Genomic DNA, 226621 nt, shown 5'->3' on the forward strand with positions numbered 1-226621 from the left:
CATTCGCGTGCGCGCTATTCTCAGCGTGGCGGGCGGCACATAGCCGCCCAACGCTGGCTGGCGATGTCGGCGGCTTCCTGTCGCTGCCTGGCGGTTCCTAACGCTGCCCGAGCAGCATGCCGCGTAGATCGCCGAAAACTTGCTCCGGGCTCAGTTCGCGCAGGCAGTTTAGATGCCCGAGCGGACACTCGCGCGCAAAGCAGGGACTACATTCGAGATGCAGCCATTGTACCTTTGCAAGCTCGGACAAGGGCGGCGTGTGGCGCGGATCCGTCGACCCGTAAAGCGCGACGAGCGGGCGGCGCAGCGCGGCGGCCACGTGCATCAGGCCCGAATCGTTGGTGACCACGGCGTTCGCGCGCGAGATCAGCGCGCACGCTTCGCCGAGCGCGGTCTGCCCGCACAGGTTGCGCACGTTCGGCGCGCGATCGGCAATGGCCTGGGCTAGCGGGGCGTCCTTCGGCGAGCCGAGCGCGACGATCTGCGTGTACGGGAACGACTGGCCCACCATCTTCGCGAGCGCCGCGAAATGCTCCGGCGGCCAGCGCTTGGCGGGACCGTACTCGGCGCCGGGGCAGAACACGAGCAGCGGCACGCGCGTATCGAGATTGAAGCGCGCCGACACGCGCGACGCCTCGTTCGGGTCCGACTCGAGGCGTGGCATCGGCAGGTCGTCGGGCACGCTCGCGCCGGGCGCGTAGGCGAGCGCGGCATAGTGCCTGACCATGGGCGGGCGCTCGTCCTTCGGCGGATTCGCATGGCGCACGTTCAAGAGGCCGTAGCGGTTCTCGCCCGTATAGCCAATGCGCAGCCCGATATTGGCGAGCCACGGGATCAGCGCGGACTTGAGCGAATTGGGCAGCACGTAGGCGGCGTCGTAGCGCTCGGCGCGCAAATCGCCCGCCAGTTGCCAGCGGCGCAGCAGTTGCAGCTTGCCGTGGCCGAGGTCGGTGGCGTAGACGTCGCGGATCTCGGGCATGCGCTCGAGCACGGGCGCAACCCAGGTTGGCGCGAGCGCATCGATCTGAATGCGCGGGTGCAGTTTCACGAGCCGCGAAAAAAGCGGCTGCGCCATCAGAGCGTCACCGATCCAGTTCGGTGCGATTACCAGCGCGCGGCGCATTGGGAGTCAGGGTCCGGAGAGGGTAAAGGTTGCACGCGGCTTGACCGTGTTGGGAAATCGGGGCCGGCGCGTGAAACACAGTTAAGTCAACGAAGCGGTTAGCGTGACGTCCCGCCGGCGTACCGGCGGGCGTTAGCGCAAGATGCGGCCTGGTGCTTCGTGGCGATGTGCGTAAAGCCCGCGGTGCGCCGCCGTTTTCATGGCGGCGCGCGACGGGCAGTGAAGCACGGTGAATGCCGCACGCGCGAGGTGTCCTCACTCGGCGGCCATGTCCCGCGAACGAAAATGACGTGAACGCGGCTTCGCGCCGTTCTGGCGCGAGCCTCGCGACGCGTCAGTGGCCGTGGACGACCTCGCCCGCGCGCAGCTTGTAACGTGTGCTGCAGTACGGGCACTTCGCTTCGCCGTGCGTCACGTCGAGGAACACGCGCGGGTGGTTGCTCCAGCGCGGCATCGACGGATTCGGACAGTAAGCGGGCAGATCCTTGGCCGAAAGTTCGACCAGCGGCATTTCCTTAATTTCGCTCATGAGGACGATTCTCTGTGTAGCTGTGGGGGCCAGGCGTTGGTTCGCCCAGACCGTTCTTTCTTAGACCTTCGCGAGCCATTGCGCGTACTTCTCGTTCTTGCCCGAAACGACGTCGAAGAAGGCCGATTGCAGCTTCTCCGTGACCGGACCGCGCGAGCCGCTGCCGATGGTGCGGTTGTCGAGCTCGCGGATCGGCGTGACTTCGGCGGCGGTGCCGGTAAAGAACGCTTCGTCGCAGGTGTAGACCTCGTCGCGCGTAATGCGCTTTTCGATCACCTGAATGCCCATGTCGCGCGCGAGCGTGATGACCGTGTCGCGCGTGATGCCGTCGAGGCACGACGAGAGGTCCGGCGTGTACAGCTTGCCGTTGTTGACGAGGAAGAAGTTCTCGCCCGAGCCTTCCGACACATAGCCGTCCACGTCGAGCAGCAGCGCTTCGTCGTAGCCGTCGGCGGTGGCTTCCTGGTTCGCGAGGATCGAGTTCACGTACCAGCCCGAAGCCTTGGCGCGCACCATCGACACGTTCACGTGATGGCGCGTGAACGACGACGTCTTCACACGGATACCCTTGGCGAGGCCGTCTTCGCCGAGATATGCGCCCCACGGCCACGCGGCGATAGCCACGTGAATGGTGTTGCCCTTGGCCGAAACGCCGAGCTTTTCCGAGCCGACCCAGATGATCGGGCGGATATAGCACGACTCGAGCTTGTTCGCGCGCACGACTTCGAGCTGTGCGTCGGCGAGCGTCTTCGCGTCGAACGGCACGTCCATCTGGAAGATCTTGGCCGAGTTGAGCAGACGCTTGGTGTGCTCGGCGAGGCGGAAGATGGCGGTGCTGCCGTCGGCGGTCTTGTAGGCGCGTACGCCTTCGAAAACACCCATGCCGTAGTGCAGCGTGTGGGTCAGCACGTGAATGTTGGCGTCGCGCCAATCAATCAGCTTGCCGTCCATCCAGATCTTGCCGTCGCGGTCGGCCATTGACATACGATTCTCCAGACAAGTGCAGTAAATATCGGGCTTATACAGGGGGCCTCGCCGCGTGCCGCGTGGCTGCGGTTGGCAAAGACAATTATTCTAGCGTCATTTGACGCCCTCCAGCGCGCCCGCGGGCGCGTGGGACGGGGTTTTCGGGCGATTTTAGGGTCGTTTCGCGCCGGGGTCGGTTGAATTTTTTTCGGCCTGCGCGCATGTTGCGCTGCAGCAAACCCCGCGAAGGCCCACCCGGCGAGCAGCGTCTGCCCAAATACGGGAGATTCGCCTGGACACGTCTCAGATCGTCCTGGCTATCAGCTAAAATACCGATCTCGCAATTCGATGCCGGCTCGTGCCAGCGACGAGCAGCGACCCGGAGCCGCGACCCGAGACAGTCAGACCGGATCCCGCGCCGTGCCGTCGAGCACGTCTTGCCGCGCCAAAAAATTAGGCCCGCGGCGCCGCATCGCCTTGCCACCGCCTTCCCACCATCAAGATGACATGCCCATGAACAAGGTTCTGCGTCTTTCCGATCTGATCTCCGAAGGCAAATTGAAGGGCAAGCGCGTATTCATCCGCGCCGACCTGAACGTGCCGCAGGACGACAACGGCAACATCACCGAAGACACCCGCGTGCGCGCCTCCGTGCCGGCGATCAAGGCCGCGCTCGACGCCGGCGCGGCCGTCATGGTCACCTCCCACCTGGGCCGCCCGACCGAAGGCGAGTTCAAGCCCGAAGACTCCCTCGCGCCGGTCGCGAAGCGCCTCGCAGAATTGCTTGGCCGCGACGTGCCGCTGGTCGCGAACTGGGTTGAAAACGGCGTGAACGTCGAGCCGGGCAATGTGGTTCTGCTCGAAAACTGCCGCGTCAACAAGGGCGAGAAGAAGAACTCGGACGAGCTTTCGCAAAAGATGGCGAAGCTCTGCGATATCTATGTGAACGACGCGTTCGGCACGGCGCACCGCGCCGAAGCCACGACCTACGGCATCGCGAAGTACGCGAGCGTCGCCTGCGCGGGCCCGCTGCTCGCAGCGGAACTCGACGCCCTCGGCAAGGCGCTCGGCGCGCCCAAGCGCCCGCTGGTCGCGATCGTGGCGGGCTCCAAGGTTTCGACCAAGCTCACGATCCTCAAGTCGCTGGCCGAGAAGGTCGACCAGCTGATCGTGGGCGGCGGCATCGCCAACACGTTCATGCTGGCGGCGGGCCTGAAGATCGGCAAGTCGCTTGCCGAGGCGGATCTCGTCGACGAAGCCAAGGCCATCATCGATGCGGCGCGCGCGCGTGGCGCATCGGTGCCGATCCCGACCGACGTCGTGACCGCCAAGGAATTCTTGCCGACGGCCAAGGCCGAGACGAAGAACGTGGCCGACGTGACCGACGACGACATGATTCTCGACATCGGCCCGGTCACCGCCAACGCGCTCGCCGCGCAGCTCGCGCAGGCCGGCACGATCGTGTGGAACGGCCCGGTCGGCGTGTTCGAGTTCGACCAGTTCGGCAATGGCACGAAGACGCTCGCGGACGCCATTGCCAACTCGGGTGCCTTCTCGATCGCTGGCGGCGGCGACACGCTCGCGGCCATTGCGAAGTACAACATTGCCGACAAGGTCAGCTATATCTCCACCGGCGGCGGCGCCTTCCTCGAGTTCCTCGAGGGCAAGAAGCTGCCAGCGGTGGAAGTGCTCGAAACGCGGGCGGCTGGCTAAGTGGCGCCGCGCGCCCCGGCCGGGAAGGCCACGAACAAACTTCCTCGTGCTGCTGCACAGAAGTCGCGCAGCGCAGCCGGGGCCGCAGCAAAACAGAAGGGGCGCGCAGCGCCCCATGCAGAAACAGATAAGGCGAGGGCGGACGCGACGCCCGCCGCCGCTGTTGCTGCTGAAACGGACCTTGCGGCGACGCAGTCGACTGCTGAATCGACAGCCGCACAGAATCCGGCAGGGCGCACAGCCACGCCCGAACCGAATACAACTACGCAGGTAAAAAGCGCCGCAGCTCATGTGAGCCCCGCGGCGCCCTCCAAGAAAGCGACGCCGGGTACACCCGGTGCGCGTTCCGGCGCGTCCGCACTCGCGGCGCAGCCGGCCAGCACTTCTCGCAGCAACGGTTTTCCCAGCGATCCTATCCAGACGAGGAGACTCATGCATCGCGCCACCAAGATTGTCGCCACCATTGGTCCGGCTTCCAGCACGCCGGACATCCTGCAGAAAATGATCCGCGCAGGACTGGACGTGGTGCGCCTCAACTTCTCGCATGGCACCGCCGACGACCATCGTCAGCGTGCTGAAATGGTGCGGGAATGCGCCCGCCAGGCTGGCCGCGAAGTCGCGATCATGGCGGACCTGCAAGGCCCGAAGATTCGCGTCGGCAAATTCGAGAACGGCAAGACGACGCTCGAACCGGGCCAGCCGTTCATCCTCGACGCCGAATGCGAACTCGGTAATGACGAGCGCGTCGGTCTCGACTACAAGGACCTGCCGCGCGACCTGAAGCCGGCCGACATCCTGCTGCTCAACGACGGCCTGATCGTGCTCGACGTCGCGCGCGTGATCGGCAGCGAGATCCATACGATCGTGCGTGTGGGCGGCGACCTGTCGAACAACAAGGGCATCAACCGCCAGGGCGGCGGCCTCACGGCGCCCGCGCTCACCGCGAAGGACATGGAAGACATCCGCACAGCCATGTCGCTGGGCGCGGACTTCGTCGCCGTGTCGTTCCCGAAGAACGCCACCGACATGGAAATGGCGCGCCAGCTCGCGAACATCGCGGGCGCGCCGTATGGCATCAAGCCGAAAATGATCGCGAAGATCGAGCGCGCCGAAGCGATTCCGGCGCTGCAGGAAATTCTCGATTCGTCGGACGGCATCATGGTCGCCCGTGGCGACCTCGCCGTGGAGGTCGGCAATGCCGCCGTGCCGGCGCTGCAAAAGCGCATGATCCGCATGGCGCGCGACTCGAACAAGCTCGTCATCACGGCCACGCAGATGATGGAGTCGATGATCCACGCGCCGGTGCCCACGCGAGCCGAAGTCTCGGACGTCGCCAACGCCGTGCTCGACGGCACGGACGCCGTGATGCTCTCAGCCGAATCGGCGGCGGGCAAGTACCCGGTGCAAACCATCGAGGCCATGGCCGCGATCTGTCTGGAAGCCGAAAAGTCGGAGCAGTCCGAGCTGGACAAGGACTTCCTCGATCGCACCTTCACGCGCATCGACCAGTCGATCGCCATGGGCGCGCTGTTCACGGCCTACCACCTGGGCGCGAAGGCGATCGTCGCGCTCACGGAATCGGGTTCGACCGCGCTGTGGATGTCGCGTCACTGGACCCACGTGCCGATCTTCGCGCTCACGCCGCGTGCGGGCAGCGAGCGCGCCATGTCGCTCTACCGCAATGTCACGCCGCTGCATCTGGATACCAGCACCGACCGCGACACGGCGCTTCAGCAAGCCATCGAAGTGGTGGTCAGCAAGGGCTACGCCGCGCGCGGCGATATGGTCGTGCTGACGGTGGGCGAGCCGATGGGGCAGCCTGGCGGCACGAACACGCTGAAAATCGTGCGCGTGGGAGATGTGCTTTAACTGCGATGCTTTAACCGCGGGACTGTAGTCTCGCGGCGATTTCTTTCGCATTATTTTCGAGACTCCCGAAAATAAAGCCCGCTGGCGTCGACTGGTATCACATTGGTATCAGATCGGCGCCAGATCGGTACCATTTAGACGTTTTTTCCCCGTAATTGCAGTCCGTACGCCGAAGAAGCGGCGCGCGGGCTGTCAACTCTTTTTGCACCTTCTCGCGGTTTTGACGCTCCGATACGCCAATTTCATGCCAGTTACGTGCCTGGCGCCGGGAACGCACCCGCTTCGCGATAAAATCACGCCATTGAGCCCGCGGCAGGTCACGCGGGCGGCGGCTGCCAGGCCGCCCTCGACCGGCTGCGCAAGACAGTCGGCGGCAGAAGAAATTCGTTTCAAATCAAAGGAGTAGCAACAATGCCTCTCGTATCAATGCGTCAACTGCTCGACCACGCGGCTGAACACGGTTATGGCCTGCCGGCGTTCAACGTGAATAACCTGGAACAGGTCCAGGCGATCATGGAAGCGGCGAACCAGGTTGGCTCGCCGGTGATCATGCAGGCATCGGCCGGCGCGCGTAAGTACGCGGGTGAGCCCTTCCTGCGGCACCTGATCGAAGCCGCTGTCGAGTCGTATCCGCATATTCCGGTCGTGATGCACCAGGACCACGGCCAGTCGCCTGCGGTTTGCATGGCAGCGATCCGCAGCGGTTTCACCAGCGTGATGATGGACGGCTCGCTCGAAGCCGACGGCAAGACGGTCGCATCGTACGAGTACAACGTCGATGTGTCGCGCAAGGTCGTGGAAATGGCGCACTCGATCGGCGTGACGGTCGAAGCCGAGCTGGGCGTGCTCGGTTCGCTGGAGACGATGAAGGGCGACAAGGAAGACGGTCACGGCGCGGAAGGCACCATGACGCGCGAGCAGCTCCTGACCGATCCGGAGCAGGCCGCCGACTTCGTGAAGCTCACCCAGTGCGACGCGCTGGCCATCGCCATCGGCACCTCGCACGGCGCGTACAAGTTCTCCAAGAAGCCCACGGGCGACATTCTGTCGATCCAGCGCATCAAGGAAATCCACGCGCGCATTCCGAACACGCACCTCGTGATGCACGGTTCGTCGTCGGTGCCGCAGGAACTGCTGGCCGAGATCCGCGAATTCGGCGGCGACATGAAGGAAACGTACGGCGTGCCGGTGGAGGAGATCCAGGAAGGCATCCGTCACGGCGTGCGCAAGATCAACATCGACACCGACCTGCGTTTGGCGATCACCGGCGCGATCCGTCGCTATATGTATCAAAACCCGTCGAAGTTCGACCCGCGCGACTACCTGAAGCCGGCTCGCGAAGCCGCGAAGAAGGTGTGCGTGGACCGCTTCCTCGCGTTCGGCTGCGAAGGCCAGGCTGGCAAGATCAAGCCGGTCTCGCTCGACAAGATCGCCGAAAAGTACAAGTCGGGCGAACTCGCGCAGATCGTTCGCTAAGCGAGTATCTGCGTTAGGCGCTATGCGCCCGAAGTCGTAAAAACATCGCCGTTTCCGCCTGTTTTGGGGGAACGGCGATGGGCTTTTCCGGGAAATTTGCCAGTTTTTGGTTTACCCTCGCAATACCTTCGGTTTTACGGTTTCCTGCCGCGGTTGCAACCGCGATTCTGGACCGAATCCGTTTCCGTTTCGATTGTCCTTTTAGCGAATCACGACGATGTCTACCCTCTACGAATCCACGCTCCGCTCGCTGCCGCTTCTCGGCCGCGGCAAGGTCCGCGACAACTATGCCGTGGGCAACGACAAGCTGCTGATCGTCACCACCGACCGTCTGTCGGCGTTCGACGTCATCATGGGCGAGCCGATTCCGCGTAAGGGCGAGGTGCTCAACCAGATGGCCGACTTCTGGTTCGAAAAGCTCAAGCACGTCGTGCCGAACCACCTCACGGGCGTGGCGCCTGAAACCGTCGTGGCCGCTGACGAAGTCGATCAGGTCAAGGGCCGCGCCGTGGTGGTGAAGCGCCTCGAGCCGATCCTCGTCGAAGCCGTGGTGCGCGGTTATCTGGCCGGCAGCGGCTGGAAGGACTATCAGGCAACGGGCGCCGTGTGCGGCGTGGAACTGCCGCCGGGCCTGCAGAACGCGCAGAAGCTGCCCGAGCCGATCTTCACGCCGGCAGCGAAGGCCGAAATGGGCCACCACGACGAGAACATCACATACGAAGACATGGAGCGCCGCATCGGCACCGAGCTGTCGCGCACCATCAAGGAAATTTCGATCAAGCTGTACAAGGAAGCCGCCGACTACGCGGCCACGCGCGGCATCATCATCGCCGACACGAAGTTCGAATTCGGTCTCGACAACCACGGCCAGCTTTATCTGATGGACGAGGCGCTCACCGCCGACTCGTCGCGTTTCTGGCCGGCCGACCAGTATCAGGTGGGCTCGAACCCGCCGTCGTTCGACAAGCAGTTCGTGCGCGACTGGCTCGAAACCCAGGACTGGAAGAAGGAGCCGCCGGCGCCTAAGCTGCCCGACGAAGTGATTGCGAAGACGTCAGCGAAGTATCAGGAGGCGCTCGAGCGTCTCACGGGTCAAAAGCTCGCCTAAGCGAGCGCGCGCAAAGTAAATAGAGGGAAGAAGGAAGCACAATGAGCGAAGTTCAGACGGCTCACCAGCATGCGGCGCCGCTCGTCGGCGTGTTGATGGGCTCCAGCTCCGACTGGGACACGATGAAGCACGCGGTCGCGATCCTGCAGGAGTTCGGCGTCGCGTACGAGGCCAAGGTGGTCTCGGCGCACCGCATGCCCGACGAGATGTTCGAGTACGCGGAAAAAGCGCGCGAGCGCGGCCTGCGCGCGATTATCGCGGGCGCAGGCGGCGCGGCGCATTTGCCGGGCATGCTGGCAGCCAAGACCACGGTGCCGGTGCTGGGCGTGCCGGCCGTCAGCAAGTATCTGAAGGGCGTGGATTCGCTCCATTCGATCGTGCAGATGCCCAAGGGCGTACCGGTCGCGACCTTCGCCATCGGCGAGGCGGGCGCGGCCAATGCCGCGCTCTTCGCCGTCTCGATCCTGAGCGTCACGAACACCGAATACGCGAACAAGCTCGCGGCGTTCCGCGTGCGCCAGAACGAAGCGGCGCACGCCATGGTGCTGCCCCCGCTTTGATCGTTCCGCTTTGATCGTCCCCACGCGCCGCGGCCATCCCGCGGCCGACCACGAAGATGACTCCTGACAACTCTCCGGTTTCACCGATCCTGCCCGGCGCCTGGCTGGGCATGGTGGGTGGCGGCCAACTCGGCCGCATGTTCTGCTTTGCCGCGCAGGCGATGGGCTACCGCGTCGCCGTGCTCGATCCCGACGCGACGAGCCCCGCGGGCACCGTGGCCGACCGCCACATCTGCGCCGCCTACGACGACGAAGCCGCGCTCACCGAACTCGCGCGCCTGTGCGCGGCCATCTCGACCGAATTCGAGAACGTGCCCGCGGCGAGCCTCGACACGCTTGCGAAGTCGACGTTCGTGAGCCCGGCCGGGCGCTGCGTGGCAGTGGCGCAGGACCGCATCGCCGAGAAGCGCTTTATCGCGGCGGCTGGCGTGGCGGTCGCGCCGCACGTGGTGATCGAGTCGTCGCAGGCGCTCGCCGGCATCGACGACGCGGCGCTCGCCGCCGTGCTGCCGGGCATTCTCAAGACCGCGCGCATGGGCTACGACGGCAAAGGCCAGATTCGCGTTTCGAACGCCGAAGAAGTGCGCGAGGCGCATGCGTCGCTCGGCGGCGTGCCCTGCGTGCTGGAAAAGCGCTTGCCGCTGAAGTTCGAGGTGAGCGCGCTGATCGCGCGCGGCGCGAACGGCGGGGCGGTGGTGTATCCGCTTGCGCAGAACACGCACCGCAACGGCGTGCTGTCGCACACCATCGTGCCCGCACCGGACGCGAGCCCGGTGCTCGTGCAGCACGCCCAGCAGGCCGCGATCCAGATCGCGGCGAAGCTTGGCTACGTGGGCGTGCTGTGCGTGGAGTTCTTCATCCTCGAAGATGGCTCGCTCGTTGCGAACGAAATGGCGCCGCGCCCGCACAACTCGGGGCACTACACGACCGATGCATGCGCCACGAGCCAGTTCGAGCAGCAGGTGCGCGCCATGACGGCCATGCCGCTCGGTGACACGCGCCAGCACTCGCCGGCCGTGATGCTCAACATTCTCGGCGACGTGTGGTTCCCCTGTGCCGTGGGAGAGGCGAAGCCCCAGAAGGGCGCCGCGCCCGTCACGCCGCCGTGGGACCAGGTGGCCGCGATGCCGGCCGCGCGCCTGCATCTGTACGGCAAGGAAGACGCGCGTCCGGGCCGCAAGATGGGCCACGTGAACTTCACCGCACCGACGCTCGACGAAGCGCGCGCGGCCGCACGCGACTGCGCGCGCCTGCTGCACATCGTCACGAGCTGAGGTTGGGCCCGAAGTTGAGTGATGCCATGTCCGATCAGCAAAACGCGCCGCACGAAGGCACGCCGCATCTGACCGACGCCGATATCGAGCACGCCGCCGCGCTGCTCGACGCGGGCGAACTGGTCGCGTTCCCGACGGAGACCGTCTACGGTCTGGGCGGCGATGCGGCGAGCCCCGAGGCGGTCGCGCGTATTTACGCGGCCAAGGGGCGGCCGGCAAACCACCCGGTGATCGTGCATCTGCCGCCCGGCGGCGACCCGCAGTACTGGGCCGCGGAGTGGCCCGAGGCGGCGCAGAAGCTTGTCGACGCCTTTTGGCCCGGTCCGCTTACGTTGATCGTCAAACGCCATGAACGCATCGATGCCGCCGTGAGCGGCGGGCAGGATTCGGTGGGACTGCGCTGCCCGTCGCATCCGGTTGCGCAGAAGTTGCTGGCCGCGTTTTCTGCACGCCGCGGGGGCCATGGCGGCGTGGCTGCACCTTCGGCGAACCGCTTCGGCCATGTGAGTCCGACCACGGCGCAACACGTGCGCGACGAATTTGGCGCGGCGGTGCATGTGCTCGATGGCGGCGCATGCGACGTCGGGATCGAATCGACGATTCTCGATCTCTCGCGCGGCTTTCCCGCGTTGCTGCGGCCCGGCCATGTGACGCCGCACGACATCGCCCGCGTGCTGGGCGAGGCGCCGCGCTTGCCCGACGGTTCGGACGCCACGGCGCCGCGCGCCTCGGGCACGCTCAAGGCACATTACGCGCCGCGCACGCCGCTCGCGCTGCTGCCGTTCGAGGCGCTGGAGCCGCTGCTTGCGGCGGCGCGCGTTGCTGGCGAAACGGTGGCGCTGGTGGCGCGCGCCTCGCGAGCGGGCGTTTGGGTGCAGGCTCAGGGCGTGCATTTCGTTGCCGCGCCGGAAGAGCCGCAGGAATATGCGCGTGAGCTGTATGGCTTGCTGCGCGTGCTCGATCGCGCGAATGTCTCGCGCATTCTCATCGAGAAGCTGCCCGAGACAATCGAATGGATTGCGGTCAACGACCGGTTGGGGCGGGCGGCGGCGGCGTTCGAGGCGCAGCAGTAGGGCGGATTACGCTTTCTCGCGTTCAATGAAAACACCCCGCGCACCTGACGGTCCGCGGGGTGTTTTTTCTTGCACCGGAAGATCAGGTGCGCGCCTCAGATGAGGTTTATCACGGCGCCTTGCCGATGCCCGCAGCAGCCAGCTGCGTTTCGACGAACGTCGCAAATTGCGAGTGCAGCGCCGTGCTCGGGTGCACGAGATCCGCGAACATGTAGGTCGTGGGCGCGTTGGGCGTCGTCAGCGTTTGCGGCGAGCAGAACAGCGAGCTGCCGAAGTTCTGGCCGTACACCTGCGCGTAGGCGTTGATGGTGGCTTGCGGCGTCGTGGCCGGATTCAGCCCGAGCGTTGCCTGCGGGTTGGCGATCGCATAGTTCGTCGCGCTGTTCGTCATTGCCGTGAGATTGCAGGCCGTGTCCGTGTTCGTCACGGTGAAGCCGAGGCTTGCCGCGTTCTTGACCGACTGATCGATCCACGAGAACGTGTCGACCAGCACGACCTTCTTCGCCTGAATATTGGCTGAGAGCGTCTGGATCAGCGTCAGGTTGTACATCGCCGAGATGAGCGAGAGCGCCTGATCGGCCGAGTTCGCGGAGCCCGGCGTGGCGCCGATGGCAGCATCGGCCTTCAGCGCCGCTGGCGTCACGCCAATATCAGGCACCGTCACGACAGCGATCTTCGGACCGCCGGGGACGATCTGCTGATTGACGATCCCGCCCAACGTGCCCGCAGCCTGTAGGACCGAGGCGATCGACGAGAAGGCCGCATTTTTATCTGCGAGCTGAAGCGCGACGGCCGCGGGCGCGAGCGCCGTAGCCTGAGCCTGCGTGAAACCCTCTCCCATCAGGGTCTGGACGGCGGCAGCTCCGTTCGCCGCGACAACGGCCGAAAAATTGCTCGCGACGAGTGCGTCGCCGAACAAGCTCAGGTTCGTCGTGGTGCCGCCCGCAGGCACGTCCAGCAGGTTCAGGATTTCATTCGCGCCGCCTTCCACCAGCACGAGCTGATTCGAATTGAAGCTGCCGTGCTGCGCCTGATACTGCTGGAGCTGCCACGTAACCGGCTGCTCGCTCGCGGCGGGGATCACCGCGCTGGTATTCGCAACGCCGCCGCCCGTCACCAGCGCGCCGCCTTGCGCGTAGTCGAGACCACCCGTTGCCGTGAGCGGCACACCGAAGCCGCCTTCGAAGGCCGGCGAAAGCGTGTTGCCGAAGTACTCGGACACATGCTGCGCCCAGACTTCGCCCGGGTTGGTCGTGAAGCGGCCGCCGCCGAAGCCCGGCAGAATCTGCTCCGAATACGTGCCTGCGTCGGTCAAGCTCGTGCCGAACGCCACCACTTGCAGGTTGACGCCCGACGGCGGCGGCGTGCTCGCATTGTTATTCCCACTGCTGCCGCCACCGCAGGCGGCGAGCAGCGCAAAGGCGGCGCTCGCAGCAGCGATCTGGGTGGCGCGCAACAGCGTACGGTGTCTCGGTCCTTGATGCTTCATATTCACTTCATCTCCTCTGTGTGTGGCCTTTGATGCCATGCCTGCCTACTCATGCAACGGGTGCTCGTGGCACGAGCGCCCGTTGTCGATGTTCTTTTCGATCGTCGGCCTTGCATGCAACCCCCTGCGTGCTGCGGCCCAGGGTCGGGGCCAAGGCCGACAGACTACGCAATCTCTCAGCTACTGCGCGACCCGAACTCACCCTCGGTGTTGTTTTCCGGCACGCCGCAGCGTGTACCCGCCGTCGCCGATGCCGCCGATGTGGCGGACGCGAGGCCCAGCGCGTCGTGGCGCTCGCACCAATCCGGCGGTGCGAATAACGCGGCGAGACGCGAACGCCAGTCGGGCATGCGCGCGAAGTCCCGCGCCATCGCGAGCCATTCGTGAAACGTCGCCTTGAGCGGATTGCATGACGCAAGCGGCTTGACGATGCCGTAATCGGGCGCGTCGTGAGCGTCCTCCTCGACATAGCTGCCGAACATGCGGTCCCAGATCGCGAGCACACCGGCGTAATTGCGATCGATATAGCGTGCGTTGCGCGCGTGATGGACGCGATGCATCGACGGCGTGTTGAACACGTATTCGAGCCAGCCGAGCTTGCTGATCGTTTGGGTGTGCACAAAGAACTGGAACGCGAGATTGACGAGCACGATCGCCACGATCTGTTCCGGCGTGAAGCCGAGCATGGCGAGCGGAATCCAGAACACCCACATGCCCGCAACGGGATACATGAGGCTCTGGCGAAACGCCGTCGAGAAGTTCAGGCGCTCCGACGAATGATGGACGACGTGCGCGGCCCAGAGCCAGCGCACGCGATGGCTCGCGCGGTGAAAGACGTAGTAGAGCAGGTCCTGCGCGATAAAGAGCGCGAACCACGCGACGAGGCCCGGCTGCCACGAAACGAGCCGGAAGTGCCGGTAGACGTAGGCATAGACGGGGATCGCCACGAGCCATGCAAGTTTGTCGGCGCCCTGGTGCATGAGCGCGAGCGCGGCGTTGCACAGCGTATCGGGCCAGGCGTAGCGGGCGCTGTCGGGGGTATCGTTCGATGCAACGCGCGGCCGCGTACGGGAGAGATGCCACGCTTCCCAGGCGATGCAGGCGAGAAACACGGGGGCGAGGGCAAGCAGCAGCCATTGCGCGTCGAACTGCACGAACGTCGTCCTCCTTGTCCCGTGGGCGGCGCTGGCGGGCAGCGCGGCGGTTGTAGTCTCGTGTCTTTTCGGCCGCGTTGGGGCGCGTTCTCAGGGGCGCGCGGCTCGATTGCCGTACGCGTTTGACAGATTATTGTGACGCGCCTTCGGCCTTTGCCCGTCAGGGTACACGCCTCGCGCCCAAGACGGGCGGCGCTTTGCTAGAGGAAAACTTCGAGCCCGGCGCATCGAATCGGGCTCGGGCGAGGCGCGCGGGGACAGGTCCGCGGCGCGCGCCCAGCATGCAAACCGTGTGCAAATAGCGTGCGCTCAGCGCCGCGTCAATGCGCGCCGCGCCGCTTGGCCGGAGCCTTGTGCGTCGCTTTCGCGACCTTCGACTCCTTCGCAGCGCGTTTGGGATGCGGCTCGACGTACACGGGCTTCTCTTCGGGCATGCCCTTGTAGACCCACTCGAGCAGCGCGTCGTGCGCGGTGCGTGCGGACTCGGCGCGCGGATCGTTGATAAGGCTCACCACGATCCAGCTCTCGCCGTTTTCGGCCGCCACGTAACCGGCGATGGCGCGCACGTCGCGCAGCGTGCCGGTCTTGATATGCGCGTTGCCTTCCACGCCCGCGTTGGTGAGGCGGTTGCGCATCGTGCCGTCCACGCCGACGATCGGCAGCGAGTCGATGAACACCTGCGCGACCGGGCTCGCGTTCGCGTTCTGCAGCAGATTCGCGAGCGAGAGCGCGCTGATGTGCTCTTCGCGCGAGAGGCCGCAGCCATTGTCGAGCACGAGTTCGGGCATGTTCAGGCCGCTGCGCCGCAAGAACGTGTTGACGGCCGTGGCGGCCTTGGCCGTGGTCGAAGGCGGCTTGCCCTCGACGGCGCCGAGCGTGAGGAACAGATTGCGCGCCATCACGTTGTTGCTGAACTTGTTGATGTCGTGCACGACGTCCGCGAGCGGCGGACTCTGGTGCACCGCGAGAAGACGCGCGCGCGGCGGCACGACGCCTTCGCGCACCGCGCCGGCGGGCGTGGCGAACAAGCTGCCGCCCTGCTGTCCCGTTTGCTGCCCCGTTTGTTGCCAAAGCGCGAGGAAGCCATCCGCGAAGAACGTGCTGTGGTCCACGGGCGCGGCCATGTTAAGCGTGCGCTCGCCGCAGCGCATGGCGTAGCTGCCCGCGAAGCTCGCCGTGACGACACCGTTGCCGCCGGGCGAAACCTGCGGGCTTGGCAGCATGCCACCGCACGCGCCGGCGCGCTCGCGGATCTGGTTGTCGATCTGCCACTGTGCAACGGGCGGCACCACGTCGATCGATACGCCCTCGCGCGAGGGCGAGAACGTGAACGAGACCGACTTGAACGCGTACATCAGCGGATCGGGGCCGACGTTGTAGGGCGCGCTATCGTCGCCATCGAACGAGGGCAGGTCGCGCGTGGACGGATCGAATTCGCTCTTGTCGAGCACGAGCGAGCCGTCGATGCGCGCGACGCCCGCCGCGCGAATCTTCTGCACGAGGTCGATCAGCTCTTCGGGCACGAGCTTCGGATCGCCCGTGCCCTTGATATACAGATTGCCGTGCAGCGTGCCGCTCGTATCGATTTCGCCGTCGGTATAGGCGCTCGTTTTCCAGCGATAGTCGGGACCGAGCATCGCGAGGCCGCTCCACGTCGTGACGAGCTTCATCGTCGAGGCGGGCATCATGGGCTGGCCGGCGTTCACGGCGACGCTGGGCTGGCGGTCGCCGACCTTTTCGATCACCACGCTAACCGACGAGAGCGGCACGTGCGCGCGCTCGAGGCCCGCCATCACGGTGGGCGGCAGCACGGTCGTCACGTTGACCGTGGGCACGCGCGCGCCTTCGGGCTGCGCGTACGCGGCCGGCGCGGCGGCGAGGCTCGCGGCGAGCGTGGCGCAAGCCAACGCGAGGGCGAGCGGTTTGGGCAGGCGCGATGTGACGGCGGCGAAATGCGTGCGGTCGGTGCGCGAGGCAGGCAGTCTGAGCAAGGAGCGTAGGCGGGACAGCGAAGCGGGCAGCATGAAAAGCGTTCGGGCGAGTGCGGGGGCAGTGCAAGGGCCGGGCGCGGCGCACGGAAAGACGGGACTCGCCGGTGCTGCGCGCGGATGCGTAAATTAGGGCGGCGTGTGATTCGTGGTGCACACGCGATGCGCTCGCGTGAGCGTTGTACGGAAGCCGGCTCGCGCGCATCGCGGCCGAATCACGAGTGAAGCGCCGCAAAAGCGCACATTGTAAAGATCTCGCGCCGCGCGCGCGCATTGCAGGCGAGAAAACGTTGCACATTGCGTAGCGTGGTTCAAAGACTGTCCGCGACGCGAGCCCTTGCATCGCGACCGGCTACGTGCGGCAGCGGCGCCGCGCCCCTGCTCAGGCGCTAGAATGCACGCATCGTCACCCATTCACGCAGCGCGGCGCAACGTCGCCGCCCCGCCAACAATACGATGCGCATACTGCTAGTCGAAGATGACCGCATGATCGCCGAAGGCGTGCGCAAGGCGCTGCGCGGCGAAGGCTTTGCGGTCGACTGGGTCGAAGACGGCGACGCCGCCCTTTCGGCCGCGAGCGCCGATTCTTACGATCTCATGCTGCTCGATCTCGGTTTGCCGCGCCGTGACGGCCTGGACGTGCTGCGCACACTGCGCGCACGCGGTGCGGCGCTGCCCGTGCTGATCCTCACCGCGCGCGATGCCGTGGCCGATCGCGTGAAGGGTCTCGACGCCGGCGCGGACGATTACCTCATCAAGCCCTTTGATCTCGACGAATTGGGCGCGCGCATGCGCGCGCTGATCCGCCGCCAGTCGGGCCGCAGCGATTCGACCATCCGCCACGGCTCGATCACGCTCGATCCGGCCTCGCATCAGGTCACGCAGGACGGCTCGCCCGTTGCGCTCTCAGCGCGCGAATTCGCACTGCTCGAAGCGCTGCTCGCGCGTCCGGGCGCGGTGCTCTCGAAATCCCAGCTCGAAGAGAAGATGTACGGCTGGGGCGAGGAGATCGGCAGCAATACCGTCGAGGTCTATATTCACGCGCTGCGCAAGAAGCTCGGGGCCGATCTGATCCGTAACGTGCGCGGCCTCGGCTACATGATCGCCAAAGACGCATGATGCCGCACATGAAGCGCGGCCTTGCATGGGAGACCGGAGTAAGCGCTGAAGCGCTAACTCCGGATCGACAGGGAGACCTGCTTAGCCGATGAGTTCCATCCGACGACAACTGCTGTTCTGGCTGCTCGCGATCGTCGTCGCGGGCGTGGGGCTCGCGGGCTGGCTGATCTATCGCCAGGCGCTCGCCGAAGCCAACGAGCTGTTCGACTACCAGCTGCAGGAAATCGCCGAGGCGCTGCCCTCCGAGCCATTCAACGAGATCCTCAGTTCGCGCGATACCGGCGACGAAGGCATCGTGCTGCAGATCTGGAATCGCAACGGCGTGCTCATGTACTACTCGCATCCGCGCGCGCCGCTCGCGCCGCGCGCGGAACTCGGCTTTTCGACGGAGCGAACCGATCGCGGCGACTGGCGCGTGTACGGCGCAATCGTCGGCGACAATGTCGTGCAGCTCGCGCAGCCCGTTTCCGTGCGCAACCGGCTCGCCGCGAACGTCGCATTGCGCACGCTTTGGCCGCTCATCGTGGTGCTGCCGTTTCTCGGCATCGCCGTCTGGATCATGGTGGGGCGCGGGCTCAGGCCGCTCTCGCGCGTTGCGCGCGCGCTCGACACGCGTCATCCCGAAGCGCTCGACCCGCTGCCCGAAGAGCGTCTACCGCGCGAAGTCACGCCGCTCGTGCATGCGCTGAACGCGTTGCTCGAACGCCTCGCACAGGCCATCGACACGCAAAAGGCCTTCGTCGCGGACGCCGCGCATGAGTTGCGCACGCCGCTGGCGGCCGTACAGATCCAGGCGCAACTCGTTGCGCGCGCAAAGGATGATGAAACGCGCCGCGAAGCGCTCGACGATCTGCAGGCAGGTGTGACGCGCGCCACGCGTCTTGCCGAGCAACTGCTCGCGCTCGCGCGTTCCGAGCCCGATGGCCATGCGCGCGCACGCAACGTCGACCTGCATGCACTGCTCGATGATTGCGTGCTCAACTATGCGCCGCTCGCGCAGCAGCGCGGCGTCGATCTCGGCATCGAGGAAAGCGCCGCGGCGAGCGTGCATGGCGACGCCGATGCACTGCGCGTAATGCTCAACAACCTGCTCGACAACGCCACCAAATACACGCCCGCAGGCGGCCGCGTGGACGTGAGCCTCGCCGTCGTGGACGGCCATCCGCGCGTGCGCATCGCGGACAGTGGACCGGGCATCCCCGAGGACGAGCGCGCGCGCGTGTTCGATCGCTTTTATCGCGTGGGCGCGGGCGTGAACCGCACGCGCACCGATATCGCCGGCACGGGCCTGGGACTCGCTATCGTGCGGCGAATCGCGGACCAGCACGACGCGACCATCACGCTGGGCGATTCCCCCGCCGGCGGCCTGCTCGTGGACGTGCGGTTTTGAGCTTTCATCGCCCGCAAATGCCCGCCGCGCGGGCGTTTGCGCGATTTTTGCTATTTCTGCGTAATTAAGACTCCTTTAAGCGACACGGCTTACTCTTCGTTACGTCGTGATGAGTACCCCGCGCAAGGAGTCCGCAATGAATACAAAAGTTATTTCCCGCAGTGCCGTGGCAGCCGCCGTGGTCGTCGCGTTGTCGGCGGGCTACGTAGCAGGGCACCGTGATCTGCCTGCCCCGCAGGTTATCTCGCAGGCGCAGGCCGCGGCCATGATGCCCGCCGAAGCCGCAGCCAAGACGGGCATTCCCGACTTCTCGGGTCTCGTGGAAACCTACGGGCCCGCGGTGGTCAACATCAGCGCGAAGCACGTCGTGAAGCAGACGGCGATGCGCAGCGGCGGCAGCGGTCCGCAGCAACTGCCGATCGATCCGAGCGATCCGTTCTACCAGTTCTTCAAGCACTTCTACGGCGGTGCGCCCGGCATGGGCGGCGGCGATAACGGCCCGCAGGCGGACCAGCCGAGCGCGAGCCTCGGCTCGGGCTTCATCGTCAGCCCGGACGGCTACATTCTCACGAACGCGCACGTCGTGGAAGGCGCCAACGTCGTGACGGTGAAGCTCACCGACAAGCGCGAGTACAAGGCGAAGGTCGTGGGCGCGGACAAGCAGTCGGACGTCGCCGTGCTCAAGATCGACGCAAAGGATCTGCCGACCGTGAAGATCGGCGATCCGCGCCAGAGCAAGGTCGGCCAGTGGGTGGTGGCGATCGGCTCGCCGTACGGCTTCGACAACACCGTGACCTCGGGCATCATCAGCGCGAAGTCGCGCTCGCTGCCTGAAGAGAACTACACGCCGTTCATCCAGACCGATGTGCCGGTGAACCCCGGCAATTCGGGCGGCCCGCTGTTTAATCTGCAGGGCGAAGTCATCGGCATCAACTCGATGATCTACTCGCAGACGGGCGGCTTCCAGGGTCTTTCGTTCGCAATCCCGATCAATGAGGCGATCAAGGTCAAGGACGATCTCGTCAAGACCGGCCACGTGAGCCGTGGGCGTCTCGGCGTCGCGGTGCAGTCGATGAACCAGACGCTCGCCAACTCGTTCGGCATGGACAAGCCGCACGGCGCGCTGGTGAGTTCGGTGGACGCGAGCGGTCCGGCCGCGAAGGCGGGCCTGAAGCCCGGCGACGTGATCCTGTCCGTGAACGGCCAGGCGGTGGACGAATCGTCGGATCTGCCTTCGCTCATCGCGGGCATGAAGCCGGGCACGAAGGCCGATGTTCAGGTGTGGCGCGACAAGAGCACGAAGGACTTCACTGCGACCATCGGCGCGCTGGGCGACGCGAAGGTGGCGTCGAACGACGCACCGCAAGCGCAGATGCAGGGACGTCTCGGCGTCGCGGTGCGCTCGCTCACGCCGGAAGAGAAGAGCAACGGCTCGCTCGATCACGGCCTGCTCGTCGAGCAGGCGGGCGGCGCCGCCGAAAATGCGGGCGTCCAGCCCGGCGACGTGATTCTCGCCGTGAATGGCCGGCCGGTTACGAGCGCCGATCAACTCAAGCAGATGGTCTCCAAAGCTGGCAACAGCATTGCGCTCCTGATCCAGCGAGACGACGCACAGATTTTCGTGCCCGTCGATCTCGGCTGATCCCTGATGCCGCGAATCCGGCTCCGTGCGCCGGATTCGCGGCGAGAGCAGGTTTCAATACGTTGTTCCTGCGCTGCCGCCGTTGGCCTCTGGCCCCGGCGGCAGCGGCGTTTTTGGGCGCACAAAACTGTCTATGCGCGCCGCTCGGGCATGCGCCTTGCGCAAGCACTACATCGGACAACCTGAAAGGAGCGATCGATGAAGAGTTTCCGCAATTCGCGCCCCGTCCATCTCACCGCTTACGCGACGATCCTCGCGGCCACCCTTGCGTTTGGCTACGCGGGCGGCGCGGCAGCGCAGCAAGCCGATGCGTCGGGCACAGTCGGCGGCACGACCACCGACGACACCAGCGCCGGCAACACCAACGGCGGCGGCATGCCGCAAGTCCAGCAGCAGGGCGACGTATCGTTCGTCTCCGGCGGCGTGGGTCTCGACGAATCCAAGGCGCTGCTCGGCGCGGAGCGCCAGTGGCCACTTGCGTTGCGCTTCACCCAGCGTAGCGGCGAGTACGTCGCGGACGTGCGCGTGCAGATCACCGACTCGCATGGCGCGAGCGTGCTCGATACGACTTCCCGCGGGCCTTACATGCTCGTCAGGGTGCGTCCGGGCCGCTACAGCGTGCATGTGAGCCATGCGGGCGTCGACAAGACGAGCGCCGTGACGGTGGGCTCGAACGGCAGCGCGCGGGCGGCGTTCATCTGGTAAGCCGCACCGCGGGGCAGGCGCGCGTTGGGGCGTTGCCGCACGCGCGCCGCGCATAAGATTCACGCAGCCTGGGCGAGTTTGGCCGATAATGAAGCCGAGGGGAGGCCCGCGATCGCTCCGGCGTTGCGCGAGCGTGTGCGCTTGTCGTCGATACAGCGATCGAGGCGGCGACCGGCGAGCGGCCACCCGTGGAATTGCACGGCACGCGCCATCGTGGCTGCGTGCCAAGCGACCCGGTGCGGCCTGCCGCCCGGCAAGGGCACGGCGCCACACAGGCGCCGCCTACCAACAGGGAGCCGAACATGGCGGTCGAACCGGATGCGGTCCATCGCATCGACCTCGTCGCGAACCGTCACCGTGTGCGCGTGATTCATGGCGGGATCACCATTGCCGACACGCTGCATGCCATTACCCTTCGCGAAACCGGCTACCCCGACGTCTACTACTTTCCGCGCGCCGACGTGAACATGGCGCGACTCGAACGCTCCGGACACACCTCGCATTGCCCATTCAAGGGCGAGGCGACGTATTTCCATTTGCGTACCGAAGACGGGCGCGTCGAAGACGCGGCCTGGAGCTACGAAGCGCCGCTGGATGATGCACGCGGCATCAAGGGCTATCTGGCGTTTTACGCGACCCGCGTGGACCGGATCGACCAGACCTCTTGAATTGGCCGGTAGCTTGCAAAGGGGAGCCGCCATGGAACTGAAAGATGCGCTGAGAATTCCGCTCGAACCCGCCGCCGTCTGGGCGGCGTTGCAGGACGTGGCGCTCGTGCGCGCGAGCATGGAGCATTGCGAGTCGTTCCGGCGCCTCGGCCCCGGCGAATACGCGATCACGCTCACGGTGCCGCTCGGGCCGCTGCGCGCACGCTACGAAGTGCGTGCCCACATTTCCAATGACACGGCGCAAGTACCGCTCACACCACGCCGCGTGCTGAGCTTTCGCGCCCGCGCGGACGGCATCGGCTCGCTGCGCGGACAGATCGACGTCGCATTGCGCCCGGAAGAGCGCGCCACGGCGAAGGAGCCGGGTACGGACAAGGACGCGAACACGCGTATCGACTACTCGGTGTGGGCCACGCTCACGGGGCCGCTGTCCGAGTTGCCGCCGCGCCAGATCGAGAACGCCCTGCACGAACTCGCCGACGACTTCTTCACGGAGTTCTGCGCTGTGGTCGCGGCCAAGCACGGCCAGGCGCCCAACCGCGTGGCGGGCGAGCAGCCGCGCCGGCAACATGTGTTCCTGCGGCCGATCAACCTCGCCGGTTTCGCCCGGCGCGCGCATATCCTGCCGCAGCACCATGCTGGCGGGACGCTCTCGGGCCGGGCGGCCAGCACCCTGCATCACGAGCCGTCGCCGCACGCCATGCCGTACTGGGCGTGGGCAGCGATGATCTTTTTCGTCGCGTTGCTGCTTTATGCGGCGCGCTGGTTTACCGCGACCTGAATTCGGCGGCGGGCGGCGCGCGCAAGTTGCGCCGCCCATCGAACTACTTAAGCCCCCCGAAACTCCCGCCGCCACGCCGACGGCGAAATTCTGAACGCCTCCACGAAATGCTGACGCAGCGACGCGGCCGAGCCGAAGCCCGCGCGCTGGGCGATCGCGTCGATCGGATGATCGGTGCTTTCGAGCAATTGCTGCGCGCGTGAGAGGCGCTCGCCGAGCAGCCAGGCGCTCACCGTCGACCCCGTCGTCAAACGGAACTGGCGCGTGAAAGTGCGTCGGCTCATTAGCGCGCGCTGTGCGAGCGAATCGAGCGTGTGGGGCGCGTCGAGGTGGGCCCGAATCCAGTCGAGCAGGCCTGGCAGACGGTCGCCGCGCCCGGCCGCCGCGACCGGCTGCTGTACATACTGCGCCTGGTTGCCCTGGCGATGCGGCGGCACGACGAGCCGGCGGGCCACATAATTCGCGGCGTTCGAGCCGCACAGGCGCCGCATGAGATGCAGGCAGCAGTCGAGTCCCGCCGCCGTGCCCGCCGAGGTGAGCAGGTCGCCGTCGTCGATATAAAGCACGCCGGGATCGAAGCGCACGGCCGGAAAGCGCTGCGCGAAATCGTCGGCGGCGGCCCAGTGTGTGGTGCCCGGACGGCCGTCCAGCAGGCCCGCATGCGCGAGCACATAGGCGCCGAGGCATAGCCCGACGAGGATCGCGCCGCTCACGTGCGCTTCGCGAAGCGCCTCGCAAAGCGCGGCGGATGGCGCTTCGTGGGTGTCGCGCCAGCTCGGCACGACGATCACGTCCGCGCCGCGCAGCCCGTCGAGGCCCTGCGGCGCGCCGATCGTAAAGCCTGCCGTGGTCGTGAGCGTGCCGGGCTCCGCCGCGCAGACGGCGAGTTCGAACGGCGGCACACCGCCTTCGCTGCGGTCTTCGCCGAACACGACGCAAGGCACGGAAAGATGGAACGGACTGATGCGGTCGAAGGCGATCACGGCGACGCGCAGCGGGGCGGAAGACGGAGTCTGACGAGAAGTAGCGACCATGACGAGCACCGAGGAGGAATGGCCCGATTTTAGCGAAAGTTGTCATCCGGGCCACTGTCGCGTGGGCGGGCTCAGCGCCACAATCCCGCCATCGACTTTGCGTCTTCGGACCGGTCGGTTCCTTTCAATCCCAGGAGGCATGGCCATGTCCGCGAATCCGCGCCGGGCGCTCGTCGTCATCGACGTGCAGAACGAATACGTCAGCGGCGATCTGCCGATCGAATTTCCCCCCATCGAGACGTCGCTCGCCAACGTCGGCCGCGCGATGGACGCCGCGCGCGCGGCCGGCGTGCCGGTCGTGGTGGTGCAGAACGTCGCCCCGGCGGACTCGCCGCTGTTCGCGCGCGGCAGTGTGGGCGCCGAGCTGCATCCGGTCGTGGCCTCGCGTGAGCGCGATCACTACGTCGAAAAATCGCTGCCGAGCGCCTTCACGGGCACCGATCTGAAAGCCTGGCTGGCCGAACGCGGCATCGACACACTCACGGTGGCCGGCTACATGACGCACAACTGCGACGCCTCGACAGTGTTCGAGGCGACCCACGCGGGCCTCGCCGTGGAGTTTCTCGTCGATGCGACGGGTTCGGTGCCGTATGCGAACGAGGTAGGAACGGCTAGCGCCGAGGACATCCACCGCGCGTTCAGCGTGGTGATGCACACGCGCTTCGCGGCGGTCGTGACGACGGACGCCTGGCTTGCCGCCGTCAAGGCAGGCGTGCCGCTCGCGCGCGACAACATCTACGCGTCGAATCAGCGGGCCCGCGCGAACCGCGTGCCGGCCTGAGGGGGCAAGAAAAAGGCGGCCCCGTCAGCAGGCCGCCTTGATCGATCCGGGAGCCGCGCGCGCAGGACTCAGGCGTGCGACTCGCTCGCGCCCATGCGCAGCGACGGGCTGTAGCGCAGCGCGTCGAGCATCGCGTCGACGTGCCGTTCGGCGTTGCTCGCCACGTCGAACACGTCAGGCAGGATCGCCATGTCGCGCAGCGCGCCGCCAATGAACGAATGGAGCACGCGCGAGGCGCGCATGGGATCGAGGTCGGCGGGCAGTTGGCCCTTCGACATCGCATTGCGCAGCCCTTGCTCGATGCTCGCCAGGCCCTCGCGCATGTCGGTCTGGTGGCGCGCCATCACCGGCCCCATCTCCTCGACGAACTCGCACTTCAAAAACAGGATCTCGAACACGCGGCGGCGGCGCGCGTCGGTTGCCGTATTGCGCAGACACAGAATGCAAAGGTCGCGCATGCGCCCGAGCGGGTCGGGCTCACCCGGATCCGTCGATGCCACTTTCAGTTCGTCGAGCGGCAGGACCACGCGGTCGAACATGGCCGTGAACAGGTCACCCTTGTTCTCGAAATGCCAATAAATCGCGCCACGCGTCACGCCCGCGGTCTGGGCGATGTCGGCCAGCGACGTGCGCGACACGCCCTTTTCGTAAAAGACGTGTTCGGCAGCGTCGAGGATCCGGTTGCGCGTCTCCAGCGCTTCCTCTTTCGTTCGGCGGACCATGTTCTGAAGTCAGTGTGTAGTTATGAGTGACGGGTGAAGGAATGTATTTGGGGTGTGAACCGTAATGTATTGATTTGTAATATGGATGGGATGCGCGGATCGCACCTGCAACACCACTCAACGGCTACGTAACGTTCTTTTACATTCGTTCGCGAATGTATCTATAATAGCACCCCACCACTTGGGTGCCTCAAGTGGCGATGTCCGGTTAATATCCGTCACTGGCCAAAGTGGTCGTAGAAACCCCAATGCGCGACGCCCCGCGGGTGGCGCGCAACAGTATCACCCGGACGGATGTGCAGACCGGCACGCGCCTTTCTAAAAGAAGTACCGGGTTTATCCGTCAGGTATTTGCCAGATGCTGGCGTGCGTAGTCGTCCTCCTCGTTGCAGGACGCCGCACGCTTTTATTGTCAGTTATAGACAGAGGTCGCTCCATGCGCGTCGAACGGGTTCCATTCCGCCTAATCAGTGTCGCGACGGCTGCCATAGTGCTCGCAGCCTGCGGGCAAAAGCAGTCGGCGCCGCCGCCGCAAACCCCCGAAGTGGGTGTCATTACCGTCCAGCCGACCGCCGTGCCGGTCGTCTCCGAACTTCCCGGCCGTACTAGTGCCTTCCTCGTCGCGCAAGTGCGCGCACGGGTCGATGGCATCGTCCTGCGCCGCGAGTTCACTGAAGGCGCGATCGTGAAGGCCGGTCAGCGGCTCTACAAGATCGACCCCGCGCCGTATATCGCAGCGCTCAACACCGCCAAGGCCACCCTCGCGAAGGCGCAGGCCAACCTCGTCACGCAGAACGCGCTGGTTTCGCGCTACAAGGTGCTGGTCCAGGCCAACGCCGTGAGCAAGCAGGACTACGACAACGCCGTTTCCGCGCAGGGCCAGGCGGCAGCGGACGTCGCCTCCGGCAAGGCCGCCGTCGATACGGCGCAGATCAACCTCGGCTACACCGACGTCGTCTCGCCGGTCACGGGCCAGGTCGGCATCTCGCAGGTCACGCCGGGCGCCTACGTGCAGGCGAGCGCCGCGACGCTCATGTCGACCGTTCAGCAACTCGACCCGATGTACGTGGACGTCACGCAGTCGAGCCTCGATGGCCTGAAGCTGCGCCGCGCGATTCAGGAGGGTCGTCTGTCGACCAATGGCCCGAATGCGGCGAAGGTTTCGGTCGTGCTCGAAGACGGCCGCGTGTACGCACAGAAGGGCAAGCTCCAGTTCAGCGACGTCACGGTTGACCAGACCACCGGTTCGGTGACGGTTCGCGCGCTCTTCCCGAACGCCGACCGCGTGCTGCTGCCGGGCATGTTCGTGCGCGCGCGCATCGAAGAAGGTATCAACAACAACGCGTTCCTCGTGCCGCAGGTTGGCGTGCAGCACGACCAGAAGGGCCAGGCGTCGGTGCTCGTCGTCGACCAGGACAACAAGGTCGTGCCGCATCCGATCGTCACGTCGGGCGCGCAGGGCCAGGACTGGGTCGTGGAGAGCGGCCTGCAAGCAGGCGACCGCGTGATCGTGCAAGGCACCGACAAGGTCAAGCCGGGTGCGCAGGTCAAGCCCATCGCGGCGCAACTGCCGCCGCCGCCGCCGCCGGGCGCGCCTTCGGCCGACATGGCGACCGCTTCGGGCAATGCGAACGCTGCCAGCGCCGCATCGGGTCCCGCAGCAGGTGCAAGCGGTGCCTCGGCTGCGCCTGCCGCCTCCGCAGCGCAATAACCGGGAGCCTGTTTCATGGCAAAGTTCTTTATTGATCGCCCAATCTTTGCATGGGTGATCGCCATCATTCTGATGCTGGCGGGCGTGGCCTCGGTGTTCACGCTGCCGGTCGCGCAGTATCCGACCATCGCGCCGCCTTCCATCCAGATCAGTGCGAACTATCCGGGTGCGTCGGCCAAGACGGTGGAAAACACGGTCACGCAGGTGATCGAGCAGCAGATGAGCGGTCTCGACCACCTGCTGTACATCTCGTCGACTTCCGATGACTCGGGCACGGCCACCATCACGCTGACCTTCGCCGCGGGCACCAACCCGGACATCGCGCAGGTGCAGGTGCAGAACAAGCTGCAGCTCGCCACGCCGATTCTGCCGCAGGTGGTGCAGCAGCTCGGTATCAGCGTCACGAAATCGAGCAGCAGCTTCTTGCTGGTGCTCGCGTTCGTGTCCGAAGACGGCAGCATGACCAAGTACGACCTCGCGAACTACGTGGCGTCGAACGTGAAGGACCCGATCAGCCGTATCGACGGCGTGGGTACGGTCACGCTCTTCGGCTCGCAGTACGCGATGCGCGTGTGGCTCGATCCAAACAAGCTAACGAACTTCCAGCTAACGCCAACCGACGTCACAGCCGCGATCACCGCGCAGAACGTGCAGATCGCGGGCGGTCAGCTGGGCGGCACACCGGCGGTGGCGGGGCAGTCGTTCCAGGCGACCATCACCGAATCGACGCTGCTGCAGACGCCTGAGCAGTTCGGCAACATCCTGCTGAAGGTGAATCAGGACGGTTCGCAGGTGCGTCTCAAGGACGTGGCGCGTATTGGTCTCGGCGGCGAAAACTACAACTTCGACACGAAGTACAACGGTTCGCCGACGGCCGGCCTCGGCATTCAGCTCGCGACGGGCGCCAACGCGCTGCAGACCGCGAAGCTCGTGCGCCAGAAGATCGACGACCTCTCGAAGTACTTCCCGCACGGCCTTGTCGTGAAGTACCCGTACGACACGACGCCGTTCGTGCGCCTGTCGATCGAGGAAGTGATCAAGACGCTGCTGGAAGGCATCGTGCTGGTGTTCCTCGTGATGTACCTGTTCCTGCAGAACCTGCGCGCGACGCTCATTCCGACGATCGCGGTGCCGGTGGTGCTGCTGGGCACGTTCGCGATCATGGCGGCGGTGGGCTTCTCCATCAACACGCTGTCGATGTTCGGTCTCGTGCTCGCCATCGGCCTGCTGGTGGACGACGCGATCGTGGTCGTGGAGAACGTCGAGCGGGTGATGGTGGAAGAGGGCTTGGGGCCAAAGGAAGCCACTCGCAAGGCCATGGGCCAGATCACCGGCGCACTGGTGGGCGTGGCGCTCGTGCTCTCCGCGGTGTTCGTGCCGGTGGCGTTCTCGGGCGGCTCGGTGGGCGCCATCTACCGGCAGTTCTCGCTCACGATCGTGGCGGCCATGGTGCTGTCCGTGCTCGTCGCGTTGATTCTGACGCCGGCGTTGTGCGCGACCATCCTCAAGCCGATCCCGAAGGGCCATCACGAAGAGAAGAAGGGCTTCTTCGGCTGGTTCAACCGCACGTTCGAGACGAGCCGCGACAAGTATCACTCGGGCGTTCACCACGTGATCAAGCGCTCGGGCCGCTGGCTCATCATCTATCTCGCGGTGATCGTCGCGGTTGGCATGCTGTTCGTGCGCCTGCCGAAGTCGTTCCTGCCTGATGAAGATCAGGGCACGATGTTCGTGATCGTGCAGACGCCTGTGGGCTCGACCCAGGAAACGACGGCACGCACGCTCGCCAACATCCAGAACTGGCTGCTCAAGGACGAAGCCAGCATCGTCGAGTCGGTGTTCACGGTGAACGGCTTCAGCTTCGCGGGCCGAGGCCAGAACTCGGGTCTCGTGTTCGTGCGGATGAAGGACTACAAACAGCGTCAGCACGCGGACCAGAAGGTTCAGGCGCTGGTGCGGCGCATGTTCATGCACTACGCGGGCTACAAGGACGCGTTGGTGTTCCCGGTGAATCCGCCTTCGATTCCTGAACTCGGCACTGCGTCGGGCTTCGACTTCGAACTGCAGGACCGCGGAGGTCTCGGTCACGAGAAGCTGATGGAAGCGCGCAACATGCTGCTCGGCATGGCTGCGAAGGATCCGACGCTCGCACTCGTGCGCCCGAACGGCCTGAACGACACGCCGCAGTTCACGATCGACATCGACCGTGAAAAGGCCGAGGCGCTCGGCGTGACGGCGGCCGCGGTTGACCAGACCTTCTCGATTGCCTGGGCGTCGGCATACGTGAACAACTTCCTCGATACGGACGGCCGTATCAAGAAGGTGTACGTGATGGCCGATGCGCCGTTCCGCATGACGCCGGAGCATTTGAACCTCTGGTATGTGCGCAACAGTGCGGGTGGGATGGCGCCGCTGGGCTCGGTCGCGACTGGCCGCTGGACCTTCGGTTCACCTAAGCTCGAGCGCTACAACGGTATCTCGGCTGTGGAAATCCAGGGGCAGGCGGGGCAGGGCAAGTCGACTGGCCAGGCCATGACAGCCATGGAGCAGATCGCGGCGAAGCTGCCCGCGGGTATCGGCTACGAATGGACGGGTCTGTCGTATCAGGAACGCCAGTCGGGTTCGCAGGCGCCGATTCTGTACGGCATCTCGATCCTCGTCGTGTTCCTGTGTCTCGCGGCGCTGTATGAAAGCTGGTCGATTCCGTTCGCGGTCATCATGGTGGTGCCGCTCGGCGTGCTCGGCGCGCTGCTGGCGGTGACCTTGCGCGGCCTCGAGAACGACGTGTTCTTCCAGGTGGGTCTGTTGACTACCGTGGGTCTCTCGGCGAAGAACGCGATTCTGATCGTGGAGTTCGCGCGAGATCTGCAGGCCGAAGGGAAGATGGGACCGATCGAGGCGGCGCTCGAAGCTTCGCGACTGCGTTTGCGGCCGATTCTCATGACGTCGTTGGCGTTCATTCTCGGCGTGTTGCCGCTCGCGATCAGTAACGGCGCGGGTTCGGCTTCGCAACACGCCATCGGCACGGGCGTGATCGGCGGGATGATCACGGCTACGTTCCTCGCGATCTTCATGATCCCGATGTTCTTCGTCGTGATTCGCGCGAAGTTCGCCGGCGAGAAGGAAGACGCGGACGTCGCGCTCCAGCACTACGAAGAGCACCACGCGCACGACCATGACCAGGACAACGGCGGCAACGCCGGCGCTCAGGGCGGCACGGGTGGCAACGAAGGTGGTGGCAACGGCGGCAGCAACGGCGACGGCCCGGGCAAGGAAGGACATTGAGATGCATAAACTATCCGTAATTGCAGTGGCCGCCGCAGTGGCCACCACCGTCCTCGCGGGTTGCACGATGGAGCCGTGGTACCACCGGCCCGAAGCGCCGGTGTCGCAGAGCTTCCCGCAGGGCGGCGTCTACGCGACGCAGCCGGTAGCCGCGGGCGCGAATGGTCAGAACGGCCAGGCCGCCCCGAGCGCCAACGGCGCCGCGGCGACCGACATCGGCTGGCGCGAGTTCTTCGTCGATCCGCGCCTGCAGCAGCTCGTCGGTATCGCGCTGAAGAACAACCGCGACCTGCGCGTCTCGGTGCTCAACGTCGACGCGGCGCGCGCGCAGTATCAGATCGCGCGCGCCGATCTGTTCCCCGCCATCAACGGCGTGGGGACGGACACGCGTACGCGGGTGCCGAAGGCATTCCAGACCGCGCCTGAGAATCCGTACAGCGTCTACAACGTGGGCGTCCAGGCGTCGTGGGAAATCGACTTCTGGGGGCGCGTGCGCAGCCTGAAGGACCAGGCGTTGGCGCAGTACCTTTCGACGGCGTATGCGCGCAAGGCCGCAGAGATCACGCTGGTGTCGGAAGTCGCGGACCAGTATCTGACCATGCTCTCCGACGACGACCTGCTGAAGGTCACGCAGGAAACGCTCAAGACGGCGCAGGACTCTTACGCCATCGCGAAGGCGCAGTTCGAGACGGGCACTGGCACCGAACTCGATTTGCGCCAGGCGGAGACGGTGGTTGAGAACGCGCAAGCCAACATGCAGGCGCAACTGCGGGCGCGCGCCCAGGCGGAGAACGCGCTCGTGCTGCTGATTGGCGAGCCGCTGCCGGCGGATCTGCCGCAAGGCCTGCCGCTCGACGGCCAGGCGCTGCTCAACGACATTCCGGCAGGACTGCCGTCGGATCTGCTCACGCGGCGTCCGGACATCATGCAGGCCGAGGAAACGCTCCTCGCGGCAAACGCCAACATTGGCGCGGCGCGTGCGGCGTTCTTCCCGAAGATCTCGCTTACGGCGGCGTTCGGCAGCGAAAGCCTGACGCTTGGCGGTCTCTTCAAGGCAGGCACGGCGGCGTGGAGTTTCGTGCCGCAGGTCACGCTGCCGATCTTCGAAGGCGGCTCGAACGTCGCGAACCTGCAACTCGCGAACGTCGAGAAGCGCATCGAAATCGCCAGCTACGAGAAGTCGATCCAGTCGGCGTTCCGCGAAGTGGCCGACGGTTTGGCTGCACGCGGCACCTACGACGAGCAGATCGCGGCGCTCGAGCGCAGCACCTTCGCGAACCAGCGCTCGCTCACGCTTTCGGAGCTGCGCTACAGGAACGGCGTGGACAGCTATCTGCCGGTGCTCGCCGCGCAGACAAGCCTCTACACCGCGCAGCAGTCGCTCGTCACGGCGCGCCTCGCGCGGCTGACCAACCTCGTCGATCTGTATCGTGCGTTGGGTGGTGGCTGGATCGAGCACGCGGGCGAGACGCCGCGTGAGCCCGACGCGCCGGCCGACTACGGCGCGGCCAGCGCGCCGGCGGCGGCTTCGGCTGCGACGGCCGGGTAACGCGCCAGGCTTCTGGATCAGAAACGAGAACGCCACGGGAGACCGTGGCGTTTTTTTTGCGCGTCAGGAGGGCAAAAAGCGGCGCAAAAAGCGGGGGCAAAAAAAAAGCGCCATGGTTTCCCACGGCGCCGAACCAGCAAAAGACCCCTCCCGCATGTGTGTGTAGATGGACACCTGCGAGCGGGGCACCTCTCGCGTCAACTCAGTACGTTCAACTCAATTCGTTCAGCTCAATGCGCGGCCGAGCGCGGCATTTCGTGGCCCGCATCCGGCGCTTGTTCCGAGTCGGGGCGGCCTTCGAGATCGTGCCCGGCGCGGCGGATGGCGCGCTCGGCAGCTTTCTCGCTCTTTGCGCCATTGAAGATCAGGTTCAGCACCACCGCCGAAACCGAAGCGAGCAGGATGCCGCTATGGAGCAGCGGCGAAAGCGCAGGCGGCAGCTTGGCGAAAAAGTGCGGCGACACCACCGGCACGAGGCCGAAGCCCACGCTCACGGCGACGATGAAGAGGTTGTGCTGGTTCTTCACGAAGTCCACACGCGAGAGCACCTTGATGCCGTTCGCCGCCACCATGCCGAACATCACGATGCCCGCGCCGCCGAGCACGAAGGCGGGCACCGAGGCGACCATCTGCGCCATCTTCGGAAAGAGGCCGAGCAGCACGAGAATCACGCCGCCCATCGCGCACACATAGCGGCTTTTCACGCCCGTTACGCCAATGAGGCCGACGTTCTGCGAGAACGACGTATGCGGGAACGAGTTGAAAATGCCGCCGATCAACGTGCCAAGACCGTCCACGCGCAGGCCGCGCACGAGTGTGGCCTGATCGACGGGGCGCTCGACCATGTCGCCCACGGCGAGGAACATGCCCGTCGATTCGATGAAGGTCACGAACATCACGATCACCATCGTCGCGATCGGCAGGATGTGGAACCTTGGCATGCCGAAGTGGAACGGCATGACGATGCCGACCCACGGCGCACTAGCCATTCCTTCGAGATTCACGCGGCCAAGCGCAAGCGCAATGGCAAAGCCCGCGACAATGCCGAGCAGCACCGAGATATTGGAGACGAAGCCGCGCCCGAACTTGTTGATGAGCAGGATCAGCATCAGCACGAGCAGCGAGAGGCCGAGGTAGATGGGGTTGCCGTAGTCGGGGTTGCCCACGCCACCGGCGGCCCAGTTGATGCCGACTTCCATGAGCGAGAGGCCGATCACCGCGATCACGGTGCCCACCACCACAGGCGGGAAGAAACGCAACAGCTTGCCGATCATCGGTGCGATCACGATGCCGATCGCACCCGCCGCGATCGTCGAGCCGAAGATGTCGAGCAGACCGAGCGACGGATTGGTGCCGATGGCGATCATCGGGCCGACCGAGGCGAACGTGCAGCCCATGATCACGGGCAGGCGGATGCCGAAGATCCAGAGGCCGAGCGTCTGGATCAGCGTGGCGATGCCGCAGGCGAACAGGTCGGCGCTGATGAGGAAGGCGATCTGGTCTTTCGGCAACCCGATCGCGCCGCCGACGATGAGCGGCACAGCCACCGCACCTGCGTACATCACGAGCACGTGCTGGATGCCGAGTGTCAGCAGCTGGCTGAACGGCAGGCGCTCGTCGCAGGGGTGCACCTGCTTCTGGCCAGACCGCTGGGCGGCCTGGTCCTCAATGCCCTTGGCTTGCATGTCGTCTGTCTCCGTCTCTTTGTTTAAGGATATGGCCTCCAAGGTATGCGGTAAGAAAATATGCAACAAGACCGCTGGGGACTATTCCGTGCTTTCCGGGCGCGATATGCACCCGTAGCGATGGACAGACGACATAAGGGCGCGATGAGCGCGTGTGGGCCGCGCGCGGCGGCTTCATGGCGGCTTCGGCAAGCGTTGTTTCGAACCCTGCTCGCGGCGACGTAAGGCGGGAACGCCCCTGTTTGCGGCGGTTGAACGCTCTCGCACGATGGGCGCTGCGCCGCGGGCGTGGCGGCACGGCGGCCATGACGAACGTCTGCGGGTGCATCGAGCGCAAACCGGCCACACCCAGCGAGCCGTGTCACATATGGCCGCACCGTTATGAACTCTATTTCGAATGGGCAATGTGAGCCATTTTGCATCGCGCAAACGCCCACGGGGTTAACCCGCGAATAGCCGTTTTTCGCATCGAAATCGGCGGTGTTGCGCGCGGGTTCGAGGCACATTTGAGCACCCGGCTTAACGTGCATTTCGGACCATGCAGCTCGCCGGGCATCGCGCCGGTATGATGGCTTTTCCCTTCCTCGTACACGTCGCACACCGCTTCCCATGAGCCCATCGCAAACGCGTTTTCTCGGCATCGACCTCGGCACCGGTTCACTCAAGCTAGGCATCATCGATGGCGACGGCGTCGAGCGTGCCGCCGCGAGCGTGGCTTACGCGCTCGAAACACCGCAGCCCGGCTGGGCCGAGATCGCCGTGGATCGCTGGTGGGACGCGCTCGTCGCGGCCTGCGCGCGACTGCCCGAGAGCGAGCGCGCCGCGGTGCGCGCCATCGGCTTCTCCGGGCAGATGCATGGCGTCGTGCTCACCGACGAGGCCGGCCGCGCCCTGCGCCCCGCGATGCTCTGGCCCGACACGCGTGCGCATGCGCTGCTCGATGCGTGGCCCGACGACCCCGAGTATCCGCAGCCCAATCCCGTTGCGCCCGGCATGGCGGGGCCGCTGCTGCGTTGGGTCCTGCAGCACGAGCCGCAAGTCGCACAAGCCGCGCGCTGGGCGCTGCAGCCGAAAGACTGGCTGCGTGTGGCGCTGGGGGGCGCGCTCAACGCCGATCCCTCGGACGCGTGCGCGACGGCGCTCGCCGCACCCGATGGCGCGTGGGATTTCGCCCTGATCGAGCGGCTGGGATTGCCGTCGCGGTGGTTTGCGCCACTGGCCGCGTCGCATGAAGCGAGCGGCGCGCTAAGCGCGGCCGCCGCGCAAGCGCTCGGGCTGCCCGCCGGCATCGTGCTCGCAACGGGCGCGGGCGACACGCCTTGCGCCGCCTTCGGCAGTGGTCTGGCCAACGAAGGCGACGCGCTTCTCACCACGGGCACCGGCGGCCAGATCGTCGTGACCGCGCGCAGCGAGCCGCCCGCGCGGCGCGGGCTACATCGCTACCGCTCGGCCACGGGCGGCTGGTACACCATGGCCGCCATGCAGAACGTAGGCGTGGCCCTCGAGGCGGCGCGCGGCTGGCTGGCCTACGACTGGGCTTCGGCTTATGCGGACGCGTTCGCCGTGCCCCCATCGGCGACGCTCGCATTCCTGCCTTACCTGAGCGGAGAGCGCTCGCCGTGGCTCGACCCTGCGGCGCGCGGCGGCTGGCTCGGCGCTTCCCTTGGCGACTCGCGCGGCACGCTCATGTGCGCGGCGTTCGAGGGCGTGGCATTCGCATTGCGCGCGGGCCTCGACGCCGTGCGCAGCACCCACGAAGGCACCCACGCCATTGCCGATGAAGGCACGCGAGATGCGCGCACTGTGCCGACGCTCAAGCTCGCGGGCGGCGGCTCCGTGGACGCGCGCTGGCGGCAATTGCTCGCCGACACGCTCGACGCGGACCTCTACGCGATCGACTGCCCGAACGCAGCGGCGCGGGGCGCTGCGATGCTGGGCGGCCTCGCCTGCGGGCACTGGCGCATGAGCGACCTCGCGGCGCTTGCGCCGGCCGCGACGCAGGTGGCGTCGCCGCGCGAGGACGCCGCGCTCGCGCAGCGCTATGCGCGCTTCATCGATCTTTACGGCCGCGTTCGAACCTGGTTCCCGCCGGCATCGTGATGAGGCGTATCGACATCATCGACTCAAAGGAAAAGGGCGAATCGATCCGCTCGGTCGTTCTGTACTGAGCGAGGCGTAAAGCAAAAAAGGCGTTGTCCCGCGAGGGATAACGCCTTTTCTTTGTTGCACGCACAACGTTCTAGCGGCGCCCGATCAGACTCGCGCCGTAGACGAGCGCGGCGAGCGCGGTGATCCAGAAGCTGGTGGGCCAGTCGGTGTAGAACGCGAGCGTGACGCCGAGCCACGCTTGCACGAGTGCGAGTAGCGCGGCCAGAACGAGGCCGGTGGAAAGGCGCGTGGTGAGATTCTGCGCGGCGGCGGCCGGGCCGACCATCAGCGTAAAGACGAGCAGCACGCCGACGATCTGCGTGCACGCGGCCACCGCGAGCGCGGCGATGGCGAGGAACAGCATCGAAACCGCGCGCAGCGACACGCCCTTCGCTTCGGCGAGTTCGGGCTGCAGCGAGGCGAACAGCAGCGGCCGCATGATGGCGGCCAGCGCCGCGAGGCTCGCCACGGCGAGCGCGGCGAGCACGCCGAGCGTCTCGCGGTTCACGCCCAGCACGTTGCCGAACAGCAGCGCCGTGACCTGCGTTGCATACGACGTGAAAAAGTGCAGAAACAGCAGGCCGAAGCCGAGCGCGAGCGAAAGAATCACACCGATCGCCACATCGCGGCCCGCGAGCTTTTCGCCGAGCGCACCCATCGAAACGCCCGCGGCGAGCGTGAAGCCCACCATGCCCCACATCGGCGACACGCCCAGCAGCACAGCGCCCGTGGCGCCCGTGAAGCCCACGTGCGAAAGCGCGTGGCCCGCGAAGGTTTGACCGCGCATCACGAGGAAATAGCCCACCACGCCCGCGAGCACCGCGACGATGCCCGACGCCGCGAAGGCGTTCACCATGAAATCGTATTCAAGCATCGTGCGTGTGGCCGTGTGTGTTGTCGTTATTGTTGCCGTGATCGTGCGTGTGGCCGTGGCCGCCGTGGTCATGGCCATGGTCGTGCTCATGCTCGTGGTCGTGCTTTTCGACTTCCACGTCGCCCGACATCACGAAGATGCGACTCTTCATGCGCATCACTTCGATAGGCGAGCCGTAGAGGCGCGAGAGCACGGGCGCGGTGATGACTTCATCCACGCTGCCGAGCGCGGCTACGCCGTTGCCGAGATAGAGCACGCGATCGAGCGCGTTGAGCAGCGGATTGAGTTCGTGCGCGGAGAACAGCACCGCGATGCCCAGCTCGCGCTGCACGCGGCGCACGAGTTCGACCACGCCGCGCTGATGGTTCGGGTCGAGGCTGATGAGCGGCTCGTCGAGCAGCAGCAGCTTCGGGTCGCCGAGCAGGCATTGCGCGAGCAGCAGGCGCTGGCGCTCGCCGCCCGAGAGCTCCGAAAGCGGGCGATCCGCAAGCGCGGTCGCACCCACGAGATCGAGCACGCGTGCAACGTCGGCGCGCGTGGCGGCGTCGGCGCGCGGCAGGCCCCAGCGGTGGCCGTCGGCGGCCATCGCCACGAAGTCGCGGCCGCGTACGCGCCGGCTCGCGAGCGCTGTGCGCGTCTGCGGCATGTAGCCGATCCTCGCGTTGCCGCGCGCGACCGGCTCGCCCAGCACGCGAATCGCGCCGTGCGAGGCCGGCACGAGGCCGAGGATGGCGCGCATGAGCGTGGTCTTGCCCGCGCCGTTCGGCCCGAGCACGCCGATGAATTCGCCCTGGTTCACCGCGAAGTTCGCGGCGCGCAGGATCGTGCGCTCGCCGAGCGAGAGCGTCACGCCCGCTAGCGTGAGCACAGGCGTGGGCGCGCGGTGCGCGCCGTTGCGCTGTGCGTTGTGTTGTGAAGCGATATCGGTGGGCGAAGGGCCGGCCCCGGTCATGACATCTGTCCTTGCTGAATACGGTTAGTGTTGCCCGGGTGTCCCCACTGCGAGCGCCTTGTCGAGCGAGTCGAGCTGCGCGAGCATCCATTGCTGGAAGTTCACGCCGGCCGGCTGCGTCTCGGTCACGCTCACGGAGGGCACCTTCGACTGCTTCGCCAGCGCCAGCATGCGCCGCGTGAGCGCCTCGGTCGCCTGGCTGTTGTAGATCAGCACACGCACGCGGCGCTCGCGCAGGTCGCGCTCGAACGCGGCGATGTCCGACGCGCTCGCTTCGGTGTCGTTCATCGTCGCGAGCTGGAAGCGCAGGTTGCGCATATCGAGTCCGATCGCATCCGACATATAGCCGAACACCGGCTCCGTGGCCGTGACCGGCTGCCCCTGGTAGCGCGCGCGCAGCGCCGCGACCTTGGCGTCGACCGGTTGCAGCGACGCGAGGAATGTTGCCAGGTTGGCATCGTACACGCTCTTGTGCGCGGGGTCCGCCGCGCCGAGCGCGGCGCTCACGGCGCGCGCCACGGCGGGCATGGTCTTCGGGTCGTACCAGAGGTGCGGATTGTCGCCCGCTTTCTTGCCGACAAGGTCCGCCGCGACGATCGTCGTGCGGTTGTTTGCGCTTTTCCCACCGCCCGTCGCGCCGAGCAGCTTGGTCATCCACGGGTCGTAATCGGCGCCGTTATAGACGACCACGCGCGCATTCTGGAGCGCGCGGGCAGTCTTCGGGCTCGCTTCGAAGAGATGCGGGTCCTGGTCGGGGTTGCTCAGGACGCTCGTGACATCCACGTAATTGCCGCCGATCTGCTTGACGACGTCGCCGTAGAAGTTTTCCGCCGCAACAACGGGAATCGTGGCGCTGGCAGCCATGGCCGCGCTCGCGCCGCCGAACGCCGTGCCCAGCGCGAGAGCGAGCCCGGCCGCGAAGCGCGCGAGCGCGAAGCCCCGGCGCGTGCCTGCTGTAGCAGGGCGGGGCGTGCAGTTCGCGTGGGTGAACGTGATCATAGTTCTATCCTTGTTGATAAGGGAGCCTGAAAGCGAATGCGGGAGCGTCGGTCTCGCGAAGGCGAGATGATATAACGTATCACTTCGATTGGCGAGTCAGCTCGCCATCCGGTCAGGGGGCCGGGTCTGTAGGCCGCAACCCGCCGAGGCTTGCGCGTCGCACCATCGAAATCTCGTTCAATCGCGTTTGTTCGCCTTGACAGTCTCCAACTCGTATCCGATCATTCGATCAACGACAGAGCAAATGCTCACATGTCGGGCGATCGCTCAGGCGCGCCCCGCACGAATGAAAATTGGAGACAACCTGTGGCACACACCGCGACCCCAGCGGCAGGACGTTTGCAGGACAAGGTAGCCGTGCTGACTGGCGCGGCGAGCGGCATTGGCGAGGCGGTCGCACAGCGGTATCTGGACGAAGGCGCGCGCTGCGTGCTCGTCGACGTGAAGCCCGCCGAGTCCGTCGCTCCAACGCTCGCTGCAGCGTACCCCGAGCGCGTGCTTGCGATCTCCGCTGACGTTACCCGCCGCGAGGACATCGAGCGCATCGTGCTCAGCGCTCTCGAGCGCTTTGGCCGCATCGACATCCTCTTCAATAACGCGGCGCTCTTCGACATGCGCCCGCTCCTCGACGAATCCTGGGACGTGTATGACCGCCTCTTCGCGGTGAACGTGAAGGGCATGTACTTCCTCATGCAGGCCGTGGCGCGTCGCATGGTCGAGCAGGGCCAGGGCGGCAAGATCATCAATATGTCCTCGCAGGCGGGCCGTCGCGGCGAGGCACTCGTTTCGCACTACTGCGCAACCAAGGCCGCTGTGCTGAGCTACACGCAGTCGGCGGCGCTCGCGCTGGCGCCACATCGCATCAACGTGAACGGCATCGCACCGGGCGTGGTCGACACGCCGATGTGGGAGCAGGTCGACGCGCTCTTCGCACGCTACGAGCATCGCCCGCTCGGCGAGAAGAAGCGCCTCGTGGGCGAGGCCGTGCCGCTCGGGCGCATGGGCCTCCCCGCGGATCTCACGGGCGCAGCGCTTTTTCTCGCTTCTGCCGATGCCGACTACATCACCGCGCAGACGCTCAACGTCGACGGCGGCAACTGGATGAGCTGACCTTTCCCGTAACCCTTGCACAACGCATCACGACAGCAGCAAGACATAACGCAACGAACAAGGAGACAACGTCATGAAGCCAGCAATGAAGACCGTCGCAAAGTGCATAAGTCGAGCGGTGAGTGCGGGTGCACTCGTCGCCGCGGCCAGCGCCGCTCACGCGCAGACCGTCACGATCGCGATGTTGAACAACCCGGACATGATCGAGCTGAAGAAGCTCTCGCCGGCGTTCGAAAAGGCCAATCCGGGCGTCAAGCTGAACTGGGTGATTCTCGAAGAAAACGTGCTGCGCCAGCGCGCGACCACCGACATCACGACCAACAGCGGCCAGTTCGACGTGATGATGATCGGCACCTACGAGGCGCCGCAATGGGGCAAGCGCGGCTGGATCGTGCCGATGACGAACCTGCCCGCGAGCTACGATCTCGACGACGTGGTGAAGACCGCGCGCGATGGCCTCTCGTACAACGGCACGCTTTACGCGCTGCCGTTCTACGTCGAAAGCTCGATGACGTATTACCGCAAGGACCTGTTCGACAAGAAGGGCCTCAAGATGCCGGAGCAGCCGACCTATGACCAGATCCGCGACTTCGCCGACAAGCTCACCGACAAGTCAGCCGGCACGTATGGCATCTGCCTGCGCGGCAAGGCGGGCTGGGGCGAGAACATGGCGTACGTGACGACGGTCGCGAACACCTTCGGTGGCCGCTGGTTCGACGAAAAGTGGCAGGCGCAGCTCACCTCGCCCGAGTGGAAGAAGGCGGTGAACTTCTACGTGGACATGCTGAAGAAGGACGGTCCTCCGGGAGCGAGCTCGAACGGTTTCAACGAGAACCTCACGCTAATGTCCTCGGGCAAGTGCGCGATGTGGATCGACGCCACGGTGGCCGCGGGCATTCTCTACAACAAGCAGCAGTCGCAGGTCGCCGACAAGATCGGCTTCGCGGCCGCGCCGACCGAAGTCACGCCCAATGGCGCGCACTGGCTGTGGTCGTGGGCGCTTGCGGTGCCGAAGTCGTCGAAGTCGCAGGACGCCGCGAAGAAGTTCATCGAATGGGCCACGTCGAAAGAGTATGTCCAGATGGTCGCGCAGGACGAGGGCTGGGCTTCGGTGCCGTCGGGTACGCGGATTTCGACGTATCAGAATCCCGAGTACAAGAAGGCCGCGCCGTTTTCGGACTTCGTGCTGAAGGCGATCCAGACCGCCGATCCGACCCATCCGACCGCAAAGCCGGTGCCGTACACGGGTATCCAGTTCGTCGGGATTCCTGAGTTCCAGTCGTTCGGTACGGTCGTGGGGCAGAGCGTTGCGGGCGCGGTAGCCGGGCAGATGAGCGTCGATCAGGCGCTCACTGCGGGTAACGCCGCTGCCAACCGCGCCGTGGCGCAAGCCGGGTATCAGAAGTAACTGCGAGAAGTAGCTGCGAGAAGAAAGGCTGCGATGTGCGAGCAGCCAGCGTAGTAGCGCGAGCGCGCGCCGTGCCACCGGCGCGGCGCGCACCCTCGCGAAGCCGATGCCGCGCCTGCGCCTGAGCAGGCGCGCAACCGAGAAGGGTGGTCCTCATGCGTCATCTCCATCTCCCCATGCCTATATTCAATCGAGCGCGCACGCCACAGAAACCGCAGCAGGTCGACTCGCGACGGACGGCGTCGCGCTGGCTCGTGTCGCCATCCGTCGCGGTGCTGCTCCTGTGGATGACAATTCCGCTCGCGATGACGATCTGGTATTCGTTCACGCGATACAACCTGCTGAACCCCGACCTCAAGGGTTTCGCGGGCTTCGACAACTACAGGTTCCTCGCTACCGACCCCTCGTTCGTGCCGTCGATCGTGCACACCATCGAGCTGATCGTGGCGGTGCTCGTGATCACCGTGGTCGGCGGCGTGCTGATGGCGGTGCTGTTCGATCGCAAGTTCATCGGCCAGGGCGTGGCGCGTCTCTTTGCCATCGCGCCGTTCTTCGTGATGCCCACGGTCAGCGCGCTGATCTGGAAGAACATGATCCTGCATCCGGTGTACGGTCTCGTGGCGATTGCGATGCGCGCCGTGGGCATGACGCCGATCGACTGGTTCGCCGTCTATCCGCTCACCGCAGTCATCATGATCGTGGCCTGGCAGTGGCTGCCGTTCGCGTTCCTCATCCTCTTCACGGCGATCCAGTCGCTCGACCAGGAGCAGAAGGAAGCCGCGAAGATCGACGGCGCGGGCCCCATCTCCTTGTTCTTCTACATCACGCTGCCGCACCTGCGACGCGCGATTGCCGTTGTTGTGATGATGGAAACCATCTTCCTGCTCTCCATCTTCGCCGAGATCTACACGACCACGGGCGGCGGTCCCGGCAACGCGACCACCAACCTCACTTACCTGATCTACTCGATGGGCCTGCAGCAGTTCGACGTGGGCATCGCTTCGGCTGGCGGCATTCTCGCCGTCGTGCTCGCGAACATCGTGTCGTTCTTCCTCGTGCGGATGCTCGCGCGCAACCTCAAAGGGGAGTACGAAAAATGAGCCAGATTACTGCTACGCCCGCGCAATCGCCCCACGCGGTCAACCGTTCGTCACCGCTGCAGTTCATCGGGCGGGTTGTGCCGGGGCTGCTCGCATGGCTGATCGCGATCGCGCTGTTCTTCCCGATCTTCTGGATGACCATCACGGCATTCAAGACCGAGCAGCAGGCCTATGTGCCGACGATCTTCTTCATCCCGACGCTCGACAGCTTCCGCGAGGTATTCGCGCGCAGCAACTACTTCGCGTTCGCCTGGAATTCGGTGTTGATTTCGGCGGGCGTGACGATCGTCTGCCTGATTCTCGCCGTGCCCGCTGCCTACTCGATGGCCTTCTTCCCGACCCAGCGCACGCAGAAAGTCCTGCTGTGGATGCTCTCCACGAAGATGATGCCGTCGGTGGGTGTGCTCGTGCCGATCTATCTGCTGTGGAAGAACTCGGGACTGCTCGACACCGTGACCGGGCTCGTGATCGTCTATACGCTCATCAACCTGCCTATCGCGGTGTGGATGGCGTACACGTACTTCAACGAGATTCCACGCGACATTCTCGAAGCGGGGCGCATGGACGGCGCGGCCACCTGGCAGGAGATCGTCTATCTGCTCATGCCGATGGCGGTGCCGGGTCTCGCTTCCACCGCACTGCTCCTGATCATTCTTTCGTGGAACGAAGCGTTCTGGAGCATCAACCTCTCCAGCTCGAACGCCGCGCCGCTTACCGTGTTCATCGCCTCGTATTCGAGTCCTGAGGGCCTGTTCTGGGCGAAGCTTTCCGCGGCGTCGCTGCTGGCGGTCGCGCCGGTGCTGATCGTCGGCTGGCTTTCGCAGAAGCAACTGGTACGTGGCCTTACGTTCGGTGCAGTCAAGTAAATGGACAACGCGATGCCCATTCAAGCCCTGATCTGCGACTGCGACGGCGTGCTGATCGACAGCGAAGCCGTGGCCGCCCGCGTGCTGGTGCGCGAACTCGAAGCGCGCTGGCCCGGTGTGGACGCGGCGCCGGTCGTGATGCCGCTGCTTGGCCAGCGCATCGAGCGCGTGCTGGGCGGCGCGGGCGAGGCACTCGGGCGCAGCCTGAGCGCAGCAGACGTCGATGCGATCCGCGTGGTCGCAGAAGCGGAGGCACGTGAGGCGCCGCTTTTCCCAGGCGTCGTCGCCGCGCTGGAAGCCGTGACGCTCACCAAGGCCTGCGCGAGCAACAGCTACACGGCGGTGGTGCGCGAAGTGCTGGCGCGCAACGGGCTCGAGCGCTTCTTTGGCGAGCGCGTGTACTGCGCGGATCTCGTCGCCAAACCGAAGCCCGCGCCCGATGTCTACCTCGCGGCGGCGCAGGGCATGGACGTCCCGCCCGTCGCCTGCCTCGTGGTCGAGGACAGCGTGACGGGTGTGAGCGCGGCGCGCGCGGCCGGCATGACAGTGCTCGGCTTCGTGGGTGGCACGCACGTGGGCGGCGACGCGCACGCGCACGAGTTGCGCGAAGCGGGTGCAATCGAAATCTTCGACGACATGACGACGCTGCCTGCACGGGTGGCGCAGTGGATGAACAAGGCGCAAACGCGTTCGAACTGAACCGGCTTAATAGGCAGATTCAGGCAGATTTAGGCAGAAACGGAGACATATCATGGCAAGCGTGATCCTCAGAGACGTACTGAAGCGCTACGACGAAACCGAAGTCCTGCGCGATGTGAACCTCGATATCGGCGACGGTGAGTTCGTTGTGTTCGTGGGCCCGAGCGGCTGCGGCAAGACCACGCTCATGCGCATGATCGCGGGGCTGGAGGACATCAGCGGCGGCGACCTGATGATCGACGGCACGCGTATGAACGACGTGCCCCCGGCCAAGCGCGGCATTGCGATGGTGTTCCAGTCGTACGCGCTCTATCCGCACATGACGCTCTACGACAACATGGCGTTTGGCCTGAAGCTCGCGGGCGCGAAGAAGCCCGAGATCGACGCGGCCGTGAAGAATGCCGCGAAGATCCTGCACATCGACCATCTGCTCGACCGCAAGCCCAAGCAGCTTTCGGGCGGCCAGCGCCAGCGCGTGGCGATCGGGCGCGCGATCACGCGCAAGCCCAAGGTGTTCCTGTTCGACGAGCCGCTCTCGAACCTCGACGCCGCGCTGCGCGTGAAGATGCGCCTCGAATTCGCGCGTCTGCACGACGAACTCAAGACGACGATGATCTACGTGACGCACGATCAGGTCGAAGCGATGACGCTCGCCGACAAGATCGTCGTCCTCTCCGCGGGCAATGTCGAACAGGTCGGCAGTCCGAACCGTCTGTATCACTCGCCTGCGAATCGCTTCGTGGCGGGTTTCATCGGCTCGCCGAAGATGAACTTCCTCGACGGCACGGTGCAGCAGATTGCGAGCGATGGGATCGTCGTGCGCTACGAGACGGGCGATACGCAGAAGGTGGCCGTCGAGCCGGGCACGGCGCGCGAAGGCGACAAGGTGACGGTGGGCATCCGCCCCGAGCATCTGCACATCATGACGGGCGCAGAAGGCGTGAGCGCGAAGGCGATGACGGTCGAATCGCTTGGCGACGCGGCTTACCTCTACGCCGAATGCCCGGTTGCGCCCGATGGCCTGATCGCGCGCATTCCGCCGTTGGAGCGGCACGAGCGCGGCGAGGCGTTCAAGGTGGGCTCGACGCCCGATCATTGCCATCTCTTCAACGCGGAGGGCCTCGCGTTCGAGCGTCGCTTCGCGCAGCAACTGGCTGCGTGATTTCACTGGCTTGCTGGACGCACTGCCTCGAAGCGGGAGGCGGTGTTCGTATGGCGAGGTACCTGAGGTTGCCTTTGTTAGCCCGCTTCGAGCGGGCTTTTTTTTCGCCCTGCGCAGGTTTTAGCGTTCGATCGCTGCGCGCGCGCACAGCTCGTCGGTGACGAGCCCGGAGAGCCAGCCGCCGTTGAGCGCCGCGATCACGGCTTCGCGCTTGCGCGCGCCGCCTGCGAAGCCGATGGTCGGGCGGCGCGGCGGCGAATCGAGGTACACGCTCGTCACTCGGCGGCCCGTGGGTGAATCGACGCGCTTGCCAGCCGCGTCGATCGGCAGGCCGAGCATTTCGGCCACGGCGCCCTGGCCCATCAGTTCGCGCACTTCGTCGGAGGTGATGAAGCCGTCCTCATGCAGCGGGCAATGTTCGCCGATGTTGCCGATACCCACGAACGCAACGTCGGCCTCGCCCGAAAGCGATTCGACGATGCGATAGAGCCGGTGATTGCACCATTGCGCGCGCTCGGCCTCGTTATCCGCGATGAGCGGCGCGGGCAGCAGGAAGTGCTTGCCGCCGGTTTTCTCGGAGATATGGAGCGCGACGTCGTAACGGTTCGACGAGCCGTCCTGGGCGATCGCGCCCACCATTGATACCAGCCGATGCTGCGGCCGCTCCAGTTGCGCGATCTGATCGACGGCCGCCTTGAGCGTACGTCCGCTGCTCACGGCCACCACCATCGGCCGCTCTTCGGTCAGGTAGCGCTCCATCACTTGCGCGCCCGCGACCGCGAGCTTGCGGTCGATTTCCTCGGGCGTGTCGTTGTCCACGGGCACCACTTCGCAGACCGAAAGGCCGTAGCGCTTCGAAAGCGCATCGGCGAGCGCGAGACAATCGGCGAGACGGTGATCGACGCGCACGCGAATGAGGTTCTTTTCGACCGCGAACGCGACGAGGCGCTGCGCGACTGGGCGCGACACCTGCAGCTTCTCGGCGATTTCGTTCTGGGTGTTGCCGGCCACGTAGTAGAGCCAGGCGGCGCGGGTCGCGAGATCGAGTTTTTCGGTGGACTTGGGCACGGTGGTGGTCGGAGCGGGATCGGGGCCGAAGTGTACTGCACGATATTGCTGGACTTACGCGAGGCGTTCGCGTGAGGGCTCGAAGAGTGGGCGCACGTGGCGGTATAGCGCGCGGTAGGCGGTGAGACGCTCGCGCAGCGCCGCATGGCGCGAGGCGTTCGGCGTGTACTCGGCCACCACGGGCGGCTTCGTCAGCACCTCGCGCGCGTCGCCGCCCGCCGCGAGCCAGCCGAGGCGCGCTGCACCGAGCGCCGCGCCCGTCTCGCCGCCGCCGTGCTGGCGTGTGGGCGTATTGAATGCGTCCGCAACCAGTTGCGCCCAGTAGCCACTGCGCGCGCCGCCGCCCAGCATCGACAGCGCGCCCACTTCGGTGCCTGCGGCCGCGAGCGCGTCGAGACCGTCGGTGAGCGCGAGCGTTACGCCTTCGAGCACGGCGTAGCCGAGCAGCGCGCGGTCGGTCGCGTGGGTCATGCCGAAGAATACGCCCTGCGCATACGGGTCGTTGTGCGGCGTGCGCTCGCCCGAGAGATACGGCAGGAAGAGCGGGGCTTCGGCGAGCGTTGGCGCGCTGAGCTGCTCGACTTCGGCGAGCAGCGTGGGCTCGTTCGTGCCCGTGAGCTTGCAGACCCAGCGCAGGCAGCTCGCCGCCGAAAGCACGACGCTCATCTGGTGCCAGCGGTCCGGAATCGCGTGACAGAACGCGTGCACGGCGGAAGCCGGGTTGGGCCGGAAGCGGTCGCCCACCACGCAGAGCACGCCCGAGGTGCCGAGCGAGACGAAGCCGTCGCCGGGCTGCGTCGCACCGATGCCGATGGCGCTCGTCGCGTTGTCGCCGCCGCCCGCTGCGACGACCACGTCTTCGCGCAGGCCGAATTCGCGCGCGAGCGCGGGCAGGAGCGTGCCGGAGGGCGCGCTGCCTTCGGCGAGCGCGGGCATTTGCGCGCGCGTCATGTTGCAGGCGTCGAGCAGCGCGTCGGACCAGTCGCGTTTGGCCACGTCGAGCCAGAGCGTGCCCGCGGCGTCCGATGGATCGGAGACCTTGCCGCCCGTGAGTTGCAGGCGCAGATAGTCTTTTGGCAGGAGCACGCAGGCCGTTTCGCGAAAGATCTGCGGTTCGTGGCGCGCGACCCACAGCAGCTTGGGTGCGGTGAAGCCCGGCATGGCGAGATTGCCCGCAATGCGATGCAGCTGCGGCGCGCGCGCGGTGAGCTCGGCGCATTCGTCCACCGCGCGCATGTCGTTCCAGAGGATCGCGGGGCGCAATACGTTGTCGTGCGCGTCGAGCAGCACGGCGCCGTGCATCTGTCCGGAAAGGCCGATACCGCGCACCTGCGCGAATTCGTGCGGATGCGCCTCGCGCAATGCGGCGAGCGCGCGGCGCGTGCCGTCCCACCAGTCGGCGGGATTCTGCTCGGACCAGCGCGGATGCGCTCGCGAGACGACGAAGGGCGTGCCGGCAGTGCCGATCACGCGGCCGTCGGGCGCCAGCAGCAGGACTTTCACTTCGGAGGTGCCGAGGTCGATGCCGAGATACATAGGCGCGCTGAAGTCGTGATGAAGTTGCGCTACTTTAGCCGCGCACCGTGCGCGACGCCATGCGCGCCGACCCGGAGGGCGCGCTTGGCGCAGGTGTTAGGGCGCAGTTATTACTGATTACGCCGCGGTATGGCTTCACACGCTGCAACCGCGTGAGGCGAGCCACTGGTCGACGCGCGTGAGCGCGCCGCGCACGGCGCCGCCCAGCGTCGGGTTGCCGGCGAGGCCGCCCCAGAGCAGCTTGTCGCCGAGAAAAGTCGAGACGGGGTCGCCGCTATCGAACATGCGGTGCACGGCCGCTTCGTCCATCACGCCGTCCTGGTAACTGTAGGGCAGCGTGCCCTTGTGCCAGCGCTCCAGAAAGCGCAGGAAGAGCGCGGGCAGCATGGCCGTGGCGGCAGGCGTCGCGCCGCTGGCGATGCGTTGCGCGAGCGTGGGCGCGATGAAGCCGGGGATCTTCGAGTAGCCGTCGGCGGCCACGCGCTGGTTCGTGTCCTGGATGTAGGGATTGCTGAAGCGTTCGAGCACGACGTCGCGATACTGCGCGAGATCGAGCGGGCTGGGGGTGAGGCAGGGGATCACGTCCTCGCTCACGTACTCGCGCGCGAAGGTGCGGATGTCGGCGTCGTTGCTGCCTTCGTGGATGAAGTCGAGCCCGACGAGCGTGCCCGCCCACGCAATGCAGCTGTGCGTGGCGTTGAGGATGCGGATCTTCGCTTCCTCATAGGGCATTACCGATTCGACCATCTCCGCGCCCGCGCGCTCCCAGGCGGGCCGCCCCGCGCAGAAGTGATCCTCGATCACCCACTGGATGAAGGCCTCGCCCATCACGGGGCAGGCGTCGTCCACGCCGGTTGCGGCCTTCACGCGCTCGCGCACGTCGGGTGTGGGGCGCGGCGTGATGCGGTCGACCATGGAGTCGGGGCACGCCGTGTTCACGTCGAACCAGTCGCGCAGATCCGTCGCGCCTCGCAGCGCAAGGAACTCGCGCATGCCCGCGTGAAAGCGCTTGCCGTTGCTGCGCAGGTTGTCGCAGGTCTGCAGTGTGACGGGGCCGCCGTCGCGCGCCATGCGCGCTTCGAGGATCGCTGCGAGCGTACCGTAAATCGTCGTGCGGCCGCCGCTGAGGTCGGCGGCGAGATCGGGGTTCGCGGTGTCGAGGCGGTCGTGTTCGTCGAGGTAATAGCCGCCTTCGGTCACCGTGAACGCGATGATCTTGCAGTTCGAGTCGGCGCCTGCGTCGATCAGGCTCGCGAGATCGGCGGACCACGGCAGCACGCGTGTGATCGAGCGGATCGTCTCGTAGGCGCGCTCGCCCTGCGGCGTGACCGTTTCGAGCGTGTAGGCGCCGTTCTGCGCGGCTAGCGCATCCATCACGGCGTTCATGTCGGAGCGGATATTGCCGACGCTGAGCGACCAGGCGGCCTCGTCGGGCTTGCGCGCAAGGTTCACGCGATGCAGATACCACGCCTGATGCGCCCGGTGAAACGACCCGGCGCCGATGTGCAGGATCACGTTCGCATTGCTGCGTTCGGTGTTCATTCGGTGTCTCCTAACTCAAAGCGGCCTGGCGGCTCAAGCCTGAGCAATTGCTCTAGTGATGAACGAATGATCGTATCCGGTCGATCGAAAGTCAAGCGGCGAGGGCGGCTTTCGGTGGCGCGCTGCGGCGGGGGACGGCGCGCGTGCGATTGACGAACGCGCGTCGAGTGAATGTTGCTGGGGGATGTTGTGGCGCACAAAGCGCCCGGGAGTAAAACGCAGGGGAAAAAGGGCCGGCGGTTTCAGCCGCCAATCCGCTCCACCGCCGCGACTGCCTGTGCGGTTGCATCTTGCGCGCAGCAATCCACGACCATGCGCTCCGGCATCGCACGCAGCCATGTGAGTTGGCGCTTGCAGAGTTGGCGCGTGGCGAACACGCCCTTGTCGCGCATGGTGGCGTAGTCCACCTCGCCATCGAGGTATTCCCACACCTGGCGATAGCCCACGCAGCGCATGGACGGCAGGTTGGGATTCAGGTCGCCGCGCGCGCACAGCGTCTTCACCTCGTCGATGAGACCGCCCGCGAGCATCGCGTCGAAACGCGCTTCGATGCGCGCGTGCAGCACACTGCGATCGGACGGCTCGAGCGCGACCGGCACGAAGCGATAGCGCGCGGCTTTGTCCTCGCGCGTGGACGGCGTGGCGAGCAGCACCGACATCGGCTGCCCGCTCAGCATGAAAATTTCGAGCGCCCGCTGAATGCGCTGCGAGTCGTTCGGGGCCAGGCGCGCGGCCGTGGCGGGATCGACCTGCGCGAGGCGGGCGTGCATGGCGGGCCAGCCGTCGCGTGCGGCTTCGGCGTCGAGTTGCGCACGCACGGCGGGATCGGCCGAGGGCAGGTCGTTCAGGCCTTGTGTGAGTGCCTTGTAGTACAGCATCGTCCCGCCCACGAGCAGCGGCACGTTCCCGCGCGCGACGATCTCGCCCGTCACGCGCAGCGCATCGGCGCGAAAGTCGGCGGCCGAATAGGCATCCAGAGGATCGACGATATCGATCAGATGATGCGCGGCGGCCGCGCGCTCCGCGGCGCTCGGCTTCGCGGTGCCGATGTCCATCTCGCGGTACACGAGCGCCGAATCGACGCTCACGATCTCAACCGTCCGTCCGCGCGCCGCCGACTGCGCGGCATACGCGAGCGCAGCCGCCGTCTTGCCTGAGGCCGTGGGGCCGAGCAGGCACGCGACGGGCAACGCTTCTCCGGCTTGTTTCGTGGACTGCGTCATTGACCGCGCATGAAGAGCCGATCGAGATCGGCGAGCGTGAGCTGATACCAGGTCGGCCGGCCGTGGTTGCACTGGTCGGCGCGCTCGGTTGTTTCCATCTGGCGCAGGAGCGCGTTCATCTCGTCGAGCGTGAGACGCCGGTTCGCGCGCACCGCATGATGGCAGGCGAGCGTGCCGAGCATCTCGTGCTGGCGCTCGGTGAGTACACGCGAGCCGCCGTACTCGTGCAGATCGGCGAGCACGGCGCGCGCGAGCGCCTGGAGATCGGCGTCCTTGAGGAGCGCGGGCACCGCGCGGATCGCGATCGACGTGGGCGAAAGCACGGCGAGGTCGAAGCCTAGCGCTTCGAGCGTCGCTTTTTCTTCCTCGACGGTGCCCGTTTCGACGGGGTCGGCCGTCATCGAGATCGGGATCAGCAAGGGCTGCACGGCGAGCGCGCGCTCGGCGAGAGCCTGCTTGAACTGCTCGTAGAGAATGCGCTCGTGCGCGGCGTGCATGTCGACGATCACGAGGCCGCGCGCGTTTTGCGCGAGCACGTAGATCCCGTGCACCTGCCCGAGCGCGAAGCCGAGCGGGTTGTCCTCGCCCGCTTCGAAGCCGGCGTGCGGCGCGCCGGCGGCGAATGCATCGGCTGCGACGTCTTGCGCCTGCGGCACGGTCGAGCCCTGCGCCGTGCCCGCGCCGACGTCCTTGCGGCCGAACAACGCGTCATAGAGCGCGAGCGGCTGCGCGACAGGCAGGCTGCCTTGCGTCATGCGCGACTGGCGCAGCCAGGTGTTGCCGCTGCTCGCGTTGGCGCCGCCTGCGTTTGCAGCGCCAAAGCCAGACGCGCGCGAGAGCGCGTCACCCGCGCCGCCGCCGAAGCTGCTCGCCACGCTTGCGGTGCCAAACTTGCCGTCCGCGCCGAAGCCGCCCGCTGCGCCTGCGCGCGGGTAGTCGGCCGCACCCGACGCCAGCCCGACCGAGGCGCCCAGCACCCCGGCGCCCGGCAAGGCGCGCGGCTCGATGAGCGCGGCCGCGTGGCCGCCCGAGGTCGTCTCGGGCGAAGCGCCCGCGTGGCGCGCGAGCGCGCGCTGCACGGCATGGAACACGAACTGGTGAATCGAGCGCGAGTCGCGAAAACGCACCTCGATCTTCGAGGGATGCACGTTCACGTCGACGGCTTCGGGCGGCAGGTCGAGGAACAGCACGTACGATGGATAGCGCTCGCCGTGCAGCACGTCCTCGTAGGCCGAGCGCACTGCGTGCGTGAGCAGCTTGTCGCGCACGAAGCGGCCGTTCACGAAGAAGTACTGCTGGTCGGCGCGGTTGCGGCTCGCCGTGGGCAGACCCGCGCAGCCGTATACGGCGAGCGGCCCGGCGCGCTCGTCGAGCGGCAGGTGCGCCGTGGCGAAGACTTCGCCGAGAATTTTCGAGACTCGCGTGGCTGGATCGCTCGCATTCCAGTGCTCGACCGCGCGGCCGTTGTGCAGCACCGAGATCGCTACGTCGGGGCGCGCGAGCGCGCTGCGGCGGATCATCTCGAGGCAGTGGCCCAGTTCGGTCTGCTCGCTCTTCAGAAATTTGCGGCGCGCGGGCGTATTGAAGTACAGCTCGCGCACTTCGATGGTCGTGCCCTGACCGCCCGCTGCCGGCGAGATCGCTCCCGTGTGCCCCTCGATCTTCACGGCGTGCGGCGCATCGGCGCTGCGGCTCGTGATCGACATCTCGGCCACCGAGGCGATCGACGCCAGCGCTTCGCCGCGGAACCCGAGCGTCGCGACGCTCTCCAGTTCGGCGAGCGAGCGGATCTTGCTCGTGGCGTGGCGCATGAGCGCGAGCGGCAACTCGGCTTCGGGAATGCCGCAGCCGTCGTCGGCGATGGAGATGCGCTTCACGCCGCCCTCGTCGAGCAGGATGCGCAGCGTGCTCGCTCCCGCGTCGAGCGCGTTTTCGAGCAGTTCCTTGACGACGGAGGCGGGCCGCTCGACCACTTCGCCCGCGGCGATCTGGCTGATGAGCTGATCGGGCAACGCCTGGATCGCGCGCGCGGGCTGCGCGGCGCGCGACGCGACGGCGGCGCTGGTCGTGCTGGCCGCGTCGGCGGCGTTGGCGGAATCCGGCACGGCGCCGGTGGGTTCGGAATTCGAAGACATGCGCGTAATTATAGCGAGTCGGCGCTGCGTGACCTGACGCCCATCTACGCCCCTAAAATCGCCATCCAGCGTCGCTTTGTGCGCGAATTCACCGAAATTGGCGGGAATTTTTCGTGACGGCCTGGCACTTTCGGTATCATGGCGCGGTCAATTTTGCTTCTCGCGCAACACTGGGCGAACGCGTTTTTTCAGGGGCGCGGCCCATGATCAATAAGGGACACTTTTGGATACGCTTCTGCAGTTCTTCAATCTTGTCTTGCACATCGACAAGTTTCTCGGTGTCTTCATCCAGCAATACGGCGGCTGGGTCTACGCGGTGCTGTTCCTGATCGTGTTCTGCGAAACCGGACTCGTGGTGCTGCCGTTCCTGCCGGGCGACTCGCTGCTTTTCATCGGCGGCGCGTTTGCCGCCACGCATGAAATGAATCTCGGCCTGCTGATCGTGTTGCTGCTCGTGGCGGCGGTCCTTGGCAATACGGTCAACTATCTGATTGGGCGCGCCATCGGGCCGAAGGTGTTCAATACGCACATTCCTGTGCTCGAACGCTTCCTCGATCGCGCCGCACTGCAGAAAACGCACGAATTCTACGAGCGTCACGGCGGCAAGACCATCGTGCTCGCGCGCTTCATTCCTGTCGTGCGTACGTTCGCGCCGTTCGTGGCGGGCGTCTCGCAAATGAGCATGCGACGCTTTCAGTTCTTCACGATCACGGGCGCGCTGTTCTGGGTGTTGCTGCTCGTGCTGCTCGGCTACTTCTTCGGCAACATTCCGTTCATTCGCCAGTACCTCAACGTGATCGTGCTGGTCGGCATTGGAGCCGCGATCGTGCCGATCCTGATTGGCGGCGTGTGGAAGATGCTGCGCAAGGACTCGCGCGGCGGCGCCGTGCGCAAGCCCAACGGTAGTTGAGCGCCCGTCGCCTCTAAAGCGACAACGTAATGAGAAACGGCATCGCCTGCGAAGGCGATGCCGTTTTGCTTTGGCGAGCGCGTTGAACCCTGCGTGTTATGAGCCCACGCGGCGAATGATCGTGGGCGTTTCGGGCGTGGGGTAGCCCGCGTCCTTGAAGGTCTCGACGATCGCGCGGTTGGTGTCGAAGTAGACCTGCCAGTAGGTGTCGTTGTTCGTGTAGGGCCGCACGGCCAGCAGTGGGCCTTCAGGCGTGAACGAGAGGATCTCGACGTCGGGCGCCGGCTCCTGCGAAACGTTTGGAATCTTCGCGATGGCCGCGCGCAGGCGGTTCGTTGCGTCGACGGGATCGACACCGTTGGCGATCTTCGCTGTCAGCTCGACGCGGCGCACGGACGTCGCGCTGTAGTTCGAGATGGTGTCCGAGAAGATCTTGTTGTTGCCGACGATGTTGACCACGTTGTCCGGCGAGACGATGGTCGTGCCGAAGATGCCGAGCTCCTTCACGGTGCCCGTCACGCCCCCGGCCGTCACGAAGTCGCCTACCTTGAACGGCCGCAGCACCTGCATGAACACGCCCGCCGCGAAATGCGCGAGCAGGCCGCCCCACGCCGTGCCGATGGCGAGGCCGAGACCGGCGAGGAGCGCGGCGAACGAGGTGGTCTGCACGCCGAACACCTGGAGGATCGCGAGGACCAGCAGCAGGTTCAAGATGGCGGCGAGGATCGAACTGAGGTAATGCGCGAGCGTGGGGTCGACGCGCTCGTTGCGCGCGAGCACCTTGCGCAGCAAACCGGCGACGAGGTTGATGGCCCAGCGCCCGATGATCCACAGGACGATCGCCGCCAGGACCTTGGTCCCGAAGTCGATGCCCCGGGTCATGATGAATACGCGGATGGTTTCGAGATTCAAAATGCCCTCGCTTGTGCCGTGGAATTGCCGTTGACCGAGCCGGAAAAGACCTGCAACTGACATTCGCGGGGAGTGCGGCGCGCCTCGTGGCTGGCGTCGTCTGTCCCTGGAGCATTTATAGGCGAACTGAAAAAAGCGCGCATCCAACGTGCCCAGCGGCCTGAGGGTTGACCCGGCGCACGGAGCGCGTAGCACCTGTTCAATTGATACGGCGTGCATGGCCGTTCGGCTGTATCGTTGCGCGATCGACACTGACACTAACCGACTCGAAAAAGGAGGCCCGCCATGAACCTTCAGAACACCGATCTCCATCTCATCACCGTGAAGCTCGACGAGCTTCGCCCCACGCAGATCACGGTGGGCTTTCGGGAGGTGAACGCCAAGCGCGCGCATTGGCAAGCGCTCGACAAGAAAGGCCGCGCGGCGGCAATCGACTCGCACTGGTTTCCCGCCGTGCTCGGGCCGAAGTCGCGCTACTACGTGGTCGATCACCACCACCTTGGCCGCGCGTGGCTCGAAGAATCGGTGGAGAGCGTGCGAGTGACCGTGCTCAAGGATCTCTCGTGGCTCGAGCCCACCATCTTCTGGCGCATGATGGAACACAACCAGTGGGTGCATCCGTTCGATGCCTCAGGCAAGCGCTGCGAATTCGACCAGCTGCCGAAGCAGCTCCTCGGGCTTGCGGACGATCCGTATCGCAGCCTCGCGGGCGAGTTGCGCACGTCGGGCGGCTACGCGAAGGACACGACGCCGTTCAGCGAATTCCTGTGGGCCGACTATCTGCGTCGTAAGGTATCCGAAATGCGCTTGCGCAAAGACTTCGACGCGGCGCTCGCCGACGCGCTTTCGCACGCACACAATCCCGAGGCGCGTTATTTGCCGGGCTGGTCGGGGGTGGTGCCAGCCGCGGCGACTGGCGTGCCGGCGGCGCCAGGCAAGGCGGCCAAGGTGGACAAGCCTGCCAAGGTCAAAAAGAGCTGAAGCGGACGTCGCGCCTTACATTGGCAGCGTCGATTCGCTGTAGGGAGACGTTTCGATTGCCTGCGCGCCAGCCGGCCCATTGCGCGTCTTGCGTGAGGCCTGCCGGCGCGCATGCCACGCGATCAGCATTGCCATCAATGCAGCGAGCGCGTAGGCGAACGCGCGCTCCGGGTAAGTCTCGCTCGGATTGTGCGCTTGCCACGGCCCACCGGCATCGGCGAACACGAGGAAGGTGACCGCCGTGTCGAACGCGAGTGCAATCGCCATCAAGCCGGCGAAGATGTGCGTGCCATTGAGCGTGAGATCGGGCCGCGCGCAGACGATGAGCCAGCTACCCACGCGCACGGCGAAGAGCAAGGCGAGATTCCAGAACAGAAAGCAGATGAAGTTGACCATGATGCGAAGTGACCGGGCGCGTGACGCAAAGCTCGCGCTGGGTGTTCGGGGCTTGCGGCGGTGCGCATGCCCACGCTCCCGGCGAGCGGTGGCGCGATCCTGGCACGGAGGTCCATCTCGATAAATGCGGGCGCACGAAGGTCGATGGCGCGCGGTCAGCGTCGGTCGCCGCGCGAGCTCGGCGTGACGGGGCTCGCGTGGGTTTGTGAAGCATTGTCAGGCGTGCGCGGGGTTGCGTACGTACAACTCTTAGGCGCCGCGCTGAGGCGCCATTGGGCCATCGCTGGCCCGCTGCTCGCCCGCCGTTGGCCCTCAGCGCGCGTCGGGCAACGGCGCTTGCGGCGGTGTGCCTTGCGTCAGGTAGTGGCAGAGCCACTCGCTGGCGGGGCCGCGTGCCGCGTCGGTGCGATGGATCAGCGAGATGTTGTAGCTCACCGAGCGCCGGTCCGCGAGCGCGACGCGCACGAGCCGCCCGGCTTCGAGATCGGCTTCCACGAGATGCTTCGGCATCGATCCCCAGCCTAAGCCCGCGAGCAGCAGTCGGTGCTTGGCGCCGAGGTCACCGAGCTTCCACGCACGATTGCTGTACACGCCGAAGTTTTGGCCTTCGGTGAGGCGGCTGCGGTCGGTGAGGACCAACTGCGTGTGCTCGCGTGCATCCGAAATACGCACGGGATGCTCCGCCTTGGCGAGCGGATGGCAGGGGGCGGCCACGAGCACGAGTTCCACGGTGCCGATGGACTGTGCCTCGATCACATGCGGCCAGTTGTGGTTCGGCCCGCTGATGCCCACCGCGCAATCGCCGTCGAGCACGAGCTTGAGCACGCCGCCAAGCGCTTCCATGGTGAGATTCAGTGCGACGGTGGGAAATGTGAACGCGAACGCCTGGAGCGCCTCGACGAGCCGCTGCGACGGAAACATCACGTCGACGGCCAGCGAAACCTCGCCTTCCAGCCCCCTCTGCAGGCCGGCCGCCTTGGCGTTAAGCTGACCCATGAGCAGATCGAGGCGGCGCGCGTCGGCGAGGATCGCGCGGCCGGCGGCCGTGAGTTGTGGCTTGCGCTTGCCGCGCTCGAACAGTGCGACGCCCAGCAGCGCCTCGAGATTGGCGATCGTATAGCTGACCACCGACTGGGCGCGGTCGAGCTGACGCGCCGCCGCCGAGAAGCTGCCGGTTTCGGCGACGGCGATCAGCGCGCGCAGCTGCTCGAGGCTAGGGGAGCGATCCGAGGTGCGGTCCACGAGGTGCGGTCCTTTTTGAACTATCGAAAAAGTGGATGATAACCATCCATTTTAGACGATTGTTTGAATAGGTTTGGCCGGGTAAAGTGCACACCTCGAATATTGGAGTCGTATGCCGATGAACCCTCACGTCAAGCCCGCCGGCCGCTATAGCGGCATTGCCATGCTGCTGCACTGGCTGATCGCCGCGTTGATCGTATGGGGCTTTGCGCTCGGCTGGGTCATGACCGACATTCCCGGCATCACGCCTACCAAGCTGCGCTACTTCTCGTGGCACAAATGGATTGGCGTGACCGTGCTCGCGCTGGTGCTCGTGCGCATTCTCTGGCGCGTCACGCATGCCGCCCCCGCGTTGCCCGGCTCCATGCATGGTTGGGAAAGGCTCGCCGCGCATCTGGGCCACGCCGCGCTCTACGTGCTGATGGTCGCGATTCCGGTGACGGGTTACCTCTATAGCTCGGCGGCCGGCATTCAGGTCGTGTACCTCGGCATCTGGCCGCTGCCCGTGCTGATCGCCCCCGACACCGCGCTCAAGGGTGTGCTGCGCATCGTGCATATCTCGCTGAACTACACCTTGCTCACCGTGGTCGTGCTGCACGTGCTCGCCGTCATCAAGCACCAGTTGATCGACCGCCAGAACATCCTCGCGCGCATGCTGCCGTTCGGCACGCCGCGCGACTGACTTTGCGGCGCGCACGCGCCGTATCCCTTTCCCGATGCTTCCCACCTTGGACCGACTGATCATGATCCAGCGTCTTGCCCATACCGCTTCTGTCGTCGCACTCGGCGCGGCGCTCGCCGCCGGCGCAGCTTTTGCCACGACTTTCACCACGAACGCCAACGCCGCGGCCGAAGCCGCGAAGAACTCCGTGACCGCCGTGTTCAAGCAGATGAACGTGCCGGTCGAAGGGCGCTTCAACCACTTCACCGCCGACGTGCGCTTCGATCCGGCGAACGTCGCGGCATCGAGCGCGAAGCTCGACGTCGAGGTGGCGAGCTTCGACATCGGCGCTCCGGAATACAACAAGGAGGTCGCCGGCGACGAGTGGTTCGACGCCTCACATTTCCCGCACGCGAGCTTCGTCTCCACGCAAATCAAGCCGGGCGCGAACGGCGCGTTCACGGTGGCCGGCAAGCTGACCATCAAAGGCAAGACGACCGACGTCGTCGTGCCGGTGCAATACCGCAAGGATGGCGCCAACCAGGTGTTCGACGGCACGCTGCCCATCAAGCGCCTCGCGTACGGCATCGGCTCGGGCGAGTGGAAGGACACCTCGATCGTCGCCGACGACGTGCAGATCAAGTTTCACATCGTGTCCGCCGCGCACTGAAGCGCGACCGGCATCGCTTTTTCACTCAGTTTCTTTCGCACCAGGAATCGATTCATGAAGACCACGATTTTCGCCGCGGCCGTTGCCGCCTCGCTCGCAGCCTTCGTCGCCACGCCCGCGCTCGCGGCTGCGACGACCTACAACCTCGACCCGATGCACACGTATCCGAGCTTCGAAGCCGATCACTTCGGCGGCGTCTCGGTGTGGCGCGGCAAGTTCACGAAGAGCTCGGGCACCGTCACGCTCGACCGCGCGGCGAAGACGGGCACGGTGGACGTGACGATCGACGCGTCGTCGATCGATACGGGCAACTCGCAGCTCGACAAGCATGTGAGCTCGGGCGAATTCCTCGACACCGCGAAGTACCCGACGGCGACCTACAAGGGCACGTCGATCCGCTTCGACGGCGACAAGCCCGTGGAAGTGATCGGCACGTTCACGCTGCACGGCGTGACGAAGCCGCTGAACCTGAAGATCGACTCGTTCAAGTGCTTCCAGAACCCGATGCTCAAGCGTGAAGTGTGCGGCGCGGACGCGTCGGCGCAATTCGACCGCGCGGACTACGGCGTGAACTGGGGCCAGTCGTATGGCTTCAAGACGGCTACGACGCTGCAGATCCAGGTGGAAGGCGTCAAGGCAGACTGAGTTTGCGCGCGGCGTGGGCCGCGCCTCGCTCGATGCGAAGCCCGCGCGCTGTTTGGCACGCGGGCTTTTTTTGTTACTGGTAGCGATAAGTAGTACGAAGTGTCGTCAGTGGATTGGGGACGTTGCGTGCGTGCTGCGCGGCGACAGCGCGACATCGACGACGTGCGAATGCCAGATACCGCAGGTGGCTTTCACGGGAACCCAGGCGTACTTGCCGCGCACCTTGGCGAAGGCGTGCAGGTGGATCAACGTGTCGATGGACGTGACAGGCGTGAGCGCATCGCTTGCGGCGGGCACGGGCGTGGCATTGACGGGCGTGGGCTGCTCGATCTTCGCCGAGAGCGCGCGGCGGTCGGGCACGAGGAGCGAATCGTAGCGCTGCGCCTTGTGCACCCACTGGTCGAGCGCGGCAACGCAATTGACGACGGTGTCCGGCACGCGAATGCGGCGCAGGTATTCGTAGTCTTCGGGTTGCGGTTGGACTTGCGCCTGAACGCGCAGACTGAGCCAGAAAAGCGCGAGCAGAGCGCAGGCAAGGGTCGTGAACTTCATGATGACGTGGCCTGTGCAGCGGAGAGGGGACGGCGGGGGAGGGCGGAGTATACATGCTGGACGCATGCTCGCGTGCCGAGCCTTCCAAGGCCGGTTGTGGGCGAGGCGCCGTACGCTGCAAAGCAAAAAGCCCAGTCCGGAGACTGGGCTTTTCGTTTGATTCTTTGGTAGGCCGTACGGGATTCGAACCTGTGACCAACGGATTAAAAGTCCGCTGCGCCAACGGCGAAGTTCACGCCTAGCGACGTGCCGGGCGCCCGGGCATTCGCTCGCTGCATTGCTCTCAGTCAATCCATCGCGATTTTCGGGCGGACGCCTCTTGAAGCGAAATCCCCTGAAGGGTTATCAACGCTGGACGGGCTTTGAACAGGCCCGCATCGCGGCCTTCTCCTGCTTTGGAGTCCCGATGTTCCGGGCCGCGCTGAATCAGTTCGCGCACGCGCAGAAAGTCCAAATCGCGACGCGGCACGCGCGAGCCAGTCCACCCCGAACTGACAGGAGCAGGCAAGACACATGGCTAACCACCATCATCCGCATCAGCCGGCAGCGCCCGCGACACCCACGCCTCCGCCGCAGCCACAATGGCAGCCGCTGAACTGGAGCTTCCCGTTTGCCCCTAAAACCGGTAATCCAGCCGATCCGCAGACCTGGCTCAAGGCACTCGCCAATACGGACGGCGGATTCTATCCGCTGGGTCTGAACGGCATGTATCACGGCGGCATCCACTTCGACGCGGGCACGGGCGGCGTGCTCAAACAGGGCGATGGCGTCAAAGTCATTGCTGATGGCGAGGTGGTGGCGTACCGGCTGGATTCAGCCTACCCCGAACTGACCTATCCGACCACGCCGCCCCATTACGCGTTGTACTCGACCGGTTTTGTGCTGGTGCGCCACCGGCTCGTGCTGCCACCCACGCCGACGCCTGCTGGGTCTCCTGCTGGCGCGTCGGGGGCATCGGCTCCGGCCGCCGCACCGACAGGCGCGAGCGGCACGCAGGCTCCGAAGGCGTATGAGCCGCACGCCGACGAAGTGCTGGAGTTCTACAGCCTGTACATGCACCAGCTCGACTGGAAGGGCTACCAGGACGCGGTGCAGGCGAGCGGCACGCAATCCGCCCCGGCGATTCAACCGCTGCCTTTCTGGCAGGGCGAACGGCATTTCTGTGTGGGCGCGAAAGCGAGCGACCACCAGGCGCGGCCCCCGCAACTCAATACGCCGCTCGCCTTCGCGCAGCCTACAGACGGGCTGGGCGCGGCCCTGCTGGGCGGCGGCGCAGCGCTCGGTGGTGTTACGTCAGACCCGGCATTGGAAAGCGGTCACGCGCTGTCGCAGTATCAGGACAAGGTGCGTTACGTCGTGCCGCCAGGCAGCCCGGCAGACGCTTCGCAGAACACCGATACGCCACAAACCGGCATCCGTATCTGCGAGCGTGCATCGGGATCGGTAATCGGCCTGCTGCCGCGTGGCGGCGAACTCACGACTGTCGGCAACGCCACGAAAGGCTGGGCGCAGATTGCGGCCATCACGAAGGGCGCGGCGGTTGCTGCCGTCTTGGGCCGCACGCCGGACCCGAGAGCGGTAACGGGCTGGGTGAATCTGGACGAACTCGATGCGGTAGTCGATCCGAAACCGCTGGATACAGTCGTTGTGCTCGATACGCCGTTCAAGGTGAGCGCGGGCGATGTGGTGGGCTATCTGGGCGAGTACCAGAACTCCAGCGAGGCGAGTTTGCTGCCGCCCAAGCTGGTCCGCCCGTTGCTTCACGTCGAGGTGTTCACCGGGGCGCAGATCAACGACTTCATCAGCAAGAGCAAGGAACGGGCGAAGAAGCTGCCGGACGGCAAAACGCTGCTGGTGATCCAGCAGGGTGCGAACCTGGTCAAGCCCGCCGATGCGCAACGCAATACAGACCTTGCGGGCCTCACGCTCGCACTTGCGAAAGGCGATCCCGGTAAGGGATGCTGGGCCAAGGTTCAGCCGACCCGGATGCCGGCGCAGCCCAGCGCACAGGGGCACGGCCACGCTCACGCCCATCCCGCCAGTGGCACGCCCGTAGGCAATCCACTGTGGGTCGAGCGCAAGAATGCGGGCAAGGTTGCCGGCGAAATTGTCCAGACCTGGACAGAGTTTCCTTTGCAGCTCGCCAACGCCGAGGACAAGGCGGTTGGCTTCCAGCAGGTGCTTTCGCGCGCCCAGCTTGACCAGCTTTCCGAACCCGCCAACGCGACGGACGACAAGGGCGCGCAATGGTGGTCAGTTGACGCGGGCGATACGAACGGCTGGACGATGCATAGCTGGGTGCGTGAAAAGGACCATCTTGATACGCGGTGGGAAAGTCCCTGGGCGTGGCCGGGATTCGATACGGTCGATACGACGGGCACGCCCCTGATCGACATGTACCGGCGCAACCTGTTTGAGACGCAACAGCTGTTCGACGGCGAGGACAAGGAATTCAGTCCTGTGGCGGCAACGGTCAACGCCGGGGAGTTTATCGGCAAGCTGGCGAAGGCGGCAAAGAGCCAGGGCGACGGCAAGGGCAGCGTGAAGCCCGCTGACCTGAGAAGGGCGCTTGTGACCCCCTGGCTTGCTGAGGCTATCTCGCACCTGATCTTCCGTTACGAGAGTGAATGGGGCGGCGACATGGGCAAGTGGGAGGCACTGTCGCGGCTGATGGGCAACGGAAAGATGGTCTGGCAGACCGAGCTTGAGCGCATCAAGAAACTGCAATGGTGGGACAAGGTGAGCGCGGTCAAGGGCTTTCCTGCCAGCGCAGACGTTTGGCACATTCATCCGATTGGATTGATTGGAAATTTCTTAAAAGCTCGACGACAAGTTCAAGGTAACGGACGATATCCGTCCGACGTTATTGAGGCAGCTCAACTCGCACAAACAAAATGGCAAATTCCTGCGTGTATTAGTTTGGCTCAATGGGCGTTTGAGAGTGGGTATGGACACCACATGCCGCCAGATAGCAACAATCCATTTGGTATCAAAGCGAACCACCAGGATATTGCAAGCGGTAACTATGTGATGGCTATGACAACCGAGGTCATTCATGGGATACGAGAGCGCGTACCACAGCCATTCAGAAAATTCGCGAGTATTGACGATGCGTTTGACTATCATGGTCGCTTATTGGCAACCGGAGGTGCCTACGCAATTGCACGAAGTGCGCTTCCCGATCCTTTTGGCTTCGCAAACGGCTTGACTGGACACTATGCGACCGAGCCGAATTACGGACAAAAATTGATCGACGGATATATCAATCCAGATAATCTCACGCAATACGATAATTTTTAAATGAGGTTATGCATAAGATGCCTGATTTTAGAAAATTCTCGAGCAAGGCGAATCAGTTTGTGTTAACCCTGATGGTCGTTTCCCTTTTCTGCCAAACGGCCAGAGCAGACTGCGGTGACGCGAGCAATATCGCAGAAAAACAAGGGATATATATTCCCGGCGATGATTCCGAGCGACAGGTTATTGGGAAGGGGCGCTTGCAGTTTTACTCCGCGCCGGATGAGAAATGTAAAATGGCCGGGGTTTTTGTGCTCCCTAAGGAGAGGTTAAACGTCTATTACGAGTACGGAAAATATACATCGGTTATATATATAAATCCCAAGACAAGTGCGCGCGCAAGTGGATGGGTGAGGTCTGACCGGCTGCGGTCAACGGGCTTGGGTATAGCGCCGCATCAGCAGTAGGTGCAGATCCCGGCTTTTGGCTAGCGCCGGGTAATCCCCGCAAGTCTGCGACGGGACCACGCAATCGATCCTGGCCGCCTCAACCTTGTTCGCGAAGATGTGCTTGCCGAAGTCAGAGGCGATAGCCCTGTACGCGAACGAACGCGAAGAAGCGGCGGTAGTGCTGATGCGCGCACCTGCCGCCAGCGTCGATGATGCGCCTGACGATTGGCAAAGCCGCTTGGAGGTTGTGGGCAGCGGTGCCCAAATTTGTCGACGGAGTGTCTACATGGGCGTAGAAAGCAAAAAGCCCAGTCCGGAGACTGGGCTTTTCGTTTGATTCTTTGGTAGGCCGTACGGGATTCGAACCTGTGACCAACGGATTAAAAGTCCGCTGCTCTACCAGCTGAGCTAACGACCCAAAAGAGAAGCGGGATTATAGCGGCGCATGGCCTAAGCGTCAACCATTGCCGCCATAAAACCGATGGAGTAGCCCGAGGCACGCCGTGCCCCGGGCTTTCCCTGTACGCGAGAGGCGCGTTTCGCGGGACCGGCAATACGCCAGCGCCACATCACGCCAAAACCAGCCAGCAGCGCTTACTTGAGCTGTGAAAGCTTGCTCTGCGCCGTCTGGGCGACATCCGAGTTGCCGTACTGCGAAACGACCTGCTCGAGCGTGCGCTTGGCCGCAGCCTTTTGCCCCTGCTCGATCTGATTGTTCGCAATGGCCAGCAGCGCTTCGGGGGCGCGCGGATGCTGCGGGTATTTGTTGACGACGTTCTGCCACGTCGCGGTCGACCCCTTGTAGTCCTTCAGCGCATAGAGCGCATTGCCGAGCCAGTACTGTGCGGTCGGCTGGTAAGGACTCTGCGGGAACTTCGCGATGAAGCTACGGAACGATGCCGCCGCGTTCTTGAAGTCGCCGTTGCGGAACTGCTGCGAAGCGGCGTTGAACGCGTCCATCTCACCCGGCTGAACCGTGCCTTGCATGCCGTCCACGGTCTCCTGCTGCGGCTCGAACTTCTTGAGTCGCGTGTCGAGATCCGTGTAGTAGTCCTTCTGTTGCTTCTGCAGGGTCGCCAACTGGTTCGCCATGTCCTCGTTCTGTCCGCGCAACGTGGCGACCTGCTGGTTGAGCTGGTCGAGTCGGTTGGACTGATCGAGAATCGTGCGCTGAGCGGCGGACAGTTGATTAGTCAGGCTGTCCGTTTTCGTGCGCAGGTCGAGAATCGCCTGGCGCGCCTGATCGTCGTCGAAGATACCCGCGTGGGCCGGCAGCGCCGCAAAGGCGACGCCAGCCACGCAGGCGGCTGCGGCTGCGCGCAGCGGGGAGAAACGGTGCGACATACGCCCCTTCATCCAATGCTCAATTACTGTTGATACACGAGGTCAGCACGGCGGTTCTGCGCCCACGATGCTTCGTCGTGGCCCGTTGCGACCGGCTTTTCCTTACCGAGGCTGACAGCTTCCATTTGCGAATCGGGCACGCCCATCAGCGAGAGGGCGCGTCGGACCGCTTCAGCACGCTTTTGACCCAGCGCCAGGTTGTATTCGCTCGTGCCGCGCTCGTCGGTGTTGCCCTGGATCAGGACGTGACGTTCCGGGTGCGTCTTGAGGTACTGTGCGTGAGCTTGCAGCAGCGACTGGTAGTCGTCCTTGACGGCGTAGCTGTCGAAATCGAAGTACACGCTGCGTTTGGCGAGCGGGCTGTTCGGGTTGTTCAGCTCATCGACGTTCACCTGAGCGACCGCGTTCGGGTTCGGCTGGGTGTTCATCGCGCCGGCGTTCGGGTTCGTTTCCTTGACACCCGACTTACACGCTGCCAGTGCACCGATCATCAAAACGGCCAAGGCCAGGCGTACTTTCTTCGACATCATTTTTGCTCTCCTGAAGTGTTATTGCATAAAAGGACCCCAGGACGGCTCGCGTACGCTGCCGCCCTGAACGGACAGGATTTGCCGCGTACGACCGTCGGTCGATACAGCAGCCAGCACGCCACGGCCGTTCACCTGTGTGGCGTAAAGAATGTACTGACCGTTCGCCGCGAAGCTGGGCGATTCGTCATGTGTCGTGTCAGTGAGCGCCGTGGCGACACCGGACTGCAGATCTTGAATGTACAGCTTAAATCCGCCGCCCGTGCGTGAGATGTACGCCAGTTGCTTGCCGTCCGGGCTGACCTTCGGGCTCGTATTGTAGTTGCCGGTGAACGTCACACGCTGTGCCGCTCCGGCGCTTTCGCCCTGGGCCGCCATCTTGTAAATCTGAGGCTGGCCGCCGCGGTCGCTCGTGAAGTAAATCCAGCGTCCGTCAGGAGAGTAGTTGGGTTCGGTGTCGATTGTCGTGCCTTGCGTGAGGCGGTGCAGGCCGGAGCCGTCGGCATTGACGGCGAAGATCTGCGTGTTGCCCGTGCGCGACAGTGCTACCGCGAGCGTGCGGCCATCGGGAGACCAGGCCGGCGCCGAATTGTTGCCCTTCTGGTCCGAAATGACCACGCGGCGACCCGTAGGCAGGTCATGCACGTAGACGATCGGCTTCTTCTTTTCGAAAGATACGTAAGCGACCTTGGTGCCGTCGGGCGACCACGCCGGCGAGATGATCGGCTCGGGGCTCGAGAGCGCGATGTGCGCGTCTTGTCCATCGGAGTCCGAAACCTGCAACTGGAAACGGCCGCCTGTCTTGATCACGTACGAAAGACGCGTGGCGAACACGCCGCGGTCGCCGAGCAGCTTCTGATAGATGTAGTCCGCAACCTTGTGCGCGCTCATGCGCAGGCCGCTTGGCGGGCTCGTGAGCACGAGGCCACCGAGGCTTTCGCCCTTCACGGTGTCGTAGAGCTTGAAGCGCACTTCGTATTGGCCGTTGGCGAGCTTGTTCACGCTGCCCGCAACGAACGCATTGGCGCCCTTGGCTTTCCAGCTGCCGAGGTCGACGGAGTCGTTTTCCGAGATCGGTGCGCCGCCGGCGTCGATGTTGGTGAATTTCCCGCTGCGTTGCAGGTCGGCGCGCACGATGGCCGCGACCTGTTCTGGCGAATTCGCTTCACCGGCAAAGTTAGCCGTGGCGATGGGAAACTGGGTGGAGCCCACGCCGGTGACGAGGACGTTGAGTTGTGCGTTCGCCGCGCCGCCCGCCGTGATCAGGCAGGACGCGACGAGGGTTCGCAGGCCAAGCTTCGTCATCAATGTCATGCTGTGATATTTCCTGAAAAAAGCAATTTTGTCATAACGCGCAACAGCAGACTGACCCGAAAACGTTCGAATCGTTCCTTTTTCAGCCACTGTCGCGCGCCGGCTTTCCTCAACCTTTCCGTGCCTTGCGCGCGGCATTAGCCCGCCGGGCGCAAGGTGATCAAAAAGTTCGACGGCGCCTTGCCGTTCGTATCGAGCGGCATCGGATCCGAGCGCTGGACCGCTCGTAGCGCGGCGTCGTCCCACGACGAGTTGCCGCTGCTACGCTGTATCTGCGCCGAAAGCAAAGTGCCAGTCGGCGAGCAATGCACCGCGACAACTGTCTCAAGTCCTGACGTCTCGCCGGACCAGATGATGTTCGGCCGCACGCGTCGCTGCACCTTCTCTGCATAGCCCGGTGACGTCGCATTGCCGCCCGAACCGCTGCCCGTGCCGCTCTTCGCGAGACCGTTGCCGCTCGTGCCTTCGCCGCCGCCCATCGAGCCTTGCATTTGCGCGATGCGGGCACGGCGTTCAGCGTCGAGCTTCTTCGCGGTGGCGTCCGCTTGAGCCTTCGCCTTGGCGGCCTTATCGGCGTCGGCCTTCTTCTGCGCGTCGAGCTTCGCCTGCTTCTGCTGCTCTTCTTCCTGCTGCTGCTTCTTGAGCGCGTCCTGCTGCTGTTGCTGCTGCTTTTGCTTCTCTGCCGCGGCTTGTTGCTGGTCCTGCTGCTGCTTGAGCTTTTCCGCCTTCTGCTGCGCGGCGAGTTGCGCTGCCTGTTGGGCCGCGAGTTGCTGCTGGCGTTTCGCGTCCGCTTCCTGTTGTGCTTTCAGGCGCTGCTGCTCGGCCAGTTGCGCCTCGCGCTGCGCTTCCTGCTGCTTACGCTTTTGCTGTTGCAGCGCGATGTCGGCGTCCTCGGTTTGCGGCGGCGGCGGGGCAGGGGCGACCGGCGCGGGCGGCGGCAACGGCTTCGGTGTCGACAGGTCCGGCACTTCGGTCCACAGTTCCGCCTCTTCACCCGCCGGCGTGCTGTTCTGCCAGTGGATGCCGTGATAGAGGAACAGACCGAGCAGCACGTGCATGATCACCGCGAGGGTGATAGCACGTCCCGTGCCACGCTCGCGCGGAGGCTGCAGCGGATACGAATCGTTCTTCCGGGTCATTGCGATTTGACGAGCAGTCCGACACGTTTGACGCCATGCGACTTCAGGTCGGACATCACGTTCATCACCGTCTCGTATTTGACGGACTTGTCGGCGGCGATCACGACCGGCTGGTCGGGATGGCTCTGCTCGCGATCGGCGACGAAGCCGTTGAGATCGGCGCGCGTCATGGTTTCCTGCTGCGTGGCGCCGGAGTCATCCTTGTAGCGTACGCTCAGATTGCCATCGGGGCGAATATTGACCACGACGGGCGGCACCTGCTGCTGCTGCGACGCGCCGCCGACGGTCGGCAGATTGACGATGGACGGCGCCACGAGCGGCGCGGTCACCATGAAGATCACGAGCAACACCAGCATCACGTCGATGTACGGCACGACGTTGATGTCGGCCATCGCACGGCGCGAGCGGCTGCCTCGCATGCTCGAACGCATTGAGCCTGCCATCTTCGACTCCTTTGAAGATTAGTGGGCCTGACGCTGCAGGATGTTCGAAAACTCTTCAATGAAGGTTTCGAAGCGGATCGCCAGACGGTCGATGTCGTGTGCGTAGCTGTTGTACGCGACCACCGCCGGAATGGCGGCGAACAGACCGATCGCGGTCGCCGTCAGCGCTTCGGCAATGCCGGGCGCGACGTTCGCGAGCGTGGCCTGTTGCACGTTCGCGAGGCCGCGGAACGCGTTCATGATCCCCCAGACCGTGCCGAAAAGACCGATGTACGGACTGACCGAGCCGACCGAGGCGAGGAACGAGAGGTTCGCCTCGAGCGCGTCCATTTCGCGCTGGAACGCGGCGCGCATCGCGCGGCGGGCGCCATCGAGCACGAGGCTCGGATCGTTCAGGCGCTTCTCTTTCGCCTTCAGGAATTCGCGCATGCCCGACTCAAAGATACGCTCGAGCGCGCCGATCGTGTGACGGTTGTTGGCTGCGCTCTGATAGAGCGCCTGCAGGTCGCCGCCTGACCAGAAGTCGCGCTCGAAGCGCTCGGTCTGCGACCGCGCCCGGCGGATCGCAAACCACTTGCGGAAGATGAAAGTCCAGGAAATCAGCGACATGAGCAGAAGAAGCCCCATCACCGCCTGTGCCAGTATGCTCGCATTAAGAACGAGAGAAATGATCGACAGATCTTGTGTAGTGTTCATATAGGTTCGTTGTGACGTCCCGAAAGGGGCGAGCGGCTGCAAGACAACGCAAGGCTTCCCTTAGGCGGTTGGGAAGCTCTCGCGCCGTCGCGGCCGAACCCTGCTTGGTCCTGCATTGACCGGCGCGAGTTCACTGGCGTCGTATCAACGGTAATTACTGCACTGCCGTTGACACGGCGTACAGGTCTTTCTGTGGCCCACGTTGCAAGGCTTCATGAACGGGGGCCGGAATGGGAGCGGGGCGCATGGCTGTGCTGTCGACGCAGGCGACACGAATGGTGCCCGTGGCGAGCAGCGTGTTCTCGCGCCACGCTTCCTGCACGAAGTCGACCGAGGCGCGGCCAAGCTTCTCGACGCGGCTGACAGTCGTAACGACATCGTCGAGGCGCGCGGGCGAACGGTAGTCGAGCGCGGTGCTGCGCACGACGAAGAGCACGCCCATTTCCTCGGCGAGCCGACGCTGATCGACGCTGCACGCGCGCAGCCATTCAGTGCGCGCGCGTTCGAAGAACTTCAGGTAATTCGCGTAAAACACGATGCCACCGGCGTCGGTGTCCTCGTAGTAGACGCGTACCGGCCACATAAAACCGCGCCCGGCCGGTGACGACGCCGCGTCCGGCTTGCTGGTGGAATTTTCCATGCCGCGCATTCTACCGGAACGCGCGGCCCCAACGTCTTTCGTACGACTGACGTAAGTATAAAATTTGTAAGGTAATTTTAGCCGCGATGGATGCTGAGGCCAGCAAATGTCTGGGCAACGGGCATCAGCTCGATCGTGTTGATGTTGACGTGCGCGGGGCGCGTGGCGATCCAGTAGATCGAGTCGGCGATGTCCTCGGCCGTGAGCGGCTGCACGTCCTTGTAGACGTTGGCCGCCTTGGTGTCGTCGCCGCGAAAGCGCACGTTCGAGAATTCGGTGCCGCCGCACAGGCCCGGCTCGATGTCGGTCACGCGCAGCGCCGTGCCCGCGAGGTCCGCGCGCAGATTCAGGCTGAACTGGCGCACGAACGCCTTGGTCGCCCCGTAGACGTTTCCGCCCAAATACGGCCAGCGGCCCGCCACTGAACCGAGATTGAAGATGTGGCCGCGGTTACGCGCGACCATGCCGGGCAGAAACGCGTGGGTGACCTGCACGAGGCCCGTGCAGTTGGTCTCGATCATGGTTTCCCATTCGTCGAGGTCGGCCTTCTGTGCCGGCTCCACGCCGAGTGCAAGGCCGGCGTTGTTGACCAGCACGTCGACGCCGGCGAACTCGGGCGGCAGCGCGCCGGGCGCGGCTTCGACCGCAGCGCGGTCGCGTACGTCAAGCTCGATGGGCAGGAGGGCGTCGCCGAGTTCGGCGGCGAGCGCGTCGAGACGGTCCTTGCGGCGGGCCGTGGCGACGACGCGATGTCCGCCCTTTACGAAGGCCCGCGCAATGGCGGCGCCGAATCCTGCGGATGCGCCGGTGACGAAAACGATCATGGTGGCTCCCTGGTCGGTAGAAGGCGAGGAAAGCGGAAAGCCTACTTCCAATGCCGCGTTGCGGCAAGGAAGGGACAGAACGCGCGCGGGCCGCCGCGTGGGCCGCATTAGCGGGGCCACCGTCCGTCGCGCCAGAAGACGCGGGGCGCCCGCCCGCACGGGGCGCGGGCGGTTGCCTATTCCCTGCCATTCCAATAAACTAACGCGCTCAATCCCTGCGTGACTGGCGATAGGGTTCCGAAATAGCGGCAATAGAGGTAGCAATCTGCCGGCTATGAAGGACTCAAGGTGGAACGACCCACCGTGAAGCGCAGGGTGCCGTTTTGCCGTTCGCCTGGGCAGCCTGATTTCGCGCGCTTTCGTTAGCGCTGCGGGGGCTGTCCTGCCTCGCGTGTGCGGCACCTCCTTCCGCCACGTCAAGGCTGGCCTCTTCGCCAGCAGCGCCGCGTACCCGCTACGCGTTCCGCGCGAGACCCGGTCAACCTGAACACACTTAACGGAATCCGTATGTTTGACAGAGCCGAAAGCACCATCGCCAACGTCGATCCCGAACTCTTCAAGGCGATCGAACTCGAGAACCGCCGCCAGGAAGAGCACATCGAGCTCATCGCGTCGGAAAACTACACCTCGCCCGCGGTCATGGCCGCGCAGGGTTCGCAGCTCACCAACAAGTACGCCGAAGGCTACCCCGGTAAGCGCTATTACGGCGGCTGCGAATACGTGGATATCGTCGAGCAGCTCGCGATCGACCGCGTGAAGCAACTGTTCGGCGCCGAAGCCGCTAACGTTCAGCCGAACTCGGGCTCGCAGGCCAACCAGGGCGTGTTCTTCGCCGTGCTCAAGCCGGGCGACACCATCATGGGCATGAGCCTCGCCGAAGGCGGTCACCTCACGCACGGCATGGCGCTGAACATGAGCGGCAAGTGGTTCAACGTCGTGAGCTACGGCCTGGACGCCAATGAAGACATCGATTACGACGCGCTCGAAAAGCGCGCACACGAAACGAAGCCGAAGTTGATCATCGCTGGCGCGTCGGCATTCGCGCTGCGTATCGACTTCGAGCGCATCGCCAAGGTTGCCAAGGCGGTCGGTGCGTACTTCATGGTAGACATGGCGCATTACGCGGGCCTGATCGCCGCGGGCGTCTACCCGAACCCGGTTCCGCACGCCGACTTCGTCACCACGACCACCCACAAGAGCCTGCGCGGCCCGCGCGGCGGCGTGATCCTGATGAAGGCGGAGTTCGAGAAGCAGATCAACTCGGCCATTTTCCCGGGCATTCAGGGCGGTCCGCTCATGCACGTGATCGCCGGTAAGGCCGTGGCGTTCAAGGAAGCGCTCTCGCCGGAATTCAAGACCTACCAACAGCACGTGGTCGAGAACGCTCGCGTGCTGGCGGAAACGCTGGTCAAACGCGGTCTGCGCATCGTTTCGGGCCGCACGGAAAGCCACGTGATGCTGGTGGACCTGCGCGCGAAGAACATCACCGGCAAGGCTGCTGAAGCCGTGCTGGGCGCGGCGCACATCACGGTGAACAAGAACGCGATCCCGAACGACCCGGAAAAGCCGTTCGTGACGAGCGGTATCCGCCTTGGATCGCCGGCCATGACGACGCGCGGCTTTGGCGTGAAGGAAGCCGAGCAGGTGGGCAACCTGATTGCCGACGTGCTCGACAATCCGGAAGACGCCGCCACGATCGAGCGTGTTAAGGCGCAGGTCGCCGAGCTGACGAAGCGCTTCCCGGTTTACCGCTAAGCCACGCGATAGCCCATGCGCTGCCCCTTTTGCCGGCACGAAGACACGCAGGTCGTCGATTCGCGCGTGTCCGAAGACGGCGCCGCGATCCGGCGCCGCCGCCGCTGCCCGGCCTGCGACAAGCGTTTCACGACGTACGAGCGGGTCGAGCTGGCGATGCCGGCCATCGTCAAGAAGGACGGCAGCCGCACGGAATTCGACCGCCGCAAGATCGCAGCGAGCATGCAACTGGCGCTGCGCAAGCGCCCGGTTGCGGCCGATGCGATCGACGCGGCAGTTGCCCGTATCGAGTATCAATTGCTCGGCAGCGGCGAGCGCGAAGTGCGCAGCGAGCGCCTTGGCGAGCTCGTCATGGGCGAATTGCGCGAACTCGACAAGGTCGCGTTCGTACGGTTTGCTTCGGTGTACCGGCGCTTTGAGGACGTCTCCGAATTCGAAGACGTGATCGAGGAATTCCGCCGTGCGGGTGCTGCCAACAACCCCACGAAAAAGCGCTGAGCGCATTCGCATTTTTCTTCCCTCCCGCATTGCCGCTGTCGTAACGCTTGCATTCTCGCGAGCCGACGCTGCGCGCACCAGCTAGCCGTTCGGCTAATTGTTTCGTTTCTTGTTCGTCCGTAGATTGATGGCAATCCGCACAAACTAAGGATTGCTGATGAAGCACGGAGGATTCACGCTCATTGAGACGATGGTCGTCATCGTCTTGCTGGCGATCTGCGTAACGGTTTCCACGCCCGTTTTCACCGCGTGGCGCGTGCGCGATCAGGTCGACGCGCGCGCCAACGCAATGCTCGGCACGCTCGCCTACGCGCGAAACGAGGCAATACGGCGCAAGGCGCGCATTACCGTTTGCCGCGTCGATGCTGCGCGCAATTGCCTTGCGGCCGCCAAAGCGTGTCCGTCAGGTACTGCGGACTGGTCCTGCGGCTGGGCCGTCATGATCGAGCGCGCAGGCGCGTATATCCCTTTGCGCGTCCAGCCGGCGCTCGACTCAATCACCGTGGCTTCGGGGCTCACCGCCATCACGTTTTCGCCGCCGGCGGGGCAGACCATTGGTAGCTTGCGCAACTTCGAGATCGCCCCGCGGACCACGTCGGTTGCACAACGCGGCGCGGGCTGGCGGCGCTGCATACGCATCGCTGCGGGAGGCAGGGCACGCGTGAGCGACGGCGCATGCACGGGGGCGTCATGAGTCGGGCGAGCGAGCGTAGCTTGCGCGGATCGACGCTGCTCGAAGTCGCCATCGCGCTCGGCGTCATGGCGATGTGCGGGCTCGGTCTGATGAGCACGCAGCTCGGCTTAGCCCGGCAAGCGCAACTGGCAGCGGCGCGCGAGCGCGCGGCGTTTGCCGCGGACGCCATCGCCGAAGCCGCGCGCGTGGCAGGTGCAACGGGCGCCACGACTGATCGATGGAAGGCACTGACGGCGAGCGTCGTGCCCGATGGGCAACTGACTACGTCGAGTGCAGGCGGCGACGCATCGATCGCGTCCGTGAGTTGGGCGGCTACACCGTTCGGCGCAGCGTCAGGATCGGCGGCGGCCTCGCGGGTCGCGCCGTGTATCGACGCGACGGCGCCCGCTGGGCGCGCCTGCGTTGCCTTGGCATTTCTGCGATGAATAAGCGTCTCGCGCATGCATGCCAGCATGCCGGCCACACACTGCTCGAACTGACGATCGCCGTGGCGCTCGGCCTCGTGGTGACGCTTGGCGCGCTCTCGGCCTACCGTACTCAGCGCCAGGCCTACGCGCAGGCGAGCGACGCCGCGCGTATCCACGAAGCCGGCATGAATGCGTTGATGCTGATCGGCGAGCAGATCCAGATGGCCGGCTTTGTTGCCGCGGACGCGCGCTCGCCGCTTGCCGGCACTGCGATATTCGGCTGCGTGTCCGGGCGCCCGACCGGCGCCGATGCAGCGCTTGCCTGCGAGTCGCTGTCGAGCCGCTCCGATGGGCTGGCTGTGCGCTATCAAGGCGACGGTGTATCGACGTGGCCCGCCGCGAACGGCCAGGTCACCGACTGCCTCGGGCAGGCGGTTGGCGCGGCGGGCGTCGAAATCGTGAACCGCTATCACGCCAAGGTGAGCGGTTCGACCGGGGAGACCGAGCTTTACTGCGAGGGCTCCGGCAAGGTCGGCACGGCGCAGCCGCTCGTCGAGGGCGTCGAGCGTTTGCGTGTGCGCTACTGGACGGCGGGCGCGGCCCAGGCGGTCGAGGCTTCGGCGCTCGCACGCGATCAGTGGGCTGCGGTCGTCGCGGTCGATCTGTGCGTGCTGGTGCGCGGGGCGCCCCTTTCCCGACGCATACGCTACGTCGATTGCGATGGCGTGCAGGCGGTCGGCACGGATGGGCGTGCGCGACAAGCGTTCTGGCGGCACATCGTGCTGCGTGACGGTCTTTCGGTCGCGTCGTGAGAACGCGCCTTCGTGTGAAGCATCGGCCATGCGCCGCTTGTCGCGGCGTCGCGCTGCCGGTCGTGCTGCTCATCGTTGCGATGATGCTCGTGACCTCGGCGGCGTGGTTCGAGGCAGCGCTGCTAACGCGGCGCAACGCAGATGCCGTCGCCGATCATCTGCAGTCCTTCCATGCCGCCGACGCCGCGCTCGTGTCGTGCTCGCGTGCGCTGACGAATGGCTCGCTGGGCGCGCCTGCGCCCGCGGCGCAGCCAGGCGAGCCGCAAGCCTGGCGGCGGCAAGACAGCTTCGAGCGGCAGGCCATCGTGCCCGTTGCCGCGTGGCCTGGAGCCGTGCGCGCACCGCAATGCTTTGTCGAAGCCTGGCGCATCGAGAGCCGTCCGCTGGCTCGCGCGTATCTCGTCACGGCGCGAGGGTTTGGCGCATCGGAAGACACACAAAGCTGGCTGCAGAACCAGTTGGTCATCGAAGCCGCGGGTGACGCGACGCGCGTCGAGCATCACTGGCGTCACGTCGTCGCGAGGCCGTTTTGATGAAGCAAGCGGGAGGAAAGGTGAAGAGCAACCGCCACAACGCGTTCACACTGCTCGAGCTGGTCATTGCGCTGGCGGTGGCGGCTATCGTCGCGGCCTTCGCGTTGCCGGGATGGAGCGCGCAGATCGCGCGGGGACATCGCACCGACGCTGTCGCCGCGCTCTATCGAGCGGCGCAACTCGTCGATACGCAGAGCGCGTCGTTGGCGTCTTTGCCCGCGGGATTCGACCAGGCGCCGCCGACGGGAACGCCCATTTACCGCTTGCGCCTGATGCCCGCCGACGAGTCCAACGGCGGCTATGCCATCGCGGCCGATCCTGTGGAAACCGGGCCGATGCGTGGCGACCCTTGCGGCGCTTTCGTGCTCGACGCAACCGGCGCACGTAGCAACCACGCCTCAGGCGGCGGCGCTGTCGCGGCAGCTATCCAAACGTGCTGGAGGGACCGGTGAACGTCCACAAACTGCGAAACGGTCGGCGATCAGCCTGTGAGGTCGTCTTCGTCGGACCTGGCGCGGGCGGGCGGATTCGGGGAGGCGCCGCGCTGGCGCCGCACCTGCTGCCACACGCGATACGCCTCCCACGCCGTAAAGGCGAGGCCGCCCCACTTGATGATGGGGCGTGCAACCGAGACGATGCTTGTGCGCAGCGGTTTCGCCACGATGAGCGAGACGAGCGAACTGACCAGCGGATATTCCTTGAGCAGGTTACCGAGGCCGGAAGCCACGCCGCCGCCGGAGCCAGAGCGACCGAATCCGGGCACCACGAAGCGCAGCCAGCTGAAGTTCGTGACCGTCGAGCGGATGTCCACGAGCGCTTCGGCCATTTCAGCGCGCTCGACGCTCGCACGCACGAGCAGTAGTTCCTTACGCAGTACGCGCAGTTGTGGCGTCGAGAGGTCGTGAGCACGACCGCGGCGAGGGCGAAAAGCGGTGTCCGGTCGGGATTGGTTCATGGCGTCGGCTCGCGGCTAGGGGTTGCGCAGGGCATCTCGGTCTTTCTCGAATTCCTCGAGCGTTGCCTGGAACACGAGTGGCGCGGTGTGCAGGCCGCGGCGCGCCTTCAGGCCGCAGAAAATCGCCGCGATCGCATAGACGACCGTGAGACCGGCGAGCGCCTCCCAGCGGTACGTGTCCCAGAAGGCGATGGCAACGAGCGCCGTGAGCGCGATCAGCGCAAGCATCGCGAACATCATCCCCGCGAGGCCAAGGAAGAGCACGCCGATGAGACGGTCCTTCTCCTCGGCGAGTTCGATGCCGATCAGTTCTAGCCGCGTCTGTAGCATCGCGGACGCGGAGCCGAGCAGTCGGCGCAACGGTCCGTGTTCGTGTCGCTGCGAGTGAGTGTCTGTCGTCATGGCGATGGCAGGCGGCGCAGGCGTGTGCCCGGGCAACGCGCAAGAAAAAACGCAAGAAAATACAGCGGACGAGATCGCCCGGCGAGACCAAGCGGCGCGGCGGCGCGCGCCAGTGCCAACGGGCTGTTCGACCGCGCCGCGCGAGCGGCCCGGAGACCGCCCGCGTGGCTCGGGGAGCGCCGCTTTACTTGCGGTTGATCAGCAGACCGACCAGCACTCCCACGCCGGCGGCGATGCCGATCGACGCCCACGGATGCTCGTGGACGTAGTCGTCGGTGGCGCGCGCCGCTTTCTTGCCTTTCTCGACCACGACCACCTGGACGTCGGCGGCCTTTTCTTTTGCCTGCTTCAGACGCGAGAGTGCCGTTTCGCGCAATTCCGAAGCGCGCTCGCCCGTAGCGCTCGCAGCTTGCTTGAGCAGATCCTCTGCATCCGCGAGGACGGTTTTGATATCGGACATCAGCCTCTCCTTGTTGACTTCTGACATTGACTGGCTCCCATCGTGTCACATCACGCGTGAATCGTAACAAAGATACGGGCGCTGGCAAGCGTGACGCGCCGCCACGACCTCAGAATTCGCACGATCCGTTCCCGCAAACGCGGATGGACGGGGTTTTGGATTCCGCGCGTCAAAGAAAAGAAGCGCGCGGTGAGAGTCATTGATTTGATCGGGCACCTAAAGTTTCCCTCATCCGGTTCAAAATTACAAAAACTCATACCGGTGTGAGCCGATGTTCGTTCGCGGTGCGCAACCAGGGCCTGTATGCTTGACTGTTGTAAACGTCCACTGGATCAACGGGCCGCGCGCGCCGTTTCGATCAAACTCCGTTCACCTCGTTCAAAGGAACCGCACCATGAGTCTACGTCTTGGCGATATCGCACCCGACTTCGAGCAGGATTCGAGCATTGGCCGCATCGAGTTTCACGAGTGGCTCGGCAGTAGCTGGGGCGTGCTGTTTTCGCACCCGGCCGACTTCACACCGGTCTGCACGACCGAGCTTGGCCTGACCGCCAAGCTCAAGGACGAATTCGAGAAGCGCAACGTGAAGACGATCGCGCTTTCGGTCGATACCGCCGAATCGCACAACGAGTGGATCAAGGACATCAACGAGACGCAGGCGGCGAGCGTCGGTTTCCCGATTCTCGCGGACGGCGACCGCAAGGTGTCCACCCTGTACGACATGATCCATCCGAACGCGAACGAGACGCTCACGGTCCGCTCGCTCTTCGTGATCGACCCGAACAAGAAGGTGCGCCTCATCATCACCTATCCGGCGAGTACGGGCCGCAACTTCGACGAAGTGCTGCGTGTGATCGACTCGCTGCAGCTCACCGACAACTATCAGGTCGCGACGCCCGGCAACTGGAAGCAGGGCGACGACGTCGTGATCGTCCCGTCGCTGAAGGACGAAGAAGTCATCAAGCAGAAATTCCCGAAGGGCTACAAGGCGCTGCGTCCGTATCTGCGCATGACGCCGCAGCCGAACAAGTAAGCCGTTCGGCCAACGTCAGAACAAAAACGCCGCACGAAACAAATCGTGCGGCGCTTTTTTATGAGCGGGCGATGCAGAGCGGGGCGGCGGTCAGAAGAACGCCTGGATACCCGTCTGTGCGCGGCCGAGGATCAGCGCGTGAATATCGTGCGTGCCTTCGTACGTGTTCACCACTTCGAGGTTCACGAGGTGACGCGCCACGCCGAATTCGTCGGAGATGCCATTACCGCCGAGCATGTCGCGGGCGAGCCGCGCGATATCGAGCGACTTGCCGCACGAATTGCGTTTCATGATCGACGTGATTTCGACCGCCGCGGTGCCTTCGTCCTTCATGCGGCCGAGGCGCAGGCAACCCTGCAGGCCCAGCGTGATTTCCGTTTGCATGTCGGCGAGTTTCTTCTGGATCAGCTGGTTCGCCGCGAGCGGGCGGCCGAACTGCTTGCGGTCGAGCACGTACTGGCGCGCCGTGTGCCAGCACGATTCCGCAGCGCCGAGCGCGCCCCAGGCGATGCCATAGCGCGCCGAATTCAGGCAGGTGAACGGACCGCGCAGGCCCTTCACGCCCGGCATGAGGTTCTCTTCCGGCACGAACACTTCGTCGAGCACGATTTCGCCGGTGATCGAGGCGCGCAGGCCCACCTTGCCGTGGATCGCAGGCGCCGAGAGACCCTTCCAGCCTTTCTCCAGGATGAACCCGCGAATATCGTCCTTGCCGTCTTCCTCGAGCTTCGCCCAGACGACGAACACGTCGGCGATCGGCGAGTTCGTGATCCACATCTTCGCGCCCGAGAGCGAGTAGCCGCCGTTCACCTTCTTCGCGCGCGTGACCATGCTGCCCGGGTCCGAGCCGTGGTTCGGCTCCGTGAGGCCGAAGCAGCCAATCCACTCGCCGCTGGCGAGCTTGGGCAGGTATTTCTGCTTTTGCGCTTCCGAGCCGAACTCGAAGATGGGCACCATCACGAGCGAAGACTGCACCGACATCATCGAGCGATAGCCCGAGTCGACGCGCTCCACTTCGCGCGCGATCAGACCATAGGCCACGTAGTTGAGGCCGGGGCCGCCATATTGCTCGGGAATCGTCGGGCCGAGCAGGCCGACTTCGCCCATCTCGCGGAAGATCGAGGCGTCCGTCTTCTCGTGGCGGAACGCTTCCAGCACGCGCGGCGCAAGCTTGTCCTGGGCGTACGCGGCGGCGGCGTCGCGCACCATGCGCTCCTCTTCGGTGAGCTGCTGGTCGAGCAGAAGCGGGTCTTCCCAATGGAACTGGGCGTGTGCGGCCATGGTGTCTCTCCTTTCCTCAAATCCTTTAGATGGGCGAATTTGCGCTTGACTTGAGTTCCGCTATGCGGAACAATGTTTTGCAAATTGGCTTTAGTGTAGCACCAGGGCGCCCATGTCTGCATCCGGAACGACTCCAACTTCTTCTTTTTCTTCCTCGCTGGCTGAGGGCCCGATCGACGAGCGCAAATTCGTCGTGGCGCTCGCCCGCGGGCTCGACCTGCTGCGGGCGTTCCGCCCAGGCGAGACGCTGCTCGGCAACAGCGACTTCGTTGAGCGCACGGGCTTGCCGAAGGCGACCGTGAACCGGCTTGCGTACACACTCACCGTGCTCGGCTATCTGCGTTTTGACGAATCGCTTGGCAAATATGCGCTCGACGCCGGCGTCCTGTCACTTGGCTTTGCGCTGCTGTCGGGTACGGACACGCTCGAACTCGCCCGCCCGCATATGCGCGCGTTCGCGCGCGAGGTGGGCGCCGCGGTGTCGCTGGGCTGCCGCGACGGTCTGGACGTGATCTATCTGGAGACGATCCGCAGCGAGACGGCGCTCACGCTGGGCCTCGCCTCAGGCTCGCGGCTGTCGATGCTCACGAGCTCGATGGGCCGCGCGTATCTCGCCGTCCAGCCCATCGATGTGCGTATGGCGTTGTTCGCGGATCTGGAGAAGACGGCGGGAACCGAAGGGCCGGCGCTGGTCAAGGCCGCGAAACGCGAGATCGAGGTATTCGGCAAGGAGGGGTGCTGTTACTCGTTTCGCGATTGGCACGAAGACGTCAACGCCGTGGCGGTGCCGTTTCGCGAGCCTCGCGACCGTCGCTGGCTCGTGCTCAGCTGCAGCGGGCCGGCTTCGTCGATGGGGCCCGAGGTGTTTCGCGAGCGCGTGGCGCCGCTCCTGAAGTCGCTGGCGCGGCGTCTTGGCGAAACGGTCTGACGCGCAAGCCGCAGCGGGCGCAAAAAAGCCGACCTTGGGGTCGGCTTTTTCATGATGGCTTACGGCACAGGCTCAGTGGTTCAAGCGCCCGAGCAGCAGGAACTCCATTAGCGCCTTCTGGACGTGCAGACGGTTTTCCGCCTCGTCCCAAACCACGCTCTGCGGGCCGTCGATCACCTCGCCGCTCACTTCCTCGCCACGGTGCGCGGGCAAGCAGTGCATGAAGAGCGCGTCGGCGTTGGCTCGGGCCATCATCGGCGTGTCCACGCACCAGTCCGCGAACGCCGTCTTGCGCGCTTCGTTCTCGGCCTCGAAGCCCATGCTGGTCCAGACGTCGGTGGTCACGAGGTCAGCGCCGTCGCAGGCGTCATGCGGGTCCTCGAACACTTCATAGAACGGCCTGCTTTCCGGCGCGACCAACGCCGGATCGAGCGGATAACCCGGCGGCGTGGATATATGCAGCTTGAAGCCGAGGATCTGCGCGGCTTCGATCCACGTGTAGAGCATGTTGTTGGCGTCGCCGACCCACGCCACGGTCTTGCCGCGGATCAGGCCGCGATGCTCGTAATACGTGAAGATGTCGGCCAGCACCTGGCAGGGGTGGTACTCGTTCGTGAGACCGTTGATGACCGGCACGCGCGAGCTTTCGGCAAAGCGCTTGAGGATGTCCTGGCCGAACGTGCGGATCATGATGATGTCGACCATGCGCGAGATGACCTGCGCCGAATCTTCGATCGGCTCGCCGCGGCCGAGCTGCGTGTCGCGCGTGTTCATGAACACGGCGTGGCCGCCCAGCTGGAAAATACCCGCTTCGAACGAGAGGCGCGTGCGCGTGGAACTCTTCTCGAAGATCATCGCCAGCGTGCGGTCGTGCAGCGGGTGATAGGTCTCGTAGTTCTTGAACTTGCGCTTCAGGATGCGCGCGCGCTCCAGCACATATTCATATTCGTCAAGGGAGAAATCCTTGAACTGCAGGTAATGGCGTATGGTCCGGGAGGTCATGAAACAAAAGCGGCGCCCGATCCGGCCTCGAACTGCAGGATTGGGCCGGCGACGCCGCTGCGGTTGGTGGTAAGTCAAAGCAGCATAAAGGATTTTGCACACTTTGACGAGTTGCCCAAAATTTGGGCGGGGTGCGCTGGCGTGGGGTGGGCGGCGATTTCGGGATGGCTTTCGTGGCTGCTTCGCGAGCATCGCGAGGGCCTGGATTTAGCCTTTCAAGTGCCTTGTGTGCACTGCGTCAAAACGGTCGGTGCGCTATAATCTCAGAGATTTCTTAGGCACGACAAACGGGCTCTGAACGTGTGTGGCGCAAGGTGGCAACACCACGCGGCAACGACAGGCAAGCCCGCGGGAGCGGCCTGCGCGCCGACTGGCAGTGCGCCGTGAAATCGTCCCGTCGATCCCGTTGCGAGACTTCACTTGTGACCCGCGGTGGCGGCGATTTTCGAGACTGGACGCCAGGCGGGGTGCGCGGCAGCCGTTCCCTATCCGTCGGACTGTCCATGCGCGTGGCGGCGGGCGATCCCCGCGGCCGGCGTTCCGCGGTACCAGCGCGGACCCACGCGCGGGCGCAGCGCTCGTGCCGCCGTTACATGCTGCAAACGCACCCAGCAGCTACACACACAGGTACTCCTGCATGGCCGACGACGCTCCAACCGAATACTTCATTCAAGGCATCACCAGCGCGGGGAAGAAGTTTCGTCCGAGCGACTGGTCGGAGCGTCTGGCAGGCGTGATGTCGAGCTTCGGTCCGAAGGCATCGGCGAATGCTCGCGGCCCGAACGCCTATCTGCGCTACTCGCTCTATGTGCGCCCGACGATGATCGGCGATCTCAAGGTCGTTGTGCTGGACTCGCGTTTGAAGGACATCGAGCCGATGGCCTTCAATTTCGTGATGAACTTCGCGAAGGACAATGACCTCCTCGTGACCGAGGCGTGCGAGTTGCCGCACGATCACGCGACGCAGCAAGCCGGCGTGCGCTAACGGCGCAGTCGCGGCAACGAACGGAACCGCTTCGGCGGGTTTTTTTGTGCCCGTTTTGTGCCCGACAGAAAAAAAAACCCGCCGAAGCGGGTTTTTTGTCGTGCAGCTCAAAGAGAGGGCTGCCAGCCGTGGCCGACAGTCCGAATCTCTTTACTGCGCAGCTTGCATTGCCTTGACGGCAGCAGCGAGACGGCTCTTGTTGCGAGCGGCCTTGTTCTTGTGAACGATCTTCTTGTCGGCGATGATGTCGAGCGTCTTGCCCGCTGCCTTCAGAACTTCAGCAGCCTTAGCCTGGTCGCCGGCGTCGATTGCCTTGCGAACGGCCTTGATGGCGGTGCGGAACTTCGAGCGCAGTGCCGAGTTGTGCGAGTTTGCCTTCGCGGCCTGACGGGCGCGCTTGCGTGCTTGTGCGGAGTTTGCCATTGCGATTCCTTGTGATTGCGGAGCGTGGACCTGGCCGACGCTCTTTGCCTGGATTTGAACCTTCGGCAGCGTTGCCTGAGAGTCCAAAACGGTATTTGCCAGTTCGGATTGCTCAAAACCGGCCGCGCCTTTTGTGCCAGAGCAGCTTTCCTGCCCCCTTTCCAAGACGCGCTTCGAGCCCCCTGAGAGAACCCGAATCAACGATTATAGCAACAGAATCATCAGCGTGGCAATCCCGGCGCTTCGGCGAAGACAAGCGCCGTCGGAGGTGAACGCCTTTAACGCGACGTGGTCACACTCACCGCGTTTTGTCTTTGCCTCCCGTTCGTCTGCGCCGTCGCGCGGGTTTTGCGTCGACCATCGCGCCGCGCATCCGCGATGGAGCGCAAGGCGCCCGTATAATAGCCGCCCCATGAATCTATTCCGAGCCCTGCTGACAGTCAGCGGCTTCACGCTGCTGTCGCGCGTGACCGGTCTGGCCCGAGAAACGCTGATTGCTCGCGCGTTTGGCGCGAGCCAGTACACCGACGCCTTCTACGTCGCGTTTCGTATTCCCAACCTGCTGCGCCGCATCTCGGCGGAGGGCGCCTTTTCGCAGGCGTTCGTGCCGATTCTCGCGGAATTCAAGAACCAGAAGGGCCACGACGCCACGCGCGCGCTCGTCGACGCCACGTCGACCGTGCTCGCCTGGGTGCTCGCGATCCTCTCGGTGCTTGGCATTTTCGGCGCGTCGTTCGTCGTGATCGTGGTCGCCTCGGGCTTGAAGAGCGACGGGCAAGCGTTTCCGCTCGCCGTCACGATGACGCGCATCATGTTCCCCTATATCGTGTTCATCTCGCTGACGTCGCTCGCGTCCGGCGTGCTCAACACGTACAAGCAGTTCTCGCTGCCCGCGTTCGCGCCGGTGCTGCTCAACGTCTCGTTCATTACGGCCGCCGTGGCCTTCGCACCGCACATGAAGCAGCCCGTCTACGCGCTTGCGTGGGCCGTGATCGTGGGCGGGGTGCTGCAGTTCATCGTGCAATTGCCGGGGCTCAAGCGCATCGACATGATGCCGCGCATCGGCCTGAATCCGCTCAAGGCGCTCGCGCACCGGGGCGTAAAGCGCGTGCTAGCGAAGATGGTGCCCGCCATGTTCGCCGTCTCGGTCGCGCAGATCAGCCTCATCATCAACACGAATATCGCCTCGCGTCTCGGACCCGGCGCGGTGTCGTGGATCAATTACGCCGACCGCCTGATGGAATTCCCCACTGCGCTGCTCGGCGTGGCGCTCGGTACGATCCTGCTGCCCAGCCTCTCGAAAGCGCACGTCGATGCCGATCCGCACGAGTACTCGGCGCTGCTCGACTGGGGCCTGCGCGTGACGTTCCTGCTTGCCGCGCCTTCGGCCGTTGCGCTGTTCTTCTTCGCCGAGCCGCTCACGGCCACGCTCTTTCACTACGGCAAATTCGACGCCACGTCCGTCATCATGACGGGCCGCGCGCTCGCCGCGTACGGGGTTGGGCTCGTCGGCCTCATCCTGATCAAGATCCTCGCGCCCGGGTTCTACGCGCGCCAGGACATCAAAACGCCGGTCAAGATCGGTGTGGGCGTGCTCATCGCCACGCAGATCAGCAACTACATCTTCGTGCCGATCTTCTCGCACGCGGGCCTCACGCTCTCGGTCGGCCTTGGCGCCTGCATGAACGCGCTACTGCTTTTCATCGGGCTGCGCCGGCGCGGCATCTACATGCCGTCCTCGGGCTGGACGACGTTCTTCGTGCAGTTGCTCGGGGCATGTCTCGTGTTGGCGGGCGCGATGCACTGGTGCGCCATCAGCTACGACTGGATCGCACTGCGTCATGAACCGCTCGCGCGCATCGCCTTGCTCGGTGCGTGCCTCGTTCTGTTCGCGGCGTTATATTTCGGTATGCTTTGGCTCATGGGCTTCAAATACGCGTACTTCAAGAGGCGGGCGAAGTGACGACGATGACTACGCGGGTACTGGATTATTTCAGCGCGCTCGTTGCCGACGACGAGAGCCTGCCGCTCACCGAGGCGGCGCTCGCGATCGCGCAGGACGCGTATCCCGATCTCGATCTGCAAGGCACGCTCGCCGAGATCGACGAACTCGCGCTGCGCGTGCGCCGCCGCATGCCCGAAGGGGCGGACGTGCGCCAACAGGTCGCCGTGCTCAACCGCTGCTTTTTTCGCGAGATGGGCTTTGCGGCCAACCTCAACGACTTTCTCGACCCCGAAAACAGCCACCTGAACGTCGTGCTCAAGCGCCGGCGCGGCATACCCATTTCGCTGGCGGTGCTGTATCTGGAAATGGCCACGCAGCTCGGGCTGCCGGTGAAGGGCGTATCGTTTCCGGGACATTTTCTGCTGCGCGTCGCGCTGCCCGAAGGCGACGAGATGCTCGATCCCACCACGGGCCGCACGCTCACCGAGTCCGACATGGTGGAGATGCTCGAACCGTTCGTGGCCAACGCCGGCGATTCCGTGGCGCGTGCGCTGCGCATGTTGCTCGAGCCGGCCACGCGCCGCGAGATCGTCGCGCGCATGCTGCGCAACCTGAAGTCGGTGTATCTGCAGACCGAACGCTGGCAGCGCCTGCTGGCCATCCAGCAGCGGCTCGTGATCCTGCTGCCCGAGAGCATCGAGGAAGTGCGCGACCGCGGGTTCGCTTATGCGCGGCTCGACTATCTGCGCCCCGCGCTCGAAGACCTCGAACACTACCTCGACGAGCGCCCCGACGCGCAAGACGCGACCGTGGTCGAGGCGCAGCTGCATGAGCTGCGCCAGCGCACGCTCGATAACGACTGAAGCCCTCGGTCAGGCCGCAGACAAAAAAGCCCGCGACGAATCTCGCGGGTTTTTTTTTCGGGAAGCCGTGCGCGCCGCTACTTCGGCTGCATGCGGATCGCGCCGTCCAGACGGATCACCTCGCCGTTGAGCATCGGATTCTCGACGATTTGCTTGACCAGCATCGCGTATTCATCCGGCTTGCCGAGGCGCGGCGGGAACGGGACCATCGCGCCGAGCGCATCCTGCACCTCTTTGGGCATACCGAGCAGCATCGGCGTTTCGAAGATGCCGGGCGCGATCGTCATCACGCGGATGCCGCTGCGCGAAAGGTCGCGCGCGATCGGCAGCGTCATCGCGACGACACCGCCCTTCGACGCGGCGTAGGCCGCCTGGCCGATCTGGCCGTCATACGCGGCCACCGACGCCGTGTTGACGATCACGCCGCGCTCGCCGCCCTCGCCGGGTGCCGTCACGGCGATCGCGGCCGCCGCGAGGCGGATCATGTTGAAAGTGCCGATCAGATTGACCGAGATCGTCTTCGAGAACGTGTCGAGCGGATGCGGGCCGTCCTTGCCCACGGTCTTGACGGCGGGCGCGATGCCCGCGCAGTTCACGAGGCCGCGCAGCGTGCCGAGCGCGGTTGCGGCGGCCACAGCGCGCGCGCCGTCGTCTTCGCTCGCGACGTTGCACTTCACGAACGCGCCGCCCAGTTCCGTCGCAAGTGCGTTGCCCGCGTCCTCGTTGAGGTCGGCGATGACGACCTTGCCGCCCTCGGCCGCGATGAGACGTGCGCTTGCCGCGCCGAGCCCCGACGCGCCGCCGGTGATGAGAAATACGTTGCCGCGGATCTGCATGTTTCGTCTCCTGTCGTTGGGCTGTGTCTTACGCAGAGCGGGAGTCCACGCAAGGCCACGCAAAAACAAAGCGGGCCGGCTGGCGTCGCGTCCCGAGTGACCTCAGGAGTGCGGCGCCAGCCGGCCCGCAGGCAAACCAGCTTGAAAGCCGAAACCGGCTTCGAATTATGCTTTTAACCGGACGTTGAATCGCTCACTTGAGCGCTTCGAATGCGCGCTCGCGAATCTCGTCGACGCTGCCGAGGCCCGAGATGGCGCGATACTGCGGCGGCTGCACGCCGCTTTCTTCACCGCGCTTCGCCCAGTCGCTGTAGTAGGCGATGAGCGGCTTGGTCTGGGCGACGTACACGTCCAGACGCTTGCGCACCGTTTCTTCCTTGTCGTCGTCGCGCTGGACGAGCGGTTCGCCCGTGACGTCGTCCGTCATGTCGACCTTGGGCGGATTGAACTTGACGTGATACGTGCGGCCCGAAGCCGGGTGCATGCGGCGGCCGCTCATGCGCGTGATGATCTCGTCGAACGGCACGTCGATCTCGAGCACGTAGTCGATCGCGACGCCTGCCTGCTTCATGGCTTCGGCTTGCGGCAGCGTGCGCGGGAAGCCGTCGAACAGGTAGCCGTTCTTGCAGTCGGGCTCCTGAAGGCGCTCCTTCACGAGATTGATGATGAGTTCGTCGGTGACGAGCTCGCCGGCGTCCATGAATCGCTTCGCCTCGAGGCCAAGCGGCGTACCGGCCTTGACGGCTGCGCGCAGCATGTCGCCCGTCGAGATTTGCGGAATGCCGAACTTTTCCTTGATGAAGCTTGCCTGGGTTCCCTTGCCCGCGCCCGGGGCGCCCAACAGGATCAAACGCATGTGAACAATCTCCGATCTGTGTGAATTCTTGCGGCGCGGCAGCTGCACCACACGCGTGGTGAGACAGCATCGTCAGCGTCGTGCGTCTCCTTGCCCGTTCGCTCACGGCCCCGTCGAGGCAGTGCTGGTGGGGGCGACGGCCCGTCCCGCGCGGCTTTCGCCCGGTGTCTATGACTCGCACAAGACACGGAGCGGCGCTGCAAGACGGTACCGAATAGCGGGGAAACCCCGACGCACAAAGGCTTTAGACGGCTCGCGCAAACAATTGATTATGCCATGGGATTTTTGCCCCACGGACGGAATTAAGGCCGGTATAACGCCTGCACGCGGGCGAGGTCGGCGGCCGTGTCGACGCCCGGCGCGGGTGCTTCGGCCGTCACGAGCACCGCGATGCGCTCGCCGTGCCACATCGCGCGAAGCTGCTCCAGCGCCTCGACCTGCTCGATCGGCGAATGCGCGAGCGAGGGGTAGCTGCGCAGGAATTTCGCGCGGTACGCGTACAGGCCGATATGCCGATAGACGGTCGCGGGAGCCGGTGGGGCGGGCATTGCGCCGAGGTCGAGGCGCGCCGGCGACCAGTGCGGCTGCCAGGCGTCGCGGGCCCAGGGAATAGGCGCGCGGGAGAAGTAGAGCGCCACGCCGCGCGCGTCCAGCACGACCTTCACGACGTTCGGGCTGAAGATTTCCTCGGGCGCCGTGATGGGATGCGCCGCGGTGGCGATCGCGCATTCGGGATGCGCGGCAAGGTGCGACGCAACGTCGCACACGAGCGCGGGGTCGATCAGCGGCTCGTCGCCCTGGACGTTGACCACGATCGTCTCGTCGCTCCAGCCGTACTGTTCGGCGACTTCAGCGAGGCGGTCGGTGCCCGACGGGTGATCGGCGCGCGTGAGCACGGCCTCGAAACCGTGGTCGCGTGCGGCGTCGAGCACGCTCTGGGCGTCCGAGGCGATCAGCACCTTCTGCGCACCCGAGTCGCGCGCGCGCTCGGCCACACGCACCACCATAGGCTTGCCGCCGATGTCGGCCAGCGGTTTGTTGGGCAGCCGCGTGGATGCGAGGCGCGCCGGGACGACGGCGATGAAGGGTTGCACGGGAGCGGTCATGGCCAGTTGGGGCAAGGACAGGAAACGGGATTAGGGATAAGCGGTTCTGGGAACCGCCTTTGAAGACGACAGCGCGCCGGGGGCGGCGCGCGTAGCTCGGCTTCCAGCCGGAAAGACGGGGTGAGCGGAGTTGCAGCCGCCTGGCGGCGCGCGACGCGCCGCCAGCGCGCCTTACGCGGCGCTTGGGCCTTGCGGATCGACCGGCGTGCCTTCCACGGTTTGACGCGCTTCGTCGACGAGCATGACCGGGATGCCGTCGCGGATCGGGTAGGCGAGCTTGTCGGCGTTGCAGATCAGCTCCTGCGCGGCGCGGTCATAGCTGAGCGGGCCCTTGCAGATCGGGCAGACCAGGATTTCAAGCAGACGAGCGTCCACGGAGTTTCTCCACAACCAGGGTAATGAGGCGATGATCGAGCGCGGCTTCGACGGGGACGACCCAGATGCGCGCGTCGTTCCAGGACCCCAATTTTACTGCATCCTTTTCGGTGACCAGGATCGCGTCGGCAGCGACATCGGCGAACGGGTTGGTCGCGTAGGCGTAGTGGTCGGGCAGCGGCAGGGTTTGCGGCGCAAGGCCGGCGGCGCGCAGCGTCGCGAAAAAACGCTCCGGCGAACCGATGCCTGCCGCCGCGACGATACGCAGCGCGGGCTGCGACCCTTGTCCGTCCGGCGTAATTCGGGCGCCTTGCCCCGGCGCGGCCGCGCCAGCGGCAAACTGCGCGAGTGGACGGCGCAGCGCCGGATTGGCGAGATGCCAGGCGTCGCCGGGTTCGAGTTTGAGCGCGAACGTATTGGGCCAGGGCGGCAGCGCGCGCTCGAACGGATTGTTGATGAGCGTGGCGTCGCGGCTGCGCGAAAGCGGCTCGCGCAGCGGGCCCGCGGGCAACGGAAAGCCATTGCCGCCCAGGCGATGGTCGAACACCACGATCTCGACGTCGCGCGCGAGGCGGTAGTGCTGGAGGCCGTCGTCGCTCACGATCACGTCGACGTCGCTGTGAGCGCCGCACAGCGCCGTGGCCGCCGCGACGCGGTCAGGCGAGACCCACACGGGCACGCCCGTGCGGCGGGCGATCAGCAAGGGTTCGTCACCGCAAAGGCGCGCGGGCGTATCCGCCGTGACGGGCGTAGGGCGTGCGATTTTCGCGCCGTACCCGCGCGAGACCACGCCGGGCGAGAAGCCCGCTGCGCGCAGCGCCTCGACGAGCGCGATCACCGTGGGCGTCTTGCCCGTGCCGCCCACGGTCACGTTACCGACCACCACCACGGGTACGCCCACGCGCACGCTCTTGAACCAGCCTGCCGCGAAGGCGGCGCGTCGCGCGCCGCTCACGGCGGCGAACACGGCGGCGAGCGGCGTGAGCGCCCAGGCGAGCGCGCCGCGGCGTTGCCAGGCGTGCGCAAACTGCGCTTCGAGGCGTTCCTTGAGACGAGGGACGGGGCCGCTCATCGGCAATTTGCGCCCGAAGCGCCGCGCGCGGCATGCGGGAAGCTGACAGGCAGGGCGGGCATCGGGTCGGTTCTCCGGTTCGAGGTGAGCGACAAACAAGACGGCAGACGAATGACCTGCGTATGCGAGCGCCTGGCGCTTCGCGTGGCGCGGCACAGGCGGTCGTGAACCCGGCACTCTAGCGCGGGTAGGCGCTACGCGGCAAGCTGGCTGGCAGCACGCCATTGTCGGCTGTCTGCAAGGTGTGCAAAACGTCCGAAAACTCGCCGCCTGTGGATAACTTTGTGGAGAAGTAGGTCCCGGGAAGGCTGAAAGGCCCATTCTTCGGCCTCCCCATCGGTCTGTAAGGATGTTATAGAGATAAAAAGCGTATAAAAATCAATAGGATGGGTTATTTTTTCAGCGTTTGCGGGTAGGGTGCGGTCAACTTGCCGCATGACGGCGCCGATGTGGACACTTCGCGGAGCTTGCGGGCCGGGTCTCATTCGTGCTGGACTGTCGCCCCCCGAACGGTCTATCGTCTGTCCGGCCGACGTTTCTCCATACCCTTTCGCATGCTATCCGACCGATTCTCCGCTTCTTCCGCGCCTTCGGGCGACGTCGTCGTGCCGGTCTCGGCGCTCAACCGGGCGATCGCCTCGATGCTCGAGCGCACGTTCCCGCTTGCATGGATTTCCGGCGAAGTTTCCAACTTTACGCGCGCCGCGAGTGGCCACTGGTACTTCTCGATCAAGGACGCCCAGGCGCAGATTCGCTGCGTGATGTTCCGCGGCCGCGCGCAGTACGCCGAATTCACGCCGCGCGAAGGTGACCGTATCGAAGTGCGCGCGCTCGTCACGATGTACGAACCGCGCGGCGAACTCCAGCTGAACGTCGAGGCCGTGCGGCGCACCGGCCAGGGCCGGCTCTACGAAGCTTTCCTGCGACTGAAGGCGCAACTCGAGGCCGAAGGGCTCTTCGACCCCGAGCGCAAACGCGCGCTGCCTTCGCATCCGCGCGCCATCGGCGTCATTACGTCGATGCAGGCCGCCGCGCTGCGCGACGTGCTCACCACGCTGTGCCGCCGTGCGCCGCACGTGCCGGTGATCGTCTATCCCGCGCCGGTGCAGGGCGCGGGCTCGGCCGAAAAGCTCACGGCGATGCTGGAGACCGCGAACGCGCGCAACGAAGTGGACGTGCTCGTGCTGTGCCGCGGCGGCGGCTCGATCGAGGACCTGTGGTCGTTCAACGACGAGGCGCTTGCCCGCGCGATCGCAGCCAGCGCCATTCCCGTGGTGAGCGGAGTAGGACACGAAACCGATTTCACGATCGCCGATTTTGCCGCCGACATGCGCGCGCCGACCCCCACTGGCGCGGCTGAACTCGTCAGCCCGCAGCGCACGCTGCTGCTGCGCGACCTCGACCAGCGCCATGCCGCGCTTGCGCGCGATTTCGGCCGCCTGCTCGAGCGGCGCTCGCAGCAGCTCGACTGGCTGGCGCGCCGGCTCGTTTCTCCCGTCGAGCGGCTTGCGCAGCAGCGCACGCATTTGCGCCAATTGACGATACGGCTCGCATCGGCGGGCTCGCGTGCCAGCGCCGAGGCGCGTGCGCGCCTGAACGTCATGCAGATGCGCTGGCAGCGCGCGCGGCCCGACGCCACTGCGCAGCGCGCGCAACTCGAGTCGCTTGGCCGACGTCTGGACGGCGCCTTCGCGCGCCTGCGCGAGCGCGAAGCGGCGCGCGTCTCGGAGCTCACGGCGCGGCTCGAAGTGCTGAGTCCGCAGCGTACGTTCGAGCGCGGCTATGCAGCGCTGCTCGACGCGCAAAGCGGCGCGGCCGTGCGTTCGCCCGCCGCGCTCAAGCCCGGCAAGCGACTCACGGTGCATCTCGCACAGGGCAGCGCCGACGTCGCGCTCGCCGATGTCCAGCCGCGCCTCGCCGACGGTTTCTGAAACAGGCACGCAGTCAAGCAGTCAGGCTCGCGGTTTGCTGCGCAAGGAAGAACCGGCGCAATCTGGCGCAATCGCACGATCGCTTGCTCCACGACGAAAAATCGCGGCGGCGAGCGATTGTTGCAGTCTCGTTGCAGGAAGTTTGCATGCCGGTTGCGCGGAGATTGCAATGCGATTGCAGCTGTTTTGTCTGCGCGCGACTCCGGCATGGATTACGTGGCTTCGTGAGCGCTGTTCGAGCATCGTTGATCGCGCATCACGCGCTGTGCAATCGACGCAGCGCGGCACGCATGAGGTCAGGAATCGGCGAAAAACCGCGTAGCGGTTCATCCGCAAAAGCCCCGCGCAAACGATATCCGGCATAAAGGCCGCTCGTTTGCGGGGTTATTCCAACTCGCCTACAATCGAGTGCTCCATGCCGGTTATCACGCAGAACTCCCCATAACACGACGAAGGAACCGCATCATGTCATTTACGCTCCCGCCGCTGCCGTTCGCGAAGAACGCCCTCGTTCCGCACATGTCGGAAGAGACGCTCGAGTTCCACTACGGCAAGCACCATCAGGCTTACGTCACGAATCTGAACAATCTGATTCCGGGCACCGAGTTCGAAAACCTCTCGCTCGAAGAGATCGTCAAGAAGTCGTCGGGTGGCGTGTTCAACAACTCGGCGCAGATCTGGAATCACACGTTCTTCTGGAACAGCCTCTCGCCGCAGGGCGGCGGCGCACCGTCGGGCGCGCTCGGCGACGCGATCAACGCGAAGTGGGGCTCCTACGACGCGTTCAAGGAAGCCTTCACGAAGGCTGCAGTGGGCAACTTCGGTTCGGGCTGGACGTGGCTCGTGAAGAAGGCAGACGGCTCGCTCGACATCGTGTCGACCAGCAACGCCGCCACGCCGCTCACGACCGACGCGAAGGCGCTCCTCACGATCGACGTGTGGGAACATGCTTACTACATCGACTACCGCAACGCGCGTCCGAAGTTCGTCGAAGCGTTCTGGAACATCGTGAACTGGAACTTCGCAGCGCAAAACTTCGCGTGAGTTTTACGTGAGTTTTACGTAATACGAAGCTTGTTCCGCGTGCCGCAATAGCTGCGGCACATGCAAAAAGCCCTCGATGCGAATCGAGGGCTTTTTTGTTTTGCGTGAAGTGTTTTACGCAAAAGCCGCGATGGTTTCCTGCGTCGAGCGCACGTGGCCCATGTGGGGGAACAGCTTGTTGAACGAGAAGTGATGCATCTCTTCGTTCAGACCCGAAGTGGCGTCTTCGACGAACACGAGCTTGAAGCCGAGATCGAACGCCGCGCGCGCGGTGGATTCGACGCCGAAGTTCGTGGCGATGCCGCCGATCACGATGGTGTCGATGCCGCGGCGGCGCAACTGCTGCTCGAGGTTGGTGCCGTAGAACGCGCCCCATTGGCGCTTGGCGATGATCACGTCGCCGGCTTGAGCGCCGATCTCGGGCACGAGTTCGGAGGCCTCGGCCGGTGCGGGCGGCGTGTCGGGTGTGCGTCCGGGCGCGTCAGCGGGCAGCGCGAGCAGCTCGTTCAGGAGCACGTGGACCCAGACGACGGTGCCGCCCTTGGCGCGCAAGGCGTCGGCCAGCGGCTTGGCCTTGGCCACGACCTGTGCGCCGCTATAGGGCGCGATCTGGCGGCCGACGATGCCGTGCTGGAGGTCGATCATCACGAGCGCCGTGGTGCGCGCGTTCAGTGAAAGTGCTTGCGTCATGGTTCACCTATATGTGAGGATGGCTTCACATAATCATACACGAATGTGAGGGAGGCTTCAGATATGGCGGCAGACCCGCTCGCGCGAAAAGAGGCGCAAAAGGAAGACGCACGGCGCGTGCCGCGCCAGGAACGCGCGGCGCGCACCGTGGACACGCTGCTCGAAGCCGCGGGCGAAGCGTTCGCCGAGCGCGGCTTCGAAGCGGCGACGATGACGCAGATCGCGCAGCAGGCGGGCGTTTCGGTGGGCGCGGCGTACCAGTACTTTCCGAACAAGGAGGCACTGGCTCTCGCGTTGCGCCAGCGTTACGGCAACGAGATGGACGCGCGCTGGAGCACGCTCATCGCCGCGCACGACGACGTGGGCAAACTGCCGCTCGCAGAACTGGTCGAGCGCCTGTTCGACTTGATGGTCGATCTGATGCACGACTATCCCGCTTATTTGCCGCTGCTTTCCGTGCCGCTTGGCTTCAAGCGCGATGCGGCCGTGCGCAATCTGCTGCGCCAGCGCTTCACGGCGCTCTTCCTGCGTTATCAGCCGGCGCTTTCGTCCGACGAGGCCTATCGCGTGGCCGAAGTCATGCTGCAGGTCATCAAGAGCCTCAATCCACTATACGCCGCGGCGAAACCGAAGGAGCGCAAGCTGCTGGTCGCCGAGTACAAGGGCGTGCTGGCGGCGTGGCTCGCCGTGCGGCTCGCGTGAGACCGCGAGGCAAACGCACCCGCACCCGCACCGCGCCTTAGCGCAGTAGCGGCTCGTCGCGCGACGTCAGCACGCGGTCGATCAGGCCATACTCCGCGGCGGCTTGTGCCGACATGAAATTGTCGCGGTCGCTGTCGTGCGCGATCTGCTCGATGCCGCGTCCAGTGCGCGCGGCGAGCATCGCGTTCAAGCGCTCGCGCAGGTAAAGGATTTCGCGCGCCTGCAACTCGACATCGGCAGCGGTGCCCTGGCCGCCTCCCGAAGGCTGATGGATCATGATGCGCGCATTTGGTAGTGCGAAGCGTTTTTCAGGCGCGCCCGCAGCGAGCAGGAACGACCCCATGCTGGCCGCAAAACCCGTGCACAGCGTCGAGACATCGGGCTTGATGAACTGCATCGTGTCGTAGATGGCGAGTCCGTCGTAGACCGAACCGCCCGGCGAGTTGATATAGAGGTGGATGTCCTTGTCGGCGTTTTCCGCTTCGAGAAAGAGCAGTTGCGCGACCACGAGGCTGGCGCTCTGCTCGGTCACCGGCCCGACGAGGAACACGATGCGCTCGCGCAAGAGGCGAGAGTAGATGTCGTAGGCGCGCTCGCCGCGCCCCGATGTTTCGATGACGGTCGGGACGAGATTGAGCGCGCTCGGCGGCATTGCTGCATGATTCAGTGCAAAGGATGGCATGAGTGGCCTCGCGTGTTTCCGTTGACGGCTGTTGACGTTGGCGGCGCAATTGCGCCACTGCTGCCATGACGCCCGGCAAGGCCGCCGCGTGACGAGAATATTTTTGCGTGGGGCTGTCACGTCTGCCTCGCGCCGAACGTCATGAGGGAAACGGGCGGGAGCGAGCACGCAAGGCGAAGGAGCGGAGCGAATGACGCAGGCGATCGACACAATCGAAGGAACGAATATGGAAGGCGCTGGGCGCAATGAGGCTGCGACCCCAGTGAGCGAGGAGGGCGGGCCTGGAGGAGAAGCGTGGACCGACGCGCGCCGCGCCGCCGCCTTCGGCGCGGCGCGCGGGCGGCTCATTGCGCTGGCAACGCGCGTGCTGGGCAGCCGCGCGGAGGCCGAGGACGTCGTGCAGGATGCATGGTTCCGCTGGCGCGACGCCGACGCGCAAGCCTTGCGCGCTCCGCAGGCGTGGCTCGCCACGGTCACGGTGCGCCTCGCGATCGACCGGCTGCGGCGCTTGCGCCGGGAGAGTGCGGGCGAACACGAGGCCGCGTGGCTCGAAGAAGCGGCGCCCTCGGCGGAAGAGGCGGGTTTGCGTGCGCGGCGGTTCTCGGACGCGCTGCTGATGCTGCTCGAAAGGCTAGGACCGCTCGAGCAGGCGGTGTTCGTGTTGCGCGAGGCCTTCGACTGCGACTACGCGCAGATCGGCGCGCTCACCGGCTGCACGAACGAGCATTGCCGGCAGATCGTGCGGCGTGCCCGTGTGCGGCTCGCCCGCGAGGCCGCGCCGCAAGCGGCTCCTGCCGACAAAGTGCAGCACGCGCGCACGGTCGAGCGATTGCGCGATGTGCTGCATGCGCAGGATCGCGTGGGATTGATGGATTTGCTCGGCGTGACGGCAACCGCGCTGGTCGCATCGAGCGTGGCCGAAGTGGCTCACCGCCACGGCACGCAAGAAACGCTGCCCGCGCGCGTTCTGCGCGCCGAGGCGCTTGCGTTGGGCGGCGAGCCGGGCGTGGCGCTCGTCGCGCAGGACGGCGCGCTCGCGGCCTGGCTGCATGTGCGCGACGACCGCTACGGGTTGCCCGAGCCGGTCGTTTGTGTCGCGGCAATGGAAGAGGGAAGCGCGCTCCAGGCGGCCAACCAGGCTTTCGGCGGCGATGCGGTGCGCAGGCTGCTCGCCCGGCTCGCCTCGAGCGACGGCGCGGCGTGCGTGTCTACGCTGTGCGTCACCGCGCAAGCGTCCACCACGCACGGCTGCGCGACGCTGCTCGCGCAGCCGCTCGCCCTGGCCTGAGGCGAGGCTCGAACGCTAGCTAGCCGCGCAAGGCAGCGTCCCAGTTGATATCGACGCACAGCACCTGGACGCCGAGCTCCGTCTGCACGGCGACCGACGCCGTGACGCACAGGTGCGCCTCGTTGATCGACAGATAGGGGGGCGTGAACTGCACGCGGCCCGGCGCCTTCATCGCACCAATGAAATATGGCCGCCGCTCCCAGCTCGCGCCTTCCGAATGGAGCAGCGGCCGGAAGCGCTTGGCGCGTTGCGACGTGCGGCCGTCGGGCAGCACGTTGTCGCCGATCTGGCGCCCCGACGCGTCGAGCAGGAAGCAGCGCGCCGTGTCGTCGAGGCCTAGCAGCGGCAGCGTGGCGTCGTTCATGTTCACGCCCTCGGCAAGCTGCTTCGCCGCCGCTTCGATGGCGCTCACGTACGGCGCGAGACGCGCGGACTGCGAGCGCTCGCGCGCGGCCACGCGCTCGCGCAGGCGCGCCGAAAGATCGTCCATGAGCTGCGCGGCCTTGGCCGGCGGCACCGGCTCGACGTCGGGCCGTGCGAAATAAGCGCCCTGCACGAAGTCGGCGTTGCTCTCCAGCGCGATCAGCGCGTCGCGCTCGGTCGAGAGCCCGCCCACGAGCACGAGCTGACCCGACTCGTGCAGCATCGAGACGAGCCCCGGCAGCACGCGCTCGATATGCGCGTGGCGGCTCGCCTGGGCGAGCAGGCTGCGATCGAGCGTGACGATGTCGGGGCGCACTTGCCACACGCGGTCGATGTTCGAATGCTTCGCGCCGAAGCCATCCAGCGCGATCACGAAGCCCGCCTTGCGCAATCCGTCGATGATTTCCGCGAAGCGCGAATTCTCGCCGCCCGCCTGCTCCGACACTTCGAGCACCACGCGCTGCGGCTGCAGGCCGAGCGCCTTGAGGCCGGCGAGCAGGGCGTCGCCGTAGCTCGTGTCCATCAGCGCGGCCGGATGCAGGCTCAGAAAGAGCCATTCGTCATGCGAATCGAACGCGTTGAAGTTGCCCAGATGCAGCGATTCCGCGAGGCGCCCCAGTTCGAGCAGGTCGCCGCGGCGCGCCGCCTGCGTGAACACCTCCTGCGACGGCGCTTGCTGGCCCTGCTCGTCGTGCGCGCGCAGCGACGCGTGATAGCCGATCGCGCGCCGGTGCGCGACCGAAAACACGGGCTGGAACACGCTGAAGACGGTGTAGCCGCCGTACAGCACGGTGCGGCGGGCGCCTTCTTCGCCGGCAATGGGGCGAGACTGGAAGCCGGGGGGATCGAGGTCGATCATGCTGGTCATTTCGTTTCGATGGCGCGCGGGACGGACGTGACGGGCGGGACGCGTGAGCGTCAAGTTTACAGGATAGGACAGCAAAAAGTATGCGAGCCCCAAGTGCCGTGGCAGCCTCGTGGTCATCGCCCGTACGCTGGCGCACGCGCTATTTCGCGACGGTGCACGCGATGTTCCTGAGTTGGTGCCTGAACGCGGCGCGAACGCTGGCAACGCACGGCCCCGAGGCGCGCCGCACCTTTGCGGTGCGCGCGCCGGCACTGGCGCTGCAATGGTCGCGACCCCTGCAGCGGCGTCGCCTTATCAGGCCCGCTCGGACGGATCGGTCTTCTTCGCGGTGCGCCGCAGGTCCGACGAGAGCTGCGCGAAGATCCACGACGAACCCGCCGTGATGATGCCCACGCAAATAAACGTCGCGTGGAACGCCGGAATCACATTCTCGCCCGTCTTGTGACCCATGATGCCCGTGAAGGTCGTGAGCAGCGCGCCCGCGACGGTCACGCCAAGGCTCATCGAGAGCATCTGCACGAGCGAGAAGAGGCTGTTGCCGCTGCTTGCGCCGCCAGTGCCTAAATCCTTGAGCGTGAGCGTGTTCATCGCCGTGAACTGCATCGAGTTCACGCCGCCGAATATCGCCAGTTGCGCGATGCGCATCCACAGCGGCTCGCCCGGCGTGGAAAGGGCGAAGCTCGCCATCATGAGGCCCACGAGCACGGTGTTCGAGACCAGCACGCTGCGGTAGCCGTAACGCATGATGAGGTACGTCACGAGGCGCTTGGAGAACATGCCCGCCGCGGCCGTAGGCAGCATCATGAGGCCGGCCTGGAAGGCGGTGTAGCCGAGCGCCACCTGCAAGAGCAGCGGAATCAGATACGGCATCGCGCCGCTGCCGATGCGCGCGAACAGATTGCCGAGCAGGCCCACGCTGAAGGTGTGGATCTTGAAGAGATCGAGCGAAAAGATCGGCTGCGGCGTGCGTACCGCGTGCAGACCGTAGGCCACGAACGCGGCGAGCGAGAGGATGAACAGCACGAGCACGGTGGCGTGCTGGATGCCGAACTCGCTGCGCCCGTCGAGCGCGAACGAAATCGCGAGCATGCCGATGACGAGCAGCAGGTAGCCCGGCAGGTCGAAGCGCGGCGTGTCGGGGTTGCGGCTGTCGGGCATGAAGATGAAGGTGGCGATGCATCCCACCACGCCCACCGGCACGTTGATGAGAAAGATCCAGTGCCACGAGGCGATCTGCACGAGCCAGCCGCCGAGCGTCGGGCCGATGAGCGGGCCGATCAGCCCCGGAATCGCCACGAACGAGAGCGCTGGCAGATAGCGCTCGGCGGGAAACGTGCGCAATACGGCAAGCCGCCCGACCGGCAGGAGCATCGCGCCGCCCACGCCCTGCGCGATGCGCGAGACCACGAGCTGGTTCAGCGTATGCGCGCTCGCGCAGAGGAGCGAGCCGAGCGCGAACACGAAAATCGCGCCGAGAAACACACGCCGTGTGCCGAGCTTGTCCGCGAGCCATCCCGATACGGGGATCATCACCGCCATCGTGAGCGAATACGCGATCACGACTGATTGCATGCGCAACGGTAATTCGCCAAGACTCTTCGCCATCGCCGGCAAGGCCGTGTTGACGATGGTCGAATCGAGCGTCTGCATGAAGAAGCCGGTGGCGACGAGCCACAGCATCACGGACAACGAGCGGGGCGACGGGGTGGTGCTGGACGCAGCGGTGGATTCGGACATGGGCGAGGAGTGGGGCGCGCAGGCAAGCGCCATTGTAGGGAAAACGGCGCGCGCGCGCAGACGGCAGGGCCCGCTGCCGCGTATGCGTCCGGTGTGCCGTGCGTGTCGTGCGCCCCGGCGCCTGCGTGTTTATCCGCCGAGACGCGCCGCCGCCGCGAAGAACGCCTGGGCGCGCGGGTCGAGCGTGAGCGCCACGTTGATGCGAATCCACGGGCTCGCCTCGCCTTGCGGGCGAAAGTGGCTGCCCGGCGAGACCGCTACGCCGAGTGGCTCGCCGCAGGCTGCGAGCCGCGTCGAATCCTCCACGTGCGGCACGCGCGCCCAGACGAACTTGCCGCCCGTTTGCGCGTACCCGCGCGCCGCGCTCGACGCTGTAGCCGTCGCCGCGCCGCCGAACAGCTCCCACCCATGCGCTTCGAGCGTGCGCGTGGCCGACCCTTGCGCTTCGGCGATGCGCCGGCGCAGCCGTTCGAGGTATTTGCGGTACGCGCCGCGCTCGAGCAGCGTGGCGGCCACGGCCTGCGTGAAGCGCGAGCCGCTGATGGTGGTCAGCGCCTTGATGGCCGCGAGGTCGCGCACGATCGCCGGGTCGGCCACCACGTAGCCCACGCGCAGCGCCGAGGAGAGCGTCTTCGAGAGCCCGCCCACATACACGACATGCTCGAACTGGTCGAGCGCCGCGAGGCGGTCGGTGGGGTCGGCCTGGAAATCGGCGTAGATGTCGTCCTCGACGATCGTGAAGCGGTGCTCGCGCGCGAGCTGCAGCAAGCGGAACGCGACAGGCGGCGAGATCGTCGAGCCGGTCGGGTTGTGGAATACCGTGTTGACGAAGAACGCGCGCGGGCGGTGCTCGGCGAGCATCGCGTGCATATGGTCGAGATCGGGCCCGCTCGCCGTGCGGCGGATACCCACGAGGCGCACGCCGTGCAGCTTGAGCAGACCGTACAGGTTGTAGTAGCCGGGGTCTTCGACGAAAACCGTATCGCCGGGCTTGAGCATGTAGCGCATGAGCAGGTCGAGGCCCTCGCTTGCGCCTTCGGTGATGAGGATCTGCTGCGTCTCGGCCACGATGCCAAGCGGCGCGAGTCGGTTGCGCAGATGCTCGCGCAGCGTGGCGTCCCCGGTTGGCGTGCCGTAGTCGACGAGGCTCGCGGGGTCGCTGCGCGACACATGGCGGATCGCCTGGCCGAGCGCGTCGATGTCGCGCCACGCCTGTGGGATCGAGCCGCTGTCGAGCTGCAGCGATTCGTCCGCGCGTTCGAGCTGGCTGAGCAGGTGGCCCGACTCGTCGGCGGCGTTCGTCAGGTCGCAGGTGCCCATGCCGGAAAGTCCCGAGCGCGCGTGCTCGCTCACGTAAAAGCCCGAGCCGTGGCGCGAGTCGAGATAGCCGAGCGAGACGAGCCGGTCATAGGCCTCGATCACGGGAAAGCGGCTGATGGCGTAGTCGGTGGCGAACTGGCGGATGGACGGCAGGCGGGAGCCCGGGTGCGCCGCGCGCGAACGGATCCACGTCTGTACGCCGGTGACGATCTGGTCGGTGAGCGGCACGTCGCTCGCGCGGTCGAGTTCGAGTTTCATCCGGGTCTCGTTGGGTATGCCAGCTTCACGCTGGGGGTTGAAACTGCAGGACTGTTCGGTTTTTTCGCTGCACAGTTCCAGATGAACTGTTCGGAACTGTACATGGGATCGTCCGTCACTGATCGCAATAATGCTCCTACCGGGAAGGCACTTCAAGTCCTTGTCTGCAAGCCTTCCGGTGGCCGTCCGAAGGTGTTCGGCGGCCAGTCTGCAAGGAGCACGGCAATGCGCGAAATCCGAATCTTCGAACTGGAACACGGCGAGCCCGTCGAAACCTGGCGGCTCGGAGAGGCAATGCAATTGCATGTGAGCGAAGGCGAAATCTGGCTAACGATCGCGGGCGACGCCGGTGACTACTGGCTGCGCGCCGGCGAATCGATCGGGCTCGCGGCGGGCGTGCGCGTACACGTGAGCGCGGGCCGCGAGGGCGCACGTTTCGTGCTGGCGCTGGGCGGCGCAACCGCCGACGCGCCGGCGTGGACGGTCGCTCCAGTCGACATGGAACGTGTACGCGCGGCGGGCGCGAGTGGCGTCGCGGCGCGCATCGGCGAGGCGTTGCGCGGCTGGGCGCAGCGCGGGCAATGGGGTGTCCGGGCGGCGGGTTGAGCCGGGTTGAGCTTCCCGCTCGCGCCTGTCGTGCTTGTCGTGCGTGTTACGCGATGGGCTTCGCGGCATGCCTCAAATCGCCTGCCATTTCCCCCACATAACGTGCGCGCGGGCGGATCAGCCGGCCATCGGCGGTCTGTTCGAGCGCATGGGCGATCCAGCCCGTCACGCGGCCGGCAGCGAACAGCGTGAACGCCGCGCCGCGCGGCAGTCCCAGCACGCGCTCGATGGCCGCGAGCGCGTAGTCGAGCGTCGGGCGCGCGCCGCTCGTCTCGGCCACGGCCTGGGCGAGCGCGTCGACTTCGTCCATTGGCGAGCGCGCCGGCGCACGCTGAGCGAGCAGGTCGAGCAACAGGCGCGCGCGCGGGTCTCCGTCGGGATAGAGCGGGTGACCGAAGCCGGAAAGCGGCACAGCCGCGCCGAGTTCGTCGGGCGCGAGACGGTCGGCCAGATAGCGATGCAGGTCATCGGCGCGCGCGGCCTCGTCGAAGAGCGCGGCCACGCGCGTGGTCTCGCCGCCGTGGCGCGGTCCGGCCAGCGCGGCAAGGCCGCCCGTCGCCGCGCCAAACAGATGCGTGCCGGTCGAGGTGATGCAGCGCACCGTGAACGTAGAGGCGTTCAGCTCGTGGTCGGCGCACAGCACGAGCGCCGCGCGCAGCAGGTCGGTTTGCGCGCGTGAGCGCACGCCCCATGCCTCGCCTAGCTGGCGGTGCAGCGGCTCGTTCGACGGCGCGGCGGAAACGAGCGCCGCGGCGAGCAGGCGCATGAGCATCGCACCGGTGTCGATTTGCGCGTCGCGGCCCTGCGCCCAGATGCGGGGCATTTGCGCGGCGGCGGCGGGCAACAGCACGAGCGCACGTTCGAGCGGCGTGTGCCCACTCCAGATTTTCAGCCACGCCGACCATTGCGCGGCCGCGATGGGCGCCTCGGGCGCCTGCAGCACGCGGCGCGGCGCGCATTGCCAGAGCAGTGCCGCGACCTCTTCGAGCGAGGCCTGGCGCGCGAGCGCGATGGCGTCCTCGCCGCGATAGAAGAGCTTGCCGTCGGCGATCAGCGTGATCGACGATTCGAGCACGGGCACGCCCCAGTCGAGCACCTTCTGCGCGACCTTGCCCGCGCGCTTGCCGTCGGCCTTGCGGCGCGCGAGGCGCCGCACCTCGCCGGCGTCGTAGTGGTTGTGGCGGCCATTGGGAGAGGGCGCCGAGGCGATCAGCCCGCGGCTCACGTAGGCGTAGAGCGTCGCCCGGCTGATGCCGAGTTCGGCGGCGGCTTGTTCCGCGGTCATATAGCTGGACATGGTGGCTCGCCTCCTGGAACCGGAGAAATTAATCTATGTTGATCATGATAATCAAGATTGATCCTGGATTCGAGCGGCGCGACGATGCGTGACATCACTTCGCCTGATTTTTCTCCCGCTCCCCTCGCAAAAGGACTGCACACCATGACGCCACGCGACGCGCTCGAACACCTCTGGATGCTGGCGGGCTGCGATCCGTCCGCGCTCGACTGGCTCGAGATGGAAGGCGGCGATCCGGGCCTGCCCTCGATCTTTCGCGTGGGCACACTCGCGGCGGCGAGCATTGGCGCGGCCGGGCTCGCAGCGGCGCAACTGCACGCGTTACGTAAGGGCCGGACGCAGCGCGTGGCGATCGACGTGCGCCGGGCGCTGGCCGCGTTTCGCAGCGAGCGTTATTTGAGCGTGGATGGCAAGCCGCCCACGGAACTGCGTCATCCCGTGACGGGCCACTTCCCGACCGGCGACGGCCGCTGGATCCAGCTACACGCGAACTTCCCGCATCACCTAGCGGGCATCCTGCGCGTGCTCCAATGCGCGGACGACCGTGACGCCGTGGCGCGCGCGATCCTCGGCTGGGAAGGCGCGGCGCTCGACGACGCGCTCGCGCAAGCGGGCCTGTGCGCCGCACTCGTGCGCGCGCCGCGCGAATGGGCCGCGCACGAGCAGGCGAAAGCGGTGGCGAGCCTGCCGCTCTTCGAGATCGAGCGCATTGGCGACGCGAGCGCCGAGGCGCCGCGCGCGGGCGCCGGCGCGCGTCCTCTGGAAGGCGTGCGCGTGCTCGACCTCACGCGCATCATCGCGGGGCCGGTGGCGGGGCGCACCCTCGGTCAACACGGCGCGGACGTGCTGCTCATCAACGGAGCGCATTTGCCGAACATCGCGCCGCTCGTGATCGACAACGGCCGCAGCAAGCGCTCGGCCACGCTCGACCTGCGCGACGAAGCGGCGTGCGCGCAATTGCGCGCGCTCGTGCGCGACGCCGATGTGTTCGTTCAAGGCTACCGGCCGGGCGCGCTCGCCGCGCGCGGATTCGCGCCCGAAGCGCTCGCGCAGTTGCGGCCCGGAATCGTGTGCGTGTCGATCAGTGCGTATGGGCATCGCGGTCCGTGGCGTGAGCGGCGCGGCTTCGACAGCCTCGTGCAGTCGGCGAGCGGGATTGTGTGGGCCGAGAGCGTCGCCGCGGCAAAACATGGCAACGGCGGCCGCGAAAGCGCGCCGCCATTCACCGTGGCCCGTCCGCTGCCGTGTCAGGCGCTCGATCACGCCACGGGCTATCTCGCGGCGTTCGGCGCGATGGTCGCGCTCGCGCGGCGCGCACGCGAAGGCGGCAGTTGGCACGTGCGCCTTTCGCTCGCGCAAACGGGCCGCTGGCTGCAGACGATGGGCACACTCGAAGACGGCCAGCAGTCACCCGAGGTGGGCGCCGCCGATCTCGCCGATTGTCTGGAGGAAATGGATTCGCCGTTCGGACGGGTGCGCACGGTGGCGCCCGCCGAGCGCCTCGAACTCACACCCGCGTTTCACGCGCGGCCACCGGTGCCGATCGGCAGCGATGCGCCGGAGTGGAACGCGCGGTAGAACGAACAGGCACGATCAGGCGCCTGCGCGCGTGTGAGCGAGCTACTTGCGCAATTCCGCGACGAAATCGTAGTAGTCGTTGCGGCAGTACGTATCGGTGAGTTCGATGGCGCGCTGATCGGCGGTGTAGCCCACGCGCGTGATGAGGAGCAGCGCCTCGTTGGGCGCGATGCTCATCTGCCGTGCGATTTCCTCGCTCGCATTCACGGCGCGAAAGTGTTGCAGCGCGCGCACGATCGAAAGTCCGCGCTGTTCGAGAAAGCTATAGAGCGAGTCGCCGATCGCGTTCGGGTCGGGGATCAGCGCGGCGGGGAAAGTCGAGTTCTCGACGGCCATGACGATACCGTCCGCGAGACGCAGGCGTTTCAGGCGCGTGACGGCGGCCGCCGGCGAAAGGCCCAGCTGGATCACCTCGTCGCGGCTCGCGGGCTGGATCTCGCGCGAAAGCCAGCGCGAGCTTGGCGTGAAGCCGCGGTGGCGCAGCATCTCGCTGAAGCTCGTGAGGCGCGAGAGCGGGTCTTCGATACGCGGCGTGATGAAGCTGCCCGCGCCTTGCGTGCGGCGAATCAGGCCCTGCTCGACGAGCAGCGCAATCGCTTTGCGCGCCGTGATGCGCGAAACGCCGAGAGACTCCGCGAGTACGCGCTCCGAAGGCAGGGCTTCGCCCGCGTTCCAGCGATTGTCGTGAATCGCGACGCTCAACTTGCGTGCGAGCTGCAAATAAAGCGGCGTGTCGTTGTCCGGGTCCGGGCGCAGATCGCGCCAGCGGTCTTCCGTGGGTGCGTTCATGGGAGGCAGGCATGAAAGGCGAACGGCAATTTTATGTCATCGGCGTGCGATCACGGAAATGAACGGCTTGCGAGAGTGTGTATGACCGCATTGCGCGCGAGGCGATACACTGGCCGTTCTTTGCCAGTGGGCGCCGTTGCGGCGCGCAAAGGGAGATCATGACGACCGATATCGCAAGCGTCGCATTGCCGGACGGCGAACGCATTCCGAAGCTCGGGCAGGGCACGTGGGAAATGGGCGAGCGCAGCGCGCATCGCGCGACGGAAATTGCCGCGTTGCGCGAAGGCGTGGCGCTCGGCATGACGCTCATCGACACCGCGGAGATGTACGGCGACGGCGCGACCGAGCGGCTCATCGGCGAGGCCTTGCAGGGTCTGCGTGACGAGGTGTTTCTCGTGAGCAAGGTGTATCCGCACAACGCGAGCCGCAGCGGCGTTGCGCGCGCGTGCGAGGCGAGCTTGAAACGCCTGCGCACCGACCGGCTCGATCTCTATTTGCTGCACTGGCGCGGCGGCGTGCCGCTCGAAGAGACGGTCGAAGGGTTCGAAGCGCTCGTGCGGGCGGGCAAGATCCGCCACTGGGGCGTGAGCAACTTCGACACCGACGACATGGAGGAACTGTTCGCCACGCCCGGCGGCGACGCATGCGCGACCAACCAGATCCTCTACAACATCGCGCGGCGCGGCGCCGAATTCGACCTGCTGCCGTGGAGCGCCGCGCATCGCATGCCGGTGATGGCGTATAGCCCCGTCGATCACGCGCGCTTGCCCAGGCGCTCGCCGCTCGACGACATTGCTCATGCGCACGGCGTGTCGGTGTATCGCGTGGCGATGGCATGGGTCCTCGGTCAGAGCGGGGTCTGCGCGATTCCGAAGGCAGGACGCGTGGAGCACGTGCGCGACAACCGCGCGGCGCTCGATCTCGTGCTCGGCGCCGAAGAGCACGAGGCGCTCGACGCTTATTTCAAGCCACCACGCAACAAGCGTCCGCTGGAGATGCTGTAGGGCGCGAGTGGGGTACGCGCTTCGCGCGCGCGGTCATGGCCTTCGCCGGCGTATCGCGAGCAGACAGCCGGCGTGGCCGCCTGGGAACGCCACGCGCATCGCGCATCCAGCGACCGGCCCCCGGCGGCGGTGCCCGGCCGGGGGACCGGGACGCCGCCGCCGACGCCAGGACTGGCGCGCCTGGCCATCGCGCCAGATCGGGGTGGCTGCGGCGGTCTGCCTGCACCGCCGTACAGGCTCAATGACCGCTGCCATGGCCGCCACCGTGTCCGCCGCCGTACCCGCCGCCTGGGCCGCCCGACGGTCCACCCTTGCCGAATCCACCTCCGAAGCCGCCGAAACCTCCGCCAAAGCCGCCGCCGAATCCGCCCGCGGGTCCGCCCGAAGGGCCGCTTGCCGATCCGCCGTGGCTGCCGCAGCCACACCCGCCTGAACTGCCGCCGCCGTTGTTGCCGCCGCCGTTGTTGCCACCGCTGTTATTGCCACCGCCGTTGTTGCCACCGCCGTTGTTTCCACCGCCGTTGTTTCCACCACTGCCTTTCCCACCACCGCCTTTCCCGCCGCCGGAGTTGCTGGAACCGCCTCCCGAACCGCTCGGTCCCATTCCTCCTACGCCGGAACTGCCGCTGCGGCCAAGCCCTCCCGTGCTCGCCGTAGCGGCGCCCGCACCGCCGCCGCTGCTTCCGTTGCTGCCACCCGACGAACCCGAGCCGCCATGGCCGCCGCCGTTGCCCCGAAAACACGCGCTGCCGGTAGTCCGGCTAATGCAATCATTCGGTGCGAACACAGTAGAAACGTCGCTCGCCAGGATAGCTGAATCGGAGTCCGAATCAGTTTTCGACGAGATGCCGGCAGCAGGCGAACCTGCGGCAGGCGACTGAGCAGCAACCGGCGCGCTGAAAGCTCCGAAGCCTTCCGCCCCGCTCGCCGGCAAAGGTGCGTCGGCGAGCAGGATCACCGGATTGATGGCGTCGCCTGCGGCGTGAGCGGTGATCGCGGGGAACAGAACGCCCGCGCCCACCGCGCACATGCCAGCTCCCCGTCTAATCCAATAGCAGTACTGATGAGTATTCGTCTTTTTCATCTTGTTCTCCCCGCGAGGCGGCAGCGTGATGCACTGTCGTCCCTCATGCCCCCGTGCAGGCTGCACGCCTTGTTCGCGTGCGCCGCCTCCGTCAGGCTCGCAACCCGCTTCGCGCCGGCATTGATGGTTCTTCGATCCGGCTGGAGCGGTACTCGCCAAACAGAAGGCATCCGGTCAGGCCGCGCGCAGGATGACCGGCTTATGCAGGACTACTTGTGGATTGTCGGGACCCATGGCGTGGGACGGCAGATTACAAGCGCGTCGAGCAGCCGGTCATCCGTCCGCCCGGTGCGACACCCCGCGCGTGTCGGGGCGGATTGCACTGGATTTGCAGCGGCCGGATGCCTGGTGCCGATGTAGCCAGTTTTGTGCCATCGGCCGGGGAGGGGCGTGCGAGGTGGACTTAACAATTGATGTGTCGCTCGCGTGGCAAAAAAACGCGAAAAACGTTACGGCGATGAAACGCGCGCGCCGAAGGGCGCGTATTTGCGTTGCGAAAGCGGACAGCGCAACGAACCGGGGCGCGATATGAGCGCTACCGCACCTTCAGGTTGCCGCTTGTGTGACCGAGGTGGCGCTCTGTTGTGCGCGCAATTCGTCGACGGGAATGTGGCAGAGAATGCGATGGCCGCCGCCCGCGTCGGCAAGCGACGGGGGCGCTTCGTCGCAAATGGCGCCGACTTTGCGCGGGCAGTGCGCGCTGAAAATGCAGCCGCGCCCCGTGGCCTGCGTGCTGTTTGCTGAAGCCACGCCCAGCGCGCGCGCGGCCAGCAGCGTTTCTGTATACGGATGCCATGGGCCGTCGAACACCGCGCCGGCCGGACCGTTTTCCACGATGCGGCCCGCGTAGAGCACGACGATGCGATCGGCGAGATAGCGCACGACATCCAGGTCATGCGAGATGAACAAGTAGCTCACGCCGCGTTCGCGCTGCAGGCGTGCGAGCAGATTGAGAATCGCGGCCTGCACGGACACGTCGAGCGCCGAGGTGGGCTCGTCGCAGATCACGATGCGCGGCTCGCCCGCGAACGCCTGGGCGATTGCCACGCGCTGCTTGAGGCCGCCCGAAAGTTGCCGCGCGCGTGCCACGAGATAGCGCGCCGGCACGCGCACGGCTTCGAGCAGCCCCGCGATGCGCGATTCGTCCGAGGCTTGGCGATCTGCCTGTGTGTCGTCACGCGGCCGGGAAAGCGCACGCTCGATCAGCCGTTTCACCGGCAGCGCACGATTGAGCGAGGCGTCCGGATGCTGGAACACGACGCGCAGCGCCGCACGCTCGTCGGCGCGACGACGAGCGACGTGAGCGTGCAGGCGCTTGCCGTCGAGTTCGACGGCGCCGCCCGCGTCGGGCGCATTGAGGCCGAGCAGCATTCGCGCGAGTGTCGTCTTGCCGCTGCCCGATTCGCCTACGAGGCCGAGCGTTTCGCCCGCATGCAACTCGATCGACACGCCGTCGAGTGCGCGCACGGCTTGCGCGCCGTGTCCGAAGGTGCGCGAGACGTCGAGCGCACGCAGTACGACGCGCGGTTCGGCATCGGGATTCGAAGGGCTATGGCTCGATGTCTGCGAGCCGTCGCCGCCTCCGATCAGATTCCCGAACGGCAATTCGATCGCGCGTTCGTGATAGTGGCAGCGCGACATCTGCTCGCCGTGCGGCGACGTCATGCGATGCGGCGGCGGCGCTTCCACGCGGCAACGCGCATCGGCGAGGCGGCAGCGCGGGGCATAGATGCAGCCGGGCGCGCTCGCACCCGGCGCCGGCAACTCGCCCGGTATCGTGTCGAGCGCGCCTGCATGCTTGTTGCGCCCATGCGCGGGCAGGCAGCGCAGCAGGCCCACCGTGTACGGATGCCGCGCGCGCTCGAACACGTCGCGCGTGACGCCTTCCTCGACTAGCCGCCCGGCGTAGAGCACGCCCACGCGTTCGCACATGCGCCCGATCACCGCGAGGTCGTGGCTGATGAGCAGCACCGCCATGCCCAGCTCCGCGCGCAGCCTCGCGATGAGGTCGAGCACTTCGGCCTCGACGGTGGCGTCGAGGCCCGTGGTCGGTTCGTCGAGGATCAGGAGCGCGGGGTTCGACGCGAGCGCCATCGCAATCACCACGCGCTGCTGCATCCCGCCCGACAGCTGATGCGCATAGCTCGCCAGCACGCGGCCCGGATCGGCGATGCGCACGCGTTCGAGCATCGCATGCGAGCGTGAGCGGGCCACGCTCGCGTCGGCGCCCGCGGCTTCGAACGCTTCGTTCAACTGGCGGGCGATGGTGAGCGTGGGATTGAGCGCACTGGCGGGGTCCTGATAGACCATCGACACGGCGTTGGCGCGCAGCGTGCGCAGGCCGTCGGCGTCGAGCGCGAGTACGTCGTCGCCCGCAATCGCGATGCGCCCCGCCTTCACGCGGCCGTTGCGCGGGAGATAGCGCAGTGCGGCGAGCGCGACCGTCGACTTGCCGCAGCCCGATTCGCCCACGAGCCCATACGCTTCGCCGCGCCGGATGCGCAGCGAGACGTCGGTGAGCACGTCGCGCTCGCGCCCGCGCACGCGATAAGCGACGGTGAGGCCGACGAGCGCGAGCGCGTCGTCGTCGCGCGGCGCGCTGAAGGTGGCGAGAGCAGGGCGTGAAGAAGCGGGGCGGTTCACGATTGGAGCACCTCGCGCAGGCTGTCGGCGATGAGGTTCACGGCGACCACGAGCGAGGCGATGGCGAGCGCGTCGAACGCCACGGTCCACCATGCGCCGCCCGCGAGCAGGGTGTACGACTCGGCGAGCGCGAGCCCCCAGTCGGCGGACGGCGGCTGGATGCCGAAGCCGAGGAACGAGAGCGTCGCCACCGCGAAGATCGCATAGCCCAGGCGCACCGTCCCCTCGACGACGATGGGCGGCCATACGTTGGGCAGGATCTCGGTGAACATCACGGCGAATGCGTTCGCGCCGCGCAAACGCGCCGCCGCCACGTAGTCGAGATGGCGCTCGGCGAGCACGGCGGCGCGCACCGTGCGCGCGATGAGCGGCGCGAACGTAATGCCGATCACGAGCACCACGGCGAGATTCGAGGCGCCCACGGCCGCGAGCACGAGCAGCGCGACGATCACGAGCGGCAGCGCGAGCACCGCGTCGAGCGTGCGCGCGACGAGGGTGCCGAATGCGCCTTCGAAATAGCCCGTGACGAGCCCGAGCGCCGCGCCCGCGAGCGTCCCGACGAGCGTGGCGAGCGGCGCGATCGTGAGGATGTCGCGCGCGCCCACGATCACGCGCGAGCAGATGTCGCGGCCGAGCTGATCGGTGCCGCACCAGTGCGTAGGGTCGGGCGGCAGGAGCGAACTGAGCGGGTCGGACGCGTAGGCGTCGTGCGGCGCGAACCACGGGCCCGCGAGTGCGCAGACGATCCACCACACGAGGATCAAGGCACCCGCGACGAACGAGGGCGAGCGAAGGAGCAGATGCAGCGTGTCGCGCAGACGCGTGTCGGCAAGCGCTGCTTCGCCCGGCTCGCCCGGCGGTTGCGCATCGGGCGGTTCGCCGCCCGGAGAAATTGCTTCGGAAGCCATAGCGTTTATGCGCCTCCCGGCGTGCGCAGGCGCGGGTCGAGGAACGCGTGCAGCGCGTCGGCGGCGAGATTGGCGAGCGTGTAGACCGCGCCCACCGCAAGCACGCCTGCTTCGAGCAACGGAAAGTCTTTGGCTTTCGCGGCGTTGAAGATGAGGGAGCCTACGCCCGGATAACGGAACAGCGATTCGACCACGACGAGTCCGCCGATCAGATAACCGAGCTGCGTGGCCGCCACCGTCACGCTGGGCAAGAGCGCATTGCGCAGGACGTGCCGCACGATCACGACGTGGCTCGGCAGCCCTTTGAGAATCGCGGTGCGCGTGTAGTCGGCATCGAGCGCCGTGATCGTGCCCGCGCGCGCGATGCGCGCGAGGTAGCCGAAGAACACCAGCACGAGCGGCAGCACGGGCAGCACGAGATGGCGCAATTGTTCGAGCGCGCCTGCGCCGGTGGGCGCGGTGGCTTCGATGGGCAACCAGCGCAGCCACACGCCGAAGATGAGGATCAGCACGATCGACGAGACGAACTCCGGCACGGCGCTCGCGCACAGGCCGCCCGTGCTGACCGCGCGGTCGATCAGGCGGCCTTCGTGGAGTGCCGCCCACACGCCGCCCGCAATGCCGAGCGGCACCACCACCACGAATGCGAGCACGCCGAGCTTTGCCGACTGCAACAGCGCGTCGCTCACGAATGGCGCCACGGGCTGCTTGTAGCTCCACGACATGCCGAAGTCGCCGCGCAGCGCATGCGTGATCCACGAGGCGTACTGATCGAGCACGGGCCGGTCCGCGCCCAGCTCATGATTGAGCGCGGCCACGGCACGCGCATCGGCGAGCGGCCCGAGCACGGCGCGCCCGATGTCGCCAGGCAGCAGCTGGCCGCCCGCGAACACGAGCACCGAAAGCAGCCAGAGCGAGAAGATCGCCCAGGCGGCGCGCCTGCCAAGAAAGCGCGCGACGCCCGCGCGCGCAGCGAATGCGCGCACGATGCCGGTCGGATTCGACATGGGCGGGAGCGGAGTAGCCATCGGACCTCCGTTTCGGGTGCGCTAGCCTCGCGTGCCGGCTCAGGCGGCGAGCGTCGCGCGGTCGAAATAGAGCTGGGCGAGCGCCGTGAAGCGCACACCGGAAAGCGCGGCGCGCTGCGCGATCAACTGGTCGTAGAAGTACGGGATGATCACGGGCGTCTCGTCGAGCAACAGCGTCTGGATCTGCCTCGCCACCTGCTTCTGGGCCGCCACGTCGAGCGTCGCCGCGAACTGCGCGACCAGCTTGTCGTACTGCGCGTTGCGAAAGTGCGCAGCATTCCACGTGCCGCCCGAGGTGAGCGGCGCGTTGAGAAACACGTTCGGCACGCCCCGATGCCCGTAGTCGGTCATGCCGAGCGGCGAGTCGAGCCAGTCCGATTTGCCGAACGTGCCCGCGCCGTAGTACTGCGACTGGCTCTCCACCTTGAGCGCGATGCGAATGCCGACCGCCTTCGCCGCGTTCTGCACGACCACGGCGAGGTCCGGCAGCTCCATGTACTTTTCGGTGGTGAGCGGCACGTCGAAGCCGTTGGCCACGCCCGCCTGCGCGAGCAACTCGCGTGCCTTCGCGACATCGAGCTTGCGCTGGGGTACGTCTGTCGCCGTAGAAGGGAAGATGGGCGCGAACGGACTGTCGTTGCCCACCACGGCGCGGCCCTTGAAGAGTCCGCGCACGAGCACGTCACGATCGAGCGCAAGCGCGAGCGCCTGGCGCACCCGCTTGTCCTTGAACGCGGGCGAGTCGTTGCGCATGTGGATCTGGCGATGCGCGCTCGAGCGCACGCCGATCACCTTGAAGTCGGGATTGTTCAGGATGCCGATGCCGCCCTGCACGGTGAAAGTGCCCATCACGTCGGCCTGGTGGCCCTGCAGCGCGAGCAACTGTGCCTGCTCGTCGGCGTAGAACGCGAATTCCACGCGCGCGGGCAGCGCCTTGTCGCCCCAATAGTCGGGATTGCGCACGAAGCTCACGCCGCGCCGCGCTTCGAATTTGTCGAGCTTGAATGGCCCCGTGCCGATGAAGCTCTTTTCGTAATTGCCCGCATAGTTGGCGGGCAGCATCACGGCGTTGTAGTTGTCCGAAGAAACGTAGTAGGCGAAGTTGCCGTTGGGCGCGTCGAGATGGAACTCGACCGTGTGCTCGTCGATGGCCTTCGTACCGCCTTTCGAGAGCACGCCCTTGAGTACCGACAGCGCCGCCGACCCGGTTGCCGGATCGGCGAGGCGATCGAAGGTCGCTACCACGTCTTTCGCGCCGAACGGCTGGCCGTCGTGGAATTTCACGTTGGGGCGCAGCTTGAACGTCCAGACGTCTGCTTTCGCGTTGGCTTGCCACGAGAGCGCGAGGGCGGGCTGCAGATGGCCTTGCGCGTCGTCGTTGGCGAGGAATTCGCCGGTTTGGTTCAGGAGACACAGCCCGCCCGCATCGGTCACGGTGAGCGGATCGACGGCGCCCGCAGGCATGAGGTGCGCCACGCGGATCGTCTGCTCGCCAGGCTTGCCCGCGGCCTGGGCGTGCGCGCTGCGTGGCACGCTGAGCCCCGCAAAGGCGGGCAGCGCCGCGAGGCCGACCGCGCTCGCATAGCGCAGCAGCTCGCGGCGCGTCAGGCGGCCGGCAACGAATTCGTCGAGAGCATGGTTGCCATGGTCGTCGGCCTGAGGGCGCAACGCTTCGAGGCGGCAGAGGAGCGGACGGCGGGACTGCGGTCGTTTCATCGGTGCGGGTTTCCGTGCGATTCCGTTCAGGGGACGCGCGAGGCCCGAGGGCGTACGCGACGGCGGCATGCGGTACGGCAGACGACGAATGGGTGCAGCTAAGTGAGACTAAGCGCGAAACCAGGCGAATCGATTGATGAGGCTACTGTGCGCAATAGCTGGGGCTAGTTTACGCGCTTTCGGCAAACGAGGCGAAGGGTAGGGTTTCGCGGGGTTGCGCGCACGTGGCGCGCCGTGCGAGGAACGGCGCACGTGGCGCGTGCGTTTTAGCGGGCCGCGGCGGGCCGGCTCCAGCGATGGAACAGCACCGAGCCGATCCAGCACGCGATGAACGCCGCGACAATGCCGTAGCCCAGCTCGCCGAAGCGCGCGTTCAGGCCGGCTATGAGTGTCCACGCGCCGCCGCTTGCGCCGAGCTTGTCGGCGATGAGCCCCAATGCTTCAACGCCGCCGATCACGATCGCCACGAGCGCGGAGACGAACGTGATGCTCGCGTTGTAGTAGAGCTTGCGTCTGGGGTCGTCCATGGCCCATCCGTAGGCGTGGACCATCAGCACGTTGTCGGTGGAATCGACGAGCGTCATGCCCGCGGTGAAAAGCGCGGGGAACACGAGAATCGAATACATCGGCAAGCCCTTGCCCGCTTCGGCGGCGGCGATGGCGAGCAGGCCGATTTCGGTGGCCGTGTCGAAGCCGAGGCCGAACAGCACACCCACGGGATACAGGTGCCAGCTCTTCGTGACGAGTGCGAAGAGCGGACGCAGTGCGCGCGAAAAGAGGCCGGCGGGAGCGGGTGCATCGGCGGCCGCGAGCGTCGCGTCGTCGCCGTGTTGCGCGCGCCGGTAACGCATCCATACGTCGCGCAGGATCACGAGGTTCACGCCCGCGAGCACCAGCAGAAACGTCGACGAAACGAGCGTGCCGATCGTCGAGCCGATCTCGTGGAACTGCTCGAAGCGGCCATGCAGGGAGAGCGCCGTGAGCGCGATGCCGAGCGTGGCGACGATCACGACCGTCGAGTGGCCGAGCGAGAACGCGAGACCCACGCCGAGCGGGCGCTCGCCCTGCTGCATGAGTTTGCGCGTGACGGCGTCGATGGCGGCGATGTGGTCGGCGTCCACCGCGTGGCGCAGGCCGAAGCCGTAGGCGAGCAATGCCGTACCGAGCAGCAGCGGGTAGTGGCGAAACGCGATCAGCGCCCACACCCACGCGCCGAGATTGACGGCGATGAGCACGGCATAGAGCGCAATCAGGCGAGCGCGCAGCGAGGCGGCGGGTGTCGTCATCGCGTCAGTGTGGACTCGTGGCCAGGTGTTCAATGGTCGTGCGGATGGCGGTGGATCGGATCGACCCAGTACACGGTTTCCGGCGCTTCGACGGCGTCGATGTTCAGGTTCACCACCACGGCCTCGTTGTCGCTGCGCACGAGCACGCATTCGAGCGGATCGTCGGTGCTCGCGTTGATCTCCTGGTGCGGCACGTAGGGCGGCACGAAGATGAAGTCGCCAGGGCCGGCCTCGGCCGTGAACTCCAGATGCTCGCCCCAGCGCATGCGCGCGTGACCGCGCACGACGTAGATCACGCTTTCCAGCGCGCCGTGATGATGCGCGCCCGTCTTCGCGTTCGGATGGATCGTTACCGTGCCCGCCCAGATTTTTTGCGCGCCCACGCGCGCCGCGTTGATTGCGGCCGCGCGGTTCATGCCAGGCGTTTGTGCGGTGTTCGTGTCGAGCTGATCGCCGCGTATCACCTTGACGCCGTTTTCGCGCCAGTCGATGGGTGCGTCGTCGTGAGGGTGTTCATGAGGATGCGCATGGTCGTGATCGTGACTCATCGTCGTGTCTCCTTGACTGTGGGCGTCGCAGTGTTATCGCCGCATTGTGGCATGGTCAAAATTGCGCCGCGCGCATGTAAAAAAGCCCGTCCGCAAGGGACGGGCTTTCGTGTGCACAGCAACGCCTGCACGTCGCCTGCATTACGCCTTCTTCGCGTTGATGACCGCTTCGGCCACGTTCTGCGGCGTTTCCGCGTAGTGCTTGAACTCCATCGTGTAGGTGGCGCGGCCTTGCGTGAGCGACCGCAGTGACGTCGAGTAGCCGAACATCTCCGAGAGCGGCACTTCGGCGCGCACGATCTTGCCGCCGCCGCCCGCGATGTCCTCCATGCCCTGCACGATGCCGCGACGGCTCGACAGGTCACCCATCACGTTGCCCATGAAGTCTTCAGGCGTTTCCACTTCCACGGCCATCATCGGCTCGAGCAGGATCGGCTTCGCCTTGCGCATCGCATCCTTGAAGGCCATCGAACCGGCCATGCGGAAGGCGTTTTCGTTCGAGTCCACGTCGTGGTACGAGCCGAACGTGAGCGTGACCTTCGTGTCGACCACGGGGTAGCCCGCGAGCACGCCGGCCTTCAGCGTCTCCTGAATGCCCTTGTCGACAGCCGGGATGAACTCGCGCGGAATCACGCCGCCCTTGATGGCGTCGACGAATTCGTAGCCCTTGCCCGGCGGCTGCGGTTCGAGCGTGATGACCGCATGGCCGTACTGGCCGCGCCCGCCCGACTGCTTGACGAACTTGCCTTCCACATCTTCGACCTTGTTCTTCACCGTCTCGCGATACGCGACCTGCGGTTTGCCGACCGTCGCCTCCACGCCGAACTCGCGCCTCATGCGGTCGACGAGAATTTCCAGGTGCAGCTCGCCCATGCCCGAGATGATGGTCTGGCCGGACTCTTCATCGGTTTGCACGCGGAAAGAGGGGTCTTCCTGTGCAAGACGGTTGAGCGCGATGCCCATCTTTTCCTGGTCGGCCTTGGTCTTCGGCTCGACGGCCTGCGAGATCACGGGCTCGGGGAAGATCATCCGTTCGAGCACGATGGCATGCGCCGGATCGCAGAGCGTGTCGCCCGTCGTCGCTTCTTTCAGGCCCACCGCTGCCGCGATATCGCCCGCGCGGACTTCCTTGATTTCCTTGCGCTCATTCGCGTGCATCTGCAGGATGCGGCCGAGGCGCTCCTTCTTGTCCTTGGTCGCGTTGAGCACCGTGTCGCCCGAATTCACCACGCCCGAATAGACGCGGAAGAAGATCAGCTGCCCGACGAACGGGTCGGTCATGATCTTGAAGGCGAGCGCCGAGAACGGTTCCTCGTCGCTTGGGTGGCGCTCGATTTCCTTGTCGTGGAGGTCGTGGCCGAGAATCGCGGGCACGTCCACCGGCGAGGGCAGATAGTCGATCACGGCGTCCAGCATGGCCTGCACGCCCTTGTTCTTGAACGCGCTGCCACAGAGCATCGGCACGATCTCGTTGGCGATCGTGCGCTTGCGCAGGCCGCCCTTGATTTCCTCTTCGGTCAGGCTCTCGTGGTCGTGAAGGTACTTTTCGAGCAGCGTTTCGTCGGCTTCGGCGGCGGCTTCGACCATCTTCCCGCGCCACTCATGCGCAAGCTCGATGAGATTCGCGGGGATCTCTTCATACGCGAACTTCACACCCTGGCTCTCGTCGTCCCAGACGATCGCCTTCATCTTCACGAGATCGACCACGCCCTGAAAGTGATCCTCCGCGCCCACCGGAATCTGGATAGGCACGGCCACGCCTTTGAGACGCTCGCCGATCTGCCGCTGCACGCGGAAGAAGTCCGCGCCCACGCGGTCCATCTTGTTGACGAACGCAATGCGCGGGACCTTGTACTTGTTCGCCTGGCGCCACACGGTTTCCGACTGCGGCTGCACGCCGCCCACGGAGTCGTACACCATGCACGCGCCGTCTAGCACGCGCATGGAGCGCTCCACTTCGATCGTGAAGTCCACGTGCCCCGGGGTGTCGATGATGTTGATGCGGTGTTCGGGGTAATTGCCGGCCATGCCCTTCCAGAACGCGGTGGTCGCGGCCGAGGTGATCGTGATGCCGCGTTCCTGTTCCTGCTCCATCCAGTCCATGGTCGCCGCGCCGTCGTGAACCTCGCCGAGCTTGTGATTCACGCCGGTGTAGAAAAGGATGCGCTCGGTCGTCGTGGTTTTACCGGCGTCGATGTGAGCGCTGATCCCGATGTTGCGATAGCGCTCGATGGGGGTCTTGCGAGGCACGGTGATCTCCTTGGAATGACGCGCCATGGAAGCTGCCGGGCGGCACGCGGCGCGGCCAGCGCGCGGCCCGATGCGCCACAAGGCACGCGCGGTTGTGGCACGCGCCATGTGGGGGACTACTAGCATAGCGCTTGCGCGCCGGTTTTGCTGGACGCATGTCGCGGCGCGGGAAGACGGCCGAAGCGGGCCGAAGCGGCGCCAGGCGGGGCGCCGCGCACGCGGACCCTTGCGCACCGCTTGTGGGTACCATTTGTGAATCGAAACGTGGGCACAAAAAAAGCCGGCGCCGCGTGCGTGCGGGGCCGGCTTGCGCGTCTCGCGCTGCGCGCGAGTATTGCGTGACGGGTAACTGCGGGGTAACTGCGGGGTAACTGCGGGGTAACCGCGCGCTTACTGCAGCGGCGGCAGTCCCTGAATCACCATGCCTGGCTTGATGCCCTTCGACGTGAACCAGCCCTTGGGCATTTCGAGCGCGAAGGTGCCGTTGTTGCGCGGGCAGTGGTTGTTGGTCGTTTCGGCCTGCATCTCGTCGATGTCGGTGATCGTGCCGTCGGCGCGAATGAAGGCGATCGACAGCGGGATCAGCGTGTTCTTCATCCAGAAGCAGTGCACTGCGTTTTCGCCGAATACGAACAGCATGCCTTCATTGGGCCCGAGTTGCGAACGGTACATGAGGCCCTGTTCGCGATCCGCGTCGTTGGCGGCGACCGCGGCATCGATCACGAACATGCCTGCCGTGAGCTTCACGCGCGGAAAATCGCCGGGCTGCTTGGCCCCCGGCGGCATCTGCTGTGCCAGCGCGATGCTCGACGTGGACGCCGCGGTGAACGTGAGCACCGCGAAAGCGGCAAATGGCAATGCGACGACAAGCGCGCAGCGCACGACGAACGAGCGCAGGGAAAATCGCACGAGAGACTCCTTGCTGTAGGTTAATCCGCGCATGTTACGCGACCAGGTCAGAACGGGTCAAAATGCGCGGCACGCTTCACGTCATCGTTCACGTCATTCACGTGAGACGGCGAGCGTGCACGTCAAAATAATGCCTAAAAATCGCGCAACCAAACAAAAAGGCAGAACGCCTTGCGGCGCTCTGCCTTTCGTCGCGCTGAAGACGCGGCAACGAATGCCGCTTCTTCATGCGTCTTACAACAAGCTTACTCCGAAGCTGCCGAAGCGGCTTCAGCCTTCGCTGCCTTCTTGTGCGACGACTTCTTGTGTGCCTTCTTGTGCGCAGCCTTGTGTGCCGACGAAGCAGCAGCAGCCGGAGCAGCCGAAGCAGCTTCCGGAGCCGAAGCTTGTGCGAATGCAGCCGATGCGAAGAGGCCAGCGACCAGAGCAGCGATCAGTTTGTTCATGTTGTGAATCCTCAAGCTTGAGTTAATTAACCAAGTGACCCGGTTTTTGGAGTCAGGTCGGTAAACGTGCCATCCACCTTTCGGTTGACAGTCGCTTTCGACAAATTCGCGTGAATTTGATTTCTGCGTCTGCCAGCGGTCAGGACCGTGCATTGCTGCGAGGACCCGGAAGGCTGAATGCCGGATAGCTTCTGGCATCTGCGTCGATTAACGCATGGTCTCGCGAGACGGTTGACGCAAACTTTTCATTTGCTTCGTAACGAGACGCAACAGAAAGGTAGGGGACGTGTCGCGTGATTCGAAAAAAATCGTTCAGCAAGCGAAAAGTGCTTGCACAACAATCACTTGTGTTTGTGAGTCGTGTTTTGCCAGGGCGCATTGGTGGGCACGTCGATGCTTTCGCCGGGCGTGAGGCCAAGTGAAAAAATATCGAGTGCGCCAATCGCGACGCGCACGAGCCGCAATGTTGGATAGCCCACTGCCGCGGTCATGCGTCGCACCTGCCTGTTCTTGCCCTCGCTGATCGCGATCTCCACCCACGTGGTGGGTATTGACGCGCGATAACGAATCGGGGGATTGCGCGGCCACAGATTCTCCGGCGCAGCAATGATTCTTGTTTGACATGGCTGCGTCACGAAATCACCGAGATCGACACCGCGTTCGAGCGCGGCAAGCGCTGCGGCATCGGGCTCGCCTTCCACTTGCGCCCAATAACGCTTCACGAGTTTGCGTTTCGGTTCGGCAATGCGCGCCTGCAATGCGCCGTCGTCGGTGAGGAGCAGGAGACCTTCGCTATCGGAGTCGAGCCGGCCCGCGGGATAAACGCCCGGCACCTTCACCCAGTCGGCGAGTGACTGACGTGTTTCGTGCGGCGAAAACTGGCAGATCGTGCCGAACGGTTTATTGAGGGCGATCAAACGCATGACAGGGCGGCGGGTACGAATGGATGACTGGCTAGCGCCGAGATCTTAATGCATATTGCGCCTCGTCGATTTCTATCTCTTATATAAGACATAAGACAAGAGCGGTCTGGATCCCCCTTTGCGGCTACGACAACCGTGCGACGACGTCTCGCGCGTGGCTCGGACGTGTCCGCGATGTGGCGCCGCAGTAGCGCAAGTGGCTTGCCTCGCGCTGGCGCTCGCGTGAAGTGCGCGGCACGCATGTGCGAGGCGTGGGCTAGAATAGCCGCCAGACCCTCACGCCGACGGGCCGCTCGCGCCGCCTGGCAAGCCGCTCGTCGAGCCGCTTACTCCGCTCGGTTGCGCGCTGTGCGTCGCGTGTCCCTGGACAGTCTTGCTGCGAATATCGACCGCGCCGGTTGTTGAGAAGCCGCAACGGCGAGATGCCTCTCTCGCCGGGCGAAACGGCTTCGCCGCCGCCGCGAGGCGCCGAGCGCCGCGTCAAACCCGCTACAACAGCGTTGCCCTTACTGGAGTCGATCATGCCGTATCAGCACATCTTGGTTCCGACCGGCGGTGAAAAGATCACCGTCAATCCGGACTTCTCGCTCAACGTCTCAGACCAGCCGATCATCCCGTACATCGAAGGCGATGGCACGGGTGTGGACATTACGCCGGTCATGCTGAAGGTGGTCGACGCGGCGGTTGGAAAGGCCTACGGCGGCAAGCGCAAGATTCACTGGATGGAAATCTACGCGGGCGAGAAGGCGACGCGGGTGTACGGTCCCGACGTGTGGCTGCCCGAAGAAACGCTCGACGTCGTGAAGGAATACGTGGTGTCGATCAAGGGGCCGCTCACGACGCCCGTTGGCGGCGGCATCCGCTCGCTGAACGTCGCGCTGCGCCAGCAGCTCGACCTGTACGTGTGCCTGCGTCCTGTCCAGTACTTCAAGGGCGTGCCCTCGCCGGTGCGCGCGCCGGAGAAGGTCAACATGGTCATCTTCCGCGAGAACTCGGAGGACATCTATGCGGGCATCGAATGGCCCGCGGAGTCCGAAGGCGCGAAGAAGCTCATCAAATTCCTGCGCGAAGAGATGGGCGTGGCGAAGATCCGCTTTCCAGAAAGCTCGGGCGTAGGCGTCAAGCCGGTGTCGCGCGAGGGTACGGAGCGTCTCGTGCGCAAGGCGATCCAGTATGCGATCGACAACGAGCGCCGCTCGGTCACGCTCGTGCACAAGGGCAACATCATGAAGTTCACCGAAGGCGCGTTCCGCGACTACGGTTATGCGCTCGCGCAGAAGGAGTTCGCGGCGGAACTGATAGACGGCGGCCCGTGGATGAAGATCAAGAGTCCGAAGACGGGCGGCGACATCGTGATCAAGGATGTGATCGCCGACGCCTTCCTGCAGCAGATCCTGCTGCGCCCGGCCGAATACGACGTTATCGCCACGCTGAACCTGAATGGCGACTACATTTCCGACGCGCTGGCGGCGCAAGTGGGCGGCATTGGTATCGCGCCGGGTGCGAATCTTTCGGACTCCGTTGCGATGTTCGAGGCCACTCACGGTACCGCGCCTAAATACGCGGGCAAGGACTATGTGAACCCGGGCTCCGAAATTCTCTCGGCGGAAATGATGCTGCGCCATCTCGGCTGGGTCGAGGCGGCGAACCTCATCATTGCCTCGATGGAGAAGTCGATTCTTCAGAAGCGCGTCACCTATGACTTCGCGCGTCTGATGGAAGGGGCGACGCAGGTGTCGTGCTCGGGGTTCGGACAGGTGATGATCGAAAATATGTAAGCGAATTTGTGAACATCAAGCAGGGCGAAATACGACAACCCCCGGTGGACCTCTGGTTCACCGGGGGTTTGTTTTAGCGCCTCACTCCTTGAGCTTCGTAATCTTCTGCCCTTGCACGCCAAGGCCGGCCATCAGCCCAGTCTCACCGAAGACGAACGCATACACGTCGGAGCGCGCCGTAGTCGTCGAAAAGTCTTTGGCCATGCCCTTGTCGGCGAGCACGACGCTCGGGCCCAAGCCGACCGACCAGCCGTCGCTGCTCTCGAGATATTGTTTCGCCCCCGGCGTCATGAGAAACATCGCCTCTGAGAAGTCCTGGGCGCCGGCCTGCAAACCGTAGGAGAGCGCTCTGACCTTGTAATAGCCGAGCACGTTGCCATCATTCGAAAACAGTACGCCGTTGCCGCCTGAGCCGCCAACCAGCAAACCCGCTTTAAGGATGCCAGGAAAGATCAGGACGCCGACTGATTGATTGGCCAACTCCTTCGCATGCGGCGTGCTGGCGTACAGGCTGTTCATTGCCTGGCGCGCATCGTGAACGAGTTGTATGCGCGCGTCGGCGTTGCTCAACGAGGTCGCTGAAGTCGTGGGGTTCGGCGTGGAGCAAGCTGCGACGAACAGCGCGGAGAGAATGACGGCTGCGCGCAGGATTTTTTGTGACATAGTGTGTATTCCCAGTGTTTTCGGTACAGCGCCGGCCCGCGTCATGCGTGCGGACCGCGCTCGAGCGATCCTGGCGAACTTTCATTCCCATGTCTTTGTTCTGGACACGGTACGCGGCAAGGCGTCGTGCGCGTCGCGATGCCTCCTGTGCGATATGATGATGTGTATCAACCTAGTCAGTTCCCCGCCCAGGTCGCATGCCTTTTCTGTGTCGTCTTATTCTTGCTTGCTTGTTCGCGCTCTTCGCCGTGCGCGGTGCGACGGCGTGCGAACACATGCAGCGAATCGCGCAGAAGCCGAACGCCGTCGTCGTGGCCAGCGATCATTGCGGCACGACGAAACCCGGTGAGATGACAAACGCTAGCGGCAACGGTTCGCACGGTGCGTGCGGCACGAGTTGCTGTGTCGCGGGTTGCGGCGTGCATTGCGGCGCGCCACCCGTTGTGTCGGCGTTGGGTATGCCTGCTCCCGGTGGGTCTACGCTCGCCGTGCTTCCCGTCCCGATGCGTGCCGGGATTACGCACGCGCCTCCTTTGCCTCCTCCGATCGTCTGAGCCGGGCCGCCGCGCTTCGTCGAGTGCGGCCCGACAGTGGCTTCGAAGTGCTTCGCGCGCGCGTCACGCGAGCGAAGCGAATCGCCATACGCGTGGCGCGGCTGTCGTCGCGCGGCGCGTGCTCAGGCATGGACCAGGTAAGAGGAATTCATCGATGAAACGAAGAGCATTTCTGTCCGGCGCGTTGAGCGCTGCCACAGCGACCCTGTTCGCGCGTCGCGCATTCGCACAAGGTGCGGACGATGCGATGCACGGCATGTCGGATATGCCGGCGATGTCCGGCGGCATGATCCACGCGCAAGTACCGCTTGCTGCGGCCGACGCGTTGCCCGCCGGCGAGCCGCTGGCCACGTTGCGCGCGCTCGCGAACCAGAGCCGCGAACCGGGCCTCTTCCGCGCGACGCTCATCGCGCAGCTCGCTGCGCGCGCGCTGCTGCACGGTCAGCCGCAAACCATTTTTTGGCAGTACGACGCGGACGTGACGGCGAACGACGGCCCGGTCATCGGCCCGTTGATCGACGTGCACGAGGGCGACACCGTCGAGATCACCTTCGTGAACCGGCTGCCGCAGCCTTCTACGATCCATTGGCACGGCTTGCCCGTGCCGCCCGATCAGGACGGCAATCCGTCGAAACCTGTCGCGCCGGGCGAGCGGCACGTTTATCGCTTCACGTTGCCGCAGGGAAGCGCGGGCACCTACTGGTATCACCCGCATCCCCACATGCTGAGTTCGGAGCAGGTGTTCCGCGGGCTGGCGGGCCCCTTCGTCGTGCGCGCTGCGACCGATCCGCTCGCAGCGTGGCCTGAGCGCCATCTGTTCGTTTCCGACCTGAAACTCGCGGCAGACGGCACGATTCCCGGGAACGGCATGATGGACTGGATGAACGGCCGTGAAGGTCAGTACGTGCTCGTGAACGGGGCGCGCGAGCCGCGAATCGAGGTCATGGGCGACGAGCGCTGGCGCGTCTGGAATGGCTGTAACGCGCGCTATCTGCAACTCGCTTTCGACGACGGCCGCGCCTTCGCTCAGGTGGGGACCGACGGCGGGCTGCTGGGCGCTCCGCGCGAGGGCATAACCTCGCTTTTGCTCGCACCGGGCGAGCGCGCTGAGCTGATCGTGCGCGTGGGGCAGGGCGCCTCGCGTGCCTCGCTGATTGCCGCGCGATACGATCGCCACAAGATGGCGATGACACACGGCAGCTTGCCCGCGGGGCCGTCGCTGATCCTGGCGAACGTTGGCTTCGCACCGGCAAGCGCAGCAGCACAATTGGCATTGCCGGGGCGCTTGCGCGAGGTTGCGCCGCTCGTTTCGTCAGGTCCGCTAACAGTTCCGCAAAAAAGCGTGGTGTTCAGCGAAGCCATGGACATGAAAGCAATGCACGCGCCGGGTGCGTCCACGCAGCCCATGCCGCGCGGCATGCAGTTCATGGTGAACGGGGCGGTATTCGATCCGGCGCGCGTGACCCTGGCGAGCCGGCGCGGCGAAGTCGAGCACTGGGCGATAGCAAACGGCACGGACATGGATCATCCGTTTCATCTGCACGGTACGCAATTTCAGGTGGTGGCGCGCGAGTGGGGCGGTGTGCGCAAGGCAGAGGAACTGCTGGCATGGCGCGACACGGTGAACGTGCGGCCGGGTGAAACGGTACACATCGCAACCGTCCAGCACGAGGCGGGCGACCGCATGTTTCATTGCCACATCCTCGAGCACGAGGATCTCGGCATGATGGGCACGTTACGCGTGAGCTAGCACGCAAACGTTAAAGAACAATGATGCCAAAAAGAAACCCGGCCGAAGCCGGGTCTCCAAGGTACGGGTACCGAACAGATCAGGCCGCTGCCTGAATGTTCGATGCCTGTTTACCCTTCGGGCCTTGCACGACCTCGAAGCTCACCTTCTGACCTTCTTTGAGGGTCTTGAAGCCATTCATTTGAATAGCCGAAAAGTGAGCGAACAGGTCCTCGCCGCCTTCATCCGGCGTGATGAACCCGAAACCCTTCGCGTCGTTGAACCACTTGACCGTACCGGTTGCCATACCAACTTCCCCTGTAACTCATGTCACTACCACGAGCAGTTCGAAAAGCTAAACGATCGCGGTGCGATCGCCCCCTCCTCACAAGCTCACCAACGGCATTTTTTCGAATATAAGGCGGTTGAAAAAAGTGCCAGCTTGATTGTTGAGGGTCTTTATTCTGCTGTCAAGAATATTTTGAGACGCCCCTTGACGCGTTGTAAAGAGCGCATTTCCAGGGTTTTTCCTGCTTTTCGCCGACGCTGAGCGCCAGTGTGCAAAGCAGGGTGCATGAGGGATCTTGAAAAATTGCGCAAGCGACGCACATGGAATGCATCGCAGCATGGAATCTGACGCTGAGCGTGCGGGCGCCTACAGTAGCTTCCCACGGCAACGCCAAGGTTGTGCGATACTCGATTCAACGGTGGCGTGAAAGCTGCTGAGAGCAGGATTGTGTACCGGCCCCGCAGCCGGTCCAAGGGATCGGGGCCGGGCCAGGGCGCATGAATTGCTTGCAGCGGGTCGCAGGTCGGGAGCGCCGGGTTCACCGGCCGGCCGGTCAGGTTACGGCAGGATTGCGGGCCTGTCCGAGTTGTTTAGAATGGATGTATGGCGATTATCCCGGACAAGCAGGATTCAACCGTACTGGAGCGGCAGGAGCAAAAGGTCAAACCGCCCTCCATGTACAAGGTCGTGCTAATGAATGACGACTACACGCCGATGGAATTCGTCGTGATGGTCGTGCAGGAATATTTCAATAAGGACCGCGAGACCGCAACGCAGATCATGTTGAAGGTGCATCGCGAGGGCAGGGGCGTTTGTGGGGTCTATACGCGAGACATCGCGTCGACCAAGGTTGAGCAAGTCGTTACCCATGCACGGCAGGCCGGGCATCCGCTGCAGTGTGTGATGGAGGAAGCATGATTGCCCAGGAACTGGAAGTCAGCCTGCACATGGCGTTCATGGAAGCACGTCAGGCACGGCACGAGTTCATAACGGTCGAGCATCTGCTGCTGGCGCTGTTGGACAACCCAACAGCGGCGGAAGTGTTGCGCGCGTGTGCCGCCAATATCGAAGACCTGCGCCAGAACCTGCGCAACTTCATTCACGACAATACCCCTACGGTTCCCGGCACGGATGACGTCGATACGCAGCCGACGCTCGGGTTCCAGCGGGTGATCCAGCGCGCGATCATGCACGTTCAGTCCACTTCCAACGGCAAGAAGGAAGTGACAGGCGCGAACGTGTTGGTCGCCATCTTCGGCGAGAAGGATTCGCACGCGGTGTACTACCTGCAGCAGCAGGGCGTCACGCGTCTGGATGTCGTGAATTTCATTTCGCACGGTATCGCGAAAACGGGCAGTGGCGAAGCCGCCAAGGCCAGCGACGCGAACGCCGAAGCCGAAGACGCCGCCGGCCAGAAGGAAACCCCGCTCGCCCAGTTCACGCAGAACCTGAACCAGATGGCGAAGGATGGCCGGATCGATCCGCTCATCGGTCGCGAACTGGAAGTGGAGCGCGTGGTGCAGGTGCTGTGCCGCCGCCGCAAGAACAATCCGCTGCTCGTCGGCGAGGCCGGTGTCGGCAAGACCGCGATCGCGGAAGGGCTCGCTTGGCGCATTACGCGCGGCGAAGTGCCGGACATTCTTGCAGATGCTCAGGTCTATTCGCTCGATATGGGTGCGCTGCTTGCGGGCACGAAATATCGCGGCGACTTCGAGCAGCGTCTCAAAACGGTGCTGAAAGAACTGAAAGAGCGTCCGCACGCCATTCTGTTCATCGACGAAATTCATACGCTGATCGGCGCGGGCGCCGCATCGGGCGGCACGCTGGATGCGTCGAACCTGCTCAAGCCGGCGCTCTCGTCGGGCACGCTCAAGTGCATTGGAGCTACGACGTTCACGGAATACCGCGGCATCTTCGAGAAGGACGCGGCGCTGTCGCGGCGCTTCCAGAAGGTCGACGTGGTCGAGCCGACCGTCGAGCAGACCGTGGCGATCCTGCGTGGCCTGAAGTCGCGCTTCGAAGAGCACCACGGCGTGAAGTATTCGTCGGGCGCGCTGAATGCGGCCGCTGAACTGTCTGCGCGTTTCATCACCGACCGTCACTTGCCCGACAAGGCAATCGACGTGATCGACGAAGCGGGCGCGGCCCAGCGCATTCTGCCGAAGTCGAAGCAGAAGAAGACTATCGGCAAGAGCGAGATCGAAGAGATCATCTCGAAGATCGCGCGCGTGCCGGCGCAAAGCGTCTCGCAGGACGATCGCAGCAAGCTGCAAACGCTCGACCGCGATCTCAAGGCTGTGGTGTTCGGCCAGGACCCGGCTATTGACGCGCTTTCGGCTTCGATCAAGATGGCGCGCGCGGGTCTCGGCAAAACGGACAAGCCAATCGGGTCCTTCCTGTTCTCGGGCCCGACTGGCGTCGGCAAGACCGAAGTGGCGCGTCAGCTTGCGTTCACGCTCGGTATCGAGCTGATCCGCTTCGACATGTCGGAGTACATGGAGCGCCATGCGGTGAGCCGTTTGATCGGCGCGCCGCCGGGCTACGTCGGGTTCGACCAGGGCGGTCTGCTCACCGAAGCCGTCACGAAGAAGCCGCACTGCGTGCTGCTGCTCGACGAAATCGAGAAGGCGCACCCGGACATCTTCAACGTGCTGCTGCAGGTGATGGACCATGGCACGCTGACCGACAACAACGGCCGCAAGGCGGATTTCCGCAACGTCATCATCATCATGACGACGAACGCGGGCGCCGAGGCGATGAACAAGTCGACAATCGGCTTCACGACCCGGCGCGAGCAGGGCGACGAGCTGGCCGATATCAAGCGCCTGTTCACGCCGGAATTCCGCAACCGGCTCGACCAGACGATCAGCTTCCGTGCGCTCGATGAGGAAATCATCATGCGTGTGGTCGACAAGTTCCTCATGCAACTGGAAGACCAACTGCACGAGAAGAAGGTCGACGCTGTGTTCACCGACGCGCTGCGCAAGCATCTGGCAAAGCACGGCTTCGACCCGCTGATGGGCGCGCGGCCGATGCAGCGCCTGATCCAGGACACGATCCGCCGTGCACTCGCCGACGAACTGCTGTTCGGCAAGCTCATGAGCGGCGGCCGCGTGACCGTGGACGTCGATGCGGAGGACAAGGTCCAGCTCACGTTCGACGAGCAGCCGGCGCCGCGCAATCCGGAAGCGGTGGAAGTGGAGTAAGCGGCGGCGCGAAAGCGCGCACACTGCCTTCAGGCAAGACGGCGCAGTCCGAAAGGACTGCGCCGTTTTTTCTTTTGGGCCGGCAGGTTCAGGCGGTGCGCCATGACGCGCAGGTGGGCGAGCCATCAGCCGGTAAAATGCGGGTTTGTCCCGCCGTCGGCGTTTTCTTGATGCGCAGCGCTTCAGTAGCGTCTCGCGCGAAGCAGGGGTGTAACAGTGGTACCACGTAAATCGGGCGCGTTCGACGCCATCGTCGAGCGCGAACAAGGGCTGCGCCAAGGCTTGTCCGCCGGGCAGATGACGATGATCGCCATCGGCGGCGCAGTCGGCACCGGGCTCTTTCTCGGCAGCGGCTTCGCGATCTCTTTCGCGGGGCCGGGCGTGCTCATCTCCTACGCGATCGGCGCGCTGATCGCCTTGCTGTTGATGGGCGCACTGGCCGAAATGACCGTCGCGCATCCTGTGCCGGGCTCGTTCGGCGCGTATGCCGAGCACTACATCGGGCCGCTCGCGGGCTTCGTCGTGCGCTATGCGTACTGGTCGGCGTATGTGCTGGCGGTCGGCACCGAGGTCGCGGCGATCGCCGTCTACATGAAGTTCTGGTTTCCCCACGCGCCGGGGCTCTACTGGATCATCGGATTCTCAGCAGCACTGATCGTTGTGAACGCAATGAGTGTGCGCGCTTACGGCACCATCGAATATCTGTTTTCGAGCCTCAAGATCGCGGCCATCGTCGCGTTCATCGTGCTGGGCGCATGGTTCGTCTGGCGCTCGCCAGCCGGCTCGGGCGTGGGCTTCGCGAACTACACGTCGCACGGCGGGTTGCTGCCGCGAGGATGGTGGGGCGTGTGGGTGGGGACGATCGTCTCGCTCTTCAGCTACCTCGGCGTGGAGACGATCGCCGTGGCCGCCGCCGAGGCGCAAGACCCGCAGCGCGCCGTCACGCGTGCGTTTCGCGCGACCGTGCTGCGGCTCGTGCTGTTCTACCTGCTCACGCTCGCGCTCATGCTTGCCATCGTGCCCTGGACCCAGGCGGGCGGGAACGAGAGCCCGTTCGTGAAGGTGATGGCCGCGACCGGCGTGCCTTATGCGGCGGGCGCGATCAACTTCATCGTGCTCGTGGCGGCGCTTTCGGCCATGAACAGCCAGCTCTACATCACCACGCGCATGATGTTCAGCCTCTCGCGCGCGGGCTATGCGCCCGCGGCGTTCGGGCGCCTCACGCGCCACGGCGTGCCGACCGCTGCGCTCTCGCTGTCCACCATCGGCATTGCGGTGGCGGCCGTGCTCAACGCGCTCTGGCCGCAAGCGGCGTTCACGCTGATGATGTCGATCGCCATGTTCGGCGCGATGTTCACGTGGTTCATGATCTTCGTCACGCAGATCTTTTTCCGCGCGCGACAGGCGCGTGAAGGCGGCGCGCCGCTCGCGTTCCGTATGTGGGGTTTTCCGTTCACGAGCGTGCTGGGCGCGCTGTTGATGCTCGGCATTCTGGCTGGCACGGCCTTTACGCGCGAATTCCGCATGACGCTGGTCTACGGCCTCGCGTTTCTTGCGGTGCTCGTGGTGGTCTATGCGCTCTGGTATCGCCGGCGTCCGGGCGCGGCGCAGCGAACCGAAGCCTCCGTCTAAACGCAAAAAAGCACGCCAAGGCGTGCTTTTTTGTTGCCAGCGCAACTGCTCGGATTAGTGCTTGCCCGTGCTGCCGAAACCGCCCGCGCCTCGTTCGCTCGCCTCGAAGTCGTCGACGATGTTGAACTGCGCCTGCACGACCGGCACGATCACGAGCTGCGCGAGGCGCTCCAGCGGGTTGAGCGTGAAGGTGGTGTGACCACGGTTCCAGGTCGAAATCATCAGCTCCCCTTGGTAGTCCGAATCGATCAGGCCAACCAGGTTGCCGAGCACGACGCCGTGCTTGTGGCCGAGGCCGGAGCGCGGCAGGATCAGCGCCGCGTAGCCGGGGTCGGCTACATGGATGGCGAGACCCGTCGGCACGAGCTTCGTTTCGCCCGGTTCGAGCGTGATCGGCGCGTCGAGGCACGCGCGCAGGTCGAGGCCGGCGCTGCCCTGGGTGGCGTACTGGGGCAGTTGGTCGCGCATGCGCTCGTTCAGGATCTTGATGTCGATTTTCATGAAGTCAGGGTGATGGGGCGGTGGTGGATCGCTCAGGCGCGAGGCAGCTGGAACGCCTCGGCGAGAAGTTCGTAAGAGCGCAGACGAGCCTTGTAGCTGCCCGCAACGGTCAGCACGATCAGTTCGTCGGCGCGAAAGTTGTCCTTGATCGCAAGTAGGCGCTCCGTGACGCTCTCCGGCGTGCCGATTACGCTGCGCGGCTTCTCACGGTCGATCACGATCTGCTCGCGCTCGCCGTACTCCTGTGCGCGCCCTTGCTCGAGGCTCGGAATCGGCGCGTTCAGGCCGTAGGCCATCTGTACGCGGCGCAGGTCGACGGCCTTTTCCAGGTCGGCGGCTTCGGCTTCGGTGTCGGCGCAGATCGCGAACACGGCGCACGCGAGATACGGCTTGGCCTCGTGGCCCGGCTTGAAGCGGTCGAGATACGCCTGCGCCACGAGATGTCCGAAGTGCGCGTTGATGAAGTGGGCGAACGAGAAGCGCAGCCCGAGCTGCGCGGCGAGGATGCCGCCGAAGTCGCTCGAGCCGAGCACCCAGAGCTCCGGGCGCGTGTCGATCTGCGGCTGCAGCACCACGCCGTGCGCGAGGTGGTCGGCGGGGAGCTTGCCGTCCATCAGGCCGACGAGATCCTGCACTTGCTGCGCGAACTGGTCACCGCGGTTATACGCGCCCGCGGCCACGGCCTGCGCCGTACGCATGTCGCCGCCCGGCGCGCGCCCGACACCGAGATCGACGCGCCCCGGAAAGAGCGCCTCGAGCATCATGAACTGCTCGGCGACCTTGAACGGGCTGTAATAGGGCAGCATGATGCCACCCGAGCCGATGCGGATGCGCTTCGTCACGCTGCCAAGGCGCGCGAGCATGACTTCGGGGCACGGGTTGCACACGCCCAGCAGGCCGTGGTGTTCGGCGCACCAGTAGCGCGTGTAGCCGAGGTCGTCGGCAAGCTGTGCGAGTTCGATGGTGGCGGCGATGGCGTCCGCCGCGCTGTGCCCGGCGATGACGGGCGACTGGTCCAGTACGGAAAGCCGTGTCATGGCAGTGCTGCTCCTTGCCTGTGTTCGCGGCGCCGCGCGCCGGCACACGGGTGCGCCGGCGCGTGCGTCACGAGATGATGCTCCGGTCGGGCAGACGCCGCGCGATTTCGGCGACGAGCGTCTGCGCGAGCGCCTGCTTGGCCGCGCGCGGCAGCGGCTTGCGGCCTGCCGCCTCGAACAGCACGACTTCATTGTCGTCCTGGCCGAAGGTGAGCGGCCCGAGATTGCCGATCAGGAGCGGCACCTTCTTGCGTGCGCGCTTTTCTTCGCCGTGCACGTCGAGGTCGCCGCTTTCGGCGGCGAAACCCACGCAGTACGGAGGATTCGGCAGGGCCGCGACCGAGGCGAGGATGTCCGGGTTCTCGACGAACGTGAACGTCGGCATGCGGTGCTCGGCCGTTTTCTTGATCTTGTGCTCGGCGACGTGATCGACGCGCCAGTCGGCCACGGCCGCCACGCCGATGAAGACATCGGAGTTGGTTGCGGCGCGCATGACCGCGTCGTACATCTGCTGGGCGGTTTGAACGTCTTCGCGATACACGCCCCACGGCGTTTCCAGCCCGACCGGGCCCGCGACCAGATGCACCTCGGCGCCCGCCTGCTGCGCAGCGCGCGCGAGCGCGAAGCCCATCTTGCCGCTCGAACGGTTGGTGATGCCGCGCACGGGATCGAGCGGCTCGAAGGTCGGGCCGGCGGTGATCAGGAGCTTGCGGCCCGCGAGCACTTTCGGCGCGAAGAACGAGACGATCGCCTCGTACACGGCTTCGGGCTCGAGCATGCGCCCGTCGCCGATCTCGCCGCACGCCTGCGGGCCGGAATCGGGGCCGAGCGTTTCGATGCCGTCCGCGCGCAGCTGCGCGACGTTGCGCTGCGTGGCCGGGTTTTGCCACATCTGCCGGTTCATCGCGGGCACGACCAGCAGCGGACAGTCGCGCGCCACGCACAGCGTGGAGAGCAGGTCGTCGGCGAAACCGTGGGCGAGCTTGGCGAGGAAGTCGGTCGAGGCGGGTGCGATCACGATGGCGTCGGCCTCGCGCGAGAGGTCGATGTGCGCCATGTTATTGGGCACGCGGCCGTCCCACTGGCTCGTGTAGACGGGGCGGCCCGAGAGCGCCTGCATCGTGACCGGCGTGATGAACTGCGTGGCCGCCTCGGTCATCACGACTTGCACGGTCGCGCCTGCCTTGGTCAAGAGGCGCGTGAGCTCAGCGATCTTGTAGCAGGCAATGCCGCCGGTCATGCCGAGCACGAGGTGGCGGCCAGCAAGCTCGCCTGGGTTTGCAGCGGACGTGTTCAAGTCACAGCTCCTTTAACCGTGCAGCCCGCACACTCAGCGCGCGCCGCGCACGCGCCGCAATTCGTCGAACACCAGCAGCGCCGCGCCGATGCAGATCGCGCTGTCGGCAAGGTTGAACGCCGGCCAGTGCCAGCCGCCCACGTGGAAGTCGAGAAAGTCGATCACGTGGCCGTACAGCAGGCGGTCGATCACGTTGCCGAGCGCACCGCCCATGATGAGCGCGAGCGCCGTGCAGAAGAGCTTCTGCGTGGCGTGGCGCTTGAGCAGATAGCAGATCACGAGCGCCGCCACCACGCCGAGCGCGGTGAACGCCCAGCGCTGCCAGCCGCCCGCCGAGGACAGGAAGCTGAATGCCGCCCCCTTGTTGTAGACCAGCACGAGGTTGAAGAACGGCGTGATCACACGGCCTTCGCCGTAGCTGAACACCTTGTTGATGGCGATTTTCGTGAGCTGATCAGCGAGGATCACGATGACCGCGACCCCCAGCCACGGTGCGAGCGTGCCGCTTGCGCCGTTCGACCTGGTTTGCTTGGGCAGCGTTTTCGCCATTATGCCGCGCTCCGTTTTTCACCGTCGCCGAACAGATTCACGACGCAGCGGCCGCACAGGCCCGGATGCTCCGCGTTCGCGCCCACGTCCTCGCGGTAGTGCCAGCAGCGCTCGCACTTGAGGTACTTCGAGGTGACCACTTCGACGCCTTCCTCCGCTTCGCTTTCCACCTTCACGACTTCCGCCGCCGAGGTGATGAGCACAAACTTGAGGTCGTCGCCGAGCGACGTGAGGGCGTCGTAGCGCGCGCCGCTCGCGAGGATGCGCACTTCGGCCTGCAGCGACGAGCCGATCTGGTTCGCCACACGCGCCCCCTCGAGCGCCTTCGTCACGTTGCCGCGCACTTCGCGCAGCAACGTCCACTTGGCGATCAGCTCCGGCGCGCCTTCGACGTCCGGGAAGGCGTGGAAGGTTTCGGTGAAGATGGTTTCGCTTTGCGGCTGGAACACCTTCCACGCTTCTTCGGCCGTGAACGAAAGGAATGGCGCGAGGATGCGCAGGAGGCTATGCGTGATGTGGTGCAGCGCCGTTTGCGCGCCGCGGCGGGCCTTCGAGTCCGCTGCGCTCGTGTAGAGGCGGTCCTTCAGCACGTCGAGATAGAAGCCGCCCAGGTCTTCCGAGCAGAACGTCTGCAGCTTGGCCACCACCGGGTGGAATTCGTAGCGGTCGTAGTTCGCGAGCACATCGTTTTGCAGCGTATGTGTGAGCGCGACGGCGTAACGGTCGATTTCGAGCCATTCGCTTGCGGGCAGCGCATGCTTCTCGAAGTCGAAGTCCGACAGGTTCGAGAGCAGGAAGCGCAGCGTGTTGCGGATGCGGCGATAGCCTTCCGTCACGCGCTTGAGGATCTCTTCCGAGATGGCCAGCTCGCCCGAGTAGTCGGTCGAGGCGATCCACAGACGGATGATTTCCGCGCCCAGGCGATTCGCCACTTCATGCGGATCGACGCCGTTGCCGAGCGACTTCGACATCTTGCGGCCCTCGCCGTCCACGGTGAAGCCGTGCGTGAGCAGCGCGTTGTAGGGCGGGCGGCCGTCGAGCATGGAGGCCGTGAGCAGCGACGAGTGGAACCAGCCGCGGTGCTGGTCCGAGCCTTCCAGGTAGAGGTCGGCCGGGAACTGCAGCTCGTCCTTGTGCGAGCCGCGCAGCACGTGCCAGTGCGTCGTGCCCGAGTCGAACCACACGTCGAGCGTGTCGCGGTTCTTCTCGTACATGTTGGCGTCGTCGCCGAGCAATTCGCGCGGGTCGAGCGTTTGCCAGGCTTCGATGCCTGCCTTTTCCACACGCTTCGCGACTTCTTCGAGCAGCTCCAGCGTGCGCGGATGCAGCTCGCCGGTTTCCTTGTGCACGAAGAACGCCATCGGCACGCCCCATTGGCGCTGGCGCGAGAGCGTCCAGTCCGGGCGGTTGGCGATCATCGAATACAGGCGCTGCTTGCCCCACGAGGGGTAGAACGCCGTTGCCTCGATGCCTTCGAGCGCGGTTTCGCGCAGCGTCTTGCCGCCGTCCGAGGGCTGAACGTCCATGCCCGCGAACCACTGCGACGTGGCGCGGTAGATGATGGGCGTCTTGTGGCGCCAGCAGTGCATGTAGCTGTGGAGGTACTTCTCGCTGCGCAAGAGCGTGCCGGCGGCGTCGAGCGCGTCGACGATCTTCGGGTTCGCCGCCCAGATCGAGAGGCCGCCGAAGAGCGGTAGCGATTCGATATAGCGGCCATCGCCCATCACCGGGCTGATGATGTCCGAGTCGGCCATGCCGTGCGCCTTGCACGACACGAAGTCTTCCACGCCGTAGGCGGGCGCCGAGTGGACGATGCCCGTGCCGGTGTCGGTCGTGACGTAGTCGCCGAGATAGATCGGCGAGGTGCGCTTGTAGCCGGGGTGCGCGGAGGCCAGCGGGTGATGGAAGCGCAGGTTCGCCAGCTTCTCGCCCTTCGTCGTGGCGACGATCTTGCCGTCGAGGTCGAAATCCTTCATGCACGCTTCCACGCGCTCGACGGCGAGGATCAGCAGGCCGCGTTGCGTGTCGACGAGCGCGTAGTCGATTTCCGGGTGCACGTTCAGCGCCTGGTTCGACGGGATCGTCCAGGGCGTGGTGGTCCAGATCACGATGCCGCCTTCCTCGCGCGGCAGGGCGCTCAGGCCGAACGCCGCCGCCGTTTCAGCCGGCTGCGCAAACGGGAACAGCACGTCGATGGTCGGATCGGTCTTGTCCTTGTACTCGACTTCGGCTTCAGCGAGCGCCGAGCCGCAGTCGAAGCACCAGTTCACGGGCTTGAGGCCCCGGAACACATAGCCCTTCTCGATGATCTTCGCGAGTGCGCGGATCTCGCCGGCCTCGTTCACGAAGTTCATCGTCTTGTACGGGTTGTTCCAGTCGCCGAGCACGCCCAGGCGCTTGAAGCCCTTCTTCTGCGTCTCGATCTGGCCGGCCGCGTACTCGCGCGCCTTCTGCATCACTTCCTGGGCGGGCAGCGACTTGCCGAACTGCTTTTCGATCTGGATTTCGATCGGCATGCCGTGGCAGTCCCAGCCCGGCACGTAGACCGCGTCGAAGCCCGCAAGGTTGCGCGCCTTGACGATCATGTCCTTGAGGATCTTGTTCACCGCGTGGCCGAGGTGGATGTCGCCGTTCGCATACGGCGGCCCGTCGTGCAGGATGAACTTCTTGCGGCCCTTCGAGGCCGCGCGGATCTTCTCGTAAACCTGGTTCTCTTCCCATTCCTTGACCCATTGCGGCTCGCGCTTGGGCAGGTCGCCGCGCATCGGGAACGGAGTGTCGAGCAGGTTGACGGGGTACTTCGATTCGGACTTCTGCGGCTTGCCGGAGGATGCTTTTTTATCGCTCATGGTGAGATCACGTGGAATTCAGGGGATGCATGGCGTCAGCGTTGCGGCCGATGCCGCGCAACCGTCGCCTCGGGCGCTGCATGCCGTGCTTTTTCGCACGCGGCGCCTGGGGGGCGGGGCAGCCCGCGCACGCGGGCCGCAGGTCACCTAATTCGGTCAGTGGCCGAGGTGGCGAAGCCGGTGGATGCGCCGCCGGCCACGTCGGCGCCCGCGGCGGCGAACCACGCGCGGGTGTTCGCCACGTCGCGAGCGATCGCGGCGGTGAGCGTTTCGAGGTCGGGAAACTTCTCCTCGTCGCGCAGCTTCTTGAGGAACTCGACGCGCACGAGCTTGCCGTAGGCGTCGCCGTGCCAGTCGAGCAGATGCACTTCAAGCAGCACGCGGCCCGAGTCGTCCACGGTCGGGCGCAGGCCGAGGCTCGCGACGCCTGGCAGCGGGCGGTCGCCCATGCCATGCACCATCACGACGAAAATGCCCTTGAGCGCCGGCCGCTTGTGGCCGATCAGCAGGTTCATCGTGGGGAAGCCGAGGTCGCGGCCGAGCTTCAGACCATGCGTGACGTGCGCGCTGATGTGATAGCCGCGGCCAAGCGAGGCGCGCGCGGCGTCGAGGTCGCCCGCGTGCAGTTGAGCGCGCACGGCGGAGCTGGAAATGCGCACGCCCGAGGGGTCGGCCACCGTCGCCATCTGTTCGACTTCGAAGCCGTGCTGCGCGCCCGCGGCCTGCAGCGAGGCGAAGTCGCCCGCGCGCTTGGCGCCATAGCGGAAGTCGTCGCCGATCATCATCCAGCGCGCGTGCAGGCCGCCCACGATGATGCGTTCGACGAACGCCTCGGGCGACTGGCTTGCGAACGTGTGGTTGAAATGCTCGACCACGACCCGGTCCACGCCGTTTTCGCGCAGCGCCTCGAGCTTGTCGCGCAGCATGGCGATGCGCGGCGGGGCGCTGGCCGGGTTGAAGAACTCGCGCGGATGCGGCTCGAAGGTCATCACGCAGACGGGCAGGCCGCGCGCGTCGGCTGCCGCGCGCACGCGCGCGAGCAATGCCTGATGCCCGCGGTGGACACCGTCGAAATTGCCGATGGTCAGCGCGCAGGGCGCGCGGCTTTCGGCATTGGGAAGACCGCGGAAGACTCTCACGATAGCGGAACCTGGTGGAACCTCGAAAAGCGCGCTGGCGCAGCACGCGTGCTAAGGACCTTCTGACTTGGCCACTCGCGGCCCAAGGACCGCGACGAAACAGAAGATTATAAACGCAGGAGGCGACGATCGCCGCCGCACGAGCGTTGAGCAGGCCCCCCCGATGATAAAATCCGCGGATGAAAAATCTCGTTATCCTGATTTCGGGGCGGGGCAGCAACATGGAAGCCATCGTGCGCGCTTGCGCGCAGGAAGCTTGGGGCGCACGTATCGCCGCCGTGATTGCCAACCGTCCTGACGCCGCGGGCCTCGCGTTCGCGGCTGCAAACGGCATTGCCACGGCGGTCGTCGACCACCGTCAGTTTCCCGATCGCGCCAGCTTCGACACGGCGCTCGCTCAAGTCATCGACGGCTATGCGCCGGATCTCGTCGTGCTGGCGGGCTTCATGCGCGTGCTGACTGAATCGTTCGTCGGCCATTATGCGGGTCGGATGCTGAATATTCATCCCTCGCTGCTGCCGATGTTTCCGGGCCTCAAGACGCATCAGCAGGCGCTCGACGCGGGCTGTCGCGTGCACGGCGCGACGGTGCATTTCGTCACGCCTACACTGGATCATGGTCCGATCGTCGCGCAGTCGGTGGTTCCGGTGCGCGCGGGCGACGCCGCTGCGGCGCTCGCCGCGCGCGTGCTCAAGACTGAACATGTGATGTATCCGCGCGCGGTGCGCTGGTTCGTCGAAGGGCGCCTCGCGCTCGACGGCGCACGCGTGACGCTCACGCCAGCCGAGCCACAATGGCTCTTCTTTGACGACTCGCAAGCCGCCGGGGAGGGCGCATGAGACTGCATGGATTTCTGATTGGACAAACCGAAACGTTGCTCGCCGACGTCCTCAAATTCACGGGCCCAGCCGACGCGGTGACGAGCCGCTTCTTCCGCGAGCATCCGAAGCTCGGCCACGCCGAGCGCGGCGTGATCGCCGAAGCCGTGTTCGCCGTGCTGCGCCGGCGCATGGAGTTCGCACACCTCGCCGAGAGCGGCGCGGGCAGCCCGACGCGCCGCCTCACGCTGCTCGGTCTCATGGCGACTGCGGGCCGTTCGGCGATCCGTCCGTTCGTTTCCGACGCCGAGGCCAGCTGGCTCGAGCACGTTTCGAAGATCGACCCGGCGAGCCTGCCGCAGCGCGTGCAGCTGAACCTGCCGGAGTGGATCATGAAAGCGCTGGAAACGCGCTTCGAGCCCGCCGAACTCACGCAACTGGCCTCCGCGCTGAACTACCCGGCGCCGCTCGATCTACGCGCCAACCCCATCAAGGCGAACCGCGACGAACTGATTCGCTCGCTGTCCGAGTCGGGCATCGAAGGCGGCGAAACGCCGTTCGCGCCGTTCGGCGTGCGCGTGACGGGCAAGCCCGCGCTCTCGAAACTCGACGCGTTCAAGAACGGCTGGTTCGAGGTGCAGGACGAGGGCAGCCAGTTGCTGTGCACGATCCTGGCTCCGCGCCGCGGCGAGATGGTCGTGGACTTCTGCGCGGGCGCGGGCGGCAAGACGCTGGCACTCGGCGCAATGATGCGCTCGACGGGCCGGCTCTACGCCTTCGACGTGTCCGAGCGGCGCCTCGCCAAGCTCAAGCCGCGCCTCGCGCGCAGCGGCCTTTCGAACGTCAATCCGGTGCTGATCGACAGCGAGCATGACGCCAAGATCAAGCGACTGATCGGCAAGATCGACCGCGTGCTCGTGGACGCGCCGTGCTCGGGCCTCGGCACGCTGCGCCGCAACCCCGACCTCAAGTGGCGCCAGTCGCCAGAGTCGATCGCCGAACTCGCGCCCAAACAGCTGTCGATTCTCACGAGCGCGGCGCGCCTGCTCAAGCGCGGCGGGCGTCTCGTCTACGCGACCTGCAGCATTCTCGAAGCCGAGAACGAAGCGGTCGTGAAGCAGTTCCTCGAGGCGCACCCCGACTTCGTGCTGGTGAGCGCGCGCGACGTGCTGGCCGAGCAGCGTGTGGGCCTCGACACGGGCGACTACCTGGCGCTGTGGCCGCACCGCCACGCCACCGACGGCTTCTTTGCCGCCGTGCTGGAGCGTCGCGGCGAAGCCCAGCCTAAGGCGAAGGCGGCAGGCGCGCAGACCACGCCCGAGGAAGCCTCGGCGGTGCAGGAAACGTCCGACGCGATCGCAAAGGCGCAGGAAAGCGAAGCCGCCGAGCCGGACGCCGCGCTGGACTAAGCGCGCGGCAGGCAGCCGCGATGCGGGACCGTCCAGCCGGTACGAGCCGGGCGGCCCCGCAAAATCGCCAGTGACTGAGTGTCAGGCTGCGTCGTGTTGGCCGACCGCTCGTTGCGTAAAGGCGACACCATAAGCGTAGGCGGCATTCAGGGCCAGGTGACGCAAATCCGCCGTCGTGCGAAGTCTTGACGGCATCGAGACCCTGATTCCCAACGTTCCGACGCCGTTTCTCATCGAGTTTTCAGGCGACGGCGCACAACTCGAACTAGGATTGTTAATAGAGGATGCTGCGGTCGGCGCGACCGGGGTGCGCTCAGTTGCGGATCGCGCCGTGGAAGGATGGATGGGGCCAGATGATGCGAAAAGGGTCGATTGGGGTGCGGCAAAGCGCCTCGAAACGTCCTTCAGACGTTGACGCCGTAACCATTAAAGAAAAAAATCTTCCTTTGTTACAAACACTTGGAACGGTTCTAGTAGAATGCCGTCCAACCGGATCTAATCGCTTTCACTTTCTTGACACCGGCGCCTGGCTGAAAGGCCGACGCGCTTCGTTTCACAGGTAAATGCCTTGTTGAACTCCCTGCTTGATTTCCTCGCCCACGGCGTGCTCCATTTCTCGTGGTGGCAGATCGTGCTGTTCGCGGCGGTGGTCACCCACATCACGATTATCGGCGTGACGGTGTACCTGCACCGCTGCCAGGCGCACCGCGCGCTGGACCTGCACCCCATCGCGAGCCACTTCTTCCGTTTCTGGCTGTGGATGACCACGGGCATGCTTACGGGCCAGTGGGCGGCGATCCACCGGAAGCACCACGCCAAGTGCGAAACGGAAGAAGATCCGCACAGCCCGCAAACGCGTGGCATCTGGAAGGTGCTGCTCGAAGGCGCTGAGCTCTATCGCACCGAAGCGAAGAACGAAGAAACGCTGCGCCGCTTCAGCCACGGCACGCCCAACGACTGGATGGAGCGCAACGTCTACACGCGCTACCCCATTCTCGGCGTGAGCATCATGATGGTGATCGACGTCGCGCTGTTCGGCGCCGTCGGCCTCACCGTGTGGGCCGTGCAAATGGCGTGGATCCCGTTCTGGGCTGCTGGCGTCGTGAATGGCCTCGGTCACTTCTGGGGCTACCGCAACTTCAATTCGTCTGACGCAAGCACGAACCTTCTTCCGTTCGGCATCATCATCGGCGGCGAGGAACTGCACAACAACCACCACACGTTCGCGACTTCCGCGAAGCTCTCGAACAAGTGGTACGAGTTCGATATCGGCTGGATGTATATCCGCATGATGCAGGCGGTGGGTCTTGCCAAGGTGAAGAAGGTCGCGCCTACGCCGCGCCTTACCAAGGGCAAGCTGGTGCCCGATCACGAAACGCTGCAGGCCGTGCTGTCCAATCGCTACGAAGTGATGGCGCGTTACGCCAAGGCCGTGAAGCAGGCATACCGCCAGGAGCTCGCGCACCTCAAGGAAGTGGGCGAGCGCGAGAAGTACAAGGTCATGCGCGGCGCGCGCAATTGGTTCGACAAGGAAGAAGCCAGCCTGAACGAGCCGCAGAAGCGCCAGCTTCCGCAAATTTTCGCGAACAGCCAGAAGCTGCGCACGTATATCGAACTGCGTAACGAACTGGCCGCGATCTGGGAACGTTCGAGCGCCTCGCGCGAACAACTGCTCACGCAGCTCCAGGATTGGTGCCATCGCGCTGAACAAAGCGGTATCAAGGCGCTGCAGGAATTCGCGTCGCGCCTGCGCCGTTACGCCTGATTGGCCACATCGTCCCGAGGGGATTTTGGCCCCTCAGTGGGGCGTAAGAAAATCCTTTAGAATGACGAGACGTCACAAAACCCCGCGCTGGCGGGGTTTTTCTTTTTGGGCCGCAAAAAAGCCGGAGTCCCCACAATGGCTTCAATGGCGCGGCGATCCGTAGAGGCAGGAGATGATGAGTCAGGCAATCAGGAAGGTCGAATACGACCGGCCGCAGGGTGCCGTCTGCAGCGTTGGACAGGCTTGGGCGCGTGTACCCGATGCACCGTCCACGGCAGAACGCGTTGCATTGAAGGAGCGGATTCGCGCGTTGCTCAAGCGCGAGAAGGCGGTGCTTGTCGCGCACTATTATGTGGACCCTGAATTGCAGGAGCTCGCCGACGAAACCGGCGGCTGCGTGGCCGATTCGCTCGAGATGGCGCGTTTTGGCCGCGACCACGAGGCACAGACGCTCGTCGTGGCAGGCGTGCGCTTCATGGGGGAGACGGCGAAGATTCTGAGCCCGAACAAGCGCATTCTCATGCCCGACCTCGACGCGACCTGTTCGCTTGACCTCGGCTGCCCGATCGACGAGTTCTCGGCGTTTTGCGACGAGCATCCGGACCGCACCGTGGTCGTTTATGCGAACACGAGCGCGGCCGTGAAGGCACGCGCGGACTGGATGGTCACGTCGTCGATCGGCCTCGAGATCGTCGCCGACCTGCACGCCAGGGGCGAAAAAATTCTGTGGGCGCCGGACCGGCACCTGGGCAGCTACATCCAGAAGAAGACTGGCGCGGACATGTTGCTGTGGCAGGGCTCGTGCCTCGTGCACGACGAGTTCAAGGGCATCGAGCTCGACCAGCTGCGCGCCGAATACCCGGACGCAAAGATTCTCGTCCACCCCGAATCGCCGGAAGGTGTCGTCGCGCTTGCGGACGTGGTCGGCTCGACCACGCAGCTGATCGACGCCGCCGTGAAGCTCGACGCGCAACGCTTCATCGTCGCAACCGATTTGGGCATCCTGCACAAGATGCGCCTCGCGGCACCGGGCAAGACCTTCATCGAAGCGCCCACGGCCGGCAACAGCGCCACCTGCAAGAGCTGCGCGCATTGCCCGTGGATGGCCATGAACGGCCTCTCGAACCTTGCCGACGTGCTGGAGCGCGGCCACAACGAGATTCACGTCGACACCGCGATCGGTGAGCGCGCGCGTCTGCCGATCGATCGCATGCTGGCGTTCGCGGTAGAGCACAAGCGCCGCGTCCAGGCGAGCGGCGACCTCGCGCGCGACACGGCGTTGTTCTCGCAAGTGGGGGCGGCATAAATGGGTGCACTCGAATTGCTCGCAGTCGATGCGGTTTCGCCCGTGCTCGATGAAGTGCGCGCTCAGTACGGCGCAGCGTTCGACGCCGCGATCGTACGCAACGTGGCCGACGCGCTCGCGGAAGACGTAGGCCCTGGCGACCAGACTGGCCGCCTCGTGCCCGCCGATGAAATGCGCGACGCTCGCATCATCGTGCGTGAAGAGGCCGTGCTGTGCGGCGTGCTCTGGTTCGACGGCGTGGTGAAGCACGTTGATCCGCGCATCGAGGTGCGCTGGCACTATCGCGAAGGCGATCGCATGGCCGCCGACACGACCGTATGCTCGCTGCGCGGTCCGGCGCGCTCGCTGCTCACGGCCGAGCGCAACGCGATGAACTTCCTGCAACTGCTTTCGGGCGTGGCAAGCGTGACGCGGCGCTACGTCGATATGATCGCGCACACCAGTACGCGTATCCTGGACACGCGCAAGACGCTGCCCGGCCTGCGCCTCGCGCAGAAGTACGCGGTGCGCGTGGGCGGCGGCGCAAACCAGCGCCTCGCGCTTTACGACGGCATCCTGATCAAGGAAAACCACATCGCTGCGGCCGGCGGTGTGGACGCGGCGATGGACGCAGCGCTCGCGCTCGACGCGGGCGTGCCGATCCAGATTGAAGTCGAGACGATCGAACAGCTCGAAACGGCGCTCGCGCACGGCGCCAAGTCGGTCCTGCTCGACAACTTCTCGTTCGACATGATGCGCGACGCGGTGAAGCTCACGGCGGGGCGCGCGGTGCTCGAAGTCTCGGGCGGCGTGAACTTCGACACGGTGCGCACGATCGCGGAAACGGGCGTGGACCAGGTATCGATTGGCGCATTGACGAAAGACGTGCGCGCGACGGACTTCTCGATGCGCATTGTCTGAATCAGTAAATTCGTCGGGCTGAACTGAAACGAAAAGGCCGCCTCGCAATGAGGCGGCCTTTGTTTTTGCGGCGCGTTTAGTACGTAGGTCTTAAGAAATCGTGCGATTGCGTACGCGCTCCGGCGCGAGCACGCTCGGCAGCGCCTTGGGCAGCGAGTTCGGCCAGTCACGGCTGTAGTGCAGGCCGCGGCTCTCGCGGCGCGAGCGCGCACTTTCCACGATCAGCGAAGCGACTTCGACGAGGTTGCGCAATTCCAGCAGGTCGCGCGTGACGCGGAAATTCGCGTAGTACTCGAGAATCTCATCACGCAGCAGGGCGATGCGATGCTGCGCGCGCTCGAGCCGCTTGTCGGTGCGCACGATGCCGACGTAATTCCACATCAGCCGGCGCAGCTCGTCCCAGTTGTGGGCAACGACGACTTCCTCGTCGGAATCGGAAACGCGGCTTTCGTCCCAGTCGGGCAGCGGCGCGTGCGCGCCAGCGCTGAAGCCTTCTTCTTCGATCGCCCCCGCGGTCGAGCGGCCGATCACGAGGCACTCCAGCAGCGAATTGCTCGCGAGGCGGTTCGCGCCGTGCAGGCCTGTGTACGAAGTCTCGCCCACGGCGTAGAGGCCCGCAAGATCGGTGCGCCCGGCCAGATCGGTGACGACGCCGCCACAGGTATAGTGCGCGGCGGGCACGACCGGAATCGGCTCTTTCGTGATGTCGATGCCGAACTCGCGGCAGCGCGCGAGGATGGTCGGGAAGTGCTCCTCAAGAAACGCCGGCGGTTGATGGCTGATGTCGAGTTGCACGCAGTCGATGCCGTGCTTCTTGATCTCGAAGTCGATCGCGCGGGCGACGATATCGCGCGGCGCCAACTCGGCGCGCGCGTCGTGCGCGGGCATGAAGCGCGTGCCGTCGGGCAGGCGCAGCACGCCGCCTTCGCCACGCACCGCTTCGGAAATGAGGAACGACTTGGCGTGCGGGTGAAAGAGGCAGGTGGGGTGGAACTGGATGAACTCCATGTTCGCCACGCGGCAGCCCGCGCGCCACGCCATGGCGATGCCGTCGCCTGTGGCCGTGTCGGGGTTCGTCGTGTAGAGGTAGACCTTGCCCGCGCCGCCCGTGGCGAGCACCGTGTGCGGCGCCTGGATCGTCACCGTGCGGTCGTTCTTCAGATCGAGCGCATACAGGCCGTGGCAACGACGGCCCGGCAGACCCAGGCGGTCGGACGTGATGACGTCAATCGCCTGATGGTCTTCGAGGATCGTGATGTTCGGGTGCGAGCGGGCACGCTCGAGCAGCGTTTGCACGACGGCGTGGCCGGTTGCATCGGCGGCGTGGATGATGCGGCGATGGCTGTGGCCGCCTTCGCGCGTGAGGTGAAAGCCGAGTTCGGCTGCTGCGTCCTTCGTGAACGGCACGTCTTGGGCGATCAGCCATTCGATAGCCTCGCGGCCATGCTCGACGATGTAGCGTGTCGCCGCCTCGTCGCACAGGCCGCCGCCGGCGACGAGCGTATCGTCCACGTGGTTCTCCACGCTGTCGGCCGAATCGAGCACGGCGGCAATACCGCCTTGCGCGCGGTCGCTCGCGCCTTCGGTCATCGCGCGCTTGGCGATGATGACGACGCGACGCGAGTCTGCGAGATTCAGCGCGACGCTCAGTCCTGCGAGGCCGCTGCCGACGATCGCTACATCGAAATTCATGATCCTGCTTCTCCGTCTCTCTTGTTCTACGCTTTGTGGCTACCGCATTCGCCGCGGTCCTGCGCCGTCGCGGGCATATGACATGCGTGTGGCAGCCGGTATAAAGCGGGAAGCATACTCCGAGAGAGGAGCGAACGGATAGCGGCAGTTCGGGCGCTGCCGTTAAAACACCGTTGCGTGACGCGAACCGAAGCGGGGCGGGCGCGCAAAAAGAAAAACCCCGCTAAAAAGCGGGGTTTTTCTGTCTTCGTCAGGCTCGAAACCCGATCAATTACTTGATCTTGGTTTCCTTGTACTCGACGTGCTTACGAACAACCGGGTCGAACTTCTTGATCGACATTTTTTCCGGCATGTTGCGCTTGTTCTTCGTGGTCGTGTAGAAGTGACCCGTGCCTGCGGTCGACTCGAGCTTGATCTTGTCGCGGATACCCTTGGCCATGATTTACTCCTTACAGTTCGCCGCGTGCGCGCAGGTCTGCGAGCACGGAATCGATGCCGTTCTTGTCGATCAGGCGCAGGCCTGCGTTCGAGATGCGCAGACGCACCCAACGGTTTTCGCTTTCAACCCAGAATCGGCGGTTTTGCAGATTCGGGAGGAAACGGCGCTTGGTCTTGTTGTTAGCGTGGGAAACGTTGTTGCCGCTCATCGGCGCTTTCCCAGTGACTTGGCATACGCGTGCCATAAGTGCACTCCTACGGAATTCTGAGTTCGAGAGCCGCTTAAGTTTCCCAGGGCGAGAAATGGCCGGAAAAGAGAGCGCTCACGTATGGATGAGAGACAACCTCGAACCCAGGCCATATTTCCCCTAGGAAGCCTTGATGGCTTTCGGAACAGGGTTGGAAATAGGCAAACCGTGATTCTAGCAGAAAAAAGCCTGGAAAATCAAACCCGATTTGCGCGTGTTGTTGTGCGGCGCCGCAGTTGCCTGCACTCTCCACCCCGCAGCCGCCTCAACTCCAGCCGTGGCGCGCGAAGGAAAACGTCTCCCGCGTGCCAATGACCAGGTGGTCGATGAGTTGAACCTCCACGAGCGCCAGCGTTTCGCGCAACACCCGCGTGAGGCGCCGGTCGCTCGCGCTCGGCTGCACCGCGCCCGATGGGTGATTATGGGCGACGATCAGGCTCGCGGCATTGAGCGTTAGCGCGCGCCGCACGATTTCACGAGGATACACCGCCATGCGCGTGAGCGAGCCGCGCGAGCTTTCCTCGGAGCGGATCAGCCGATGGCGGGCATCCAGAAAGAGGCAAATGAACACCTCGTGCGGCCGCCCGCCGATCAGGAGACGCAAATAGTCCTCGACCGCGCCCGGAGAGTCGACGAGCGGCTTGTCGTCGAGCGCCTCGGCGAGCGCCCGCCGTGCGAGCTCGGTCACCGCTTGCAACATCGACGCTTTTGCGGGCCCGATGCCGCGCAGGGCCTCGAATTCTTCGCGCTGCGCATCGAGCATCGCGCGCAGCGAACCGAATTGGGCCAGGAGCGTGCGGGCCACCTCGAAGACATCGTGGCCCGGCAAGCCGGAGCCGAGCAGGATCGCGAGCAGCTCCGCGTCCGATAGCGCGGCCGCGCCCGCCGTGCGCAGTCGCTCGCGGGGCATGTCGCGGCGCCGTGCTGCAGGCGCCGCGCCATTGCGGACCGACACCGGAGGCGCAGCCGGCGCGGGAAGTGCGGCGTTGCCGGGGCCATGCTCCGCGCAACCCAGACCGCGCGGGCGGCCGGCGAGGGCGCCGCCAACTGTACTGGGTGCCGTGTCGGGCATGCACGCAAGTTCGGTCATGACAGTCTCCACAGACTAATAAGGAGCGCGCAGCGCACGTGAGCACCGGCGGTGGCAGTGCACAATCGCGCCGCGACCGCCCCGGCCAAGTGGCTTACAATAGATGTTTTCCGGCCGCCCAAGGCAGGCCGGGCCGGCGCCTTGCGGCGCGTACGCGCGAAGCGCGCGTTCCGACGAAAAGAGTTACGCATGAGCATCATCGACATCTCCGAAGTGAAACCCGGTTCCCACGTGACGCTGCATTACCGGCTTTCGCTCGCCGATGGCACCGAAATCGTCAATACCTTTGTCGACCGTCCCGCCACCCTGCTGATGGGCGCCGGCCAGCTCGCGCCGCCGCTGGAAGATATTTTGCAGGGCCTGAAGGTGGGTCACCACTCGACCTTTCAGCTAGAACCGGGCGTCGCTTTCGGCCAGCGCAACCCCGACCTGATCCAGCGCGTCTCGCTCAAGACCCTGCGCGAGAACGGCATGATCGGCGAGGAGTTCAGCCCGGGCGACCTGATCGAGTTCAATGCGCCCAACGGTGGCCGCTACGCGGGTGTGCTCAAGGAAGTGAACGAGACTTCCGCCCTGTTCGATTTCAACCACCCGCTCGCTGGCCAGGCGGTTGCGTTCGAAGTGCAAATCATCGGAATCCTTTAAAGCCCATGACCAACACGGACACGTCCCTCATCGCAGATCTGACTGAAGCGGAAATCCTGCTCGCCCAGCCGCGCGGCTTCTGCGCCGGCGTCGATCGGGCCATCGAGATCGTCGAACGCGCGATCCAGCTTCACGGCGCACCGATCTACGTGCGTCACGAGATCGTCCACAACGCGTATGTCGTCGAAGACCTGCGCAAGAAGGGGGCGATCTTCATCGAGCAGCTCGATGAAGTCCCGTCCGGCAACACGGTGATCTTCAGCGCGCACGGCGTCTCCAAGTCCGTGCGTGCCGACGCCGAAGCGCGCGGCCTGCGCGTCTACGACGCGACCTGCCCGCTCGTCACGAAGGTGCACGTGGAAGTCGCGAAGATGCGCGACGAAGGGCTCGACATCGTCATGATCGGGCACAAGGGCCATCCGGAAGTGGAGGGCACGATGGGGCAGGTGGCCGAGGGCATGTACCTCGTCGAAGACATTGCCGACGTCGAGGCGCTCGCGCTGCGCGATCCGCAGCGCGTGGCGTTCGTCACGCAAACCACGCTTTCGGTGGACGACGCCGCGGAAATTATCTCGGCGCTCAAGGCGCGCTTTCCGGCGATTCGCGAGCCGAAGAAGCAGGACATCTGCTACGCCACGCAGAATCGCCAGGACGCCGTCAAGTTCATGGCGCCGCAGTGCGATGTCGTGATCGTGGTGGGCAGCCCGAACAGTTCGAATTCGAACCGGTTGCGCGAAGTGGCTGAGAAGCGCGGCATTCCGGCCTATATGGTGGATGCCCCTGAGCAAATCGACCCCCAGTGGCTCGCGGGCAAGCGCCGGATCGGCCTGACGGCCGGTGCGTCGGCTCCCGAGGCGCTTGCACAGGAAATCATTCGCCGCCTGCACGAACTTGGTGCGCGCAACGTCCGCGCACTCGAAGGCATCGAGGAGAACATTGCGTTCCCCTTACCGCGCGGCCTTGGCCAGTCGGTCTGAAGCCTCCCGCTTCCCGCCAGAACGCGCCCATCCGGCGCGTTTTTTTATGCCCCAGACGCGTGCGGGACGCCAAATAATAAGGGCCATATTAATAGAAAAAGGAGGTTAACCTCACATTGGGCGGGTGTTCTTATTAGTGTTTTCGCTAGAGTGGGGCATCGAATCATGTGGTGTGACCCCTATTTAATGGGTCGATTGACACGCGTTCGACATGAATGCACCGCGCCGGGGCGGGATTTTTATGCCCTCCCTTAAATACCATTCATTTAAACCAATGCCCGCCCGACAAGGCATTGCGGCGATTATCCGCAACACATGATGCGAAGTCCGTCGATTTTTGGTGCAACTGGTGCACGAAAATGCGGCGCAACCTGTGGTGCAACCTGGTTCATACGCTTATCTAAAAATATGGTTGCAATGCAGGAAAACCCTGCCGGTTCAACAATATTGCCCGTCGCATAATTGGCGTTACAATGCGCGCGTTCTGAGGGCTGGATTCGTTGAGAAGGCCATCAGGCAAGCATTTCGGAAGGCGCAGGAGACCTGATTAATGCAATTCAAGTCTGTTTTTGCCGCGTCATCGATTAATGCGGTTGCGCTGTGCAACGCGCGGCACAGCCGCAGTGTCGAGACGGGCATGAGCGCAACATCGATCATTCCTGGCATGCAGATTGCTTTTGCATGCTCCGGCGTTGTCATGCCGGTTCGCCGCCTGGGTGCGATGGATCTCGCGGGTGAGATTCCGAAGTGCGTGGGCGGCCGGGGAGAGGGAGTCATGGCGTTTGACGCATTCGCGTTTGCCGGCCGCAAGGCTTGCCGCGAATACGCCAACGCGAATATGACGCGTAGTTGATTGAACCCGACGGCACCGAACCATCCGACGGTGCCGTTTTTGCATCCGCTTTTGGCGAGCCTGCCGCTGCAACACAGCGGCAACGCGAACCAGGGCGGCCAACCGTTACCGGTTTTTACTTCAATACCCGAAAGTGTCGTTGCGGTTCCGTAAAACATCGCCCACCGGCCGATGACGAGCGCGAATCCGGTTGCACGGGCTAAGGAGCATTAAATGGATATTTTCATCCAGCAGATCCTGAACGGGCTGGTGCTTGGCAGCATCTACGCCATCATCGCTTTGGGCTACACCATGGTGTACGGGATTCTGGGCATCATCAACTTCGCGCACGGCGACGTGCTCATGGTGGGCGCCATGGTTGCGCTCTCCGCGATCAACGTGCTCCACAATCACTTCCCGGGCCTCGGGAACATCCCCACGCTGTGCATCGCCCTTGTGGTCGCCGCAGTGGTTTGTGCGGTCGTCGGGTACACGATCGAAAAGGTCGCGTACCGGCCGCTGCGCCGGGCGCCGCGCCTCGCACCGCTGATCACCGCGATCGGTGTCTCGATCCTGCTGCAGACGCTCGCCATGATCATCTGGGGCCGCAATCCGCTCGCGTTCCCCCAGCTCATCTCGACCGATCCGATCAACGTCATCAAGCCCACTGAAACCGGCGTGGGCGCCGTGATCTCGATGACGGAAATCGTCATCATCGTCGTCGCGTTCCTCGTGATGGCGGGCCTCCTGCTCCTCGTGCACAAGACCAAGCTCGGCCGCGCCATGCGCGCCATCGCCGAGAACCCGAACAATGCCTCGCTGATGGGCGTGAACCCGAACTTCGTGATCTCGGCCACGTTCATGATCGGCTCGGCGCTCGCGGCGCTGGCCGGCGTGATGATCGCCTCGGAATACGGCAACGCGCACTTCTACATGGGTTTCATCCCCGGCATGAAGGCCTTCACGGCCGCGGTGCTGGGCGGTATCGGCAACCTCGGCGGCGCGATGGTCGGCGGCGTGGTGCTCGGTCTCATCGAGCAGCTCGGCGCAGGCTACATCGGCAACCTGACCGGCGGGGTGTTCGGCAGTAACTATCAGGACGTCTTCGCATTCATCGTGCTGATCGTCGTGCTCGTGTTCCGTCCGTCGGGGCTGCTGGGCGAACGTGTCGCGGACCGCGCATAAGAGGGAGTAGCACAACATGACTTCAATTCAACCGATCGAGCCGTCGACGACGCTCATCCCCGAAAAGAACACGACCAAAACGCTCGCCGTGGGTGTCGTGACTGCCATCGTCGTTGCTGCGCTGCCCTTCGTGGTCGGCGCCGCGGGCGGCAACTACTGGGTGCGCGTGCTCGACTTCGCGATGCTTTACGTGATGCTCGCGCTGGGCCTGAACGTGGTGGTGGGCTTCGCCGGCCTGCTGGACCTGGGCTATATCGCGTTCTACGCGGTGGGCGCCTACGTCGCTGCGCTGCTGACTTCGCCACACCTCACCACGCAGTTCGCGTGGATCGCCAGCATGTTCCCGGGCGGCCTGCATACGCCGTACTGGATCGTGGTGCCGTGCGCCATGGGGCTCGCCGCCATCTTCGGCGTGCTGCTCGGCGCACCGACGCTGCGTCTGCGCGGCGACTACCTCGCCATCGTGACCCTGGGCTTCGGGGAAATCGTTCGTATCTTCATGAACAACCTCGACCGTCCGGTGAACATCACCAACGGGCCGCAGGGCATTACCGGTGTCGCGCCGCTGCAGGTCTTCGGCTTCAATCTCGCGCAGCCGCACGAGGTCCTCGGCTTCACGTTCACGTCGGTGTACATGTACTACTACGTGTTCGTGATCTGCGCGCTGCTCGTGATCTGGGTGTGTACGCGTCTGCAGCACTCGCGCATTGGCCGCGCATGGGCCGCGATCCGCGAAGACGAAATCGCCGCCAAGGCCATGGGCATCAACACCCGTAACGTCAAGCTGCTCGCGTTCGCGATGGGCGCGTCGTTCGGCGGTCTTTCGGGCGCGATGTTCGGTGCGTTTCAGGGCTTCGTGTCGCCGGAATCGTTCACGTTCTGGGAATCGGTCGTCGTGCTCGCCTGCGTGGTGCTCGGCGGCATGGGCCACATCCCCGGCGTGATTCTCGGCGCCGTGCTGCTCGCCATTTTCCCCGAGTTCCTGCGCTCGACGATGGGCCCGCTCCAGCACATGCTGTTCGGCCACGAAATCGTCGATACGGAAGTCATTCGCCAGCTGCTCTACGGTCTCGCCATGGTCGTCATCATGCTGTATCGCTCGGAAGGCCTGTGGCCCGCGGCGAAGCACGAGGACAAGATCGCGAAGATCGCCAAGCGCGCCAGCAAGAAGCCGGTTCGCGCATAACGGGGAGAACAGAATATGAGCAACAAACCCATCCGCCTGTCCGTGAAGGGCGTGAACAAGCGCTTCGGCGGCCTGCAGGCGCTGTCCGATGTCGGCCTGCAGATCGAGGAGGGCACGATCTACGGCCTGATCGGTCCGAACGGCGCCGGCAAGACCACGTTCTTCAACGTGATTACCGGTCTCTACACGCCGGATTCGGGCGAATTCAAGCTCGACGGCACGGCCTATACGCCGACCGCCGTTTATCAGGTGGCGCAGGCCGGCATTGCGCGTACGTTCCAGAACATTCGCCTGTTCGGCGGCATGACGGCGCTCGAAAACGTGATGGTCGGCCGCCACGTGCGCACGAAGCACGGCCTGATCGGCGCGGTATTGCAAACGCCGTCGGAACGCAAGGAAGAGCGCGAGATCAAGGAACGCGCGATCGAACTGCTCGAATACGTGGGCATCGCGCAGTATGCGGACTACACGTCGCGCAACCTCTCGTACGGCCACCAGCGCCGTCTGGAAATCGCGCGCGCGCTCGCAACCGATCCGAAGCTGCTCGCGCTCGACGAGCCGGCGGCCGGCATGAACGCGACCGAGAAGGTCGAACTCACGCGCCTGCTCGACAAGATCCGCGCCGATGGCAAGACCATCCTGCTGATCGAGCACGACGTGAAACTGGTGATGGGCCTGTGCAACCGGATGACAGTGCTCGACTATGGCAAGGTGATCTCCGAAGGGCTGCCGCAAGACGTGCAGAAGGACCCGAAGGTGATCGAGGCATATCTGGGCGCGGGGGTTCACTGATGTCGACATCGGTTCTGAAAATCAAGGGTCTGCAGGTCAACTACGGCGGGATCCAGGCGGTCAAGGGCGTGGACATGGAAGTTCGCCAGGGCGAACTCGTCACGCTGATCGGCGCGAACGGCGCGGGCAAGACCACGACGATGAAGGCCATTACGGGTCTGAAGCCGTACGCGGCGGGCGACATCGAGTACATGGGCCAGTCGATCAAGGGCGTGCCGGCGTACGAACTGCTCAAGCGCGGCCTCGCGATGGTGCCGGAAGGTCGCGGCATCTTCGCGCGCATGTCGATTCTCGAAAACATGCAGATGGGCGCGTACCTGCGCAGCGACAACGACTGCATCCAGAAGGACGTCGAGCGCATGTTCGGCTTCTTCCCGCGCCTGAAGGAACGCGCCACGCAGCTCGCGGGCACGCTCTCGGGCGGCGAGCAGCAGATGCTGGCCATGGCGCGCGCGATCATCAGCAAGCCGAAGCTTCTGTTGCTCGATGAACCGTCGATGGGTCTCTCGCCGATCATGGTCGAGAAGATCTTCGAGGTGGTGCGCACGATCTCGTCGGAGGGCATCACGGTGCTGCTCGTGGAGCAGAACGCACGTCTCGCGCTGCAGGCCGCCAATCGCGGTTACGTGATGGACTCGGGCCTCGTGACGATGGAAGGCGAGGCGAAGCAGATGCTCGACGATCCGAAGGTGCGCGCGGCGTATCTGGGCGAATGAGCTGGGAGAGTAAGCTGCATTGCGTTGCGGTCTACGCGACCGCATAAAATGCAAAAGCCGCATGGGTGGAAAACCCATGCGGCTTTTTTCATGGCATCGACCAATAAAGTCTAGACGAGCGCTTCGGACTCCTGCACGGTGAGCCGCTTGCCGAGACTCACCACGGCATCGGCGCGATAGCCGAGCCGCTCGTAGAACGCGAGCACCTCGGCCTTGTCGGTTAGCACCTGAAGGTTGAGCTTAAGGCAGCCCATCGTGGCGAGCGCGTTTTCCGCATGGCGCACGAGCCGCGTGCCGAGACCATCGCGCCGCGCTTCGGGCGCAACGGCGACCGAATAGAGCCAGCCGCGATGCCCGTCGTAACCGGCCATCGCCGTGCCGACGAGCGCGCCGTCAACGTCGCCGTCGTTGCGAATCGCGACGAAGAAAAGCTCCGGCTGCGTGCCGAGCTTGTTCGCGATCGACAGCCGCGGATTGCGGTGCGGCCGGCTCGTGTCGTTGTACTCGGGAAACGCCTGCAGCCAGAGCGCGATCACCGCTTCGGTATCGGCTTCGCTGAACACGCGGATCGTGACGGACATCGCTCGTGCTCCGTCCGATTACAGCGAGTCGAGGATCGTGCGCAGCATCGCCATCATCTGGTCGATTTCCTGCGTAGTCACGTTCAGCGCCGGCATGAAGCGCAGCAGGTTCGGACGCGCGGCGTTGAGCAGCAAGCCGTCGGGTTGCATGAGGCGCGCCTTCTCGACGATCTCCGGCCCGATGTCCTTGCCGAGCAGCAGTGCGCGCAGCAAGCCTTCGCCACGCTCGCCCTGGAAGCCGCGTTCAGCCGAAAGCTCGAGCAGCTTCTCGCGCAGATACTCGGCGCGAGCGCGCACGCCTTCGAGGAAGCCGGGCGCAACCAGTTGCGAGATCACCGAATAGCCCACGGCCGTCATCAGCGGGTTGCCGTTGTACGTGCCGCCCTGGTCGCCCGCTTCGAACACGGCGATTTCCTTCTTCGCGAGCAGCGCCGCGAGCGGCACGCCGCCGCCGATACCCTTGCCGAGCGTCATGATGTCCGGCTCGACGCCCGAGAGTTCGTAGGCGAAGAGGGTGCCCGCACGGCCGCAGCCGCTCTGCACTTCGTCGACGATCAGCAGGATGCCGTGCTTTTTCGTCAGCGCGCGCAGTTGCTGCATGAATTCGCGCGTGGCGGGAATGACACCGCCTTCGCCCTGGATCGGCTCGAGCATCACGGCGACGGTCTTCGCGTTGATGAGCTTTTCAACCGAGGCGATATCGTTCAGGTCCGCCTTCGGGAAGCCCGGCACTTGCGGCGCGTAGATCGTGTCCCAGCCCGGTTTGCCGCTCGCCGACATCGTCGCGATCGTGCGGCCGTGGAAGCTATGGTCGAACGTGATGATCTCGTAGGCGCCGTCGCGATGCTTCTTGCCCCACTTGCGGGCGAGCTTGATCGCGCCTTCGTTGGCTTCGGCGCCGCTGTTGGCGAAGAACACCTTGTCGAAGCAGCTGTGCTCGGTGAGCAGGCCCGCGAGCTTCGCCATCGGCTCGTTGTAGAAGGCCGGCGACGGGTTGATGAGCAGGCGCGACTGCTTCTCCAGCGCCTCGATCATGCCTTCGTTGCAGTGCCCGAGGCTGTTGACGGCCCAGCCCTGGATGAAGTCCAGGTATCGCTTGCCTTCGTTGTCGTAGAGCCACGACCCCTTGCCATGCGTGAAAACGATTTCGGGCCGGTTGGTGATGTACATCAGCGACTCGATCGGGTACTCGGAATAATTCATGGCAACGGGCTCCGCGTTGGGGCTGCAAAAGGGTTGAAAACGGGGTTGCAAAAGATACGGCGGAAAAACAAAAAGCCACGGACTGGCCGTGGCTTTCGTGATTCGAACTTGCTGTGCGTTGAGAAGTGCAACGCGCGTCCGCGAGTAGCCAGGCCCTAGAGATGGGGCGAGCGGCGACGTCGGAGGGCGGACAGAATGCAGTTCATGGGCGCAAGAATACGACAAGCGGAACGACGATGTAAACCGTCAATGTGCCGAATTTTTCCAATCGGCCGAAGAATTTTTCGTGACGGCAGCCTGGTTGGTCAATTCGTGGTCGATGCGGGTCATTGCATTGTGCACGCAACGACCCGCTCGCACGACGCTCAGACGGCGTTCGCGAGGTCCGCGGCGCTCGTGAACGAGTCCGCGTAGAACTCGTCTTCGGGCAGACCGTGGTGCTGCGTGAAGTCGCGCTGCGCCGACTCGACCATCACTGGCGCGCCACACGCATAGACCTGGTAGCCCGAAAGGTCCGGCAGATCCTCGATCACGGCGCGGTGCACGAAGCCCGTGCGCTCGGTCCAGTTGTCGTCGGCGGCGGGCTCGGAGAGCACCGGTACGAAGCGGAAGTTCGGGATGTCTTTCGCCCATTGCCCGGCGAGATCCATCAGGTACAGGTCCTTCTTCTGGCGCGCGCCCCAGTAGAGCGTCATCGGGCGGTTCAGATTCTTGTGGACCGCGTGCTCGACGATGGCCTTGAGCGGCGCGAAGCCGGTGCCGGAGGCGAGCAGCACGATGGGCTTGTCCGAATCCTCGCGCAGGAAGAAGGTGCCGAGCGGCGCTTCGAAGCGCAGGATGTCGCGCTCCTTCATCTGCGAGAAGACGTGGTCGGTGAACTTGCCGCCCGGCATGTGGCGGATGTGCAGCTCGATCGGGCCTTCCTCGTGCGGCGCGCTCGCCATGGAGTAGCAGCGGCGCGTGCCGTCCTTGAGGATGAATTCGAGGTACTGGCCGGCGAGATACTGCAGGCGCTCATTGGCGGGCAGTTGCAGCTTGAGGACGACGACGTCATCGGCCTTGCGCTCGATGGCGGCGATGCGGGTAGGCAGCTTGCGCACTTGCACGTCGCCCACGCCCGCCACTTCGCGGATATCGATTTCGAGGTCGGTTTGCGCCGTTGCACAGCAGAAGAGGGCCATGCCGCGCGTTCGTTCGTCATTGGACAGCGCCGAAGCCGCGTGCGCGCGCTGCTCGATTTCGCCGTGGCAGACCGTGCCCTTGCACGAGCCGCACGCGCCGTTCTTGCAGCCATACGGCAGGCCGATGCCCTGGCGCAGGGCCGCGTTGAGAATGGGTTCGTCGGGCTCGACCTGGAATTGCCGGCCGCTTTGCTTGAGTGTTACGTTGAAAGCCATATTCAGGGAAGCGTAAGTCTGTATCCGAGGGTTGAATCCGGGCGCGTGCCCTTTCCGGACAGCGTCCGGCTAGTGTCCGCGTTACCTTGCCGGCCTTCGCCGCGAGGCCGGGGCCGCTAAAATGGTTCCACCATGATTGCCACACGAACCCTGCGCCGTGCGCGCATCCTGATTGTCGGTTGCGGCGACGTCGGCCTGCGCTGCGTCGCCCAGTTGCGCGAGCGGCCAGACCGCGCGCGCGTTTTTGCGCTCACGCGCCGTGCCGAGCGCACAGACGCGGTGCGGGCCGCGGGCGCTACGCCGGTGCGCGGCGACCTCGATTCCCGCACGAGCCTCGCGCGCATCGCGGGCCTGGCTGGCACCGTACTGCACCTCGCTCCGCCGCAAAAATCCGGCGACGACGACCTGCGAACGCGCCGCCTGATCGCAGCGCTCGCGGTGCGCCGTCGCGCAGTGTCGCGGCCTGCGTTGGCGGGCGTGGCGCCGCGCGCGTTGCGGCCCTCATTGCATGCTCTCGTGGGCCGTATTCGCCGCAACGCTTTCGGCCATACCGTAGGCTCTGGAGCGTCCGTTATTGTACCCGAGCGCATTCGGCGGATTCCTCGCGCCCGGCGTAAGCGCCTCGAACGCCCGACGCTCGTCTACGCAAGCACGACGGGGGTGTACGGCGATTGCGGCGGCGCGCGCATCGATGAAACCCGCACGGTGCAGCCCGCCAACGCCCGCGCCAAACGCCGGGTATCGGCCGAACGGCAACTGCGGCGCGCAACGGCGTGCGGTGCGCTGCGCGCCACGATCGCGCGCATTCCCGGTATTTACGCAGCGAACCGTCTCCCGCTCGCGCGGCTGGAGAAGCGCACGCCGGCGCTCGTCGCGAGCGACGACGTCTACACGAGCCACATCCACGCGGACGATCTCGCGGCGATTCTCCTGCGCCTCGCGACACATGGCCGCCCAGGGCGCACGATCCACGCAACGGACGACAGCGAACTGAAGATGGGCGAGTATTTCGACCGCGTAGCCGATGCCTTCGGCCTTGCGCGCGCACCGCGCGTGAGCCGCGCCGAGGCCGAGCGCGAACTCGAGCCCGTCTTGCTGTCGTTCATGCGCGAGTCGCGCCGGCTCGCCAATGCGCGGCTGAAGCGCGAACTGGGCGTGCGTTTGCGTTATCCCGATGTAGATGCGTTCTTGCGCACGCTGCCGCCGCACCCGTGACTCCGGGCGGGCGGCGCGGCGCAAAGCGTGCCGTTCACGTGATGGCCGGCAGCGCTTCGAGCAGGAGGAAGCACAATAGCGCTCCGATGAGCGCCCCGATGAGGTTCGGATGATACTGATGTCGCATATGCATCGACGTGAGCAGGCCCCCGATCAGAACCGCCCCAAGCGCCACGAATGCCATCAACACGAATGAGACTTCGAATGAGCCGTTGATGATCATGATGCCCCTCCTTGCAACTTGTAATCGTTCTTGAGACGAGTATAGGGCGGAAGCTCGGCAAGGACATGCTGCGGCGCGGCAAGAACGATGCCTGTTTGCAAGCATCGGTGCGTCAACACACTGAGCGGCGGGCGCTCGTGCCGCTCAGTGGTGGTTTACCCCTTGTTGCGCAACGCGTCGAGTGCGGCGGCGTCGAGCCATTGCCAGGCGCCCGGAGCCAGTCCGGCGGGCAGGGGAAAGCCGCCGATGCGCTCGCGGTGGAGCGCCTCGACCCGGTTGCCGGCCGCCGCCACCATCCGTTTGACCTGGTGATATTTGCCTTCGAGCACGGTCAGCTCCAGCTCGTAGTCTGCACGTGCGTTTGCGGCGAGTGCGACGCTCGGCTCGCGCTCGCCGTGCAGCAGCACGCCTTCACGCAAGGCGTTCAGCTGGGTTTCGTCGAGCGGATGGCGCGTTGTCGCCACGTAGACCTTCGGCACCTTGCGCTTGGGCGACGTGAAGGCGTGGACGAACTGGCCATCGTCGGAAAGCAGCAGGAGGCCGGTCGTATCCTGATCGAGGCGGCCGACGCATTGCACGTTGCGCTCGGCGAACTGCGGCGGCAGCAGATGAAACACGCTCAAGTGATGCTGCGGATCGCGCGAGCACTCGTAGCCCGCGGGTTTGTTGAGCGCAATGTACGCGCGCTCGTGAAACGGCCACGGCGTACCGTCGACGCTGAAGACGAGGCTCGCCGTGTCGAACGTGGCGAGCGGGTCGGTGCACGGCTCGCCCGCGACGGCGACCCGCGCGTCGGCGATGAGCGCGCGGCATTGGCGGCGTGAGCCGAAACCCTGGGTAAAGAGAATGCTTTCGAGATTCATGACGGACGGCGAACAGCGTAGAGCGGGGTATTTTATCCGTGTCGACGTGTTCCACGTCCCACGTCCTCCGAGCTGCCGTGCCAACGCGCCGTGCGCGGCTTGACCGCGTATCTCGGGTGGATGGCGTAACGTAGCGCAAGTAGTGGCAGGTCCGGTCGGGTTGCAGGGCATGGACGCCTACATGATTGACCCCCCAATTTTCTTCTCGCGCAGCGCCCGGCCTCGGTGTGCGCGCTGCGCCATACGGCTCACGTGGAGAACACCATGGCGAAGACAATAGCGGATCATTTGGCGAAAACGCTCGAGGCAGTTGGCGTCGAGCGTATCTGGGGCGTGACAGGCGACAGCCTGAACGGGTTGTCGGCGAGCCTGCGCAAGCTCGGCACGATTCGCTGGATGCATACGCGGCATGAGGAAGTCGCCGCCTTTGCGGCGGGCGCCGAAGCCGCGGCAACCGGCCGGCTCGCGGTGTGCGCGGGCAGTTGCGGGCCCGGCAACCTGCATCTCATCAACGGTCTCTACGACTGCCATCGCAACCGCTCGCCGGTGCTCGCGATCGCGGCGCACATTCCGTCGACGGAAATCGGCCTTGGCTATTTCCAGGAGACGCACCCGACCGAACTCTTCCGCGAGTGCAGTCATTACGTGGAACTGGTGACGAACGCATCGCAGTTCCCTCGCGTGCTCGACACCGCGCTGCGCACGGCGATCGACCAGAAGGGCGTCGCCGTGATCGTGCTGCCCGGCGACGTGGCGCTACTGGAAGCGTCTGACGAGGAGCCGGCATGGGCCCACGCGGCGCGTCCGGCGACCTTGCCTTCGTCGGCGGATATCGACCGGCTGGCCGTGCTGCTGAACCGCTCCGAGGCGGTGACGCTGTTGTGCGGAAGCGGCTGCAAGAGCTCGCATGACGAAGTGGTGGCCTTCGCGGACGCACTCGGCGCGCCGACGGTGCATGCGCTGCGCGGCAAGCAGTACGTCGAATGGGATAACCCATACGACGTGGGCATGACCGGGCTGATCGGCTTCAGCTCGGGCTACCACGCGATGATGTCGTGCGACACGCTCGTCATGCTCGGCACCGACTTCCCGTACCGCAACTTCTATCCGCACCACGCGAACATCGTGCAGATCGACCGCGACGCGGCCGCGCTCGGCAAGCGCGCGCCGCTCACGCTCGGCCTCATCGGCGACGTGCGCGAAACGCTGCGCGCGCTCACGCCGAAGCTCACGCGCAAGACCGACCGGCGCTTCATCGAGCATGCGCGCGAGCACTACGCGAGCGCGCGCAAGGGACTCGACGAACTCGCGCGCCCGGCAGCCGCGGGCAAGCCGCTCCATCCGCAGTATGTGGTGTCGCGACTCGACGCGCTCGCTGAGGACGATGCGATCTTCGCGGTCGACGTTGGCACGCCCACGCTCTGGGCCGCGCGCTACCTGACGATGAACGGCCGGCGCCGCCTGCACGGCTCGTTCAACCACGGCTCGATGGCGAACGCCATGCCGCAGGCGCTCGGCGCGCAGGCTGCGCACGCCGGGCGCCAGGTGGTCTCGCTCTCCGGCGACGGCGGCCTTTCGATGCTGCTCGGCGACATTCTCACGGCGCGTCAGCTCGATCTGCCAATCAAGATCGTTGTCCTGAATAATAGCTCGCTCGGTTTTGTCGCAATGGAGATGAAGGCCGGTGGCTACGTGGAGACGGGCACCGATCTGGCGGCGACCAACTTCGCGGATATCGCGAAAGGTGCGGGCCTCTTCAGTGTGCGCGTGGAGACGTCCGAAGCACTCGATGAGGCGTTGCGCGCGGCGTTCTCGCACGCAGGGCCCGCGCTCGTCGACGTGGTGACGACGAAGCACGAACTGGCCATGCCGCCGAAGCTGCAGTGGGCGCAAGCGAAGGGGTTCAGCCTCTACATGCTGCGCGCGGTGTTGAGCGGGCGCGGAGACGAGGTGGTGGAGCTGGCGCAGACGAATTTGCGCTGAGGCTCGTGCGGCGGACCTGCGTCAATCAGTGATTGAGACGCAGGTGCTGTCCTCCGGGTTGGTGAAAAATTCATCGACCCGGCCAGCGCGCACGTCGAGCAGCAACCGGTCCAGCACTTCGAGCCTGGCGGATCTGTCGTTGCCCGATTTGATCAGCGTCGCTGCGGTGCGCCCGGAGACGGATTCGTGGGCCTCGATGAGGATGCGTATGGCTTCCTCTCGTGTCATGAAAATGCACGCGACGTGCCACTAGCTGCAAGCCCCAAAAGTTGTTTGCACTTTGCGTTGCAGTAGCGTCTTCAATGCGTTTCACATCAATTACTTGCCGGTCCATGTAGCGCAAGGTCGCCCGCCTGGTGACGTGCTATTAAACACGCCACAACCAAGCGGAGGTGACACGTTGTTACCCGAATGGAGCAATTCTTATAACGCGCTCTACGTGCCGCTCAAGGGCGGTTGGCAGTGCGCGCTAGTGCCCGCTCGCGATATCGAAGACGTAGACCGTGGCTGGCGGTTGTCTTACGAGGAGCGCCAGAGAGCGCGAAAGGCGCGCGAAGACCAGATGGAGCAGGACAGGCGGGATTTCGATCAACTGTTCAGGGTGAGCATTGCTCGCCGTGCGTCGCGTACCTCAGACGATTTCAGCGCCTACGCGGACTTCATTGGCAAGCACGTACGTGGGCAATGGCACACGCCGATCGACGGCGAAGACATAACGCGCATTCTGCGCGAAGCGGTGCGCGACGGCCTGATCGTCCCCGCCATTGATCGTGACTGGCGTGGCAGTGTCGGCGTATCGAAGCGTTACGCGCCGCAAACCTGGGGCGAAACAAATCGGAGCGGAGGTGGGGGTGGAGTGGCCGCCAGTACGTGCGGCAAGACGTTTCACCAATCGGTGATGGAATCGATGGCCCTCGACGCCGACGACGCGACGGCCTACATCGAAAAGTACAACGCGATGGTCGAGCGCATCGACGCAATACAGGCCGCAAACGCCGCAAGGCGCGCAGTAGCCGCAGCGGCCAGCGATGGCGACGAGTTGCTCGGTGCGGTGGAGACGGCAGCCGGGGCGGTGCTCGGCGGCGTTGACGATTCGGTCGATCGCGGTGACGGCGGCGCCTCTCACGATGACCTGTTCAGCGCGGATTCTGGCCACGATTCGACGCTGCTCGGTGACGCACGGCCGTTCGACTATCAGCGCGATATGCCGGATGGCGACGCTGAGCAAATCGCAGGTATGCCGTTCAATGGAGCGCCGGGCACGTGGGCGTCGAGTATGCCGGGAACGATGCCGCAGTTGCGGCAGTACGGCCCCGACGGCACGCCAATGACGGATATTGACTTCGAGGCCCATCACGGCAATCCCAACCCTCATGCTCACAATTGGGACGGAACTAGCCGTGACGAGGGCGCGCCGGTTTCCTTGCTTCATTGGTGAATGGAATGACGGACAACTTATTGGCATCGTGGAATTACTTCCACGATTGGTCTCTGGATAGCGTTGCGATTGGGCCGAACGTAGAGCCCCGGACGCTGACACTTGGCCTGTACCTTGGCGACAGACGCGTGGTGGTGACGTTCGAAGGCGTTACGTGCGTCTCCGTTGAGCGCTTGGGGTTGCTGAACATCGTGTATGGCATTCACATCGTTCGGCCGGATGATACGAAGTACGCGCGCGCCAGCGCTTCGCTTGAGCGCGGCGAGCGGCTTACTCATAGGAGGGCGGCGCTGCTCGTGTTCGTCTATTCAACGCTCGGCGCCGAACTTGCGATTGAGTGCGACTCCTTGGCGGTGCGGGAGGTGGGTTACACGTGAGCACGAATCGAAAAGGGCCCGCCTGGCCGGCGAACTTGGTTGCTTCACGCAGATGTACGCGCGTAAGGCGCACGCCGGCCGCGATCCTAACGATCGGCGTTACGACAGGGAAATCGAGAAGGCAATGCAGAGACTACGCTCCGACGAGCTTTCGGAGCTGCAGGCGAACGATCGCTATCGGACTGACTCTGATAGGGGGCCCAAAGCACTGACGGCACGCGACCCGCCACGAGAATTGCAGCATAGCGACGCGACGGCAGGTGAAAGCGGTATTTATCCGCAGGGCGTGGGGCGGCGACCGAGGGGTGCGGTTGGTGATTGCGGTGTGCTCTGACGGAGTGTCCGGGAGTTTCCCGCAGCGCCCAGAAAGCAAAAAGCCCGATCTGACTGGATCGGGCTAAGTGCTTGAATGTGTTGCTGGTGCCTCGGGCCGGAATCGAACCGGCACTCCTTTCGGAACCGGATTTTGAGTCCGGCGCGTCTACCAATTTCACCACCGAGGCATGTGCTTGCTTGTTTCAAGCACCCGAGCGCAAATATGCAAGCGCTCGAAGCAGCCCTAGATTATGACGCAAATCGCCCGCCCAGGCAACCACACGGCGGCAGCGAGCCGTCAAATCGTCCGCGAGAACCGTTTGGGCTGCTGTGCGTCAAGATAGCGGTCGAACACCATCGCGATATTGCGCACCAGCATGCGCCCAGCGGGCAGTACCTCGAGCCGGTCGGCGCTGCGCGCGACAAGCCCGTCGCGTTCGAACTCGCGCAGCCGTTCGAGCTCGGCCGCGAAGGTCGCCGGAAAACGCACGCCGTAGGCGGCCTCGAACTCGTCGTAACGCAGTTCGAGATTGCACATGAGTTCCGTAATGATGTCGCGGCGCAGACGGTCGTCGGCGGTGAGGCGCACGCCTTTCGCGGTCGCGAGCTTGCCCGCGCCAATGGCCGCGCCGTAGCCGATCAGGTCCTTCGCATTCTGCGCGTAGACGTCGCCGACCTTGCCGATCGCCGAAGCGCCAAAGCCGATCAGGTCGCAGTCGGCGCGTGTGCTGTAACCCTGGAAATTGCGGTGCAGCGTGCGTTGCGCCTGGGCGCGCGCAAGTTCGTCGGTGGGCAGCGCGAAATGGTCCATGCCGATGTACACATAGCCCGCCTCGGTGAGCTGCTCGATCACGAGCCTCAACAGCGCCATGCGCTCCGTGGGCGTGGGCAACGTGGCTTCGTCCATCTGACGCTGCATCTTGAATAAATGCGGCATGTGCGCGTAGCCGAACACCGAGATGCGATCGGGCGCGAGCAGCAGCATCGTCTCGAGCGTGCGGCCGAATGTTTTGACGTTCTGGTGCGGCAGGCCATAGATCAGATCGACGCTGATCGATTCGAAGCCGTTCGCGCGCGCGGCGTTCATGACGTCGACGGTCAGCTCGAGCGGCTGAATGCGGTTGACCGCCTTCTGCACAACCGGATCGAAGTCCTGAACGCCCAGGCTCAACCGGTTGAAGCCGAGCGAACGCAGATGCGCAATGGTCTGCGCCGTGGCTTCGCGCGGGTCGATCTCGATCGAGTATTCGCCGGTGTCGTCGGGCTGCAGCGCGAAGCATTCGCGCGTGGCGGCCATGAGCGCGCTCATTTCGTCCAGCGAGAGAAAGGTGGGCGTGCCGCCGCCCCAATGCAGCTGCGAAACGGGGCGCTTCGTGTCGAAGAGGGCGGCCTGCAGCTCCAGTTCGCGGATCACCTGCGCGAGATACGGTTTCGCGCGGCCGCGGTTCTTCGTGATGACCTTGTTGCAGCCGCAATAAAAGCAGACGGTATCGCAAAACGGAACGTGGAAGTAAAGCGAGAGATCGGTTTCGCTCGCGCCCGGATCGGCAGCCGCGCGGCGGTAGTCGGCGGGATCGAAGTCGTCACGGAACTGCAGGGCGGTGGGGTAGGACGTGTAGCGCGGGCCGTTGGCACCGTATCTGGCTAGCAGGTCGGGGCGAAAGAGCAGGTCTGCGTCGCTCATGCAAAGCTCACTGGGAAGGGCGGCGCATGGCTGGGCGGCGTCCGGCGCCGCGGAACGCCGCGCACAGTTGACCTGTCCCCTGTCCTACAGCGCCAGATTGATAAAGTGTACGAGCGGGTAGGAGGAAGCGATTGTGTAAAAAGGTCGCATGCGGGCGATGGCACAATGCGTCTGATCTGTCGCGGCGTGCGGTGTCGCAATCCCCACCGCGCCTCGGACACAATTTGTCAGAGTTCCAGGAAGCCGAAGTGAGTACCGCTATTCCCGCCGAAGTCTCAGTGCATGCATGCCGCCCCGGTTGCGGCGCGTGCTGCATCGCGCCGTCTATTACGAGCCCGATTCCGGGGATGCCCGAAGGCAAGCCGGCCGGCGTGCGCTGCGTTCAACTCGGCGAGGACCTGCGCTGCATGATCTTCGGCTCGCCGTTGCGCCCGGCGTGCTGCTCGGGGCTGCAGCCGCAGCCCGAGATGTGCGGGGCATCGCGCGAGGAGGCCATCGTCTGGCTCACGCGTCTCGAGGCGCAAACCCAACCGCAATCGCTGATGCGGGCCGCGCGCTGAACCAGGCGCAAACTGCGTCGGCCGGCCGTTATGCGCCAGGATGGCGGCGCGTCAAACCCGACCAAACAAGGAGATTTCGCATGGTCCACACCGCAACGCGCGCTTCCCGGCGCGCCTTCCTGCTCACAGCCTGCGCTGCGGCGGGTACGGCGATGTCGCTCGGCGCGTGTGCGACGGGGATTTTCCCGTTCATTCCCGATCACTACACGTTTTCGCAGCAGCAGGTGCAGGACGCGGTGCAGCGCAAGTTTCCTTATCACCGCTCGATGCAGCAGATTTTCGACGTTTCGCTCACGAACCCCGTCGTGACGCTCCAGCCCGATCGCAACCGCGTGGCCGTGCGGCTCGACGCGCACCTCGAAAGCCCGTTGATGCAGCAACCCGTGAGCGGCGCGTTCACGGTGTCGAGCGAACTCGCCTACGACAGCGCGAGCCGTGCCGTGGTGCTGCGCTCGCCTTCGGTCGATGGCGTCGACATGGCAGGCAACGCCGCCGCCTACGCGCCGCAGGTGAGCGCGGTCGCCGCGCTCGTTGCTACCCAGTTGCTCAACAACTATCCCGTCTACACCTTCAAGCCCGATCAGCTCCAATTTGCCGGAGTCAACTACGAACCCGGTACAATCAGCATCCTTACAAACGGTATACGCGTGCAGATCGTCGAGAAGTAAGCAGACGAAACGCCAGCGCGCGCGGCCGTCGTCGGTCGTGTGGCGCGGCGTGCGCCGTCCCGATGTACAAAGAAGAGGGATAAAAGGGATGGACTGGTTTTTGACCTGCAAGGCCTTGATTCTCGGCATCGTCGAAGGGCTGACGGAATTTCTGCCCGTTTCGAGTACGGGGCATCTGATCGTCGTCGGCAGCTTGCTCAACTTCGACGGCGAGTCTGCGAAGACCTTCTACGTGGTGATCCAGTTTGGCGCGATCCTCGCCGTGTGCTGGGAGTTCCGGCGCAAGATCGGCGAGGTCGTCGTAGGGTTGCCCTCGCGTCCCGATGCGCGGCGCTTCACGCTCAACGTGATCGTCGCCACAATTCCGGCGGTCGTGCTCGGTCTGATGTTCGAGAAGGCGATCAAGTCGGTTCTCTTCGCGCCGGTGCCGGTAGCGTTCGCGCTCGTTGGCGGCGGCCTCGTCATCCTGTGGGTCGAAAGTCGTCTGCGCGGTCCGAAGGGACTGCCGGTCGCTGCGCAACGCAGCGCGCGCGTGAATTCGATTGACGAGATCACGCCGCTGGACGCGTTCAAGGTGGGTTGCGCGCAGTGCTTCGCGCTGATTCCGGGCATGTCGCGCTCGGGCTCAACGATCATCGGCGCGATGCTGTTCGGCCTCGAGCGGCGCGTCGCGACCGAGTTCTCGTTCTTCCTTGCGATTCCCGTGATCTTTGGCGCAACCGTTTATGAGCTGTACAAGAGCTGGCACGAGCTTTCCGTGGACGGGCTCGGGCTCTTCGGCGTCGGCTTCGTCGCCGCGTTCGTCAGCGCGTTCGCATGTGTGCGCTGGCTGCTGCGCTTTGTCGCGTCGCACGACTTCACCGCCTTCGCCTGGTACCGGATCGCTTTCGGTCTTGTGATCCTGCTGTTCGGCTATGGCGGCGGCATGGGCTGGGACGACTAAAAACACGACGGGCGCCGCATGACATCACGGCGCCCGTTTTTCTGCCTGGTTCTCAGTTTCAGTCCGCGCGGCGGCGGAACACGAGATCCCACACGCCGTGACCGAGCCGCAGGCCGCGACGCTCGAACTTCGTCACCGGACGGTAGTCGGGGCGCGGCGCGTAGTCGGCGGCCGTATTTTCGAGCGCGGGTTCCGCGCTGAGCACTTCGAGCATCTGCTCGGCGTAGTTCTGCCAGTCGGTCGCGCAGTGCAGGTACGCGCCCGGCTTCATGCGCGAGACGAGTTGCGCGACGAACTTCGGCTGAATCAGGCGGCGCTTGTGGTGGCGCGCCTTGTGCCACGGATCGGGGAAAAAGATGTGCACGCCGTCGAGGCTCGCTGGCGCGATCATGTGCTCGAGCACCTCAACGGCGTCGTGCTGAATGATTCGGATGTTCTCCAGATTCTGATCTCCGATCAGCTTCAGCAGCGCTCCCACGCCAGGTTCATGGACCTCGACGCCGAGGAAGTCGTCCTCGCGGCGCAATGCTGCGATTTCCGCCGTGCTCGCGCCCATCCCGAAACCGATCTCCAGGATGCGCGGCGCGTGCCGTTCAAACACGGCGTCCCAGTCGGCGGCTTCCGGCGCATAGGGCACAACGAAGCGCGGCCCGAGTTCGTCGAGCGCGCGACGCTGGCCGGTCGAGACGCGGCCAGCGCGGGTCACGAAGCTGCGGATGCGGCGGTGGTGCAGCGCGTCGCCGACGGCGGCCTCGGATTGCGCGTTCGTGCCGGAGGCGGCGTCTTGTGCGTCTGACGGCGTGCAGTCGGGACGGGTGGCGTCGTTGGGATCGTGATTCATCTTCGCGGGTGAATGTGAGAGCGGCGGATTTCGCGGCTGTCGATAATCGGGGCAGGCTGTGCCTTCGGCTCGGTGCTGGCCATTTCGCGGGCTATCCGGGGCCGCATAGCCGGGCGCGATGCGCGCCGGCGTGGCCGGATGCGTTGTGCGCCGCTTTTGCGTTCGCCGGAATCGGCGGCGGCCTTCGGCCCGGCAGGGCGGGCGCGGCGCGCTCGAAGCCCAGCGGCTCCGAAGCCGTCGCGCATTATATCAGCGCACTCGCACGGCTCTGGCGGCTGAGGCGGGGCCGCTTCTCCTCGCTGCGACACCTCAATCGGCTGAAACGACGACCTGCATGCGCGTGGGTTCGTTCAACTCGAACGCGCTCACACGCCCGGCGCGCACGTCGAACATGAGGCGCGTGAGGTCGTCGGCCGCGGCGCGCAGGCGCTCGGCTTCGTCGGATGGGCGCTCGTCGGCGTCGGCGAGAAGGGCTTTGCGCGAGCGCACGATCAGGGCGATCGCGCTCGGCCGGGACATGAAAAATTGATCCATCGTGGGACTGGTGCGCCAGAGGGCGCGCAGCGAGTCGTTATGTGGCAGCAGACCTGCTCGCGGCGCGTGCGGGAGGACCCGAGAAGCGCCAGAGTGCGTTGTGCAACGGAGGAATTCAGGTCATGCCCGGCATGTGCCGGTCGGGCGGGCAGGGCGTCCCGGGAGGGGCGCTCATCGAAAGCCCAGGCCTCGAAGAGAGGTCGGTAAACCGACGTGGAGCGGGCGATGGGAATCGAACCCACGTCATCAGCTTGGGAAGCTGAGGTAATGGCCATTATACGACGCCCGCAGAGCGCGCTATTTTACGCGGTTTTGGCCGTTTCGCGCAATGACGCGGTCAAACGACGCGGCGCCCCGAGCGTGACGCCGCGTGCACGAGAGCGTGCGCGGATATGTCCTCAAATGCCAGTCAGATGCCGCTCAGATACCAAACAGCGTGAGCGAAACAGCTGCGCGCGTGACTACCATCAGCAGCACCTGCACGATCACGAAGAGCAGAATCGGTGAGAGGTCGAGGCCGCCCAGGTTCGGCAGGATACGGCGCAGCGGGTTAAGGAACGGCGCCGTCAGCTGGAACAGCACCGGCATCGCCGCCGAGCGAGGATTGAGCCACGAGAGCAGCGCCATCAGGATCGTCAGCCAGATCAGCAGGTTGAGCGCCCATTTCACCAGCGTGAGCACGGCAACGATGAGAAGCGTCGGCAAAAGACCCAATGGGTCCACGCCTGCGATCCATACCATCAGCAGCACGTAGGCAATGGCCGCGACCAGCGCGGCGACCACGCTCGCCCAGTCGATGCCGCGCACGCCGGGAATGGCGTGCCGCAGGGGCAGCACCAGCCAGTTGGTGACCTGCTGGATCGCGTGGGTCACGGGGTTGTACGGCGGCACACGCACGAACTGGAGCCAGGCGCGCAGCAGCAGGGCGGCGCCGAATAGTGTGAAGACCGTATTGAGCAGAAAGCGGGCGATATCGCCGAACATCGGTGTTGTTTCCTTCTTGTGTTGGGTGGCGGCGCACCTGGCGTGTGGCGGCCGATGGAAGGTCTAGTCCAGGTCCGCTCGTCCCAGCAGGCTCGAGCGGAGCACGTCAGACGGACACCTTGACCTCGCTGATCAGAATGGTGCCATTTCCGCCGTCGGTGTAGTTGGGAATGTCGTCGAGGAGTGTGTCGGCATTCGGCTGAAACGCCGCGTAGAACGCGTCCATCGTCTCGAACAGAAAGTGTCCAGCCGCGACGTACGGCGGCGGCGTGCCCGGCGGCCCCGCATTGATGCCGATGTCGACCGACCAGCCCTTGAGCGATTCGCCAAAGAGCTTCGCCGCGAGCGGCATGTGGTGCGTGCAGTAGTACTCGGAGTCGAAACGCCCGTTCTCGCGATACGGATAGAGGATGCTGACCTTGATCATTGTGCGTTCTCGTCGGTGAGTCCGATGGGCGCGCGTTGCGTGCCCTTGCGATGCGCGCGCCGTCGCCACATTACCACGGCTTACGCCTCGCCAGTATCCGCGAGCGATGCTGCCGCGCGGGCCTGGCGCGCGGCAGCCGCTGCGGTTTCTGGCGTGCGCGCCGCGCAAAATGGCTGCATTCACTGCAGGCTTTTCCGCGAACGGCTACAGTGTTCCGACAGACCGCGTCTGACAGGCGCCTCGCGACCCGGGTGTTGTGCCGCAGCCGCGCGGCGCGAAATGTTCGCTTTCGTACCGATCACGCGCCGACGGTGCGGCTACAAATGAACACTGACGAGCGCGATGTCGCGTCCGGTAGCCTGGCGCGGCACGATTTCTGCTGGTGGCTGGCGGCGCACCTGTGCGCAGCACCCAAACCCAGCACGGGGAAGCCGCAACGAACAGTGCGCTGCGCATATGCGGCGCTCGTGAGGCTATCTCGCAACACCGCCATTTTCGTCGCGGAATCTGAGCACAATACTTTTCATCGTTTCGGTTTCGTTGTTGCAGTCGTGCAATTGGGTTTGTTCCTGTCGGTAGTCCGATTCGGGGAGTTCACCATGAGCATCTTCGCTTACCGAAAGCATCTGCGATTTCTCACGCCCTTTCAGCGCCGCCGTTGGTGGGATCAGAAGAAGCGCCTGACGCCGCGCGTTCGCATCAGCGGCGCCTATGTGCCGCCGAACGTCACGCGCGAGTTCACCTACGTGAAGGTCGGATAGCGGAGTGTTTGTTCCAAGGCGGTGGCGGTTTGTGCGCCGCTGGCTGGTCGGATGAGATGCCCGGTTCCAGGACCGGGCATTGTCGTTTACAGCGTCGCCGCGCGTCTGCGACTGTGGTGCGAACGTAGCCCTGTCCAATCAATTTGTAATCAAACATTACCGGGAGACTTGCTTCCCGACTCCCTCGCGCAGGTAACAATGACAGCGCCCTGGTTTTTGTAACGAATAGCGTCGTGACGGCGAGCGTGGGCGGCGATTTTTTGCCGCAGCCGCGCCCGCTGGGCTTGACGCGCTATTAAGCGCCCCCCAAATAGCATTGCAATTCGAAACAAATGGCTACCAATGACGGCCGCCGTTTTCGATACATTGAAGGCGTGGGCAGTGCCCGTTATATGCGCGTCGCCGCTGGTGGCCGCCAGGAGAAGAGAAGTGAAAAAGACCGTATCGTTCATCGTTGCCGCCGCGCTGGGTGTGGGGTTCGTCAGCGCGGCCCAGGCGCACGTCTCGGTGGGTATCGGCATTGGCATTCCGGTGGCCCCGGCCTATCCCGTCTATGCTGCGCCGGTCTACGCACCGCCGCCCCCGCCCGTGGTCTATGCGCCGCCGCCGGTGGTGTACGCGCCGCCGCCTGCCGTCGTCGTTGGCGGCTACTACGGCCATCCTTACTGGCATCACGGCTACTACCGCGGCTATTACGGCCGCGGGTACTACGGCCACGGCTACTACCGTCATTGAGCGTGACGGGCGGCGTACGCCGCCCGGTCGCAACTTTCACGAACGGCGCAACGCCGGCTCACGCCGCGTTGTGCTGTTTGTTTTGGGCGGCCGCTTTCACCACCTGCACCGCGCGGCTAGATCGCTGCGCGCCTGACGCGGATTATGTCGCGCCCGCGCCCTGCACGATCAGGTCGCGATAGCCGTGCACGATCACGCTGTACGAGAAGTACGCGAACAGTAGCGCCGAAAGTACATGGCAGGCGCGCAGCAGGCCGGTGCCGGCGCGTTTGCGGCCATGACTAGCCAGTCCGCAAAGAAACAAGGTCCAGCCGAGGCCGCCGGCGAAAAAGCCCAGCAGAAAGAGCGAGGCCGCGCCGGCGCTCGTCGCCCCCGACTTTGCGATGAGCGCGCCGCCGACAGCGGCAAACCAGAGAATTGCACTCGGCGACGAGAGCGCGAGCAGCACGCCGCGCCCGAAGCTGCGCCATGGATTGGGCAGCGGTGCAGCGTTGTCGGCTTCGCCTTCCACGGGCGGCGCCGATGCCGGATTGAGCGCTTCTCGTGCCATCTTCCACGTGAGCATGAGCAGCAGGGCGGAGCCGCCGATCCACACGATCCAGCGCACGGCCGAAAACTGCAGCAGCGCGGCCATGCCCGCAAGTGCGAGCGCGGCATAGATGAGGTCGCCGAAACACGAGCCGAGCCCCAGCCAGAAGCCCGAGCGGAAGCCGTGCGTGAGCGTGAGCGAGATGATGGCGACGTTGACGAGACCGATGTCGAGGCAAAGCGAAAGCGACAGAAAAAAGCCGTCGGAAAGCAGGGAAACGTGAGACATGAAAACGATTTCTTGTTGGTATGGGACTGCGCCGCGTGCGCCCGCATGGGAGGAAGCGGGCGTCGCGGCTCAAACGTGCTTCAAACGCCGATGCACAGATACTTCAGTTCGACATATTCGTCGATGCCGTACTTCGAACCCTCGCGCCCGAGACCTGATTGCTTCACGCCGCCAAACGGCGCGACCTCGTTCGAAATGAGTCCGGTGTTGACCCCGACCATGCCGTACTCGAGCGCTTCCGCCACGCGCCAGACGCGGCCGATGTCGCGGCTATAGAAGTAGGACGCGAGGCCGAAGTCGGTGTCGTTGGCGAGGCCGATGACTTCGGCTTCGTCGCTGAAGCGGAACACCGCCGCGACCGGGCCGAAGGTTTCCTCGCGCGCGATCAGCATATCGCGCGTAACGTCGGCGAGCACGGTGGGCTCGACGTAGCGCCCCGAGCTGACCTTGCCGCCCGCCACGAGCCTTGCACCCTGGGCCGTTGCATCGCTGATATGCTGCGCGACCTTGGCGACAGCCGCGTCGTCGATCAGCGGCCCCTGGTTCACGCCATCCTCGAAGCCGTTGCCCACCTTGATCTTGCGCGAGGCAGCGGCGAGTTTCTCGACGAAAGCGTCGTACACCTTATCGTGCACATAGAAGCGGTTCGTGCAGACGCAGGTTTGGCCCGCGTTGCGGTACTTCGAGATCATCGCGCCTTCCACTGCGGCGTCGAGATCGGCGTCGTCGAACACGATGAAGGGGGCGTGGCCACCCAGTTCGAGGGCGATTTTCTTGACGGTCGGCGCGCACTGCTCCATGAGGATGCGCCCGACCGGCGTCGATCCGGTGAACGAGAGATGGCGCACGATATCGCTTTCGCACAGCGCTTTGCCGATCTCGATGGAGTTCGCCGAGTCGGCAGTGACCACGTTGAACACTCCCTTGGGCACGCCCGCGCGCTGGGCCAGTTCGGCGAGCGCGAGCGCGGAAAGCGGCGTTTGCTCGGCGGGCTTCACGACGATCGTGCAGCCCGCGGCGATGGCTGGCGCGACCTTGCGCGTGATCATCGCGATCGGGAAATTCCATGGGGTGATCGAGGCGCATACGCCGATAGGCTGCTTGAGCACGACGAGCTTGCGGTCGCTCGCGGGGCTCGCGAGCACATCGCCGTTCACACGCTTGGCCTCTTCGGCAAACCACTCCAGGAACGACGCGCCGTATATCACTTCGCCGCGCGCTTCCGCGAGCGGCTTGCCTTGTTCGGCGGTCATGATCGCGGCGAGGTCGTCGGCATGTTCGATCACGAGGTCGAACCAGCGCCGCAGCACGGCGGCGCGTTCCTTACCCGTCTTCGCGCGCCACGCCGGCAGCGCGGCATTCGCGGCCCCGATGGCGCGATGCGCCTCATCGGCGCCGAAGTCGGGCACGCTCGCGATCTCCGTGTTGTCGGCGGGGTCGAGCACGGCGAACGTGGCCGCACCGCCGCTCCATTCGCCGTCGATGTACGCGCGGGTCTTGAAGAGGGCGGGATCGTTCAGTTGCGTCAGGCGCTCCGATGCGGGCAAGCTCATCTTCGAGTCTCCTCAGGTTCAGTGGCGCCGCGGCTCATGCCATGCACGAGGCGTGACGCGGTAAGCGCGGCGTCGCGAAAAGGCGTCGCGGATGAATCGGCCGGCGTGGCGCCGAAGGCACCACGCCGGGTCGCGAGGCGCGGCGCGCTAGCTGCGGCTAAGGCCGAGTTCGTCGTAGAGACGGTCGACGCGCGTCTTCACGGCCGCGTCCATCTCGATCGCGCGGCCCCATTCCCGATCCGTTTCTCCGGGCCACTTGTTGGTCGCGTCGAGCCCCATCTTCGAGCCGAGACCGGCCACCGGCGAAGCGAAGTCGAGATAGTCGATCGGCGTGTTCTCGACGAGCACCGTGTCGCGCGCCGGATCGATACGCGTGGTGATCGCCCAGATCACCTCCTTCCAGTCGCGAATGTCGACATCATCGTCGACCACGACGATGAACTTTGTATACATGAACTGCCGCAGGAAGCTCCACACCCCGAACATCACGCGTTTTGCATGCCCGGGGTAGCTTTTCTTCATCTGCACGATCGCCATGCGGTAGCTGCACCCCTCGGGCGGCAGATAGAAGTCGGTGATCTCGGGAAACTGCTTCTGCAAGAGCGGCACGAACACTTCGTTGAGCGCCACGCCGAGCACCGCCGGCTCGTCCGGCGGTTTGCCCGTGTACGTCGAATGGTAGATCGCATCGCGGCGCATGGTGATGCGCTCGACCGTGAAGACGGGGAACCACTCCTGTTCGTTGTAGTAGCCCGTGTGGTCGCCGTAGGGGCCTTCGAGCGCGTGCTCGTACGCGGCGCTCGCGCCTTTGGCGGGACGTGGCGGCGCGCCGGCGGGTGCGGGGCCGGGCTGGGCCGCCTGCGGGTAGATGAAGCCCTCGAGCACGATCTCGGCGCGCGCGGGCACCTGGAGGGTGTCGACGCCGGGCGTCAGGCACTTCGCGAGCTCGGTGCGGGCGCCTCGCAACAGGCCCGCGAACTGGTATTCGGAGAGCGTGTCGGGCACCGGCGTCACGGCGCCGAGGATCGTCGCGGGGTCGGCGCCGAGCACGACCGCCACGGGATACGGCTTGCCGGGGTTCTTCAGCGCGAACTCGCGGAAGTCGAGCGCGCCGCCTCGATGCGCGAGCCAGCGCATGATGAGCTTGTTGCGGCCAATGAGCTGCTGGCGGTAGATGCCGAGATTCTGGCGCGTCTTGTTGGGACCGCGCGTGACGGTCAGGCCCCACGTGACGAGCGGGCCGGCGTCGCCAGGCCAGCAGGTCTGGATCGGCAGCTTCGCGAGATCGACGTCGTCGCCTTCCCAGACAATCTCCTGGCAGGGCGGCGCGCTCACGGTCTTCGGCGCCATGTCCCAGACGGCCTTGGCGAGCGTGAGGAGCTTGCCTGCGTCCTTCAGTCCGCGCGGCGGCTCGGGCTCCTTGAGCGCCGAGAGCAGCCGTCCCACGTCGCGTAGCGACTCGAGCGCGGCACCGTCGCCGCCGCTTTCCGGCGCGTCGATGCCCATGCCGAGCGCCACGCGCCGGGGCGTGCCGAACAGATTGCCGAGCACCGGGAATGCGTGCGTTGAACGGTTCTCAAAGAGTAGGGCCGGGCCACCGGCGCGCAGGACGCGGTCGCACAGCTCGGTCATTTCCAGTACCGGAGAGACAGCTTGTGGGACGCGGCGCAATTCGCCGAGCGTCTCCAGGCGACCAACGAAGTCGCGCAGGTCTTTGTATTTCATTGGGGGCCAGTCTTGGACAACTCAGTGGGCAACTCGCTGAGCAACCCGGCAGGCCGGCTCGCGCGGCCAGACGGGGGCCGGATTGGACAACTGCGCGGCGGTTGCAGGGCGGCTGCAGTTCGCGGCCGGTGCTTGAAGCCGGACGAAACGCGGCGTAACGATTGTCGATTTTACCTGTGTTGGCTGACGCACGCTGCTAGCTAATCCGCATAACAAGCCGCAGACCCCCTTGGCACGCGGTTTCCGACCGACTGAACGATGTTCATCATTACAATTAGTTATAGATTTGACATTCTATAGTATTGACGATCTATAACAGGCTGCTAGAATCCGTCCACACTGGTTGCAGGGTTTGAAATTTTTAACCACCTTCCCGGCCCTTCAGACGCAACGCGTCGCCGTTTTGCCGAACCCCTGCACGGCTTGCATACGGTCTTGATTGGTTGTCCTCGTCAGCGCCCCTTCGCGCTGGCTTTTCGCGTGAGAACTCCCGGCGCGCGCACACTGCGTGCCTGGTTGTCCAGGAGGAGTTCCACCCACGGCGTACTTGCCGTTTTCCCGACACCGCTGCCGCACCAGCCAGGGCGCGCGGTGTCTTGATCCTGCAATTGGCCGTCTGCCTCGTGCCGACCCCGCTGCCGGATCATGCAACATGGGGAGATCTGTAGATGAATACCTGGTTATCGTGGTGGCGCGCCGACGAGCGTGTAGCGCTTGGCCTGCGTGCGCTGCTGCGTCGTGGCACGCGCCTCAGCCATCACTTGTTCAGCATCGTTGGTGGCTGTGCCGTTGTGCTCGCGGTTGCCGTCTGGCTGCTGCCCACGTGGCGCGGCACGCTGGCCGCTCGCGTGATGCCCTTCGTCTCTGCAGCAGTGCAGGCCGGCCCGGCACGTCTGCTGCAAGGCAACCCGCTGCCCTCGTTCGCGCCCCCTGGTGTCGCGACCAACGACGACAACGCCGACGGCGCGATGCTGCCCACGGCGCTCGCGCCTGATGCCAATGCGACCGGCCCTGTCGGCGCCACGGGCATTTCGCTCGCGGGCTCCAACGGCACGGTCGCGAAGGTTGCGACCTCGGTGTCGAACGGCGGGATCGCCACACTCGACGCCGTGACGCTCAACGGCCTCGATCCGCGCGCGCTGCCCACCAGCGTCGGCTCGCTGGCGCGCATGATTCCGCCCCAGCGCATCACACCCGACGCACGCGACGACCGCGTGCTCGTCTCGGCGCGCGAGCAGGCGCTCGTTGCTACCTATCTGGCGCGCCGCTACCGTGTGGCGCAGGAGCCGGTTGGCGAACTCGTGAAAGCGGCGTTCGACACCGGTCGTGAAGTGGGGCTCGATCCGCTGCTGCTGCTCGCCGTGATGGCGATCGAATCGGGCTTCAACCCTTACGCCGAAAGCGGTGTGGGCGCGCAGGGCCTCATGCAGGTCATGTCGAAGGTGCATTCGGACAAGTTCCAGTACTTCGGCGGCCAGCGCGCGGCACTCGATCCGCTCGCGAACATCAAGGTCGGTGCGCTGGTGCTCAAGGATTGCATCGCGCGCGGCGGTTCGCTGCCGGGCGGCCTGCGCCTCTACGTCGGTTCGAGTACGCCCGACGACGGTGGCTACGGTGCCAAGGTGATGGCCGAGCGCGGGCGTCTGCGCGACGTCGCCCGCGGCCGCAACGTGCCGATCAATGCGCCGCAGGCGCCCGTCACCAGCACGGCTAGCGCGCCTGCGCCGCAGAAAGTGGCGAGCATCAACGGCGAGAAGCGTGTGCACGTGACGCTCGACAGCGCCCATGCGATCGTCGAGAAGTCGTCGGCGAACAGCGGTTCCGATCAGGACGACGCCAGCACGAGCACGACGGCCCAGAAGCACGGTTCGCCGGAACTGGGCGCTTGAGTATCTAGCTGAAAGATCGGACGCAACGAAAAAGGCACCCTCGGGTGCCTTTTTTCTATTGCGCGACCCGTACGGATCAGCGGCCGAAGAACGTATGCAACCTGTCGACCGCTTCTTCCAGGCGCTCGTACGCCGTGGCATACGAGAGCCGCACGTACTGGCGCGGCGCGGCGACGCCAAAGTCCATGCCGGGCACCATGACCGTGCCCGCGTCGTGCAGCATCGCGCGGGTGAGCGCGTCGCTGTCGCCGGCGGCGCGGTGCGTGACATTCGAGCAGTCGGCGTAGACGTAGAACGCGCCGTCGGGCATCACGGGCACCGTGAAGCCGAGCGACTCGAGCGCCGGTGCGATGAAGTCGCGGCGGCGCTTGAATTCCAGCCGGCGTGCTTCGTAGATCTTGAGCGTGTCCGGCTCGAAGCAGGCGAGCGCAGCATGCTGCGCGAGCGCCGACGCGCAGATGAACAGGTTCTGCGCGAGCTTCTCGAACGCACCGGTGAGCGAGGGGGGCACCACGAGCCAGCCCAGTCGCCAGCCAGTCATGTTGAAGTACTTCGAGAAGCTGTTGACGGTCACCACGTCGTCGCCGAACGAAAGAGCGGAGACGGGCGGCGCGTCGTACGACAGTCCCTGATAGATCTCGTCGACGATCGTGAAGCCGCCGCGCGCGCGTACGGTTTGCACGATGCGCTTGAGTTCGGCGGGCTCGATCGACGTGCCGGTAGGGTTCGACGGCGAGGCGAGCAGCACGCCGCGCGTGCGCGGCGACCACAGGCGCTCGACATCGGCGGCGGTGAGCTGGTAGCGCGCTTGCGGGCCGCTCGGCACGAGCACCGGCTTGCCTTCCGCGGCGGCCACGAAGTGCCGGTTGCACGGATAGCAGGGGTCGGGCATCAGCACTTCGTCGTCGCGGTCGACGAGCGCCGTGCACGCGAGCAAGAGCGCCGCCGAGGCGCCCGCCGTCACAACGATGCGCGCGGGGTCGACAGTCAGGCCGTACGCGTGCTGATAGTGCGCGGCGATCGCCTCGCGCAGCGCGTGGATACCGAGTGCGCTCGTGTATTGGGTGACGCCGCGGCGCAGTGCGGCGGCGGCGGCCTCGACGACGGGCTCGGGCGCCGTGAAGTCCGGCTCGCCGATACCCATGTGGATGATGTCGCGTCCAGCGCGCTCGAGCTTCGCGGCTTCCTTCGCCAGTTCCATGACGTAGAAAGGCTGGATCTCGTCGACGCGCGCGGCTAGCCGCAGCAGCGGTTCGGCAACGGTGTTCATGCGGGTATTTCCAGTACTGACAGATCACGCGCGCGGCGCGCGGGGCAGGGCGCTCAGGCGCACCCGCTTGCCCCGGCGGCTCGCGTTCTTATGACTTGCGGGCGTTTTGCGCTTCGGTGGCGCGCAGTTGCGCCGCGAGCTTGTCGAGCACGCCGTTCACGTACTTGTAGCCGTCCGAGCCGCCAAAGGTCTTCGTGAGCTCGACTGCCTCGTTGATCACGACGCGGTACGGAATGTCGACGTGATGCTTGAACTCATAGGTCGCGACGAGCAGCACCGCGCGTTCGACGGGCGAAAGCTGCTCGATCGGACGGTCGAGGCACGGCGTGATGGAGGCGGACAGTTCGTCCGACTCGCGGATGACGCCGTTCAGGATCGCATCCAGATGCTCGTGATCGGCCTTGTCGTAGCCCTGCGAACCGCGCAGCTGCGCGTCGATCTCGCCGGCGGGCACACCCGACAGCAGCCACTGATACAACCCCTGCGTGGCCAGTTCGCGGGAGCGGCGGCGCGCGCTCTTCATTGCTGTTCCTCTTCGTCTTCCTCGTCTTCTTCGTCGTCGTCGCCGCCGTCGAGCTGCTCCAACGCCACCGTCAGGTTCGCCATTTCCACGGCGACACGCGCGGCGTCACGGCCCTTTTCGGTCATGCGGGCCACGGCCTGCTCGTCGTTCTCGGTGGTGAGCACGGCGTTCGCGATAGGCACGTTGAAGTCGAGCGAGACGCGCGAGATGCCCGAGCCGCTTTCGTTCGAGACGAGCTCGAAGTGGTACGTCTCGCCGCGCACGACCGCGCCGAGCGCGATCAGGGCGTCGAACTGGCCGCTTTCGGCGAGCTTTTGCAGCGCGAGCGGGATTTCGAGTGCGCCCGGCACGGTGACGAGCAGCACGTCTTCGCCCGTTACGCCAAGGCGTTCGAGTTCTTCGATGCAGGCGTCGGCGAGGCCATTGCAGACGGGTTCGTTAAAGCGCGACTGGACGATGCCGATGCGCAGTCCGTCGCCGTCGAGGTTCGGTTGGTATTGTCCGATTTCCATGTGGTGTCCGTAAGTTCGGTTGAGCGTGGTGACGCGTGAAAAGAGCGCGATGCGACTTCAGGCGCGCGACGAGGCAGGGTCAGCGGCATCCGGCGGGCAGGGCGCTTCTGCGTTGCCGCCGGGCATCGGCACGAAGCCGGTGACTTCGAGGCCGTAGCCCGACATGCTGCCGAGGCGCCGCGGCTTCGAGAGTACCTGCATGCGGCCCACGCCGAGTTCGCGCAGGATCTGCGCGCCGATGCCGTAGGTCTTGAAGTCCACGGGCCGGCGGGCGAGCGCCTCCGCGCGCTCTTTCTGGTCGAACGCCTTGAAGACGTCGATCAGATGTTCCTTGGGTTCGCCGCAGTTGAGCATGACGATGACGCCCACGTCGCGCGAGGCGATCTCGCGCATGGCGGCGTCGAGCGTCCACGAATGCGTGGACGAGCCCGTTTCGAGCAGGTCCAGCACCGAGAGCGGCTCGTGCACGCGCACGGGCGTGTCAATGCCGGGCTGCGGCGTGCCGCGCACGAGCGCGATGTGCGGGGTGCGCGTGGGGTGATCGACGTACATGATCGCGCGGAACGGGCCATGCGCGGTATGCATGGTGCGCTCGGACACGCGCTCGACGATCGATTCGGTGCGGCTGCGATAGTGGATCAGGTCGGCGATGGTGCCGACCTTCAGACCGTGTTCCTGCGCGAACTCCATGAGGTCAGGCAGGCGCGCCATCGTCCCGTCGTCCTTGATGACCTCGCAGATCACCGAGGCAGGCGTCAACCCCGCGAGCGCCGTGAAGTCGCAGCCCGCTTCGGTGTGGCCCGCGCGCACGAGCACGCCGCCCGGCTGCGCCATGATCGGGAACACGTGGCCGGGCTGCACGATGTGCTCGGCGCGCGCGTCGTGCGCGACGGCTGCCCGGATCGTGCGGGCGCGGTCGGCGGCGGAAATGCCGGTCGTGACGCCTTCCGCGGCCTCGATGCTGACCGTGAACGCCGTGCCGTACTGTGTGCCGTTGCGGTAGGTCATGAGCGGCAGGTTGAGCAGCTTGCAGCGCTCCTGGGTGAGCGTGAGGCAGATCAGCCCGCGGCCGTACTTCGCCATGAAGTTGATGGCTTCAGGCGTGACGAACTCCGCAGCGATGACGAGGTCGCCCTCGTTTTCCCGGTCTTCTTCGTCGACGAGGATGACCATCTTGCCGGCTTTGAGCTCGGCGATGATCTCAGGGGTGGAGGCGAGCGTCATGTTGGGATTCTGGCTGGAAAGGCCACATTTTACGCCACGCGGGCGGACGCGTCGCCCAGAACGCGGGGCGGCGCAGCGCCTTTTGCTCGGTGGCCCTGTGTTCCGGCGCGCCGGGACGGCGGCGAGCGACTGCCGATGTTGGCCGAACGGCCGACTGGTGCGCGAATCGCGTCGATCTCACACTAGTAACGCTTGACGTTATTAACGTAACGCGTTACTATTTATGCCGATTACTTCCTTTGCCTGCCGCGACACCGCGGCGTTTTTTGCCGGGCGACGCGTCGCCCGCTTCGTTGCGATTGAAACGGTCGCTATGCGCAAGCTCCAGCAGATCCATGCGGCCGCTACGCTCGCGTTCCTGAGGGCGCCGCCGGGCAACCGGCTGGAGAGTCTCTCCGCGGAGCTGGAAGGCTGGTACAGCATCCGCGTCAATGCGCAATGGCGAATCTGCTTTCATTTCGCGGGCGGCGAGGCATCGGACGTACGCATCGTGGACTATCACTGAGGAGCAAAACCATGGCACGTGAAGTACCGCTTGCCACGCCGGGCGAGATTCTGAACGAAGAGTGGCTCAAGCCGATGGGCATCAGCCAGTACGCGCTCGCCAAGGCGATCGACGTGCCGCCGCGCCGTATCAACGAGATCGTGCTCGGCAAGCGCGCCATCACGGCGGACACGGCAGTGCGCCTCGCGGTCTATTTCGGCACCGACGCGCGCAGCTGGATGGATTTGCAGGCCCACTACGACACTGAAATCGCGAGCGAGGCGCTTGCCGAGGTGCTCGCGCGCATCACGCCGCACGCGCGCGCAGTCGGCGCCTGAGCCGGCTTGCGGCGGGAGCGCGCGAGCGCGAAGGCGTGTCGCTTCAGCGCAGGATCACGTCGTCGGCGAGCCCCTTCGTCAGTTCCAGCGCCTGGCGCTCGAACAGCCGCCGGTACAGGCCGTTTTCGCGGCGCACGAGCGCGTCGTGCGTGCCTTCCTCCGCTACGCGTCCGCGCTCGAGCACCAGCAGCCGGTCAAGCGCGCGCACGGTCGAAAGCCGGTGTGCGACGACCACGGTCGTGCGGCCCTCCATGAGCCGCTCCATGGCGTGCTGAATCAGCACTTCGCTTTCGCTGTCGAGACTCGACGTCGCCTCGTCGAAAATCAGGATCGGTGCATTCGCGAGGAACGCGCGCGCGATCGCCACGCGCTGGCGCTCGCCGCCCGAGAGCTTCACGCCGCGTTCGCCCACGAGCGTGTCGTAGCCGTGCGGCAGCGCCATGATGAAGTCGTGGGCGCTCGCAAGCTTCGCTGCGCGCTCGATTTCGGCGTGCGTGGCGCCAGGCCGTGCGTAAGCGATGTTCTCGGCAAGCGAGCGGTGGAACAGCACCGGCTCCTGCTGCACGATGGCGATCTGCGAGCGCAGCGACGCCTGCTGTACGCGCGCAATGTCCTGGCCGTCGATCGTGATGCGCCCGCCGGAAACGTCGTAAAGACGCTGGATCAGCTTGATGAGCGTGGTCTTGCCGGAGCCCGAATGACCGACCAGGCCCACGCGCTCGCCCGGCGCGATGCGCAGCGTGAGGTTATCGTAGAGCGCCCTCGCATCCGCGTGCGCGCCATAGCGGAACGTCATGTTCTCGAAGCGGATGTCACCCTGATCGACCACGATGGGCGGCGCGTCGGGCTGGTCTTCGATGCCGAGCGGCGACGCGTCGAGCGTGACGAGCTCTTCCATGTCGTTGACCGAGCGCTGCAGGTTGCGCACGTGCATGCCCACATCGCGCAGATAACCCTTGAGCAGGAAGAACAGCGTGAGCGCGAACGTAATGTCGCCAATGCTCGCGAGACCGCGTGCCCAAAGCAGCAGCGCCGCACCGAGGATAGCCGCCTGCATGCCGACGAGCAGCGCGCCCTGCACGCCGCCGTTGAGCGTGCCGCGCTGCCACGTGCGTCGCGTGCGGCTGCTCCACTTCGATACGACGCGCGCGAGCCGCGCCTCCTCGCGCGTTTCCGCGCCGAAGGCTTTCACGACGGCGTTGCACGAAATGGCGTCGGCGAGCGCGCCGCCCATTTTCGTGTCCCACTGATTCGCGAGCCGGGCCGAAGGTGCAACGTAAAAGAGCGACAGCGAGACTGTGATCGCCAGATACACCGCCGAGCCGAGGCCGACCACGAGGCCCATCACATGCCACTGCACCGCGAGCAGGATGGTCGAGCCGACCAGCATGACGAGCGACGGGAAGAGGGCAACGAGGAGCGTGTCGTTGAGCAGGTCGAGTGCCCACATGCCGCGTGTGACCTTGCGCACCGTGGAACCCGCGAAGCTGTTCGCGTGCCAGTCCGTCGAGAAGCGCTGCACGCGGTGAAATGCCTGCGTGGCGATCTCGCTCATCATGCGCAGCGTCAGCGTGATGATGTTGCGGTACGCGGCCTGCCGCATGATCGTGCCGCCGAGCCCGAGCGCCGTGAGCGCCCAGAACGCGACCACCGCCGCATGCCAGGCGGCGGCGCTGCTGGCGGCGCCGTTGTGGGTGAGGGCGTCGACGAGCTGGCCTGCGTAGTGCGGCGTGAGCACGTCTGCGAGCGCGCCGAGCAGCGAGGCGAGCGCGACGGTCGTGACGCGCGCAGGCTGGCGCGTCCAGTGCCGGAAGGTGAAGCCGAGGACCTTGCGGAACGTTTGTCCGCCCGATTCGGGTTTGTTATTTAGCTCTGTCATGGACAGCATGCTCCGGACGTGACGCCCGAAGACTCTCCTGAAGGAAGCATGAAGCGTTAAGTCGGAAAACGGGATTCGCACGCCCTGGCATACGTTGCCGGACGGCCTGACCTCGAATTCTCAGAAATACGGCGCGGCGTTTAAAAACATGCCGCGCGGGACGCGCTATGGCTGCGCTGGAAGCGGGAAGGCTGCGTGGCGGGACGCAACTTGCAACATCACCCGGACCATCGGCATGGCGGCGCTCGTTTCAATCGTTGCCATCTGTGCCTCCTTGTTCGATTCGGGTGATGGAAACGCGGCACGCCGAGCGGCGAGCGCGTAGGGAAAGGCTAGATTCTATCAGTGCCCCGGCGCGCGTGCTCGCGCGCCTGCGGGGCATGACTTGCGCTGGCTCAGCGGCTTTTAGTCTTTCGAGGCCGAATCTGCTGCCTTCTCGGCGGAGAGCATCCGCTCCACATACCGCGCAATCAGGTCGATCTCAAGATTCACCTTCGTGCCAGCCCGAAGATGCTTGAGCGTGGTCACTTCCACGGTGTGCGGGATCAGATTGATCGAGAATTCGCAGCCATCCGCGCGATCGTCGACCGAGTTGACCGTGAGGCTCACGCCGTTCACGGTGATCGAGCCCTTGTAGGCGAGATAGCGACCGATTTCCGGCGTTGCGAGAATGCGCAGCTCGTGCGACTCGCCCACGGGCGCAAAGCGCGTGACGGTGCCAAGACCGTCCACGTGACCCGAGACGATGTGGCCGCCCAGCCGGTCGTTCGCGCGCAGCGCCTTTTCGAGGTTCACTTCGCCCGTTGCCGCGAGGCCCACGGTGCGGTTCAGGCTTTCGCGCGAAACATCGACGTCGAAGCTCGTTGCCGACTTCTCGATGACGGTCATGCACGCGCCCTGGATCGCGATGCTGTCGCCGAGCTGCACGTCGTCGAGGTCGAGGCTGCCCGCGTTGACGTTCAGGCGCACGCCGGCGTCGGCCTGTGTGCCGAGCGGTTTGATCGATTCGATGCGGCCCACTGCCGCGACGATTCCGGTAAACATCGTGCTATTCCTTGTGTTCAGTGCATCAGTGAGGGTCAGGCGTCTTGCGTCGTGACGACACGCGCAAGAATGCGCAGGTCGCCGCCGAGACGATCGACGGAATGAAATGCGAGGCGCGTGCGCTCGTCGAGCGTCGCGGGCGCGGCGATGTCGATCATGCCGAGCGAGTTCGTCCCGAGCAGCGAAGGCGCCACGTACACGAGCAACTCATCCACGCAGCCTTCGCGCAGGAGCGACCCGTTGAGCTTGTAGCCGGCTTCCACGTGCAGTTCGTTCACGCCGCGCGCGGCGAGTTCCGTGAGCATGGCCGGCAGATCGACCTTGCCCTGATCGTTGCCGAGCGCAACGATTTCGGCGCCGCGCACGCGCAGCGCTTCGGCGCGTTCTTCGTTGCTCGCGTCGAGCGCCGCGCAGAACACGAGCGTCGGCGCGCCCACGAAGATTTGCGCGAGCGGCGAGGCGTCGAGCCGGCTGTCGATCAGCACGCGTTTGGGCTGACGTGGCGTGTCGACGGCGCGCACGGTCATACGCGGATCGTCTTCCTTTACCGTGCCGATACCCGTGAGGATGGCCGAGGCGCGCGCGCGCCAGGCGTGGCCGTCGGCGCGCGCGGCTTCGCCCGTGATCCATTGGCTTTCGCCCGAGGGCAGGCCCGTGCGGCCGTCGAGTGATGCGGCCACCTTCATGCGCACCCACGGGCGCTTGCGCGTCATGCGCGAAACGAAGCCGATATTCAGCTCCCGCGCCTCGTTGGCCAGCAGCCCGCAACGCACGTCGATACCCGCGTCGCGCAGGATCGAAAGGCCGCGCCCTGACACGAGCGGGTTCGGGTCTTCCATCGCCGCGATCACGCGCCCGACCTTCGCTTCGATCAACGCGTTCGCGCAGGGCGGCGTGCGGCCGAAGTGGCTGCACGGCTCGAGCGTCACATAGGCCGTCGCCCCGCGCAGGTCGTGGCCGCGCGCGCGGGCGTCCTTCATCGCCTGGATTTCGGCGTGATCCTGGCCGGCCGGCTGCGTGAAGCCCTCGCCGATCACCACGCCGTCCTTCACCAGCACGCAGCCCACGCGCGGGTTCGGGTCGGTCGTGTACAGGCCGCGCTGCGCGAGCGCGAGCGCACGCTCCATGTGGACGAAATCGGATTGCGAAAACATCGTCGGGCTTTCTCTCGGGCGGCGGTCGGGTGGGGGCCGGCGAGGCGCGCGCCGCGCCGGCTGTCGATAGCGTGAGGCCTTATTGCGTCACGTTTTCAGCCGCGGCTTGCGCGGCGAACGCACTGCGCGCCGCGGCGATCGTCTCGTCGAGGATCGCGTCGTTGTGGGCGCTCGAAACGAAGCCTGCCTCGTAGGCCGAAGGGGCGAAGTAGACGCCCGCGTCCAGCATGCGGTGGAAGAAGCGGTTGAAGCTCGCGATGTCGCTCTTCGTGACCTCGGCGAAGCTGCCCGGCACCTTGTCCGCGAAATAGAGGCCGAACATGCCGCCCACCGAATCCGCAACAAACGGCACCTTCGTTTCGCTCGCTGCAGCGGTTAGCCCCTTCACGAGCCGTTCGGTCTTCGCCGTGAGCTGCTCGTAGAAACCGGGCGCCTGGATGAGCTGCAGTGTCTTCAGACCCGCCGCGACCGCGATCGGGTTGCCCGAAAGCGTGCCCGCCTGGTACACCGTGCCGTTGGGCGCGAGGTGATCCATGATCTCGCGACGGCCGCCGAACGCTGCTGCAGGCATACCGCCGCCGATCACCTTGCCGAGGCACACCATATCCGCCTCGACGCCATACAGCGCCTGCGCACCACGCAGACCGACGCGGAAACCGCACATCACTTCGTCGAAGATCAGCACGCTGCCGTGCTTCGCCGTCAGGCTGCGCAGCGCGCCGATGAATTCGGGCGTGGCCTTCACGAGGTTCATGTTGCCCGCGACCGGCTCGACGATCACCGCGGCGATCTCGTCGCCGAACGCCTTGAACGCTTCTTCGAGCGCCGCGACGTTGTTGTATTCGAGCACTGTGGTGTGCTTCGCGATGTCCACGGGCACGCCCGCCGAAGTCGGGTTGCCGAACGTGAGGAGGCCCGAGCCCGCCTTCACGAGCAGGCTGTCGGCGTGGCCGTGGTAGCAGCCTTCGAACTTCACGATGCGATCGCGCTTCGTGAAACCGCGCGCGAGACGCAGCGCACTCATGGTCGCCTCGGTGCCGCTCGACACCATGCGCACTTGCTCCATCGACGGGACGATCTTGCAGATTTCCTCGGCGATCTCGATCTCGGCCTCGGTGGGCGCGCCAAACGAGAAGCCGTTCGCGAGCACGCGCTGCACGGCTTCGAGCACTTCCGGATGCACGTGGCCGACGATCATCGGGCCCCACGAGCCGATGTAGTCGATATAGCGCTTGCCTTCGGCGTCCCAGAAGTACGGGCCTTGCGCGCGCTCGATGAAGCGCGGTGTGCCGCCGACCGAGCGGAACGCGCGCACGGGCGAATTCACGCCGCCCGGAATGGTGCGCTGGGCGCGTGCGAAGAGGGCTTCGTTGCGGTTCGGCGTGCTGGACTGGGTGCTGGACATGAGTGCTGGACCTGCGAAAGTGGTGTGGCGCGCGGCGCTGACGAAACGGGCCGGCGTACGGACCCATGCGGCGCCGCAAGGGCGCGGGCGATGGGGCTGTTCTCTCGAAATTGTACCGGAGTCGCGCGGATCGGGCCGGAGCCCCGGGTTGGCTTGGGCATTCGCCGGGCGGCCGGATTCAGCGCTTTTGCCGCCTACGTTTGCGGATCTGGCGGCGCGAGGTGCGGCGCCACGTCGCGCGGGTCGACTTTCACGGCGGCTCGTTTGCGGGCGGGTCGAGTCGCGCCCGGTGCTGGTTCATTTTTCGCCGCCGATGCCATCTGCGCGTCGTGCCATGCCTGCATGGCCGCAAGAGCGGGCGCCGGCATCGGCCGCCGCCCGGTCAACTCCGCCCAGCGCTTTTCCAGCGCGCCTTCGGCAACCGGCTTGATGACCGTGCCGGAACTCTGTGCGTCCCAGGTCTGGATCGAAAACGGGTGGGGCCGCAAATCATTGCGCGCGATGACCACTTCCTGCCCCGCGTCGACGAGCCAGTCGTAGACGAAATCGATGCACAGCCTGTAGCCGCGCTTGTACGTGGCGTCCTGCACCTCGTAGGGCGCTCGCGTGACGTAGCCGGAAGCGAAGAGCCCGCGCGGCTCGGTGGCGACGCGGTGCAGGAACACCCGGTCGCCCGGCAGGATACCGCGCGCGAAGCCGCATCCCCAGCTGTCGGCGACGGCTTCCCCGGCGCGCACCCGGCGCGCGAAGTCGGGCAGTTCGGGCCAGGGCCACTTCTTGGGGCTCCAGATGAGCAGGAAGGCGGTCATATCGGTGACGCGGCAAGTTGAACGAAAGCGGGCAGCTTAGCGCAAAGCCGCGGCGATGCCGCATGGGGCGCGGCGAAGGGCAGCGAAGGGCGGATAAGGGGCGTCAGGTACAATTCGACGGCACTGCGCTGCCGTTTTTGTCCGCTCCCGCAGCGACGGATAAATCGGCCCATGACATCGAGACCGCGCGAGCCGCGCGCGCTCCGCCGCCATACACACCACATGTCCCATTCCCCGCGCCGCCGACCCGATGGCCGGCTGATCCTGTTGCTGGGCGCACTCGCCGCCTGTGGCCCGCTCGCCACCGACATGTATCTGCCAAGCCTGCCTGCCATCGCGCAGTCGTTCGGTGTGAGCGCCGCCGCCGCGGCCTCGACGCTCACGAGCTTCATGGCCGGCTTCTCGATCGGCATGCTGCTCTACGGCCCGGTTTCCGATGCCTATGGCCGACGCCCCGTACTCCTCGGCGGCATCGCGCTCTTCACGCTGGCCAGCATTGCCTGCTGGCTCTCGTTCTCCGTGGGCGAACTCGTGGTCGTGCGCTTTCTTCAGGCGCTCGGCGCGGGCGCGGCCTCGGTGCTTTCGCGGGCCATCGCGCGCGACGCCCATGAGCCTTCGGATGCCGCCAAGGTCCTCTCGATGGTCGCGATCGTCACGGCGATCGGGCCGCTGCTCGCGCCACTCATCGGCGGACAGTTGCTGCTGATCGGCGGCTGGCGCGTGGTGTTCGTCGTGCTCACGCTCTTCGGCCTCGCGTGCGCCGTGGCGGCCTACCTGCGCGTGCCTGAGACCTGGCCGCCGGAAAAGCGCGAAAGCGCAGCCGTGCTGCGCTCGTTCGCGGCTTATGGACGCTTGCTGCGCGATCCGCTTGTCTGGGGGCACATGCTCTGCGGCGGCATGGCGTTCGCTGCAATGTTCACCTATATCTCGGCCACGCCGTTCGTCTACATCGAGTATTTCCACGTTTCGCCGCAGCACTACGGGTTCTTCTTCGGCGCGAACGTATTCGGCATCATGCTCGGCAACTTCCTCAACACGCGCTTCATCGGGCGTCTCGGCACGCTTCGCATGGTGTCGATCGCGTCAAGCGTGAGCATCGTCGCGTCGCTCTTCGTCGCGCTCATGTGCGTAACGGGCTGGGGCGGGCTGTGGTCGATCGTGTTCGGTCTCTTCTTCGTGGTGAGCGTGGTGGGGCTGCTCGGCGCGAACTGCGCGACCGATCTCATGTACCGCTATCCGAAGAACGCGGGGGCGGCCGCGGCGGTATTCGGCGCGACGCAGCTTGCCCTCGGCGCGCTCGCAAGCGCCGTGGTCGGCTGGTTCCCGGGTATCTCACCGTTCGGCATGGGCGTGACGATCGGCGTGTGCGGCCTGTTCACGTGGGTAGGGCGCGCGCTCGTCGTGAAGTGGCACGGCACGCCGGCGCCGCATACGGTGCAAGCGGCCGCGCCGTGAGGGGAACGTCGCACGAAACGAAAATGGGACGCCGAGGCGTCCCATTTTTTTCATCGCTCGAATGAGCCGACGAATGAGTCGACTTCAGTCGCGCGCCGTAGGCGATGCGCCGTGGCTCAGCCAGTCGAGCACGGCCGATGCGTCGTCGTCGGCATGCTCGCGTGCCTTTTCGACGGCGTTGCCCAGGTCCGCATCGGGCGAAGCGCGGCGAATCGCGACGCCCACCGCGAGGATGTCGATCATCAGCAGGTGCAGAATGCGCGAGATCATCGAAAGCTGCGACTCGCGCATCTCGATGTGATCGGTTTCGAGCGCCACGGTCGCGCGCTTGGCGAGCGGCGTGTTGCTCGACGTGATGGCGATCACCTTCGCGCCCGCTTGCATCGCTACGTCGAGCACGCGCAGCAGTTCTGGCGCGCGGCCCGACTTCGAGATGGCCACGATTACGTCGCCCTTGCCGAGCAGCGCGGCGGAAGCGGCCTGCATGTACAGGTCGCCATAGGCGATGGTCGGAATACCGAAGCGGAAGAACTTGTAGTGTGCGTCCTGTGCGACGATGTGCGAGTTGCCGAGGCCATAGAATTCGATGCGGCGCGCGCTATTGAGCAGCGTGATCGCATTCTCGACTTGCTCGAAGTTCAGGTGTTCGCGCAATTGCAGGATGGCCGAGACGGTGTTGTCGAGCACCTTCGCGCCGAAGTCGGTCGCAGTGTCGCCCAGATGCACCTGGCTGTGGCTCACCGGAATCGTGCCGGTCAGACCCGTGGCGAGCTTGAGCTTGAAGTCCGAGAGGCCCTGGCAGCCAAGCGAGCGGCAGAACCGGATGACCGTGGGCTGGCTCACGTCGGCCTTGCGCGCGATATCGACGATCGGATCGTTGATGATCGAGCGCGGATGGTTGAGCGCGAGGTCGGCCACGCGGCGCTCGGCGGGGGTGAGCGCGTCGCGCATCTGGCGAATGCGTTCGAACACGGCCGACGATCCGCCGCCCGCGCGATTCGAAAGTTGCTCCGCGAGAATGGCCGAAACGCCGAGGAACGCCGGATACTCCGCCGTGATGACGTAGGTGGGCACGTTCGCGAGATAGGCGTCGAAACGGCCTTTGGACTCGAAGCGCTGGCGGAACGACGAGCGCGTGAACAGATCGCCCAGGCGCGGCACCACGCCACCGCCAATATAGATGCCGCCGAGCGAACCGAGCGTCATCGCGATGTTGCCCGCGAAGCTGCCGAGAATGCCGCAGAAGCATTCGACGGTTTCGAGCGCGAGCGCCTCGCCATCGTGCGCACGCTGCACGATTTCGGCCGGGTTGATATCCGCGGGCACTTTCTTCTTGTCGCGTGCGGCGAGCGCGCGGTAGATGAGCTCGACGCCGGGCCCCGCGCACACGCGCTCGAACGACACATGCGGCCACTTCTTGCGCGCGAACTGCAGCACGATGTCTTCGCGCTCGTCCTGCGGCGAGAAGCTTGCGTGGCCGCCTTCGCTGCCGAGCGCGATCCAGCGGTCGTCGGCGGGAATGAGACCCGAGACGCCCAGACCCGTGCCCGGACCGAGCAGGCCGATCACGCTGTTCTGGCGGCGCTGGCCGCCGCCCACCTGTACGCGCTGCGCGTCGGTCAAGCCGGGCAGCGCCATGGCGAGAGCGGTGAAATCGTTGACGACCAGCAGCGTGTCGAAGCCAAGCGCGCGGCGCGTCGCTTCGATCGAGAAGGTCCAGTCGTGATTGGTCATGCGCACCTGGTCGCCGTCGACCGGATTCGCAATGGCGATGGCCGCATGATTCACGCGGCCGATCTTGTTGTCCTTCAGGTATTGCTGGATCACTTCCGCCACGCCGGGATACTGCGCGCACGGATACACGCGCACCTGGCCGATCTCGCCCGGACCCGTTTCCAGCGCGAAGCGCGCGTTGGTTCCGCCGATGTCGGCGAGCAGCCTCGGACCGTCGGCGTGCTGGCCTGCGCCAGGGGCGTTTTTATTAGGCGCACCAGTAGACATCGAGTCTCACTCCCTTGTCGTTCGCCAGCTTCGAGATGGCGTTGTTTTGTTCGGCCGCGGCGGCCTGTTGCAGCACTTCGAGCTTGCGCTGTCCCGCGATCAGCAGGAACAGCCGATCGACCTGGCGCAGCGCCTGCATCGACCACGAAACGCGCGCGTGCGGCGCGGCCTGCGGATGCACGGCCACGAACGGGCGCGGCGTGGTGATCGCTTCGTGCCATTCGGGGGCATCGGCGAAAATCGAGGCCGTGTGGCCGTCTTCGCCCATGCCGAGCACGGCGACGCTCGGAAGCTTGCGGGCCGGGTCGGCGTTGAGCGCGGCGACGTGTGCGTCGAGATCCTGCGCCACATCGACGAGCGGCAGGAAGTGCGCGCTGGCCGCTTCGTGCGTGAGCAGCGTCTCGCGCGCGAGGCGCGCGTTGCTCGCGGAGTCGGTGTCGGGCACCCAGCGGTCGTCGACGAGCGTGACATCGATGTGCGCCCAGTCGAAACGGTGCGTCGAAAGGTTCTCGAGGAAGGGGCGCGGGCTCGTGCCGCCGGAGACGGCAAGCGTTGCGCGGCGCGCGGTAGTACCGGGCGCCGCTTGCTGAGCGGCGAGCGACGCATGTAGCGCGTCGCCCACGGCTCGCGCCAGCGCGTCGGATTGGACGCGCGGGTCGTCGAATACGTGAAGCTCGATCACTTCTCCTCCATGCTGCTTTTTTGTAGGCCTACAGGGTCGTTCATCTGTCCGGTCCGGCTTCGCGCTGACTGTGCGCGAAGCCATGCAATCCCATCAGTTCTCTTCTTCGAGCCAGCAAGTGCCGTGCTGCGCGAGCATCGCACTCGCCGCCGCCGGCCCCCACGTACCGGCCGCGTACGGTTTGGGTGCACGCGGCGAAGCGGCCCACTCGTTCAGGATCGGTTCGACCCACGTCCACGCCGCTTCCTGCTCGTCGCGGCGCACGAAGAGTGCGAGGCGTCCGTTGATCACGTCGAGCAGCAGGCGCTGGTAGGCCTCCATCTGCCCTTCGCGGAAGAACTGGTCGAACGCGAGATCCAGATGCACGCTCGCGAGATTCATGCCTTCGCCGGGCTGCTTCGCGAGGCAGTAGAGCCGGATGTTCTCGTTCGGCTGCAGGCGGATCACGAGGCGGTTCGCACCTGGGCGCAGCGCCGGGGCGCCGAGCGCCGAATGCGGCACCGGGCGGAAGTTCACGACGATCTCGGCCACGCGGTCGGCAAGCCGCTTGCCGGTGCGCAGGAAGAAGGGCACGCCCGCCCAGCGCCAGTTCTCGATCTCCACCTTGAGCGCCACGAAGGTCTCGGTGTGACTCTCGGGCTTCACGCCATGCTCGGTCGCATAGCCCGGCACCGACTGGCCGCGGATCACGCCCGCGTGATACTGCCCGCGCACCGCGACCTTGCTGATGTCGAGCGGGTTGATCGGCTTGAGCGCGCGCAGCACGCGAAGCTTCTCGTCGCGCACCGAATCCGAGTCCATCGAATGCGGCGGTTCCATGGCGACGATCGAGAGCAGCTGCAACAGGTGATTTTGCACCATGTCGCGCAGCGCGCCAGTGTTGTCATAAAAATCGCCGCGCGCCTCGACGCCCAGTTCTTCGGCAATCGTGATCTGGATGCTCTCGACCCACTCGCGACGCCACAGCGGCTCGAAGAGCGCGTTGCCGAAACGCAGCGCGAGCAGGTTCTGCACCGGCTCCTTGCCGAGGTAGTGGTCGATCCGGTAGATCTGGCCTTCGGCGAAGATCTCGCCCACGGCGTCGTTGATCGCATTCGACGACTTGAGGTCGTAGCCAAGCGGCTTTTCCAGCACGATGCGCGAGTTCTCGTTCAGACCGACGGCGGCGAGCGCGCGGCAGATCGGCACGAACAGCGACGGGCCCGTAGCCAGATAGAACACACGAATGCCGGGCAACGACGCAATGCCGTCGCGCAAATGAGTGAAGTCTTCGGCGCGCGAGAGGTCGAGCTTCACATAGACGATGCGCTCGAGGAAGCTGGCCCACGCGTTGTCGTCGAAGCCGCCGTTCTTCGTCACATGCGGCTTGACGTGCTCGTCGACCCACTGAATGTACGCTACGCGATCTTCTTCGTGGCGCGCGACGCCCACGATCTTGCCCGACTCCGCGAGCATGCCTGAACGGTGCGCTTCATACAGGGCTGGGAGAATCTTGCGCATCGACAGGTCGCCGGTGGCGCCGAAGAGCACGAACGTGAAACCTGATTCGATCTGGGTTTGCATGAGTCTCAATCAGAGTCCTGGGCGGCCGCAGCAGGTTACATCGGGTGCCCATCGATGTGGGCGATCGGGCGGCCGTAGTCCGATAAAATTTTTTTTGACACTGAATTGTAGTTTAACTACAATCCAAATCAAGAGGTAACGTTCATTCGATGAAAAAAGCGTGAAACGCAGCCAGCAAGGCGGTTTGCGCGGTTTCGCGAGCGGACGGAATGCCCCCTCATGTTAACGGAGAACAACGCGGGACTCAGCCCGGCTTGCCAGTGAGTCGTGCGCCCGGTTCCCCATCGTGCGGGGGCTTCAAGGCCGCGTGACGCAAGCGGCGCCTCGGCCGGCCAGTTGGCCGGTGAAAATCAAAAGAGGAGACAGTCAAGTTGCATTCAGATCCACTCATCTCTTGAGCGTCCTGCGGCCGGTAACCGGCACGCGGCCCGCGCGCATCTAATGAAAAGCACGCGCGCGGCACTCCGGCGCCCGTCCGTCCAGTGTTTTGCCTGTTTTGCCTGTTTGACCAACCACCGCACCCTGGCGATCAGGGGCCAATCGTTTTTTGTTCAGGTGTCTGGAGGAGATAAGCAATGAAATTCCGCGCGATCATGGGCGCCCTGTGCGCAGCAGGTCTGTTGGGTGGCGTCGCCACGGCGCAAGCGGCCGAGTCTCTTGAAGTGCTGCACTGGTGGACCTCGGGCGGCGAGTCGAAGGCCGTTGGCGTGCTCAAGGACGACATGACGAAGCAGGGTTATGTGTGGAAGGACTTCGCGGTCGCCGGTGGCGCGGGCGCGGCGGCCATGACCGCACTGAAGACCCAGGTGATCTCGGGCAATGCGCCTTCGGCTGCCCAGATCAAGGGTCCGCTGATTCAGGAATGGGCCGAGCAAGGCGTGCTGGTGCCGATCGACTCCGTCGCAGGCGACTGGAAGGCCAACCTTCCGCCGCAGATCGACAAGATCATCCACGCAGACGGTCACTACGTCGCCGCACCGTTCTCGGTGCACCGCGTGAACTGGGTGTGGATCAACAAGGCAGCGCTCGACAAGGTGGGCGGCAAGGCGCCGACGACGTGGCCGGAATTCTTCGCGCTGGCTGACAAGTTCAAGGCCGCAGGCATCCAGCCGGTCGCAGCCGGCGGTCAGCCGTGGCAAGACCTGACGCTGTGGGAAGACGTGGTCCTTTCGCAGGGCGCGGACTTCTACAAGAAGGCGCTCGTCGACCTCGACCAGAAGACCCTCACGTCGCAGCAGATGGTCGGCGTGTTCGACACGGTCCGCAAGATCGAGTCGTACATGGATAACGGCCGCACGGGCCGCGACTGGAACCTCGCCACGGCCATGGTCATCAACGGCAAGGCCGGTATGCAGTTCATGGGCGACTGGGCGAAGGGCGAGTTCGCGAACGCGAACAAGCAACCGGGTACGGATTACGTCTGTGCAGCAGTGCCGGGCACCGCGAAGGCCTACACTTTTAACGTCGACTCGTTCGTGTTCTTCCAGCAGAAGGGCCAGAAGGCGGCAACGGCTGGTCAGCTCGCACTCGCGAAGACGATCATGAGCCCGGAATTCCAGGAGCAGTTCAGCCTGTACAAGGGTTCGATCCCGGTGCGTCTGGGTGTCGACATGAGCAAGTTCGACGACTGCGCCAAGAAGTCGTACGCGGATGAGCAGACCGCGATCAAGGCCGGTGGCTATGTGCCGTCGCTCGCGCACGGCATGGCTCAGCCGGACGCCGCTGCCGGTGCGATCACCGACGTCGTGACGAAGTTCATGAACTCGAACCAGGATTCGAAGAGCGCGGTGGAAGCGCTCGCGAAGGCTGCGAAGACGAAGTGATCGACGTAAGTTAGTGATGTAAGACGGGGTGCGCCACACTTGGCGCACCCCGGGCATGACGGTTCACCCTCTGAACCCCATCATCGTGCGAAAGCTGTTTTCGCACCGTACCAGGAGTTGCGCAGTGACTGCTTCTCTTAGCGGCAACGGCAAGGCGGCCACGCCTGCTACCCGCCGCGCGTCGCCCATGGCGGCGCTCGCAGACCGCTGGATCCCGAAGCTGGTGCTTTCGCCCAGCATCCTGATCAGCCTCTTTTTCGTCTACGGCTTCATTCTTGTTACCGGCTATTTGTCGCTCTCGACCTCGCGACTGATGCCTCGCTATGAATTCGCGGGACTCGACCGCTATCGCGAGCTGTTCTCCAACGACGTCTGGTGGACGTCGGCGCAGAACCTCGGGTGGTTCGGCATCCCGTTCATCGCGATTTGCGTGGCGCTCGGGCTGTTCCTCGCGATCCTGCTCGACCAGCAGATTCGTCAGGAAGGGGCGCTGCGCGCCGTGTTCCTTTATCCGATGGCGCTTTCGTACATCGTCACGGGCACGGCCTGGCAGTGGATTTTCAATCCGGATCTCGGCATTCAGCAAGTGATGCACAGCATCGGCTGGACGAGCTTCCAGCTCGACTGGCTGAACAATCCGGACCGCGCGATTTTCTGTATCGTGGTCGCCGCTGTGTGGCAGTCCACGGGCTTTTGCATGGCGCTATTCCTGGCAGGCCTGCGCGGTGTCGACAGCGAAATCTTCAAGGCCGCTCAGGTAGACGGCGCGACGCTGCCCACGATCTACCGCAAGATCGTGATTCCGAGCATGCGTCCGGTGTTCTTCTCCGTGCTGCTGATCCTGTGCCACATCACGATCAAGACGTTCGACCTCGTCGTCGCGCTCACCGCGGGCGGCCCGGGTACGTCGTCGTCGCTGCCGGCCATCTTCATGTACACGTTTTCGTTCAACCGCGGGCAGCTCGGCGTCGGCGCAGCTTCGTCGATGATGATGCTTGCGACGGTGGTGGCCGTGCTCGTGCCGCTCATGTATCTGGAATCGAGGAGCACGCGCAATGCAGCCTAAGATGACTGTGAGCCGCGTGGTCGTGTACGCGGCGCTGATCCTGTTCGCGCTGTACTTCCTGTTCCCGCTCTACGTGATGCTGTCGACGTCGTTCAAGTCGCTCGACCAGATTCACTCGGGCACCATGCTCTCGCTGCCCACGAGCCCGACCTTCGCGCCGTGGATCAAGGCGTGGAGCGAAGCGTGTACCGGCGTGCGCTGTGACGGCATGCAGCCGTTCTTCATGAACTCCGTGAAGATGGTGATTCCGGCCGTGCTGATCTCGTCGATCATCGGCGCGTTCAACGGTTACGTGCTCACGCACTGGCGCTTTCGCGGCGCGGACGCGCTCTTCACGATGCTGCTGGTGGGCTGCTTCATCCCGTTCCAGGCCATCCTGCTGCCGATGGCGCGTTTCGAGGGCTTTCTCGGCCTTTCGAACACGATCGGCGGTCTGGTGCTGGTCCACGTCGTGTACGGCATTGCGTTCACGACGATGTTCTTCCGCAACTTCTACGTGAGCGTGCCCGCTGAACTCGTGAAGGCCGCGCGCATCGACGGCGCCGGCTTCTTCATGATCTTCACGCGCATCATGATGCCGATCTCGCTGCCCATCTTCATGGTGTGCCTGATCTGGCAATTCACGCAGATCTGGAATGACTTCCTGTTCGGTATCGTGTTCTCGGGCGTCGATTCGATGCCGATCACGGTGGCGCTGAACAATCTCGTGAACACGTCCACGGGCGTGAAGGAATACAACGTCGACATGGCCGGCGCGATCATCGCCGCGCTGCCCACGCTGCTCGTCTACGTAATCGCCGGCCGCTACTTCGTGCGCGGTCTCACGGCGGGCGCGGTGAAGGGCTAACCCCCGCATTCGATTAAAGGATTCATAGCATGGCAAGCCTTTCCATTCGCGACGTCTACAAGACCTACCCGAACGGGGTCCCCGTCCTCAAGGGCGTGAACATCGACATCGAAGACGGCCAGTTCCTGATTCTGGTCGGCGGCTCGGGTTGCGGTAAGTCGACGCTGCTCAACATGATTGCGGGTCTCGAAACCGTGACCAAGGGCGAGATCTCCATCGACGGCAAGGTGGTGAACAACCTCTCGCCGAAGGATCGCGACATTGCGATGGTGTTCCAGTCGTACGCGCTCTATCCGTCGATGACGGTGCGCGAGAACATCTCGTTCGGCCTGAATATCCGCAAGGTGCCGAAGAACCAGCAGACGGAAATCGTCGGCCGCGTGTCGAAGCTGCTGCAGATCGAGCACCTGCTCGACCGCAAGCCGGGCCAGCTCTCGGGCGGCCAGCGCCAGCGCGTGGCCATGGGCCGTGCGCTTGCGCGCGATCCGGTGATGTTCCTGTTCGACGAGCCGCTCTCGAACCTCGATGCAAAGCTGCGTATCGAAATGCGCTCGGAAATCAAGCTGCTGCATCAGCGCGTGGGCACGACCATCGTCTACGTGACGCACGACCAGATCGAAGCGATGACGCTCGGCGACCGCATCGCGGTCATGAAGGACGGCATCGTGCAGCAGTTCGGCGCACCGCAGGAGATTTACGACTCGCCGTCGAACCTCTTCGTGGCGGGCTTCATTGGCGCGCCGCCCATGAACTTCATCAACGGCAAGCTGGTCGAGCAGGGCTCGGGTATTGGCATCGAACTGGACACGGGTGTGGCGCGCAATGTGCTGAACCTGCCGTTCGAAGCGAACAAACTGCGCGGCCAGATCGGCCAGGAAGTGGTGCTGGGCCTGCGCCCGGAGCGCATCACCGACGCGCGGAGTTCGCACGACGGCCATGGCCACGAACTGCAGCGCCATTCGGTGAAGGTCGACGTGATCGAGCCGACCGGTCCGGACACGCTCGTGTTCGCGCAGGTCAACGGCAAGCGCATCGTGAGCCGCGTGCACCCGGGCGCGAACCCACAGCCGCTCAACAACATGGATCTGCTGTTCGACGTTTCGAAGGCCGTGCTGTTCGATCCGAAGACGGAAGAGCGCCTCGCCTGATCTTCGTTCGCCCGGTGTGCCGGGCGCGATAAAAAACCCCGTTGGCTGCGTAACCAGCAACGGGGTTTTTTCATATCGACACGCCGATGATGGGTTCGGTCATGGCACGTGATGATGATGCTGTCCGTGCCCGACCGGATGCGGCTGTAACAGCACGAGCACCGCACCCGCGCCACCGTCGTGCGGCCGCGCCTGGCAGAACGCGATCACTTCTTCTTTCTGCACGAGCCACGCGCGCACCTTGCCCTTGAGCACCGGCTCCTTGCCGACGGAGCCGAGGCCCTTGCCGTGGATCACGCGCACGCAGCGCAGCCCGCGCTTGCCCGCTTCGCGGATGAAATTTTGCAGTGCCTCGCGCGCTTCTTCGCGGCGCATGCCGTGCAGGTCTAGCTGCGCCTGCACGATCCACGTGCCGCGCCGCAGCTTCTTGACGACTTCCTCGGTCACGCCGGGGCGGTGGTAGTACAGCGAGTCGTCGGTGTCGAGAAGTGCTTCCGGGTCGAATTCGTCGGAGATCGCTTCGTGCAGCACGGCCTGCTCGTCGAGGCGCGTTTGCAGCGGCAGCGGCACGGGGGCTTCGCGACGCGGCTGCGCGCGCGTCGGCTGCTTGAGCGGCGCGACCTGGCCGATCTCGCGGCGAAAGAGGTCGCTGTCGACGGCGGCTTCGACGCGCGCCGCTTGCGCAGCCACGCGTTCGCGCTCACGCTGGCGGGTTTGCACCTTGAGGGCGTCGCGCAGGCTGCCGAGGCCGGCGAAGCCAGAAGCCGTCTTGCCGGGCGCGGCTTCGTCTGTCGCGGGAAGAGGCGTGGGCGCCGGAGCTGGGCGCGCGGAGGCGGGGCGCTTGGGCTCGCCCGGATGGGGCACGTTCTTGGGCATGGCGAAAGACGCTGGGTAAATCTGTTGGGTAAATCATGGGCGGCGCACGAACCGCCGCAAAAGCAAAGGGCCGCCGGCTGGCTGCCCGCGGCCCTCGTTGCCGGCGCGCCGCCGGGCTTTAGACCGCCATTTTAGCGGCGCGGCGCCCCGCGTATTTGCGGTCGCCCGATCGAAGGCCAGGGCGGCACAGCTCGCTGGCTTCAGCGATCGGCTTCGGCGCTCATCACATGCGCCTGGCCCAGCTCGTTCACGGTCTCGAGGTAGCGCTGCGCGTCGAGTGCGGCCATACAGCCCGTGCCCGCGCTCGTGATCGCCTGGCGGTAGACGTGATCCTGCACGTCGCCGGCCGCGAACACGCCCGGCACGCTCGTGCCGGTGGCGTTGCCGTTCAGGCCGCCGTTCGTGATGATGTAGCCGTTCTTCATCTCCAGTTGGCCTTCGAAGATGTCCGTGTTCGGCTTGTGGCCGATCGCGACGAACAGACCCTGCAGATCGAGGTCGGTGGTCTCGCCCGTCTTTACGTTCTTGACGCGCAGGCCGTTGACGCCGCCTTCGTTGCCCTTCACTTCATCGAGCACGTGATCCCATTTGATCTCGACCACGCCTTCCTTCTCCTTTTCCAGCAGGCGGTCGATCAGGATCGGCTCGGCGCGGAACTTGTCGCGGCGGTGAATGACCGTGACCTTCTTCGCGATGCCGGACAGGTACAGCGCCTCTTCGACGGCCGTGTTGCCGCCGCCGACCACGGCGACGTGCTGATTGCGGTAGAAGAAGCCGTCGCAGGTCGCGCAGGCCGAGACGCCGCGGCCCATATACAGTTCTTCGCTCGGCAGGCCGAGGTACTGCGCCGACGCGCCGGTCGCGATGACGAGCGAGTCACAGGTGTACTCGCCCGAGTCGCCGATCAGGCGGATGGGCTTTTCGTTCAGCTTGGCCGTATGGATGTGATCGAACACGATTTCCGTGTTGAAGCGCTCGGCGTGCTCGAGGAAACGCTGCATCAGCTCGGGGCCTTGCACGCCGTTCGGGTCTGCGGGCCAGTTTTCGACGTCGGTCGTCGTCATGAGCTGGCCGCCCTGGGCCAGGCCGGTGACGAGTAGCGGTGAAAGGTTCGCGCGCGCCGCGTAGACGGCAGCCGTGTAGCCGGCGGGGCCGGAACCGAGAATCAGGACTTTGGCGTGTTTGGTTGCAGACATGATCGAATTCCGTAGAAAGACGCTGCGTGGCGCGAAATTTGGGGCGGCGGGCCTGGGCGCGCCCGGCTAGGGGCGCCCGGCGTTGCGGCGGGGCTCACGCATGTAGTTGGGCATCAGCGCGCAATTATAAAGGCGGGGGAAGATGGCCGCTCGATGAAGCTTGCTGATCGCGGCGATAGGCTGGGTCTTGCGGCGGCGCGGACAGGGCGGAACGGCAGGCCGGGCGCCGCCCGAACACCGTTGTCAGTTACCGTCATTTACAGCGAGGGGCCGCCGGGGCCGAAACAACGCGTTTACAATAGGCCGGATCGGACGACGGCGGCCGCGCCCGTCTGCCCGGGGTTTCGGGCATACGGAAGAACTGGCGGACCGCAAACGCATCAAGAATCAGCCCAGGATTCAATGGCCAAAGCTCCCTTTTCCGCGCAGGCGCAGGCATTGCCTCACCGCATGTCGCGCCTTTTCACCGAAATTCGCTGGATCCTGCAGGTCGCGCTAGGCGTGTTCCTGCTGATGGCGCTTATCAGCTACAGCCGCCACGACCCGAGCTGGACGCACGCGGCCCAGGTCGACCACATCTCGAACTGGGCGGGGCGCGTAGGCGCGCGCGTCTCGGACATCCTGCTGCTTCTGTTCGGGCTTTCCGCCTACTGGTGGATCGTGCTGCTCGGGCGCCTCATCTCGGCGAACTACCAGCGCATCACCCGCAACGAGGCGATTACCGACGATGACGACGACAAACCGCGCGACATCAGCTGGGTCGCCGAAGCCTTGTCGTTCGTGCTCGTCATGCTGTCGAGCTGCGGCATCGAAGCGCTGCGCATGTGGTCGCTCAAGGTGCAACTGCCTCAGGCGCCCGGCGGCGTGGTGGGCGGGGCGGTTGCGCGCGGAATTTCGCACGCACTCGGCTTCACGGGAGGCACGCTCGCGCTTTTGCTCGGGCTTGCGATCGGTCTTTCGCTCTATTTCCGCTTCTCGTGGCTTTCGGTTGCCGAAAAAGTCGGCGAATACATCATCAACGCCGTGACCATGGCCAAACTGCGCCGCGAGGCGGGCCGCGACCGCAAGCTCGGCGAAGCGGCGGCCGTGAAGCGCGAGGGCAAGGTCGAGCGCGGCCGCGTGAAGATCGAGGAGCACGAGCCGGTCACGATCGTGCCGCCAGTGGTCACGCCGCAGCGCTCCGAGCGCGTGGAAAAAGAGCGCCAGGTGCCGCTCTTCACGGACCTGCCGGGCGATTCCACGCTGCCGGCGATCTCGCTGCTCGACCCGGCCTCGGCCACCCAGGAAACCGTCTCCGACGACACGCTCGAATTCACCTCGCGCTTGATCGAGAAGAAGCTCAAGGACTTTGGCGTGGACGTGGCCGTGGTGGCCGCATATCCGGGACCGGTTGTCACGCGCTACGAGATCGAGCCGGCCACGGGCGTGAAGGGCAGCCAGATCGTGAACCTCGCGAAGGACCTTGCACGTTCGCTCTCGCTCGTCTCGATCCGCGTGGTGGAAACGATTCCGGGCAAGAATTTCATGGCGCTGGAACTGCCGAACCAGCGCCGCCAGACCGTGCGCCTTTCCGAGATTCTCGGCTCGGCGGTTTATTCGGACGCGCCTTCGGCGCTCACCATGGGCCTTGGCAAGGACATCGGCGGCAAGCCGGTTTGCGCCGATCTCGCGAAGATGCCCCACCTGCTCGTGGCTGGCACGACCGGCTCGGGCAAGTCGGTGGGGATCAACGCGATGATCCTCTCGCTGCTGTACAAGGCGAGCGCCGAGCAGGTCCGCATGATCCTGATCGACCCGAAGATGCTCGAAATGAGCGTCTACGAGGGCATTCCGCATCTGCTCTGCCCGGTCGTGACCGACATGCGCCAGGCCGGCAACGCGCTGAACTGGACCGTGGCCGAGATGGAGCGCCGCTACAAGCTCATGAGCAAGCTGGGTGTGCGCAATCTCGCGGGCTACAACAACAAGATCGAAGAGGCGAACAAGCGCGAGGAGAAGATCCCGAACCCGTTCAGCCTCACGCCGGACGATCCGGAGCCGTGCCAGAAGCTGCCGCATATCGTGGTCGTGATTGACGAACTCGCCGACCTCATGATGGTGGTCGGCAAGAAGGTCGAAGAGCTGATCGCGCGTATCGCGCAAAAGGCGCGCGCGGCGGGTATTCACCTGATTCTCGCTACGCAGCGGCCTTCGGTGGACGTCATTACGGGCCTCATCAAGGCCAACGTGCCCACGCGTATGGCGTTTCAGGTGTCCTCGAAGATCGACTCGCGCACGATTCTCGACCAGATGGGCGCCGAGTCGCTGCTCGGCATGGGCGACATGCTCTACCTGCCGCCGGGCTCGGGCCTGCCCGTGCGTGTGCACGGCGCTTTCGTCGCCGACGACGAGGTGCACCGCGTCGTCGAGAAGCTCAAGGAGCAGGGCGAGCCGAACTATATCGAGGGCATTCTCGAAGGCGGAGTGGGAGGCGAGGGCGACGAGGGCACGGCTGCGGGAACCAGCGGCACCGGCGACGAGTCCGATCCGCTGTACGATCAGGCCGTCGAAGTGGTCATCAAGAATCGCCGTGCGTCGATTTCGCTCGTGCAGCGGCACTTGCGCATTGGCTACAACCGGGCGGCGCGGCTGCTCGAACAGATGGAGCAGTCCGGGCTCGTTTCGGCGATGTCGTCCAGTGGCAACCGCGAGATCCTCGTGCCCAACCGCGGCGACGCCGAATAGGCCGCGCCTGGCCGCCGGTCTGGCGGCCTCTCTGGCCTTGTGCGGCAATCCGGCGGCCAAAGACATACCTCTTGGAGAACGATAGATGCAGTATCCGGCTGGACTTCCGACCCGCTTTGCGCGCACCGCGCGCCGCGCGCTTTTCCTCGCGGCTTTTGCCACACTTGGCGCGTCGGTCCTGATGGTGTCGCAGGCATATGCGAGCGGCACCGATCAACTGAAACAGTTCGTCTCGCAGGTCCATTCCGCGCGCGGCAACTTCGTGCAGCGCGAACTGAAGGCGCCGTCGGGTGCGAAGAACGCCAGCGACGCCATTGCCACGGCCACGCTGAACGCCAAGACCTCGAGCGGCACATTCGTGTTCGCGCGTCCTGGCAAGTTCATCTGGTCGTACGAGAAGCCGTATCAACAGTTGCTGCAATCGGACGGCGACAATCTCTACGTCTACGACAAGGACCTGAACCAGGTGACCGAGCGCAAGCTTGGCGGCGCGCTCGGCGCGAGCCCGGCGGCGATCCTGTTCGGTAGCAACGATCTCGACAAGAACTTCACGCTCTCGGATGCGGGCGTGAAGAACGGCATCGACTGGCTGGAGCTGATTCCGAAGTCGAAGGACACCCAGTTCAAGAGCGTGGGCATCGGCTTTCGCGACGGCAACCTCGAAGCCATGGAACTGCACGACGTGTTCGGCAACGTGACGCTGCTCACGTTCTCCAACATCGAAAAGAACCCGTCACTGCCGGCTTCGACCTTCAAGTTCGTGCGGCCTCAGGGCGCCGATCTGATCACGGGCGGCTCGAACTAACGCGCCTCACGCTTCGCGCCACGTGAAAACGGGCGGCTCCTTGCGGGCCGCCCGTTTTTGTTTGTGTCCGCCAGCCAATCAGGCGGCGAACCGGATCACCCCGTCCGCGGCGGTCGTGCGCGTGACCTTGCCTGCGAGCCACAGCAGGTTCAGGTGCGCGAGCGCTTCGCCCATTGCGAAAGTCATCTGGTGGATGTCGAGCTCGCGCTTGAACATCATCGGCACGATGTCGGCGGCGCTTTGCGGCACTCGCTCGCACGCTTCCATCACTTCGGCAAGACGCGCGTCATGGTGTGCCCGCAGCTGCGCGATACGCGTGCGCACACCCCGGAACGGCTTGCCGTGCGAGGGCAGCACGAGTGTGTTCTCCGGCAGCGTTTCGTAGCGGCCGAGCGATTCCAGGTACAGGCCGAGCGGATTGCCTTCCGGCTCCATGTCGAACACGGAGACATTGGTCGAGATGCGCGGCAGCACCATGTCGCCGGAGATCAGCACGCCGGTTTCCTCGCAAAACAGCGCGCAATGCTCGGGCGAATGGCCGTAGCCCGTGATGACGCGCCAGTCGCGCCCGCCGATCGTCACCGTATCGGCTTCGCGCAGGCGACGGTACTGCGTGGGCAGCGTCGGGACGAGGCTGCCGTAATAGCCGCGGCGGTTGCGCAGCTTGTCGAGCGACGCTTCGTCCGTGAGGCCGTGGCGCGCGAAATGACGCGCCGCGCCGTCGCCGCCCGCGTTCGAGCCGTCGCCGGCGGCCATCACGCGTGCCTGCATGTATTCGCCGAGCGTGGTCCACAGGCGCACGTCCCAGCGTGCTTTGTCGCCGCCTGCGCAGATCCAGTGAGCGAGGCCGATATGGTCGGGATGGCAGTGCGTGACGAGCACGCGCAGCACCGGCAGCCCTTCCAGTTGGTTCTCGAACACAGCTTCCCAGCGGGCCTTGATGGTGTCATTGGTGATGCCGCAGTCCACCACGGTCCAGCCTTGCTGGCCGTCGATCTCGTCGCGCAGCAGCCAGAGGTTGATGTGGTCGAGCGCGAACGGCAGCGGCATGCGCAGCCATTTCACGCCCGGCGCGACATCGAAGGCGAGGCCGGGCTCCGGCAGGGTGTCGGCGTAGGGATAGTCGAGCTGGTGTTCGAGGGCGTTCATTGGGGGTGTCTTCTCCTGTCGACCAGAGTTAGCGCTTCAGCGCTTACTCTGGTCCCATGCAAGGCGGTCGGCCGGAGTGAGTGCTTCAGCGCTTACTCCGGTCCCATGCGAGGCGGTCGGCTGGAGTTAGTCCTTTACCACTGACTCCGGCCCCATGCAAAGCTTGTCTCATGCATCGTCGTCGCCGGTTGCGCAATCGCGTACTTGACGATAACGTAAACGTCGATTCTATCGTCCCTTGCGCTGTCGTGCAGACAACAGCCGGACCAGCCGCCTTCCGCACATCATGACGACCCAGTACACGATTACCGAACTTGCCCGGGAATTCGACGTAACGCCGCGCGCGATCCGCTTCTACGAAGACCAGGGCCTCCTTGCGCCGAGCCGCGAAGGCGCGGGGGGCTTGAAGCGCGTCTTTTCGGGGCGCGATCGCACGCGACTCAAGCTGACGCTGCGTGGCAAGCGGCTCGGCTTCACGCTTTCGGAGATCCGCACGCTGCTCGACCTCTACGAATCGCCGACCGACACGCTCCCGCAGCTCCAGGCGTTCCTCGACACGGTGATGCACCACCGCGAGATACTCGAGCGCCAGCGAGCGGACCTCGACGCGACGCTCGAAGACCTCGCTCAGTACGAGACGCAGGCGCGCGCGCTGCTCGAGCGCAATGCGGCGCACGAGAGCGCGGCGCACGAAAGCGACGCCCCCGCGAAAACCTGACTCTCTCGCTTGCGAAACGGGCATGGCCGCCATGAAACACTTCCCGAAACTGCTCTCTTCGCAGATCGGCTTCGATGTCGCGCAAACCATGCTCGACGGCTTCAACCGTCACTACCACAACTTCTGCGACGCGGCCGTGAGGGCGCGGACGTTCTTCGAAGCCGCTGACTGGCGCGCGCTGCAGCAGCTCGCGCGCGAGCGCATCGCTTCCTATGACGATTGCGTGAAGGAGTGCGTGGTCGCGCTCGAAGACGAATACGGCGCCGAGAGCATCGACGACGAAGTCTGGCAGCAGATCAAACTGCACTACATTGGTCTGCTCACGACGCACCGGCAGCCCGAATGCGCGGAGACGTTCTTCAATTCCGTGTGCTGCAAGATCCTGCACCGCTCGTACTTCAACAACGATTTCATCTTCGTGCGGCCCGCCATCTCGACGGAATACATCGAGAACGACGAACCGGCCGCGAAGCCCACCTACCGTGCGTACTATCCGGGCAAGGACGGCCTCGCGGCGACGCTCGAGCGCATCGTCACGAACTTCCAGCTGGAGACGCCGTTCGAAGACCTCGGGCGCGACGTCGAGTGCATCGTGCAGGCGATGCTCGACACCTTCGGCGTGGTCGAGCCCAAGCCGAACTTCCAGATTCACGTGCTTTCGTCGCTGTTTTTCCGGCATAAAGGCGCGTATATCGTCGGGCGTATCATCAACGGCGATCTGCTTGCGCCGTTCGTCGTGCCGGTGCGTCATGTGGAGGAGGGCAAGCTCGCGTTGGACACCGTGCTGCTGCGCCTTGAACAACTGCTCATCCTCTTCAGCTTTTCGCACTCGTATTTTCTGGTGGACATGGAAGTGCCGTCGGCCTATGTGGAGTTTCTGCGCACCATCATGCCGCGCAAGGCCAAGGGCGAGATCTACACGTCGATCGGGTTGCAGAAGCAGGGCAAGAACCTGTTCTATCGCGACTTGCTGCACCACCTCTCGCATTCGAGCGACCCGTTCATCATCGCGCCCGGCATACGCGGCATGGTGATGATCGTGTTCACGCTGCCCTCGTATCCGTACGTGTTCAAGGTCATCAAGGACAGCTTTCCCGCGCCGAAGGAGACCACACGCGAGCAGGTGGTGCAGAAGTATCAGCTCGTGAAGCGTCATGACCGCCTCGGGCGGCTTGCCGACACGCTCGAATATTCAAGCGTTGCGCTGCCCATTGCGCGGCTCGACGAAGCGCTCGTGCGCGAACTGGAAACGCTTGCGCCGTCGATGATCGAGTACGAGGGCGACAACCTCGTGATCCGCCATGTCTACATCGAGCGGCGCATGGTGCCGCTCAATCTCTATCTGCAGAACGGCAGCGACGCCGAAGTCGAACACGGCATTCGCGAATACGGCAATGCGATTAAAGACCTGCTGCGCGCGAATATCTTCCCGGGCGACATGCTCTATAAGAATTTCGGCGTGACGCGCAACGGCCGCGTGGTGTTCTACGACTACGACGAGATCGAATATCTCACCGATTGCAACGTGCGCGCCGTGCCAGCGCCGCGTAATGAGGAAGACGAACTATCGGGCGAGCCATGGTACCCGGTCGGCCCGCGCGACATCTTTCCGCAGACGTACGGCACCTTCCTGCTCGGCGATCCGCGCGTGAAGCGCGCATTTCTCGCGCATCACGCGGACTTCTTCGAGCCCGCGCTCTGGCAGGAGAGCCGCGCGAGGCTCATCGCGGGCGAGGTGCCTGACTGTTTTCCCTACGACGCATCGATACGCTTCAGCGTGCGTTACCCCGAACGTTTCGCGCGTGAAGATGCGCCGGCTGTGCGCGTCGCTTGAGCGCGCAGCGAACAGGTCGAACGGATTCAAGCCGGATTCAAACGGATTCATCAAGGAGCAGAAACATGAGTGAGACGCAAAAGCAGGACGCCATCGTGATCGTTTCGGCGGCGCGCACACCGATGGCGGGTTTTCAGGGCGATTTCGCGTCGCTCACCGCGCCGCAGCTTGGCGCGGCAGCGATCGCGGCGGCCGTCGAGCGCGCCGGTTTGAAGCCCGAACAGGTCGACGAGGTTGTGATGGGCTGCGTGCTGCCCGCAGGGCAGGGCCAGGCGCCCGCGCGCCAGGCGGCGCTCGGCGCGGGGCTCCCGCTTGCCGCGGGTGCGACGACCGTCAACAAGATGTGCGGCTCGGGCATGCGCGCGGCGATGTTCGCGCATGACATGCTGCTGGCGGGCTCGGCCGACGTGATCGTCGCGGGCGGCATGGAGAGCATGTCGAACGCACCTTACCTGTTGCCGAAGGCGCGCGCCGGCATGCGCATGGGCCACGGCCAGGTGCTCGACCACATGTTCCTCGACGGCCTCGAAGACGCCTATGACAAGGGCCGCCTGATGGGCACGTTCGCGGAAGAATGCGCGGGCGAGTTCGACTTTTCGCGCGAGCGCCAGGACGCGTTCGCGATCGAGTCGCTCAATCGCGCGAAACGTGCGAACGAGGACGGTTCGTTCGCGTGGGAGATCGCGCCGGTGAAGGTGGCCTCGCGCGCGGGTGAGACGACCATCGATCGCGACGAGCAGCCGTTCAAGGCCAACCTCGACAAGATCCCGACGCTCAAGCCCGCGTTCAGCAAGACGGGCACGGTGACGGCGGCGAACTCGTCGTCGATCTCGGACGGCGCAGCGGCGCTCGTGATGATGCGCGAATCGACCGCGAAGCAACTCGGCCTCACGCCGCTCGCACGCGTGACTGGCCATTCCACCTTCGCGCAAGCGCCCGCGAAGTTCACGACCGCCCCGGTGGGCGCGATCAAGAAGCTGTTCGAGAAGACCGGCTGGAACGCGAGCGACGTCGATCTCTACGAGATCAACGAGGCCTTTGCCGTGGTCACGATGGCCGCGATGAAGGAGCACGATCTGCCGCACGAGAAGGTCAACGTGAACGGCGGTGCGTGTGCGCTCGGTCACCCGATCGGCGCTTCGGGCGCGCGCATTCTCGTAACGCTGATCGGCGCGTTGCGCGCGCGCGGCGGCAAACGCGGCGTGGCGACGCTGTGCATCGGCGGCGGAGAAGCCACGGCGATGGGTATCGAACTGCTGTAGGCTAGCGCCAGAAGAAGCGCGCCGCGTTTGAAGCGAGGAGGGCGGCGCGCTGCAGCGATTTCAATACACGGACAGACGAGGTGGCGAGATGAAAACAGCGTTGATCGTGGGCGCGTCGCGGGGTCTGGGTCTCGAGTTCGCTCGGCAGTATGCGAAGGCCGGCTGGCGCGTGCTGGCCACGGCGCGCGGGCCCGAAGCGCTCGAAGCCTTGCGCGCAATCGGAGCGCAGACCTTCCAGCTTGACATCGCGAGGCCCGAGGAAATCGCCGCGTTCGGCGAGCGGCTCGACGGCGAGCGGCTCGACGTGGCGCTCGTCGTCTCGGGCGTTTATGGCCCGCGCACCGAAGGCGTCGAAACCATCACGGCCGAAGACTTCGAATACGTGATGAACACCAATGTGCGCGGCCCGATGCAACTGATCCCGCTCCTGCTGCCGCTCGTCGACGAAGCCCACGGTGTGCTCGGCGTGCTGTCGAGCCGCATGGGCAGCATTGCGGAGACCACGGGCACGACGGGCTGGCTCTATCGCGCGAGCAAGGCCGCGCTCAACGACGTGCTGAAGATCACCTCGCTGCAAACGCGCCGCGCCACCTGCGTCGCGCTTCATCCGGGCTGGGTGCGCACCGACATGGGCGGCGCGCACGCGGCGATCGACCCGGTCGTGAGCGTCGCCGGCATGCGCGAGGTGGTGGCCGAAGCAGCTGCTGCGCGCGACGTCTTCAATGGCCGCTTCTTCCAGTACGACGGCACGGAGCTCGACTGGTAAGGCGCCGCTCGTCTGCGCTACGCTTGCGGGCTCTCGCAACGGAAGCCCTGACTCATGAACGCTGAAACCGCGCGCGGTACCCGGTCAACTAGCCGGCCCGCCGATTGTCCCTGCGGCGGCGCCGCGCCGAACCAGAAGTCGGGAGCCAAGGCGCCGCGCTACGCACAGTGCTGTGGCCGCTTCATCGACGACGCGGCAGTGCCCGCCACGGCGCTTGAATTGATGCGCTCGCGCTATACGGCGTATGTATTGGGCGACGAGGCGTATTTGCGCTCGACGTGGGCGCCAGAGACGACCCCCGCCGATCTCGATGTGGACCCCGCGGCCGTTGGCGCGCCGCGCTGGCTCGGACTTGCCATCAAGCACCACGAACAACGCGACGACACGCACGCGATCGTCGAATTCGTCGCGCGCTACAAAACGGGCGGCCGCGCGTTCCGGCTGCATGAAACGAGCCGCTTCACGCGCGGCGAAGACGGCCGCTGGCGTTATGTTGACGGTGACGTTTCGTCAGGCTAACGAATAACTGACTGCCGACGATATTTGCCGCTGCGAGTCCCCGCAGTGGTTCGCCGTCATGGCGCCGGAAATAATGCCTTTGCAAACAAGCGCTTACTGAATAATCGCGCGGCTGTTGTCCGCGCGCGACGCTCGCCTCCCGGACCCTTTTTAAAAACTCTCGCATTCGCTACTTACCGAAAGCCGCGTGTGCGCCATGCCTCATAGGGTCGCGCGCGGTTGGCATGCCTTATGCCGGGTTACCCCTGAATTGCACAACAAATATTTGTCGTGCGAGTATCTAATCACGGTGCCCTGCGCGATACGTAAGTGCATAGTGAAAAAGCTTTTTTCACATACGCATGTGTCGACTGCAAATGGGTGCTGGCGGCGGGTCTGATCGACGATAGAACTGCGCCGCGCAGGTGTTCTGATCGATGCAATCCCACGTGACGGGTTACACGCCCGCTCCTGGCCTCGCGGCCAGGCGCAACGGTGTCTCGTTGTGCCCTGAAAGGGCCGAACCGCGGGTAATGATCGGACGGTTGTCGGAATCACAGCAGCAGGTCTTTTGCAGGTGGTGTAGCGCATGGCGTTCAGGAAGCTCCTTACCGGATGGGTCGTAGCCGGCACCGCGTGTGTGCTTTCGGTTGCTCACGCAGCGTCGCTTTCCGATCCGGCAAGTGCGGGCGCGAACCCGCAACTCGCCGCCACTACCCCCGCAACGCATTCCGCCAACGCGACTCAAGCAAACCTCGCAGGCGGTCCCCTCGGCAGCGCCAACGTGCCGCGCATTGCGCTCGACGACGCGTATCTGCCCGTCGTGCCCGCCACCATGAACGAGCAGGTGATCCGCGTTCCCGTGGACGCATCCGGCGACGTCACGCTCGAGACCACGGTGTACCTCCCGAATGGCCCCGGGCCGTTCCCGATGGTGATCTTCAACCACGGCAAGATTCCCGGCGACCCGCACCTCCAGGCGCGTAGCGACCCGCTTTCGTTCGCACGCGAATTCGTGCGCCGCGGCTATGTCGTCGTCGCGCCGAACCGCCAGGGCTTCGCGGATTCGGGCGGCTCGTATCAGCAGGACGGTTGTGACGTCGCGAGCAACGGCCTCGGCCAGGCGGCCGATGTCGCTTCGACCATCGCATACATGTCGAAGCAACCCTATGTCGACGCAAGCCAGATCATCGTCGCGGGCACCTCGCACGGGGGCCTCGCCACCATGGCCTATGGCACCGAGGCGGCGAGCGGCGTGCGGGCGCTCATCAACTTCTCGGGCGGTCTGCGCCAGGACGCCTGCACGGGCTGGCAGAACAACCTGACCCAGGCGTTCGGCGACTACGGCGGCAAGGCCCGCGTGGCCTCGCTCTGGCTCTACGGCGACAACGACTCGGTCTGGTCGCCCGATCTCGTCACGAAGATGTTCGCCGCTTACCGCGACGCGCAAACGGGTGAGGACCACCCGGCCGCGACGGCGAAGCTCGTGGACTTCGGCGCGTACAAGAACGATGCGCATCGCCTCGTGGGCGATCGCGACGGCGTGAAGATCTGGTGGCCCACGGTCGAGGCGTTCCTTGCGAACCGTGGCCTGCCGACGGCGGTGCAGTACCGCGTGGCCACGCCGAGCGCGCCCCGCGGCACCGGCTTCGCGCAGATCGACTCGGTCGGCGCGGTGCCTTTCGTCGATCAGGCCGGCCGCGACGGGTATCGCAACTTCCTCAAGCAGTATCCGAGCCGCGCATTCGCGGTGTCGGACTCCGGCGCATGGTCGTGGGCTGAAGGCGGCGACAATCCGATGTCCGTGGCGATCTCGAACTGCGAAAAGCACAGCTCCGATCCGTGCCGTCTCTACGCCGTGAACAACACGGTGGTCTGGAACAACGGCGGCACGCAGACCGCCCAGACCGACGACAGCGACACGACGCGCGCCACGGCGGACAACGACAACGCGGACGAGAGCGACCACGCGCTGGCGAGCCGCTGAACGTTGGCATCCGGCTGCTGCCGGGCTCGAATTCCCTATCACTGCAGCACTGCGCGGCCCCAAAGCGGGCCGCTTTGCTTTTCATTTCCCCCCGCATTTTCTCGCACGCACCCCATTGCGTCGCGCCTTATCGTCTGACTTTCACGCGCCTGTGCTCTTGCCACGCCTCGCCAAAAATATCCGCCGCGCGGTCCCACGTTCTGCAATTTCGCCCCGGCGCGCAGATTTTTTTGCATAAGCCGGGTTCACTTTGCCGTCGTCATCTCCGCGCATTTCTGGTCTTTATTTTCCATCGGTTCCGAGTTGTCCCGAACGGCTCGAAACGCCGCCCCGCCGCGCGTTGGAGGGCGAATTTCGGGGTAGTGCATTGCGGCAGCTAACACGTTAATCTCGGTCCCGCTGTCGTATCGGGAGTCGTATTTGAATTCGCTATCGCACCCTGCGCACCCTGCCCGCGAAGATCGCGCCGCGACCGACTGGGTCGCTCGCAGCCTGCGCGCCGTGTGGCACCCTTGCACCCAGATGAAACATCACGAGCGCCTGCCGCTCGTGGCTGTCGCGCGGGGCGTTGGCCCGTGGCTGCATGACCACGAAGGCCGTCGCTATCTGGACGCGATCAGTTCGTGGTGGGTGAACCTCTTCGGCCACGCCAATCCTGCGATCAATGCCGCGCTCAAGGCGCAGCTCGACACGCTCGAGCACGTCATGCTCGCGGGCTGCACGCACGAGCCCGCCGTGGAGCTTGCCGAGCGTCTTTCGGCGCGCACGGGCGGCGTGCTCGGCCATGCGTTCTTCGCTTCCGATGGCGCTTCGGCCGTCGAAATCGCGCTCAAGATGAGCTTTCATTCGTGGCGCAATCGCGGCGAGAGCGACAAGCGCGAATTCGTCTGTCTTGCCAACAGCTACCACGGCGAGACCATCGGCGCGCTTGGCGTGACCGATGTGAGGCTCTTCAGGGATGCTTACGATCCGCTGCTGCATCACGCGCATGTGGTCGCTTCGCCCGACGCGCGCGCCGCGCAACCCGGCGAAACGGCGGAGGATGTCGCGGCCCGCGCACTGGCCGATGTCGAGCGTCTCTTCATCGAGCGCGAAGGCCGTATCGCGGCGCTGATCGTCGAGCCGCTCGTGCAGTGCGCGGCCGGTATGGCGATGCACGATCCCTCCTATCTCAAGGGCTTGCGTGCGCTATGCGACCGTCACCGCGTGCACCTGATCGCAGATGAAATCGCCGTGGGCTGCGGGCGTACCGGCACCTTTTTCTCGTGCGAGCAGGCAGGCGTATGGCCCGATCTGCTTACGCTTTCGAAGGGCATTAGCGGCGGTTATCTGCCGCTTTCGATTGTGCTTTCGCGCGACGCCATCTACGAGTCGTTCTACGACGACGACACGACGCGCGGTTTCCTCCATTCGCATTCGTACACGGGCAATCCGCTCGCGTGCCGCGCCGCGCTCGCCACGCTCGACCTGTTCGAGCGTGACGACGTACTCGCTGCGAACGTGCGCAAATCGGCGCAACTACGCGCGCTGTTCGAGCCGTTCGCCGCGCATCCGCTTGTGCGCAACCTGCGCCAGTGCGGCACGATACTCGCGTTCGACGTAGCGCTCGAAGACCCGCAGCGCGCGGCGACATTCTCGCGACGCTTCTTCGAAAACGCGCTGCAGCGCGAACTGCTGCTGCGCCCGATCGGCACGACGGTCTATGTCATGCCGCCGTATATTCTGGACAACGAAATGCAGGCGTTCCTCGCAATGCGCACGCGCGAGACTTTCGACGCCACCGTCGCGGAGGACCTCTGAAATGGCATTGCTTGACACCCTCGAACAGGGCTTGCGCGACATCGACGCGCGCGGCCTGCGCCGCCGCCGCCGCACCGCCGACACGCCTTGCAGCGCCCACATGCAGGTGGACGGCCGCGCGACCATCGGCTTTGCCAGCAACGACTATCTTGGCCTCGCCGCGCATCCTCAACTGGTCGCAGCCATCGCCGAAGGCGCGCAGCGCTACGGCGCGGGGAGTGGCGGCTCGCATCTGCTGGGCGGCCACTCGCGCGCGCACGCACAACTCGAAGACGATCTCGCGGCATTCGCGGGCACCTTCGTCGATGCGCCGCGCGCGCTGTACTTCAGCACCGGTTACATGGCGAATCTGGCCGTGCTCACGGCGCTCGCTGGCCGCGGCACGACAATCTTCTCCGACGCGCTCAACCATGCCTCGCTGATCGACGGCGCGCGGCTCTCGCGCGCCGACATCCAGATCTATCCGCATGCCGACATGGCGGCGCTCGCGGCGATGCTCGAAGCCTCCGACGCGAGCGCGAAAGTGATCGTGAGCGACACGGTGTTCAGCATGGACGGCGACGTCGCGCCGCTCGCGCGCCTCGTCGAACTCGCGGAAAAACATGGCGCGTGGCTCGTGGTGGACGACGCGCACGGCTTCGGCGTGCTCGGCCCGCAGGGCCGCGGCGCGCTGGCGCAAGCCGCCCTGCGTTCGGAACATCTCGTGATGGTCGGCACGCTCGGTAAGGCGGCGGGCGTTTCGGGAGCGTTCATCTGCGCGCACGGCACCGTGATCGAATGGCTCGTGCAGCGCGCGCGTCCGTATATCTTCACGACGGCTTCGTCGCCGGCGGTGGCGCACGCGGTGTCCGCGAGCCTGCGTTTGATCGAACGCGAGGAGGGCGATGCGCGCCGCGCGCATTTGAAGCATTTGATCGGCCGCACGCGTTCGCTGCTCATCGATACATGCTGGCAGCCGGTCGATTCGCATACCGCCGTGCAGCCGCTCGTCATCGGCGCCAACGAGGCGACGCTCGCGCTACAAGCCACGCTCGAACGCGACGGCCTGTGGGTGCCCGCCATCCGTCCGCCCACTGTGCCCGAGGGCACGTCGCGTCTGCGCATTTCGCTTTCCGCGGCGCACTCGGATGCGGACCTCGACCGGCTGAACGCATCGCTGCAACGCGCGAGCCTCGAAGCGCGGGAGTTCGCGCAATGACGGTTTCGCTTTTCGTCACCGGCACCGATACCGAGATCGGCAAGACTTTCGTGAGCGCAGCACTGCTGCGCGGCTTCGCCCACGCGGGGCTGCGCGCCACGGCGCTCAAGCCGATCGCCGCGGGCGCTTACGAGCGCGACGGCGTCTTGCACAACGAGGACGCCGATCAGCTCGACGCCGCCGCGAGCGTGCTGCTGCCGCCCGAGATCCGCACGCCGTTCCTGCTCAAGGAGCCCGCCGCGCCTCACATCGCCGCTGCGCTCGAAGGTGTGACGCTCGACATGGCGCGCATCGTCGATTGCTACCGGGCGGCCTGTGAGCGCGCGGATGCCATCGTCGTGGAAGGCGTGGGCGGTTTTCGCGTGCCCCTCACGGCGACCGAAGACACCGCCGACCTCGCCGTCGCGCTCGGTCTGCCCGTGGTGCTCGTGGTGGGCATGCGGCTCGGCTGCATCAGCCACGCGCTGCTCACGGTCGAAGCAATTGCCGCGCGCGGATTGAAGCTCGCGGGCTGGGTCGCCAACCGTATCGACCCGGCCATGACGTTCCCCGAAGAAAACATCGACGCGCTGCGCGAGCGTCTCGCCACCCAGTACGGCGCGCCGCTCATCGGCGTTGTGCCGCATATGCGCGGCGCAGGCGCCGACGACGCAGCCGGACATCTGAACATCGACGCGTTGCTCGCGCGCTTGCGCGCCGACGCATGATGCACATTCAAGCACTGCCAGGCACAGTCACGTAAAGAAGGACCACGACACCATGACGCAAACCCACATCGACATCACTTCGCTGAAGGCGACCGCGCCGAGCGCCCAGGCCGCCGCCGAATCCGCTGCGCGCTGGAAAGTCGCCGACGTCGCCGCGCTCTACGAGCTGCCGTTCAACGACCTGATCTTCCGCGCGCAGCAGGTGCATCGCGAGCATTTCGACGCGAACGCCGTGCAGCTCTCCACGCTACTGTCGATCAAGACCGGCGGCTGCGAGGAAGACTGCGCGTACTGCCCGCAGTCGTCGCACTACGAAACCGAACTCGAAGCCGGCAAGCTGATGGCTGTTGACGCCGTGCTGGACGCCGCACGCGCGGCCAAGTCCAACGGCGCGACGCGCTTTTGCATGGGCGCGGCGTGGCGCAATCCGAAGGATCGCCACCTGGAGCCGATCAAGGACATGATCCGCGGCGTGAAGGCGATGGGTCTGGAAACCTGCGTGACGCTCGGCATGCTCGAAGATCACCAGGCGAAGGAACTGGCCGACGCGGGCCTCGACTACTACAACCACAACCTCGATACGTCGCCGGAGTACTACGGCAAGATCATCACGACGCGCACCTACGAGGACCGTCTCGAGACGCTCGAGCGCGTGCGCGACGCGGGCATCAACGTGTGCTGCGGCGGCATTGTCGGCATGGGCGAGTCGCGCCGCGAGCGCGCGGGCCTGATCGCGCAGCTCGCGAACATGGAGCCGTACCCGGAGTCGGTGCCCATCAACAATCTCGTGCAGGTCGCGGGCACGCCGCTCGAAGGCACCGAGCCGATCGATCCGTTCGAGTTCGTGCGCACGATCGCGGTGGCGCGCATCACGATGCCGACGGCCATGGTGCGTCTTTCGGCGGGCCGTGAGCAGATGGACGACGCGCTCCAGGCGCTGTGCTTCATGGCGGGCGCGAACTCGATTTTCTACGGCGACCAGCTGCTCACCACGAGCAACCCGCAGGCGCAAGCCGACCGCAAGCTGCTGCAGCGTCTGGGCATCACCGCGCAGGCCGCACAGCATTTGCCCGCTGACGACCACGGTCACGATGGTCACTCGCACGGCGGCTGCGGCCACTGCGAGTAACGCCTCGCACGTCGCCAAAAGTCAAAACGCCACGCTGCGAAGCGTGGCGTTTTTCATTGCTCGGGCAAAGCGAAATGCAGGGCCCTAAGCGTACGCCGCGCGGCGGCGCCCCGCGAGCAAGAGATAGCACAGTGCGCCGATCACGAGCGACGGCAGCGTCGCGCCGAGGTTCGGCAGCCACTGGTTGAGCGCCTGATACGCGCCGAAACCGACCACCCAGGCGACGAACGCGCTCACGTGCCAGCCGCCCGAATAGCCATACGCGCCGTTCAGGTCGGCGAGCGCCTGCGGGTCGATACGGCGGCGCCGCACGATGAAGTGATCGGCGAGCACCACGCCAAAGAGCGGCGCGAACACCGAACCGATGAAGAGCAGGAAGTTCTCATATTTCGCCATCGGCACGACGAGGCCGATCAGCGTGCACAGCGCACCGAAGGCCGCCGAGAGCCAGGGCACGCTCGCGCGCGTCCAGAACGTGCCGGTCGAGACGGCGGCCGAGTGGATATCGGCGAACGCGTTGTCGATTTCGTCGATCAGCACGAGCAGCAGCGCGAAGCCGCCGCCGGCTTGTGCGAGCGCCGTGGTGAGGAGCGCGTCGCCGCCGCCCGCGGCCAACCCGTAAATGGCGCCGAGCGCATAGAACCAGAGGTTCGCGATGCCATAGCCGAACAGCGTGCCGCGGAAGGTTTCGCCCGCTTTGCGGCCGAAACGCGTGTAGTCGGCGATGAGCGGCAGCCACGAGAGCGGCATCGCCACCACGAGGTCGATGGCGCTGCCGAACGGCATTTCGCCCGTGCCGGGGCGGCGCATCAGCGCGCCCACGTCCTGCTTGACGAGCAGGCTCCACGTGAGCCAGGCCGCGCCCGCGAGCAGCAGCCAGATGCCCCACGTGCGCAGGAAGCGCCGCACGAACGAGAGCGGGCCGCTCACGGCGAGCAGCGTGGCGAGCACGCCGAAGATCACGGTCCAGACGAGCGGCATCGAAAGGCCGAAGGCCTGTTTGGCGAGCGCGTCGGCGGAATCGCGCATCACGATGATCTCGAACGAGCCCCAGCCCACGAGCTGCACCATGTTGATGACCGCCGGAATCGCCACGCCGCGAACGCCGAGCGTCGGGCGCAGCGACGACATGGCGGCGAGGCCCGTGTCCGTGCCGATCACGCCCGCGAGCGCGAGCAGCACGACGCCGATCACGCTGCCGATGGCGATGGCCATGAGCGCGTGCGGCAGCGAGAGGCCCGGCACGAGCAGCGCGCCCGCCTGCGCGACCAGCAGCCCGATGCCGAGCGAAAACCACAGCGCAAAGGCGTCGCCGGTGCGGAACTGGCGGCGCGCGTCGGGTACGGGCACGTTCGGCGCGTAGGTGGAGCCGGCGTCGCCGGCGTGCGAATCTTGAATCATGTGGAACGCTTTCCTCTGTGTCGTGTGTTGTCTGTTTTGTCCGGTTTCGTCAGCGTGAGCGGATCGGCCCGCGCTTCGCGCCGCGGCACTCGCTGTCATAATGCACGACTGCATCCGGTGCGGCAGGCCGTTTTGTGGTGTCGGGCGCTGTGTCCCCGAATCCGTCGCTCTATAGGCAACTCACGCTCGGCCAGCCGGAAAGCCGTCATTATCGCGAAAACGTCATGTTTGAAGAAACCCGTGCCAACGTCCCCCTCGCCGAACGGCTGCGCCCGCGCGCCATCGACGAGGTCATCGGCCAGAAGCATCTGCTCGGGCCCAACAAGCCACTGCGCGTCGCGTTCGAGTCCGGCGAAGCGCATTCGATGATCCTCTGGGGGCCGCCGGGCGTGGGCAAGACCACGCTCGCGCGCCTCATGGCCGATGCCTTCCACGCCGAATTCATCGCGCTCTCCGCCGTTCTTTCGGGCGTGAAGGACATCCGCGAGGCCGTGGAGCAGGCGCAACTGCATCGCGCGCGCGGGCACCAGACGCTCGTGTTCGTCGACGAGGTCCATCGCTTCAACAAGAGCCAGCAGGATGCCTTCCTGCCGCACGTCGAATCGGGCCTCTTTGTGTTCATCGGCGCGACGACGGAAAACCCGTCGTTCGAGGTGAACAGCGCGTTGCTCTCGCGCGCGGCCGTGTACGTGCTCAAGAGCCTCGACGAAGAGGAGCAGGGCGAACTGCTCGCGCGCGCGAGCGAGGAGCTGGGCGGCCTGACTTTCACGGACGAAGCGAAAAAGGCGCTGATCGGTTCCGCCGACGGCGACGGCCGCAAGCTCCTGAACAACCTCGAAATCGTCGCGCGCGCGGCCGCTCAGCAGAAGAAGACCGAGATCGACGGCGAACTGCTCGGCAGCGCGCTCGCCGAAAACCTGCGCCGCTTCGACAAGGGCGGCGACGCGTTCTACGACCAGATCAGCGCGCTGCACAAGTCGGTGCGTGGCAGCAACCCGGACGGCGCGCTCTACTGGTTCTGCCGCATGCTCGACGGCGGCGCCGATCCGCGTTATCTCGCGCGGCGCATCGTGCGCATGGCGTGGGAGGATATCGGTCTCGCCGACCCGCGCGCCGGGCGCATCACGCTCGACGCCGCGGAGACCTATGAGCGTCTGGGCTCGCCCGAAGGCGAACTCGCGCTCGCGCAGGCCGTGATCTATCTTGCCGTCGCGCCGAAGTCGAACGCGGGCTACAACGCCTATAACGAGGCGCGGCGCTTTGTGAGCAAGGATCAGTCGCGCGCGGTGCCGATCCATCTGCGTAACGCGCCGACCAAGCTCATGAAGGAACTGGGCTACGGTCACGAGTATCGCTATGCGCACGACGAGCCCGACGCCTACGCGGCCGGCGAGACCTATTTGCCCGACGGCATGCGCGAGCCGCGCTGGTATCAGCCCACGCCGCGCGGGCTCGAAGGCAAGATCGGCGAAAAGCTCGCTCGTCTGGCCGACCTCGACGCGCAATGGCGCGACGCGCATCGGGACGAAATCCGCGACAGGAAGCGCAAAGGCTGATGCCAGTCCCGCCGGGATGCCCCGGCCGGTGCGCTAAAATCGACCCTTCACACAACGAAACTGCGTCTCACAATCCCATGCTCGACATCCAGCTGCTGCGCAAAGACCTCGATGGCGTCGCGAAGCGCCTCGCCGACCGCGGCTACACCCTCGACGTCGCGGCCTTCTCCGCGCTCGAAGCGGAACGCCGCGCCATCCAGACCCGCACCGAAGAGCTCCAGGCACGCCGCAACAGCCTGTCGAAGCAGATCGGCGCGATGAAAGGCCGCGGCGAGGACACCTCGTCGGTCATGGCCGAGGTGGGCGGCATCGGCGACGAGATGAAGGCGTCGGCCGCCAAGCTCGACGAGATCCAGTCGAAGCTCTCGGACCTGCTGCTCGGCGTGCCGAACCTGCCGCACGAGAGCGTGCCCGTTGGCAAGGACGAGGCCGGCAACGTGGAAGTGCGCCGCTGGGGCGCGGCGCGCGCGTTCGACTTCGAGGTGAAAGATCACGTCGATGTCGGCACGCCGCTCGGTCTCGATTTCGAGACGGGCGCGAAGCTCTCGGGCGCACGCTTCACGATGCTGCGTGGCCAGATCGCGCGCCTGCATCGCGCGCTGGCGCAGTTCATGATCGACACGCACACGCTGGAGCACGGCTACACGGAAACGTACACGCCGTACATCGTCAACCCGGAAATCCTGTACGGCACGGGCCAGCTGCCCAAGTTCGCCGACGACATGTTCCGCGTGGAAAAGGGTGGCGGCGAGAACACGGTCACGCAGTACCTCATTTCGACCTCGGAAATCTCGCTCACGAACACGGTGCGCGAGAGCATCGTGGAAGGCGGCGCGCTGCCGATCAAGCTCACGGCGCACTCGCCGTGCTTCCGTTCGGAAGCGGGTTCGTATGGCCGCGACACGCGCGGCATGATCCGTCAGCACCAGTTCGACAAGGTCGAAATGGTGCAGATCGTTGCACCCGAAACGTCGTACGACGCGCTCGAGCAGATGGTCGTCCACGCGGAAACTATCCTGCAGAAGCTCGGCCTGCCGTATCGCGTCATCACGCTGTGCACGGGCGATATGGGCTTCTCGGCTTCGAAGACCTATGACCTCGAAGTGTGGCTGCCGGCGCAGAACACGTATCGCGAGATTTCGAGCTGTTCGAATACGGAAGCCTTCCAGGCGCGCCGCATGCAGGCGCGCTACCGCAACGCGCAGGGCAAGCCGGAACTCGTGCATACGCTCAACGGCTCGGGCCTCGCTGTGGGCCGTACGCTCGTTGCCGTGCTGGAGAACTATCAGGAAGCGGACGGCTCGGTCACGGTGCCGGAAGCGCTGCGCCCGTATATGGGCGGCGTGGCGCGCCTCGCAGTGAGCGCCTGAGGCACTGCCTCGCGAACAGAACATATGACTTGCTTGCCCTCGAAACTTTTTTCCAGTGAGGGCTTGCAAAATTCAAAACATGTTCTATAATCTTCGCTTCTCCGGTTGCCGACCAACGCCGGAGAGGCAGTAAAAAAGCAGTGCCCCGGAGAGGTGGCAGAGTGGTCGAATGTACCTGACTCGAAATCAGGCGTACGGTTTCCCCGTACCGTGGGTTCGAATCCCACCCTCTCCGCCAAATTCAGAAAACCCCTGCATGCTTAACCGCTGCAGGGGTTTTTGCTTTTCTGCGCGCTTTGCGCGCGCAGGCGCGTTCACTTCTGCCTATGTCCGCGCATCTCCAGCGCACGCAGGTACGTCCCGGAAATCGACGACCCGCCGTGATGCACGATCTTTTCGTCGACGAGCGCCCACACCGACTTGCCTGCCGCGCGCACGCGCTGGCAGAACGACAGGTCTTCTGAGAGGTACACGCCTTTCTCGCCGACGGTGTCGAAGAACGCATAGAACTTGCCGTCCGGGAGGTAGCCGGCGTACTGCGCGGGCGGCCGGTATAGCTCCGTGTGCGCAACGATCGCCTCCAGCGCGTCGCGCCGCACGAGGAAAATGCCCGTGCCGATATGGCCCACCTCGGCCCAGCCGTCGGACACGAAACTGCTGCCCGCTTCATCCGCGAGGATTGCCGTGTTGTAGTCCACCGTTTTTTCCTGCCATTCGCGCAGCGTGAGCCCCACGTCGGCGCTCGTGATCTGCTTTTCCCGGTCGAAATAGCGGTAGGGGCAGGCAATGCCGGCCACGGGCTTGTTGCCGGCGATCAGGCGCAGAACCGCTTCGCGCGAGAAGTCCATGTCCGTATCGAGAAAGAGGAGATGGGTGAACTCGGGATGGCTCAAAAAATAATTCGCAAAGAAATTGCGCGCGCGGATGATGTGCGACGAGGCCGTATGGATGTACTCGTAGCGGATGCCGCGCTCCTTGAGCGTTTCCATGAGGCGGGCGAGTGCCATGGCGAAATCGAAATGCACCGAGTTGTCGTAAGTGGGCAGCGCGATCAGGATGTTGAGCGCCGTGTTCGGGGTGGAGGAGGGGGCGGGATTACTTGAGGTCATGATCGGACTGTCTGCTCGCGATGTAAGATATTTCTCATTCTTGACGGCGGCTTGCGCTCGAACAATCGGAGATATCTGAAAATTCCGCGCCCGGCGTCATGGGGATGACGCGGGTTGCTGCGCTAGCGATGCTGCAGCGCCGGTACAATCGCTCCTTTGAATTTGCGGCGAAGTGTTCTCAAGTACACCGCCGCGCCCACTTCGGTCCACAGATGCCTATCACCTACAAGTCTGCCGACGATCTCGCCCGCCTGCGCATTTCGGGCCGGCTCGCCGCCGACGTGCTCGCGATGATCGGCGAGCACGTGAAGCCGGGCGTCTCCACCGACGACCTCGACGCCCTCTGCAACGACTACATCGTCAACACGCTGAAGGCCGTCCCGGCCAATGTCGGCTACCTGGGCTTTCCGAAGACGATCTGCACGTCCGTCAATTCCGTGGTCTGCCACGGCATTCCGAATCGCGGCGAGGTGCTCAAGGACGGCGACATCATCAACATCGACGTGGCCGTCATCAAGGATGGCTATTTCGGGGACACGAGCCGCATGTACTGCGTCGGCACGCCGAGCACGGTGGGCCGCCAGCTGATCGACACGACCTACGAAGCGATGCTCGCGGGCATCCGCCAGGTGAAGCCGGGGGCGACGCTCGGCGACGTCGGCAACGCCATCCAGAAGCGCGCCCAGGCAGACGGTTTTTCGATCGTGCGCGAGTATTGCGGCCACGGCATCGGCAAGGTCTACCACGAGGAGCCGCAGGTGCTGCACTACGGCCAGCCGGGGCAGGGCGTGCGCCTGAGGCCTGGCATGGTCTTCACGATCGAGCCGATGGTCAACGCAGGCCGCGCAGGCACGACGGTGCAGCGCGACGGCTGGACGGTCGTCACCAAGGACCGCTCGCTCTCGGCGCAGTGGGAGCACATGGTCGCGGTTACCGACGACGGCTACGAACTCCTCACGCCCTGGCCGGACGGCACAGGCGCCTACGAGGCCCCGTGAGCACGGCTGTGCGGCCTCTGTGGCCGTCTGTCAAGGATCGCGCGCGAGGCGTGGTCTGCAGGCAATTGTCAAATAAGGATTTGACTCTCAAGCCAGTTCGGTTAAAGCTACGCGTTAGCGCTTTATTGGGGTTTACGACTGCATGAGTCCGTCACTGACCGTTCGCCGTATCGCCGCCGATCAGGGTGCCGTGCTCCGCGAGCTTCGAACAGCTTCGCTGCGCGACGCGCCTTATGCATTCGGCGACACGCTCGAAGACGCGCTATCGGCCGATGCCGCTGTTTTCGATGCCGCGGCGGCCCGGCATGCGGTTTCGCACACGGGCACGTCGTTCATTCTCTATACCGAAGGCCATCCGGCCGGCCTGATCGGCGCGAGCTTCGAAAGCGCGCCGGCGCGCCGCGCGTTCGTTTCGGCGCTGTGGGTCGCGCCTGCGGTGCGTCATCTGAGCGGCGGCGAGCTGCTTCTGAACAGCGCCATCGAATGGCTCGTGGGCGAAGGCGCCACGCAGGTCTACGCCTGGGTGACCGACGCGAACACCACAGCCATGCGTTTCTACGAGCGCCTCGGCTTTGTCGCCACCGGCGATCACGCGCGCAGCCAGCAACAGCCCGAACAGTGGGAGACGCTGCTCATGCGCGCGCTCGGCGAGCATACTAAGTCCGCTTCTTAACCATAACGCCCGGCGTTCGCGCCGCTGCGTGCGGCGGCGCTCCCGCTTCACCTCCCTGCGTACGACATACCGAACCAGATCGTTCACGCTTGCGCTTCGCGCGCTTTTTTTGCGCCATTTTTGTTTGTGCGTATCCGGCTGCGAATTTGGCCGAATACACCATTAAAAATAATGGCCGTGTGCGTCCGCGCCTGTAAAATACGCAAAATTTTTAGCCGAACGCCATGTCGCCCAGGAAATCGCCATATTTTGAACTGAAGAGCGGTGCAGTCGATACGCTTCTGTTCGTGGTCAAGACGACCGAGCTCGATGCCATGCGCGCGGAACTCACGCGGCGCTTCGAGGCGACGCCTGAATTCTTCGCAAACGACACCGTCGCGATCGACGTGCGGCGTCTCGCCGACGGCGAGCAGGTCGCGCTTGGCGACATCGCGCGTCTGCTCGAAAGCGTGCGCATGCGCCCGGTAGGCGTGGTTGCACAGCCTGAACAGCACGGCTGGGCTGCTGCGGCAGGCTTGCCGTTCCTCGAGGCGCGCGACCGCCGCAGCGTGGGCGCAAAGCCGTCCGCCGAAGAAGCGGCGAGCGACGGCGAGGCATCGAACGCATCTGCCACCGCTTCTTCCGCGGCTTCTGCCACCGCTTCTGCGACCGTTACGGCCGCACCGCAAACCACCGCTGCACAGCCGGAACTCTTCTCCACCGACGCGGACCCGGCCGCCACCGAAGCGAGCGCGGCGGCAACGGTAAGCGCCGCCGCGACACTCGACGCTGGCGCATCCGGCGCGCGCGCGGATCCCACGCTCGTGATCGATCGGCCGCTGCGCTCGGGCCAGCGCATCTACGCGAAGGGCGACGTGGTCGTGCTCGGCCTCGTTTCCAACGGCGCGGAAGTGATCGCAGAGGGCAACATCTACATTTACGCACCGTTGCGCGGACGAGCGCTCGCGGGCGTGCATGGCAACCACGACGCACGCATTTTCTGCACGAGTCTCGAGGCGGAACTGATTTCGATTGCGGGCATCTACCGTACCACCGAAGTTCCACTCGCCGACGACGTGCGGGGCAAGCCGGCTCAAATCCGGCTAGAGGAAGAAAGGCTGTTGATCGAACCGTTGAGGCTCACCTGAGTCGCAGCTCGAACGTCGTGCGCAGGCGCGCAGGGGCATGAGCGGCATGCGATGAGACCAAACTGAGAAACTGACGAACGCAAGGTAAGGGAATGGCAAAAATCATTGTGGTGACTTCGGGCAAAGGTGGTGTCGGTAAGACGACCACGAGCGCGAGTTTCGCATCGGGCCTCGCGTTGCGCGGCCACAAGACCGCGGTCATCGACTTCGACGTGGGCCTGCGCAATCTCGACCTCATCATGGGTTGCGAGCGCCGCGTCGTGTACGACCTGATCAACGTGATCCAGGGTGAGGCGAATCTCAATCAGGCGCTTATCAAGGACAAGAAGTGCGAGAACCTCTTCATCCTGCCGGCCTCGCAAACGCGCGATAAAGACGCGCTCACGAAGGAAGGCGTGGAGAAGGTGATCGAGGACCTGCGCAAGATGGACTTCGAGTACATCGTGTGCGATTCGCCCGCCGGCATCGAGTCGGGCGCGCTGCTCGCGATGCACTTCGCCGACGAAGCGCTCATCGTGACGAACCCGGAAGTGTCTTCCGTGCGCGACTCGGACCGTATTCTCGGCATGCTTTCGTCGAAGACGAAACGCGCGATCGAAGGCAAGGACCCGATCAAGGAGCACCTGCTCATCACGCGCTACAACCCCAAGCGCGTGAGCGAGGGCGAGATGCTTTCGCTGAACGACATCCAGGAAATCCTGCGCATCGAACTGATCGGTGTGGTTCCCGAATCGGAAGCGGTGCTGCACGCATCGAATCAGGGCCTGCCTGCCGTGCATCTGGACGGCACCGACGTCGCCGAGTCGTACAAGGACGTCGTGTCGCGCTTTCTCGGCGAGGACAAGTCGCTTCGCTTCACCGATTACCAGAAGCCAGGCCTCTTGCAGCGCCTCTTCGGTAGCAAGTAAGGGAGGCGAACGTCATGTCGTTTCTTACGTTTTTTCTCGGCGAGAAGAAGAAGTCCGCCTCGGTAGCGAAGGAACGCCTGCAGCTCATCATTGCTCACGAGCGCGCAGGTGGCCACGCGCCAGCCGACTATCTGCCGGCTCTGCAACGCGAACTGGTCGCGGTGATCTCGAAGTACGTGAAGATCTCCGACGACGACATTCGCGTGAGCCTCGAACGTCAGGACGATCTCGAGGTGCTCGAGGTCAAGATCGAGATTCCGCAGGCTTGAGTTTCAGCGCGCGCAGCCGCTGCGCTGCGCGCGTCGTTTGTCGTATCGCTTTGCTCTTCCTTCGCGCCTTTCTTTCTCGCGCGCTGCGCTCTGGCGCGACCGCCTGCCTTACCGAAATATTCGGTTTCACTTCACCCTGCGCCGTTACACCGCTGCTGTCAGCGCAACGCCGTGCTCGCGCATTGATCGGGTAACGCCAATCATGGCGTCCATATTCAAGGGTGATCAACATGAACAACTCTATTCGCCTCTTCATCGCCAAGGCTGCGATCGTTGCTGCTGGCACTTGCGCTGTCGCGGCGCCCGCACTAGCCGAAATCGTCGTGGTCGAGCCGAGCGCGCCGCCGCCCGCCGAACGCGTGGAAGTCATGCCGGCGCCGCGTGCGGGCTACGCATGGGACAAGGGCCACTGGCGCTGGGACCACGGCCAGTACGTCTGGGTGCGGGGCCACTGGCAGGCTGAGCGTGTCGGCTATCACTGGGTGCCGGGCCACTGGATCGCGCACGGCCCGAACTGGCGCTGGGTCGAAGGCCATTGGGCCGCCTGAGCTTCGAGCCCGAAATGAGCCCTATCCATGAGTAAAAAACTGCTTGCGGCGGCCGTGCTCGCGCTTACGCTGGCGGGCTGCATCGTCGTGCCGGCACGGCCCATGTACGTGAGGCCCGCTCCGGTCGTCATCTACTAGCCGTTGACCGTTGTTATCGATCCCTCGACGGGTCGTCCATTCCGGGCCCGACGCGCTTTGGCGCGTCGGGCCCGCGTGTTTTGTGGGGCGCACCGTCGATGCCGCACGAGGATCGAGCAAGAAAGGGACAGATATCGTTCGCATCGGATCGCCTGTTCGCAGGTTGACGCAAGGTTCGTCCGTTAGAATCTCGGAGAATCCCTTGAAGACTGGAATATCGGGCCTTGTGGTCCGCAGCACAATGAAACGAGTTTTAATTGTCAAAGTGACTTCGCTCGGCGACATCGTCGAGGCGCTTCCGGTCGTTGCCGACGTGCAGCGCGCCTTCCCAGGCGTCAAGGTCGATTGGGCCGCGGACGAGGCCTTTGCCGATATCGTGCGCTGGAACGCGGGCGTCGACCGCGTGCTCTGCGCGCCGCTGCGCCGCTTCAAGAAGGCGCGCCGATGGAGCGACTTCAAGGCGATCTGGGCGTCGATCTCGGAGCTGCGCGCCTACCGCTACGACGCGATCGTCGACATTCACGGCGTGTACAAGAGCGCGATCATCGCGTTTCTCGCGCGCGGGCGGCGTCGCTTTGGCTATCTCTCGCAGGACCTCGGCGAGCGCGGCGCGGCCTTCGCTTACAACGGCCGCTTCGGGCCGCGTCCAAAGTGCGATGCGTGGCACGGCATGCGCATCAGCGCCGGCGAGGCGCTTGGCTACACGGTCGATACACCGCCCGACTTTCAGATG

The 226621-nt window shown here is 65.2% G+C and carries 206 protein-coding genes, 4 tRNA genes, 1 pseudogene and 1 riboswitch (1 of these 212 running past the window's edge); of the genes and pseudogenes, 106 read left to right on the top strand and 105 right to left on the bottom strand.

All coding sequences use genetic code 11. The features are described 5' to 3' along the window. Window positions 1-97: 97 nt before the first annotated feature. From waaF to JMY28_RS07615, 3 genes are all read right to left on the bottom strand, one after another. Entirely contained in the window at window positions 98-1123 is a 1026-nt protein-coding gene (gene waaF / locus JMY28_RS07605) for a lipopolysaccharide heptosyltransferase II (protein ID WP_201695308.1), read from the bottom strand. A gap of 334 nt (window positions 1124-1457) precedes the next feature. Beyond that, window positions 1458-1652 carry a zinc-finger domain-containing protein gene (locus JMY28_RS07610; RefSeq protein WP_028205950.1) on the bottom strand — a complete coding sequence of 65 codons (195 nt, stop codon included), beginning with the start codon at window positions 1650-1652 and terminating at the stop codon, window positions 1458-1460. A gap of 60 nt (window positions 1653-1712) precedes the next feature. Further along, a complete protein-coding gene (locus JMY28_RS07615; RefSeq protein WP_201695309.1) occupies window positions 1713-2636 on the bottom strand; it encodes a branched-chain amino acid transaminase in 924 nt (307 codons plus the stop codon). A gap of 495 nt (window positions 2637-3131) precedes the next feature. On the opposite strand from JMY28_RS07615, the gene JMY28_RS07620 reads away from it, so the two are divergent. The 7 genes from JMY28_RS07620 to JMY28_RS07650 all read left to right on the top strand — a co-directional run bounded on the left by JMY28_RS07620 (window position 3132) and on the right by JMY28_RS07650 (window position 11691). Beyond that, the gene (locus tag JMY28_RS07620; RefSeq protein WP_201695310.1) at window positions 3132-4331 is read left to right on the top strand and encodes a phosphoglycerate kinase; all 1200 of its coding nucleotides are present in this window, start codon (window positions 3132-3134) and stop codon (window positions 4329-4331) included. Window positions 4332-4763: 432 nt separating this feature from the next. Further along, the gene (gene pyk / locus JMY28_RS07625) at window positions 4764-6200 is read left to right on the top strand and encodes a pyruvate kinase (RefSeq protein ID WP_201695311.1); all 1437 of its coding nucleotides are present in this window, start codon (window positions 4764-4766) and stop codon (window positions 6198-6200) included. Between the two features lie 411 nt (window positions 6201-6611). Continuing rightward, window positions 6612-7676, top strand: coding sequence for a class II fructose-bisphosphate aldolase (gene fba / locus JMY28_RS07630; RefSeq protein WP_028211757.1), 1065 nt, complete (start codon window positions 6612-6614; stop codon window positions 7674-7676). A gap of 217 nt (window positions 7677-7893) precedes the next feature. Next, window positions 7894-8784 (top strand): phosphoribosylaminoimidazolesuccinocarboxamide synthase, encoded by an 891-nt coding sequence (locus tag JMY28_RS07635; protein WP_201695312.1) that lies wholly within the window; start codon window positions 7894-7896, stop codon window positions 8782-8784. Between the two features lie 41 nt (window positions 8785-8825). Continuing rightward, window positions 8826-9344, top strand: a complete 519-nt coding sequence (purE, locus tag JMY28_RS07640) for a 5-(carboxyamino)imidazole ribonucleotide mutase (protein ID WP_028205944.1) — start codon at window positions 8826-8828, stop codon at window positions 9342-9344. A gap of 56 nt (window positions 9345-9400) precedes the next feature. Then, window positions 9401-10618, top strand: a complete 1218-nt coding sequence (locus JMY28_RS07645; RefSeq protein WP_201695313.1) for a 5-(carboxyamino)imidazole ribonucleotide synthase — start codon at window positions 9401-9403, stop codon at window positions 10616-10618. Between the two features lie 26 nt (window positions 10619-10644). Then, window positions 10645-11691, top strand: coding sequence for an L-threonylcarbamoyladenylate synthase (locus JMY28_RS07650; RefSeq protein ID WP_201695314.1), 1047 nt, complete (start codon window positions 10645-10647; stop codon window positions 11689-11691). Window positions 11692-11800: 109 nt separating this feature from the next. Here JMY28_RS07650 and JMY28_RS07655 read toward each other — a convergent pair whose 3' ends face one another. The 3 genes from JMY28_RS07655 to dacB form a co-directional block, all read right to left on the bottom strand. After that, window positions 11801-13180, bottom strand: a complete 1380-nt coding sequence (locus JMY28_RS07655; RefSeq protein ID WP_201695315.1) for an SGNH/GDSL hydrolase family protein — start codon at window positions 13178-13180, stop codon at window positions 11801-11803. Window positions 13181-13356: 176 nt separating this feature from the next. Further along, complete coding sequence (locus tag JMY28_RS07660; RefSeq protein WP_201695316.1) at window positions 13357-14334, bottom strand: sterol desaturase family protein; 978 nt, start codon at window positions 14332-14334, stop codon at window positions 13357-13359. A gap of 320 nt (window positions 14335-14654) precedes the next feature. After that, entirely contained in the window at window positions 14655-16358 is a 1704-nt protein-coding gene (dacB, locus tag JMY28_RS07665; RefSeq protein WP_201695317.1) for a D-alanyl-D-alanine carboxypeptidase/D-alanyl-D-alanine endopeptidase, read from the bottom strand. Between the two features lie 420 nt (window positions 16359-16778). Here dacB and JMY28_RS07670 point away from each other — a divergent pair, with 420 nt between their 5' ends. The 6 genes from JMY28_RS07670 (at window position 16779) to JMY28_RS07695 (ending at window position 22627) form a co-directional block, all read left to right on the top strand. Next, window positions 16779-17441: a response regulator gene (locus JMY28_RS07670; protein ID WP_201695318.1), complete on the top strand. Its 663-nt coding sequence runs from the start codon at window positions 16779-16781 to the stop codon at window positions 17439-17441. A gap of 88 nt (window positions 17442-17529) precedes the next feature. Further along, window positions 17530-18831, top strand: a complete 1302-nt coding sequence (locus JMY28_RS07675) for an ATP-binding protein (RefSeq protein ID WP_201695319.1) — start codon at window positions 17530-17532, stop codon at window positions 18829-18831. A gap of 136 nt (window positions 18832-18967) precedes the next feature. Next, window positions 18968-20473, top strand: a complete 1506-nt coding sequence (locus tag JMY28_RS07680; protein WP_201695320.1) for a DegQ family serine endoprotease — start codon at window positions 18968-18970, stop codon at window positions 20471-20473. A 198-nt stretch (window positions 20474-20671) separates the two neighbouring features. Next, window positions 20672-21178 (top strand): carboxypeptidase-like regulatory domain-containing protein, encoded by a 507-nt coding sequence (locus JMY28_RS07685; RefSeq protein ID WP_201695321.1) that lies wholly within the window; start codon window positions 20672-20674, stop codon window positions 21176-21178. A 302-nt stretch (window positions 21179-21480) separates the two neighbouring features. Further along, a complete protein-coding gene (locus JMY28_RS07690) occupies window positions 21481-21846 on the top strand; it encodes a DUF427 domain-containing protein (RefSeq protein WP_201695322.1) in 366 nt (121 codons plus the stop codon). 31 nt (window positions 21847-21877) lie between these two features. After that, the gene (locus tag JMY28_RS07695) at window positions 21878-22627 is read left to right on the top strand and encodes a CoxG family protein (protein WP_201695323.1); all 750 of its coding nucleotides are present in this window, start codon (window positions 21878-21880) and stop codon (window positions 22625-22627) included. Window positions 22628-22674: 47 nt separating this feature from the next. Here JMY28_RS07695 and JMY28_RS07700 read toward each other — a convergent pair whose 3' ends face one another. Continuing rightward, entirely contained in the window at window positions 22675-23661 is a 987-nt protein-coding gene (locus JMY28_RS07700) for a helix-turn-helix domain-containing protein (RefSeq protein ID WP_201695324.1), read from the bottom strand. Between the two features lie 145 nt (window positions 23662-23806). Between JMY28_RS07700 and JMY28_RS07705 the strand changes: the two genes are divergently transcribed. Beyond that, window positions 23807-24442 (top strand): cysteine hydrolase family protein, encoded by a 636-nt coding sequence (locus tag JMY28_RS07705; RefSeq protein WP_407945480.1) that lies wholly within the window; start codon window positions 23807-23809, stop codon window positions 24440-24442. 68 nt (window positions 24443-24510) lie between these two features. Here JMY28_RS07705 and JMY28_RS07710 read toward each other — a convergent pair whose 3' ends face one another. Beyond that, the gene (locus JMY28_RS07710; protein WP_201695326.1) at window positions 24511-25164 is read right to left on the bottom strand and encodes a TetR family transcriptional regulator; all 654 of its coding nucleotides are present in this window, start codon (window positions 25162-25164) and stop codon (window positions 24511-24513) included. Between the two features lie 436 nt (window positions 25165-25600). Between JMY28_RS07710 and JMY28_RS07715 the strand changes: the two genes are divergently transcribed. From JMY28_RS07715 to JMY28_RS07725, 3 genes are read left to right on the top strand one after another with little or no spacing between them, the layout of a single operon-like run. After that, a complete protein-coding gene (locus JMY28_RS07715) occupies window positions 25601-26875 on the top strand; it encodes an efflux RND transporter periplasmic adaptor subunit (RefSeq protein WP_201695327.1) in 1275 nt (424 codons plus the stop codon). A gap of 15 nt (window positions 26876-26890) precedes the next feature. Then, entirely contained in the window at window positions 26891-30160 is a 3270-nt protein-coding gene (locus JMY28_RS07720; protein ID WP_201695328.1) for an efflux RND transporter permease subunit, read from the top strand. A gap of 1 nt (window position 30161) precedes the next feature. Continuing rightward, the gene (locus JMY28_RS07725; RefSeq protein WP_201695329.1) at window positions 30162-31709 is read left to right on the top strand and encodes an efflux transporter outer membrane subunit; all 1548 of its coding nucleotides are present in this window, start codon (window positions 30162-30164) and stop codon (window positions 31707-31709) included. A gap of 230 nt (window positions 31710-31939) precedes the next feature. On the opposite strand, the gene JMY28_RS07730 is transcribed toward JMY28_RS07725, so the two are convergent. Continuing rightward, entirely contained in the window at window positions 31940-33394 is a 1455-nt protein-coding gene (locus JMY28_RS07730; RefSeq protein ID WP_201695330.1) for a nucleobase:cation symporter-2 family protein, read from the bottom strand. 609 nt (window positions 33395-34003) lie between these two features. Here JMY28_RS07730 and JMY28_RS07735 point away from each other — a divergent pair. Further along, the gene (locus JMY28_RS07735; RefSeq protein ID WP_201695331.1) at window positions 34004-35494 is read left to right on the top strand and encodes a xylulokinase; all 1491 of its coding nucleotides are present in this window, start codon (window positions 34004-34006) and stop codon (window positions 35492-35494) included. A gap of 139 nt (window positions 35495-35633) precedes the next feature. Here the strand turns inward: JMY28_RS07735 and JMY28_RS07740 are convergent, their stop codons facing one another. From JMY28_RS07740 to JMY28_RS07750, 3 genes are read right to left on the bottom strand one after another with little or no spacing between them, the layout of a single operon-like run. Next, a complete protein-coding gene (locus tag JMY28_RS07740) occupies window positions 35634-36416 on the bottom strand; it encodes a metal ABC transporter permease (protein ID WP_028205927.1) in 783 nt (260 codons plus the stop codon). Then, window positions 36409-37368 carry an ABC transporter ATP-binding protein gene (locus tag JMY28_RS07745; RefSeq protein ID WP_201695332.1) on the bottom strand — a complete coding sequence of 320 codons (960 nt, stop codon included), beginning with the start codon at window positions 37366-37368 and terminating at the stop codon, window positions 36409-36411. The genes JMY28_RS07740 and JMY28_RS07745 overlap by 8 nt, the downstream gene beginning before the upstream one ends. Window positions 37369-37392: 24 nt before the next feature. Then, the gene (locus tag JMY28_RS07750; RefSeq protein ID WP_201695333.1) at window positions 37393-38367 is read right to left on the bottom strand and encodes a metal ABC transporter solute-binding protein; all 975 of its coding nucleotides are present in this window, start codon (window positions 38365-38367) and stop codon (window positions 37393-37395) included. 306 nt (window positions 38368-38673) lie between these two features. On the opposite strand from JMY28_RS07750, the gene JMY28_RS07755 reads away from it, so the two are divergent. From JMY28_RS07755 to JMY28_RS07780, 6 genes are all read left to right on the top strand, one after another. Continuing rightward, window positions 38674-39477 (top strand): L-iditol 2-dehydrogenase, encoded by an 804-nt coding sequence (locus JMY28_RS07755; protein WP_236596752.1) that lies wholly within the window; start codon window positions 38674-38676, stop codon window positions 39475-39477. A 73-nt stretch (window positions 39478-39550) separates the two neighbouring features. Then, entirely contained in the window at window positions 39551-40885 is a 1335-nt protein-coding gene (locus tag JMY28_RS07760; protein ID WP_201695335.1) for an ABC transporter substrate-binding protein, read from the top strand. Window positions 40886-41040: 155 nt separating this feature from the next. After that, complete coding sequence (locus tag JMY28_RS07765; protein ID WP_407945481.1) at window positions 41041-41985, top strand: carbohydrate ABC transporter permease; 945 nt, start codon at window positions 41041-41043, stop codon at window positions 41983-41985. Further along, window positions 41982-42851 (top strand): carbohydrate ABC transporter permease, encoded by an 870-nt coding sequence (locus tag JMY28_RS07770; protein ID WP_201695337.1) that lies wholly within the window; start codon window positions 41982-41984, stop codon window positions 42849-42851. The genes JMY28_RS07765 and JMY28_RS07770 overlap by 4 nt, the downstream gene beginning before the upstream one ends. 12 nt (window positions 42852-42863) lie before the next feature. Further along, complete coding sequence (locus JMY28_RS07775) at window positions 42864-43550, top strand: HAD family hydrolase (RefSeq protein ID WP_236596753.1); 687 nt, start codon at window positions 42864-42866, stop codon at window positions 43548-43550. Window positions 43551-43602: 52 nt separating this feature from the next. After that, a complete protein-coding gene (locus JMY28_RS07780) occupies window positions 43603-44712 on the top strand; it encodes an ABC transporter ATP-binding protein (RefSeq protein WP_201695339.1) in 1110 nt (369 codons plus the stop codon). A 120-nt stretch (window positions 44713-44832) separates the two neighbouring features. On the opposite strand, the gene JMY28_RS07785 is transcribed toward JMY28_RS07780, so the two are convergent. From JMY28_RS07785 to mutL, 5 genes are all read right to left on the bottom strand, one after another. Beyond that, window positions 44833-45780 carry a sugar-binding transcriptional regulator gene (locus tag JMY28_RS07785; RefSeq protein WP_158758530.1) on the bottom strand — a complete coding sequence of 316 codons (948 nt, stop codon included), beginning with the start codon at window positions 45778-45780 and terminating at the stop codon, window positions 44833-44835. A gap of 54 nt (window positions 45781-45834) precedes the next feature. Further along, the gene (gene xylB / locus JMY28_RS07790) at window positions 45835-47316 is read right to left on the bottom strand and encodes a xylulokinase (RefSeq protein WP_201695340.1); all 1482 of its coding nucleotides are present in this window, start codon (window positions 47314-47316) and stop codon (window positions 45835-45837) included. A 135-nt stretch (window positions 47317-47451) separates the two neighbouring features. Further along, window positions 47452-48858, bottom strand: a complete 1407-nt coding sequence (gene dalD / locus JMY28_RS07795; protein WP_201695341.1) for a D-arabinitol 4-dehydrogenase — start codon at window positions 48856-48858, stop codon at window positions 47452-47454. A 242-nt stretch (window positions 48859-49100) separates the two neighbouring features. Beyond that, window positions 49101-50081 (bottom strand): tRNA (adenosine(37)-N6)-dimethylallyltransferase MiaA, encoded by a 981-nt coding sequence (gene miaA, locus JMY28_RS07800; RefSeq protein ID WP_201695342.1) that lies wholly within the window; start codon window positions 50079-50081, stop codon window positions 49101-49103. After that, complete coding sequence (mutL, locus tag JMY28_RS07805; RefSeq protein ID WP_201695343.1) at window positions 50078-52216, bottom strand: DNA mismatch repair endonuclease MutL; 2139 nt, start codon at window positions 52214-52216, stop codon at window positions 50078-50080. The genes miaA and mutL overlap by 4 nt, the downstream gene beginning before the upstream one ends. Before the next feature lie 223 nt (window positions 52217-52439). Between mutL and JMY28_RS07810 the strand changes: the two genes are divergently transcribed. Continuing rightward, on the top strand, window positions 52440-53126 hold the full coding sequence (locus JMY28_RS07810; protein ID WP_201695344.1) for a DedA family protein: 687 nt from the start codon (window positions 52440-52442) through the stop codon (window positions 53124-53126). Between the two features lie 96 nt (window positions 53127-53222). Here JMY28_RS07810 and JMY28_RS07815 read toward each other — a convergent pair whose 3' ends face one another. Further along, window positions 53223-54038 (bottom strand): mechanosensitive ion channel family protein, encoded by an 816-nt coding sequence (locus tag JMY28_RS07815; RefSeq protein ID WP_201695345.1) that lies wholly within the window; start codon window positions 54036-54038, stop codon window positions 53223-53225. Window positions 54039-54323: 285 nt separating this feature from the next. Here JMY28_RS07815 and JMY28_RS07820 point away from each other — a divergent pair. Continuing rightward, window positions 54324-54944, top strand: a pseudogene (locus tag JMY28_RS07820) (ParB-like protein); the annotation flags it as partial. A 90-nt stretch (window positions 54945-55034) separates the two neighbouring features. Here JMY28_RS07820 and JMY28_RS07825 read toward each other — a convergent pair. Both JMY28_RS07825 and JMY28_RS07830 read right to left on the bottom strand, forming a co-directional pair. Further along, a complete protein-coding gene (locus tag JMY28_RS07825) occupies window positions 55035-55415 on the bottom strand; it encodes a hypothetical protein (protein ID WP_201695347.1) in 381 nt (126 codons plus the stop codon). Between the two features lie 312 nt (window positions 55416-55727). Next, complete coding sequence (locus JMY28_RS07830; protein ID WP_201695348.1) at window positions 55728-56657, bottom strand: LysR family transcriptional regulator; 930 nt, start codon at window positions 56655-56657, stop codon at window positions 55728-55730. Between the two features lie 112 nt (window positions 56658-56769). Here JMY28_RS07830 and JMY28_RS07835 point away from each other — a divergent pair, with 112 nt between their 5' ends. The 3 genes from JMY28_RS07835 (at window position 56770) to JMY28_RS07845 (ending at window position 58633) form a co-directional block, all read left to right on the top strand. Beyond that, window positions 56770-57339, top strand: a complete 570-nt coding sequence (locus tag JMY28_RS07835; protein ID WP_407945482.1) for a cytochrome b — start codon at window positions 56770-56772, stop codon at window positions 57337-57339. Window positions 57340-57400: 61 nt separating this feature from the next. After that, entirely contained in the window at window positions 57401-57988 is a 588-nt protein-coding gene (locus tag JMY28_RS07840; protein WP_201695603.1) for a YceI family protein, read from the top strand. A 54-nt stretch (window positions 57989-58042) separates the two neighbouring features. Further along, window positions 58043-58633, top strand: a complete 591-nt coding sequence (locus tag JMY28_RS07845; protein ID WP_201695350.1) for a YceI family protein — start codon at window positions 58043-58045, stop codon at window positions 58631-58633. 105 nt (window positions 58634-58738) lie between these two features. Here JMY28_RS07845 and JMY28_RS07850 read toward each other — a convergent pair whose 3' ends face one another. After that, window positions 58739-59185: a BspC domain-containing protein gene (locus JMY28_RS07850; protein ID WP_201695351.1), complete on the bottom strand. Its 447-nt coding sequence runs from the start codon at window positions 59183-59185 to the stop codon at window positions 58739-58741. Window positions 59186-59698: 513 nt separating this feature from the next. On the opposite strand from JMY28_RS07850, the gene JMY28_RS07855 reads away from it, so the two are divergent. After that, window positions 59699-62485, top strand: coding sequence for a glycoside hydrolase family 73 protein (locus tag JMY28_RS07855; RefSeq protein WP_201695352.1), 2787 nt, complete (start codon window positions 59699-59701; stop codon window positions 62483-62485). A gap of 728 nt (window positions 62486-63213) precedes the next feature. Here the strand turns inward: JMY28_RS07855 and JMY28_RS07860 are convergent. From JMY28_RS07860 to ydfG, 9 genes are all read right to left on the bottom strand, one after another. After that, a tRNA-Lys gene (locus JMY28_RS07860) sits at window positions 63214-63289 on the bottom strand. Window positions 63290-63465: 176 nt separating this feature from the next. Beyond that, entirely contained in the window at window positions 63466-64215 is a 750-nt protein-coding gene (gene ybgF, locus JMY28_RS07865) for a tol-pal system protein YbgF (protein ID WP_201695353.1), read from the bottom strand. A 23-nt stretch (window positions 64216-64238) separates the two neighbouring features. Then, window positions 64239-64745: a peptidoglycan-associated lipoprotein Pal gene (gene pal, locus JMY28_RS07870; RefSeq protein WP_042266217.1), complete on the bottom strand. Its 507-nt coding sequence runs from the start codon at window positions 64743-64745 to the stop codon at window positions 64239-64241. 18 nt (window positions 64746-64763) lie between these two features. Further along, entirely contained in the window at window positions 64764-66056 is a 1293-nt protein-coding gene (tolB, locus tag JMY28_RS07875) for a Tol-Pal system beta propeller repeat protein TolB (protein WP_201695354.1), read from the bottom strand. Between the two features lie 137 nt (window positions 66057-66193). Beyond that, the gene (gene tolA, locus JMY28_RS07880) at window positions 66194-67195 is read right to left on the bottom strand and encodes a cell envelope integrity protein TolA (RefSeq protein ID WP_201695355.1); all 1002 of its coding nucleotides are present in this window, start codon (window positions 67193-67195) and stop codon (window positions 66194-66196) included. Beyond that, on the bottom strand, window positions 67192-67638 hold the full coding sequence (tolR, locus tag JMY28_RS07885) for a protein TolR (RefSeq protein WP_201695356.1): 447 nt from the start codon (window positions 67636-67638) through the stop codon (window positions 67192-67194). The genes tolA and tolR overlap by 4 nt, the downstream gene beginning before the upstream one ends. 18 nt (window positions 67639-67656) lie before the next feature. Next, window positions 67657-68334, bottom strand: a complete 678-nt coding sequence (gene tolQ / locus JMY28_RS07890) for a protein TolQ (protein ID WP_028205324.1) — start codon at window positions 68332-68334, stop codon at window positions 67657-67659. A 154-nt stretch (window positions 68335-68488) separates the two neighbouring features. Continuing rightward, entirely contained in the window at window positions 68489-68983 is a 495-nt protein-coding gene (gene ybgC / locus JMY28_RS07895) for a tol-pal system-associated acyl-CoA thioesterase (RefSeq protein WP_201695357.1), read from the bottom strand. Between the two features lie 68 nt (window positions 68984-69051). After that, on the bottom strand, window positions 69052-69798 hold the full coding sequence (gene ydfG / locus JMY28_RS07900; RefSeq protein WP_201695358.1) for a bifunctional NADP-dependent 3-hydroxy acid dehydrogenase/3-hydroxypropionate dehydrogenase YdfG: 747 nt from the start codon (window positions 69796-69798) through the stop codon (window positions 69052-69054). Window positions 69799-70007: 209 nt separating this feature from the next. Then, window positions 70008-70145, top strand: a riboswitch (ZMP/ZTP riboswitch). A gap of 160 nt (window positions 70146-70305) precedes the next feature. On the opposite strand from ydfG, the gene glyA reads away from it, so the two are divergent. The 7 genes from glyA to JMY28_RS07935 all read left to right on the top strand — a co-directional run bounded on the left by glyA (window position 70306) and on the right by JMY28_RS07935 (window position 74949). Beyond that, entirely contained in the window at window positions 70306-71553 is a 1248-nt protein-coding gene (glyA, locus tag JMY28_RS07905; protein ID WP_201695359.1) for a serine hydroxymethyltransferase, read from the top strand. A 15-nt stretch (window positions 71554-71568) separates the two neighbouring features. Further along, window positions 71569-72051, top strand: a complete 483-nt coding sequence (nrdR, locus tag JMY28_RS07910; RefSeq protein ID WP_201695360.1) for a transcriptional regulator NrdR — start codon at window positions 71569-71571, stop codon at window positions 72049-72051. A gap of 157 nt (window positions 72052-72208) precedes the next feature. Then, window positions 72209-72745 carry a GspH/FimT family pseudopilin gene (locus JMY28_RS07915; protein WP_201695361.1) on the top strand — a complete coding sequence of 179 codons (537 nt, stop codon included), beginning with the start codon at window positions 72209-72211 and terminating at the stop codon, window positions 72743-72745. After that, a complete protein-coding gene (locus JMY28_RS07920; RefSeq protein ID WP_201695362.1) occupies window positions 72742-73170 on the top strand; it encodes a hypothetical protein in 429 nt (142 codons plus the stop codon). The genes JMY28_RS07915 and JMY28_RS07920 overlap by 4 nt, the downstream gene beginning before the upstream one ends. Next, complete coding sequence (locus tag JMY28_RS07925) at window positions 73167-73964, top strand: PilW family protein (protein WP_201695363.1); 798 nt, start codon at window positions 73167-73169, stop codon at window positions 73962-73964. Before JMY28_RS07920 ends, JMY28_RS07925 begins: the two co-directional genes overlap by 4 nt. A gap of 14 nt (window positions 73965-73978) precedes the next feature. Next, window positions 73979-74497 carry a pilus assembly PilX family protein gene (locus JMY28_RS07930; RefSeq protein ID WP_236596754.1) on the top strand — a complete coding sequence of 173 codons (519 nt, stop codon included), beginning with the start codon at window positions 73979-73981 and terminating at the stop codon, window positions 74495-74497. Between the two features lie 20 nt (window positions 74498-74517). Then, the gene (locus tag JMY28_RS07935; protein WP_236596755.1) at window positions 74518-74949 is read left to right on the top strand and encodes a type IV pilin protein; all 432 of its coding nucleotides are present in this window, start codon (window positions 74518-74520) and stop codon (window positions 74947-74949) included. Between the two features lie 29 nt (window positions 74950-74978). Here the strand turns inward: JMY28_RS07935 and JMY28_RS07940 are convergent, their stop codons facing one another. From JMY28_RS07940 to JMY28_RS07950, 3 genes are all read right to left on the bottom strand, one after another. Beyond that, window positions 74979-75452 (bottom strand): DUF3318 domain-containing protein, encoded by a 474-nt coding sequence (locus JMY28_RS07940; protein WP_201695366.1) that lies wholly within the window; start codon window positions 75450-75452, stop codon window positions 74979-74981. A gap of 15 nt (window positions 75453-75467) precedes the next feature. Further along, window positions 75468-75854: a phage holin family protein gene (locus JMY28_RS07945; RefSeq protein ID WP_069262800.1), complete on the bottom strand. Its 387-nt coding sequence runs from the start codon at window positions 75852-75854 to the stop codon at window positions 75468-75470. A 184-nt stretch (window positions 75855-76038) separates the two neighbouring features. Then, the gene (locus JMY28_RS07950; RefSeq protein ID WP_007584918.1) at window positions 76039-76341 is read right to left on the bottom strand and encodes a DUF883 family protein; all 303 of its coding nucleotides are present in this window, start codon (window positions 76339-76341) and stop codon (window positions 76039-76041) included. A 367-nt stretch (window positions 76342-76708) separates the two neighbouring features. On the opposite strand from JMY28_RS07950, the gene JMY28_RS07955 reads away from it, so the two are divergent. Continuing rightward, window positions 76709-77347 carry a peroxiredoxin gene (locus tag JMY28_RS07955; RefSeq protein WP_201695367.1) on the top strand — a complete coding sequence of 213 codons (639 nt, stop codon included), beginning with the start codon at window positions 76709-76711 and terminating at the stop codon, window positions 77345-77347. 90 nt (window positions 77348-77437) lie between these two features. Here JMY28_RS07955 and JMY28_RS07960 read toward each other — a convergent pair whose 3' ends face one another. Beyond that, window positions 77438-78628, bottom strand: coding sequence for an acyl-CoA dehydrogenase (locus JMY28_RS07960; protein ID WP_201695368.1), 1191 nt, complete (start codon window positions 78626-78628; stop codon window positions 77438-77440). Between the two features lie 112 nt (window positions 78629-78740). Here JMY28_RS07960 and JMY28_RS07965 point away from each other — a divergent pair, with 112 nt between their 5' ends. Then, complete coding sequence (locus JMY28_RS07965) at window positions 78741-79556, top strand: IclR family transcriptional regulator (RefSeq protein WP_201695369.1); 816 nt, start codon at window positions 78741-78743, stop codon at window positions 79554-79556. Window positions 79557-79628: 72 nt separating this feature from the next. On the opposite strand, the gene argF is transcribed toward JMY28_RS07965, so the two are convergent. Continuing rightward, on the bottom strand, window positions 79629-80558 hold the full coding sequence (gene argF, locus JMY28_RS07970; protein ID WP_201695370.1) for an ornithine carbamoyltransferase: 930 nt from the start codon (window positions 80556-80558) through the stop codon (window positions 79629-79631). Between the two features lie 637 nt (window positions 80559-81195). Between argF and JMY28_RS07975 the strand changes: the two genes are divergently transcribed. After that, entirely contained in the window at window positions 81196-81543 is a 348-nt protein-coding gene (locus JMY28_RS07975) for a DUF3579 domain-containing protein (protein ID WP_201695371.1), read from the top strand. A gap of 150 nt (window positions 81544-81693) precedes the next feature. On the opposite strand, the gene rpsT is transcribed toward JMY28_RS07975, so the two are convergent. After that, window positions 81694-81966, bottom strand: coding sequence for a 30S ribosomal protein S20 (gene rpsT, locus JMY28_RS07980; protein WP_158759143.1), 273 nt, complete (start codon window positions 81964-81966; stop codon window positions 81694-81696). 412 nt (window positions 81967-82378) lie between these two features. On the opposite strand from rpsT, the gene murJ reads away from it, so the two are divergent. Together murJ and JMY28_RS07990 are read left to right on the top strand one after the other, a co-directional pair. Beyond that, window positions 82379-83929: a murein biosynthesis integral membrane protein MurJ gene (gene murJ, locus JMY28_RS07985; RefSeq protein WP_201695372.1), complete on the top strand. Its 1551-nt coding sequence runs from the start codon at window positions 82379-82381 to the stop codon at window positions 83927-83929. 5 nt (window positions 83930-83934) lie between these two features. Continuing rightward, window positions 83935-84774 (top strand): SirB1 family protein, encoded by an 840-nt coding sequence (locus JMY28_RS07990; protein WP_201695604.1) that lies wholly within the window; start codon window positions 83935-83937, stop codon window positions 84772-84774. A gap of 77 nt (window positions 84775-84851) precedes the next feature. Here the strand turns inward: JMY28_RS07990 and JMY28_RS07995 are convergent, their stop codons facing one another. The 5 genes from JMY28_RS07995 to lpxK form a co-directional block, all read right to left on the bottom strand. After that, window positions 84852-85610 (bottom strand): 3-hydroxyacyl-CoA dehydrogenase, encoded by a 759-nt coding sequence (locus tag JMY28_RS07995; RefSeq protein WP_201695373.1) that lies wholly within the window; start codon window positions 85608-85610, stop codon window positions 84852-84854. A gap of 193 nt (window positions 85611-85803) precedes the next feature. Beyond that, window positions 85804-86466, bottom strand: a complete 663-nt coding sequence (gene adk / locus JMY28_RS08000) for an adenylate kinase (RefSeq protein ID WP_201695374.1) — start codon at window positions 86464-86466, stop codon at window positions 85804-85806. 302 nt (window positions 86467-86768) lie between these two features. Beyond that, complete coding sequence (gene kdsB / locus JMY28_RS08005) at window positions 86769-87572, bottom strand: 3-deoxy-manno-octulosonate cytidylyltransferase (protein WP_201695375.1); 804 nt, start codon at window positions 87570-87572, stop codon at window positions 86769-86771. A gap of 171 nt (window positions 87573-87743) precedes the next feature. Continuing rightward, entirely contained in the window at window positions 87744-87947 is a 204-nt protein-coding gene (locus tag JMY28_RS08010; protein WP_201695376.1) for a Trm112 family protein, read from the bottom strand. Further along, window positions 87928-89019, bottom strand: a complete 1092-nt coding sequence (gene lpxK, locus JMY28_RS08015; protein ID WP_201695377.1) for a tetraacyldisaccharide 4'-kinase — start codon at window positions 89017-89019, stop codon at window positions 87928-87930. The genes JMY28_RS08010 and lpxK overlap by 20 nt, the downstream gene beginning before the upstream one ends. 554 nt (window positions 89020-89573) lie before the next feature. Between lpxK and xseA the strand changes: the two genes are divergently transcribed. Further along, a complete protein-coding gene (gene xseA / locus JMY28_RS08020) occupies window positions 89574-90950 on the top strand; it encodes an exodeoxyribonuclease VII large subunit (RefSeq protein WP_201695378.1) in 1377 nt (458 codons plus the stop codon). A gap of 465 nt (window positions 90951-91415) precedes the next feature. Beyond that, on the top strand, window positions 91416-91994 hold the full coding sequence (sodB, locus tag JMY28_RS08025; protein WP_201695379.1) for a superoxide dismutase: 579 nt from the start codon (window positions 91416-91418) through the stop codon (window positions 91992-91994). Window positions 91995-92108: 114 nt separating this feature from the next. Here the strand turns inward: sodB and JMY28_RS08030 are convergent, their stop codons facing one another. Continuing rightward, window positions 92109-92684: an isochorismatase family protein gene (locus tag JMY28_RS08030; protein ID WP_201695380.1), complete on the bottom strand. Its 576-nt coding sequence runs from the start codon at window positions 92682-92684 to the stop codon at window positions 92109-92111. A 63-nt stretch (window positions 92685-92747) separates the two neighbouring features. Between JMY28_RS08030 and JMY28_RS08035 the strand changes: the two genes are divergently transcribed. Next, complete coding sequence (locus JMY28_RS08035; RefSeq protein WP_201695381.1) at window positions 92748-93386, top strand: TetR family transcriptional regulator; 639 nt, start codon at window positions 92748-92750, stop codon at window positions 93384-93386. Between the two features lie 37 nt (window positions 93387-93423). On the opposite strand, the gene clpP is transcribed toward JMY28_RS08035, so the two are convergent. After that, window positions 93424-94068: an ATP-dependent Clp endopeptidase proteolytic subunit ClpP gene (clpP, locus tag JMY28_RS08040; protein WP_328809380.1), complete on the bottom strand. Its 645-nt coding sequence runs from the start codon at window positions 94066-94068 to the stop codon at window positions 93424-93426. A gap of 190 nt (window positions 94069-94258) precedes the next feature. Between clpP and JMY28_RS08045 the strand changes: the two genes are divergently transcribed. Then, entirely contained in the window at window positions 94259-95356 is a 1098-nt protein-coding gene (locus JMY28_RS08045; protein ID WP_201695382.1) for a sigma-70 family RNA polymerase sigma factor, read from the top strand. A 19-nt stretch (window positions 95357-95375) separates the two neighbouring features. Here JMY28_RS08045 and JMY28_RS08050 read toward each other — a convergent pair whose 3' ends face one another. The 3 genes from JMY28_RS08050 to JMY28_RS08060 form a co-directional block, all read right to left on the bottom strand. Then, window positions 95376-96647 (bottom strand): EAL domain-containing protein, encoded by a 1272-nt coding sequence (locus tag JMY28_RS08050; RefSeq protein ID WP_201695383.1) that lies wholly within the window; start codon window positions 96645-96647, stop codon window positions 95376-95378. A gap of 294 nt (window positions 96648-96941) precedes the next feature. Then, a complete protein-coding gene (mdtD, locus tag JMY28_RS08055) occupies window positions 96942-98384 on the bottom strand; it encodes a multidrug transporter subunit MdtD (RefSeq protein ID WP_201695384.1) in 1443 nt (480 codons plus the stop codon). 129 nt (window positions 98385-98513) lie between these two features. After that, window positions 98514-99962, bottom strand: coding sequence for an aminotransferase-like domain-containing protein (locus JMY28_RS08060; RefSeq protein WP_201695385.1), 1449 nt, complete (start codon window positions 99960-99962; stop codon window positions 98514-98516). Between the two features lie 225 nt (window positions 99963-100187). On the opposite strand from JMY28_RS08060, the gene JMY28_RS08065 reads away from it, so the two are divergent. Next, window positions 100188-100568 carry a DUF2917 domain-containing protein gene (locus JMY28_RS08065; protein ID WP_201695386.1) on the top strand — a complete coding sequence of 127 codons (381 nt, stop codon included), beginning with the start codon at window positions 100188-100190 and terminating at the stop codon, window positions 100566-100568. 46 nt (window positions 100569-100614) lie between these two features. Here JMY28_RS08065 and JMY28_RS08070 read toward each other — a convergent pair whose 3' ends face one another. Next, window positions 100615-101865: a citrate/2-methylcitrate synthase gene (locus JMY28_RS08070; protein WP_201695387.1), complete on the bottom strand. Its 1251-nt coding sequence runs from the start codon at window positions 101863-101865 to the stop codon at window positions 100615-100617. A 144-nt stretch (window positions 101866-102009) separates the two neighbouring features. On the opposite strand from JMY28_RS08070, the gene JMY28_RS08075 reads away from it, so the two are divergent. Next, a complete protein-coding gene (locus JMY28_RS08075; protein ID WP_201695388.1) occupies window positions 102010-103443 on the top strand; it encodes a CoA transferase in 1434 nt (477 codons plus the stop codon). 42 nt (window positions 103444-103485) lie between these two features. On the opposite strand, the gene JMY28_RS08080 is transcribed toward JMY28_RS08075, so the two are convergent. Beyond that, window positions 103486-104232 (bottom strand): GntR family transcriptional regulator, encoded by a 747-nt coding sequence (locus JMY28_RS08080; RefSeq protein WP_201695389.1) that lies wholly within the window; start codon window positions 104230-104232, stop codon window positions 103486-103488. A gap of 158 nt (window positions 104233-104390) precedes the next feature. On the opposite strand from JMY28_RS08080, the gene JMY28_RS08085 reads away from it, so the two are divergent. Further along, window positions 104391-105236 carry an aldo/keto reductase gene (locus JMY28_RS08085; RefSeq protein ID WP_201695390.1) on the top strand — a complete coding sequence of 282 codons (846 nt, stop codon included), beginning with the start codon at window positions 104391-104393 and terminating at the stop codon, window positions 105234-105236. Window positions 105237-105474: 238 nt separating this feature from the next. On the opposite strand, the gene JMY28_RS08090 is transcribed toward JMY28_RS08085, so the two are convergent. From JMY28_RS08090 to JMY28_RS08140, 11 genes are all read right to left on the bottom strand, one after another. Then, entirely contained in the window at window positions 105475-106320 is an 846-nt protein-coding gene (locus tag JMY28_RS08090; RefSeq protein WP_201695391.1) for a hypothetical protein, read from the bottom strand. A gap of 546 nt (window positions 106321-106866) precedes the next feature. Further along, window positions 106867-108963, bottom strand: a complete 2097-nt coding sequence (locus JMY28_RS08095; protein WP_236596756.1) for a dipeptide ABC transporter ATP-binding protein — start codon at window positions 108961-108963, stop codon at window positions 106867-106869. Then, complete coding sequence (locus tag JMY28_RS08100; protein WP_201695393.1) at window positions 108960-109871, bottom strand: ABC transporter permease; 912 nt, start codon at window positions 109869-109871, stop codon at window positions 108960-108962. The genes JMY28_RS08095 and JMY28_RS08100 overlap by 4 nt, the downstream gene beginning before the upstream one ends. Before the next feature lie 5 nt (window positions 109872-109876). Further along, complete coding sequence (locus tag JMY28_RS08105; protein ID WP_407945485.1) at window positions 109877-110878, bottom strand: ABC transporter permease; 1002 nt, start codon at window positions 110876-110878, stop codon at window positions 109877-109879. Window positions 110879-110938: 60 nt separating this feature from the next. Further along, entirely contained in the window at window positions 110939-112615 is a 1677-nt protein-coding gene (locus tag JMY28_RS08110) for an ABC transporter substrate-binding protein (RefSeq protein WP_201695395.1), read from the bottom strand. Between the two features lie 266 nt (window positions 112616-112881). Beyond that, on the bottom strand, window positions 112882-113901 hold the full coding sequence (locus tag JMY28_RS08115; protein WP_201695396.1) for a HoxN/HupN/NixA family nickel/cobalt transporter: 1020 nt from the start codon (window positions 113899-113901) through the stop codon (window positions 112882-112884). Between the two features lie 29 nt (window positions 113902-113930). Further along, window positions 113931-114449 (bottom strand): cupin domain-containing protein, encoded by a 519-nt coding sequence (locus tag JMY28_RS08120; RefSeq protein ID WP_201695397.1) that lies wholly within the window; start codon window positions 114447-114449, stop codon window positions 113931-113933. Window positions 114450-114590: 141 nt separating this feature from the next. Next, entirely contained in the window at window positions 114591-116699 is a 2109-nt protein-coding gene (gene fusA / locus JMY28_RS08125; protein WP_201695398.1) for an elongation factor G, read from the bottom strand. Window positions 116700-117089: 390 nt separating this feature from the next. Continuing rightward, window positions 117090-117608: a DUF192 domain-containing protein gene (locus tag JMY28_RS08130; RefSeq protein WP_201695399.1), complete on the bottom strand. Its 519-nt coding sequence runs from the start codon at window positions 117606-117608 to the stop codon at window positions 117090-117092. A gap of 245 nt (window positions 117609-117853) precedes the next feature. Beyond that, entirely contained in the window at window positions 117854-118054 is a 201-nt protein-coding gene (locus JMY28_RS08135; protein WP_201695400.1) for a hypothetical protein, read from the bottom strand. Window positions 118055-118395: 341 nt separating this feature from the next. Beyond that, on the bottom strand, window positions 118396-118977 hold the full coding sequence (locus JMY28_RS08140; protein WP_201695401.1) for a pseudouridine synthase: 582 nt from the start codon (window positions 118975-118977) through the stop codon (window positions 118396-118398). 521 nt (window positions 118978-119498) lie between these two features. On the opposite strand from JMY28_RS08140, the gene icd reads away from it, so the two are divergent. Then, window positions 119499-120755 carry an NADP-dependent isocitrate dehydrogenase gene (icd, locus tag JMY28_RS08145; protein ID WP_201695402.1) on the top strand — a complete coding sequence of 419 codons (1257 nt, stop codon included), beginning with the start codon at window positions 119499-119501 and terminating at the stop codon, window positions 120753-120755. Between the two features lie 81 nt (window positions 120756-120836). Here icd and JMY28_RS08150 read toward each other — a convergent pair whose 3' ends face one another. Then, complete coding sequence (locus tag JMY28_RS08150; protein ID WP_236596757.1) at window positions 120837-121463, bottom strand: lipid-binding SYLF domain-containing protein; 627 nt, start codon at window positions 121461-121463, stop codon at window positions 120837-120839. 663 nt (window positions 121464-122126) lie between these two features. Here JMY28_RS08150 and JMY28_RS08155 point away from each other — a divergent pair. After that, window positions 122127-123722 (top strand): multicopper oxidase family protein, encoded by a 1596-nt coding sequence (locus tag JMY28_RS08155; protein ID WP_201695403.1) that lies wholly within the window; start codon window positions 122127-122129, stop codon window positions 123720-123722. A 79-nt stretch (window positions 123723-123801) separates the two neighbouring features. Here the strand turns inward: JMY28_RS08155 and cspD are convergent, their stop codons facing one another. Then, window positions 123802-124008 (bottom strand): cold shock domain-containing protein CspD, encoded by a 207-nt coding sequence (cspD, locus tag JMY28_RS08160; protein ID WP_017776809.1) that lies wholly within the window; start codon window positions 124006-124008, stop codon window positions 123802-123804. A 585-nt stretch (window positions 124009-124593) separates the two neighbouring features. Here cspD and clpS point away from each other — a divergent pair. The 3 genes from clpS to JMY28_RS08175 all read left to right on the top strand — a co-directional run bounded on the left by clpS (window position 124594) and on the right by JMY28_RS08175 (window position 128828). Next, window positions 124594-124908 (top strand): ATP-dependent Clp protease adapter ClpS, encoded by a 315-nt coding sequence (gene clpS / locus JMY28_RS08165; protein ID WP_028213389.1) that lies wholly within the window; start codon window positions 124594-124596, stop codon window positions 124906-124908. Further along, complete coding sequence (gene clpA, locus JMY28_RS08170; protein WP_201695404.1) at window positions 124905-127196, top strand: ATP-dependent Clp protease ATP-binding subunit ClpA; 2292 nt, start codon at window positions 124905-124907, stop codon at window positions 127194-127196. Before clpS ends, clpA begins: the two co-directional genes overlap by 4 nt. 216 nt (window positions 127197-127412) lie before the next feature. Continuing rightward, a complete protein-coding gene (locus tag JMY28_RS08175; RefSeq protein ID WP_236596758.1) occupies window positions 127413-128828 on the top strand; it encodes an amino acid permease in 1416 nt (471 codons plus the stop codon). Window positions 128829-128882: 54 nt separating this feature from the next. Here the strand turns inward: JMY28_RS08175 and dut are convergent, their stop codons facing one another. The 6 genes from dut to JMY28_RS08205 form a co-directional block, all read right to left on the bottom strand. Further along, window positions 128883-129329: a dUTP diphosphatase gene (dut, locus tag JMY28_RS08180; RefSeq protein WP_201695405.1), complete on the bottom strand. Its 447-nt coding sequence runs from the start codon at window positions 129327-129329 to the stop codon at window positions 128883-128885. Window positions 129330-129361: 32 nt separating this feature from the next. Beyond that, window positions 129362-130366, bottom strand: a complete 1005-nt coding sequence (locus tag JMY28_RS08185; RefSeq protein ID WP_201695406.1) for an LLM class flavin-dependent oxidoreductase — start codon at window positions 130364-130366, stop codon at window positions 129362-129364. Between the two features lie 67 nt (window positions 130367-130433). Beyond that, window positions 130434-131663 carry a bifunctional phosphopantothenoylcysteine decarboxylase/phosphopantothenate--cysteine ligase CoaBC gene (coaBC, locus tag JMY28_RS08190; RefSeq protein WP_407945483.1) on the bottom strand — a complete coding sequence of 410 codons (1230 nt, stop codon included), beginning with the start codon at window positions 131661-131663 and terminating at the stop codon, window positions 130434-130436. A gap of 33 nt (window positions 131664-131696) precedes the next feature. After that, window positions 131697-132212 (bottom strand): signal peptidase II, encoded by a 516-nt coding sequence (lspA, locus tag JMY28_RS08195; RefSeq protein ID WP_201695407.1) that lies wholly within the window; start codon window positions 132210-132212, stop codon window positions 131697-131699. Further along, window positions 132212-135061 carry an isoleucine--tRNA ligase gene (gene ileS / locus JMY28_RS08200; protein ID WP_201695408.1) on the bottom strand — a complete coding sequence of 950 codons (2850 nt, stop codon included), beginning with the start codon at window positions 135059-135061 and terminating at the stop codon, window positions 132212-132214. The genes lspA and ileS overlap by 1 nt, the downstream gene beginning before the upstream one ends. Window positions 135062-135204: 143 nt before the next feature. Next, window positions 135205-136200 carry a bifunctional riboflavin kinase/FAD synthetase gene (locus JMY28_RS08205; protein WP_201695409.1) on the bottom strand — a complete coding sequence of 332 codons (996 nt, stop codon included), beginning with the start codon at window positions 136198-136200 and terminating at the stop codon, window positions 135205-135207. 179 nt (window positions 136201-136379) lie between these two features. Between JMY28_RS08205 and purN the strand changes: the two genes are divergently transcribed. The 6 genes from purN (at window position 136380) to nadC (ending at window position 142398) form a co-directional block, all read left to right on the top strand. Beyond that, on the top strand, window positions 136380-137039 hold the full coding sequence (purN, locus tag JMY28_RS08210; RefSeq protein WP_201695410.1) for a phosphoribosylglycinamide formyltransferase: 660 nt from the start codon (window positions 136380-136382) through the stop codon (window positions 137037-137039). Beyond that, window positions 137036-138427 carry an RsmB/NOP family class I SAM-dependent RNA methyltransferase gene (locus tag JMY28_RS08215; protein ID WP_201695411.1) on the top strand — a complete coding sequence of 464 codons (1392 nt, stop codon included), beginning with the start codon at window positions 137036-137038 and terminating at the stop codon, window positions 138425-138427. Before purN ends, JMY28_RS08215 begins: the two co-directional genes overlap by 4 nt. A 93-nt stretch (window positions 138428-138520) precedes the next feature. Continuing rightward, a complete protein-coding gene (locus JMY28_RS39505; RefSeq protein WP_407945484.1) occupies window positions 138521-138616 on the top strand; it encodes a mechanosensitive ion channel domain-containing protein in 96 nt (31 codons plus the stop codon). A gap of 379 nt (window positions 138617-138995) precedes the next feature. Then, complete coding sequence (locus tag JMY28_RS08225; RefSeq protein ID WP_201695412.1) at window positions 138996-140192, top strand: DesA family fatty acid desaturase; 1197 nt, start codon at window positions 138996-138998, stop codon at window positions 140190-140192. Window positions 140193-140367: 175 nt separating this feature from the next. Beyond that, entirely contained in the window at window positions 140368-141498 is a 1131-nt protein-coding gene (gene nadA, locus JMY28_RS08230; protein WP_201695609.1) for a quinolinate synthase NadA, read from the top strand. Further along, window positions 141499-142398, top strand: a complete 900-nt coding sequence (gene nadC / locus JMY28_RS08235) for a carboxylating nicotinate-nucleotide diphosphorylase (protein ID WP_201695413.1) — start codon at window positions 141499-141501, stop codon at window positions 142396-142398. 90 nt (window positions 142399-142488) lie between these two features. Here nadC and nadB read toward each other — a convergent pair whose 3' ends face one another. The 4 genes from nadB to radC all read right to left on the bottom strand — a co-directional run bounded on the left by nadB (window position 142489) and on the right by radC (window position 145866). After that, window positions 142489-144090 carry an L-aspartate oxidase gene (gene nadB / locus JMY28_RS08240; RefSeq protein ID WP_201695414.1) on the bottom strand — a complete coding sequence of 534 codons (1602 nt, stop codon included), beginning with the start codon at window positions 144088-144090 and terminating at the stop codon, window positions 142489-142491. Window positions 144091-144361: 271 nt separating this feature from the next. Beyond that, on the bottom strand, window positions 144362-144529 hold the full coding sequence (gene rpmG / locus JMY28_RS08245; RefSeq protein ID WP_027817504.1) for a 50S ribosomal protein L33: 168 nt from the start codon (window positions 144527-144529) through the stop codon (window positions 144362-144364). Window positions 144530-144539: 10 nt separating this feature from the next. After that, a complete protein-coding gene (gene rpmB / locus JMY28_RS08250) occupies window positions 144540-144773 on the bottom strand; it encodes a 50S ribosomal protein L28 (RefSeq protein WP_027794135.1) in 234 nt (77 codons plus the stop codon). Between the two features lie 268 nt (window positions 144774-145041). Beyond that, entirely contained in the window at window positions 145042-145866 is an 825-nt protein-coding gene (radC, locus tag JMY28_RS08255) for a RadC family protein (RefSeq protein ID WP_201695415.1), read from the bottom strand. A 189-nt stretch (window positions 145867-146055) separates the two neighbouring features. Between radC and JMY28_RS08260 the strand changes: the two genes are divergently transcribed. The 7 genes from JMY28_RS08260 (at window position 146056) to JMY28_RS08290 (ending at window position 152199) form a co-directional block, all read left to right on the top strand. Beyond that, window positions 146056-146511, top strand: coding sequence for an FKBP-type peptidyl-prolyl cis-trans isomerase (locus JMY28_RS08260; protein WP_201695416.1), 456 nt, complete (start codon window positions 146056-146058; stop codon window positions 146509-146511). Between the two features lie 5 nt (window positions 146512-146516). After that, complete coding sequence (gene ispH, locus JMY28_RS08265; RefSeq protein WP_201695417.1) at window positions 146517-147488, top strand: 4-hydroxy-3-methylbut-2-enyl diphosphate reductase; 972 nt, start codon at window positions 146517-146519, stop codon at window positions 147486-147488. Between the two features lie 637 nt (window positions 147489-148125). After that, window positions 148126-148341 (top strand): hypothetical protein, encoded by a 216-nt coding sequence (locus tag JMY28_RS08270; RefSeq protein ID WP_201695418.1) that lies wholly within the window; start codon window positions 148126-148128, stop codon window positions 148339-148341. Window positions 148342-148554: 213 nt separating this feature from the next. Then, window positions 148555-149505: a branched-chain amino acid ABC transporter permease gene (locus tag JMY28_RS08275; RefSeq protein WP_201695419.1), complete on the top strand. Its 951-nt coding sequence runs from the start codon at window positions 148555-148557 to the stop codon at window positions 149503-149505. 16 nt (window positions 149506-149521) lie between these two features. Next, window positions 149522-150691, top strand: a complete 1170-nt coding sequence (locus tag JMY28_RS08280; RefSeq protein ID WP_201695420.1) for an ABC transporter permease subunit — start codon at window positions 149522-149524, stop codon at window positions 150689-150691. A 15-nt stretch (window positions 150692-150706) separates the two neighbouring features. Continuing rightward, the gene (locus JMY28_RS08285) at window positions 150707-151483 is read left to right on the top strand and encodes an ABC transporter ATP-binding protein (RefSeq protein WP_201695421.1); all 777 of its coding nucleotides are present in this window, start codon (window positions 150707-150709) and stop codon (window positions 151481-151483) included. Then, the gene (locus JMY28_RS08290; RefSeq protein ID WP_201695422.1) at window positions 151483-152199 is read left to right on the top strand and encodes an ABC transporter ATP-binding protein; all 717 of its coding nucleotides are present in this window, start codon (window positions 151483-151485) and stop codon (window positions 152197-152199) included. Before JMY28_RS08285 ends, JMY28_RS08290 begins: the two co-directional genes overlap by 1 nt. 110 nt (window positions 152200-152309) lie before the next feature. Here JMY28_RS08290 and JMY28_RS08295 read toward each other — a convergent pair whose 3' ends face one another. The 3 genes from JMY28_RS08295 to JMY28_RS08305 all read right to left on the bottom strand — a co-directional run bounded on the left by JMY28_RS08295 (window position 152310) and on the right by JMY28_RS08305 (window position 155380). After that, on the bottom strand, window positions 152310-152780 hold the full coding sequence (locus JMY28_RS08295) for a GNAT family acetyltransferase (RefSeq protein WP_201695423.1): 471 nt from the start codon (window positions 152778-152780) through the stop codon (window positions 152310-152312). An 18-nt stretch (window positions 152781-152798) separates the two neighbouring features. Beyond that, window positions 152799-153983 (bottom strand): acetylornithine transaminase, encoded by a 1185-nt coding sequence (locus tag JMY28_RS08300; RefSeq protein WP_201695424.1) that lies wholly within the window; start codon window positions 153981-153983, stop codon window positions 152799-152801. Between the two features lie 365 nt (window positions 153984-154348). After that, on the bottom strand, window positions 154349-155380 hold the full coding sequence (locus JMY28_RS08305) for a CDP-6-deoxy-delta-3,4-glucoseen reductase (RefSeq protein ID WP_201695425.1): 1032 nt from the start codon (window positions 155378-155380) through the stop codon (window positions 154349-154351). A gap of 132 nt (window positions 155381-155512) precedes the next feature. Between JMY28_RS08305 and JMY28_RS08310 the strand changes: the two genes are divergently transcribed. Further along, complete coding sequence (locus JMY28_RS08310) at window positions 155513-156595, top strand: NAD-dependent epimerase/dehydratase family protein (RefSeq protein ID WP_201695426.1); 1083 nt, start codon at window positions 155513-155515, stop codon at window positions 156593-156595. A gap of 34 nt (window positions 156596-156629) precedes the next feature. Here JMY28_RS08310 and JMY28_RS08315 read toward each other — a convergent pair whose 3' ends face one another. Both JMY28_RS08315 and JMY28_RS08320 read right to left on the bottom strand, forming a co-directional pair. Next, window positions 156630-156818 carry a hypothetical protein gene (locus JMY28_RS08315; protein ID WP_201695427.1) on the bottom strand — a complete coding sequence of 63 codons (189 nt, stop codon included), beginning with the start codon at window positions 156816-156818 and terminating at the stop codon, window positions 156630-156632. Between the two features lie 155 nt (window positions 156819-156973). Then, window positions 156974-157681, bottom strand: a complete 708-nt coding sequence (locus JMY28_RS08320) for a pseudouridine synthase (RefSeq protein WP_201695428.1) — start codon at window positions 157679-157681, stop codon at window positions 156974-156976. Between the two features lie 264 nt (window positions 157682-157945). On the opposite strand from JMY28_RS08320, the gene poxB reads away from it, so the two are divergent. After that, window positions 157946-159664, top strand: a complete 1719-nt coding sequence (gene poxB / locus JMY28_RS08325; protein ID WP_201695429.1) for a ubiquinone-dependent pyruvate dehydrogenase — start codon at window positions 157946-157948, stop codon at window positions 159662-159664. Window positions 159665-159685: 21 nt separating this feature from the next. Here poxB and JMY28_RS08330 read toward each other — a convergent pair whose 3' ends face one another. Beyond that, the gene (locus JMY28_RS08330; RefSeq protein WP_201695430.1) at window positions 159686-159892 is read right to left on the bottom strand and encodes a hypothetical protein; all 207 of its coding nucleotides are present in this window, start codon (window positions 159890-159892) and stop codon (window positions 159686-159688) included. Between the two features lie 211 nt (window positions 159893-160103). Here JMY28_RS08330 and JMY28_RS08335 point away from each other — a divergent pair, with 211 nt between their 5' ends. Continuing rightward, a complete protein-coding gene (locus tag JMY28_RS08335) occupies window positions 160104-161102 on the top strand; it encodes a hypothetical protein (protein ID WP_201695431.1) in 999 nt (332 codons plus the stop codon). Between the two features lie 5 nt (window positions 161103-161107). Then, window positions 161108-161479, top strand: a complete 372-nt coding sequence (locus tag JMY28_RS08340) for a hypothetical protein (RefSeq protein ID WP_236596759.1) — start codon at window positions 161108-161110, stop codon at window positions 161477-161479. Window positions 161480-161897: 418 nt separating this feature from the next. On the opposite strand, the gene JMY28_RS08345 is transcribed toward JMY28_RS08340, so the two are convergent. Both JMY28_RS08345 and hemN read right to left on the bottom strand, forming a co-directional pair. Then, window positions 161898-161982: transfer RNA gene (locus JMY28_RS08345), tRNA-Leu, on the bottom strand. 110 nt (window positions 161983-162092) lie between these two features. Next, window positions 162093-163478, bottom strand: a complete 1386-nt coding sequence (gene hemN / locus JMY28_RS08350) for an oxygen-independent coproporphyrinogen III oxidase (protein ID WP_201695432.1) — start codon at window positions 163476-163478, stop codon at window positions 162093-162095. Between the two features lie 248 nt (window positions 163479-163726). On the opposite strand from hemN, the gene JMY28_RS08355 reads away from it, so the two are divergent. The 3 genes from JMY28_RS08355 (at window position 163727) to JMY28_RS08365 (ending at window position 165649) form a co-directional block, all read left to right on the top strand. After that, window positions 163727-164038, top strand: a complete 312-nt coding sequence (locus JMY28_RS08355; RefSeq protein WP_201695433.1) for a YkgJ family cysteine cluster protein — start codon at window positions 163727-163729, stop codon at window positions 164036-164038. An 80-nt stretch (window positions 164039-164118) separates the two neighbouring features. After that, window positions 164119-164706: a DUF1439 domain-containing protein gene (locus tag JMY28_RS08360; RefSeq protein WP_201695434.1), complete on the top strand. Its 588-nt coding sequence runs from the start codon at window positions 164119-164121 to the stop codon at window positions 164704-164706. Between the two features lie 88 nt (window positions 164707-164794). After that, complete coding sequence (locus JMY28_RS08365; protein ID WP_201695435.1) at window positions 164795-165649, top strand: undecaprenyl-diphosphate phosphatase; 855 nt, start codon at window positions 164795-164797, stop codon at window positions 165647-165649. 58 nt (window positions 165650-165707) lie between these two features. Here JMY28_RS08365 and trmB read toward each other — a convergent pair whose 3' ends face one another. From trmB to JMY28_RS08390, 5 genes are all read right to left on the bottom strand, one after another. Next, window positions 165708-166490 (bottom strand): tRNA (guanosine(46)-N7)-methyltransferase TrmB, encoded by a 783-nt coding sequence (gene trmB, locus JMY28_RS08370; protein ID WP_201695436.1) that lies wholly within the window; start codon window positions 166488-166490, stop codon window positions 165708-165710. Window positions 166491-166799: 309 nt separating this feature from the next. Continuing rightward, on the bottom strand, window positions 166800-167009 hold the full coding sequence (locus tag JMY28_RS08375) for a hypothetical protein (RefSeq protein WP_201695437.1): 210 nt from the start codon (window positions 167007-167009) through the stop codon (window positions 166800-166802). A 229-nt stretch (window positions 167010-167238) separates the two neighbouring features. Then, window positions 167239-167313: transfer RNA gene (locus tag JMY28_RS08380), tRNA-Gly, on the bottom strand. Window positions 167314-167444: 131 nt separating this feature from the next. After that, window positions 167445-168008, bottom strand: a complete 564-nt coding sequence (locus JMY28_RS08385; RefSeq protein WP_201695438.1) for a YggT family protein — start codon at window positions 168006-168008, stop codon at window positions 167445-167447. A gap of 106 nt (window positions 168009-168114) precedes the next feature. Beyond that, the gene (locus JMY28_RS08390; protein ID WP_201695439.1) at window positions 168115-168435 is read right to left on the bottom strand and encodes an EthD family reductase; all 321 of its coding nucleotides are present in this window, start codon (window positions 168433-168435) and stop codon (window positions 168115-168117) included. 323 nt (window positions 168436-168758) lie between these two features. Between JMY28_RS08390 and JMY28_RS08395 the strand changes: the two genes are divergently transcribed. After that, on the top strand, window positions 168759-169196 hold the full coding sequence (locus tag JMY28_RS08395; RefSeq protein WP_201695619.1) for a hypothetical protein: 438 nt from the start codon (window positions 168759-168761) through the stop codon (window positions 169194-169196). Between the two features lie 149 nt (window positions 169197-169345). Here the strand turns inward: JMY28_RS08395 and JMY28_RS08400 are convergent, their stop codons facing one another. After that, window positions 169346-169648 (bottom strand): hypothetical protein, encoded by a 303-nt coding sequence (locus JMY28_RS08400; protein ID WP_201695440.1) that lies wholly within the window; start codon window positions 169646-169648, stop codon window positions 169346-169348. Here JMY28_RS08400 and JMY28_RS08405 point away from each other — a divergent pair. Next, complete coding sequence (locus JMY28_RS08405; protein ID WP_201695441.1) at window positions 169626-169931, top strand: hypothetical protein; 306 nt, start codon at window positions 169626-169628, stop codon at window positions 169929-169931. The genes JMY28_RS08400 and JMY28_RS08405 overlap by 23 nt on opposite strands. A 142-nt stretch (window positions 169932-170073) precedes the next feature. Here JMY28_RS08405 and JMY28_RS08410 read toward each other — a convergent pair whose 3' ends face one another. The 3 genes from JMY28_RS08410 to JMY28_RS08420 form a co-directional block, all read right to left on the bottom strand. Next, the gene (locus JMY28_RS08410; RefSeq protein ID WP_201695442.1) at window positions 170074-170748 is read right to left on the bottom strand and encodes a LysE family translocator; all 675 of its coding nucleotides are present in this window, start codon (window positions 170746-170748) and stop codon (window positions 170074-170076) included. An 80-nt stretch (window positions 170749-170828) separates the two neighbouring features. Further along, complete coding sequence (locus JMY28_RS08415) at window positions 170829-172301, bottom strand: NAD-dependent succinate-semialdehyde dehydrogenase (protein WP_201695443.1); 1473 nt, start codon at window positions 172299-172301, stop codon at window positions 170829-170831. Window positions 172302-172448: 147 nt separating this feature from the next. After that, window positions 172449-174026: a UbiD family decarboxylase gene (locus JMY28_RS08420; RefSeq protein ID WP_201695444.1), complete on the bottom strand. Its 1578-nt coding sequence runs from the start codon at window positions 174024-174026 to the stop codon at window positions 172449-172451. Between the two features lie 668 nt (window positions 174027-174694). On the opposite strand from JMY28_RS08420, the gene JMY28_RS08425 reads away from it, so the two are divergent. Further along, window positions 174695-175915 (top strand): transglycosylase SLT domain-containing protein, encoded by a 1221-nt coding sequence (locus tag JMY28_RS08425; protein WP_201695445.1) that lies wholly within the window; start codon window positions 174695-174697, stop codon window positions 175913-175915. Between the two features lie 76 nt (window positions 175916-175991). Here JMY28_RS08425 and JMY28_RS08430 read toward each other — a convergent pair whose 3' ends face one another. From JMY28_RS08430 to ribBA, 4 genes are all read right to left on the bottom strand, one after another. Further along, window positions 175992-177185 carry a pyridoxal phosphate-dependent aminotransferase gene (locus JMY28_RS08430; RefSeq protein ID WP_201695446.1) on the bottom strand — a complete coding sequence of 398 codons (1194 nt, stop codon included), beginning with the start codon at window positions 177183-177185 and terminating at the stop codon, window positions 175992-175994. An 88-nt stretch (window positions 177186-177273) separates the two neighbouring features. Next, window positions 177274-177708 (bottom strand): transcription antitermination factor NusB, encoded by a 435-nt coding sequence (gene nusB / locus JMY28_RS08435; RefSeq protein WP_201695447.1) that lies wholly within the window; start codon window positions 177706-177708, stop codon window positions 177274-177276. Then, entirely contained in the window at window positions 177705-178220 is a 516-nt protein-coding gene (gene ribH / locus JMY28_RS08440; RefSeq protein WP_112171437.1) for a 6,7-dimethyl-8-ribityllumazine synthase, read from the bottom strand. Before ribH ends, nusB begins: the two co-directional genes overlap by 4 nt. 57 nt (window positions 178221-178277) lie before the next feature. Then, window positions 178278-179444: a bifunctional 3,4-dihydroxy-2-butanone-4-phosphate synthase/GTP cyclohydrolase II gene (ribBA, locus tag JMY28_RS08445; RefSeq protein ID WP_201695448.1), complete on the bottom strand. Its 1167-nt coding sequence runs from the start codon at window positions 179442-179444 to the stop codon at window positions 178278-178280. Between the two features lie 223 nt (window positions 179445-179667). Between ribBA and JMY28_RS08450 the strand changes: the two genes are divergently transcribed. Both JMY28_RS08450 and JMY28_RS08455 read left to right on the top strand, forming a co-directional pair. Beyond that, entirely contained in the window at window positions 179668-179949 is a 282-nt protein-coding gene (locus JMY28_RS08450) for a type II toxin-antitoxin system RelE/ParE family toxin (RefSeq protein WP_201695449.1), read from the top strand. A gap of 11 nt (window positions 179950-179960) precedes the next feature. Then, window positions 179961-180266, top strand: a complete 306-nt coding sequence (locus JMY28_RS08455) for a HigA family addiction module antitoxin (protein WP_201695450.1) — start codon at window positions 179961-179963, stop codon at window positions 180264-180266. Between the two features lie 43 nt (window positions 180267-180309). Here the strand turns inward: JMY28_RS08455 and JMY28_RS08460 are convergent, their stop codons facing one another. The 5 genes from JMY28_RS08460 to JMY28_RS08480 form a co-directional block, all read right to left on the bottom strand. Then, a complete protein-coding gene (locus tag JMY28_RS08460; RefSeq protein ID WP_201695451.1) occupies window positions 180310-182145 on the bottom strand; it encodes an ABC transporter ATP-binding protein in 1836 nt (611 codons plus the stop codon). A 405-nt stretch (window positions 182146-182550) separates the two neighbouring features. Next, the gene (locus tag JMY28_RS08465) at window positions 182551-183189 is read right to left on the bottom strand and encodes a riboflavin synthase (RefSeq protein ID WP_201695452.1); all 639 of its coding nucleotides are present in this window, start codon (window positions 183187-183189) and stop codon (window positions 182551-182553) included. 35 nt (window positions 183190-183224) lie between these two features. Further along, window positions 183225-184343 (bottom strand): bifunctional diaminohydroxyphosphoribosylaminopyrimidine deaminase/5-amino-6-(5-phosphoribosylamino)uracil reductase RibD, encoded by a 1119-nt coding sequence (ribD, locus tag JMY28_RS08470; RefSeq protein WP_201695453.1) that lies wholly within the window; start codon window positions 184341-184343, stop codon window positions 183225-183227. A gap of 79 nt (window positions 184344-184422) precedes the next feature. Then, window positions 184423-185748, bottom strand: coding sequence for a glutamate-1-semialdehyde 2,1-aminomutase (gene hemL / locus JMY28_RS08475; RefSeq protein ID WP_201695454.1), 1326 nt, complete (start codon window positions 185746-185748; stop codon window positions 184423-184425). Between the two features lie 194 nt (window positions 185749-185942). Then, on the bottom strand, window positions 185943-186557 hold the full coding sequence (locus JMY28_RS08480; RefSeq protein WP_236596760.1) for a hypothetical protein: 615 nt from the start codon (window positions 186555-186557) through the stop codon (window positions 185943-185945). 222 nt (window positions 186558-186779) lie between these two features. Between JMY28_RS08480 and JMY28_RS08485 the strand changes: the two genes are divergently transcribed. Next, complete coding sequence (locus JMY28_RS08485) at window positions 186780-188012, top strand: Bcr/CflA family multidrug efflux MFS transporter (RefSeq protein ID WP_201695455.1); 1233 nt, start codon at window positions 186780-186782, stop codon at window positions 188010-188012. An 84-nt stretch (window positions 188013-188096) separates the two neighbouring features. On the opposite strand, the gene JMY28_RS08490 is transcribed toward JMY28_RS08485, so the two are convergent. The 3 genes from JMY28_RS08490 to zwf form a co-directional block, all read right to left on the bottom strand. After that, window positions 188097-190013 (bottom strand): bifunctional transcriptional regulator/glucokinase, encoded by a 1917-nt coding sequence (locus tag JMY28_RS08490; RefSeq protein ID WP_201695456.1) that lies wholly within the window; start codon window positions 190011-190013, stop codon window positions 188097-188099. Further along, on the bottom strand, window positions 189994-190695 hold the full coding sequence (gene pgl, locus JMY28_RS08495; protein ID WP_201695457.1) for a 6-phosphogluconolactonase: 702 nt from the start codon (window positions 190693-190695) through the stop codon (window positions 189994-189996). The genes JMY28_RS08490 and pgl overlap by 20 nt, the downstream gene beginning before the upstream one ends. 93 nt (window positions 190696-190788) lie before the next feature. Beyond that, window positions 190789-192258 (bottom strand): glucose-6-phosphate dehydrogenase, encoded by a 1470-nt coding sequence (gene zwf, locus JMY28_RS08500; RefSeq protein ID WP_201695458.1) that lies wholly within the window; start codon window positions 192256-192258, stop codon window positions 190789-190791. Between the two features lie 575 nt (window positions 192259-192833). On the opposite strand from zwf, the gene JMY28_RS08505 reads away from it, so the two are divergent. The 4 genes from JMY28_RS08505 to JMY28_RS08520 all read left to right on the top strand — a co-directional run bounded on the left by JMY28_RS08505 (window position 192834) and on the right by JMY28_RS08520 (window position 197142). Then, on the top strand, window positions 192834-194081 hold the full coding sequence (locus JMY28_RS08505) for an ABC transporter substrate-binding protein (RefSeq protein WP_201695459.1): 1248 nt from the start codon (window positions 192834-192836) through the stop codon (window positions 194079-194081). A 124-nt stretch (window positions 194082-194205) separates the two neighbouring features. Beyond that, a complete protein-coding gene (locus JMY28_RS08510; RefSeq protein WP_201695460.1) occupies window positions 194206-195147 on the top strand; it encodes a carbohydrate ABC transporter permease in 942 nt (313 codons plus the stop codon). Beyond that, on the top strand, window positions 195137-195994 hold the full coding sequence (locus JMY28_RS08515) for a carbohydrate ABC transporter permease (RefSeq protein ID WP_201695461.1): 858 nt from the start codon (window positions 195137-195139) through the stop codon (window positions 195992-195994). Before JMY28_RS08510 ends, JMY28_RS08515 begins: the two co-directional genes overlap by 11 nt. A 29-nt stretch (window positions 195995-196023) precedes the next feature. Next, complete coding sequence (locus JMY28_RS08520; RefSeq protein WP_201695462.1) at window positions 196024-197142, top strand: ABC transporter ATP-binding protein; 1119 nt, start codon at window positions 196024-196026, stop codon at window positions 197140-197142. 99 nt (window positions 197143-197241) lie between these two features. On the opposite strand, the gene JMY28_RS08525 is transcribed toward JMY28_RS08520, so the two are convergent. Beyond that, window positions 197242-198018, bottom strand: coding sequence for a Smr/MutS family protein (locus JMY28_RS08525; protein ID WP_201695463.1), 777 nt, complete (start codon window positions 198016-198018; stop codon window positions 197242-197244). Between the two features lie 200 nt (window positions 198019-198218). Then, on the bottom strand, window positions 198219-199214 hold the full coding sequence (gene trxB / locus JMY28_RS08530) for a thioredoxin-disulfide reductase (RefSeq protein WP_201695464.1): 996 nt from the start codon (window positions 199212-199214) through the stop codon (window positions 198219-198221). 402 nt (window positions 199215-199616) lie between these two features. Between trxB and JMY28_RS08535 the strand changes: the two genes are divergently transcribed. Both JMY28_RS08535 and lolA read left to right on the top strand, forming a co-directional pair. Further along, window positions 199617-201938: a DNA translocase FtsK gene (locus JMY28_RS08535; RefSeq protein ID WP_201695465.1), complete on the top strand. Its 2322-nt coding sequence runs from the start codon at window positions 199617-199619 to the stop codon at window positions 201936-201938. A gap of 85 nt (window positions 201939-202023) precedes the next feature. Beyond that, window positions 202024-202743 carry an outer membrane lipoprotein chaperone LolA gene (gene lolA, locus JMY28_RS08540; protein ID WP_201695466.1) on the top strand — a complete coding sequence of 240 codons (720 nt, stop codon included), beginning with the start codon at window positions 202024-202026 and terminating at the stop codon, window positions 202741-202743. Window positions 202744-202821: 78 nt separating this feature from the next. Here the strand turns inward: lolA and JMY28_RS08545 are convergent, their stop codons facing one another. After that, window positions 202822-203892 carry an MBL fold metallo-hydrolase gene (locus tag JMY28_RS08545; protein WP_201695467.1) on the bottom strand — a complete coding sequence of 357 codons (1071 nt, stop codon included), beginning with the start codon at window positions 203890-203892 and terminating at the stop codon, window positions 202822-202824. A gap of 286 nt (window positions 203893-204178) precedes the next feature. Here JMY28_RS08545 and JMY28_RS08550 point away from each other — a divergent pair, with 286 nt between their 5' ends. The 10 genes from JMY28_RS08550 (at window position 204179) to bioB (ending at window position 215791) form a co-directional block, all read left to right on the top strand. After that, window positions 204179-204610, top strand: a complete 432-nt coding sequence (locus tag JMY28_RS08550; protein WP_201695468.1) for a MerR family transcriptional regulator — start codon at window positions 204179-204181, stop codon at window positions 204608-204610. Between the two features lie 31 nt (window positions 204611-204641). Beyond that, the gene (gene aceK / locus JMY28_RS08555) at window positions 204642-206444 is read left to right on the top strand and encodes a bifunctional isocitrate dehydrogenase kinase/phosphatase (RefSeq protein WP_201695611.1); all 1803 of its coding nucleotides are present in this window, start codon (window positions 204642-204644) and stop codon (window positions 206442-206444) included. Between the two features lie 65 nt (window positions 206445-206509). Beyond that, on the top strand, window positions 206510-207706 hold the full coding sequence (locus JMY28_RS08560; RefSeq protein ID WP_201695469.1) for an acetyl-CoA C-acetyltransferase: 1197 nt from the start codon (window positions 206510-206512) through the stop codon (window positions 207704-207706). A gap of 88 nt (window positions 207707-207794) precedes the next feature. Then, window positions 207795-208472 (top strand): SDR family oxidoreductase, encoded by a 678-nt coding sequence (locus tag JMY28_RS08565; RefSeq protein WP_201695470.1) that lies wholly within the window; start codon window positions 207795-207797, stop codon window positions 208470-208472. A 54-nt stretch (window positions 208473-208526) separates the two neighbouring features. After that, window positions 208527-208991, top strand: coding sequence for a YchJ family protein (locus tag JMY28_RS08570; RefSeq protein ID WP_201695471.1), 465 nt, complete (start codon window positions 208527-208529; stop codon window positions 208989-208991). A gap of 568 nt (window positions 208992-209559) precedes the next feature. After that, window positions 209560-210957 carry a dienelactone hydrolase family protein gene (locus tag JMY28_RS08575; RefSeq protein WP_201695472.1) on the top strand — a complete coding sequence of 466 codons (1398 nt, stop codon included), beginning with the start codon at window positions 209560-209562 and terminating at the stop codon, window positions 210955-210957. Between the two features lie 420 nt (window positions 210958-211377). Then, complete coding sequence (gene bioA, locus JMY28_RS08580; RefSeq protein ID WP_201695473.1) at window positions 211378-212757, top strand: adenosylmethionine--8-amino-7-oxononanoate transaminase; 1380 nt, start codon at window positions 211378-211380, stop codon at window positions 212755-212757. A gap of 1 nt (window position 212758) precedes the next feature. After that, complete coding sequence (bioF, locus tag JMY28_RS08585; RefSeq protein ID WP_201695474.1) at window positions 212759-213955, top strand: 8-amino-7-oxononanoate synthase; 1197 nt, start codon at window positions 212759-212761, stop codon at window positions 213953-213955. Further along, the gene (bioD, locus tag JMY28_RS08590) at window positions 213952-214662 is read left to right on the top strand and encodes a dethiobiotin synthase (RefSeq protein ID WP_201695475.1); all 711 of its coding nucleotides are present in this window, start codon (window positions 213952-213954) and stop codon (window positions 214660-214662) included. The genes bioF and bioD overlap by 4 nt, the downstream gene beginning before the upstream one ends. 52 nt (window positions 214663-214714) lie before the next feature. Then, on the top strand, window positions 214715-215791 hold the full coding sequence (gene bioB, locus JMY28_RS08595) for a biotin synthase BioB (RefSeq protein WP_201695476.1): 1077 nt from the start codon (window positions 214715-214717) through the stop codon (window positions 215789-215791). A gap of 84 nt (window positions 215792-215875) precedes the next feature. Here the strand turns inward: bioB and cytX are convergent, their stop codons facing one another. Further along, on the bottom strand, window positions 215876-217192 hold the full coding sequence (cytX, locus tag JMY28_RS08600; RefSeq protein ID WP_201695477.1) for a putative hydroxymethylpyrimidine transporter CytX: 1317 nt from the start codon (window positions 217190-217192) through the stop codon (window positions 215876-215878). Window positions 217193-217416: 224 nt separating this feature from the next. On the opposite strand from cytX, the gene JMY28_RS08605 reads away from it, so the two are divergent. The 3 genes from JMY28_RS08605 (at window position 217417) to JMY28_RS08615 (ending at window position 220356) form a co-directional block, all read left to right on the top strand. Continuing rightward, window positions 217417-218748, top strand: coding sequence for a replication-associated recombination protein A (locus tag JMY28_RS08605; protein WP_201695478.1), 1332 nt, complete (start codon window positions 217417-217419; stop codon window positions 218746-218748). A gap of 77 nt (window positions 218749-218825) precedes the next feature. Then, window positions 218826-220118, top strand: a complete 1293-nt coding sequence (gene serS, locus JMY28_RS08610; RefSeq protein WP_201695479.1) for a serine--tRNA ligase — start codon at window positions 218826-218828, stop codon at window positions 220116-220118. Window positions 220119-220265: 147 nt separating this feature from the next. Then, window positions 220266-220356: transfer RNA gene (locus JMY28_RS08615), tRNA-Ser, on the top strand. Window positions 220357-220432: 76 nt separating this feature from the next. Here the strand turns inward: JMY28_RS08615 and JMY28_RS08620 are convergent. Further along, window positions 220433-221227, bottom strand: coding sequence for a glycosyltransferase family 2 protein (locus JMY28_RS08620; RefSeq protein ID WP_201695480.1), 795 nt, complete (start codon window positions 221225-221227; stop codon window positions 220433-220435). A gap of 212 nt (window positions 221228-221439) precedes the next feature. On the opposite strand from JMY28_RS08620, the gene map reads away from it, so the two are divergent. From map to waaC, 7 genes are all read left to right on the top strand, one after another. Further along, window positions 221440-222225: a type I methionyl aminopeptidase gene (gene map, locus JMY28_RS08625; protein WP_201695481.1), complete on the top strand. Its 786-nt coding sequence runs from the start codon at window positions 221440-221442 to the stop codon at window positions 222223-222225. A gap of 142 nt (window positions 222226-222367) precedes the next feature. Continuing rightward, entirely contained in the window at window positions 222368-222898 is a 531-nt protein-coding gene (locus JMY28_RS08630) for a GNAT family N-acetyltransferase (protein ID WP_201695482.1), read from the top strand. Between the two features lie 224 nt (window positions 222899-223122). Continuing rightward, window positions 223123-224025, top strand: coding sequence for a septum site-determining protein MinC (minC, locus tag JMY28_RS08635; RefSeq protein ID WP_201695483.1), 903 nt, complete (start codon window positions 223123-223125; stop codon window positions 224023-224025). Between the two features lie 92 nt (window positions 224026-224117). Then, complete coding sequence (gene minD, locus JMY28_RS08640; RefSeq protein ID WP_201695484.1) at window positions 224118-224933, top strand: septum site-determining protein MinD; 816 nt, start codon at window positions 224118-224120, stop codon at window positions 224931-224933. 14 nt (window positions 224934-224947) lie between these two features. Further along, window positions 224948-225202, top strand: coding sequence for a cell division topological specificity factor MinE (gene minE / locus JMY28_RS08645; protein WP_201695485.1), 255 nt, complete (start codon window positions 224948-224950; stop codon window positions 225200-225202). 230 nt (window positions 225203-225432) lie between these two features. Then, entirely contained in the window at window positions 225433-225750 is a 318-nt protein-coding gene (locus JMY28_RS08650) for a YXWGXW repeat-containing protein (RefSeq protein WP_201695486.1), read from the top strand. Between the two features lie 379 nt (window positions 225751-226129). After that, window positions 226130-226621: the 5' portion of a lipopolysaccharide heptosyltransferase I gene (gene waaC / locus JMY28_RS08655; protein ID WP_201695487.1), read on the top strand. 516 nt of this gene lie beyond the right edge of the window; 492 of the gene's 1008 nt are visible here — the first part of the coding sequence; its start codon is at window positions 226130-226132; the stop codon falls past the right edge of the window.

Source organism: Paraburkholderia hiiakae, assembly GCF_904848665.1.
Taxonomy (GTDB): domain Bacteria; phylum Pseudomonadota; class Gammaproteobacteria; order Burkholderiales; family Burkholderiaceae; genus Paraburkholderia; species Paraburkholderia hiiakae.

Excerpts from the sequence above, each read along its gene's own strand:
- waaF (WP_201695308.1), bottom strand. The coding sequence starts at position 1,123 with ATGCGCCGCGCGCTGGTAATCGCACCGAACTGGATCGGTGACGCTCTG.
- JMY28_RS07610 (WP_028205950.1), bottom strand. The coding sequence starts at position 1,652 with ATGAGCGAAATTAAGGAAATGCCGCTGGTCGAACTTTCGGCCAAGGAT.
- JMY28_RS07615 (WP_201695309.1), bottom strand. The coding sequence starts at position 2,636 with ATGTCAATGGCCGACCGCGACGGCAAGATCTGGATGGACGGCAAGCTG.
- JMY28_RS07620 (WP_201695310.1), top strand. The coding sequence starts at position 3,132 with ATGAACAAGGTTCTGCGTCTTTCCGATCTGATCTCCGAAGGCAAATTG.
- pyk (WP_201695311.1), top strand. The coding sequence starts at position 4,764 with ATGCATCGCGCCACCAAGATTGTCGCCACCATTGGTCCGGCTTCCAGC.
- fba (WP_028211757.1), top strand. The coding sequence starts at position 6,612 with ATGCCTCTCGTATCAATGCGTCAACTGCTCGACCACGCGGCTGAACAC.
- JMY28_RS07635 (WP_201695312.1), top strand. The coding sequence starts at position 7,894 with ATGTCTACCCTCTACGAATCCACGCTCCGCTCGCTGCCGCTTCTCGGC.
- purE (WP_028205944.1), top strand. The coding sequence starts at position 8,826 with ATGAGCGAAGTTCAGACGGCTCACCAGCATGCGGCGCCGCTCGTCGGC.
- JMY28_RS07645 (WP_201695313.1), top strand. The coding sequence starts at position 9,401 with ATGACTCCTGACAACTCTCCGGTTTCACCGATCCTGCCCGGCGCCTGG.
- JMY28_RS07650 (WP_201695314.1), top strand. The coding sequence starts at position 10,645 with ATGTCCGATCAGCAAAACGCGCCGCACGAAGGCACGCCGCATCTGACC.
- JMY28_RS07655 (WP_201695315.1), bottom strand. The coding sequence starts at position 13,180 with ATGAAGCATCAAGGACCGAGACACCGTACGCTGTTGCGCGCCACCCAG.
- dacB (WP_201695317.1), bottom strand. The coding sequence starts at position 16,358 with ATGCTGCCCGCTTCGCTGTCCCGCCTACGCTCCTTGCTCAGACTGCCT.
- JMY28_RS07670 (WP_201695318.1), top strand. The coding sequence starts at position 16,779 with ATGCGCATACTGCTAGTCGAAGATGACCGCATGATCGCCGAAGGCGTG.
- JMY28_RS07675 (WP_201695319.1), top strand. The coding sequence starts at position 17,530 with ATGAGTTCCATCCGACGACAACTGCTGTTCTGGCTGCTCGCGATCGTC.
- JMY28_RS07680 (WP_201695320.1), top strand. The coding sequence starts at position 18,968 with ATGAATACAAAAGTTATTTCCCGCAGTGCCGTGGCAGCCGCCGTGGTC.
- JMY28_RS07685 (WP_201695321.1), top strand. The coding sequence starts at position 20,672 with ATGAAGAGTTTCCGCAATTCGCGCCCCGTCCATCTCACCGCTTACGCG.
- JMY28_RS07690 (WP_201695322.1), top strand. The coding sequence starts at position 21,481 with ATGGCGGTCGAACCGGATGCGGTCCATCGCATCGACCTCGTCGCGAAC.
- JMY28_RS07695 (WP_201695323.1), top strand. The coding sequence starts at position 21,878 with ATGGAACTGAAAGATGCGCTGAGAATTCCGCTCGAACCCGCCGCCGTC.
- JMY28_RS07700 (WP_201695324.1), bottom strand. The coding sequence starts at position 23,661 with ATGGTCGCTACTTCTCGTCAGACTCCGTCTTCCGCCCCGCTGCGCGTC.
- JMY28_RS07705 (WP_407945480.1), top strand. The coding sequence starts at position 23,807 with ATGTCCGCGAATCCGCGCCGGGCGCTCGTCGTCATCGACGTGCAGAAC.
- JMY28_RS07710 (WP_201695326.1), bottom strand. The coding sequence starts at position 25,164 with ATGGTCCGCCGAACGAAAGAGGAAGCGCTGGAGACGCGCAACCGGATC.
- JMY28_RS07715 (WP_201695327.1), top strand. The coding sequence starts at position 25,601 with ATGCGCGTCGAACGGGTTCCATTCCGCCTAATCAGTGTCGCGACGGCT.
- JMY28_RS07720 (WP_201695328.1), top strand. The coding sequence starts at position 26,891 with ATGGCAAAGTTCTTTATTGATCGCCCAATCTTTGCATGGGTGATCGCC.
- JMY28_RS07725 (WP_201695329.1), top strand. The coding sequence starts at position 30,162 with ATGCATAAACTATCCGTAATTGCAGTGGCCGCCGCAGTGGCCACCACC.
- JMY28_RS07730 (WP_201695330.1), bottom strand. The coding sequence starts at position 33,394 with ATGCAAGCCAAGGGCATTGAGGACCAGGCCGCCCAGCGGTCTGGCCAG.
- JMY28_RS07735 (WP_201695331.1), top strand. The coding sequence starts at position 34,004 with ATGAGCCCATCGCAAACGCGTTTTCTCGGCATCGACCTCGGCACCGGT.
- JMY28_RS07740 (WP_028205927.1), bottom strand. The coding sequence starts at position 36,416 with ATGCTTGAATACGATTTCATGGTGAACGCCTTCGCGGCGTCGGGCATC.
- JMY28_RS07745 (WP_201695332.1), bottom strand. The coding sequence starts at position 37,368 with ATGACCGGGGCCGGCCCTTCGCCCACCGATATCGCTTCACAACACAAC.
- JMY28_RS07750 (WP_201695333.1), bottom strand. The coding sequence starts at position 38,367 with ATGATCACGTTCACCCACGCGAACTGCACGCCCCGCCCTGCTACAGCA.
- JMY28_RS07760 (WP_201695335.1), top strand. The coding sequence starts at position 39,551 with ATGAAGCCAGCAATGAAGACCGTCGCAAAGTGCATAAGTCGAGCGGTG.
- JMY28_RS07765 (WP_407945481.1), top strand. The coding sequence starts at position 41,041 with ATGCGTCATCTCCATCTCCCCATGCCTATATTCAATCGAGCGCGCACG.
- JMY28_RS07770 (WP_201695337.1), top strand. The coding sequence starts at position 41,982 with ATGAGCCAGATTACTGCTACGCCCGCGCAATCGCCCCACGCGGTCAAC.
- JMY28_RS07775 (WP_236596753.1), top strand. The coding sequence starts at position 42,864 with ATGCCCATTCAAGCCCTGATCTGCGACTGCGACGGCGTGCTGATCGAC.
- JMY28_RS07780 (WP_201695339.1), top strand. The coding sequence starts at position 43,603 with ATGGCAAGCGTGATCCTCAGAGACGTACTGAAGCGCTACGACGAAACC.
- xylB (WP_201695340.1), bottom strand. The coding sequence starts at position 47,316 with ATGTATCTCGGCATCGACCTCGGCACCTCCGAAGTGAAAGTCCTGCTG.
- dalD (WP_201695341.1), bottom strand. The coding sequence starts at position 48,858 with ATGAACACCGAACGCAGCAATGCGAACGTGATCCTGCACATCGGCGCC.
- miaA (WP_201695342.1), bottom strand. The coding sequence starts at position 50,081 with ATGACGCAGTCCACGAAACAAGCCGGAGAAGCGTTGCCCGTCGCGTGC.
- mutL (WP_201695343.1), bottom strand. The coding sequence starts at position 52,216 with ATGTCTTCGAATTCCGAACCCACCGGCGCCGTGCCGGATTCCGCCAAC.
- JMY28_RS07825 (WP_201695347.1), bottom strand. The coding sequence starts at position 55,415 with ATGGTCAACTTCATCTGCTTTCTGTTCTGGAATCTCGCCTTGCTCTTC.
- JMY28_RS07835 (WP_407945482.1), top strand. The coding sequence starts at position 56,770 with ATGCCGATGAACCCTCACGTCAAGCCCGCCGGCCGCTATAGCGGCATT.
- JMY28_RS07840 (WP_201695603.1), top strand. The coding sequence starts at position 57,401 with ATGATCCAGCGTCTTGCCCATACCGCTTCTGTCGTCGCACTCGGCGCG.
- JMY28_RS07845 (WP_201695350.1), top strand. The coding sequence starts at position 58,043 with ATGAAGACCACGATTTTCGCCGCGGCCGTTGCCGCCTCGCTCGCAGCC.
- JMY28_RS07850 (WP_201695351.1), bottom strand. The coding sequence starts at position 59,185 with ATGAAGTTCACGACCCTTGCCTGCGCTCTGCTCGCGCTTTTCTGGCTC.
- JMY28_RS07855 (WP_201695352.1), top strand. The coding sequence starts at position 59,699 with ATGGCTAACCACCATCATCCGCATCAGCCGGCAGCGCCCGCGACACCC.
- ybgF (WP_201695353.1), bottom strand. The coding sequence starts at position 64,215 with ATGTCGCACCGTTTCTCCCCGCTGCGCGCAGCCGCAGCCGCCTGCGTG.
- pal (WP_042266217.1), bottom strand. The coding sequence starts at position 64,745 with ATGATGTCGAAGAAAGTACGCCTGGCCTTGGCCGTTTTGATGATCGGT.
- tolB (WP_201695354.1), bottom strand. The coding sequence starts at position 66,056 with ATGACATTGATGACGAAGCTTGGCCTGCGAACCCTCGTCGCGTCCTGC.
- tolA (WP_201695355.1), bottom strand. The coding sequence starts at position 67,195 with ATGACCCGGAAGAACGATTCGTATCCGCTGCAGCCTCCGCGCGAGCGT.
- tolR (WP_201695356.1), bottom strand. The coding sequence starts at position 67,638 with ATGGCAGGCTCAATGCGTTCGAGCATGCGAGGCAGCCGCTCGCGCCGT.
- tolQ (WP_028205324.1), bottom strand. The coding sequence starts at position 68,334 with ATGAACACTACACAAGATCTGTCGATCATTTCTCTCGTTCTTAATGCG.
- ybgC (WP_201695357.1), bottom strand. The coding sequence starts at position 68,983 with ATGCGCGGCATGGAAAATTCCACCAGCAAGCCGGACGCGGCGTCGTCA.
- ydfG (WP_201695358.1), bottom strand. The coding sequence starts at position 69,798 with ATGATCGTTTTCGTCACCGGCGCATCCGCAGGATTCGGCGCCGCCATT.
- glyA (WP_201695359.1), top strand. The coding sequence starts at position 70,306 with ATGTTTGACAGAGCCGAAAGCACCATCGCCAACGTCGATCCCGAACTC.
- nrdR (WP_201695360.1), top strand. The coding sequence starts at position 71,569 with ATGCGCTGCCCCTTTTGCCGGCACGAAGACACGCAGGTCGTCGATTCG.
- JMY28_RS07915 (WP_201695361.1), top strand. The coding sequence starts at position 72,209 with ATGAAGCACGGAGGATTCACGCTCATTGAGACGATGGTCGTCATCGTC.
- JMY28_RS07920 (WP_201695362.1), top strand. The coding sequence starts at position 72,742 with ATGAGTCGGGCGAGCGAGCGTAGCTTGCGCGGATCGACGCTGCTCGAA.
- JMY28_RS07925 (WP_201695363.1), top strand. The coding sequence starts at position 73,167 with ATGAATAAGCGTCTCGCGCATGCATGCCAGCATGCCGGCCACACACTG.
- JMY28_RS07940 (WP_201695366.1), bottom strand. The coding sequence starts at position 75,452 with ATGAACCAATCCCGACCGGACACCGCTTTTCGCCCTCGCCGCGGTCGT.
- JMY28_RS07945 (WP_069262800.1), bottom strand. The coding sequence starts at position 75,854 with ATGACGACAGACACTCACTCGCAGCGACACGAACACGGACCGTTGCGC.
- JMY28_RS07950 (WP_007584918.1), bottom strand. The coding sequence starts at position 76,341 with ATGTCAGAAGTCAACAAGGAGAGGCTGATGTCCGATATCAAAACCGTC.
- JMY28_RS07955 (WP_201695367.1), top strand. The coding sequence starts at position 76,709 with ATGAGTCTACGTCTTGGCGATATCGCACCCGACTTCGAGCAGGATTCG.
- JMY28_RS07960 (WP_201695368.1), bottom strand. The coding sequence starts at position 78,628 with ATGGCCGCACACGCCCAGTTCCATTGGGAAGACCCGCTTCTGCTCGAC.
- JMY28_RS07965 (WP_201695369.1), top strand. The coding sequence starts at position 78,741 with ATGTCTGCATCCGGAACGACTCCAACTTCTTCTTTTTCTTCCTCGCTG.
- argF (WP_201695370.1), bottom strand. The coding sequence starts at position 80,558 with ATGACCTCCCGGACCATACGCCATTACCTGCAGTTCAAGGATTTCTCC.
- JMY28_RS07975 (WP_201695371.1), top strand. The coding sequence starts at position 81,196 with ATGGCCGACGACGCTCCAACCGAATACTTCATTCAAGGCATCACCAGC.
- rpsT (WP_158759143.1), bottom strand. The coding sequence starts at position 81,966 with ATGGCAAACTCCGCACAAGCACGCAAGCGCGCCCGTCAGGCCGCGAAG.
- murJ (WP_201695372.1), top strand. The coding sequence starts at position 82,379 with ATGAATCTATTCCGAGCCCTGCTGACAGTCAGCGGCTTCACGCTGCTG.
- JMY28_RS07990 (WP_201695604.1), top strand. The coding sequence starts at position 83,935 with ATGACTACGCGGGTACTGGATTATTTCAGCGCGCTCGTTGCCGACGAC.
- JMY28_RS07995 (WP_201695373.1), bottom strand. The coding sequence starts at position 85,610 with ATGCAGATCCGCGGCAACGTATTTCTCATCACCGGCGGCGCGTCGGGG.
- adk (WP_201695374.1), bottom strand. The coding sequence starts at position 86,466 with ATGCGTTTGATCCTGTTGGGCGCCCCGGGCGCGGGCAAGGGAACCCAG.
- kdsB (WP_201695375.1), bottom strand. The coding sequence starts at position 87,572 with ATGACCGCTCCCGTGCAACCCTTCATCGCCGTCGTCCCGGCGCGCCTC.
- lpxK (WP_201695377.1), bottom strand. The coding sequence starts at position 89,019 with ATGAGCGGCCCCGTCCCTCGTCTCAAGGAACGCCTCGAAGCGCAGTTT.
- xseA (WP_201695378.1), top strand. The coding sequence starts at position 89,574 with ATGCTATCCGACCGATTCTCCGCTTCTTCCGCGCCTTCGGGCGACGTC.
- sodB (WP_201695379.1), top strand. The coding sequence starts at position 91,416 with ATGTCATTTACGCTCCCGCCGCTGCCGTTCGCGAAGAACGCCCTCGTT.
- JMY28_RS08030 (WP_201695380.1), bottom strand. The coding sequence starts at position 92,684 with ATGACGCAAGCACTTTCACTGAACGCGCGCACCACGGCGCTCGTGATG.
- JMY28_RS08035 (WP_201695381.1), top strand. The coding sequence starts at position 92,748 with ATGGCGGCAGACCCGCTCGCGCGAAAAGAGGCGCAAAAGGAAGACGCA.
- clpP (WP_328809380.1), bottom strand. The coding sequence starts at position 94,068 with ATGCCATCCTTTGCACTGAATCATGCAGCAATGCCGCCGAGCGCGCTC.
- JMY28_RS08045 (WP_201695382.1), top strand. The coding sequence starts at position 94,259 with ATGACGCAGGCGATCGACACAATCGAAGGAACGAATATGGAAGGCGCT.
- JMY28_RS08050 (WP_201695383.1), bottom strand. The coding sequence starts at position 96,647 with ATGACCAGCATGATCGACCTCGATCCCCCCGGCTTCCAGTCTCGCCCC.
- mdtD (WP_201695384.1), bottom strand. The coding sequence starts at position 98,384 with ATGTCCGAATCCACCGCTGCGTCCAGCACCACCCCGTCGCCCCGCTCG.
- JMY28_RS08060 (WP_201695385.1), bottom strand. The coding sequence starts at position 99,962 with ATGAAACTCGAACTCGACCGCGCGAGCGACGTGCCGCTCACCGACCAG.
- JMY28_RS08065 (WP_201695386.1), top strand. The coding sequence starts at position 100,188 with ATGCGCGAAATCCGAATCTTCGAACTGGAACACGGCGAGCCCGTCGAA.
- JMY28_RS08070 (WP_201695387.1), bottom strand. The coding sequence starts at position 101,865 with ATGTCCAGCTATATGACCGCGGAACAAGCCGCCGCCGAACTCGGCATC.
- JMY28_RS08075 (WP_201695388.1), top strand. The coding sequence starts at position 102,010 with ATGACGCCACGCGACGCGCTCGAACACCTCTGGATGCTGGCGGGCTGC.
- JMY28_RS08080 (WP_201695389.1), bottom strand. The coding sequence starts at position 104,232 with ATGAACGCACCCACGGAAGACCGCTGGCGCGATCTGCGCCCGGACCCG.
- JMY28_RS08085 (WP_201695390.1), top strand. The coding sequence starts at position 104,391 with ATGACGACCGATATCGCAAGCGTCGCATTGCCGGACGGCGAACGCATT.
- JMY28_RS08090 (WP_201695391.1), bottom strand. The coding sequence starts at position 106,320 with ATGAAAAAGACGAATACTCATCAGTACTGCTATTGGATTAGACGGGGA.
- JMY28_RS08100 (WP_201695393.1), bottom strand. The coding sequence starts at position 109,871 with ATGGCTTCCGAAGCAATTTCTCCGGGCGGCGAACCGCCCGATGCGCAA.
- JMY28_RS08105 (WP_407945485.1), bottom strand. The coding sequence starts at position 110,878 with ATGTCGAATCCGACCGGCATCGTGCGCGCATTCGCTGCGCGCGCGGGC.
- JMY28_RS08110 (WP_201695395.1), bottom strand. The coding sequence starts at position 112,615 with ATGAAACGACCGCAGTCCCGCCGTCCGCTCCTCTGCCGCCTCGAAGCG.
- JMY28_RS08115 (WP_201695396.1), bottom strand. The coding sequence starts at position 113,901 with ATGACGACACCCGCCGCCTCGCTGCGCGCTCGCCTGATTGCGCTCTAT.
- JMY28_RS08120 (WP_201695397.1), bottom strand. The coding sequence starts at position 114,449 with ATGAGTCACGATCACGACCATGCGCATCCTCATGAACACCCTCACGAC.
- JMY28_RS08135 (WP_201695400.1), bottom strand. The coding sequence starts at position 118,054 with ATGAACAAACTGATCGCTGCTCTGGTCGCTGGCCTCTTCGCATCGGCT.
- JMY28_RS08140 (WP_201695401.1), bottom strand. The coding sequence starts at position 118,977 with ATGCGTTTGATCGCCCTCAATAAACCGTTCGGCACGATCTGCCAGTTT.
- icd (WP_201695402.1), top strand. The coding sequence starts at position 119,499 with ATGCCGTATCAGCACATCTTGGTTCCGACCGGCGGTGAAAAGATCACC.
- JMY28_RS08150 (WP_236596757.1), bottom strand. The coding sequence starts at position 121,463 with ATGACGCGGGCCGGCGCTGTACCGAAAACACTGGGAATACACACTATG.
- JMY28_RS08155 (WP_201695403.1), top strand. The coding sequence starts at position 122,127 with ATGAAACGAAGAGCATTTCTGTCCGGCGCGTTGAGCGCTGCCACAGCG.
- cspD (WP_017776809.1), bottom strand. The coding sequence starts at position 124,008 with ATGGCAACCGGTACGGTCAAGTGGTTCAACGACGCGAAGGGTTTCGGG.
- clpS (WP_028213389.1), top strand. The coding sequence starts at position 124,594 with ATGGCGATTATCCCGGACAAGCAGGATTCAACCGTACTGGAGCGGCAG.
- clpA (WP_201695404.1), top strand. The coding sequence starts at position 124,905 with ATGATTGCCCAGGAACTGGAAGTCAGCCTGCACATGGCGTTCATGGAA.
- dut (WP_201695405.1), bottom strand. The coding sequence starts at position 129,329 with ATGAAAATCGACATCAAGATCCTGAACGAGCGCATGCGCGACCAACTG.
- JMY28_RS08185 (WP_201695406.1), bottom strand. The coding sequence starts at position 130,366 with ATGACACGGCTTTCCGTACTGGACCAGTCGCCCGTCATCGCCGGGCAC.
- lspA (WP_201695407.1), bottom strand. The coding sequence starts at position 132,212 with ATGGCGAAAACGCTGCCCAAGCAAACCAGGTCGAACGGCGCAAGCGGC.
- ileS (WP_201695408.1), bottom strand. The coding sequence starts at position 135,061 with ATGAGCGATAAAAAAGCATCCTCCGGCAAGCCGCAGAAGTCCGAATCG.
- purN (WP_201695410.1), top strand. The coding sequence starts at position 136,380 with ATGAAAAATCTCGTTATCCTGATTTCGGGGCGGGGCAGCAACATGGAA.
- JMY28_RS08215 (WP_201695411.1), top strand. The coding sequence starts at position 137,036 with ATGAGACTGCATGGATTTCTGATTGGACAAACCGAAACGTTGCTCGCC.
- nadA (WP_201695609.1), top strand. The coding sequence starts at position 140,368 with ATGAGTCAGGCAATCAGGAAGGTCGAATACGACCGGCCGCAGGGTGCC.
- nadC (WP_201695413.1), top strand. The coding sequence starts at position 141,499 with ATGGGTGCACTCGAATTGCTCGCAGTCGATGCGGTTTCGCCCGTGCTC.
- nadB (WP_201695414.1), bottom strand. The coding sequence starts at position 144,090 with ATGAATTTCGATGTAGCGATCGTCGGCAGCGGCCTCGCAGGACTGAGC.
- rpmG (WP_027817504.1), bottom strand. The coding sequence starts at position 144,529 with ATGGCCAAGGGTATCCGCGACAAGATCAAGCTCGAGTCGACCGCAGGC.
- rpmB (WP_027794135.1), bottom strand. The coding sequence starts at position 144,773 with ATGGCACGCGTATGCCAAGTCACTGGGAAAGCGCCGATGAGCGGCAAC.
- radC (WP_201695415.1), bottom strand. The coding sequence starts at position 145,866 with ATGACCGAACTTGCGTGCATGCCCGACACGGCACCCAGTACAGTTGGC.
- JMY28_RS08260 (WP_201695416.1), top strand. The coding sequence starts at position 146,056 with ATGAGCATCATCGACATCTCCGAAGTGAAACCCGGTTCCCACGTGACG.
- ispH (WP_201695417.1), top strand. The coding sequence starts at position 146,517 with ATGACCAACACGGACACGTCCCTCATCGCAGATCTGACTGAAGCGGAA.
- JMY28_RS08270 (WP_201695418.1), top strand. The coding sequence starts at position 148,126 with ATGAGCGCAACATCGATCATTCCTGGCATGCAGATTGCTTTTGCATGC.
- JMY28_RS08275 (WP_201695419.1), top strand. The coding sequence starts at position 148,555 with ATGGATATTTTCATCCAGCAGATCCTGAACGGGCTGGTGCTTGGCAGC.
- JMY28_RS08280 (WP_201695420.1), top strand. The coding sequence starts at position 149,522 with ATGACTTCAATTCAACCGATCGAGCCGTCGACGACGCTCATCCCCGAA.
- JMY28_RS08285 (WP_201695421.1), top strand. The coding sequence starts at position 150,707 with ATGAGCAACAAACCCATCCGCCTGTCCGTGAAGGGCGTGAACAAGCGC.
- JMY28_RS08290 (WP_201695422.1), top strand. The coding sequence starts at position 151,483 with ATGTCGACATCGGTTCTGAAAATCAAGGGTCTGCAGGTCAACTACGGC.
- JMY28_RS08295 (WP_201695423.1), bottom strand. The coding sequence starts at position 152,780 with ATGTCCGTCACGATCCGCGTGTTCAGCGAAGCCGATACCGAAGCGGTG.
- JMY28_RS08300 (WP_201695424.1), bottom strand. The coding sequence starts at position 153,983 with ATGAATTATTCCGAGTACCCGATCGAGTCGCTGATGTACATCACCAAC.
- JMY28_RS08305 (WP_201695425.1), bottom strand. The coding sequence starts at position 155,380 with ATGGCTTTCAACGTAACACTCAAGCAAAGCGGCCGGCAATTCCAGGTC.
- JMY28_RS08310 (WP_201695426.1), top strand. The coding sequence starts at position 155,513 with ATGATTGCCACACGAACCCTGCGCCGTGCGCGCATCCTGATTGTCGGT.
- JMY28_RS08315 (WP_201695427.1), bottom strand. The coding sequence starts at position 156,818 with ATGATCATCAACGGCTCATTCGAAGTCTCATTCGTGTTGATGGCATTC.
- JMY28_RS08320 (WP_201695428.1), bottom strand. The coding sequence starts at position 157,681 with ATGAATCTCGAAAGCATTCTCTTTACCCAGGGTTTCGGCTCACGCCGC.
- poxB (WP_201695429.1), top strand. The coding sequence starts at position 157,946 with ATGGCGAAGACAATAGCGGATCATTTGGCGAAAACGCTCGAGGCAGTT.
- JMY28_RS08330 (WP_201695430.1), bottom strand. The coding sequence starts at position 159,892 with ATGACACGAGAGGAAGCCATACGCATCCTCATCGAGGCCCACGAATCC.
- JMY28_RS08340 (WP_236596759.1), top strand. The coding sequence starts at position 161,108 with ATGACGGACAACTTATTGGCATCGTGGAATTACTTCCACGATTGGTCT.
- hemN (WP_201695432.1), bottom strand. The coding sequence starts at position 163,478 with ATGAGCGACGCAGACCTGCTCTTTCGCCCCGACCTGCTAGCCAGATAC.
- JMY28_RS08360 (WP_201695434.1), top strand. The coding sequence starts at position 164,119 with ATGGTCCACACCGCAACGCGCGCTTCCCGGCGCGCCTTCCTGCTCACA.
- JMY28_RS08365 (WP_201695435.1), top strand. The coding sequence starts at position 164,795 with ATGGACTGGTTTTTGACCTGCAAGGCCTTGATTCTCGGCATCGTCGAA.
- trmB (WP_201695436.1), bottom strand. The coding sequence starts at position 166,490 with ATGAATCACGATCCCAACGACGCCACCCGTCCCGACTGCACGCCGTCA.
- JMY28_RS08375 (WP_201695437.1), bottom strand. The coding sequence starts at position 167,009 with ATGTCCCGGCCGAGCGCGATCGCCCTGATCGTGCGCTCGCGCAAAGCC.
- JMY28_RS08385 (WP_201695438.1), bottom strand. The coding sequence starts at position 168,008 with ATGTTCGGCGATATCGCCCGCTTTCTGCTCAATACGGTCTTCACACTA.
- JMY28_RS08390 (WP_201695439.1), bottom strand. The coding sequence starts at position 168,435 with ATGATCAAGGTCAGCATCCTCTATCCGTATCGCGAGAACGGGCGTTTC.
- JMY28_RS08395 (WP_201695619.1), top strand. The coding sequence starts at position 168,759 with ATGAACACTGACGAGCGCGATGTCGCGTCCGGTAGCCTGGCGCGGCAC.
- JMY28_RS08400 (WP_201695440.1), bottom strand. The coding sequence starts at position 169,648 with ATGAACGATACGGTCTTTTTCACTTCTCTTCTCCTGGCGGCCACCAGC.
- JMY28_RS08410 (WP_201695442.1), bottom strand. The coding sequence starts at position 170,748 with ATGTCTCACGTTTCCCTGCTTTCCGACGGCTTTTTTCTGTCGCTTTCG.
- JMY28_RS08415 (WP_201695443.1), bottom strand. The coding sequence starts at position 172,301 with ATGAGCTTGCCCGCATCGGAGCGCCTGACGCAACTGAACGATCCCGCC.
- JMY28_RS08420 (WP_201695444.1), bottom strand. The coding sequence starts at position 174,026 with ATGAAATACAAAGACCTGCGCGACTTCGTTGGTCGCCTGGAGACGCTC.
- JMY28_RS08425 (WP_201695445.1), top strand. The coding sequence starts at position 174,695 with ATGAATACCTGGTTATCGTGGTGGCGCGCCGACGAGCGTGTAGCGCTT.
- JMY28_RS08430 (WP_201695446.1), bottom strand. The coding sequence starts at position 177,185 with ATGAACACCGTTGCCGAACCGCTGCTGCGGCTAGCCGCGCGCGTCGAC.
- nusB (WP_201695447.1), bottom strand. The coding sequence starts at position 177,708 with ATGAAGAGCGCGCGCCGCCGCTCCCGCGAACTGGCCACGCAGGGGTTG.
- ribH (WP_112171437.1), bottom strand. The coding sequence starts at position 178,220 with ATGGAAATCGGACAATACCAACCGAACCTCGACGGCGACGGACTGCGC.
- ribBA (WP_201695448.1), bottom strand. The coding sequence starts at position 179,444 with ATGACGCTCGCCTCCACCCCTGAGATCATCGCCGAGCTCAAAGCCGGC.
- JMY28_RS08450 (WP_201695449.1), top strand. The coding sequence starts at position 179,668 with ATGCCGATTACTTCCTTTGCCTGCCGCGACACCGCGGCGTTTTTTGCC.
- JMY28_RS08455 (WP_201695450.1), top strand. The coding sequence starts at position 179,961 with ATGGCACGTGAAGTACCGCTTGCCACGCCGGGCGAGATTCTGAACGAA.
- JMY28_RS08460 (WP_201695451.1), bottom strand. The coding sequence starts at position 182,145 with ATGACAGAGCTAAATAACAAACCCGAATCGGGCGGACAAACGTTCCGC.
- JMY28_RS08465 (WP_201695452.1), bottom strand. The coding sequence starts at position 183,189 with ATGTTTACCGGAATCGTCGCGGCAGTGGGCCGCATCGAATCGATCAAA.
- ribD (WP_201695453.1), bottom strand. The coding sequence starts at position 184,343 with ATGTTTTCGCAATCCGATTTCGTCCACATGGAGCGTGCGCTCGCGCTC.
- hemL (WP_201695454.1), bottom strand. The coding sequence starts at position 185,748 with ATGTCCAGCACCCAGTCCAGCACGCCGAACCGCAACGAAGCCCTCTTC.
- JMY28_RS08480 (WP_236596760.1), bottom strand. The coding sequence starts at position 186,557 with ATGACCGCCTTCCTGCTCATCTGGAGCCCCAAGAAGTGGCCCTGGCCC.
- JMY28_RS08485 (WP_201695455.1), top strand. The coding sequence starts at position 186,780 with ATGTCCCATTCCCCGCGCCGCCGACCCGATGGCCGGCTGATCCTGTTG.
- JMY28_RS08490 (WP_201695456.1), bottom strand. The coding sequence starts at position 190,013 with ATGTCTACTGGTGCGCCTAATAAAAACGCCCCTGGCGCAGGCCAGCAC.
- zwf (WP_201695458.1), bottom strand. The coding sequence starts at position 192,258 with ATGCAAACCCAGATCGAATCAGGTTTCACGTTCGTGCTCTTCGGCGCC.
- JMY28_RS08505 (WP_201695459.1), top strand. The coding sequence starts at position 192,834 with ATGAAATTCCGCGCGATCATGGGCGCCCTGTGCGCAGCAGGTCTGTTG.
- JMY28_RS08515 (WP_201695461.1), top strand. The coding sequence starts at position 195,137 with ATGCAGCCTAAGATGACTGTGAGCCGCGTGGTCGTGTACGCGGCGCTG.
- JMY28_RS08520 (WP_201695462.1), top strand. The coding sequence starts at position 196,024 with ATGGCAAGCCTTTCCATTCGCGACGTCTACAAGACCTACCCGAACGGG.
- JMY28_RS08525 (WP_201695463.1), bottom strand. The coding sequence starts at position 198,018 with ATGCCCAAGAACGTGCCCCATCCGGGCGAGCCCAAGCGCCCCGCCTCC.
- trxB (WP_201695464.1), bottom strand. The coding sequence starts at position 199,214 with ATGTCTGCAACCAAACACGCCAAAGTCCTGATTCTCGGTTCCGGCCCC.
- JMY28_RS08535 (WP_201695465.1), top strand. The coding sequence starts at position 199,617 with ATGGCCAAAGCTCCCTTTTCCGCGCAGGCGCAGGCATTGCCTCACCGC.
- lolA (WP_201695466.1), top strand. The coding sequence starts at position 202,024 with ATGCAGTATCCGGCTGGACTTCCGACCCGCTTTGCGCGCACCGCGCGC.
- JMY28_RS08545 (WP_201695467.1), bottom strand. The coding sequence starts at position 203,892 with ATGAACGCCCTCGAACACCAGCTCGACTATCCCTACGCCGACACCCTG.
- JMY28_RS08550 (WP_201695468.1), top strand. The coding sequence starts at position 204,179 with ATGACGACCCAGTACACGATTACCGAACTTGCCCGGGAATTCGACGTA.
- aceK (WP_201695611.1), top strand. The coding sequence starts at position 204,642 with ATGAAACACTTCCCGAAACTGCTCTCTTCGCAGATCGGCTTCGATGTC.
- JMY28_RS08560 (WP_201695469.1), top strand. The coding sequence starts at position 206,510 with ATGAGTGAGACGCAAAAGCAGGACGCCATCGTGATCGTTTCGGCGGCG.
- JMY28_RS08565 (WP_201695470.1), top strand. The coding sequence starts at position 207,795 with ATGAAAACAGCGTTGATCGTGGGCGCGTCGCGGGGTCTGGGTCTCGAG.
- JMY28_RS08570 (WP_201695471.1), top strand. The coding sequence starts at position 208,527 with ATGAACGCTGAAACCGCGCGCGGTACCCGGTCAACTAGCCGGCCCGCC.
- JMY28_RS08575 (WP_201695472.1), top strand. The coding sequence starts at position 209,560 with ATGGCGTTCAGGAAGCTCCTTACCGGATGGGTCGTAGCCGGCACCGCG.
- bioF (WP_201695474.1), top strand. The coding sequence starts at position 212,759 with ATGGCATTGCTTGACACCCTCGAACAGGGCTTGCGCGACATCGACGCG.
- bioD (WP_201695475.1), top strand. The coding sequence starts at position 213,952 with ATGACGGTTTCGCTTTTCGTCACCGGCACCGATACCGAGATCGGCAAG.
- bioB (WP_201695476.1), top strand. The coding sequence starts at position 214,715 with ATGACGCAAACCCACATCGACATCACTTCGCTGAAGGCGACCGCGCCG.
- cytX (WP_201695477.1), bottom strand. The coding sequence starts at position 217,192 with ATGATTCAAGATTCGCACGCCGGCGACGCCGGCTCCACCTACGCGCCG.
- JMY28_RS08605 (WP_201695478.1), top strand. The coding sequence starts at position 217,417 with ATGTTTGAAGAAACCCGTGCCAACGTCCCCCTCGCCGAACGGCTGCGC.
- serS (WP_201695479.1), top strand. The coding sequence starts at position 218,826 with ATGCTCGACATCCAGCTGCTGCGCAAAGACCTCGATGGCGTCGCGAAG.
- JMY28_RS08620 (WP_201695480.1), bottom strand. The coding sequence starts at position 221,227 with ATGACCTCAAGTAATCCCGCCCCCTCCTCCACCCCGAACACGGCGCTC.
- map (WP_201695481.1), top strand. The coding sequence starts at position 221,440 with ATGCCTATCACCTACAAGTCTGCCGACGATCTCGCCCGCCTGCGCATT.
- JMY28_RS08630 (WP_201695482.1), top strand. The coding sequence starts at position 222,368 with ATGAGTCCGTCACTGACCGTTCGCCGTATCGCCGCCGATCAGGGTGCC.
- minC (WP_201695483.1), top strand. The coding sequence starts at position 223,123 with ATGTCGCCCAGGAAATCGCCATATTTTGAACTGAAGAGCGGTGCAGTC.
- minD (WP_201695484.1), top strand. The coding sequence starts at position 224,118 with ATGGCAAAAATCATTGTGGTGACTTCGGGCAAAGGTGGTGTCGGTAAG.
- minE (WP_201695485.1), top strand. The coding sequence starts at position 224,948 with ATGTCGTTTCTTACGTTTTTTCTCGGCGAGAAGAAGAAGTCCGCCTCG.
- JMY28_RS08650 (WP_201695486.1), top strand. The coding sequence starts at position 225,433 with ATGAACAACTCTATTCGCCTCTTCATCGCCAAGGCTGCGATCGTTGCT.